The organism is Microbacterium paraoxydans, from assembly GCF_019056515.1.
Classification (GTDB): domain Bacteria; phylum Actinomycetota; class Actinomycetes; order Actinomycetales; family Microbacteriaceae; genus Microbacterium.
Genome location: NZ_CP064873.1, coordinates 620193 through 845685 on the forward strand (window position 1 = coordinate 620193; position 225493 = coordinate 845685).

Sequence of the window (225493 nt, forward strand, 5' to 3'; positions counted from 1 at the left end):
GTTCGTCCTCGCGGGCCATGCCGCGGAGGTCCCGCTGATCCACGTCGGCGTCAATCCGCACATCCAGGCGCACATCGCCGCCATCCCGCCCGAGGAGCACGCGCGCCTCAAGGCCCTCGGGAACGAGGAGCCCGCAGGCATCCTCGCCGTGACCGCCGACATCGATCCGGATGCCCCGGAGGGGACGCCGCTGACGTACCTGCACGGGGTGGCCGTGCGCGCCGACACCGCGGTTCCCGACGACCTCGACGCCCTGCGCGTGGCGGAGGGCACCTGGGCCGTGTTCGGCGCGAGCGGACCCTTCCCCGAGACCCTGCAGAATCTGTGGGCGGCGACGGCGACCGAGTGGTTCCCGTCGAACCCGTGGCGGCTGCGGCCCGGGCCGTCGATCGTCCGCTACCGGGAATTCACCGGCGACACGGCCTCCTGCGAGCTCTGGCTCCCCGTCGAGCAGAGCTGACCGCCCATCGGGTCGGGCCCCTGGGGCTCGACCCGATGTCGGTGTCCCGTGGCACACTGACCGCACGACGTACCGAGAGGCGGGCCATGACGGCGATCGATCCCAAGAAGACGCTCGACGCGTATCAGGCGAAGCGGGGCGCCTTCCGTGTCCTCGAGGTGCCACCGCTGACCTATCTGATGGTCGACGGCGCCGGAGATCCGAACACCGCTCCGGCCTTCTTCGACGCGGTCGCGGCGCTCTACCCGCTGGCGTACACCCTCAAGTTCGCCAGCCGGGCAGAGCTCGGCGTCGATCAGGTCGTGATGCCCCTGGAAGGCCTGTGGCATGCGCCCGACATGGCGTCGTTCACCACCCGGCGCGACAAGTCGACCTGGCTCTGGACGCTCATGATCATGGTGGGCGATCACGTCACTCCCGCCCTGTTCGACCGCGCGGTCGAGACGGTCGCGGCGAAGAGCGCGAAGAAGGAGGAAGAGCTTCCGGCGCTGGCCGCCGTCCGGCGGGAGGTCCTCGACGAGGGCCTCTGCGTGCAGACGTTGCACATCGGGCCGTTCGACGATGAAGGACCCGTGCTCGAGGAGCTGCACGAGCGCTTCGTCCCGGAGAACGGGTTGCAGATGCGCGGACGGCACCACGAGATCTACCTCAGCGACCGCCGTCGGACGGCTCCGGAGAAACTGCGCACCATCCTGCGGCAGCCCGTCGAACGGATCACCTGAGCGCTGTCGCACCGGGGGTCCGGAAAGCAACCCCCTGATCGGGACGCGCCGCGGCGGATACTCTTCGAGCATGAGCACCGTCAAGCATGCGGCGCGCGTGGCGAAGGACTCCACCGCGTTCCGGCGGACCGCCCGCGCGGGATTCGTGGTCCTCGGCATCATCCACATCATCATCGGCGCGATCGCCATCACGATCGCGGCCGGCGGGTCGGGGGACGCCGACCAGGACGGCGCGATGGAGCAGGTGCGCAACAACCCCATCGGCGGACTGCTGCTGCTCGCGATCGCCGTGGGCCTCTTCGCGCTCGCCGTGTGGCAGGTGGCGAGCGGGTTCCTGGCCGCCGACCCCGCCGAGACGAAGAAGTGGGGCAAGCGCCTCAAGCTCTTCGGGATCTCGGGCACCTACCTGGTGATCGCCGGCCTCGCACTCGTCTACGCGGTGGGCGGCCGCGCGGAGTCCTCCGACGCGTCGAAGACCCTGAGCCAGGTGGTCCTCGCCGCACCGGGCGGGGTGGCCCTGCTCGTGGTGATCGGCCTCAGCGTCATCGGTGTCGGCATCGGCTTCATCATCGGCGGGATCATGCGCTCCTTCCGCAAGCTCATCGACGTGCCGACCGGAGCCGCCCGCGCCGGCGTGATGGCGCTCGGCGTCGTGGGCTACATCGGCAAGGGCATCGCGGTGGGGGTCACCGGCGTGCTGTTCGTGGTGGCGGCCGTGACGCAGGACCCGGAACGCGCCGCGGGTCTCGACGCCGCTCTGCACAGCCTCCTCAGTCTGCCGTTCGGCCGGCTCATCCTCGGTGCGGTCGGCGTCGGCTTCGCGCTGTACGGGGCCTTCTGCATCGCCCGCGCCCGCCTCGCCCGCATGTCCTAGCTTCCGCCGGGCACGACTTCGGAGATCGTCGCCGACACGTCGCTCGACGGTCCGGCAGCCCGGCGTGTCTCGCCCCGTCTCCGAAGCCGTGCCCGTCCGGAGCCGGGCCCCGGTCAGCCGGAAGATGGGAGACTGGAACGATGAGCGCTTCTCCCGGAGTCGACGTGATCACCCCGCTGACCGAGACCGAGGTGCAGCGGATCCGCGAGGACTTCCCGATCCTGCACACCCGCGTCCACGGTCACCCGCTGGCGTACCTCGATTCGGGGGCGACCTCGCAGCGTCCGGAGTCCGTGCTCGACGCCGAACGCCGCTTCGCCACCACGATGAACGCGGCCGTCCACCGCGGCGCCCACACGCTGGCCGCCGAGGCGACCGAGCTCTTCGAAGACGCCCGCAGCACCCTCGCCCGGTTCGTCGGCGCCGATGACGACGAGATCGTCTGGACCTCGAACGCCACCGAAGCGGTCAACCTCGTCGCCTACTCCCTCTCCAACGCCTCCCTCGGCCGGGGTGGCGCCGCGGCCGAGCCTCTCCGGCTCCGCGAAGGGGACGAGATCGTCACCACCGAGATGGAGCACCACGCCAACCTCATCCCCTGGCAGGAGCTCGCCGCGCGCACCGGGGCCACGCTCCGGGTCATCCCGCTCGACGACGACGGGGCCCTCCGTCTGGATGCGGCCGCGGAGATCATCTCGGAGCGCACGAAGCTCGTGGCCTTCACCCATGTGTCGAACGTGCTGGGCGTGATCAACCCCGTCGAGACCCTCGTCGCGCTGGCCAAGGAGGTCGGCGCCCTCACCCTGCTCGACGCCTGCCAGTCGGCTCCGCACCTCCCGCTGGACCTGCACGCGCTCGGCGTCGACTTCGCGGTCCTCTCCGGCCACAAGATGCTCGGCCCCACCGGAATCGGCGCGCTCTACGGCCGTTGCGAGGTCCTCACCGCGATGCCCCCGTTCCTCACGGGCGGTTCCATGATCACGACGGTGACCACGACCGCGGCCGAGTACCTGCCGCCGCCGCAGCGCTTCGAAGCGGGCACGCAGCGGGTGTCCCAGGCGATCGCGCTCGCCGCTGCCGTCGACTACCTCTCCGCGGTCGGCATGGAACGCATCGCCGCCCACGAGGCCGCGTTCGGGCAGCGTCTCGTCGAAGGACTCGGCGCGATCGACGGCGTGCGCGTCCTGGGCGCGGGCATCGAGCTGCCGCGGGTCGGTCTCGCGAGCTTCGACGTGGCCGGGATCCACTCGCACGACGTCGGGCAGTTCCTCGACGACCAGGGCATCGCGGTGCGCGTCGGTCACCACTGCGCGCAGCCCCTGCACCGTCGGCTGGGCGTGACCTCATCGACGAGGGCGAGCACCTACCTGTACACCACCGCGTCCGAGGTGGACGCCGTCATCGAGGCGGTCGCCGGGGCGATCGCGTTCTTCGGGAGGGGCGCATGAGCGACCTGCAGAGCCTGTACCAGGAGCTGATCCTCGACCACTCGCGCACGCCGCACGGATTCGGACTCCGCGAGGAGATCCCGGCCCAGTCGCATCAGCTCAATCCGACCTGCGGCGACGAGATCACGCTGCAGGTGCATCGCAGCGCCGACGGCGGCGTGGAGGCGATCGCGTGGGAGGGACACGGGTGCGCCATCTCCCAGGCCTCCGCGTCCCTGCTCGCCGAGCTCGCCGAGGGCCTCACCGTGGACGAGCTCGAGGTGCGGATCGCTGCCTTCCGCGAGGCGATGCGCTCCCGCGGCACGATCGAGCCGGACGAGGAACTGCTCGGCGATGCCGCGGCGCTCGGGGGAGTCTCGCGGTACGTGGCGCGCGTGAAGTGCGCCATGCTCGCCTGGGTGGCGGCGGAGGACGCGCTCACGCGCCTCTGACCGCGTTCGCCTCCCTCCTCGACGGGAATAGCATCCGCCGGCAGGCGTTGGCCCGAGCATGACAACTCTCGGAATCATCGGAGCAGGCAACATCGGCAGCCAGGTCGCGCGTGTGGCGGTGGCCAACGGCTATGACGTCGTGATCGCGAACTCGAGAGGGCCGGAGACCTTGGCCGATCTCGTCGCAGAGCTCGGGCCGCGCGCGAAGGCGGCGACGGCGGAGGAGGCGGCCGCCGCGGCCGACGTGGCCGTGGTGACGGTGCCGCTGCACGCGATCGATCAGCTTCCCGCCGCGCAGCTCGCCGGGAAGATCGTGCTGGACACGAACAACTACTACTTCGAGCGCGACGGGCACATCGAGGCCCTCGACAAGGGCGAGACCACCACGTCCGAGCTCGTGCAGGCGCAGCTCCCGGACTCGAAGATCGCCAAGGCGTTCAACCACATCTACGCCGCCGAGATCACCACCGACGGCACGCCGGCCGGTACGCCGAACCGTCGCGCGCTGGCCACGGCCGGGGACGACGCAGAGGCCGTGGCCTTCGTCACCCGCTTCTACGACGAGGCCGGTTTCGACACGGTCAACGTCGGCCCGCTCAGCGAGTCGTGGCGAGTCGAGCGTGACCGTCCGGCGTACGTCATCCGGCAGAACGCGGAAGAGCTGGCGGCGAACGTCGCGCGGGCGAACCGTCTGCCCTGACGCGGCGCGCGCCCCGGTCTGGGATACCAAACTTGGCCAATCCCGGGCCGGGGTGCGACAATGCCCGGATGGCGGGGGCTGTGGGGGTAAGCGGGGAACTCGAGTCGGTCAGGGTCACGAGGATCCTCCGGGATGACATCGTGCTGGGTCGGCGCGCGCCCGGTTCCCGGCTCGTGGAGCGGGATATCGCCGCCGAGCTGAATGTGTCCCGACTCCCGGTGCGGGAAGCCATCCGCACGCTGGTCGCGGAGGGCGTGGTCGTCGCACGGCCCCGGACGTGGGCCGTGGTGCGGGAGTTCACCCATGACGACATCCGCAACTTCGCGGAGGTGCGCGAGGCGATCGAGACCCTCATCTTCGTGTTCGCGGCCGAGCGCCACGACGCGAAAGGGCTCGCCCGGCTGCGCGAGGCGTACGAGCGCGAAGTCGCCGCGGCCCGGGCCGGCGACGCGGAGACCGCCCGGACGGCGGCCGCGGCGTTCCATGAGATCGCCGTCGACCTGGCGGGCAACGAGATGCTCGGCGAGCTCATCGCCGTGTTCCTGACGCGCCTGCGCTGGCTGTTCGGACAGCACGACGATCTGGAGGCGATGGCGGAGGAGCACCGCGTCATCCTCGAGGCCGTCCGCGCGCGCGATGTCGAGGCGCTGCGACGGATCGTGCCCGCGCACCTGGCGAGCGGGCACTCCGCGGCCGAACGGCGGCTGGCGCAGACGGCGACCACCTGAGCCGTCCGTCGGGAGAACGACCCCCGGACGCGCCGCGAGCGGTTGTATCCTTGTCCGGTCGGAGTCGGTCCGGTCTGTTCGCGCTGTCCTGGGGAGCGAGATGCGAAGTCTTGCTGTCGTCGTCGGGGGGATCCTCCTGCTCGGAGGTGCTGCGCTCCTGGTGGTGGCCGATCAGGAGCGCGCCGCCGGTGTCGCCGCCGTGAAGGCGGAGATCGCGCGGATCGAGCAGGTGCTCGCGGAGTCGCAGGCCGAGAACCTCGAACTGGCGGAGCGTCTCACCGCTCTGCGATCGCGCATCGCGGAGCAGGACGCCGAGCTGAACGACACGACGGGCTTCCTGCCGTGAGGCGCCGGGTGCTCGCGGTGACGGTGTCGGCGGCCGTGCTCGTCGCGGCGGCTGCCGTCGCACGATCCGACGCACTGGACCAGGAGCGCGCCGAGGCGGTGGCCGAGCTCTCCGTGCTGGCCGACCAGTCCTACGACGCCGCACAGCGCACCGACCACCTGTCCGGCGCTGTGGCGCAGGCCGAGCAGGACGCGGAGGATCGGGCTGCCGTGCTGGCGGTACGGCCGGCATTCCTGGAGGAGCTCTCGACGCTGGCCGCCGTCCTCCAGGGTGCGGACGGCAAGGTCGACACGGCGGCACACCTCGCGTCCGCCCGGTCCGCCCAGGAGACCGTGCGCGCCGAGCGCCATGACCCGGACACCGTGGTCGCGGCGACCGCGACGGTGGAGGCGCTCACGCAGAAGGTCGGCACCGAGGTCGCCGGATGGCAGGCGTCGCAGAGTGCCGGCCCCGGCGGGCCCGCATGGACGTCGAGCGGGCCGGACGGCTACGCGCGGGTGCGCGCCGCCCTCGACAGGGTCGGCGGCGGGGGCGTGGGGCTGTACGAGTCGTCGTCGTGCGCGGGCGGCACGGCACCGGCCTGTGCCAACAGCAACGGCTACATCAAGTACCGCGCCGACATCACCGGGTGGAGTGACGGACGCCTGAACTGGGCGATGGCGCATGAGCTGGCCCACATCTATCAGTTCCGCGTCTGGGGCTCCCTCACCTCCTCGGGCGCGTACGGGGCGATGTTCGGTGGCGACCCGGAGTTCCTCGCCAACTGCATGGCCGTGGTCCGCGGCTTCCCGGGGCGGTGGGCTGCTCCGGCGAGCAGCAGGCCTGGGCCTCGGGGATCTGGGTCGGCGTCGTCGGCTGAGCCGCAGTACGACGCGATGTCGGAGGCCTCCGGCATCCTGATCGGAGCCGTTCCGGCCGAGACTGCGCGGCATCGATACGGGTACGCTCGAGAGAAGGAGGTGCGGGTGGGACGGACTGCGGATGCCATCGCCGAAGGTGTCGCGATCGCGACGGCCGCTGCGCGCCTCGCCGTGAAGAATCACATCCTCATCGGCACCATCGCGGAGGACGGCGTCTTCGACCTCGACAAGTACGTCGAGGATGCGAGGGCTGCCCTCGGGGCGATGGCCGAGGAGTCGGAGGAGGCCGCCGCCACGGTCACCGCCCTGCGCAAGCGCGCCCGCGGCCGGCATTCCGATCCGGTCGGCACGCACGACTACCGTGACCGCGATGTGCGCAATCTCCGGCGGCGGGCCAAGCAGTCGCTCGGCGTCGCGCAGCGTCTGCGCGAGATGATGGACGACCGTGCCCGGCTGGAGAGCATCGTCGAGGAGGCGCGCGCGGCGGCCTGGGCCGACGTGCGGCACAACCTCGACCGCCGGCTGCGCGTCGAGGGCATGCGACCGGATCAAGACCCGGACTACGCGCGCATGCGGGAGGCACGCATGCAGGCTCTGCGCCTTGTCGATCTCCAGGCGCTCTCGTCGCAGCAGCGGGCCAAGGAGAAACGGCGGAAGAAGCAGGAGAAGGCGGCCGCGAAGGGGGAGTGAGGCCTCGTTTCGCTTTCCGGTCTCGTCTGTTGTAGGCTGGTCGTCGGCCCGCTGAGCGGTAAAGCACCGCGGGTCCTGCGCCTCTAGCTCAATGGATAGAGCATCTGACTACGGATCAGAAGGTTGGGGGTTCGAGTCCCTCGAGGCGCACACTGTGTTGAGACAGTACGAGAACCCCCGTCGCGGAAGCGGCGGGGGTTCTCGCTGTTCCGGGGCGAGTGCTCCGGTCAGAGCAGGCTGGTGATCGCCGGGTCGCGCTCGGCGAGGTCGGCCGCCGTGGCCATGATGGCGGTGCGCATCGCGGCCACCGCGACCGCGGGGGTGACGTCGGAGCGATGGGCGAGACTGATCGTCCGCGACATCGCCGGGTGGGCGAGGCGCGCCGACCGCAGCGCCGGGCGTTCGTAGAGCACCATCGCCGGGACCACTGCGACCCCGACGCCTCGTTCGACGAAGCGGAGCACCGCATCCATCTCCGCACCCTCCAGCGCGAGGGTCGGGGTGAGGTCGGCGGCGCGGAAAGCGGCGTCCATCGCGGCCCGCAGCTCATAACTCTCGTCGAACTGGATGAGCGGGAGGGTGGCGAGGTGCGCGAGGCTCACGGACGGGCCGTGGGTGACCGGAGGTGCGGCCGCCGATGAGATCACCACGAGCTCCTCGGCGAGGAGCGGAACGTGCGTGAGGCTGACCCCCGCGGGCACCGGTCCCTCGGACTGGGTGACGAGGGCGATGTCGACCGCCCCGACCGCGAGCTGCTCGACGAGCAGCCTTGAGCCGCCCTCGGTGAGGTGCAGATCGATGCCGGGGTGGGTGGCATGGAACGAGCTGAGGGCCTCCGCCACGAGGCTGATGCAGAGCGTGGGTGGGGCGCCCAGGCGCACGCGGCCGCGGCGGAGTCCGGCGAGTTCGGCCACCTCGTCGCGGATGGCGTCGGCCTCGGCGAGCATGCGCTGCGCATGGGGGAGGACCGTCTCGCCGGCGGCCGTCAAGGCGATGTGACCGCGCGCGCGATGGAACAGCTCGGCGCCGAGTTCCCTCTCGAGGGTCGAGATCTGACGGCTCAGCGAGGGCTGCGCGAGGTGGAGGTGCTCGGACGCGCGGGTGAAATGGCCGAGGCGGGCGACTTCGACGAACCCGCGGAGCTGCTCGAGGTTCATATCCATAGCGTACCCGCATGGTTTCCAGACGAACTATGCATTGGAGTTATTAGGATCGCCTAACTAGCGTCGAGAGCATGAATGCACCCGAACGACAGATCTCCACCACGGTCCTCGTGATCGGCACCGGAGGCTCCGGGCTCCGCGCCGCGATCGAGGTCGCCGAGCACGGCGTCGACGTGCTCGCCGTCGGCAAACGCCCCCGGCAGGACGCCCACACGTCGCTCGCGGCGGGCGGCATCAACGCCGCTCTCGGCACGATGGATGCCGAGGACAGCTGGCAGCAGCACGCGGCGGACACGATCAAGGAGAGCTACCTCCTCGCCAACCCCCACACCGTCCAGATCGTCACCCAGGGTGCCGAACGCGGTATCCGCGACCTCGAGCGCTGGGGCATGGACTTCGCCCGCGAAGGGGACGGCCGCATCTCGCAGCGCTTCTTCGGCGCGCACACGTACCGCCGCACGGCCTTCGCCGGCGACTACACGGGCCTCGAGATCCAGCGGACGCTGGTCGCCCGCGCGGAGCAGCTCGACGTCCCCATCCTCGACAACGTCTACATCACACGTCTGCTCGTGCGCGACAACGTCGTCTTCGGCGCCTATGGCTTCGACCAGGCGGACGGCACGCGCTACCTCATCCATGCGGACGCCGTGATCCTCGCCGCCGGCGGACACAACCGCATCTGGCGCCGCACGTCGTCGCGCCGCGACGAGAACACCGGAGACTCCTTCCGGCTCGCCGTCGAGGCGGGGGCGCGACTTCGCGATCCGGAGCTGGTGCAGTTCCATCCGTCCGGCATCATCGAGCCCGAGAACGCCGCCGGCACGCTCATCTCCGAGGCCGCGCGCGGGGAGGGCGGCATCCTCCGCAACGCACTCGGCGAGCGGTTCATGGCGAAGTATGACCCCGAGCGGATGGAGCTGTCGACGCGGGACCGGGTCGCGCTCGCCGCCTACACCGAGATCCAGGAAGGGCGCGGCACCGCGAACGGCGGCGTCTGGCTCGACGTGTCGCACCTGCCCCGCGAGACCATCATGACGCGGCTTCCGCGCGTCTATCAGACGATGATGGAGCTGCAGATGCTCGACATCACGGCGGAGCCGATCGAGATCGCGCCGACCGCGCACTACTCGATGGGCGGCGTGTGGGTGCGGCCGGACGACCACCGGACCGACGTCGACGGGCTGTACGCGATCGGGGAGGCGTCGAGCGGACTCCACGGCGCGAACCGTCTCGGGGGCAACTCCCTCATCGAGCTGCTCGTCTACGGCCGGATCGTCGGTCAGGCCGCGATGGCCCACGCCGCGGGACTCGACGCCCAGCGCCGGTCGGCCGATGCGGTCGCCGCCGCCCGTGCCGAGATCGACGACCTCCTCGCCGCGGAGGGGCGCGAGAACGTGCGGGCTCTGCAGCGCGCGATCCGCAACCTCATGACGGAGTACGCCGGTGTGGTGCGGTCGGAGGACGGGCTGAACGCCGGCCTCGCCGACCTCGACATGATCGAGGGGCGGATGGAGGACATCGGCATCCACCCGGACATCGCCGGGTTCCAGGACCTCGCGCACGCGTTCGACCTCAAGGCCTCCGCGCTCGCCGCCCGAGCCACGCTGGAGGCGGCGCGGGAGCGGCGGGAGACCCGCGGATGCCACAACCGCAGCGACTTCCCGGACACCGATCCCACGCTGCAGGTGAACCTCGTCTGGTCGCCGACCGCCGGCGTGACCCGCGAGGAGATCCCCGCGATTCCCGACGAGATCGCCGAGCTCATGCGCGACGTCGACACGACCGGCAAGCTCGTCGAGTAGTTCCCCGAGACCCCGGTTTCGCGTCGAGACCCCGCCCTGCACGCATCAGCAGGGCGGGGTCTCGACGATAGTGCGGGGTCTCGGGGCGGGAGTCAGTCGACGCCGAGGCCGACGGCCTCGTGGTCAGGCTCCGGGTCGTCGCGCTTCGGGGCCTTCGGCTCCTCGCCCGGGGCCTTCTCGGTGCTGGGCTCCTCCAGCTCCTCGGTGCTCGGGACCTCGGCCGGGTCCGCGTCCTCGGGGGAGTCCGCCTGCTCCGGCGTCGTCGCCTCGCCCTCCGTGGTGTCGGAGGCCGGGGTCGGGGTGGGGGTCTGCGCCTCGGGCGAGAGCTCGTCGTTCGCGGTCGGTTCGGGAGTGCTGTCGGTCATGATCGTCCCTTTCTGCGATGTCGTGCCCTCAGCCTGCCTCCGATTCTCCGGGAGATGAAGGGCCTTGACGCGGACCCGCCGGCCGCGCGGTTAATCGCGGTGAACCGGAATCCCGAACTCGGCGTAGCCTGGAGGGGTGACTGCGTACGTCTCGGCCTTCGACCTCTTCTCCATCGGCGTCGGCCCGTCCAGCTCGCACACCGTCGGACCCATGCGCGCGGCGCTCGACTTCGCGCGGCAGCTGACCGCCTCCGGGGAACTGGACCGTGTCGGCCGCGTCGAGTGCACGCTGTTCGGCTCGCTCGGCGCCACCGGGATCGGCCACGGCACCCCGGATGCGGTGGTCGCGGGGCTTCGCGGTCTCGCTCCGGAGACGTGCGATCCGGCGGCCGTCCGTGCGGCGTGGTCCGCGTATCCGGAGGGGGAGCCGCTGCGGATCGACGGCGCCCATGCGGTGCCGTTCCGGAAGGACGACATCGTGTTCGCGCCCCGGACCCGACTCCCCGGCCACCCGAACGCCATGACGCTCATCGCCCGTGATGCCGACGGGACCACCCTGTTCGAGCAGACGTACTACTCGATCGGCGGCGGGTTCATCCGGCGCGAGGGGGAAGAGGCGCACCTCTCGACCGGTGCCTTCCCGCATCCCTATGCCGATGCCGCCTCGCTGCTCGCCCTCTGCGATGAGCACGGCCTGTCCATCGCGGAGGTCGCTCGCCGCAATGAGACGGCACTGCGCAGCGAGGAGGAGGTCGCCGCCGGCCTCGATGCGATCTGGGACGCGATGGCGGGCTGCGTGGACGCCGGCCTGCACGCCGAGGGCGTCCTTCCCGGCATGCTGCAGGTGAAGCGCCGTGCGGGCACGATCCGTGCGCAGCTCGAGGCGGTCGAAGCCGACGGGCACCGGGAGCTCCCCGGCGAGTGGCTCGGGGCGTTCGCGCTCGCGGTGAACGAGGAGAACGCGGCGGGTGGCCGCGTCGTGACGGCACCCACCAACGGCGCGGCGGGCATCCTCCCGGCGGTGGCGATGTACTGGTGGCGCTTCCTCGCCGACTCGGGCCTCGGTGCCGGGAACGCGGTCACGCCGTACGGCGAGCTCGTGGGCAGCGCGCTGCTCGGGTTCGACGGGGCTCCGCCGTCGCCTCCCGCACTCGACGGCGAGGACGCGGAGATCGCGGAGGCCAACCGCCGCCGGGGTATCCGCAGGTTCCTGCTGACGGCCACCGCCCTCGGGTCGCTGTTCAAGGCCAACGCCTCGATCTCCGGCGCCGAGGGCGGGTGTCAAGCCGAGGTCGGCTCCGCGTGCGCGATGGCCGCGGGCGGGCTCACCGCGGTGATGGGCGGCACGAACCGGCAGATCGAGAACGCCGCGGAGATCGCGATGGAGCACCACCTCGGCCTCACGTGCGACCCGATCGGGGGACTCGTGCAGATCCCGTGCATCGAGCGCAACGCGATCGCCGCCTCGACCGCCGTCACCGCCGCCCGCCTCGCGCTCCGCGGCGACGGAAGCCACTACGTCTCGCTGGATGCCGTCGTCGAGACGATGCGCCAGACGGGCCTCGACATGTCGACGAAGTACAAGGAGACCAGCGAGGGTGGTCTGGCGGTGAACGTCATCGAGTGCTGACCTCGCCAACCCACCCCCTTTCGCGCGCCCCGGCCCGTTGCGTGCGCACGGAGGGGGTGGCAGGCACACAGAGGGGTGGGTCGACGGAGGAGGGAGAGGCACATGCGGCAGCAGCCGGTCGTCGCGGTGCGGCCGAACGAGGAGGCGCCGATCCCGGACGGGACGTGGCCGACGAACATCCCCGCGGTGGCCCAGGTGCTGCGCGAGGGACTGGATCTCGGGCCGGGAGTGACCTTCCTCGTCGGTGAGAACGGCAGCGGGAAGTCCACCCTCGTCGAGGGCATCGCGATCGCGTACGGTCTCTCCCCGGAAGGCGGGTCCCGCCAGGCGCAGCACCGGACGCGGCCGAGCGAGTCGCCGCTGTCGGACTGGCTGCGCCTCCAACGAGGCGTCGGGGCGCACCGCTGGGGGTTCTTCCTCCGGGCGGAGACGATGCACTCGTTCTACACGTATCTCGAGGAGAACCCCTCCCTGCGCGGCGATGTGCCCTTCCATGAGATGAGCCACGGGGAGTCGTTCCTCGCCCTGCTCGACAGCCGCTTCGATGATCCGGGGTTCTACTGCCTGGACGAGCCGGAGGCCGCGCTGTCGTTCCACTCGACTCTCACGCTGATCGCCGTGCTACAGCGCATCGCCGACGAGGGCGGCCAGGTGCTGTGCGCCACGCACTCGCCGGTGCTCGCGGCGCTTCCGGGTGCGGCCATCCTGGAGGTCGGGGAGTGGGGACTCCGCCCGACCGCCTGGGAGGACCTCGAGATCGTGAACCACTGGCGCTCGTTCCTCGGGCAGCCGCAGCGGTATCTCCGGCATCTGCTCGGTGAGTGAGGATCCGCGGAGCCGTAGGCTGGCGGGCATGACCGAGCAGAAGGCGCCGAGACGACGCGGGCGCCCGCGCGGCGGCACCGACTCCCGCGAGCGCATCGTGTCCGCGGCCGTCGACGAGTTCGGTGCGCAGGGGTACGACGGCGCCACGGTGCGGTCGATCGCCGCCCGCGCCGGGGTCGACTCCGCGCTCGTCCACCACTACTTCGGCACCAAGGCCGACCTGTTCTCCGAGGCCGCCGGAATACCGCTGCGCCCCGACCTCGACGTCCCCGAGATCCTCGCGGGGCCGAAGGACGAAGCGGGGGCCCGGCTCGTCCGCTATGTGCTCGACGCGTTCGAGAAGCCCGACGTGCGCCGCCGCGGCGTGCTCCTCCTGCGCACGGCGATCGGGAGCAGACTGACGACGCCCCTGCTCGCCGGATTCCTCTCCCGCGAACTGCTCTCCCGTGTGGCGCGCCGCCTCGACGTGGAGGACGCCGACTTCCGTGCCGCCCTCGTCGCGTCGCAGATCGCCGGCATGCTCATCGGCCGCTACGTCCTGCAGCTTCCCGCGCTCGCCGGCGCCTCCGTCGACGAGCTCGTCGGCCGCGTCGGCCCCACCGTCCAGCGCTACCTCTTCGACTGATCCGCCCCGCGGCGGGCACAGCTTCGGAGATCTCGCCCGCCGCCGCCGGACCGCACGGCCGGCGGCGGCGTGTCGATCCGGCGCTCCGAAGCTGTGCCCACTGAGAGGCGTTGACGCCCGACGAGGCGAGGCGCATAATTCATCGCATGGTGAATAATGCGGCCGTCGAGATCACGCAGCTCCGCGTGCGGCGTGGGGCCGTGTCCGTGTTCGACGCCATCGACCTCGCCGTTCCCCGCGGCCAGATCACAGGTCTCCTCGGCCCCTCCGGGTGCGGCAAGACCACGCTCATGCGGTCGATCGTCGGTGTGCAGCGGATCGCCTCCGGTGACGTGACCGTTCTCGGCGAGCCGGGCGGGTCCCGCCGGCTCCGGCACCGTGTCGCGTACGGCACGCAGGGCGCCTCGGTCTACGGCGATCTCAGCGTGCGGCAGAATCTCGCCTACTTCGCCGCGCTCCTGAAGGCGCCGAAGGGGGACGTCGACCGGGTCATCCAGGAGGTCGGTCTCGACGCGCAGACGGGGCAGCTCGTCGATGCGCTGAGCGGCGGCCAGGCGACGCGGGTGTCGCTCGCGACGGCCCTGATCGGCTCCCCGGAGCTCATCGTGCTGGACGAGCCGACGGTCGGTCTCGACCCCGTGTTGCGGGCGGAGCTCTGGACCCTGTTCCGCCGCCTGGCCGATCGGGGCGTCACGCTCATCGTGTCCAGTCACGTGATGGACGAGGCGGTGCGCTGCGACCGGCTGCTGCTGATGCGGGAGGGGAGGATCATCGCCGACACGACGCCGTCCGCACTGCTCGCCGACACCGGAACGACCGACGCCGAAGCCGCGTTCCTGGCGCTGATCGAACGCGACAGGGCCGCCGGCACCGCGACCACCAGGCGCGCACGCCGAGAAGCGCACGAGCGCCAGGAGGAGGACGGGACATGAACGGCCGACGGCTGTTCGCGACCGCCGGCCGTGTGCTCACGCAGCTCCGACACGACCCGCGGTCCATCGCCCTGATGCTCATCGCCCCGAGCCTGCTCGTCGGTCTCTTCGCCTGGCTGTTCAGCGAGCAGGACGGTGTGTTCGATCAGTTCGGCGGTGCCATCCTGGCGTTGTTCCCGTTCATCGTGATGTTCCTCATCACGTCGATCACCACCCTGCGGGAGCGTCGTTCCGGCACGCTTGAACGGCTGATGACCACGCCGCTCGAGAAGGCCGACTTCATCCTCGGCTACGCGCTCGCGTTCGGGTTGATGGCTCTGCTGCAGGCGGTGATCACGGTCTCGTTCGCGGTCGGGGTGTGCGGGCTCGACGTGGACGGGCCGCTGTGGCAGCTGGGTCTCGTCGCGGTGGTCGATGCCCTGCTCGGCACGGCGCTGGGGCTCCTGGCGAGCGCGTTCGCCCAGACCGAGTTCCAGGCGGTGCAGTTCATGCCGTTGCTGGTGTTCCCGCAGATCATCCTCGGCGGTCTGTTCATGCCGCGCGACCAGATGCCCGACGCGCTGTACGCCATCTCCGAGTGGCTGCCGCTGAGCTACGCGATCGACACGATCAACGCGGTCGCGGCGGGGGACGAGGGTGGGGACGTGTTCGGTCCGCTGCTCATCGTCGTGGCCTTCGCGGTCGGCGCTCTGGTGCTCGCCGCCCTCACGCTGCGGCGGCGCACACGCTGAGCCGGAGTCCTGGCCTGGGTCAGCGCGCGGCGCGGTTCTTGGTGTGCTTCGTCGGCACGGCGGCCCACGGGTCCTCGGGCCACGGGTGCCGGGGGTAGCGGCCGCGCATCTCGGCGCGTACCTGGGCGTAGGGGCCCGACCAGAACGAGGCGAGGTCGTCGGTGACCGCGAGCGGCCGCCCCGCCGGGGACAGCAGATGGAAGAGCACGGGGACGCGGCCGTCCACGAGCCGGGGAGTCTCCGCCCAGCCGAAGCACTCCTGCAGCTTCACCGCCACGACGGGCCGTGCGGTCGCGTCGCCGTCGGGCTCCGGGTAGGTGATGCGTACACGGGAGCCGCTGGGCACCTCGAGCCGCTCCGGGACGAGCGCATCGAGGTGCACGGCCTCGGGCCAGGGCAGCAGACGGCGAAGGGCGGATGACAGATCCAGCCGACTCGCGGGCGTGCCGGAGGCGAGAGCGTCGAGCTCCGGTGCCAGCCACACGTCGAGCGATGCGAGCAGACCCGCGTCCGACACATCGGGCCAGGGGTCTCCGAGCTCACGTCGCAGTAGCGCGAGTCGGCGGCGCAGGGCCTCCGCCCCGTCGGACCACGTGAACATGCCGAGGCCATCGCGTCGGAGTGCTCGGCCCACGGCATCCCGGCCTTCCGAGGCCGACGGGCGCACCGGCACCGATGAGCGCACGATCGCACTGATCCGGCGTTCGCGGCGGGCCTGTACGCGGCCTCCGACGAACTCGGCCTCGACGCGGTCGCTCATCAAGGGGCCTGCCGCGCGCTCCACCTGCTCCTCGGTGAGGGCCGCTGCGGCGCGGATGACCGCACCGGAGCCGGCTGCCGTCCGGGACGAGGCTCGGGCGACGTCGGCCACGGCGAGCCATTCCGACGCGGCCAGGGCGCCGCTGACACCGGCCCGGGTGCCGGACGCCAGCAGGAACGTCGCTCCCGATCCCGAGTGCTCGGCGCGGTGGGCGACGCGCTCGGGGAAGGCCAGCGCAATCACGAGACCGACGCCGTCGAGACCGGCGCGGGTGTCCGGTGCCGGAGCGACCAGGCGTTCCAGACGGCGAGCGTCCTCGCGCCACCGCCGGGCCTCGGCCGTGCTCCCTCCGCGCAACGCGACGAGAGCGCGGGCGACATCGGCGTCCGAGATGCGCTGGTCCCCGCCGAGAAGCGCCACGACCTCGGCGGCGAGCCGGCTCCCCACCGCGGGGCTGCCGTCCCGCAGCGCTCTGGCCAACCGTGGATCGGTGGGGATTCGTGCCAGCGCACGGCCCTCTGCCGTGGCGCGCCCGTCGTCGTCGATCGCTCCGAGACCGCGGAGCACCGTGACGGCATCGGCCAGGCTGTCGGCTCGCAGCGGTTCGATCATGCGCAGGCCGGCGCCGCCCGGGGCGCCCCAGCAGGCGAGCAGGAGGGCGGCGTCGGTGAGGTCTGCCGTGGCGATCTCCGGCGACGGCCGCGCAGGAGCGGCAGCATAGGTGCGCTCGTCCACACAGCGGATGACGGTGCCGGGGCCCTGTCGGGTGGCGCGTCCGGCTCGCTGCACGCACGAGGAACGGGAGGCGGCGGTGGTGACCAGACCGGTCATCCCGCGGGCGGCGTCGCGCTGCGGCTGCCGGGCCAGGCAGCTGTCCACGACCAGCCGCACACCCGGCACCGTGAGAGACGACTCGGCGAGGGAGGTGGCGACGATGATGCGGGGCCGGGCTTCCGACGCACGACCGCGGATCACGGCATCCTGCTCCGCCAGCGGGATCTGGCCGTGCAACTCCCGGACGTCGAAGGCGCTGTTCCGGTCGCGGACTCGTCGCGCGATCTCCGCCACTTCGCGCGCGCCGGGGGCGAACACGAGCACATCCGCTTCGGGGCCATTCCGGACGAGCTCGGCGGCGGCGGTGGCGGTGACACTCGCGACGTGATCGAGGAAGCCCCGGGTGACTCCGCGTTCGTCGAGGCGGGGCGCAGAACTCGGTGCCCAGCGCTCGGTGAGGGGGAAAGCCGGGACGTCGTGGTCGACGATCGACGCGGGAGACTCCTCGGTCCCGATGACCGCGGCGATCCGGTCCGCGTCGAGGGTCGCGGACATCGCGATGACGACGAGGTCATCTCGCAGCTCGCGCACCTCGGAGAGCAGGCCGAGGAGGAGGTCGGTCTCGAGGGCACGCTCATGCACCTCGTCGATGATGACCGCGCTCACGCCGTCGAGTCCGGGGTCGTCGAGCATCCGTCGCAGGAGCACGCCAGCGGTGACGAACTCGACCCTCGTGTCCGGCCCGACAGTGCGCTCGCCACGGACGGTGAAGCCCACCCGGGAGCCGAGGGGTGTGCCGTCGAGCTGTGCGAGTCGGCGAGCGGCCGCGCGCGCGGCGATCCGGCGCGGCTGGGTGACGATCACGCGTCCGGTGCGGCGTGAGGCGAGGAGCGGCGGGACGAGCGTGGTCTTGCCCGTACCTGGCGGCGCGGTCACGACCACGGATCCGCTCGTGTCGAGGGCGGTGGAGAGGTCGTCGAGGGCGCCCGCGAAAGACAGACCGGCGCCGATGGCGGTGAGGTCGAAGGCGGCGCGGGTCACCCGTCCAGTCTGCCGGGTCATGAGACAGCGGATGCCGCGACCCGATCGGCCGCGGCATCCGCTGTCGTACGCTTCTTACTCCGCGGCGGGAGCGGGCGGCGCGGGCGGCGGTGGAGTGGTCGGCGCGGGCGTACGCGGCGCCGGGGCGGGCGCGGACGCTTCGGCGACTCCCGCTCCGAAACCGCGGCCGACGGCCTGTCCCTGGATGATGCCGGCGAGGTCGAGGCCGGTCGCGGAGTGCACGCTGTCGAAGACCGAACGCAGGGCCTTCGCGCTGTCGGCACCGACGACGTTGGACGCGCCGTCCTCGCCGGATCCGCCGACGATCGAGACGCTGCCGATCGCGGCGTAGCCCTTCGCGAACTCGGACATGATCGAGGGCAGCACCTCCAGAACGCGCTGCGAGAGGAACGCGTCCTGGTTGGAGGCGATGGCTTTGGCCTCAGCCTCGACGGCCGCGGCACGGGCCTCACCCTCGGCGCGGATCGCCTCGGCCTCGGCGTTGGCGCGCAGGCGACGGGCTTCGGCTTCCGCCTCCGCCTGGGCGCGCAGCGCGTCGGCGTCACCGGTGGCCTTCGCGATCGCGGCCGCCGCCTCACCGTCGGCGCGCGCCTTGTCGGCCTGCGCCTGCTGCTCGGCGATGCGGGTGCGCGCCTCGGCCTGCTTGACCTGCTCGATCGCCGCCGCCTCGGCCGCGCGCTCACGCGTGTAGAGCTCGGCCTGCGCGCGGGTCTCCGCCTCGTACCGCTGCGCGTCCGCGACGCGCTTGACGTCGGCGTCGAGCTGCGCCTGCTTGTTCTCGGCCTGCTGCTGGAGCACGGCCTGCTCGGCCTGGGCGCGGGCGAGCTGCTCGGCCTGCTCCGCCTCGGCGCGGGCGCGGCCGATTCCGGCGTTGGCGTTGGCCGTGTTCGTGTCGAGCGCGGTCTGCTCTACGAGGTTCGCCTCCTGGTTCGCGATGTTCTTCTGGTTGATCGCGCGGTCGGCGTTGGTCTGCGAGATCTCCGCGGCCTGGCGCTTCGCCTGGATCTCCGGGGCACCGAGGGACTGGATGTAGCCGACCTTGTCGGTGATGCCCTTGATCTGGAAGGAGTCGAGGATGAGGCCCTGCTCGGCGAGCTCCTGGGAGACGTCGGCGGCGATCTGGTCGGAGAACTTCTTGCGCTCCCGCATGAGCTCCACGACGGAGAGCGTCGCGACGATGCCGCGCAGGGCGCCCTCGAGCTGCTCGGTGGTGAACTGCTCGATGGCCTTGTCCTGGGAGGCGAAGCGCTCGGCGGCCCGGCGCACAAGCAGCGGGTCGGAGCCGATCTTCACGATCGCGACGCCGTCGACGTTGAGCGTCACGTTGTCGAGCGACTGCGCCTCGGCGTTGAGCGACACCTGCCGCGACCGGAGGGAGATGATCTCGTGGCGCTGGGTGATCGGGTTGACAAGCGACTTCCCGTTCACGATGACCGTGACGGGCGACTCCGACATCTCGGAGCTGCTCGTGCCGTCGGTGCCGATCACGGCACGCTGCACCTTCTGCTTGCGTCCGGAGATGACGAGCGCTTCGTCGGCGCGAGCCACCTTGATCCAGCTGCGTGCGAACAGCAGCAGGATCAGCAGGACGACGATCGCGGCGACAACCGCGATCCCGATGACGATGAGGATGCCGACGATTCCGGCGATCTCCATGGATGACCTCCCTGGTTCCCCCCGAGGGGGCGGTCCGATATGCCCACGGTCGATGTGGGCGTGCGCAACCCACCCTGCCAGAAAAGCGACGCCCGCCACCGTCGCGGCCGTCATGATGCCGTCGTCGGTGGACACGCCCCCGACCGCGGCGCCTGTGGAGATGGGGAGCGGTCAGCGGGTGCGGAGCTTCTCCGCGAGGTCGCGGAGCAGACGCAGCTCCTCGTCGTCGAGGCGTGACATCCGGTCGGCGATCGACCGGCCGTGCACCGTGGCGAGCGCACGGAACGCCCGGGCACCCTCGTCCGTCGCGCGGATCAGGGCGCCGCGGCCGTCGTCCGGGTCGGCGCATTTCGCGACCAGCCCCCGGGTCACCATCCGGTCGACGAGGCGGGAGACGCTCGGCTGGCTGATGAGCATGTTGGCGGTGATGTCGCGCAGCCGCGCTGTCATCTCCGGCGAGCGCGTCACCGTGAGCAGTACGTCGTACTCGGCCTGGGTGATATCGCCGGTGTCGAAGTCCGCCGCCATCTCGGTGAACAGTTCGTGCTGCGCGCGGAAGAGGCTTTCCCAGGCCTCCAGCGCGAGCTTCCGATCGGTCATCCTCACAGAGTACCGGGCGCAGTAAAGGGCCGGTCGGAGAGGCTCCCGACCGGCCCTTGTCCCTTGCACCAAGAGTGTCCTGCAATCACATGCGGTGGATGCCACAGCAAACATTCACCGTGTGATCACTGTATAACGGCGAGGTAACGAATGCAACGGTTTGATCACGATGATTCGGGCGGATACTGGAAGGGTTGTCCCATCTCTCGGGAGTTGTCAATATCTCACGTACCTGTCAGTAACGCTCCTCGTAGGTGTCAGTCTTCTCACCTATCTGTCACAACTCCTCGGCGTGTCGCCCGTGCCCGCGAGCGGCGTCCGCGTAGCTTGATCGGCGAAGCAGGCACATCTCCCAATTCACCTCGATGAGTCATCGTCAGCGAGGGGCGCGTTCGGCTTCACGTCGTCTTAGGCCGCCGGACGAACACAACTGTTGTTCGTCGATGGGCTTGGATGATGTTCTCGAATTTTGTGTGGCCAGCGCCGGCCGAGGCGCCCGCGGTCGTTCCTCGTCGGATCGAGTATCAGCTCGACGGCGTACGAGTCGAGGTAGATGTTGCCGATGTTGGGAGCGTGCCGTTCGAAGACTGCGAACCGGTGCGCGACTTCCCAACCTGGCCGGGCAAGCAGCACTACTCCGGTCTCCTCTACATGCAGGGCGTGCAGGCGCACGTCGGGTTCGAGTCGCTTGCGGAACGGTCGTTCCTGATCGAACTGGATCGTCTTGAGGGCGTCCGCTCCGTCACCAGCCAACCGATGTGGATTCGCTGGCTCGGCACCGTTCCCGGCAATCATGCCCCGGACTTCTTCGTACGGTTCGCCGACGGGTCGAGGATGCTCGTCGATGTGCGGCCGCTGCAGCGGATTGATGCCGCAGCGCGAGCAGTATTCGACCGAACCGCCGTGCTGTGCGCTGACTTCGGATGGCGCTACGTCGTGTACTCGGAAGACTCCCCGATACGCGACGCCAACGCCCGCTTCTTGATGCGGTTCCGTGAGCCAAGGTGGTCGGTCGACGACCTGGCGCAGGCGCTGTCCGGGTTTGCCGGAACGATCAGCGAGGCAGCGGAACGACTGGGCGGGGGCCAGGAAGGACTGGGGCGCTGTTACGCGCTGATTTGGAGTCGTCGCCTCGATGTAGATCTGGAACAACCGTTGTCTTTGAGGACCCTCGTGACGTGGAGGAACGACGCATGAACGCTACAGCAGGATCGCGCATCGTGTGGCGCGGACAGACCTATGACGTGATCGTGGTGCGTCCGTCCGCAGTCACCTTGCGAGACCAGGATGGTGGCGAGTTCGACGTCAGCCATGACGAACTCAACCGTGCCGCCGAGCCTCCCGCGACTGATCTCCTCCTCGGAGCGGCGGAGACGCTCGTCGAAGGAGCACAGTCAACGAGCGAGCTTCTGGTGTGGAGAGAGGCCCTTGCTCGAATCGCGGCTGCCTCCGAGACACACGGTCAGCAACGTGAAGCAGTCGAGAAGGAAGTAACTCGGCTCGCGCACGAGCTTGGTCGCACCGTGACGGCACGGACCGTCTTCCGCAAGCTGAAGTCTTACAACGAGGGCGGGATCGCTGCAGTCGCGGATCGACGTTCTCGTGAAGGGCGCGTAAGACGATCATCCAGTATTGACCCGCGCGTCATCGAGGCCCTCAACATTGTTCTCGCCCGTCGCGCGCGAGAATCCACGACCAGCAAGGCGGTCATCCTCGCGCAGGTTGAAGCCCTAGTCCGAAGGAACCATGGGGACGATGTCGCGATGCCGAGCCGTGCGACCTTCTATCGGGTCCTTGCTGCAGAGGACCGCGGACGATTCTCGTTCGGTTCTGCGAAGACTCGAGAATCTCTGTCATTGCGTCCGGACCGTGCTCTCGGTGGCCGACCCGGCCTACGCCCTGGTGAGCACGTGCAGATAGACACCACTCGACTGGACGTGATGGTGCGTATCGACGCTGCAACCGTGGGTCGGCCCGAGCTGACGATCATGGTCGACGTCGCGACCCGCTCCATTCTGTCGGCAGTGTTGCGTCCGGTTTCCACAAAGAGCATGGACTTGGTCATCGTGCTTGCGCGCGCCTTGGTTCCCTACGGACGGCGTCCAGAGGGAGCCCGTGAAACGAGAAGACTGCTCTCGACTGCGTGGGCGGAAGAGGCGTTGATCGATCAGGAGAGGTATGAACGTCTTCGGCTCGCGCAGCCGTTCATCTTCCCGGAGACGATCACCACCGACAACGGTCGACCGTTTCTTTCTCAACACTTTCGCGCGGTCTGCGCGGCGTTAGGGATCTCGCTCACGAAGGCTGCCCCTCACACGCCGACAGACAAGGCCCATGTCGAGCGGACCTTCGCATCGATCTCGTCGCTGTTCTTGCAGCACGTCAAGGGATACGTAGGACGAAGCGTCGAACACCGTGGGAAGAACGTCGAAGCCCAGTCGGCAGAGCTGCTCACCATCGCTCAGATGCAAGAGCTGCTGGAGGACTGGGTGGCGGTCGAGTGGCAGAACCGAAACCACGACGGACTTCGCGACCCCTTGGAACCAACGATCTCGCTGACCCCGAACGAGATGTGTCGAGCGTTTCGAGAGGTCGTCCCGGAGCTCCACGTGCCCCTCGCCAAAGATGACTTCATCGCGCTGCTGCCGATCGTGCACCGCAGGATCAATCGATATGGAGTCACCATCGAGCACCGCATCTATGACTCCGAACGCCTTGCCCATTACAGGCGACGAGAGTCGCAGTCGAAACGGCAGAAGGGGAAGTGGCCGATCCGTGTCGATCCCTACAACCTGCATGTCGTGTGGCTCGAGGACAACGGCGAGTTCATCCCGCTGCGATGGTCGAACGGCCTGCACGAACTCCCGATGATGGGGGACGTGTGGAGGTCTGCGCGCGCTGCGCACCGTTCCGTCGACCGCGACGGGCAGCAGGATCTCGATCTCGTGCACGCCATGCGCGATTATGCCGGACGAGGCAACAACAAGCCGATGGTCACGAGATCCGCTCGTGAGAAGGCGGTGGCGGCAGACCCGATGAATCTGCTCAGCGCGGAAGCATCAGCCGCCACCACCCCACTAAGCGACGGCGCAAAGACCGACGTGCCAGTACCGCAGGAAGAGGAATGGCCGAACCGCGGTGGCTTTTCCTTCATCTCGGAACCGACGACAGACGAAGGCGAGTAGGGGCCAATGGAGATTGCGACGCGTGAGGGATGGCGTGATTTCGTCGAGCTGAAGATCGAGAAACCGGCAGAGATCCCGTTCGCCGTCCTCGGGAGGCTCACGCCCGAGGATCGCCAGATCTACAACTGGGCGCGTGCTCGCTACTCACAGGCCGGAGCCTTTGTGAAGACACCGCAGTTCGTAGAGTTCCAACGCGCCGCACGCGACCGGGTGTATCTGAACGCCCATCGCCAGGTTGGGAAGCTCGGGCTGATCCTCTCGGGAGAACCAGGCCAAGGAAAGACGACGACGTTGCTGCAGATCGGCAAGGAGCACGAACTTCGCCGCAGACAGACCGCTCAGCCCACAGCAGCAGAAGGGTGGACTCCTGTGGCCTACGTCGCCGTACCTGCCCAGTGCTCGGCGAAAGCTCTCCTCCTGGAGTTCGCCAGATTCCTGGGCCTTCCCACGCTGAGCCGAGCGACCTACGGAACCCTCCTCGACACTGTCGCGAACGCCCTGCGCCGTTGCCGAACCGAACTCGTACTGATTGATGACGTGCATCATCTCGATCTGCGATTTCGGCAAAACATCGAAGCATCTGACATGCTGAAGCAACTCTCCGAGCGATGCGGCGGCACATTCGTCTACGCGGGAATCGCTGTGGAAGAGACAGGGCTGCTCGACGGTACTCGCGAGGGCCAGATCCGCAAACGGTTCGAACTGCACCCGGCATCCCCGTTCCGCATCACTACGAAACGAGGACAGGCTGACTGGGGTGACCTTCTGTTGGCCATCGAGGACTCGCTCGGCCTACTGCAGCAGCCTGCGGGGAAGATTCTCGCAAGCGCGAAGACCCTGCATGCGCTCACCGGAGGGGAGATCGGCCCGCTCAAGGATCTCCTCCAGCTCGCCGCGCTACACGCCATGCAAGACGGCTCGGAAACCCTAGAAGCGGCGCTCTTCGAACGCGACCTGAAACGCCGGCAAGCGGAGCGGCTCTGATGAGGGCGCTGCCGGTGCCAGTCCGGTTCTACCCCGACGAAACCGTCTCGAGCTTCTTCAGTCGGCTGTGCGCGGCCAATCAGATCTCCGAGTATGAAGCGTGGCGTGCACTGAGAGCGGAGGACCCTGAACTCGGCATCGCAGTGACACCGCCGATAGCGCGAGTCGCGATCGAGGAGCTCGGCGGACTGCGTCGTGATGCGATGCCCAGAATCAGACGCAGCTACTCGACGTGCAAGCACGACCCCACGATGTGGGTGCGCGCCTGTGCCTTCTGCAATGGCCAAGGGTTCGGACCGACGACCCTCTGCAGGCGATGCTCGCGAGGAGATCTGGTATTCGTGGAAAGGTTCAGCGGGCCGATCTGTGTCAGGCATGCCCGATGGCACAGCAACGGACTCGACGTCGACGTCCGCGACCACGTCCCGTCACTAATCGCGCAGAAGCGACTCAACGGAAGCCTGCATCAACAGTCGATTGGATATCGCACGCCCATTGCAACCATCGCGCGAGACATCATCCACGAGTGGTGGCACCCCGCTCGCCTCTCGACAGAACAGATCGGTCTCGAGGAAGAAGTCACCGGCCTGCCGCGCCTGGTCGAAACGATGGCGGCTCTGACGTCTCCGGCGCTTCAGACGCTCCTGACCTACGAGCACGCGTCTTACAAGGCGATTGCTTCAGTGCTGATGAGACTTGGTGCGGTCGCGCGTGCTGGTGAGAATGTAACCCGTTTCGCGGAAACGATTGGCGTCGACGAACCTAACTCCGCTCTCCACATCGGAGGTGAGAAGTGGTCACTCACGTCGTCGCGATCTGGGCCGGCGCTCGAGGCGCCGGAGCGACTTTGGCGCCGCATCCTGACCGTGCGAGCAGCGCTATTGAAGCACCGGAAGGTGCGTAGGACATTGTGATCAGCGCGGTGGTCGGGTTTCACGGGCGCGGAGCGAGCTCGTGACCGGGTGAAGCGAACCGTTTCGCGGCGTACGATCGCAGTATCGGCTCGCGTCTCAGACAGGAGAACCGGATGTCGAACCTCGAGCGACCGCTGACTCTGGATGCTGCTGCCGCAGAGCTGCTCGAATCGATCGACGCGAGCGAGTGCGACCCGGAGATCATGGAAACGCTTCAACGCGAGGCGGCCCGCCTTTCTCGGCGCATGCGTCCGCCGAGCCCCGGCATATCGATGGAACAGCGTGCGTATCTCGTCGATTCCGGCGCTTTCACGGCGGAGCAGTTCGCTCAGACCGAGCAACGGGTGGCTCGCGGCGAGCTGCGCGAGGATGAGAACCGCACACGTCTCGGAACCGTCGCGCGTTCGTACGGTGAGCGAGCGGCCGCGGCGCGGCTAGGGCTGGAAGTCGACGATCTCCGAATGGGCCAACGAGCGGGCGCACTGTATTCGTTCGACGCATCCGGTGTGACGGCTTACCCGAAATGGCAATTCACAGACCAAACCGATGACGGGCTTCTGCCGCACCTCGCGCTCGTCGTGACGTGGCTCCTCGAAGACTGGCACCCCGCGAGTGTCGAGGGATTCATGACCACGCCGAAGGACAGCCTGATCTATCGCAGCGAGCTGCAGACGCCCATTCAGTGGCTACTACGGGGTGCCGACCCGCGTCCCATTGAGCAGATCCTCGAAGGTGCGCGGTGGCGATGACGACAGCCTGAGTGCTCGCGACGCTGTCTTCGATCCTCGGTGTTCTGCCGCTTGGCTTGATGGCGGCTAGATGACGAGATCGGGCACGACGGACGACTTCTCCTTGGACGCGAGCGCTCATCGATGGCTCCTGGCCGGGCTGGATCTGAAGCCGCGAAGCGCGACCCGGCCATGCGGGAAAATGGTCTCGTGTCCATGCGCATTCACGCGATCCAGTGGCGAGACGACGGGCTAATCGCTGTCAAGTTTGCGGACGGTCGTGTCGTTGCCGAGGCGGATCCCACCGATCTCGCAGTTATGCTTGAGCTGTTCTCGGTGGTCGAGTATCGCCCCTGGCATCGTCGTCTGATCTTCAAGTTTCGCGATGGCTACGGCTTCGAGTGTGAGCTCGGAACTGCGAGGGACCCTTCGCCGACTCGTGGTCGCCCAGTCGTGTACCTGGACCAGAACCAGTGGAGCACTCTGAGTAAGTCGCTCTTCGCACCTCAGCGTGTTTCGGACTCCGAGCGTCTCGCGGCAGTGCGACTGCTCAGGATGGCCGAAGCGGGCGAGGTCATCCTGCCGTTGTCGTCCGCTCATCTGTCGGAAACCGGTGCCTGGTCAAATGATGTCGGGCGTGCGGAATTGTCACGGACGATACTCGCTGGGAGTCGTGGCTGGCAGACGCGAGATGCGCTGGAAGTGCGAGCGGGCGAATTCCGACAACGCCTCGCTGCACTCGCGGGAATCGACATCGCGCCACCGGCCCCCGTGATCACGCTCGAGCCGTACGCCGCGCTGGACCCGAGTATCCGAGCAGATGACGAGCGGGTATCCTTGCCCGACGATCTCCCCGAGGCGTGGAAGTTCGGCTACCTGTCGACCCTGTCGAACACCGTCTACGTAGGGTGCCTTCTGGACCGTGAGCCGACGCCGCGCGGCTCCCTCGCCGGATGGTTGGCACGTGTGCAGCGGTTCTCCTCTTGGCTGGACGGAGAACGACAACGCAGCAAGAGTGATCGCCGCAAGGCCGCGCAGCTATTCGCCGCCGCAGACGCGACTAAGGAGATAGCAAATGCTGCCGCCGAGATCGGCGCGACTCCTGCTCAAGCGACGGAGTGGTTCGCAGGTGCTTGGGACCAGGGGTGTCTCGGCGCCCCCGCGATCACTCTGTTCCGCTCGGTGATGGCCGACAAGATGGTCGCTGGCGCCCGCTGGGAGGAGAACGACCTCACCGATCTCATGTACCTCTGCACAGCCGCGGGCTACGCCGATCACGTGGTTGGTGAACGGCGGACTATCGGATTGCTTCGTCAATCGGTGCGGCGCTTTGATACTGCGGTGCAGTTGCACACGAGGCTCGGCACTCTGGTGCAGAGCCTTGATCAAGTCTGAGGTGCCGCGCGATCAGTTCTGAGGATGAGCGCTCTGAGATCGATGGGCGGCATGATCCCTTGGGCTGCCGTTTGGGACTCGAGTTCAATCAACTCGGGGTCGCCTGGCAGCAGCTCCACCGCTTTTGACAAGTGAACTAGAGCTCGCTCCTGATTGCCGCCAATCGAAGCGCGCTGCGCTAAATCGAGGTGCAGGACGGCGTCGAAGATAACCGGCAACTCGAGCAGGCGCTTTCCCTGTTGCTTGAGGTCAGCCTCGCGCTGCTCGGCGAGGCTCTCGAGGTCGGCGCCGCTCCACTCGATCGAGCCTCCGAGCGCCCACAAGGCGTACGCATACATGGTCGCCGCCTCCAACAACTTGGCATGGGACTCGACGGTCTCATTGAACTCAGTGATGCGCAGTTCGTCAGCGACCCATCCGTTCCAAAGGACGATGCTCGCGACAAGCGCTAGACGATCTGCCGGTTTCGACCCGTTCCTGAGTAGTGCTCCGAGCCGGCGTATAGGGGTTCGCATGTCGATGACGCCCTCGGATTCTCCCGCACCCGTGCTCCGCAGTGATTCCACCAGCACCGAGAAGACTCGTGGTGCCTCGGACGTACCGAAGTTATCGAACCCGGTGATCCAATACTCCGGTGCCATGCGGACACGCACGATACCCGGAATGGCGCTGCGGTAGGAGGAATTGAACTCAGGATCTACTCCTCTCGGTGCCCGCTCGACATACTGACGTACGACGTGCTGACAGATCCGGTGGAGGCCCTCGAGGCTCAACACCGTCTTGCCGTCGTGCCAGATCGTTTCTCCGTGGCCGGGGAGCTCTCGAAGCTCGGGGGCAAGATCGCGCAGTTCATGCATGGTCTTGGAGCGCACCACATACGCGAAATCTAGTGCTTTAGGAAGGTCGACCGCACGGATTGGGTCGCGTGCATCCGAGGCTTCGCTTCGGAAGAAGGAGGGAGCGAGATGGTCGAGTACGAATCCTTGAAATCTGCGCCTGAGGGCGAGCCGGTCAATGGCGAGCACGGCCTCCTGTACTTTCGTGCGATTCGTAGTGTCGAGTTCCTCACATGCCGCGTCGACAATCTTGCGCTTCTTCGGCTCGTAGTCACTCCAGGGGGCTTCCGGCGCCGGCCAGTCTTTCGCGAGCGACTCGAGCGCTGCAACGAAGAGCGTGTAGGACAGAGCGACGTCGCTGCTCGATAACGTCACTGCATCGACGATTCGCCGAACGGCGCGCATCGCTGACTCGAAGTAAGGGCGTTGTAAAGCTATCAGTTGGTCGCAGAAACTTCGGAGCCCGTCTATTTCAGAGTCGCTAATGAATCGGGCGGGCTCCAGGACGTGAGCGAGCAGCTTCTCGCGCCGCCGTAATCCCGACCCTCCACCCGCGATAACTCGGCCGGTCAGATCCTGGTCCTGCAAAACAACGACGTCGAGACCGAAGGCAACGACTGCCGCGGCGTCCGCGACGAGCTCGTCTCCTCCAGTAGCAATGTGGATCGAGTCGCTACCGTCGGCGTTGGTTCGCTCTAGGCGATCGATGACCTCGATCTGAAGGCCCCGGACATCCCCGTGTCCCGTGGAGAATCGCAACGTCCCGATCGGCAACTCCACGTCATCCGCGCGCACCCGGATGCCATTCGAGTAAAGAACCCGCCGGTGAACGGTCTCGTGGGGGTTGTCGCTCTCGAAATACATCCCGCTCGATATCTGGAGCACTAGAAAGGCCTTCCGTTCTCTTCCTTTGCTGCGGATGTCTGTGTTCCTCCTGATGAGTGTATTCGCCCCATAGGCTGCGCTCGCCGGCTACTCAATAGGCTGCGCTCGCCGGCTACTCAAGTCGAACCCCTGGCTATAGGTCGGTTCGCGAATCGCAAAAGCGAAGCTCGATAACATCCGGCACTTCCACGAGCGCGGGATGCTCGGCCAGAATGAGGGTCCCGGTGTCCTCGAGCAGAACGGCTGGTACACATGACCGGTGCAGAAGAGAAACGCGACGCGGTTGCGCTCGCTGATCTGAGTGACCTACTCGTCGCGGCCTGGCTCGAAGTCGCACGCCAGGCGGGGGCGGGTCCACGCCCGGGCTCGGCGGCTGCTCTCGACGCGGCCGAAGCCAAGCGCGAGCTTCCCGCAGGCGTGCCGAATGCCGAGCACGCGGCGGGGTACATGGCGGGGCGCATGGTCGACGCGATTGCGCTGCTGCTTCAGTCCCTCGGTACGCAGTTGCGTGCGGAGCCGATGGTGCCGTTGGCGGTCTGGCCGTTGGTGCGCGCCGAGCTCGAGTACGCGGGCAGGGTAGCGTGGCTGCTCGAGCCACTGACTGGCAGCGCTCCCGCCGCTCGCCGAGTGGCCCGCGCGATGCTCGAGCATGCGTCAGCGCTACAGCGGGAGAAATACACCGCAAGTAAGCACTCCGGTCCGTTGGCGAAGACGTACAAGCGGAACCGCGATGAGTTGCTTCGCCGGATCGGAGTGCTGTTCTCAGAGGTGCACACGCCTCTCGAAACCCCGGATCAAATCGGGGATTGGAGGATTGGCGGGGAGACGATGATTGGGCTGGGCAAGGCGAGCGATCTGTTCCTTTCGCAGAACTTCACCAAGGGCAGTGGGGTCTATGACATCTTGTCGGATCGGTCGCACCCATCGGTGATGTCGCTGGCATCACAGTCGGTGGCAGAGGAATCCGAGGGTGTGACGTCGTGGACCTATCCGGCAGACCCGGAGGTCCTCGACTTCCAGGTCCGCCTCGGATGCCTGATCCTTTACAAGTCCGCCCACACGATCTCTGCCTACTACGGCCTCAATTCCGCCCCGCTCGAGCGTTGGGCGGATGAGACGCCGGCGCACTGGCTCGATGAAGGTCCCCGGGCCACGTCGTGAAACGCGCCAGCCCCGCCTGTGCCGGAGAGGAAGCATCGTCGCTCTCGCCGTATGGATCTCTGACAGGATCTCGGCTCCACGAGTGCGACGTCCGTCCATCACGGTCCTCAGCCCTGTGCGGGCGATAGGCATAGTCCATTCAGATTGTGTTCTCGGCGTGTGGTGCCGAAGATTCGAGTATTGACCTGTCCGGCCTGTCTGGCCTTCCCGAATCCACCCGCGACGGCGTCCGCAACTCCGACGCTGGCACGGCTAGCATCGGCTCATGTATGAACCCGAGGGCTTCACCGGCCTGACCGAGACCATCTGCCTTTCCCACATCACCGACCTCGTTCTTCTCGATCTAGTGATCGGTGAAGCTGACAGCCGCATTTGCTCTTATTGCGACCACCGCAGCACGGATGGGCGAATAACAGCTGTGTCGATGGACGTTGTAGGGCGCCTGGTTTACGACGCAGCGACATGGCTCTACCACGACCACGGCGGTCTGGTACCGGACGAATGGGACGAGTGGAATGCTGGTCATGAGACCGACTACGTCGTCGGCGACTGTACTTCCGGCGCCTTCGACGCCTCGGTCATAGACGAAGTGAACGCGCACATCGCCGACGCTATCGCCACACCGAACTACTGGATGGAATCGGGGCTACGGGACGAGTTCCAGTTCTCCTGGGACGGGTTTGCGCAGATCGTGAAGTATCAATCCCGATTCGTGTACGTTGGCGCCCGTGAGCGTGAAGGGCGTCGCAACGAGCCGCCAGCTCGCGTCTCGCGGTTCCTGGACGGACTTCTGGCCTACGTCCAGGACGACATGCTGACGATGGTCGAGCCGGGGGAGAAGCTATACCGTGCGCGAATGGCCGAGGACGGCTTCACATTCCGCCATGAGGCGCGAGCCGACCCCGCGAAGCATCTCGGCCCAGCACCCGCCGGCAAGGCATCTGCGGGACGGCTGAACCCTGAGGGAGTGGGCCTGTTCTACGGAGCTACGACGCGCCAGATCGCAGTGAAAGAAATCGCACTGCACAGCCTGTTTGACGACGCAATTGTCGGAGGGTTTGTCGTCCAGCGGCCGCTGACGGTCTTGGACTTCACAAAGCAGCCAGCGCCACCGAGCATCTTCGCGGTGGACAAGCGGCGTCAATTCTTGTTCGCGCGGTTCGCCGACGACTTCGAGGAGCGCCTGACTCAGTCGGTGCGGTTGACCGGCGTGGAGCGCGTCGAGTACGTGGTAACTCAAATCATCGGTGAGTACTTCCGATGGGCCCCAGAGAAGAAGCTGGACGGAATCGCCTGGAAGAGCCACCTCCTGAGCGGGGATGAAAACGGCAAGAACGTGCTCGTTTGGGCGAGCGCCGATGACGTCCGCTCCGACCCGCCGCCTGCGGACGACCCAGCTGACTCGGAGCTGTGGCGCCGTTCTTTCGGCCCGCCGACCCCGACTTTGACGTTGTCGGACCGGGACGTTACGGTGCATCGCGCGAAGCGGTTCGTCACGGTAAGCCACGCGATTCTGCCGGGTGACGATGACCCGGACCCGATGTTCATGGACTTGAAGTGATTTGCGTGAGTCGAAGTCGCGCGCTGCTCCGCCAATTGGGGCGGAGTAACCTACCAGGACAGCGTCGTCGATGAGTGCAGACGATGCTTCTATCGCGCTGGGAGCGATACACGCGACGCTGGCCGGACGGGCACACATCAGTCAGGCGGGATGGCGGCATCCGCCGAGCCGACTTCTCGACAGCTCAGTCGTGGCCGTTCTGCAAGACGATGAGATCCGCGATCGCCATCTTCTGGCGGCGACGAACCCTGCGTCAGTCGTTAGATTCATGAGGAGAGGAGGCAGGGGATGCTCAACGTTTGGAGTCGGTCAGGGGCGATAGCGGGGCGAGGTTTTCACTATCAGGACGCGGTCGGTGCGTGGCTTAGCGGCCGGCTGATCGCAGGCGAGTTGGATGCGCGTCGCATCGTCCCGGAGGGATTCGAAGATCTACATATCGAGGGGCCCGAGCTAACGTTCGTGCAGGTGAAGAGTCGCCAGGAGAAGCGAGGCGCATTCTCAGTCAGCGAGACTCTCGGATTTCTTGAGGAGATGTGGGCCAAGCACCTGACCCGCGAGGCAGTAGGCATTGCCTCAGGTCGTTTGATGCTCGTCCAAGAGCGGAGCATCTCCGGAGAGGTCTTCGACGGACATGCCGCGGTCCTGGCTGACCTGCCGCTGACTCACCCGCTTGTGGAAGGCGTGGTCGAGAGACTTGGCTTGGAGCATGCTCGAACGCTCCTGCAACTGACGACCTTGATCACTTTGGATTGGCAGGATGCGCAGTCCGCCGCGGTGGATGCGATTACATCCGCCTCCGGGGCGGTGCGCGGTGCGGCAGAGCTCATTGAGCGCCTGCTGCGGATCGACATTGCAACCGCGGCGGATCGAAACGCGGCAGCTCCTGACCCGGACGACGCGGCGTTCGTGAACGTGAGCTCGATCTCGAAGCGAATCGAAGAAGTGCTAACCCTCCTTGACCGAGATGCCCTGGAGCGGGCACTCCTGGATGGCATCTGTGTTCCCGTTCAGTTCTCGAGCGACGTGGCGGCGAATGACTACTACTTGGGCACCGCAGCCCGACCTTCGCATATCGCATCTGGTTTGCCAGCGCCGATGCCTGATATCGCCGCGCAGGCCATCGAGAGCCTGAACTCGGGTGCTTCCGTCCTTTTGGCCGGTCCTTCCGGAGTTGGAAAATCAACTGCGCTTTGGTCGACGGTCTACACGCGCCGCGACGTCACCTGGTATCGAGTGACTCGTCTCTCGGACGATGCCATCCAGGGAATCAGAGATCTCCTCACTGCACGGATGCCGAGCCGCCGAAATCAGATCGGTCTGGTCGTGGACGGCGTCGGGACCGGCGAGCTTGTCGGTTGGGACGCGATCAATCAGGCCGTTCGTGATTTCGAAGGCGTCATGCTGCTCGGGACGGTTCGCAATGAGGACCTCGTCAGCGTTCAAGATCGGGCCGGGAGCGCGATCGTGGAGGTTACCCTTACGGAGGATATCGCCGAATCGCTGCACGAGAATCTTCGGCAACGCGGGTTGACCTCAAACGCGCATTGGCGTGAGGCGTACGTCGAAGCGGACGGACTGACGATGGAGTTCACCTACATGCTCACGCGTGGCCGTCGGCTTCGAGACGTCCTGCGGGACCAAGTGCTCTCGCGCGTCCGGGCCCAGCAAGAGACTGAGCTCCAGATCCTCGCCCTGATCGCAACCGCAGGAAGGTGGGCGCTCTCTGTGCCTATCTCGGAACTGTCGGAGTTTGAGAACGGCTCTGGCAGCCTGCGACGTGCCCTGACACGGCTCAACGAGGAACACCTCGTTCAAGTCGTGAGTGAGTCGGTGCAAGGGCTACATCCGCTGAGATCACGGTTCCTCTCTGAGATCGTCCATGAGCTGCCGCCACCGACGGCCAGCATGACGACAGTGAAGCTCGTGTCCATGCTTCCTGCTCCTGCCTTACCGGCGCTGCTAGCAGGAATCTCGCAAGACCTCCCGGCCGCCTTGCCAGCGGCCGTAGAGGCGCTTATCCTCAGGATGCAGTCGGGCACCAACGCCGATGTGCTCGAAGGGCTCCGCGCCGTGAAGTTCGTCGATCTGAGCGCACGATCAGGGCGGTGGGTCGAAGTACTCGATCGACACGATGTGCAACCGCCGTCAAAACTCCTCGCGATCCAGCTGGCGCTGATCGATTCGGACCTAGCGGGTTTGCCGTTCCCTGAAAACGTCTCAGCGGCGATTGCGGAGCTGCGTGCTGCAGTGCGCGAGCCTTTCGATTCTTTAGATAGGGCTGTGCAACAAGTGGGTGTGCAACGACTCGGTGAAGTGATACTCGACTCGCCAGATTTGGCCAGTGTGAACCAGGCGCTCGGATATTCTCAAAGCCTTGCGCCGGCGATCGCCAGCGACCTCGTCCAGGCACTTAGGCGGATGCGCGACGAAGGCCGCCCCGTCCGATCGCTCGACGTCGAACCAGATCTGGACGACTTGGCTGACCTCTTGCTAACAGCGGCTACGTTTGCTTCGGAAGTTGCGGAACTACTGCTCGCGGCCGCGGGCGGTGCTGACCGCGCGCAACAGCGCATCCTCGAGCGTTTCCCCTGGGCGACGACGGCAGGAATCGTTGACGGACCTGAAGGCGCAGTTTTCCGTGGCCAGATCCTCCACATTTCCGATCAAGTGCAGGGTGACGCTGACCGAAACGCCAAGGAATTTGCTCGTTTAGGGATCGCCCTCAACCCGAGCGTCGTACATGCAGACATCACCACGATCTGGTCGGACGGAGCGCCTTATGAGGTTGGAGGTAACTTGATGGGAGTGTCGACGCTTCGTCGGCAGTATCTTCACTCTCGGTCGTCTGTGAGCGGCCATCGGCAGACCGCTGGGTTCGCCGCAGCTCGCTTGCACGATCTAACAGCGACTGATCGTATGGAGATCGCGCTAGCAGGAATCACCATCGCCGAATCGCTCCTCCCAAGCATTATCCGTGTGTGGCTCCGTGGCGAGAATCGTCCTTCTGCCATGTCTGCGATTCACGCCTCACGCGTTGAACTTGACGCGCTCTCACGTCGACTGGTCCCGGTGTTTCGCGAGCCTCTTGCGGCTGAAATCTCCGTTATCGCGGATAGTCTCCAGACTCTGCTTTCCGCGATCGCGGTGGACCTCCCAAGTCGGCTGACCGACGCTTCAGGCTACTTAGCGCTCGCTTCGCATATCAGTGAAACCCTCGTGGATGCAGTGGGCAAGGCGCGGCAAGAGCAGTGGGAGATGATCGGCGTTCATCCCGGCGGGCTGCTTGACGTCGTTGAGCGAGAGCTCCAACAACTCGCGACCGTGCTCCAGGAGGTCGGGTCAGCTGGCACTATGCCGCAGGACATTCGACGAGCCGCACGGTCCGGCGACTCGCAGCGGGCCTTGTCTCGCGCGGCAGACCTGTCAACCAGGAACGCGTTGCGGCGTGCCGAGCGCGGACAACAGGAGAGACTCGCGGTCATCCGAGATTTCGGTCGGGAGGCTGCTTCTTACTCAAGGATGGTCCAGGGCATTCATGATGGCTGGCCGCCACAGCAATATGCCATTGCGGTAAAGGCCGAGAACGTTGTCGATTGGCTCCTCGTGGTGGAGAGAACGCTCGCGGCTCTGACTCCCGCGGAGATGAGTAACGCGTACCGCCCCGCATTGATCATCTTCCCGGAGATAGCTGGACGCCGAGTCGACTCGTTCGGCTGGCAAATCATTCGGTCTGCGTTTCCGATCGTCGAACCACTCACTGGTTGGGGTGCGACGTTTCCAGAGGCATGGGAGACTCCTCGGTTCGAGGCGCTCGGTGCGGGCCAGCATGCGCTCGCTGTGTTGTCCGGGCTGGCACTGCTAGAGCGCTCTCGGTCGACCGCTCCGCTAGCCGAAACGCGTTTGGCGGCTGAACAAGAGTTCCTGGTTGCCCGCGCGGCGCTCGGCGCTTACCCGGATCGGATCACTCAAGACATTGCTGCCTTTCTCGACTCCTTGGCCGCACAAGTCGCCCGGGAAGCAGACGAGAATATGGGTGAGACGTTCTCGGCACAGTTTGTAGCGCTTGTCCGGGGACAGCAAACCTCATTTACGAGACAGCTTAGTAAGTACGCAAGCCTCGCGATGCAGGCCGACATAGATCCGGAGGTGGCCGAGGCCCTCGCTGAATGATGCCTCCTGAAGCGGCGCTGACGCCCGACGTCCGTGAGCGCAGGCAGATTGGAGGCTTGGGGCGACCATTAATGACAAGCGCTCGGCTCGAAGTTAACGTCGGCAGGGGTTGCTCGCAGGATTCTTTGAGCCCGGCTCGGATGACGAGACGCCGGTGCGGCAGCCGAGCAACGAAAATCGTGCGATCGCACGGCACCGCGCACCCCGATTCTGACTCGGTTGGGTGCCGTCGGAGCATCGGCGTGGAGGTCGACGTTGGCGCGCACAGTTGCTGACATGCCGCGAGCGACGCGAGCCTCGGAAGCGCTACGGTGGCGCTGTATCAAGATGCTTCGAGGGCAAAGTCGCCAGAGGAAGAAGGCAGTGGTGAACCAGGAACGTCCGAATGAACTAGTCGCCAAGCAGATTGTCGGCTCTTCGGACATTCGGTGGGGGTGAGGCTTGCCGGGTGGGGTTCGGCGGGTAGGGGTCGAGGTCCCCGAGGATCAGTAGCGCTAACTGTCTGATCTTCACGAGGACCTCGACGTGCTTCACCCTACTTCGGGGTGCGCTTCCGCGCGCTCTGCCGCTGATCCGTGTTCCCGCTGCGACGTTCTGCTGGGTCTTCCCGATGTCCATGTCGAGCGCGTCGACCGTCGCGACGGGCTGCTGGTGGTGACGGTCTCGACGCCAGCGGCGCCGACCGGCTGCCCCTCGTGTGGGGTCGTCGCGACCGGCCGCGGACGCCGTCGACGGGTGCTTCATGATGTGCCCGCGACGACGCGGGTGCGGATCGTATGGCGGCAGCGGGTCTGGCGGTGCGACGAGGTGGGATGCGCGCGGCGGACGTTCGTGGAGCAGCTCCCGGGTCTGGTCGCCCGGCGCGGGTCGATCACCACGCGCGCCGTCGGCTGGGCGATCGGGCAGCTGCGCCGCGAGCACGCCACCGTGCACGGTATCGCCCGTCAGCTCGGCACGTCGTGGAAGACGGTGTGGCGCGCTGTCGAGCCTGAGTTGGAGCGGCTCGCGGCCGACGAGTCCCGATTCGAGAACGTCACCACGCTCGGTGTCGATGAGCACATCTGGCATCACGTCGACCCCCGCAAGCGCGGTCCGAAGGAGCTTACCGGGATGGTCGATCTGAGCCGCGACGCGGACGGGAAGACGCGGGCCAGGCTGCTCGACCTGGTGCCGGGCCGCTCCGGGAAGGCCTACGCGTCCTGGCTCGCCGAACGCGGCGAAGCGTTCCGGCAGAACGTGAAAGTCGCGGCTCTTGACCCGTTCGCCGGCTACAAGACCGCGATCGACGACCAGCTCGAAGACGCCACGGCCGTGCTGGACGCATTCCACGTCGTCAAGCTCGGCACCGCCGCCGTCGACGAGGTCCGCCGCCGCGTCCAGCAGGACACCCTCGGGCATCGCGGTCGGACCGGCGACCCGCTCTACGGGATCCAGACCATCCTCCGCGCCGGCGCCGAGAACCTCACCGAGAAGCAGCGGACCAGGCTCGCGGCAGCGATCGAGGCCGACCCCGCGCACGACGAGGTGTTCGTCGCATGGCAGTGCGCCCAGCAACTGCGTTCCGCCTACCACCAGAAGGACCTCGCCGAGGGCCGCCAGATCGCGGAGAAGGTCGTCGACACATTCCACACCTGCCCGATCCCCGAGATCGCCCGCCTCGGCCGCACCCTCCGCCGCTGGCGAGCCGCGTTCCTGGCCTACTTCACGACCGGACGATCATCGAACGGCGGCACTGAGGCCGTGAACGGGATCATCGAGCTGCACCGCCGCCTCGCCCGCGGCTTCCGCAACCGCGACAACTACCGGCTCCGCATGCTCCTCGCCGCCGGCGGACTCACCCCATGACCCCCACCGAATGTCCGAAGAGCCAGATTGTCGAACAGAGGCTCGGGGTGGAGCTCGAGCACGCGGACACCCATGGTGGGGTGGACTATAAGTCTGCCGATGGGAAGATTGCGTTGGAGGTCACCGCGGTGACCGAAGGTGGGAACAAGGGTGCTCGCGATGCTCTGAAGAAGTCCGCGAAGAAGGGCGTGCCAGGCGTGGATCTCGCGACATGCTGGCTTGTGTTCGCGCCTGAGGGGCAGGCGAACATGAAGACTTTCATGCAACGGGTGAAGCCGGCGCTGGCTCAGCTAGAGAGGGTGGGTGAGTCGTATTTCCGTCGAGAGCGCGCGGCGATCCACACCATTGAGGGCGGCCCTCTGGCCGAGATCTATCGCACCCTACTGAACGCGGGCGTGGAGATGGCGAGCTCCGCGCCGCACGAGGTGAAGTCGGACGATCCCAGTCACGTGCATCAGGTGTTGGTATCCACGGGCAGCGGCGGGTCGGTCAGCGGCAGCGACGAATCGCTGGCGCGGCTGCTAGATGCGCTCAGCGACAAGACCGACAACCCTCAGAAACTGGCGGCCACGGGCGCCGTGCAGCGGCATCTCTTCGTGTGGGTAAACGACGACACCTGGCACAACATCGCTCGGCCCTTGAGTAGGACATCGCCGTCCTGGGCCGACGAGGGGTGGGGCGTCCCCTCAGTTGCTCCGACGCTGGATCCTGCAATCACACACTTTTGGGTCATGCATGAGCGGTCGCGTCTCGGATGGTTCTGGGATGGAAAGACATGGAGCGCGTTGTCGCCTGAGTAAAGCCACGTCGTCGTGTTTGACACTGAGCGAACAGCGTGATGCCAGCGGTTGTCGCGTTCGACGTGAGCCTTCGCCCAAGTCGATGACGAGCTCGCTGGCTTCACGGCGGCCGATCGATGTCGAAGGGGTGTACCCAGAGGTTAAGACGGTTCGCAAAGCGGGGACGCATCGACTCGTGCACCTAACGCGCCGTGTACCGACAGAAGCAACCGAGCCCTCTCACAGCAATATCGCCGCGACAGCGTTAGGCCACGCTACTCGGCAGTTTCTGCGTGTGGCGCGAGCCGCGTACCCTGCCGTTATTAGATCTGCCGTGAGCCGCCTTGTGTTCGGGTCTAGGCAGTCGGTACGCCAAAATACGCGAGATTTTATGCAGCGGTTTGACTTACTCGCTCACGTGGCCGCCATTCGCCGGTAGACCACGCATTAGTGTGAGCGAAGACGACTCGATCGAAGGGGAGCGATGACCTCCGAAACTACCGACACCGCAGACGCGCCCATCTGGTTGCACCCTCACGGGGAGCGGCCGGACGACAGCACAGTGGACAGCATCACGGAGGCATTTGCGGCTGATGACCCTCGGTTCGCGGTGCAGGCCGACAAGCTCGACGAGCTCCTGAAGCTGGGGTATCAGCCTATCCCGCGTTTTCTGTTCTCTCTTGAGAATGTCGAGCCCGAGGTGATCGGCCCGATGAATTCCTCTAACAAACTCGGTATTCGTTTACACAACGCCGTCGTCAAGTCGGGGGATCTTGGTGACGATGTCCTGGAGGCCCTTGTCCTACGACGTGACGCGATCGGCCAGGTTCTTAAGTGGTCTGACCCTGCTGCGTTTCCCGCAATCCTAGAGTATCTACGGGAGCTGGCGCGGGCACGGGGTAGTTCGATTAGCGACTTTACGCTGCGCGGCTCACCCGCGCCGTCACTGTACAAGAGACTCGACACGCATGGCGACGCCGAAGCGGCATCAACATTAGACGCCGAGGTTGAGCCAGAAGATGCGGCGGACGACTTTCCGATCGCACGAGAAGTGTTGGCGAAGCTCCGGGACAGCCTCAATGTGGTTGTCGAGGGTGTTGCCGGATCAGGAAAGTCGCATCTGATTCATCAGCTTCGGACGGCGTACCAACACGTCGAGCTGGTCGTGTTCCATCCGTCTACAGGCTACGAAGAGTTCGTCTCGGGACTGCGCCCCAGGGCGGACGGCGGCTTCGAGGGCCGAGCCGGGGTGTTCGTAGAGATGTGTATCCGCGCGGCGCGCCACCCCGATGAGCTATTCCTATTGTTCGTCGACGAGATCAATCGCGCGAACACGTCACGTGTTTTCGGCGATCTGCTTCTCCCTCTCGAAAAGTCGAAGCGTGTAGATTTCGCCGAGACTGCTCTTGACGAGGCGCTATTGAAGTACCGGCCATTGGGTGATGACATCTCAGTGCGACTGCAGACTCCTATAGACGTGCTTCCCGACGTGGGGCCGGCTCCCGAAGAAGAGGAAGTCCATGACGTTGCACTACCGCTGCTCGACAAACTGGGGATTTCGACGCCGTCCGCAAAACCACTCGGCCTTAGCTATCTAGTGGTTCCGCAAAACCTGCATGTGCTTGGAACAATGAACTCGACGGACCGCTCCGTTGGCTCGATCGATCTGGCGCTACGTCGGCGATTCACTTGGATGGACATGCAGCCGCTAACGAGCGATGACCTTATTTCGAACACGCTCGTGGGCGCGCGAGTATCAGAGGACCCGGAGTGGCGAACGGTGATCGAGTGGTATGGTCAGGTCAACGCGCTTCTGCTTGCGCAACTCGGACCGGATGCTCGACTGGGGCACTCGTACTTTTTTGCTGACGAAAGCGCGAGTGGCACCGCCGCGCTTCTGCTCGCACAGCTCGCGGAGATCATTCACGTCTTCAACGCATCGGAGACGCTGCTGGAGTTGATACCTGAGTTGTTACTGCGATCTGAGAGCACCAGCTGGACGATCGCTTACGTCGGTTTGGGGCTTGGGCGCCGGCCCATCGTGCGATCCACGCCGGCCGTCGCTCTATGACCGACTCGACCCCGCTGGCTGATGTGCACAACCTAAGCTGGTTCCGCGTTAGTGAGCGGGGAAACGGTGTGGGCCTCACCGTGCTTAACGACGGCGCGTCTCGATCGTCGCTGGTGATACATGTGCTGCCCAAGCTATGGCGTGGGTCGAGCACCCCGCGAAGCGTTAAGGCACCTGTCGCCGGAGGCTCGGTCGATATCTACGAAGGTGACTATGTCGGCTTCCCTCCGGTGTGGGCGGCGCGGATAGAAACAACGACCTTGCCGATCGCCGAGGCTGAGGCCGAGGTCTTGGTGCCGGCCAGTCACTCGAGCGATGGCGACCGCGAACCCGGGGCGGGCGATCAACTCTGGACACCCGTTGCGCGACCGCGTCGACCCGAAACGTCGGTAGAGCGCCCGGAGCTTCGTACGGCGATGTGGGATCTCCTGCTTGGTAGCCGTCAGAAGATCGCACCGGTGCGTGGCAGCATCGCTGACTTCACTGCTGCGGCCGGCGTCTTCGCTTCTATGCCTGAACTGCGCCCGCTCTTGCAATCTGTCTTCGTGGATCGCGCGGTGGCGGCAATCCCGCTTCGCAAACCGGTGTACCGCGAAGTAGTCGAATCGCTCGGTGTGGTGCGTGGACGTATTCTCGTCGCTCCCCTCGTGCGACGGCAGGCGACTCAAGCGCTCCCCATCGACTGCGAGTTTGACACGCTGACGGGTGATGACGACGTCTGGCGTGCCATTAAGGCGGCGCTTATCGCGTCCACGGAAGCCATAGCGCGCACCGACCTGATCCGTGAAGCGGTGGCGCGACTGGAGGATGTTGGCAGCGTGCAAGCCGCCTCTGTCCTATCACGCGCGAGACGCGCTTGGTCTAGCCGCGATCCAAAACTGAAGGAGTTGCATGACCTGGCCGTTGCAGTCTTGCGGAGTGATTCTCGGCACAGCGGCGAGAGTCTGACAGCGAGCGGCGTCGCCATCAACGTGAAATTTGTGACGAGCGACCTGTGGGAGCACCTGCTGGTCGAAGCTTTCCGAGGTGCAGGCGCCGACGTCTCCAAACCGCGGCTGCCCCTCTTCTATCGCCAAGAGCCGCTGGGGTGGAAGGCACTTACGGGGAAGGCACCGGACTTAGTGGTATCACCGCCTGGCGGCCGGAAGATCATCGTCGATGCGAAGTACATGGCCAGTAGCTCGTTGTACTCGGCGCCCATGTCCGCGCAATATCAGATCGCGACCTATGCTCTGCGATCTGGTGCGCCGGCATTCCTTGCCTTCTCCGCGCCCCCGGGCGAGACTGCGTCGGACGATGCCACTGCGGAGATGGCGCTGGTGCCTGCGCTCTGGGACGAGTGGGAGCAGCGATACCTTCCAGACGCAACAACCACGCAAACCGTGATTGTGGGGTCGCTCCGGTTTCTGTTTCCCGCTCCGGGCGACGCGTCGCACGGAGTTCGCCTTATCGCTCAGGCGCAACAGCTGCTCGCGTTAGTCGAAGCGACGATGGACCGTTCGGAAGACGACGTTCCTATCTGATCGAGGAAGATGCTTTGCCACTAGCGATTGCGGCCGTCTGAAATTCACCGTAAAAGTATCGCTGTGTCAGCGCACCAGGGGGCGACCGCCCTGCCCCCATGTGCCGGGATTACGCCGCTGGTGCAGAGTCTCCTCACCGAGGTTGGAGGAGGTATGCCCCGGTTCGCCCTCCCCGTAGATCTCCATGCCTCGCCTTCCGACCTGCTGCTCCGATCTGGTTACTGACAGCTTTCGTGAGACGAATGGCGGTGACTACAAAGTACGGAAGTGGCGGAGTTCCGCGAGACCTGCGTCTCACGCGCTGTCAACTTTCATGAGATCGGACAAAGGGACTGAGTTCAGGTCGCTGCTGTCGCCGCTCGCATACGCCGAGGGCCCGATGATCCGAATCGCAACGACGCACTCGCCCATGAGCTGATCGGCATCGGGGCGCTCAGATCGCCCAAGCGGACAGCAACTGCGAGGTGTCCGGCGTGTCGGAGGCGTGTGGTTCGATGAGGCATGGCATCGAAGTCGAAGCGTTTGAAGGCGCGTACGAAGAGGCGGCGGCATTTGCCTCACGGGGACGCTGCAGCGCCGTCGGATCCTTATGTGGATTTTGTGATGCAGTCCTCGGATACGGTGCAGTCACTGTTTGCTGAACTCAGTGCTGAGGGCGACTTCGCGGCGAACGTGAGTACCAGGTTCGCTGACCGTGTAATTGAGCTTGCGGCAATGGGTTCGCGTTTCACGCCGGCGAGGTTGGCAGAAACCGCCAGGCTGGCGTACTTCCCCTTATCTAAGGCGGGGCAGGTTGTGGCGAGCCCGGACGGCGGCGCGTGGCAGGTCGAGTTGCTCGTGCTGTTGGCGATCGCGGGTCGCAGTACGGATGAGGTGGATGTTCCACCGGCTGAGCCGAATGAGATGAGCGGGGTGGTGCAGGACGCCCGGCCGATTCTCGAAGAGATCACGAACCTGGGCTGGTTCCGGACGCTGGTCGCAGCTGGCCCGGACGCACCACTGGGGTGGCTATCGCTCAGTGTGCAGGGGTCAGAGGTCGCGATGCGCAACTCCTCGTACGCAGACGTGTTGCAGGCGACGGCGGTCGAGCTGCTCGATAGCAACCGGGGGGTTCGCGATGCGTTGGAGGCGGGTTTGGGATTTAGCGCTGCTGAGGCGCTGAGTGTTCTGAATGCCTGTCATTCGATCCAGGCACGCAAACTTAACAAGCGGGGGCAGCAGTTCGCGAGTTCGCTGTCAGAGCCTGCGGGCGCGCCCGGCGATGATGTCGTATCGATGGCCAAGGGGGCCATGAATGTGCTGATGTCAATGTTCGAACCGTCTGCGGACGACTGCACGGTCGGTATCGATGAGCTTGTCGCGGAGACTGGCCTCCCACTGGAGCGTGTCGAACGAGTGGTCGCCTTCTTCACTCTTGATGCGTCCGGGATGACAGCGTTGGAGGCCGCAGAGAAGTTCGTTCAGGGAGACAACCCGTGGCGACGTCACCCGTTGCTTTCGGGCTATGCGGGTCGGGTGATGCTGCTGCACGACGGACACACAGCACCGGCGTTGAGGGAGAGGCTTGAGGAGTTCCTGAAAACGCAGAAGGTGGAATGGGACGCGTACGCGAAGCACCGCGGAGAGGTCCTGGAGGAGCGAGTCATTCGCGCGGTGAAGATGATTCTTCCGACGGCGACGTACCGGAACGGGTTCGAGTTCTACGTCCCCGCAACGGAGGCAGAGAAGGCGACTGGCTCTGCTGATGCGTATACCAAACGGGTGGAGTGTGATCATCTGGTTCTTGTGGATGACGTGGCCTTCGTCATCGAGGACAAGGCGGTTGCGTTCAGTGCCCTGTCGCGGGGAGGAAAGACAACGCGCCAGCTCGGTGATTTGCGGCGCATCATTACGAACGCAGCGAATCAGGCGGGGCGCGTGCGATCAGGGATCGTCGAAGACGGCGGGCTACGCGTCGAGGGTGAGGGATGGGTGGACCTCGCCCACATCCGCGAGATCCATACGATTGCTGTAAGCCTTGACGACATCCCCGCCGTGTTCACGGCGACCGCGGATCTTCTCGAGGCCGGGCTAATCGATCTGGAGAACGTCCCATGGACGGTTTCGCTGCACGATCTCGAGCTGATCGCGGAGCTGGTGGACCGGCCTGCAGAGTTCCTCCTTTATCTGCGGCGCAGGCGCGACCCGATGACGACGATGATGTTCGTGGCGCCTGACGAACTCGACCTGTTCCTCTACTTCTACGAAGCTGGATTGTGGGTGGCGCCCGACCCGGCCCTTGTAAAGGAAGCCTTCCCATTCATGCCCAGCCCCACCACGGGTGAGCTGCGTCGCTTCCGGCAGCAGGTACCGGCGTTCATCACGAGCCGGACGGATGCGGTCGATCAGTGGCATCTCACCCGCGATGCCAGCCCGCGTGCACCGAAGCCGTCGATGCCGACGACGAGCATCGTTGACCTTATCGACGAGCTGCACGACCGACAGAGCTTCGGCTGGCTAAGTGTCGGGGCGACACTGCTTTCCGGAAACGAGGCGGCGCAAGAGAAGTTCGCGCGGCATGCAAAGGACCTGCTCAATAACCCTGACCCGGAAGGTCGCGGACGTAGCCTGACCGTTCCGGTCACCGGAAGTGTCAACGTCGAGGAAGGCTGGGTGCTGGTATGGGCGGTCAAGCCTCCTGGAATCTCCTCCGCGACGTGGGAGGCACACATCCGCAACTACATGAAGGCTAAAGGGCACCAGCTCAATATCCCGCGGGTGGCCGCATTCGCGTATGACGAGCTGAGCCGCGAGTTGATAGCCCTCTACTACGAAGGGGAGACCAGCACGCTGGATCCCTCGGCGACAGCGTCGCTGCAGCGGTTGCGGCCCGCGTCCGCTCTGCAATCGCTGCTTCCACCTGCGGCGAAGCGACGCCGTGGCTCTAACAACCCGGGGTAGCCCGCGCGGCATCGGCTATCCGGGGGGAACACGCGCATCCACTGGGGCGGTGGTCAAGCCCAGGAGCGCCAAAGCTCCCCAATCGCGCTAGGTGGCGTCAGGGCACCCAACACATCGTCCGGCAGACCCCTAGCGGGACCTTTCCCACTGCGGCGTCTCTGCTTTCCAATGACTGGCTGGCTGGCTGGCACAATGACAGCGTGACGAGAAACTCAGGCTTCTATCTCGGTGTCGGCACGATCATGACCGAGTCGGTGACAAGCAAGATCAACACCTCCGGCGGCGAGTACGTCCTGAAATCTCTGAACTCCAAGCCAGGAAACTGGGTAAGAATCGCCGAGATTGTCAAGCGAAGCGATCTCACCGGCGTCATCATGAAGCTGACGGGGAAGGACTTCCAGCGCATCGCGAGCGCCGCCTACGCGCAGGCCACAGACGTTCTGTTCCGCGAGCTCGCGACCAAGCCGCACCTGCTGCTCGTCCACGAGGAGGTCGTGACCCCGCGCGATCCGGAACTCGAACCGGCGACTCCCGAAGGTGCGAGCGCTGACGAGGACGACGACGTAGACGAAGAGGACTGGTTGATGGACCTCGACGGGGATGAGTGGAACGACGACATCGCCCGCGAGTACTTCGGGACCCTGCCGAAGGAGGTCCGTGAAGCCGCCCAGCGGCGGTTCGAGCCGCACGGCCTGACTCTCACCACCTACAAACGCAACGCTGAGGCGTCCATCTTCGCGACTGCGTTCGTCGAGGACACCCTGAACAATCTCCTGTTCCGGATCTACGTCCCGGCCGGTCGGCTGTACGAGGACGAGCTCGCCAAGGTGCTGGAGCTCTTCCATGACTGGCTGGGTTCGGTGAAGGAGCAGACTGTCAGGCAGTCCGGCTATCGCACCCCGAGCGGCCGTGTCATCGAGTTCTTCGGTGAGCCGGGCATGAACGCTGACGTGGTAAGTGACGAGCTCCAGGAGTTCGCTCAGTTTCTGAATATCATCGAAGACTCCGCGACCGCCGAGCAGATGCTTCTCCATCTGGGCGTCACGCCCGATCGAGCGGGCGGTCTGGTGTCGAAGTACGCCAAGGCCGCACGCAGGGTTCTCGTCGACACGAAGCACACCAGGGAACGCATGATCCTCGAGATCCAGCAGCAGCTCGAATCGGAACTCATCGACGAGCTGCCTGACCTCACTACGGCAGAGCTCGGAGACCTGGTGAGCCAACTGGTCCCCGTCTCGCCGTTCGCAGCGAGCCCGGAGACGAGGAGCTTGGCGGCTGGTCAAGATGTACCGTCCCCTACGGTCAACGTTCAGGTCATCCAACGAGTCGAAGGCATCGTCGCCCAGAACGTGAACGGCCCGGTCACGGTGGGTACGCCGGCGGCGGAGCTGATCCAGCTCGTCCGCCAGTTCGGCGACGACTCCGCTGGGGTCTTGGAGACCTGCGCGCGGGAGCTCGCTGATCCCGGCGCACCTCAGCCTGCGCGGCTTCGTGCTCGTCAGGCCTTGAAGAATTTCCTCCTGCGCAACGCTGCTCGGATCGAAAAGTCCGTCTACGACAATGCTTTGAAGTGGGTCGTGGACAGCGTCAGTGACTGGCTGGGGTAGAGAACCCGCGACCGATCACGACCGCAAGCGAAGCAGTCTGTTCGCCTTGGCCATCGCGACCTGGCGCGCCCACTGCTGCCCACGTCACCGGTGCGATTGCATGGACCTGTGAACCAGGAGAGACCGAACGAGCGCCGCGCGAAGAAGGCCGTCGAGAAAATGCTGGGCGTCACGCTCGACCACGCCGATAAGAACGGTGGCGCCGACTATCTGTTCCCTCGCGACACCATCGCCCTTGAAGTGACGCAGGTCACTGATGAGGACGTGTGACTACTTCGCTCCGAAGATGACATCTGAACGGGAGGCGGCGTATGGAAGGGTGCGCGGTCAAGTCATTTCCGCGTGGGCCTCGCATCGGAACGTCTACCTTCGTCTGGAGCTCAGAGGTCAACGTATGGCCCTCGACCTCGAGCGTGAGTGTCTCGTTCCGTTGGGTCGGCCAGATCCGGAGCGTGATCTTGTCGCCGGCTGGCCATGAGTTCACTCTTGATGGCACGCCGTCGTAGGTCGTCACGCGGGACAAGTCGCTGCCTTCGAACTCCGGCGTCACTCGTCCCGTGTTGGATCGGAATCCCACGTGAGACAGTTGCGGCCCGGCATGGGCGATCTCGACGAGTATTTCGCCGTTGTCCGCGACTGTCGCACTGAGGTCCGCTAAAACTATGGTGTCCGCCGCGAGTGGCTCGGTTGAAAGCGCATGGGGCAGCTGGGCTTTCGCGCCGCCCTGATACCCGAAGACCCGCTGGGGGCGATCGGTGAGATTGTCCCGCCACGAGCCGCCGTACTCGCTGACCAACTGGCCAAAGAATGACCCAGATCCCGCATAGGACCAGGTCGGCTCGATGACCCCGACAATCCGCTGCTCCGACCGGAGCATCCAGTTGCGGATGGCGTGGTTGACGTGCGTGTCCGCGAAGCGGTAGCCCACGATCACGAGGTGGTCGGCGCGCTCTATCGCTTCTTCCGCGGCGTGAAGCAGTTCAAGGGTCGGACCGTCGGTCGCAAGTTTCTCCCGATCACCGACAACAATCCAGGGTTGTTCCTCGCAGGTGCCGGGGTGGGAATCCTGCTGCCGCTGCTCACCGTCGTCGTGCTCGCCGTGGCCCTAGGTGCCAACCGCCGCCGGGGGAGCGCTGTGCCCGCCTCCGGGGGAGCCGCGACGGGTGCGCCGGCGCCGGTGCTCGCTTCCCGCGCTACTGCCGAGGTCCGGGGTCGTTCTTCCGCGTCCAGCGCTGTGCGATGACCCGGGCTCCCCTCATCTGCATCTGCGCGAACTGCTCGCTCACTCCGAACGCGAATGCCACCTGCTGGTTGCTCCACCCCGCGAACGCGGCCTTGCGTGCGGCGATGTCGGGGACGAGGAGTTCCCCGGCCATGAACGTGGCCTGCTTCTCTTTCATCGTGTCGAAGACCCGTTCATGGTTCGCCCCGATGAGGGACGCGTCGAAGGCGTGCTCCAGAAGATGATGTCCGAGCTCGTGCGCGATGCTCGCCCGCCGGCGGACCTCCGCGTGGCCGTCGTTGTCGAGGATGATGCGGCTCGTGCCCAACGGCACCAGTGCCGCCGACCACCGTCCCGTCGTATCGGCGAGGAAGTGGCTCAGCGCCGCCTCGCTGAGCGCCCACGCGTGCAGCTCCGACAGCGGATAGACGGAGATGCCGTGTTCGTCGGCGAGGAGATAGGGGTCGAAGCGTTCCGTCGGCGTGAGGCCGAGGTTCTTCCGCTCCTCGGCGGCGACCTCTCGCATCGATTTCTGGGTCCACCGCTCCACTACTCGCCCCGTGACGCGCTTTCAGCCTGGAAGCGTCGCGCCGCGGCGCCGATGACTTCCTCGAGGTACTCCACATCCTTGCCGGTGAGGTCTTTGCGGGCGCGCAGGAGCGGCGCGAGCGTGGCGACGAGATCCGGCTCATCGACGTCTGACCGGACGGCACCGCCGATGTAGAAATCCTCGGCCGGCATGCGCAGCCAGGTGGTCATCGCCGCGAAGGCCGTGACATCCGGTTTCAAGTTATTCGCCATCCGGGAGATCGTCGACGCGCTCACGCCGATCTCTTTCGCGAGCTGCCGCCAGGAAAGACCCCTGCTCTCCCGTGTCCTATCCAACGCCGCATGCAGCGACCTCACGTCAACGCGTAGCTCTTCGGTCATCCCTGCTCCGCCTCTTTCGCACTGCTCGACATGTCGATCATGTGTGCTATTCTACTACTGCTCGAAACTTCGAGCACCGCACTAAATCCGGCGCGTCTGGTGCGGCGACTATCAGCGTCGGAGGAGAAGTCATGGACACGATCTCGGAAGAGGGCGTTCAGCGCGGCAAGCCAGCGGTCACGATTTTCGTGAACACCCGCGAGTTCGCGTGGAGTGAGAAGGAGATCTCGTACGAGCAGGTGTACGCGCTCGCGTTCCCGAACGACCCGCTCAACGACGGCGACGTCGTGCGTATCGAGTACTCGCGGGGACACAACGGTGGTGGGGCGGGCGCGCTGCAGCCGGGCAAGACCGTCCGTGTGAAGAAGGGCATGGTGTTCGATGTCTACGTCACCGTTCGCAGCTGATCCCTCGATCCGCCGGCTGCTCGAGGAGGACTATTGCCTCACCGTGGACAGCAACCATCTCCTCGTCGAGCACATCCCGTACGTCACCCCCGCAGGGGAGGTGGCGTACGGACGGCTCGCCCTTCCGGTCACGTTCAGCGGGGACGACATCGTGCAGGACGCGACCGGCAGTCACGTGATCTGGTTCATCGGGGAGCAGCCGTGCGACGAGAATGGGAAGCCGATCGAGGGGGCGACGCCGTCGCCGCACGCGGTGACGGCGCATCTCACGGCGTACTTCATGATCTCGAGCAAGCCGCGACGGATCGAGGCCTTCGACACCATGTACGAGAAGGTCAGGTCGTATGCGCGGGTGCTGAGCCACCCGGCGCGCGCGCTCGATCCGACGGTGACGGCGACCCCGGGGGCGGGGTGGTCCGAGGTCCCGGATGACCTGCCCTTCGTGTATCGCGACACCGGGACGGCGCGGGTGGGGCTGGCTGACATGAACGCGCGGTTCCGGGGACAGAAGGTCGCGATCATCGGCCTCGGCGGGACGGGCAGCTACATCCTCGACCAGGTGGCGAAGACGTGGGTTGACAGCATCGACCTGTTCGACGGGGACGTGTTCGACAACCACAATGCGTTTCGGGCACCCGGGGCGGCCTCTCTCGAGGAGCTCGCCCAGCGACCGAACAAGGCCGACTACTTCGCGGGCCGGTATGCGCACATGCACACGGGCATCACCGCCCACCCCACGTTCGTCACCGCCGAGACGCTCGATGTCCTTACCGGGTTCACGTTCGTGTTCATGGCTGCGGCGGACGCGGACGACAAGCCGCAGATCCTGGCCTGGCTGCGCGAACGGGGTGTGCCGGTGATCGAGGTGGGGATGGGGATTCAGGACGAGGGTGGACAGTTGTCCGGCCTGCTCACCGTGGTGAACCACTTCCCGGGCCTTCCGGTTTCGCCAGCGGCGTCCTCCGCGGGCGGTATCAACGAGTACGACCGCAACATCCAGGTCGCGGACCTCAACGCGCTGAACGCGACGCTCGCGGTCCTGGAGTGGAAGAAGCACCTCGGCTACTATGCCAGCGCCGGTGCGACGACGGAGTCCATCTATAAGATCTTCACGGGCGACATCCGTGTTGGCACGGACATCGACACGGATATCGGCGCGGACGGCGCGACGAGTGCGGATGCGGCGCCGTCCGAGGAGGCCGCATGAGAGTGGACCGGATCGTCCCGGAGTTCGTGGCCTCGTTCCCGTCCGATCTAGAGCCGGGTGTGCTGTACGTGTCGACGATGTTCTCCACCACGGCGCACGCCTGCGCCTGCGGATGTGGCCGTGAAGTGATCGCCCCGTTGTCTCCGGCACAGTGGGTGCTCACCTTCGACGGGACGGTGTCGTTGCGACCGTCGATCGGCAACTGGGGGCTGCCGTGTGGTTCCCATTACCTCATCGATCGAGGGCGCATCCGGTGGGCGGGCCGCTTCACCTCGTCCGAGGTGCGCCGCAACCGGGAGGCGGATGGCCGGGCCCTGGATGCGGCGCGACCGTCGACGACGCGGTCGTGGTGGCGCCGCCTCGGGGACGTTCTGCGGCGGCGCCGGTCAGCGGTGCGGGACTGACGCGTCCCGCACCGGCCCAGGAGTACGGAGAGATCACCCGGAGCCGCTCGACCGGGTGCGTCACCGCCGCGCTCGCTCCTGCGTTGGGAGCCGACCCCAGTCCGGCTTCGTTGGAGAACATCCCCCTCATGACGCCGGTGAGGATGATGTAGCCGAGCGCCGCGCCGACGACCTCGTTCGGGCCGAAGGCTTCGAGGAAGATCGTGGCGGAGACTCCGGGCAGGCGCTCGATGTGCATCGCGACGATCACCAAGCCGAGAAGCAGATCCAGGAGCTGAGAAGCTGCCGGGTCCGCCTGCGTCTGCCCGGCCGGCGGACGACGAGGAAGGTCCCGATCGGGCGGATACTGGAGGGGACGGTTTCGAGAGCCCCCGCCTCCGCACCGCGCGGCAGACCTCTCGAACGCCAGGAAGAAGATGCTCATGAAAGCTCTCCGCTACGTCGAGATCGGCAAGCCCCCGGTGGTGGTCGACATCCCGATTCCGAAGCCCGGCCCCGGACAGGTCCTGCTCAAGATCACCGCGGGTGGTGTCTGCCACTCCGACGACTACGTCATGGGACTCTCCGAGAAGGACTACCACGAGCAGGGCTACCCGCTGCCGTTGACGCTCGGGCATGAAGGCGCCGGCGTCGTGCACGAGATCGGCGAGGGCGTCGACTCGACGCTCAAGGTCGGAGATGCCGTGGCCGTCTACGGGCCCTGGGGCTGTGGCCGCTGCCACAACTGCTCGATGGGCAAGGAGAACTACTGCACGAACGCCGCCGCCGAGGGCATCCGTCCTCCGGGCCTGGGCAGCCAGGGGTCGATGGCCGAGTACATGATCGTCGACGACGCGCGCCACCTCGTGCCGCTCGGGGATCTCGACCCCGTGCAGAACGTCTCGCTGACCGACGCGGGCCTCACCCCGTACCACGCGATCAAGAACTCGCTTCCGAAGCTCGGCGCCGGCACGGTCGCGGTCGTGATCGGCACCGGCGGGCTCGGCCACGTCGGCATCCAGATCCTCAAGGCCATCTCGGGTGCCACGGTCATCGCGCTGGACGTGAACGACGAGAAGCTGAAGCTCGCCACCGAGGTCGGCGCGGATCACGTGCTGATCAGCGACGCGTCGGCGGCCGAGAAGATCCGCGAGCTCACCGGCGGTCTCGGCGCGAACGCCGTGTTCGACTTCGTCGGCGCGAACCCGACGATCGCCCTGGCGCAGAGCGTGGCCGCGCTCGAGGCCGACATCACGATCGTGGGCATCGGCGGAGGCAGCATGACGCTCGGCTTCGGCTCGATCGCCTACGACGCGGCCGTGCGCATCCCCTACTGGGGTTCGCGCGCCGAGCTGATCGAGGTGCTGGACCTCGCCCGCGCCGGCAAGATCCACGTCCAGACCGAGAGCTACACGCTCGACGACGGCCCGAAGGCGTACGAAGACCTCGCGTCGAACAGCATCCGCGGACGCGCCGTCATCGTCCCCTGATGTCGGCCTCGAACGCCCGGGAGGGATCGCCCTCCCGGGCGTTCGTCGTCTCGGTGCGGCCTCAGCCGCGGCGTCGCCGGTCGGCGAGGAGGGCGAGCGCCGCATCGATCGCGCTCGCCGCCGCGTCGGGAGCCACGCGCACGAGGGCGAAGGCGGAGACCACGAGCCCCGTGCAGGCGTCGGCCAGGGTCTCGATCTCCGTTCCCGTGAGCGCGGGGAGAGCAGCCCGGATGCCGCGGGCGAACGCCGCGCGGAGCTCCGCGCGATAGGACGCCACGACCCGGGCGACCGCGTCGTCGGTGCCGATGGGGGCGGCAGCGGTGTTGACCAGCAGGCAGCCGCTCGTCGCCGGGAGGCTGCCCGTCGTCAGCAGGGCCGCGCGTAGTCCGCCGAGATAGGTCTCCAGGGCCTCCGGCGCCACGGTCTCACCCGTCAACGGGGCGAGGCGCGGGCGGATGACCTCGTCCAGGTAGCTCTCGACGGCGGCGTCGAAGAGTCCGCGTTTGGAACCGAAGGCGTGATAGATGCTCGAGCGGCTGAGACCGGTCGCGCGCTCGAGCTCGGGCAGCGGCGCGCTCTCGAAGCCGCGCTCCCAGAACACGCCGCGTGCCGCGCGGACCGCTTCCGCGGTGTCGAAGGTCTGTGTGCGCCCCATCCGCCCTGCTCCTGCCCTTTTGTGAATCGCTCGATCCAATATATATTGGAACGACCGATACAGAATGCGCGGCCTCGCCGCGTCGAAGGGGGACTGCCATGGTCATCGCCGGACTCGTGCTCGCAGGCATCGCCGCGCTCGTGCACGTCTACATCTTCTGGCTCGAGTCGTTCGCCTGGACCAGCGCGCGCGCTCGCCGCACGTTCGGCACCGGCACGGCGGAGGAGGCCGCGCGACAGAAGGAGCTCGCCTTCAACCAGGGCTTCTACAACCTGTTCCTCGCGATCGCCGTCCTCCTCGGCATCGTCCTCTTCGCCACGGGAGCGACGGCCGTCGGCGCGACCCTCGTCTTCACCGGCGCCGGATCGATGGTCGCCGCGAGCCTCGTGCTGCTGCTGTCGAGCCCTGACAAGGCGTCCGCCGCCCTGAAGCAGGGCGTCATCCCGGCGCTCGGCGTCATCGCGCTGGCCATCGGCCTCCTCGTCTGAGTCCGGCCGCAGCCCCCCCCAGATCCTCACGAAGGAGAGTAATGTCCCACGCCATCAGCACCCAGATCCAGCTCGCCCGCCGCCCCGAGGGGTGGCCGACCCACGACGACTTCCGCACCGTCGAGGTCGAGCTGAGCGATCCGGCGCCGGGGGAGGTGCGCGTGGCGAACGAGTTCGTCTCCGTCGACCCCTACATGCGCGGGCGGATGAACGACGTCCGCAGCTATGTTGCCCCCTACGCCCTCGACGAGGTCATCGCGGGTGGCGCCATCGGCCGGGTCGTCGCCTCTGCGGCGGACGACCTCCCCATCGGCACCGTCGTGCTGCACCAGCACGGCTGGAGCGATGTCGTGCAGGCGGACGCGTCGACCTTCCGGGCCGTGCCCGAGGTGCCCGGCATGCCGCTGTCGCTGCGCCTGCACATCCTCGGCATGACCGGCCTCACCGCGTACGTCGGCCTCACCGCGATCGCCGGACTCGCCCCGGGCGACACCGTCTTCGTCTCCGGCGCCGCCGGTGCCGTCGGCACGGCTGTCGGTCAGATCGCCAAGCTCCTCGGCGCGGGCCGCGTGATCGGCTCGGCGGGCTCACCCGAGAAGGTCGCCCTGCTGACCGAGAAGTACGGCTACGACGCGGCGTTCAACTACAAGGACGGCCCGGTGCGCGAGCAACTCGCCGCCCTCGCGCCCGAGGGCGTGGACGTGTTCTTCGACAACGTCGGCGGCGACCACCTCGAAGCCGCGCTCGACGTGATGAACGACGGTGGCCGGATCGCGCTGTGCGGCGCCATCACGAGCTACAACACCACCGAGCGCGTGCCCGGGCCCGACAACATGGCGAACATCATCACGCGCGGGCTCCGTCTCCAGGGCTTCACGCTGGCCGCGTACCTACCCCTGTCGCCGGAGTTCAGCGAGAAGATGACCCGCTGGTTCGCGGAAGGGCGGATCGCCTACGACGAGACCATCGTCGACGGGATCGAGAACACGGTCGACGCGTTCCTCGACATGATGCGCGGAGCCAACACGGGGAAGATGCTCGTGCGCGTCACGCCCTCCGCCTGACGTCCGGGGCGGGCCGCCAGCGCATTTGAGATATATTGCTTGAGACGTAGAACTTCACTCTCCATGACCCCCACTGGAGGCAGTGTGACACTCTCTGGCGGCCCCCTCGAACGCCGGTCGATGAGCGACGAGGCTTTCGTGCGCCTGCAGGATGCCATCATCAGCGGCGAACTCCAGCCCGGCGAGCGCCTGCGCGACTACGAGCTCGCCGAACGCCTCGGCACCTCGAAGACGCCGATCCGTCATGCCCTCGACCGCCTGGCCGACAACGGCCTCGTCGAGATGCAGCGCAATCGCTACACCCGCGTGGCTCCGATCGATCTGGAGCGGGTGCGCAACGCCGTCGACCTGTTCGGCGACATCTGGATCGGCTCGGTCCGTCACGTCATGCCGGTGATCCAGGACGACGATGTGGCCTATCTCGTCGAGCTGGCCGACGACATGGCGGCGTCGGTGCAGGCGCGGGACATCATCGCGTTCGGCGCGGCGCTCCGCAGCGCGGCGACGGGTTTCGCCCGGATCGAGGGCAACGCCACGCGTGCCAACTCCATCGAGCGCCTCGGCCCGCAGATCCGTCGGTTCACCCAGCACGCGAAGGACGCCGTGGACTGGTCCGCCGTCGAGGTGTTCGTCGGTGCGATCCGCGAGGCGACGTCGGAGCGCGACGCGGTCAAGACCCGTGCCGTGCTGGTGACCTTCTTCGATGAGACGCTCCCAGCCATCATCGATCGGGCCGAGCAGTCGGGACTGGCCGAGATGTCGGAGTGATCGACCGCTGACGAACGAGGGCGACGGCACACCGCGGTCGCCCTCGTCGCGTCACGGGGCTACGGCGTGAGGCGATGGACGTCGCGCGGGAACAGCGTCACCTCGCGGACGTTGGCCGCCTCGACCAGGCGGCCCACCCAGCGCTCCAGTCCGATGGCGAAGCCGCCGTGGAGAGGCATCCCGTGCGCGAATGCCTCCAGGTAGCCGGCGTACGCCGAGGGCGATTCTCCTCGCGCCTCGATCGCGGCGACGACCTCGCTGTGCCGATGCAGACGCTGTCCACCGGTCACGAGCTCCAGGCCGCGGAACAGGAGGTCGAAGCTGTTGCTCCCCTCCGCGTCGTCAGCCTGCGGATGCGTGTAGAACGGGCGCTTGCGCATCGGGTAGCCCTCGACGGCCAACACGTCGCTGCCGAACTCCTCCTTCGCCCATGCCCCGAGCGCCCGCTCGTGCGCCGGGGAGAGGTCGGGCTCGTCGGCCGGAGCACCGACCCGGCGCAGCGCGTCGCGGAAGTGCACGACGGGGATGTCCTCGGGGATGACGGGGAGCGTCACGTCGAGCAGCGCGAGCTCTTCCGCGGCGTCGGCGCGGATGCCGTCGAGCATGCCGCGCAGCACGTCGCCGAGGAGGCGCAGGACGTCGCGGTGGTCGCGGATGAACCCGAGCTCGACGTCCAGCGACACGTACTCGGACAGATGCCGCACGGTGTCGTGGGGCTCGGCTCGGAAGACCGGCCCCACCTCGTAGACGCGTTCGAACACGCCGACGAGCTGCTGCTTGTAGAACTGGGGGCTCTGCGCGAGGTACCCGGTCCTGCCGAAGTAGTCGACGGGGAACACGTTCGCCCCTGACTCGGTCACGGTGTCGACGATCTTCGGGGTCTGCACCTCGGTGAAGTCCGCGGCGTCGAGCACCCGGCGGAACGCGCGCACGCTCGCCGCGGCGATCTGCCAGGTCGCGCGGCGTGCGGGATGACGCCAGGTCACCGCCGCGTGGTCGAGCAGAGTCGGCAGGCTCGTCTCGAGCGTCGGGCGCCACAGCTCCACGACCGGCGGTGCGGCCGGCTCCGACAGGCTCTCGATCTGCGGGTCGACGATCTCGACGCCGCCGGGGGCCTGCGGGTTCGCGGCGACGGTCCCCGTCACGCGGACCACTGTCTCCTCCGGAGGGAGGCCATCCGCTGGATGCTCGGCGGAACGGACCACGACCTGTGCGAGGCCCGAACGGTCGCGGATGATCAGGAAGGCGACGGTGGCGAGTTCCCTCCGGCGATGGACGTGACCGAGCAGGGTGACACGGCGGCCGGGGACGGCCTCGGCGAGCTCCGCGGCGAGAGTGCGGGCGGGGTCGGGTGTTCTCATTTCTCCTCCAGGTTGTGGGAGCCCTGGAGGTGTGGGCGGGGGCCAGATCGCGGTGCCACCACACCTTCGCCGGTGAGAAGCCGGCCTCTCGTCGGTACGCCGGACGCGCGGGGACCGCCTGCCCGGAGGCCGGGGGTCGTCACGCCCCGGCGGTCGCCGCGTCCAGTCTAGGGGCGTTCTCGGCAGATCCACAGAATCGCTCGGGCACCGTCTCGTACCCTGGATTATCCAAGGGGAGTACTCCGACACGGTCGGGTCGTCATTACGGATGCGTCTGCATCCCGGCCTACCGGTCCCGCTCGGGATGGGGAAGACTTTGGCGCTGTTCCGTCACGCCCGAGTCTGGAGTATCCGTTGGAAATCACCCCTTTGATCTGGGTCATCACGATCGCGGTCACCATCGCGTTCTTCGTGTACGAGTTCTTCGCGCACGTCCGCAAGCCGCACGAGCCGAGCATCGGCGAGTCCGCACGCTGGTCGATCTTCTACATCAGCCTCGCGCTGCTCTTCGGCGTGGGCATCGGCATGGTGTCCGGCTGGACCTACGGCGGCGAGTACTTCGCCGGCTACCTCACCGAGAAGGCGCTGTCGATCGACAACCTCTTCGTGTTCCTCATCGTGATGACGGGCTTCGCGGTGCCGAAGATCTATCAGCAGAAGGTGCTGATGATCGGCATCGTGATCGCGCTGATCCTCCGCGGCATCTTCATCGCCGTCGGTGCGACCCTCATCGAGAACTTCTCCTGGATCTTCTACGTCTTCGGCGCGCTGCTGCTCTTCCTCGCGTACCGCCAGGCCTTCAGCAGCCACGAGAGCAACCCCGCGAACGGCCGCTTCATGACGTTCGTCCGTCGTCACCTCCCCGTCAGCGAGGAGTACAACGGCGACAAGCTCACGGTCGTCCAGAAGGGCAAGCGCTACGTCACGCCGATGCTGCTGACGATCATCGCGATCGGCTTCATCGACCTCGTCTTCGCCGTCGACTCGATCCCCGCCATCTACGGCCTCACCGACCAGGCGTACATCGTCTTCACCGCGAACGCGTTCGCGCTGATGGGGCTTCGGCAGCTGTACTTCCTCATCGGCGGGCTGCTGGAGCGCCTGGTGTACCTGGCCCAGGGCCTCGCCGTCATCCTCGCGTTCATCGGCGTGAAGCTCGTGCTGCACGCCCTGCACGTCAACGAGGTGCCGTTCATCAACGGCGGTGAGCCGATGCTGTGGGCGCCCGAGATCCCGATCTGGTTCTCGCTGCTCTTCATCGCCGCGACCATCGCGGTCGCCACCGTCGCGAGCCTGATGAAGACGCGCCGGCACCGCAACGCCGTCTCTTCCTCGACCGATTCCACCCCCACCATCGACAAGGAGCACTCTTGAGCGCGCAGCGCTGTTCTGACTCTTCGGACTCTGACAGTACGAGCACCCGGTTCATCCCGGGTGCTCACCCCGCCACCGAGGAGGTCGCCCGCTGATGGGCGATCTGCTCTGGAACATCGCCCTCGTCCTGCTCTTCGTGCTGATCGGCGGTGTCTTCGCTGCGACGGAGATGGCCCTGGTCACGCTGCGTGAGAGCCAGCTCAACGCGATCGCCGCTCGCGGCCGTCGCGGAGCGAAGGTCGCCGCCCTGGCCCGCAACCCCAACACCTTCCTCTCGGCGGTGCAGATCGGCGTGACCGTGGCGGGCTTCGCGTCCGCCGCCTACGGCGCGACCTCGATCGCGCCGTCCGTCGCGCCGCTGCTGGAGGGCTGGGGTGTCGCGCCTCCGCTTGCGATGACGCTCGCCACGATCGTGCTGACGCTGATCATCGCGTACCTGTCGCTCGTGCTCGGCGAGCTCGTGCCGAAGCGGCTCGCGATCCAGCGCAACGCGCAGTTCGCGTACGCCGTGGCGCCGGCGCTGAACGGCTTCGCGACCGTCATGCGCCCGGTGATCTGGCTGCTGTCGGTCTCGACGAACGCCCTCGTCCGCGTGCTCGGCGGCGACCCGCACAAGACGAGCGACGAGCTCACCGACGAGGAGGTGCGCGACATCGTGGCGACCCACCAGGGCCTGCCCGACGACGAGCGCCGCATCCTCGACGACGTGCTCTCCCTGCGCGGACGTCAGGTGAGCGAGGTCATGCGCCCGCGTCCCGAGGTCGTGGCGCTCGACGAAGCGGCGACCGTGGGGGCGGCGATGGAGCAGGTCCGCGAGCTGCCCTTCTCCCGGTACCCCGTGTCCCAGACGTCGATCGACGACATCACCGGCTTCGTGCACGTGCGCGACCTCTTCGAGGCTGCGGCCGACGATCCGGAGCGTCCGCTGCAGGGGCTCGTCCGCGACATCCCCTACATCCCGTCCACCGCGCGGGTGTTGCCCACCCTCACCCGGATGCGGGCGGAGGGACACCACATCGCGGTCGTCGTGGACGAGTACGGCGGCACCGATGGTCTCGTCACGCTGGAGGACCTCGTGGAGGAGGTCGTCGGCGAGATCTTCGACGAGTATGACGCCGAGGTCTTCATCTCCGCTGACGACGGCTTGGACGGGCGCCTCAACCTGCAGGACTTCGAGGAGGCGACGGGGCTCGCGATGCCCCGGGGGTCTTCCGACACGATCGCGGGATTCGTCACCGAGCAGCTCGGCCGGCTCGCCGTGGTCGGCGACACCGTCGAGGTGCCGGGCGCGACCATCCAGGTGGCCGAGGTCGATCGGCGGCGCATCGCGCGGGTGCGCGTCTCGATGCACACCGATCCGGGTGCCGAGCGGGGCACCGAGGACTGACGGGCAGCAGGGTGGCGGGGCGCGTCAGTCGCGCGCTCCGCTGCCCAGCTCGCGCAGTCCATCGCCGAGGACCTCGGTCAGGAGCTGGGCGTAGCGACCGTCGGGGTCCAGGTCCGGGTCGAACACGGTGATGCTCGCCCCGATGGCCTGCGGGGCGAGGGCGCGCAGGAGAGCGGTGAGTTCTGCGGCCCCGAGTCCGCCCGGGTCCGGGCTGTCGACGGCGGGCATCACCGACGGGTCGAGCACGTCGACGTCGAGCTGCAGCCAGTAGCGCCCGCCGGCGGACGCCGCGGCCTCGGCGGCGACCGCGTCGGCTCCTCGTGCCAGGACGTCGGCCGCCGGCGTGACGCGCAGGAGGAGGCCGCGGACCTCCTCCTGCTCCTCGTCGTCGTCGCGATGCCCGATGTGGGCCGTGCGTGCGGGGGAGAAGTACGGCGCGAGTCCGTCGATGTCGGCGATCGCCGGCCAGTGCTCGCCGACGGCTGCCGCCAGCGCTTCGCCGGCCACGCTCGCGCACTCGTCGCTGTTGCCCGGGTGGCGGAAGTCGGTGTGCCCGTCGATGTGCACGAGGCCCGCGCCTCCACGGCGCTTCACGGCGATCCCGGCGCCGACGAGGATGCCGCAGTCGCCCCCGATCACGAGCGGGGCGCGGCCCTCGTCGAGGACCTCGCCGATGCGCGAAGCCAGGCGGAGGGAGTGGTCGACGAAAGCGGCCTCGTTCCGCACCCGGCCGGCGGGCCGCGTGGCGTCGTCGTCCACGTAGCGTCCGGCGAGCACGATGCCGCCGTCGCTCGCGCCCTGATCGGTGAAGCGCCGGAACAGCCCCGCCTCCCGGAACGCCTCCGGCGCCTTCGCGGAGCCGGGCACGCTGCCGGGCTCCGGTGGGCGCAGGCCGAGGTTGCTGGGGGCCGACAGCAGAGTGATCATGCGCTCATCCTGCCGCGGGCGTCCGACATCGCCTCCGCTCAGCGGATGGCGTAGACGGCGCTCCCCACGATCACCGCGATGACGGTCGTCCAGCCGATGATCGCGACGGCCTGCCACACGAGGATGCGCCCCTTGCCGATGCCGGACGCGGCGAGCATGGTGGCGGTGAAGTGCGTCGGCAGCAGCAGCGGTCCCAGCAGGCTCACCCCAGGCACGCCGTAGCGCTCGAACGCGCGCTGGAACTTCTCGCGGCGGGCGGAGCCGCGTCCGGTCTCCGCCGGGACGCCGTCGGCCTCCCGGCTCGTCCCGCCGCCCACCGTCACCGGCTGCTTCGCCCGCGAGCGGTCCACGATGGCCCGGCGGGCGCCCGCGCTGGCCAGCACCAGGATCGCGACGCAGAGGAAGTTGCCGACCATCGCGGCGATGGCCGCGACCACGGGCGGGATGCCGCCGAGGATGCCGATGCTCGCGGCACCCTCGCCTTCGACGAACGGCACCGCTCCGGCGAGGGCGACGATGAGGGGCTGGACGAGGTCGGGGACCTGGGCGACGAGGGTCTGGAAGGTCTCGATGAGGTTCATGGGGGAAGCTCCGGGTGTCGGTGCAGACGGTCTCTCCGTCGCGATGACCCCAGTCCAGTCGATGGCGGCCCGAGGCGGCAGTGCCGCCGCGTCATCGCTCTCCGTGCGGTTCGCACCCGGATCCCGTGACATGTGTCACGCCTCTATCGTGGGGAGCGTGAGCAGTCCTTCCCCCGCTTTCTCCGATCCCGGTCCCGGTGCCCGCCAGCTCGCGCGGGGCATCACCGCCACCTGGTGGTACACGGTCGGCGGGGTGGTCTTCATCGAGCTCATGCTGGTGGCCGCCTGGCTGGGCATCGCCGTGGCACTGGATCGCTCGGGAGTCGCGCTGCTCGTCGTGGGGGTCGGCGGGGTGCTCTGGGCGGCGTCGACCATCCTGCTGCTGGTCGACTACCGTCATCGCGTCGACGCCGGCCCCGGGGTGGGCTGGGTGCGCTTGGCCGTGCCGACCGTCGTCGCCCTGATCTACGGCGGCGCGGCGGGGGCTCTGGTCGGCAGTTGGCAGCTCGCCGCGATGCCGGTGGTGCAGGTCTTCGTGCTGGTGAGCTGGCCCCGCGGGATCCGGGTGCGTGTGGCCGTGGCGGCGACGGTCGTGCTCGTCGCTCTCGCGCTGCTCGACTCGACCACCCCCCTCGGCTCCGAGGTCCCGGTGTGGGTGCCGGTGCTCTACGGAGTCATGCTGCCCGGGATGACCGTGAGCTCGCTGTGGTGGTGGGACGTGCTCGTGGCCCTCGATCGGGCACGCACCTCGGAGGCGCGACTGGCGGCGACGCAGGAGCGCCTGCGCGTGGCGACCGACGTGCACGACCTCCAGGGGCATCATCTCCAGGTGATCGCCCTGCAGCTCGAACTGGCGGAGCGCCTGCCGCCGACCGACCCGGCCGCCGGGATGGAGCAGCTCCGCGCCGCGAGGGCGAGCGTCGACGACGCGCGGCAGGGCACCAGGGACCTCGCCACGCGGTTCCGGTCCGTGCCCCTCGGCGACGAGCTGGCGAACGCCCGAGACCTGCTCGTGGCGGCAGGACTGACGGTGGAGGCGCGGATCCATCCCCATGCGGACGCGGCGCCCGCGGCCGACCTCGGCCCCGTGATCCGGGAGACGACCACGAACGTCCTGCGGCACGGACGCGGCGGTCGCGCGCGCCTGATCCTCGACCGGACGGCGGACGCCTGGCGGTACGAGGTCGCCAACGACGCCGACCCCACGGCCGAGGACGGGGCGGGCGGCTCCGGGCTCGAGGGCGTCCGCCGACGGATCGGCGAGGCGGGCGGCACGTTCGAGCAGCGGCGAGACGCCGACGAGTTCGTCGTGACGGTCACCGTGCCCGCGCGGGCGGAGATCGTCCGATGATCCGGGTGCTGCTCGCCGACGACGAGGGCATGATCCGCTCCGCGCTCGCCGCCCTGCTGCGTCTCGAGGCCGACATCGACGTCGTCGCGGAGTGCGCGGACGGCGAGGAGGCCGTCGCCGCCGCCGTCCGGCTCGAACCCGACGTATGCCTGCTCGATCTGGAGATGCCGGGACTCGACGGTGTGCAGGTCGCCGAGAGGCTCAACCGCACGATCGCCACCCGCTGCATCGTCGTCACCCGGCACGCCCGCCCCGGAGTGCTCCGGCGGGCGCTCGCCTCCGGCGTCTCCGGGTTCGTGCCCAAGTCGCGAGGTGCGGACGAGCTCGCCGCGATCATCCGCCGCGTCGCGGCCGGCGCCCGGTACGTCGACCCGGAGATCGCCGCGGATGCGCTGAGCGACGAGCGGTCGCCGCTCACCGATCGGGAGCTGGATGTGCTCCGCGCCGGGCGTCGCGGGGAGACCACGGGACAGATCGCCCGGGCGCTCGCGCTGGCGCCGGGGACGGTGCGCAACCACATCTCCGTCATCCTCGGGAAGCTCTCGGTGAGCACGCGTCAGCAGGCCGTGCTCGTCGCCGAGGAGCGCGGCTGGATCTGACCGTCGTCACGCGTCCGTTTCGGTCGTCACGGCCTGCGAGAATGGAGGCGCCGAGTCCCGAGCCGAGGAGCACACGTGCCGTTCATCTCCACCCGCGGCGGCATGCAGCCGCAGTCGTTCAGCGAGACGCTGCTGGAGGGCCTGGCGCCCGACGGCGGTCTGGCCGTCCCCGACGCCATGCCCGAGGTCGACGGCGAGACGCTCGAGCGCTGGCGGGCCCTGACCTATCCGCAGCTGGCGACCGAGGTGCTCGGCCTCTTCGCGACCGACATCCCGCGGGAGGACCTCGCCCGGATGACGGCGGCGGCGTATGCGGACTTCCCGGACGGCGTCGTCCCGCTGCGTCGCGTGGACGACGACCTCACGCTGGTCGGCCTCTCCGAGGGCCCGACGCTGGCGTTCAAGGACATGGCCATGCAGTTCCTCGGGCAGGTGCTGGAGTACACGCTCGAGCGCCAGGGCTCGGTCCTCAATATCCTCGGTGCCACGTCTGGTGACACCGGCTCGGCCGCGGAGCACGCCCTGCGCGGCAAGGAGCGCGTCGCGGTGTTCATGCTGTCGCCGCAGGGCCGGATGAGCGCGTTCCAGCGGGCGCAGATGTTCTCGCTCGACGACGCGAACGTGCACAACATCGCGGTGGAGGGCGTCTTCGACGACTGCCAGAACCTCGTGAAGAAGCTCGCCGGCGACCTCGACTTCAAGCGCGCTCAGCACCTGGGCGCTGTGAACTCGATCAACCTCGCCCGCATCACCGCGCAGACGGTCTACTACTTCTGGGCGTGGCTGCGCGCAACCGACGCCGGCGGCTGGGCCGAGGTGTCGTTCACCGTCCCCTCGGGGAACTTCGGCAACATCCTCTCCGGATTCTTCGCGAAGCAGATGGGACTGCCGATCCGACGCCTCGTCCTGGCCGCGAACGAGAACAACGTGCTCGACGAGTTCTTCCGCACGGGGGTGTATCGCCCCCGCAGCGCCGCCCAGACGCTGGCGACCTCGAGCCCGTCGATGGACATCTCGAAGGCCTCGAACCTCGAGCGCTTCATCTTCGAGCTCGTCGACCGCGATCCGGCGCGAGTGGTCGGCGCGTGGGACGACCTGGAGGCCCAGGGCTTCTTCGACTTCTCGGCCGAGCAGCCGCGCTTCGCGGAGGAGTTCGGCATCGTGAGCGGCACCTCGACGCACGAGGACCGGCTCGCGACCATCCGCGACGTGTACGAGGCCTCCGGCGAGGTGATCGACCCGCACACCGCCGACGGCGTGAAGGTCGCGCGGGAGTATGTCGAGCCCGGAGTGCCGATGCTGGTGCTGGAGACGGCCAAGCCCGAGAAGTTCGCCGAGACGATCCACGAGGCCATCGGGGTCGAGCTGGCGTACGCCCCCGAGCTGCGCGCCATGCTCGACGCCCCCCAGCACGTGACCGAGATGCCCGACGACGAGCGCGCTCTCCGTGCCTTCATCGAGGAGAACGCCCTCCACTGACCCGCGAGACCCCGCTTTCGCGCCGAAACCCCCTGTCCCGGACGCCGGAGACAGGGGGTTTCGACATGAACCCGGGGTCTCGGCGGAAATGGGCAGTGTGCACAGAGGGAAGGGGGATCGGGGCGGAGTGCACATGTCGGGGAGGGGACGGGGGTGAGTACCGTGGCGGGCAACCCGTATCCTCCTCCCGAAGGACTCCCCATGGCACGCACGGCGCACGCAGACGACTTCGCGCTCTCCCGAGTGACTCCTGAGGCCCGCAAGCCCTGGTTCGGAATCGCCGTCCAGCGATTCGGACAGGTCTCCGCCCTCTCGCAGTTCCTCCTCGGCGCGACCCTCGGTTACAGCATGACCTTCGGCGAGGCCGTCCTCGCCTTCCTGTTCGGCTCGCTCATCCTCGAGGTGATCATGTGCGTGGTCGGCTTCATCGGCCAGCGTGAGGGCCTGAACACCGCGCTCCTCGCCCGCTGGACGGGCTTCGGCGAGATCGGCGCCTCGCTCGTCGGCCTCGCGATCGGCATCAGCCTCATCGGCTGGTTCGGCATCCAGTCCGCCATCTCCGCGCAGTCGCTCGACGCGCTCATGCCCGGGGCCCTGCCGGTCTGGGCGTGGAGCCTCATCTTCGGCCTCGCCGTCACCGCGATCGTCGCCTTCGGCTTCGTCGGGATGCAGTGGCTCGCGAACATCACCGTGCCGCTGTTCCTGATCCTCGTGGGGTGGTCCGTCATCTCCGAGCTCACCCGCCACGACATCGGCGAGCTGCTCACCGGCCCCGCCCCCGGCCCGACCATGAGCGTCTGGGCGGGCACCGGCATCGTCGCCGGCGGTCTCATCGTCGGCGCGATCATCACGGGCGACATGACCCGCTTCAACCGCTCCCGCGCCGACGTCGTCAAGCAGACGGTGCTGGGCGTCTCCCTCGGCGAGTTCGTGATCGGCCTCGCCGGCGTGCTTCTCGCCCACGCGGCGGCGACCGGCGACATCGTCGCCATCGTCACCTCGTCCGTCGGGTTCGTCGGCCTGTTCATCGTCCTCACCGGCACGCTGAAGATCAACGACTGGAACCTGTACTCCTCCACGCTCGGCCTGGTGAACTTCATCTCCACCGCCTTCGGGAAGAACCTCCACCGCGTCACCACGACCATCGTCCTCGGCGTGGTGGGATCGGTGCTTGCGGCGGTCGGCATCCTCGGCCAGTTCACCGAGTTCCTCGTCGTGCTCAGCGTCGCGTTCCCGCCGATCGCCGGGATCATGGTCGCCGAGTACTACGTGGTGCGCCGCTGGCGTCCCGAGCTCGACGCGACCCGCGAGGCCGGCACCCTGCCCGGCACCGCGCCCCGGATCGTCCCGGCCACGATCGTCGTCTGGCTGGTGTCCTCGCTGGTCGGCTACTTCGTGACCTGGGGCATCCCCTCGCTGCTCAGCCTCTTCCTGTCGATGGTGCTCTACATCGTCGCCGGCAAGCTCGGCTGGGTGCGCGGCGTCGGCGTCGCGACCACCCGGCAGGCGGACCCCGTCGACAGCGCCCCCGCCGCGGTCTGAGCAGACCCGCCGGACACGAACCACCTCCACGAAAGCGAGCATCATGCACATCGGCATCGACGTCGGCGGCACCAACACCGACGCCGTCCTCATGGACGGCACCCGCACCCTGGCCGGGGTCAAGCACTCCACGACCCCGGACGTGACGAGCGGGATCGTCCAGGCCATCGCAGACCTCCGTGCGAGGCACTCCTTCGAGGGCGGCGACATCGACGCGGTGATGATCGGCACGACGCACTTCATCAATGCGCTCGTGCAGGCGAGCCGGCTCGCTCCGGTCGCGGCCCTTCGACTCGGCCTGCCCGCGACGCGCGCGCTGCCGCCGCTGATCGACTGGCCGGAGGTTCTCGTCGCGGCCACCCAGGCACGCAGCTACCTGGCGCACGGCGGCTACGAGTTCGACGGCCGCCCGATCTCGCCGCTCGACCCCGACGAGATCCGCGCGCACGCCGAGGACATGAAGGCGAACGGCATCCGCTCGGTGGCCATCTCGTCGGTGTTCAGCCCGGTCAACCACGACCTCGAAGTGCAGGCGGCCGAGATCGTCGCCTCGGTGCTCGGAGAGGACGCCGCCATCTCGCTGTCGCATGAGATCGGCCGCATCGGACTGCTGGAGCGCGAGAACGCGACGATCATCAACGCCGCCCTCCGCGAGCTCGCGTCGGAGATCGTCGACGGGCTCACCTCGGCGGTCCGTGCGCAGGGCATCGAAGCGCCGATCTTCCTCAGCCAGAACGACGGCACGCTCATGGACGAGGACTACGTGCGCCGGTACCCGGTCGCGACCTTCGCCTCCGGCCCCACCAACTCGATGCGCGGGGCGGCGGCCACCAGCGGCCTCGTCGACTGCGCCGTCATCGACGTGGGCGGCACCACCGCCGACATCGGCCTGCTCATCAACGGCTTCCCCCGGGAGACGGCGAACGAGGTGAAGGTCGCCGGCATCCGCACGAACTTCCGCATGCCGGATGTGCTCTCCCTCGGCATCGGCGGTGGCAGCATCGTCGACGAGGAGACGGCCGAGGTGGGTCCGGCCTCGGTCGGATACCGGCTGACGACGGAGGCTCTGATCTTCGGCGGCTCGACCCTCACGGCCACCGACATCGCGGTCGCCGCCGGTCGTGCGCAGGTGGGGGATCCCGCCAAGGTCGCGCACCTCGACCCCGCGTTCGTGGAGCGCGTGCTCGCCCGCATCGCGGAGCGCGTCGCGGAGGCGGTGGACCGCATGCGCACGTCGCCGGAGCCCATCGCGGTCGTGGCCGTCGGCGGCGGGTCCATCCTGCTGCCCGACGAGCTGCCCCTGTTCGGCACCGTCCATCGCCCGGAGAACTATGCGGTCGCGAACGCCATCGGCGCCTCGATCGCTCAGGTCGGCGGCGAGATCGACAAGGTCTACGCGATCGAGCCGGGCCGTCGCGACGAGACGATCGCCGAGGTGCGCGCCGAGGCCGTCGACAAGGCCATCGCGGCCGGCGCCAAGCCCGCGACCGTGTCGATCATCGACTTCGACGAGGTCCCCATCCCGTATCTTCCCGGCAACGCGACGCGCATCCGCGTGAAGGCCGTCGGCGACCTCGACATGGGGGCCTGACATGAGCACGACGATCACCGCCGCCGACATCGACGGTCTCGCTCGCGGCGCGGCCGTGCTCGGCACCGGCGGAGGCGGCGACCCGTACATCGGCGCGCTCCTCGCCCGCCAGGCCCTCGCCTCGGGAGACGTCACGGTCGTGGCGCTCGACGAGGTGCCGGACGACGCCCTCGTGCTGTTCGTCGCCATGATGGGCGCGCCCACCGTCATGGTCGAGAAGCTGCCGAGCCTCGCGGAGGTCATCGAGCCGGTCAAGGCGCTCGGGATCCACCTCGGCCGCCCGGTCACCCACATCGCCTGCGCCGAGGTCGGCGGCGTGAACTCGACGATCCCGATCGCCGCCGCCGCCGCGCTCGGGCTGCCGCTCGTCGACGCGGACGGCATGGGTCGCGCCTTCCCCGAGCTGCAGATGGTGCTCCCGACGCTGTACGGCGTGACGGCCTCGCCGCTCGCCTTCAGCGACGAGAAGGGGAACACGGGGGTGCTGCAGACCGCCGACAACTCCTGGACCGAGCGCATCGCCCGCGTCGCGTGCGTCGAGATGGGCTGCTCCGTCATGATCTCCGGCTTCTCGATGTCGGGTGCCGCCGCACGCCAGTCGCTGGTGGCGGGATCGCTGTCCCGGTGCATCGACATCGGTCAGCGGATCGCGGAGGCCCGCGAGGCGAAGACCGACCCGGTCGCCGCCGTCGTCGAGCTCCTCGGCGGTCGCGAGCTGTTCGGTGGCAAGGTCGCCGACGTGAACCGGGCCACGACGACCGGCTTCGCGCGCGGTCGGGCACGGATCGACGGAGAGAGCGGAGCCTCGCTGACGCTGCAGTTCCAGAACGAGCACCTCGTCGCGGAGGCGGACGGGCGGGTGCTGGCGACCACCCCCGACCTCATCATGGTCCTCGACGGCGAGTCGGGGGAGCCCGTCACGACCGAGGGGCTGCGCTACGGCCAGCGCGTCCGCGTGATCGCCGCTCCCGCTGACGAGCGCTGGCACTCGGACGCGGCTCTCGCGATGGTCGGCCCGGGGTACTTCGGCTACGACATCCCGGCGCACCGGTTCGACGGCACGGTCTCCGCCGGAGACGCCGCGGCAGGGGCCGCCGCATGAGCTGGGAGCTGACCGCGGCAGACCTGCCCGACCTCGCCCGCGGCGCCACGCTGCTCGGCACCGGCGGCGGGGGCGACCCCTACATCGGCAAGATGCTGGTGGAGCGCGTGCTCGGCGACGGGGCGATCACGATCCTCGACCCGGACGACCTCGCCGACGACCTCTTCGTCATCCCGACCGCGCAGATGGGGGCGCCGACGGTGATGGTCGAGAAGATCCCCGCCGGCACCGAGCCCACCCTCGCCCTGCGCACCCTGGAGGACCACCTGGGACGCCGGGCCGATGCCACCATGCCGATCGAGTGCGGGGGGATCAACTCGATGATCCCGCTCATCGTCGCCGCGGAGACCGGTCTTCCGGTCGTGGACGCGGACGGCATGGGCCGGGCGTTCCCCGAGCTGTCGATGGAGACCTTCGCGGTCTACGGCGTGCACGGCTCGCCGCTCGCGCTCGCCGGAGAGCGCGGGGAGCGCGTCGTCATCGACACGGGAGACGACGATCGTCAGATGGAGTGGCTCGCCCGCGGCATCACGATCCGGCTGGGTGGCGTCGGTCACATCGCCGAGTACGCCATGACCGGGGCCGACGTGCGGCGCACGGCGGTGCCGCGCACCATCTCGATGGCTCTCGCCCTGGGCCGAGCGATCCGGCTCGCCCGGGACGAGCACCGCTCGCCGTTCGAGGCGATCGCCGCGACGCTCGCGACCACGCTCTACCCGCATGTGCGCGAGCTCTGCGTCGGGAAGGTGGTGGATGTCGAACGACGGACCACCGAGGGTTTCGCGAAAGGGCGGGCGGTCATCGCTCCGCTCGGCGCCGCGGAGGACGACACGTTCGAGATCGCCTTCCAGAACGAGAACCTCACCGCGCGGCGGGCTGGACGGCTCGTCGCGATCGTTCCCGATCTCATCTGCGTCGTCGACCACGAGACCGCCGAGCCCATCACCACGGAGGGCCTCCGCTACGGTCAGCGCGTCCGGGTGCTCGGCATCTCGACGCCGGCGATGATGCGCACCCCCGAGGCTCTGGCCGCTTTCGGGCCCTCCGCCTTCGGCCTGACCGAGGAGTTCGCTCCCGTCGAGGGGATGGCCGCGTCCTAGGCTGGATCCCATGAGGCTGGAGCGGGACGACCTGGAGGCGCTCGCCCGCGGGTACGCCCTGCTCGGCTCCGGCGGCGGCGGGTCCACGACGATGCTCGAACTCATCCTCGGCACCACCGCGCCCTGGCCCCTCGACGTCGCGCCGGTGGACGCGCTGGACCCCGCCACGCCCTGTCTCGGCGTGGCCTTCGTCGGGTCGACGATGCTGCTCGGCGAGCGGATGCCCGGTGCCGCGCCCTTCGCCCCGCTGCTGCGGGCGGTGGAGAGATGGCTCGGGCATCCCGTCCCGGCGGTGTGCTCGCTCGAGGGTGGAGGGATGAACGGCCTCGCGCCGCTCACTCTGGCCGGATCGCACACCGTGGTGGACGCCGACTGCACGGGGCGTGCGGTGCCGGGACTCGATCAGATGTCGCTGTTCGTCGACCGCGTGCCGGGACTGGTCTTCGCGTGCGAGACCGGGGCCGACGGGGTGGCGCTCGTGGAGGCGACGAGGGCGATCGATGCGGAGCGTGTGGTGCGTTCGGCCATCATCCAGGCCGGAGGCGTCGGCTGCGCCGTTCTCGCCGGCTTCACCGTCGGCGATCTGCGCGAGCACGCCATCGCCGACCACCTCGCCCGCGCGCTCGCCCTCGGCCGCAGCTTCCTGGTGCACCGGGCGGCACCGCTGCCGGTCCTTGCCGAGGTGCTCGGGGGGACGCTGCTCGCCGAGGGCCGCATCGTGACCACCGCGTCCTCCGCAGCCGACCCGCACGTGAACGCGGTCGAGATCGCCGGACTCGGCGGAGCGGTGCACCGCATCGTCACCCGGTCCGAGACCCTCGCGGTGCTCACCGACGGCCTGCTGGTGGCCGCGGCGCCCGAGATCATCGTCCTCCTGGACGCCGTGTCCCGAGACGTCCTCGAAGTCACCGAGCTGGCCCCGGGGCGCACCGTGGCGGCCCTCGCCCTCCCCGCTCCCGCATGGTGGAACGCCCGCCCCGAGCGTCGGGCCCGGGTGGTGCCTTCCGCCTACGGGCTCGTCGATCTGGACGCGGCGTGAGCGGGGCGCTCGCGCTGCCGGCGCTGCTGGCGCAGGAGGAGAACGGCGTCCTCCGCCACGTCGCGGGCCCGCGGGATGTCGCGTGGGACGCGGTGGTGGTGGAAGCCGGCGAGTCCGACCTGCCCGACGAGGGCATCGGCCGGCTCGCGATCCTCACGTCCGGGGCGCCGATCGCCACCTGGCAGCAGGACGCGATGCTGCGCCGGGTCCGTGACCGCGGGTTCACGGGGCTCGCGCTCCCCGGCGCCGCCGGTGTCGACCCCGGGGCGCTCCGCCTCGCGGACCGGATCGGTCTCGCCCTGCTCGACGTCGAGAGGCCGGTCCAGCTCGCCCGCGCCTGCTGGATGCTCATCGAGGCCCGCGACGCTCTGACGCTCACGCGGGTGCGCAAGGTCGCGCAGTCGTTCGAGTACGCCGCCGACGACCTCGGCGACCTGCTCGGACACCTCGCGGCGAACCTCGGTCTGGGCGTCGCCCTCGTCGACGCCGCGGGAGTGCTCCGTGAAGCCGGCGGACACCTGGACGCCGAACTGCACGCGGCGATCCGCTTCGACGCGTGGAGCGACAGTGCCAGGGCGGGGGAGGGCACGGCCGCCTCGGTGCGGGTGGACAGCCCCGGCCGGTCCGGTCTGCGTCTCGTCCTGTTCGGCCACGGCTTCGGAGAGGCACAGCTGCGGTCGCTCCTGGTGGCCGCGGAGGTCGCCATGCCCGCGGTGGCCGCCCGCATCCTCATCGACGAGATCGCGGCCGTCAACGACGTCGCGGCATCGTCGGGCCTGCTGCGGGACTTCGTCGAGCTCCGCGGAGCCGCCGATACCGATGTGGAACGGCGCATGGCGGAGCGGGGGTGGCGCACCGGCGGGCATCACCTCGGCTTCCGCATGGTGGCGCGCAGCCGGGTGGAGCCGCTCGCACTCCTCCGTGCGATCAGGCCCGGCCTCAGCGCGATCGACGCCGAGGCGCACGCGACCACGGCGGGTCGAGGCCTCAGCGGCTGGCTCTCGTTCGCTGAGGCCCCGGGGCCCGATCGCATCGAGCGGGCCGTGACGGCACTGCGCGACCTCCACCTCACGGCACTGCGCGACTTCGCCGTGGCGACCGGGGTGGGCTCGGCGCAGACCGGGCCGGAAGGACTGGCGGCGACCCTCGACGAGGCCGGCGACGCCGCACGGATCGCCGCGGCCCGGTCGGCCACCGGATGGTTCGTCCGCGTCGACAGCCTCGGGCTCGAACAGCTCCTGCTCGCCTGGACCGGCAACGACACCTTCGTCCCGGCCGCGCAGTCGCTGCTCGCCCCTCTGGCCGAGGGGAACGGGGAACTGCTCAGGACCCTGTCGGCCTACCTCGACCACGAGTCCGGCATCGCGGCCACCGCGGCCGCTCTCGGGCTGCATCGCAACACGGTGGCCGTACGGATCCGCCGGGTCCAGGAGCTCCTCGGGATCGACATGAACGACCCCGAGGCGCGGCTGGCGCTGCATCTCGCGTGCCGGGCGGTGCTGCCGGGCTGAGCCCGGAGCACACCGTCCGGGGTCACTCCGGGTCGCCGTGCAGCATCCAGGCGATCCCGAAGCGGTCGACGAGCATCCCGAACGTCCCGCCCCACGGCGGCACATCGAGCGGCATCGTGATCGTGGCGCCTTCGGAGAGGCGGTCCCACACCTGCCGGGTGACCTCCTGGGTGTTGCCGCTCAGGGACACGGAGACGCCCTGCGGCTTCTCGTAGGTCATGCCCTCCGGGGTGTCCGAGGCCATGAGCACGAGGCCGTCGGGGGTCGTGAGCTGCGCATGCATCACGAGGTCCTTCTGGCTCGGATCCTGCACCATGTCGGGGAAGTCGCCGAAGACCGTGATGTCAAGATCTCCGCCGAGGACTCCCCGGTAGAACTCCATGGCCTCGCGGGCCTCGGTGCGGAAGGACAGGTAGGGATTGAGGTTCGCCATGCGTGCTCCTGGTCGCTCGACTACTGGAAGACCCCCGCCCCTCCTCAGTCTGCGCGCGCCGGCACCGCCTCGGCAAGCCATTCTGTGAACGTCTGCGTCCCGCGCACGGCATCCGGTCCCGGCAGCGCCTTCCCCGCGCGCATCCCCGCCATTTGCGGGCCGGGCACGTTCAGCGCCGGGATCCAGCCGCGGTACCCGATGCGCCGCGCGTACGCCCGCACCATGTCGGCGAGCTGCTCTTCGCGGGGGCCGGCGAAGTCAGGCACTCGACCCTGCGCGTCCCCGATCGCGAGCGTGACGAGCCGCTCCGCGACCTCGCGGGCCGCCACCGGCTGCGTGCGCGCACGCGGGGCGAGATGCAGCGGCCCCGCCTTCGCGCGCCCGAACATCTGCGCGGCGAACTCGTGGAACTGCGTGGCTCGGAGGATTGTGGAGGGGACGGCGGACGCGGACACCAGCTTCTCCTGGGCCACTTTGCCCGCGTAGTAGTCGTAGGGGATCCGGTCGATGCCGACGATGGAGAGCAGGACGACGTGTCCCACGCCGGTGTCCGCGGCGGCGGCGAGGAGGTTCCCGGTGGCGGCGGTGAAGAACTCGATCGCCGTGCTCGCCTTCAGGGTCTCGACGCTCACGACATCGATCACGGCATCGGCTCCGGTCAGCGCCGCCTCCAGCCCGCGCCCGCTGACCAGATCGACGCCGTGCGAACGACTGAGCACGACGGCCTCATGACCGGCGCCCCGGACGGCCTCCACCGTGGGCGTGCCGACGACGCCAGTCCCTCCTGCGACGACGATCCTCATGCGTCGATCCTCACTCCCGATCCAGCCCGAAAGTGCGCTTCACGAGCGCCTGCACATCACGGTCGAGCCCGTCGATGCGGGCGTTGACGCCGTCGATGCGCGTGCCGACCGCGTCGAAGCGGGTATTGACCGCATCGAAGCGCGCGGTCATCTCGTTCCGCAGGCCCCCGATCTCGCTGCGGAGGACGCGGATGAACAGCGTCGAGACGACCGTGAGCATGCCCATCATCAGCGCCGTGAACGCGCCGATCATGGTCCAGACCTGCGCACCGTCCATGGTTTCCATCCCCTCATCGTGGCACCGGATCCTTCAGCCTGCCAGCATCCTGGCGGACGCCACGCCCGGCCCCTCGCGCTCTGTGGAGACACCGGAGATCGCGGGAATTGGGGAGGAAGGGCCGGGTGAGGATCCCTCCTCACCCGGCCCTCGGTCAGTCGCCCTTCACGTTCACGAGCTGTCGCAGCGTGTGCCGGATCCGCACCAGGCTCGCCGCATCCTCCATCACCCGATCGATGGGCTTGTAGGCCTGGGGGATCTCATCGATGAAGGCGTCGGTGTCCCGGAACTCGATGCCGGCCATCGCCTCCCGCAGCTGCGCGTGGGTGAACGTCTTCCGCGCCGCGGACCGCGAGTACTCCCGCCCGGCACCGTGCGGGGAGGAGTTCAGCGACAGCGGGTCGCCGAGCCCCTCCACCACGTACGATGCCGTGCCCATCGACCCGGGGATGAGTCCGGGCCGACCCGCGTCCGCCTGGATCGCGCCCTTACGGGACACCCAGACGCGCTTTCCGAAGTGCATCTCCGACTCCGTGAAGTTGTGGTGGCAGTTGATCCGCTCCTCCTCCTCGACCGGAGCGCCGAGGAAGTCGGAGAGCTGCCGGATGACGCGGTCCATCATCTCCTCGCGGTTCAGCAGCGCGAAGTGCTGTGCCCACCGGAGCTCGCGGATGTAGCGCGTGAACTCCGGCGTGCCCTCGACGAGGTAGGCCAGGTCGGGGTCGGGCAAATCGATCCACCACTGCTTCGCCAGCCGCTGCGCGACCGCGATGTGGTGCCCGGCGATCTTGTTGCCCACGCCGCGGGACCCGGAATGCAGGAACAGCCAGACCCGGTCGAGCTCGTCCACCGACACCTCGATGAAGTGGTTCCCCGAGCCGAGCGTGCCGAGCTGGAGCCGCCAGTTCTTCGCGTAGCCCTCGGGGTCGAACTCGGCCGCACGTGCTCGCTCCTCCAGCTCGGCGATGCGCGGTGCGGCGGTCGCCACGACCTTGTTGTTGTAGCGCCCGGCGGACAGCGGGATCGCGCGCTCGATCTGCTCCCGGAGCGCGGCGAGGTCGCGCCCGTCGAGGTCGTCCTTCGTGAACGGCGTGCGGACGGCGATCATGCCGCAGCCGATGTCGACGCCGACGGCCGCGGGGATGATCGCGCCGAGCGTCGGGATGACAGACCCGACGGTCGCGCCCTTGCCGAGGTGCGCATCCGGCATCAGCGCCAGGTGCGGGTGGATGAACGGCATGCGTGAGGTGGTGCGGGCCTGATCGAGGGTCTTCTCATCGATCAGGGACGCCCACGACAGCAGCCGCGCGGAGAGCCTCTCCATGATTCCTTTCCTTGTGGTGGTGTCCGGCCACAGGTCAGGGAGTCTTCCGACGGAAAACGCCCCGGACCTGACGGTGCGGGGCGTTGCGAGAGCGGATGCTGTCACACGGCGCGCGCCGGAGGGTACGACTCGTCGCGGTCATTGCGCTTCTGCGGAAGCGGCAATGCCACGTTCTGGGGAAGATTCCGCGGGGCGGTCATCCGTCGTCTCCTTGGCTGGTGTGCGGCGCCGGTCGGCACAGCCTTGCCACCCTAGGCGGCGACACGCCCGGGCGTCAAGCGTCCTTCGGCGGGTTGTACATGAACTCGAGCCGGATGCCGTCGGCGTCCTCGACGAAGGAGGCGTAGTACCGCTCGCTGTACCGCGGATACTCCTTCGGCTCGCGCACCGCGGTCCAGCCGGCGTCGAGGGCGAGGTCGTGGAGTCGGTCGACCTCGGCGCGCGACGGCACCGCGAAGGCCATGTGCTGCCAGCCGACGCGGCCGTGGCGGTGAGGGGTGGAGTCGTCGTCCCACGTGTAGAGGATGATCTCGGTCTCGTCGCCGGTGTGCCAGGAGATCGAGTGATCGTCCTCCCCACCGAGCTCGTAGCCGAGCGCGGTGAGCACGGGATGGAACTGCGCGCGTCCGCGCTCCAGGTCGGCGACGGTGATGCCCAGGTGATCGAGGAGAGCCATGCGCCCAGTCTGTCAGCGCAGCGGTCGCCTGTCAGTGCGGAGCGTGGTATTCGGCTTCGCCGCGCTTCCAGTAGCCCTTCACGACGGCGTTCGCGCTGTCCACGCCCCAGCGTGCGAGCAGGGCCCGGCCGGGCTTCACGATGGACTGCTCGGCGGCGATGAACACGAACGGGTCGTCTCCCACGACGTCGTCCGCGGTCAGCGCGTCGAGGAAGGCGATCAGCGCGGAGCCGGCCGGCGCGTCGCCGCGGTGCAGCCACTCGACAGGCACCGGAGCGTCGATCTCGATCTCGCGGCCGGCCGACACCGTCTCGATGACGATGCGTGCGGGGGTGCCGGCGGGGATGAGGGCGGCGAAGCGACGGATCGCGGGGATGGCGGTCTCGTCGCCGACGAGGAGCCATGATCCCGGCTCTCCGGTGAGGACGGCGGCGCCGCGCGGCCCGCCGACGCCGATGGTCGACCCGAGTGGGGCGTTCGCGGCCCACGGGGCGGCCACGCCCTGATCGCCGTGCACGGCGAACTCCACGTCGAGCCAGTCGTCACCCCAGGCGAGGGGCGTGTACTCGCGGCTCGGGGAGGCCCGCAGCTCCTCCACCGAGTCCACGGGGCCGCTCGGGAAGAAGAGCCGCATGTGGTCGTCGGAACCCGGGGAGTCGAAGCCGGCGAGGTCGGGCCCGGACAGGCGGACGCGCACGAAATCCGGAGCGAGCCATTCGCGGGCGCTCAGCGTGACGTTGCGGAAGCGCAGCTCGAGGCCGCGACGCTCGATCGAGAAACCGGATTTCGTATCGCTCATAAAGTAAGGCTAACCTAAAAACCGACGCGGTCGGCTCGCCCGCCCGTCGGACCGGCGCCCCACGAGGGCGCACACATCCCCGCAGAACAGGAGTCTCTCCATGTCCGTGCCCAGAACCCTCACCGCCACGAGCGTCGCTCTCGTCGGCCTGCTCGCCCTCTCCGGCTGCGCGTCCGGCGGCGAAGCCGAACCCGAAGAGACGACGGCGGAATCGGGGACCGTGACCATCGAGGACAACACCGGCACGCACGAGATCACCACGCCGCCGGCCTCGGTCGTCGCTCTGGACAACCGGACCTTCCAGACCCTCTCCGACTGGGGCATCGAGCTCTCCGCCGGCGCGGTCTCCCTCATGCCGGAGACCGTCTCCTACGTGAAGGACGAGGACATCGTCGACATCGGCCTGCACTCCGAGCCCGACCTCGAGGCCATCGTCGCCGCCGACCCCGACCTCATCATCAGCGGCCAGCGGTTCACGCAGCACAACGAGGCCATCGCCGAGCTCGTCCCTGACGCCACGATCATCGACCTGGAGCCGCGGGACGGCGAGCCCTTCGACGAGGAGCTCAAGCGGCAGACCACCGCCCTGGGCGAGATCTTCGGCAAGCAGGACGAGGCACAGAAGCTCGTCGAGGAGTTCGACGCCGCTGTGGACCGCGCGAAGGCGGCCTACGACGACGCCGACACCGTCATGGCGGTGAACACTTCGGGCGGGCAGATCGGCTACCTCGCTCCGACCGTCGGCCGCTCGCTGGGACCGATCTACGACATGCTCGGCCTGACGCCGGCACTGCAGGTCGACGACGCGACCGACGACCACCAGGGCGACGAGATCTCGGTCGAGGCCATCGCCGCCTCGAACCCCGACTGGATCCTCGTGCTCGACCGCGACGCCGTGTTCGCGGCGGAGACGCCGGACTACGTGCAGGCGGCGGAGATCATCGAGAACTCCGAGGCGCTCACCGGCGTCACTGCGGTGAAGGACGACCAGATCGTCTACATGCCCACGGATACCTACCTCAACGAGAGCATCCAGACGTACACGACGTTCCTCAACGACCTCGCCGACGCGCTCGAGAAGAGCGCCGACAAGTAAGGGCTGTGCGGCGGCGTCCCGACCGGGGCGCCGCCGCCGGCATCCCCCATGACCTCTCCTCTCCTCACATCGACATCGCGATCGTCCGCACGGCTGTTCGATCCGAAGCTGCTCATCGGCGTCCTCGTCGTGGCGGCACTCCTGGTGATCTCGCTCTTCACCGGCGTGTACGACATCGCCGGCGCCGACGACGGCGCGCAGATGTTCCAGATCACCCGTGTTCCCCGCACGATCGCGCTGGTGCTCGCCGGCGCGGCGATGGCGATGGCCGGCCTCGTCATGCAGCTGCTCACGCAGAACCGCTTCGTCGAGCCGACCACCACCGGGACCACGGAGTGGGCGGGACTCGGGCTCCTCGCCGTGATGGTGCTCGTGCCGCAGCCCTCGCTTCCGCTGCGCATGGCCGGAGCCGTGCTCGCCGCGTTCGTCGGCACGATGGTGTTCTTCGCGTTCCTCCGCCGCGTCGCGTTGAAGTCGTCGCTCATCGTGCCCATCGTCGGCATCATGCTGGGCGCGGTGGTCGGCGCCATCACGACCTACTTCGCCCTCGCCACGAACTCGCTGCAGATCATCGGCGTCTGGTTCGCGGGCAGTTTCACGTCGGTCATGCGCGGCCAGTACGAGATGCTGTGGATCGTCGCCATCATCGGCGTCATCGTCTTCCTCGTGGCCGACCGGCTGACCATCGCCGGGCTGGGGGAGGAGATCGCCACCAACGTCGGGGTGAACTACAACCGGATGATCCTGCTCGGCACCGCGCTGATCGCGGTGACGACCGGCGTGGTGACCGTCGTCGTCGGCAACCTCCCCTTCCTGGGGCTCATCGTCCCGAACATCGTCTCGATGGTCCGTGGTGACGACCTGCGCAGCAATCTGCCGTGGGTGTGTCTTCTCGGCATCGCGATCGTCACCGTCTGCGACATCATCGGGCGGACGATCATCATGCCGTTCGAGGTGCCGGTGTCGCTGATCCTCGGTGTCGTCGGCGCGGTCGTGTTCGTGCTCCTCCTCCTTCGGCAGCGTCGTCGTGGCTGAGGCGACGATGACGGCGACCACGGCCCCGCGGACGACGCGGTCGGCCGGGGCGTTCACGACCGCACGGGCGCGCCGCCGCTACATCGTCGTGCTGGTGGTGCTCGGCGTGATCGCCCTCGGTTCCGCCTTCGGTCTCCTCGCCTGGGACAACCCGCTCCCCGTCGGCACCCCCGGCTTCTGGCGCATCGCGCAGCACCGCGCGACCGCCGTGGTCGTGATGGCGCTCGTCGCGGTCGCCCAGGCCGTCGCCACGGTGAGCTTCCAGACGGTCACGAACAACCGGATCATCACTCCCTCGATCATGGGCTTCGAGTCGTTGTACCGCGTCGTGCAGACCACGACCGTGTACCTCTTCGGGGTGGCGGGTCTGGTGGCGATCCAGGGCGTCGGCCAGTTCGCCCTCCAGGTGCTCGTCATGGTCGGGCTCGCCGTCGTGCTCTACGGGTGGCTGCTGTCGGGCCGATACGGCAACCTCCAGATCATGCTGCTCGTGGGCATCGTGATCGGGGGAGGCCTCGGGGCGATCGCCACCTTCATGCAGCGGCTGCTCACCCCCAGCGAGTTCGATGTGCTCGCCGCCCGGCTGTTCGGCAACGTCTCCAACGCCGACCCTTCGTACCTCCCGCTCGCGGTCCCGCTCGTGATCGCGGCGTCCGCCCTGCTGTGGCTGCGGTCCCGGCGGTTGAACGTGCTCGCGCTCGGTCCCGATGCCGCGCGATCGCTGGGGCTCGACCACCGCAGGGAGCAGTTCCTCGTCCTGACGCTCGTCGCGGTGCTGATGGCCACCTCCACCGCCCTGGTCGGACCGATGACCTTCCTGGGCTTCCTCGTGGCGACGCTCGCCTACCAGTTCGCCGACACGCACGACCATCGGCTGATCTTCCCGGTCGCCGTCCTCACCGCGTTCTCGATCCTGGCGGGGGCGTACTTCGTCATGAAGAACGTCTTCTACGCGCAGGGCATGGTGTCGATCCTCATCGAGATCGTGGGCGGCACCGTGTTCCTCATCGTCATCCTCCGAAAGGGCAGACTGTGATCGCACTCGACGGCGTCCGCCGTGACTACAGCAGCGAGGTGGCGATCGGCCCCGTCGACCTCCGTATCCCGACCGGCGGGATCACCGCCCTCATCGGGCCGAACGGTGCGGGCAAGTCGACGCTCCTGACCATGATCGGCCGGCTGAACGGGATGGACGCCGGAGCCATCGAGATCGCGGGGCTCGACGTCGCCTCCACGAAGTCGAAGGATCTGGCCAAGGTGGTCTCGATCCTCCGCCAGGAGAACCACTTCGTGACCAGGCTCACCGTGCGCCAGCTCGTGGGCTTCGGCCGCTTCCCGCACTCCCAGGGGCGGTTGACGAGGGCCGACGAGGAGGTCATCAGCCAGGCCATCGACTTCCTCGATCTGGGGACGCTCGAGGGGCGCTACCTCGACGAGCTCTCCGGAGGACAGCGGCAGCGGGCCTACGTGGCCATGGTCCTCGCGCAGGACACGGAGTTCGTGCTGCTGGACGAGCCCCTCAACAACCTCGACATGCGGCACGCCGTGCAGATGATGAAGCACCTGCGGCGGGCGGCGGAGGAGCTCGGGCGCACGATCGTCATCGTGCTGCACGACATCAACTTCGCCGGGCACTACGCCGACCACATCTGCGCCATGAAGGACGGCCGGGTGGTGGAGTTCGGCCCGCCGGCGGAGATCATGACGGACGACGTGCTGAGCCGGGTGTTCGACACCCCGGTGCAGGTCGTGGACGGACCCTCCGGCCCCCTCGCCGTCTACTACTGACGGGCGTCAGAGCTCGACGCCGTGGTCCTCGTCGTTCACGCCCGCGTTGTGGCCGCGGCGGGACTCGTAGCCGAGGAACCAGCCGAACCACACGATCGCCGCGAGCAGCACGCCCAGCCAGACGTTCTGGAAGATGAGGCCGAGGACGACACCGGCGATCAGCAGGCCGACCGTGACGAAGATGCGCAGGGCGGTACGGGACATGCGCTCAGCATACGTCGGTCGCTGCGATCACAGACCGATCAGCGTCGGCGGTGGTCCTCCGGGGCGAGCCGAGGGCCGCGCCGTGCCTCGGCGACGCCGCTGGCGAAGATGAGCCGGATGACGCGCTGCCGGTGGCCGGCCCAGGGTGCGAGCAGTTCGACCATGCCGGCATCGTCCGTGCGGTGCCCGGTCAGGGCATGCCCGACCTCGTGCGCAAGATGGTAGTCGCCCACACTGACGGCATCGGGGTCGCCCAGCGCGCGGATCCGGGTCTCCGCAGCGGTCCAGACGCCGACTCCGGGCAGGCTCGTGAGCACGCGGTCACGGTCATCGCCGGTCGTGGCCGCTCGGACGGCAGCGGCGATGCGGTCGCCGCGCTCCGCCGCCCGCACGATGGTCTTCGATTGGGGCGGCTCCACTCCGGCGCGATGCCACGCCCAGGACGGGATGCGTCGCCACTGCGCCGCCGTGGGAGCGACGGCCATCGGTCGCGGCGTCGGCCCCGGTGCCGGGTCGCCGTAGCGCGACACGAGGTACCTCCAGGCGCCGAAGGCCTGCATGGAGGTGACCTTCTGCTCGAGGACGCCGCAGGCGAGGGCATCGAAGACCTCATCCGTCCGCGCGAGCCGGATGCCGGGGTGCCGCCGGGCAGCCTCGGCGATGAGGGGGTGCAGGGAGGGATCGAAGCCGGTCGGGTCGTCGACGGCACCGCACAGCGCCGGCACGAGGGCGAGGGCGTGCTCGGCACCCGGGCCCCAGGCGGTCGCCTTGACCTCGTTCCCCGACATCCGCAGGGCGAGCGTCGACGGACCCTGCGGCGTGCGGACCGCGCGCCAGATGACCGGGCCGTCGAAGACCGTCGTCGGATCGGCGCCACCGCGGCGCAGCATGCCGACGGTGCGCCGGAGATCGAGCGGATGCGGCGGGCGGTACGTCGTCTCCCGCGGAGGGTCCGCGCGGACGGCGCCCGCCGTCGCGGGGGCGGCGGCGAGGGTCATGCGCCCACCCTACGCGCGGCTCCTGACACCGGCCTCCCGGCGAGGGGAGCGCGTCAGAAGCGGTCGGGCGACGGGGTTCCGTGGCCGTAGCGGATGACGACGTCGGCGTGACGGTCGAACCGGTAGCCGATGCCGCGCACGGTACGGACGATGTCCTCGTACCGGCCGAGCTTCGCCCGCAGCCGGCGCACGTGCACGTCGATCGTGCGCTCGCCCGGGGTCTCGTCGTCCTGGGCCTGCCAGAGGGCGGCGACGAGCTCGCTGCGCTCGATCGTACGGCCCTCGCGGAGGACGAGATACTGCAGCAGCTCGAACTCCTTGTAGGTGAAGGCGGCGGATTCGCCGTCGATGAGCACGCGCTTGCGGGAGATGTCGACGGTGACGCCGGACTCCTCGGGCGTGGTCTCCTCCTCGGCGGCGGCCTTGGTGCGGGCGATCGCGCCGGGCTCCTGCAGGGCGAGACGCACGACGTCGAGGTCTCGGCCGCCGGAGCCTTGCGGGGCGAGGGCGACGGTGGCGTGGGTCTCGGCGCCGGGCGCGAGCTCGGCCAGCGTGCGGCGGAGGGCGTCGACGAGCAGCGGAAGGCTCACACCGGCTTCGGCGGCCTTGATCTCGTCCAGGCCGACGTAGAGGGCGAAGCCGCGGGGCGAGCGGACGGCGGGGAGGTCGGCGCCGGCCGGGGCCAGCGGGGCCGACGGCTCGGCGGGTCGGACGGTGCGGCTGGGGGCGGTGACGGCGGGACGCTCGAGAAGGGCGGAGTTCGACATGATGATGGGTCCTCAGGACGTGAGCCCGACGGGAGGGGGCTCGGATGCGTTGCACGAATGACCGGCGGAGCCGGGGAAGCGAGCACGGGTGTGTGCTCGGGACGCTGCTCTCGCAGATGGCGAGGAGTCAGGTCAGGCGAGGTGGCTGTTCGTTCAGCGACACATTCGGCAACACATGTCAACGCGACCGGGCATCATCATCCCGGCAGTCCCGTTCGCCTCCTGGGCGGACATAGGGCGTGCGTTGATGGTCATGGGGGGATTATGTCCGATCGTGACGGGACATGTCAAAACGCCCGGGCGCGTCGCAAGAGGCGTAACGTGACACGGATGACGATCTCGCACACCGTCGGCGGCTTCATCCTGACCGACGAGAAGGACGCATCGCGGTACACCCTCACGCGCGACGGGAAGCTCGTCAGCGTGCTCGACTACCGGGACGACGGCCACACGGTCGCCCTCACCCGGGCCTACACGGTCCCGGCATTCCGCGGGAACGGGTACGCCGGGAAGGTGGTCGAGGGGGCGGTGGCCGACATCGCGGAGCGCGGCGACCGCAAGGTGGACGCCGTCTGCTGGTACGTGGCGGAGTGGTTCGCCGCGCACCCCGAGCAGTCGGGTCTTCTCCGCACGCGCTGATCTTCCGGCTGTATGACGAACTGTTACGGCCGCCGCCTGCGAGGATGAGGGCATGAGACTCGCCGAAGCCCTCGCCGCCCGCGCCGACCTGCAGCGCCGCATCGAGCAGCTGCGGGCGCGCATCGTCGCGAACGCCCGGTACCAGGAGGGCGAGGAGCCCGCCGAGGACGCGACGGCGTTGATCGAGGAGGCGGATGCTGCGCTGACCCGGCTGCAGAGCCTCATCCGCCGCATCAACGTCACGAACGCCCGGCTCGACATCGGCCCGGACGGGACGATGACCGATGCGCTGGCCGCGCGGGACGTGCTGCGTCTGCGTCACGCCGTGCTCACGGACGCGGCGGGCGCGGCCTCGGGGGCGAACGAGCAGTACCTGCGGCAGATGCGCTCGGAGCTGCGGCAGGTGTCGGCGCTGCCCGTCGCCGCGCTGCGTGCGCGGGCGGATGCGGTCGCCCAGGAGCTCCGAGAGCTCGACAACCGGATCCAGCAGGCGAACTGGTCGCATGACCTCGAGGAGGAGAGCGGAAGTCGGTAGTCGCGACGGAGCGGGCACAACCCTCAGCCGGCGGGGCAAGCCCGGCTCCTGTGGGCGGAGGGCAGCCCTGATCTCGCATCGCGCAGCCCCGCACGCCGCACAGGTGAAGGTGCACAGCGCATCTCGCATCACCGCGTGCCGACCGCCGCGACGAGGGTGGGTCAGGGGACCTTCCGCTTCCTCCTCGTGACTCGGGAGACGGCGCTCCCGGCACGCCTCGGAGGGAATGTCCGAGGGTCTTCGTACCGTGGGGGTATGCGGATCCTGCACACCTCGGACTGGCACATCGGCCGGACGTTCCATGGCAACTCCACCATGGATGCGCTCGCCGAGGTGCTCGCCGCCCTGACCACGCAGGTCAGGGAGCATGAGGTGGACGTGGTTATCGTCGCGGGCGACGTGTTCGACTCCGCCACGCCCTCGGCCGCCGCCTACACCCTGCTCGGAGACGCTCTCGTCGGTCTGCACGAGACGGGAGCGCGGGTGGTCGTCACCAGTGGCAACCACGACTCCGCCGCGCGGCTGGGGTTCCAGGCCCGACTGCTGCGCGACGGCATCCACGTGCTCACCGATCCCCTCGCGGTCGGCACGCCCGTCACGATCGACGATGCCCACGGTCCCGTGCACTTCTTCGGTATCCCGTACCTGGAGCCCGCGATCGTCCGCCAGCACTGGCCGGAGGGCGACGCCGAGGGGCGGCAGCTGCGCACGCAGGCCCAGACCATGACGCACGCGATGACGCTCGTCCGCGCGGGCATGCAGGAGCACGAGGGCCGGTCGGTCGCCATCGCCCACTGCTTCGCCGCGGGCGTGGAGCCGACGGAGGGTCTCGAGCGCGAGGTGCGGCAGGGCGGCCTCGACGTCGTCCCCCTCCGCGCGTTCGACGGCCCCGACTACGTCGCACTGGGCCACATCCACGGTCGCCAGCAGGTGAGCGAGCGGGTGCGGTACGCCGGCGCTCCGCTGCACTACAGCTTCGGCGAACAGCACAAGCCGCGCGGCTCCTGGCTGGTCGACCTGGATGCCGACGGCCTTGCGGGCGTCGAGTGGCTGGAGCTTCCGGTTCCGCGGCGACTGGTCACGCTGACCGGCACCTTCGAGGAGATCCTCTCCGCAGAGAGCGTGGCCGCGCACGCCGACGCCTGGGTGTGCGCCGTCTACACCGACGCCGTGCCGCAGACCGAGCCCATGCGACGGCTCCGCGAGGCGTACCCGCACTGTGCCATGGTGCAGCATCAGCCCGCTGCGACCGGAGAGGAGCGCGAGCGGTCGTACGGTGAGCGGCTGCGGTCCGCGGTGACCGATGCCGACCGGATCGAGGCGTTCCTCGAGCACGTGCGCGCCGGCCAGGGAGCCACCGAGGTCGAACGCGAGCTGATCCGCGAGGTGCTCGACGACCGGGTCCGCGCGGAAGCCCTCGTCTAGTGCGGCTGCATCGTCTGGAGGTCGAGGGATTCGGGCCCTTCCGTGCGCGGCAGACCGTGGACTTCGACGCCTTCGCCGACGACGGGATCTTCCTCATCGCCGGCCGCACCGGAGCGGGGAAGTCGAGCATCCTGGATGCGGTCTGCTTCGGGCTGTACGGCGGGGTGCCGCGGTACGACGGCGGGGAGAAGAGGCTCCGCAGCGACCACAGCGAACCGGACGACCCCTCCGAGGTCGTCGTCGAGTTCAGCACGCCGTCCGGCCGCTACCGGGTCACGCGTTCCCCCGAGTACCTCCGGCCGGCCCGGCGGGGAGGAGGCCTGACGAAGCAGGCGGCGGCGGTCTCCCTGGAGGAGCTCACGGACGACGGCTGGGTCGGTCGCGCGGCGCGGGCCGTCGACGTGGCGCACGAGCTCGACGACATCCTTCAGCTCAGCCGCGAGCAGTTCCTGCAGGTGATCCTGCTGGCCCAGAACCGGTTCTCGGAGTTCCTGCTCGCAGGCAGCAGAGACCGGCAGGCGCTGCTGCGCCGGCTCTTCGGCACCGAGCGTTTCGAAGACGTGCAGGCGCGGTTCGACGAGCGGCGGCGCCACGCCGAGCAGAGCCTCGGGGCGCGTCTCGCCACGGTGTCCGCCCGGCTGGACGAGGCCGAGCGCCTCGTGGCGGATGCCGACCTCGGACGCGACGCCGGCGACGCCGACGGCGAGGTCGGACCGGAGGCGCAGGGGGAGGGCCTCACGACGGCCGATCGCCTGGCGGAGCTGGAACGGGCGCAGGCTCGCGCTGCGTACCGGGCGGAACGGCGCGCTGCCGAGCGTCAGGAGGCGGAGAAGCGGTTCGAGGCCGCCGATGCTGTTCTGGCCGCCGCACGGGAGGATCAACGCGCGCAGAGCGAGCGCGACCGTGCCCGTGCGGCGATGGCGCGTCTGGACGCCGAGGAGGAAGCCATCGCCGAGGCGAAGGCGGAGCTCGCCAGGGCGCGGGCGGCCGAGGTGCTGCGGTCCTCGATCACCGCGGCCGACCGTGCCGTGACGGCGGCTGATGACGCGGTGGCTGCGGAGAAGCGCGCACGCGCGGACTGGGATCAGCTCGGTGTCGAGACCGACGACCTCGATGCGTGGATCGCCGACCGGACACGGGCCTCCGGGGTCTGGGAGCGCGCCGTCGTGCTGGAGGCCGAGGCGCCGCGCCGCGCCGCCGAGCGCGTCACCGCAGAGGAGGCCGTCGCCAACGCCGAGCGCCGGTGCGCCGACGGCGAGGCGGAGCGCGCGGCGCTGCCCGGACGGATCGCCGCCGTCACCGCGGAGCGGGATGACGCCCGTCGGCTCGGCGACCGGCTCCCGGCCATGGAGAGCGCGCGCGTCGCTGCCGAGCTCCGCCGGGAGGCGGCGGAAGAGGCGGCACGTCTGCAGCAGGAGTGCGCCGCGGCCGACCTGGTCCTCGCCGAGGCGACGTCCGCACAGGCCGCCGCGCAGTCGGCTCTGGCCGAGCTGCGCCAGCGCCGGATCGACGGCATGGCCGGGGAGCTGGCGTCCGCTCTGATCGAGGGTCACCCCTGCCCGGTGTGCGGGGCGCGGGAGCATCCGACGCCGGCAGACCACAGCGCCGCGGTCTCCGTGGAGGACATCGCGGCTGCGGAGACTCGGAGGGACGAGGCGGCGCGCCGCGAGCAGCAGGCGAGCTCGACCTGCACGTCGCTGCAGGTCGAGCTCGCTGCGGCTCTGGCGCGCGCGGACGGACGAGACGTCGAGACGGCGAAGGCCGAGCTCGATGCCGCCGTGGCCGCCGAGAAGGAGGCGCTCGCCGCGGCCGAGGCCGCGGGGCTGCGCGACGGCGAGCTCGTCGAACTCAGCGCCCAGCAGAGCGCGCTCGAGGAGCGGCGCGTCCAGGACGAGGCGGCCCTCGCCGAAGCCCGCGAGCAGCTCGCCCTGGTCGTCCAGCGCGACGAGGCCGCCCGTACGGCGATCGACGAGGCGCGAGGGAGCTACGCGTCGGTGGCTGAGCGCATGACGGAGGCCACCACCCACCTCGCCGTCGCACGCCGCCTCCTCGACGCCGAAGCCGAACGGGCGCGGAGGCAGCAGGCGGCCGCGGAGGCGGCTGCCGAGAGGGATGCCGCCCTCGACGCCTCCGAGTTCTCCGACGTCGAGGCCGCCACCGCGGCGCTGCGTCCGCCGGCGGTGCAGACGGAGCTGGACGAGCGGGTGACGACGCACGCCGTGCAACGGGAGAAGGAGCGCGCCCTGCTCTTCGACCTCGAGCTGCGCACACTGCCGGAGGAGCCGATCGACCTCGCGCCCCATGAGCAGGCGGCGCTCGACGCCAGAGCGGCGTGGTCCGCCGCCGTCGACGAGGCCACCAGGACGGCGGGCGATGCGGTGCGGCTGGCCGGCCTCATCGACGCCGCGAAGGACGAGCATGCCCGCACGGCGGAGGATGCCGCGGCGTTCGAGGTGCTCCAGGCCCTCGCCGACACGATCGCCGGACGAGGGGCGAACACCCGCAAGATGACGCTGGAGACCTTCGTGCTGGCGGCGGAACTCGAGGAGATCGTCGATGCCGCGAACCGCCGCCTCCACGACATGTCGGAGGGGCGCTACCGCCTGCAGCACTCCGACGCCCTGGCTGCGCGCGGTGCGGCGTCCGGGCTGGGCATCGTGGTCGCCGACGCCTTCACCGGGCAGACCCGTCCGCCGCAGTCGCTCTCGGGCGGCGAGACCTTCCTCACCTCCCTCGCGCTCGCCCTCGGACTGGCCGAGGTCGTGACGGCCCGCGCCGGAGGCATCCGCCTGGACACGCTGTTCATCGACGAGGGATTCGGGTCGCTCGACGGCGACACGCTCGACGTCGCGATGCGCACGCTCGACGAGCTGCGGCAGGGCGGTCGCACGGTCGGCGTCATCAGCCACGTCGAGGCGATGCAGGAGCAGATCCCCGCGCAGCTCACGGTCCGTGCGCTGCCGAACGGACCGAGCGTCATCGAGACGCGCTGAGGTCAGACCCCGTATTCGGCGCGGATCACCTCGCGCAGCTCGATGCTGCACCGGGCGATGGCCTCGCGGAAGTCGGCCAGGGCGCCGTCCTCCGCCTGGTCGGAAACGGCGCGGAAGGCGCGGATCGGCACGCCGAACTGCCCCGCCACCCAGATGTAGGCGTAGGTCTCCATGTCCACCAGGGCGGCACCCATCGGCCGGATCACGGCGGTGACCTCGGCGTCGTTCACGAAGTGATCACCCGTGGCGATCACGACGCCCTCGCGGCCTGTGGTCACCTGCGGCGGAAGCGAGACGTGCCGTCCGACGACGCCGTCCAGGTCGATCACGTCGTGCTGAACCGCGGTCGCGATCTCGTGCACCGCGTACGCACGCCCCTTCTCGATGGAGCCCGCGGTGCCGACGACGACGACCTCGTCGTAGCTCTTCGCGTCGAGGGCGCGGGTCAGGGCGTACGTCGCCGGCAGCTTTCCGGGGCCGGTGACCAGGCGGTCGAAGCCGTCGAGCTCCTCGGGGAAGGCGGACAGTTCGGACTCGAGGGCGGCGACGAGGAGCTTCACCGCTTCAGTCTCTCAGGTCGCGGCCGGATACCGCGTCCCGGCGAAGTGGCGTGACCCGCACGAAACACGGAAGGGGGATACTGGAGCCGAACCGATGAGCGGAGGACAACGTGTCGTTGCAGAAGCAGATCGCGGAAGACCTGGGCGCCCGGCCCGACATCGATCCCGAAGCGGAGGTGGAGCGTCGCGTCGGCTTCCTCGCGGACTACCTGCGCACGACCGGCGCGAAGGGCTTCGTCCTCGGCATCTCCGGCGGACAGGACTCGACGCTCGCGGGGCGCCTCGCCCAGCTCGCGGTGGAGCGGGTGCGTGCGGAGGGCGGGGAGGCGACCTTCCTCGCGGTGCGCCTGCCCTATCGCGTCCAGCACGACGCCGACGACGCGCAGGCGGCCCTGGACTTCATCGCGCCGGACTCGTCGATCGAGGTCAACATCCAGAACGGCGTCGAAGGCGTCGAGAAGGACATCGAGTCCGCCGTCTCCAGCGACATCTCCGACTTCAACCGCGGCAACATCAAGGCCCGCCTGCGCATGGTCACCCAGTATGCGCTCGCCGGTCACGAGGGTCTGATCGTCATCGGCACCGACCACGCCGCCGAGGCCGTCACGGGGTTCTACACGAAGTTCGGCGACGGGGCCGCTGACGTGCTCCCGCTGGCCGGTCTCACGAAGCGACAGGGGCGGGCCCTGCTCCAGTTCCTGGACGCTCCGGAGCGCCTGGCCTTCAAGGTCCCCACCGCCGACCTCCTCGACGACCAGCCGGGGCGCACGGACGAGGACGAGCTGGGGCTGACGTACGAGCAGATCGACGACTTCCTCGAAGGGCGGGAGGTCGACCCCGAGGTCGCCGGCCGCATCGAGGCGCGGTACCTCGCGACCCAGCACAAGCGTCATCTCCCGGTGACCCCCGACGACACCTGGTGGCGCTGACCGCGACCCGTCGTGCGGGACCGCCCGCTTTTCGCCGTGTCGGATGCCGCGGATAGTGTCGAAGCAGCCGACAGAACGGGAGAATCGTGCGGATCGACACAGGGGCGCAGCGGGTCATCTGGAGCGCGAGCGACCTCAAGGCGGCCGCCGAGTGCGAGTTCGCATGGTCGCGGGCGATCGACGCGAAACTGGGTCGGGTCCCCGCCGTCGAGGAGCCGGAGGACGCGACGCTCCTCCGCGCCGCCCAGCTGGGAGACGTGCACGAGCAGAACGTGCTCGACCGCTACATCCGGGAGCTCGGCGACGAACGGGTGCACCGGATCGCCAAGGTCTCCTCGAGCGATCCTGAGGCGCTCGCGGCCGCCGTCGACGAGACGCTGAGCGCTCTGCGGTCCGACGCGCTGGTCGTCTTCCAGGCGGCCTTCGCCACCGACGAGTTCGTCGGGTTCGCCGACTTCCTCCGCCGCGATGCGGACGGACGCTGGCGGGTGCAGGACTCGAAGCTCGCCCGAAAGGCCCGCGTGACCGCCCTCATGCAGCTCGCGGCATATGTCGATCAGCTCGACCGGCTCGGCATCCCTCGAGCCGACGAGGTCGACCTCATCCACGGGGACAACAGCGTCAGCACGCACGCCGTCGACGACCTCCTTCCGCTGTTCCGTGTGCGTCGGTCGCGGCTGCGCGCTCTCATCGCGGACCGCGCCGTGGCCGATGGCGCCGCCGGGGCGCCCCTCGCGTGGGGTGACGACCGCGGCGACCTGCGCGTGGTCGCCTGCGGGCGCTGCGCCACCTGCGAGGAGCAGGTGCTGGCCCACCGGGACCTCCTTATGGTCGCCCGCATGCGTCCGGTGCAGCGGGCCCGTCTCCGCGCCGCCGGGATCCTCACGATCGACGACCTGGCTGCGGCGACGCAGGCCCCCGAGGGCATGAACGTCGACACCTTCGAGAACCTCCGCGCCCAGGCCCGGGTGCAGCTGCGGGCGGATGCCGAGGGCGCGGCGACGTACGACGTGCACTACGCCGCGGCGATCCACACCCTCCCGGTGCCCAGCCACGGCGACATCTTCTTCGACTTCGAGGGCGATCCGCTGTACACCGAGCCCGCCCCCGACGGCGAGGCGGAGTGGGGCATCGACTACCTGTTCGGCTGGGTCGACAACGCCGACCAGTACACCGCTCTCTGGGCGCACTCGTTCGCGGAGGAACGCCGGGCGCTGGAGACCTTCCTCGACTTCGTGAAGGTGCGCCGCGCCGCGCACCCCGGCATGCACATCTACCACTACGCCCCCTACGAGACCTCGCATCTGGTCGCGATGGCCGCCCGCCACGGCGTGCGCGAGGGCGAGGTGGACCGCCTCCTCCGCGAAGGCGTGTTCGTCGACCTGTACCCGCTGGTGCTGCGCACCGTGCGGGTCGGGTCGCGGTCCTACTCCATCAAGAAGCTCGAGCCGCTCTACATGGGGGAGGACGTGCGCACGAGCGACGTCCAGAAGGGCGACGACTCCATCGTGCAGTATGTCGCGGCGCGGGAACTCGCGGCAGCGGGCGCGCAGGCCGAGGCCGACGCCGTGCTCGCCGACCTCGCCGACTACAACCGCTACGACTGCGTCTCGACCCGCCGGCTGCGCAACTGGCTCATCGAGATCGCCCGCGCGGAGGGCGTGACGCCGGCCCCGCCGGACGATGCGGACGAGGTCATCTACGAGCCGTCGCCGCGTTCGCTCGCTCTGCTCGGCGACGCGGAGCGTGCGGTGGAGGTCGGTGACGACGGGCTCGTGCACCGGATCGCGGCGGCCGCCATCGACTACTTCCCGCGCGAGGCGAAGAGCTTCTGGGTCGCGCACTTCCAGCGGCTTCGGGAGCCGGTCACCATGTGGGACGGCACGCGCGACGTGGTGAAGGTCGATGCGACCCGCTCGCGGGTGCGCCGCGACTGGAGCATCGGCGAAGGCCGCCGAGTGCTGTCGCGGGAGCTCGAGATCCGCGGCGAGGTGTCCCCGGGCACGACGCTCGGCCCCGGCGCGCAGCCGTTCGCGCTCTACGACGTCCCGGCCCCGTTCGACACCGACGTCCCGTCGCGGGCCGTGCACGTGCCGCACGGGGTCACAGTCGTCGAGGTGCTGGACGACGGGTACCTCGTGGTCGAGTCCGCCGTGCAGGGACAGACCTGGGACGACCTCCCCGTCGCGTTGACCCCTGCCGCGCCGCCTCGCGTGGTGTCGCTGCAGCAGGCGATCGACGAGTGGGCGGACGCGGTGCACGCGGCCGCCCCCGACTTCCCTGAGGACGCGGCCACCGACATCCTGCGCCGCCTGCCTCCGCGCACGGTGTCGGGGAACGCGCTTCCGGCCGCCGGCGACGATCCGATCGACGCGATCGTCCGCGGAGTCCTCGACCTCGACCGCAGCTACCTCGCGGTGCAGGGGCCTCCGGGCACAGGGAAGACCTACACCGGCTCGCAGGTGATCGCCCGGCTCGTCAACGAGCACGGCTTCCGCATCGGCGTCGTCGCGCAGTCCCACGCGATCATCGAGACGCTCCTGGAGCGCGTCGTCGCCGACGGTGTCGCCCCGGGTCAGGTGGCGAAGTGCCCCAAGGATGCCGACGCCGATCCCGGCTACACGGTGATCCCGAAGACCGGGATGGCCGCCTTCCTCGCCGAGCATGAGAACGAGGGTGCCGTCGTGGGCGGCACCGCGTGGGACTTCAGCAACACGCAGCGGGTCGCCAGGGGAGAGCTCGACCTGCTCGTGATCGACGAGGCCGGACAGTTCTCGCTCGCCTCCACCATCGCGGTGGCCGCCGGTGCGCAGCGGCTCCTGCTCCTCGGCGACCCTCAGCAGCTGCCCCAGGTCAGCCAGGGCGCCCACCCGGAGCCGGTGGACACCTCTGCGCTCGGCTGGGTGATGGACGGCGATCCCGTCGTGCGTCCGGAGTACGGCTACTTCCTCGCCCGCTCCTGGCGCATGCACCCGTATGTCGCGGCTCCGGTGTCGAAGCTCGCCTACGCCGGGAAGCTCGCGTCCGCTCCCGGTACCGAGCGGCGCGCGGTCGAGGGCATCGACCCGGGCCTCCACGTGGTGCCGCTGCGGCACCGCGGCAACGCGACCCAGTCCCCGGAGGAAGCCGCCGAGGTGGTGCGTATCGTCCGCGACCTCGTCGGCCGCACCTTCCACGACAACGACGCGGAGGGCAGCGTCCGCCCGCTGAAGCCGGAGGACATCATCGTGGTGGCGCCGTACAACGCGCAGCGGCAGCTCGTGCACGATGCGCTCGCGGCGGCCGGTTTCGGCGGGGTCCCGGTGGGGACCGTCGACAACTTCCAGGGCAAGGAGGCGGTCGTCTCTATCACGACGCTCGCCGCGTCGAGCGGTCGGGATGCCCCGCGGGGCCCGGAGTTCCTGCTGCTGCAGAACCGGCTCAACGTGGCGATCTCCCGCGCGCAGGTCGTGGCCTACCTCATCCACTCGCCGGCGCTGCTCGACGATCTGCCGTACACGCCCGAGGGCGTCGCGAGGCTCAGCGCCTTCGCCCGCCTGGTGGGCGCGGCTGAAGAGGAGGAATCATGATGTCGTCCGTCCCCGGGTCTGCTTCCGTCGAGACGCCGACGGCCGATGAGATCCTGCGCGCCGCCGCCGCAGGGGCGTGGTTTCCTCGCGGCAGCGAGGACGCCCGCGACGATCTGCTGCTCGTGCGCTACCCGGAGCGGTTCGGAGGCGGCGTCCGCGGCTCCCAGGTGACGTCGACGCGGCCCGCCGCCGAGGTGCTGGACGGAGCGCTGGAACGCACCAGAGCCTGGGGCGAGAACGTCTTCACGTTCTGGACCAACCCCGCGGACGACCCGGACCTCGAGGACGAGCTCCAGCGCCGCGGTGCGGTGCACTTCGACACCGTCACGGTGTTCGCGCGTCCGACCATCGGAGCCGCGGTCGACGTGCCGCCCGGGGTCACCGCCGAGGTCGTGCGCACGAGGGACCAGCTCCGCGAGGTCGACGCGATCAACGTCCCCGTCTGGGAGCAGCAGCCGCTGGACGAGGACGGTCTGGACGCCGAGTTCGCTGAACTCACCGCAGCCCTGTCCACGGGGGAGGGTTTCCGGGTGCTCGGCCGCATCGACGGTCGCGCGGTGAGCACCGGCGGCTGCACGATCGTCGACGGGTTCACCCGCCTGTGGGGAGCGGCGACACTCGACGCCCACCGCGGGCGCGGTGTCTATCGGGCGGTCCTCGCGGAGCGCCTGCGACAGAGCGCCGCGCGCGGGGCCGCAACGGCGCTCGTCAAGGGCCGCGTCTCGACCTCGGCACCGATCCTCGCGAGGGCCGGCTTCACGCGTTACGGCGAGGAGCGTGGCTACCGCCTGACCCTCTGACGCGAGTCGAGAGCGCGAGCGAGGTCAGACGGTGCCGTAGAGGCGGTCGCCTGCATCGCCGAGGCCGGGCACGATGTAGCCCTTCTCGTCGAGGCGCTCGTCGAGCGCTCCGAGGACGAGGGTCACATCACGGTCGCCCGCCATCGCCTCGATCGCGGCCACGCCCTCCGGGGTGCCCAGCAGGCAGATCGCGGTGACGTCCTTCGCGCCGCGGTCGAACAGGAACTGGATGGCCGCGGCCAGCGAGCCGCCGGTCGCCAGCATCGGGTCGATCGCGAAGCACTGACGGTCGGAGAGGTCGTCCGGAAGCCGCTCGGCGTAGGTGGTGGGCTCGAAGGTCTCCTCGTCGCGGACCATGCCGAGGAAACCGACCTCCGCGGTGGGGAGGAGCTTGACGAGGCCTTCGAGCATGCCGAGACCGGCGCGCAGGATCGGCACGACGATGGGCCGCGGCTCGGAGATCTTCACGCCCGTGGTCGTGGTGACCGGCGTCGTGATCTCGATCGGCGTGACCTTCACATTCCGCGTCGCCTCGTACGCGAGGAGCGTCACGAGCTCCTCGGTCAGCTGGCGGAAGACCGGCGACGGGGTGCGCGCGTCGCGCAGCACCGAGAGCTTGTGGGTGATGAGAGGGTGGTCGGCGACGTGAACACGCATGGATACAGGCTAATGCGCGCCGCGTCCGCGCACGACATCGGGTGCCGTGGCGGCCGCCTCGTGCTGCCGTAGGCTCGGGGCATGACCGCCGCCGACCGCCTCGCGATGCAGCGGGCGCTCGAGCTCGCCGCCGAGGCCGCCACCGCCGCGGAGATCCCCGTCGGCGCCGTCGTGCTCGACGCGGACGGCCGTGTCGTGGCCGAAGGGCGGAACACCCGGGAGGCTACGCACGACCCGACCGGGCACGCCGAGATCGAGGCGATCCGCGCCGCGGCGTCGGCCCGCGGGTCGTGGAACCTCGACGGCTGCACACTCGTCGTCACCCTCGAGCCCTGCGTGATGTGCGCCGGGGCGATCCTCCAGGCACGCATCGGCCGCGTGGTCTTCGGCGCGTGGGACGACAAGGCGGGAGCGGCCGGCTCGATGTACGACGTGCTGCGTGACCGCCGCCTGCCCTATCGCGCGGAGGTGATCGGCGGCGTGGACGAGCACGCGTCCATCGCTCTGTTGCGTGCCTTCTTCGAGGACCGTCGCTGAACGCTCAGTCCGAGGACTTGAGGACGAAGACGTCCGTCGAGGGCTCCGGATCGATCGCGGGACGGTAGACGTCCGGCTCGATGTAGACGACCCGGGCGACCGGCACGGCGGCGCGGATGCGGGCCTCGATCTCGTCGATGTCGTCCGCGACCTCGCGCAGCGGCTTGTCGGCGCTGAGCGCGATCTTCGCGGCGACCATCAGCTCGTCCGGCCCGAGGTAGAGGGTCTTCATGTGGATGATCTTCTCGATCTCCGGACCGTCGTTGATCGCGTCCACGATGCGGTCGTAATCGGCGGGCGTCGCGCCCTCGCCGACGAGCAGGCTCTTGGTCTCCACACCCAGCACGATCGCGATGAGCACGAGCAGGACGCCGATCATCACGGTGCCGAGGGCGTCGAAGACGGGGTTGCCGGTGAGGAGCGTGAGGCCGACGCCGAGCAGGGCGAAGGTGAGGCCGGTGAGGGCCCCGACATCTTCCAGGAGGACCACGGGGAGCTCCGGCGCCTTGGACCGCCGGACGAAGGAGAACCAGGACTGGCCCTTCTCGCGGACGACGTTGCTCTCGCGCACGGCGGTGCGCAGCGAGAACGACTCCAGGCCGATCGCGATGAACAGCACGACGAGCGGGAGCCACCACCAGGTCTGGTCGATCTCATGCGGGTGGGTGAGCTTCTCCACGCCCTCGTAGACCGCGAAGAGCCCGCCGACGGAGAAGAGGATGATCGACACGACGAACGCGTAGACGTAGCGCTCGCGGCCGTAGCCGAACGGGTGCGCGCGGTCCGCGTGGCGCTTCGCCTTGCGGCCGCCGAGCATCAGCAGGAGCTGGTTCCCCGAGTCGGCGACGGAGTGGATCGCCTCGGCGAGCATCGAGGCCGAGCCGGAGAGGGCCCACGCGAGGAACTTCGCGAGAGCGATGCCCAGGTTCGCCAGGAACGCCGCGACGATGGCCTTGCTGCCTCCGGATGCACTCATGCGACGAGTCTAGGACGGGAGTCCGAGCGGCACAGGAGCGCCCGCCGTAGGATGACGACATGGTTGATGCGCTCCCGTCCCTCGCGTTCCTCGGTGCCGGATCCATGGGGGGAGCGATCCTCCGCGGCGTGCTCGCGTCTGGCGTCCCGGTGGACGGAGGGATCACCGCGACGAACCGCACGCCGGAGAAGGCGGAGGCGTTCGCGGGTCTCGACGGCGTCACCAGCATCGCGCTGTCCGAGCGGCCGGAGGGCAATGCCGACGCCGTGGCCGGCGCACGGGTGGTCCTGGTCGGGGTGAAGCCGGCGATGGTCCCTGACCTGCTCCGCGAGATCGCGCCGCACCTCAGCCCGGAGACCGTCGTGGTGAGCCTCGCCGCGGGGGTCACGCTGCAGACCTTCGCGGATGTCCTCGGCCCGGAGGCCCGCGTCATCCGCTCGATGCCGAACACCCCGTCGACGATCCGCAAGGGGGTCACCGGGCTCGCGGCCGGCGCCGCGGCGACCCCCGACGACCTCGCGCTCGTGCGTCGTCTGTTCGAGACGGTGGGGGCGGTGGTGGAGGTCCCCGAGTCGCAGATCGATGCGCTCTCGACGATCTCGGGCTCCGGTCCCGCCTACGTGTTCCTCCTCATCGAGGAGTTCACCGCGGCTGCGCGGGAGATGGGCTTTGCCGACGCGGACGCTCGTCTGCTGGCCGAGCAGACCTTCATCGGCGCGACCGCGCTGCTGGATTCGACGGGGGAGGACCCCGCCGAGCTGCGCCGTCGGGTGACGAGTCCGAAGGGGACGACGGAGCGCGCCGTCGCCGTGCTCCAGGACGCCCACCTGTCCGACACCTTCGCCGCCGCTGCCGCCGCCGCCCTCGCTCGCGCGAAGGAGCTCGCCGCCGGCGCCTGATCCCACCCTCGCGGGAACAGGCGATCACGCGAGTTCAGGCAGCCAGCACCCCTGGAGCCTGAACTCCCGCGAGCGCCTGTTGCGGCGATGTGCGGCTAGGCCTCGCTGGCGACATCGGCGAGCACCTCGGGCCAGCGCCGCTGCAGGGTGCGACCGCCGAGCACCGTGCCGCCCCACAGCGCGACACCACCGAGCACGACGGCGGCCGCGAGGCTCGCCCAGCCCAGGGGCGGGATCCAGATCGACGCGATCGCGAAGCCGAGGGCGGGGCCGCCGAGCAGCAGCGTGATCGGCGACATGATGAGCATCGCGAGGAAGGACTGCGCGCCGCCGGAGGAGCCGCGTCCGAACGGGTTGGCCTCGGGAGCCGGAGCTCGCCCGGGCAGGAACGCGCCCACCCAGGAGCCCGCGCCCGCCGACACCGCCATGAGTCCGAGAGCAGCGCCCAGGCTGCCCGGAAGCAGATCCGGACGCCCGGCCAGCAGACAGGTCACGACGCACAGGAGGATCGTGACCGGCACCGCCACCAGCGCGAACCCGAGCAGGCGTCCGACGCGGTCGGCCGTCCCGCTCACCCCGGTGAGGATGTGCAGCGCGACGGCGTCGTTGTCGTAGGCGATCGCCATCTGCACGATGCTGCCGGCGAGGAGGGCGTTGATCGCGGGGATGAGGGTGATCGCGGGCGCGAATCCGGTACTGTCCTGCTGCAGTCCGTTCATGAGCGCGAGCCCGAGGAAGATCGCGGGGAGCAGCAGGAGCATCACGATGTTGACGACCTGACGCGGGTCGCGGCGGAAGTAGCGGAGCGTCCGTCCCGCGATGGCGCCGACGGGCCCCGCGGGAAGAAGACGGTCGAGCACGCCTCCCGAGCGCACGCGTCCGCCCCCGCTCGACTGCAGGGGGGCGACGAGGCGCGCAGCGAGCATCCGGCGCGCGGCGACCCAGAAGACGACGAGCGTGGCGGCGGCGATGAGCAGCCGCAGGACGGCGGTGATGACGTCGCCTTGTGCCACCGCGGCGGGGACTCCGAACACGGCCGCCACCGGCGTCCACGCGGCGACCTCGGCGACCGTCGTGAAGGCGCCACCGACGTCGCGCACGGTCGACAGCGCCTGCAGCCCGATGTTGAGGAGGAGGCCGGAGGAGGCCAGCAGCACCACGCCGAGGGTGAGGACGAGGTCACGCGTCCGCCGACGGGCGAGCCATCCCGCGAGTAGCCCGCTCACGACGCGGGCGCCGAGGACGCAGGTCGCGAGGGCCACCGGGACCATGAGCACCGCGACGAGGAGGGCCGGAACGCTGACCGACCATCCCACGAGCATGAGCAGCAGGGCCAGGGCGGTGCCGATGCCGCCGATCGTCGTCATCCCCGCCACGACCAGTCCGGGGAGGAGAGCGCGGGCGGTCACCGGAAGCAGGGCGAAGCGCTCGGGGGCCAGCGAGTCGTCCGCACTGACAAGGATCGACCCGATCCACCACCCGAGCACGATGATGGCGCCGGTGAGCACCATCGCGGTCACAGCGGCGTCCGGGGCGCCCACCCGCAGCGCGATCAGACCCACGGTCAGCAGGCCCAGCATGCTCAGCGCGATGAGACCCACGATCACGAGGGTCACGATCATCCAGGGGTTGCGCCTGAGCTGATGTCCGAGCTGTCGCAGCCGCAGGCCTACGAGGAGCGCAACCACGCGAGCGTCTCCGTTCCGAGGTCGTGCGCGCCCACGAGGGTGAGGAAGCGCTCCTGCAGTGTGAGCCCGGCCCGCACCTCGTCGAGGGCGCCGTGGGCGAGCAGACGCCCCTCGGCGACGATGGCGACGCGGTCGCACAGCGACTCGACGAGCTCCATGACGTGGCTGGAGAGGACGACCGTGCCGCCGCCGTCCACGAAGGAGCGCAGGATCTGCCGGATCGTCTGTCCGGAGACCGGGTCGACGGCTTCGAGGGGTTCGTCGAGGATCAGCAGCCGGGGCGCGTGGATGAGCGCGCAGGCCAGGCCGATCTTCTTCTTCATGCCGGCCGAGTAGTCGACGACGAGCGTGTCGCCCGCCTCCGTCAGGCCGAGCGCGTCGAGGAGCTCACCGGAGCGGGAGACGACCTCGACCTCCGGCATCCCGCGCAGCAGGCCGGTGTACCGCAGCAGCTCGGCGCCGCTGAGCCGGTCGAGCATCCGGATGCCGTCGGGGAGCACGCCCATCCGCGCCTTCGCGGCGGCAGGGTCCTGCCAGACGTCGGCGCCGAGCACCCAGGCCGTCCCGGCGTCCGGGCGCAGGAGCCCGGTGGTCATCGCGAGCGTCGTCGTCTTGCCGGCACCGTTCGGGCCGAGCAGCCCCAGCATCGAGCCCGCGGGGACGTCCAGCGACAGCGCGTCGACGGCGACCTTCTGGCCGAACTGCTTGCGGAGCCCGCGGAGGGCGAGGACGGGCGGTGCGGGGGCGTGATCGCTCATGCCCCCATCCCACCACGCCTGCCGCGACCGGCGCATCCGCCGCGGGGAGGACCCGGCTCAGCGGTCGAGGGCGGCGAAGCGCTCGATGTCGCTGTTCGTCCCGGAGACGATGATGAGGTCGTGGTTGGTCACGATCGTGTTGGCCTCCGCGTAGCGGAACGGCTTGCCCGGGCTCTTCACGCCGACGACGGTGACCTTGTACTTCGAGCGCACACCGGACTCGTTCAGACCGACGCCGCGGATGAACTTCGGCGGGTACATCTTGGCCAGGACGAAGTCGTCGTCGAAGCGGATGAAGTCGAGCATGCGCCCGCTCACGAGGTGGGCGACGCGCTCGCCGGCCTCGCGCTCGGGGTAGATGACGTGGTTGGCGCCCACGCGGGCCAGGATCTTGCCGTGCGACTGGGAGACCGCCTTCGCCCAGATCTGCGGCACCTTGAGGTCGACGAGGTTCGCCGTGATGAGCACGGACGCCTCGATCGAGGAGCCGACGGCGACGACCGCGACCTGGAAGTCCTGGGCGCCGATCTGGCGGAGGGCGTCGATGTTGCGGGCGTCGGCCTGCACGGTGTGCGTGACGCGGTCCGACCACTTCTGCACGAGCTCGAGGTTGTCGTCGATCGCGAGCACCTCGCGGTCGAGGCGGTCGAGCTCACCGGCGCACGCGGCACCGAAGCGGCCGAGACCGATGACGAGGACGGGAGCGTCCCCCCGAAGGACTTCAACCAACGATCGGCCTTTCCACGGGCAGTGAGTAGTACTGCGTGCGCGATGTCGCGGCGACTGCCGCAGCGAGAGTCACTGTACCAACGCGGCCCATGAAGATCGTCGCGGCCATGACGTACGAGGCGGAATCCGGAAGCTCCCCGGTGAGGCCCGTCGAGAGCCCGACCGTGCCGAACGCGGAGATGACGTCGAAGAGCACGTGGCTGATGTCGGCCTTGGTGATCTGCGCGATCACGATGGTCGACAGCGCGACGATGGTGGCGCCCCAGGCGACGACGCTGAGGGCGACCCGCTGCACGTCGCTGGGGATGCGGCGGCCGAACGCCTCGACGGACTGGCGGCCCTTCGCCTCGGACCAGACGGCGATCGCGAGGACCGCGAGGGTCGTCACCTTGATGCCGCCCGCCGTCGACGCCGACCCGCCGCCGACGAACATGAGCATGCTGGCGGCGAGCAGCGACGAGCCGTTGAGGTCGTCCATCTCGATGACGTTGAAGCCTCCGGAGCGGGTCATCGCGGAGAGGAAGAACGCCTGGAAGGTCGTGTCCGCCGCGTCCATCGAGCCGAAGGTCTTCGGGTTGTCGTACTCGAGGATGAGGAAGGCGGCCGCGCCGAGGATGAAGAGCAGCACCGTGGTGACGATGGTCAGCTTCGAGTGCAGCGACCACCGCTTGACGTGCCAGACGTGCTTCGCGAGCGTGTAGATCACCGGGAAGCCGATGCTCCCGAGGAACACGCCGACCATGAGCAGCGACAGCACGAGGTAGTCGTCGGCGAAGACGGCCACTCCGCCGTCGTTCGGGGCGAAGCCGGTGTTGGTGAACGCCATCGCCGAGAAGTACGGGGCCTCCCAGAGCGCAGCGATCGGGTCGACCCCCGCCATCACCAGCGCCGGATACAGGAGGGCGGCGAGGGCCGCTTCGATGAAGAGGGCGGAGAGGGCGACCGTGGTGAGCAGCTGGCCCACCTCGCCGAGGCGCACGGTCTGGCTCTCGTTGACCACGCCGCCGTGCGCGCGGAGCGGGTTCGTGTCGCCGGCCGCCATGAGCTTGGCCCGCAGCCCGAGGCGCTTCGAGATGAGCATCCCCATGAGGGAGGCGAGGGTCAGCACGCCGAGGGCGCCGATGTTGACGCCGATGAACACGACGACGTGCCCGAACGGCGACCAGTGGTTGGCCATGTCGACGGTCGCGAGGCCCGTCACGCAGATCGTGGAGACGGCGGTGAAGAGCGCGTCGCTGAGCGGTGTCACCGTGCCGCTGGCGGACGCGATCGGCAGCGAGAACAGCACCGTGAACACGAGGATCAGCAGCGCGAAGACGGCGATGGCGAACCGGGACGGCGACGAGGTGATGAGGTGCTTCACCCGGCCGGCGGCTCCGGGAAGACCGGTGCGAGGAGACGACGCCGAAACGATGCCCGACATCGCTGCCCCCTTCTTCCGCGCCGTCCGTTCCACGGCCGCAGCACGGCGCCTCTCGCCGAGCCTTCGTCATGGTACTCCGTGCCGGGGCGCACTACCCTGATCACATGACGGACATCTTCGACGTGATCGCAGACGGTACGAGGCGCGACATCCTCCAGCTCCTGCTCCGACGCACGTCCGAAGGCGAGTCCGGCACGAGCGTGAGCCAGATCGTGGCCGACCTCGGCATCAGTCAGCCCACCGTCTCGAAGCACCTCAAGGTGCTCCGCGACGCCGAGCTCGTCACCGTCCGCGAAGACGGGCAGCGCCGCTTCTACAGCCTGTCCGTCGCGCCGCTGGAGGCCGTCGACGACTGGCTGGTCCCGTTCCTCGTCGATGCGTTCGGCGATGCGGCACCGGACATCGCCTATCCGGGCGCCCCGATCCCCGACGGCGCCGCGCACGCGGCCGAGGTCGTCGGGCGTGCGGCCGCCTCCGCCAAGCACGTGGTCACGAACGCGCTGAAGCGTCTCGGCGCCTGATCCCGCGCCCCGCACAGACGGAGAACCGCCCCCGACGGCAGTGGGGATGCCGTCGGGGGCGGTGTGCGGACCCCAGATCCGCGCGGACTCGGCAGGTGCCGGCACGGGTCCTGCAGCCGACCCTGGCAGGGCTGTCTGAGCGATCGGGCAATGCGGGCTATGCGCGGGCTGGGCGTCGGCTCATCGTCGTCCGGCCTTTCGTCGAAACAGCCACGCGCCCCACAGCGCCGCCACGAGGAGGATCGCCACGCACCAGCCGATCGCCCACCATGCCTCCGCCTGCATCGGGGTGTCCATCAGGAGAGCGCGGATGGTCTCCACGATGGGCGTGATCGGCTGGTGGGCGGCGATCGGCTGGAGCCAGTCGGGCATGCTCGCGACGGGGACGAAGGCACTGGAGAGGTACGGCAGGAACAGCAGGACGAAGCCATAGCCGTTCGCTGCTTCGGGGCTGCCGGCGGCGAGCCCGATCGCGGCGAACAGGTAGGTGATCGCGAGGATGTAGAGCGCGATCATGCCGGCCAGGGCGACCCACTCGAGCGGAGTGGCCGATGGGCGGAATCCGACCAGTACCCCGACGCCGATCACGACGGCGGTCGCCACGAGGTTGCGGAGGACACTGGCGACGACATGCCCGGTGAGCACGGCGCCGGCGCGCAGGGGCATGGTACGGAACCGGTCGATGATCCCCGTGCGCATGTCGTTCGCGACGTACACGGCGGTGGAGGAGGCGCCGAAACCGGCGCACGTCAGGATGATGCCGGGGACCACGTAGTCGACGTAGGCGCCGGAGGGATCGATGGCCCCGCCGAACACCCACGTGAACATCAGCATCAGCATGACGGGGAGCAGGATCGCCATGAGGAGGGACTCGCCGTCCCGGAGGGAGTGGCGGAGGCTGCGCCCGACGAGGACGGTCTCGGCGGTGAGGCCGCGGAGGGGTGGCCGCGGGGCGGGGGCGGCCGCGGGCCCGGAGGTTCCGGGCACAGTGGCGTGGGCGATGTTCATGCGAGCTCCTTCCGGGGCGCGGCGCCTGCGGTCGCGGCGTCGGGAGCGGTGACGGCGAGGAAGACGTCGTCCAGGGTGGGGCGACGGAGCGTGACGGTGCCGGCGCCGCCGTCCTCGTCCAGGAGGTCGAGCGCTCGGCGGAGACCGCTCACCGAGCCGTCGGTCGGGATCTCCCGCTGGAGCTCCCCGCGGTCGTCGCGGAGCTCCACCGTGTCGCCGCCGACCCGGGCCTTCAGCGCCGCGGCCGTTCCGAGCGCCGCGATGCGACCGTCGTGGAGCACGGCGATGCGGTCGGCGAGCTGATCCGCCTCCTCGAGGTACTGCGTCGTGAGGAACACCGTCGTGCCGCCGTCCGCGAGGACCCGGATGATGTCCCAGAGGTCGCGCCGACTGCGGGTGTCGAGCCCTGTCGTCGGCTCGTCGAGGAAGAGGACCTCCGGGGCCACGACGAAGCTGAGGGCGAGATCGAGACGCCGACGCATGCCGCCGGAGTATGTGCGGACGGCGCGGCCGGCGGCCTCGCCGAGATGGAAGCGATCGATGAGATCCGCGGCGCGACGCCGCGCGCCGGCACGACCGAGCCCGGACAGACGGGCGAACATCACCACGTTCTCGGTCGCGCTGAGGGCGTCGTCCACGGCGGCCGACTGACCGGTGAGGCTGATCCGTCGCTGCACCTCCCGCGGGTGAGTCCGCACATCCCAGCCGGCGACGCGCGCCGTGCCTCGATCCGCCGCAGTGAGGGTGGTGAGGATGTTGATCGTCGTCGTCTTGCCGGCGCCGTTGGGCCCGAGCAGAGCGAACACCTCGCCACGGGCGACGGTGAGGTCGAGATCACGAATGACGGTCTTCGCGCCGAAAGCCTTGTGCAGGTCGTGGACGTCGATGGCTCTGTCCATCAGGGTTCCCTTCTGTGTATCTCCAAAACTGTGTATGAGCAACGCAATCATGTATGACCGTAACACACTGTTTAAGCAATAAACAGAAGTAGGATGAAAGCCATGACCGAGAAGGAGCCACCCGAGCTGCCGCGCGGGATCGCGCTTGCCTGGGGTGTCGCGGCCGATCCGCAGCGCGGCCCGAAGCGGGAGATGAGCGTCGAGAAGATCGTGGAGGCGGCGGTCGCCCTCGCCGACGCCGAGGGGCTCGGTGCCGTCTCGATGGCTGCGGTCGCCGCGCGTCTGGGATTCACGCCCATGTCGCTCTACCGGTACGTCTCCGCCAAGGACGACCTCCTGCTCCTCATGCAGGAGGAGGCGACGGGCCTGCCGCCGGAGAGCCATCTCGAGGTCGAGGGGTGGCGCGAGCGGCTGCTCGCCTTGTACGAGGCGCAGATCCTCGTGTATCTGCGGCATCCCTGGATGCTCTCGCTGCCGATCTCGGGTTCACCGATCACACCGAACAGCTCCGCCTGGCTGGATGCGGGCCTCGCCGCCCTCGATGGCACCCCGCTCACAGCAGAGGAGCGGATCGCCGTCGCACTCGCCGTCACCGGCCATGCCCGCTGGTGCGGGATCGTGCAGGCCGGATACACCGAGCAGTCGCGGTCGTCCGGTCTGAGTCCGGACGAGGTCGCGGCCCGTGAGGCCTCGCTGTTCGATCGGGTCATCACCGCTGACGAGTTCCCCGCCCTGCGGCGGGCTATCGAAGACGGCGTCTTCCTGTCGTCGGCCGACCCGTTCCGCTTCGCGGTGGAACGCACCCTCGACGGCGTCGCCGCGTACATGGCGGGCCTCGAACGCGGGGAGCGGCACATCGTCGTGGAGGAGTGGGTCGATCTCGACGTCGCCGAGCTCGCTGGAGACAAGCGGCTCAAAGAGGCGCAGAAGGCCAGCCGTGAGGCGGAGAAGGCCCTTCGCGCCGCGCGCAAGGTCGAGCGGCAGGCCCTACGGGATGCGCGCGAGCGGATCGCCAAGGCGAAGAGATCCGCCTGAGTCCTCCGGTCCGGCAGGATGGGCGCATGACGGACGAGTACCGCGCGCATTTCGACTTCGCGATCACCTTCGCCAACGGCGGCGGGCTGCAGGGGCAGGGGTTCCGACTCGATCTGCCACGGGAGGACGTGACCGCGGACGAGGTCGCAGCCCTGCTCGTCGCCCATCTCGGCCTGGCGCTCGTGGGCGAGGTCGAGCTCCGCGACCTGCGGATCGTCGCCGAGCCGCACCGGGGCAGCCGTGGCGTCGCGGCTCCGGCTCGTGGAGACCGCACCGAACGGGTCGTGGACCTGAGCCACCCGATCGCGGAAGGCATGGTCACCTATCCCGGGCTGCCGGCGCCGACCATCACCCCGCACCTCACCCGCGCGGCGTCGCGCGAGCGCTATGCGCCGGGGACGGAGTTCGCGATGGACGTGATCACGATGATCGGCAACACGGGTACTTACGTCGACGCGCCGTTCCACCGCTATGCGGACGGGGCCGACCTGGCGTCGCTCGACCTCGACACCCTCGTGGACCTGCCCGCCGAGGTCTTCCATCTCCGCGACGCGTGGACGCCCGAACGGCGGGGTATCAGGGCGGCGACGATCGCGGATCGTGAGCTCCGCGACACCGCGGTGCTCCTGGACACCGGCTGGAGCCGGTTGTTCGGCACGCCCGCCTACGGCACCGGCTCGCCCTTCCTCACCGAGGACGCGGCGCGCTTCCTCGTGGACGCCGGGGTGCGCCTCGTCGGCATCGACGCGCTCAACATCGACGACACGGAGAGCGGCGGGGAGCGACCCGCGCACAGCATCCTCCTCGCGGCGGGCGTGCACGTCGTCGAGCACCTCACCGCTCTGGATCGCCTCCCCGCGCGCGGGGCGCGGTTCACCGCGGCCCCTCCCGCGATCCGCGGGTTCGGGACGTTCCCGGTCCGGGCGTTCGCGACCGTGCCGACATCCCACTGATCACAACAGCCACGCGGGTTTACACGCGTCCCAGCGACCCCATAGAGTGTGCTCATCGAGAAAGGGGTACGTGGGATGCCCGAGGTTCCAGACGTCCGATTCCTGACGGTGGCCGAAGTCGCCGAGCTCATGCGCGTGTCCAAGATGACCGTGTACCGGCTCGTGCACGCCGGTGACCTCCCCGCCATCCGATTCGGACGGAGCTACCGCGTGCCGGAGTCCGCCGTCGCGGAGGCTCTGCAGCGGCCCATCGCCGACGCCGGCTGACGAAGGGGCGCGGGGCACCCTCCTGAGTTTGCTAGGATGATCCGAGGCATTTTTCGTGCTCGTACCCGGGTGTCCGATTCCGGCGACACCCAGCCCCTGACTTAGTGAGGTTTCCGTGGGTTCTGTCATCAAGAAGCGCCGCAAGCGCATGGCGAAGAAGAAGCACCGCAAGCTGCTTCGCAAGACTCGCCACCAGCGCCGCAACAAGAAGTAAGCGGCCAGACACCGAGCGCCTGTCTTCGGACGGGCGCTTTGTGTCTCTGCGCGCCGTTCCGCACCGCCGAGAGGATGTCATGAAGTCGATCACCGTCGCCGAACTCGCCGAGCGCTCCGGCACGCCCCTCATCGATGTCCGGGAGGTGCACGAGTTCCAGGCCGGCCACGTCCCCGGCGCCGTGAACATCCCGATGTCCGAGATCGGCAACCGCCTGGACGAGCTCCCGGCCGAGTCGTTCGACGTGATCTGCCAGGCCGGCGGCCGCTCGGCTCGCGTGGTCGAGGCGCTCGAGGCCCGCGGCTACGACGCGACCAACGTCGAGGGCGGCACCGGCGAGTGGATCGCCCAGGGACGCGAGGTGGAGGTCCCGTCGTCGTGACGACGCTGACCCTCATCGGCAAGCCCGACTGCCATCTGTGCGCCGTGGCCTCCGAGGTCGTCGACGCGGTCGTCGCCGAACTGCCGGACGCCGCCGCGGAGCGCATCCAGATCGTCGAGGCGTCGATCCAGGACGACCCCGCCCTGTACGAGCAGTGGTGGGAGAAGATCCCCGTCGTCCTCATCGACGGACGACTGCATGCGCACTGGCGCGTGTCCCCCGACCGTCTGCGCGAGGCGCTGGAGGAAGCCGTCGACGCGGAGGCCCGTGCCGACCAGAAGGAGCTGCGATGACCATCCGCCATGTCGTGACCTGGAAGCTCGCCGCGGAGGACGCGGGGGAGCGGCAGGCCCAGGCGGCCGAGGTCGCCCGTCGGCTCAACGCCCTCGACGGCGTCGTGCCGCAGCTGCGCAGCATCTGGGCCGGTGCGAACGACGTGTACCCGGACGCGAACTGGGACGTGACCCTGGTCGCGGACTTCGACTCCGTCGCCGACCTCGAGCAGTACCAGGTGCACCCTGCGCACGAGGAGGTCGCCGGGTACATCCGCTCGGTCGTCTCCGGCCGTGTGGCGGTCGACGCCGAGCTCTGAGCGTCGAGCGTCGTCCTCGCGGCACCGAAACACAAACGTAATGCGGCGCGAGGGGATGTCATTGGTCACGCGACGAGCCGCATGTTTAGATGAACTCCTACCCGTCCGTGGGCTCACCCGCCCCCGACTCCCAGGAGCCGACATGTCCCGTCGTAACCTCTTCGCCGGCCTCGCGATCGCGGCCACCGCCACCCTCGCGCTCGCCGGATGCGCCACCGGCTCCTCCGATGCGGGCAGCGGCGGCGAGCCCGCCGCCGGCGACGAGTACGGCCTCGTCGAGGCGGGCACGCTCACCGTCTGCTCCGACATCCCCTACCCGCCGTTCGAGTTCGAGGGCGACGACGGCGAGTACACGGGCTTCGACATCGACCTTCTCGGCGCGATCGCCGAGCAGCTCGACCTCAAGCTCTCCGTGCAGGATGTGGGCTTCGATGCGCTGCAGTCGGGGACGACCCTCGCCGCCGGCACCTGCGACGTCGGCGCCTCGGCCATGACGATCACCGACGAGCGCAAGGCCAACATCGACTTCTCCGACCCGTACTACGACTCGCTGCAGTCGCTGCTCGTGCGCACCGACTCGGGCATCGAGTCCATCGACGACCTCGACGGCAAGAACGTCGGCGTGCAGCAGGGCACCACGGGCGAGGCGTACGCGACCGAGAACGCGAAGGGCGCGCAGCTCGTGCAGTACCCCTCCGACGGCGAGCTGTGGCCGGCCATCCAGGCGGGGCAGATCGACGCGATCCTGCAGGACCAGCCCGTCAACCTCGAGCACGAGAAGGCCGACTCCTCCTACGAGATCGTCGAGACCTACGAGACCGACGAGTCCTACGGCTTCGCCTTCGCGAAGGGCGAGAAGGACGAGCTCCTCGACGCCGTGAACGGTGCGCTCGCGGAGCTGAGGGACAACGGCGAGTACCAGAAGATCTACGACCAGTACTTCACGGCGAACTGAGCCGGGGAACACGGAGGTCGGGAGGACCTTGACAATGGCGTTGAGGCGCACCACCAAGCAGAAGCTCTACCGGTACACCGTCTATGCGGTGCTGATCGCGATCGCCGTCTGGATCGCGTTCAGCACCGACTGGGCCCGGCTCGGGCAGCTCTTCTTCAACCCCGAGGTCGCAGCCAAGATGCTGCCGGGGATCATCACGACCGCGCTCGTCAACACGCTGTGGTTCACGGCGGTGGCGTTCACGGGCGGCCTGCTCCTCGGCGTGATCCTCGCGCTGATGAAGCTGTCCGAGATCGGTCCGTTCCGGTGGATCGCGACCGTCTGGATCGAGCTGTTCCGCGGACTCCCCGCCCTGCTCACGATCTTCGCCATCGGGTTCATCGTGCCGATCGCGCTCGGTGTGCGGGCGCAGGAGCTCGGCGGTCCCGTGGTGCTCGGCCTGATCGGGCTCGTGCTCGTGGCATCGGCCTACATGGCCGAGACCATCCGCGCGGGACTCCAGGCCGTGCCGAAGGGACAGACCGAGGCGGCGCGTTCGCTCGGCATGTCGCCCATGAAGACGACCTTCTGGATCGTGGTCCCGCAGGGCTTCCGGATCATCATCCCGCCGCTGACGAACGAGTTCGTGCTGCTGCTGAAGGACACGTCGCTGCTGTTCGTCGTCGGCACGTTCGTCTGGTCGAAGGAGCTCACCACCTTCGCCCGTGACGCCAGTACGCAGAACGCCAACGGAACGCCGCTCATCATGGCGGCGATCCTCTACCTGATCGTGACGATCCCGCTCACGCGTTTCAGCGCGTGGCTGGAGCGTCGGATGGCGAGGACACGATGAGCACCGACCTGATCGACGTCCAGGCCCCGGCGATCGCGATCCAGGACCTGCACAAGAGCTTCGGCGACAACGAGGTGCTCAAGGGCATCGATCTGACGGTGCTCGCCGGCGAGGTCGTCTGTGTGATCGGCCCGTCCGGTTCCGGGAAGTCGACGCTGCTCCGCTCGGTGAACCTCCTGGAGGAGCCCACGGGCGGCAAGGTGCTCATCGAGGGCATCGACATCACCGATCCCGACATCGACATCGACCGCGTGCGCACCCGCATCGGGATGGTGTTCCAGAGCTTCAACCTCTTCCCGCACCTCAGCGTGCTCGGCAACCTCACGATCGCGCAGCAGCGGGTGAAGAAGCGCTCGAAGGCCGAGGCCGACAAGGTCGCCCGCGCCATGCTCGAGCGCGTCGGTCTCGCGGAGAAGGCCGACGCGTACCCCGGGCACCTCTCGGGTGGGCAGCAGCAGCGCGTGGCCATCGCCCGGGCGCTGTGCATGAACCCCGACATGATGCTGTTCGACGAGCCGACGTCGGCCCTCGACCCGGAGCTCGTCGGCGAGGTGCTGCAGGTCATGCGGTCGCTGGCCGACGAGGGCATGACGATGCTCGTGGTCACGCATGAGATGGGCTTCGCGCGCGAGGTCGGTTCGCGGCTGATCTTCATGGACGGTGGACACATCGTCGAGGAGGGCGACCCCCGCGAGGTGCTCGCGAATCCGCAGCACCAGCGCACGAAGGACTTCCTCTCCCGCGTCCTCTGACTCTCTCCGCCGCGGAGTCGCCGAGACCCCGGGCATTCGCCGAGACCCCTGGCTGCAGACGTCTGCAGCCGGGGGTCTCGACGTGAACCCGGGGTCTCGGTCAGCCGCGGGGGCGCGCGACCACCGGGGCGGGGGTCACCGCGATGCGGACGCGGTCGCCGAACGACGGGTGCACGGCGGGATCGTGCTGCACGCGGACCAGCTCGCCCGACTCGGTGCGCACGAGGGTCCGCCGCATGCTGCCGAGGAACGTGCTCTCCTCCACGAGGGCATCGGTTGCGGCATCCTCCGCGGAGGTGAAGCGGACGTTCTCCGGACGGAGGTACACGTCGACGGGGCCGTCGGCGGGGGTCTGCAAGGGGAGACGCTGCCCCCACACGACGACGTGCTCGCCGCCCGCGACGCCGGACACGACGCTGGAGAGGCCGACGAACGCGGCGACCTCGGCGGTCGCGGGAGTCGTGTACAGCTCTTCCGGGGAGCCGATCTGCTCGATGCGACCGGAGTTCATGACCGCGATCCGGTCCGACACCGCGAGGGCCTCCTCCTGGTCGTGCGTGACGAAGACGGTCGTGATGCCCAGCCGCAGCTGAATGCGCCGGATCTCGTCGCGGAGCTGCACGCGCACCTTGGCGTCGAGAGCCGACAGGGGTTCGTCGAGCAGCAGCACCCGGGGTTCCGTGACGAGGGCGCGAGCCAGGGCGACCCGCTGCTGCTGTCCGCCGGAGAGCTGATGCGGGAACCGGTCGGCGAGGTCGGCGAGGCCCACGAGGGCGAGCGCATCGAGGGCACGCCGCGCCGCCTCGGTCGTGCCGACACCCCGACGACGGAGCCCGAAGGCCGTGTTGTCGACGACGCGGAGGTGCGGGAACAGCGAGTACGACTGGAACACCATCCCGATGTCGCGCCGGTTCGTCGGCACGCGCGAGACTTCTCCGCCGCCGAGGAGCACCGTCCCCTCCTCGGCGCCCTCGAGTCCCGCGAGCACGCGGAGTAGCGTCGTCTTGCCACAGCCGGAGGGGCCGAGCAGCGAGACGAACTCCCCGGGGGCGATGTCGAGGTCGACGCCGTGCAGCACCCTCGTGCCGCCGTAGCTCTTGACGATGCCGTGGAGCTCGACCCGCGTGCCGTCGCCGGCCTGGGCGAGCAGCAGGTTGTCCTTGGTGCGCGGGAGTGCGTGATCGAGGGTCATGAGCGGGCCTTTCGCGGACCGCGGGCGACGCGGCCGATGAGCAGGAGCAGGAGGAAGACGAACGACAGGGCGAGCAGCGTGAAGATCGCGGGCGCATACGGGTCTTGCTTCTGCACGACGACCATCGCCGTCTGGAAGACCTGCCGGTTGAGGAGGGACGCGATCGTGAACTCCCCGAGCACCACCGCGATGGAGATCAGTGAGGCGGCGAGCAGGCCCTGGCGGAGGTTCGGCGCGAGCACACGGAGCACGACCGTCGGCCAGCCCGCCCCGAGCGAGCGCGCCGCCTCGGACAGCGTGCGCAGGTCCGCGGCATCGATCGAGGCCTGGATCGAGCGGAAGGCGAAGGGGAGGACGGTGACGCCGTAGGCGAAAGCAAGGGTCCAGGTGCCGGTGCCCACGGTCCGACCGATCTGCAGGTAGATCGGCGCGAGCCCCACGACGAGCACGATCGCGGGGATCGAGATCGGCAGGAGCGCGACGAACTCGAAGGCCGCCTTGAGCCGCGGGAAGCGGAGGTTCACGAGGATCATCGTGGGGGCCAGGAGGAACAGCACGATCGCCACGGTCACCACCGCGAGGATCAGCGAGTTCCCGAGCCCCGTCCAGAGGGGCTTCAGGGCCGCCGACGCCGCGGGGTCGAAGAGGGCGGCCCAGTGCGCGAACGAGAGGCCGTCGGTGTCGCGCAGCGTGAAGAGGAACGTCGACACGAGCGGCACCGCGAAGAACGCCCCGACGACGATGCCGATCACCGCACGGGTCGCGCGGGACGGGGCGAGGCCGTTCATGCCTGCCACCGCGAAGCCCGTCGCTGGACGAGGGAGTACAGCGCCATCACGACCCCGACCACGATGATCATGCCGAGGGCGAGAGCGCCGGCGAGGTTCTCCCGACCGAGCAGGGTCTCGCTCGTGAGCGCCGTGCGGATCTGCAGCGGGACGATCTGCGAACCCTGACTCGCAAGCGCCGCGGCCGTGGCGTACGAGGAGAACGCGTTCGCGAAGAGCAGCAGCAGGCTGGCGAGGAACGACGGCGCCAGCACCGGGAGGCCGATCCGCAGCCAGAAGCTCGCCCTGCTGCCCCCGAGGGTGAGGTTCGCCTCGACCCACTGCGGCTTCAGGGCGGCGAGGGCGGGCAGGAAGGTGATGACCATGAGCGGCACCTGGAAGTAGATGTACGGGAGGATGAGGCCGGGAAGCTCGTACAGCCACGTGCCCTCGGCGAAGATGTCGATGCCGAACGTGTCGCGGAGGAAGACCGTGACCACGCCCTGGATGCCGATCGTGGCGATGAAGGCGAAGGCGAGCATGACGCCGCCGAACTGCGCGAGGACCCCGGCGGCCGCGTCCACGGAGCGCCGCACGACGCCGTCCGGGTTCATGCCGAGCAGAGCGTAGGAGACGAGGGCGCCGACGAGGGCGCCGACCGCTGCGGTGAGCAGCGACAGCCCCGCCGAGTTCGCGAAGGTCGTGAGCACGACGGGGTCGCCGAGGGCGGCGACATTCGTCCAGGTGAAAGCACCGTCGCCGTCGAAGAACCCGGAGCCGATCGCGAGCACGGTCGGCACGGCGAGGAAGAGTAGCACGTAGGCGGCGAACGGTACGAGCCCCAGCCACGCCACGGACGGCGCCGACCGCCGGGCCCGCGTGTGCGACGCGGGTCCGGCGGCGGTGGCGGGGGCGGACGCCGCGGCCTCCACCCCCGGTGCGACGACGGTGGTCACTGGACCGCCGCTGCCCACTTCTCGCCGAGCAGCGTGCCGGCGTTCTCGGACTGCTCCTCGGTCGGCACGACGGTCTCCTCCGGGACCTCGGGGAGAGCGGCCGCGAGCTTCTCGTCGATCGTGCCGGCCTCGGTCATCGCCTCCATGCGCACCGGACGGGCGCCGCCCTTCAGCCACAGGTTCTGCACCTCGTCGCTGTAGAGGAACTCCTGCCACAGACGCGCGGCGGCCGGGTTCGGAGCGTCGACGTTGATGGCCTGGTTGTAGTAGCCCGCGTAGCCGGTGCCGTCGAAGACCACGACCTTCCAGTCCGGGTTGTCGGCCGTGTGGGCCGCGTTCAGGTAGTCCCAGTCGAAGACCACGGGGGTCTCGCCGCTGGCGACGGTCGCGGTCGTGACGTCGACCTTGAGGAGGTTCCCGGCCTTCTGCAGCTCGGAGAAGAAGTCGATGCCCGGCTGGAAGTCGTCGAGCGTGCCGTCCGACTGCACGGTCGCCAGGCCCACGGCGGCGAAGGCCGCTCCGGCCTGCGTCGGGTCGCCGTTGATGGCCACGGCGCCCTTGTAGTCGGCGGAGAGGAGATCGGACAGCTCGGCCGGCGCCTCGAAGGCCGAGGAGTCGTAGCCGATCGACATGTAGCCGCCGTAGTCGCCGACGAAGAGGCCGGTGGGCTCCTTCAGCTCGTCGGGGATGTCGTCCCAGGTCTGGACCTTGTACGGGGCGAAGGTGTCGGTGTTCTGCAGGGCGACGGTCAGGCCGAGGTCGAAGACGTCGGGAGCGGTGTCGAGGCCCTTGTTCGTCTCGGCCGCCTGGATCTCCTCGGCGCTGGAGACGTCGGGCGAGGCCTCGTTGATGGTGATCTCGGGGTACTTCTCCGCGAACAGGTCGAGGATCTCGCCGTAGTTCGCCCAGTCGCGGGGGAGGGCGATGACGTTGAGCTGACCCTCCTCCTTCGCGGCCGCCTCCAGGTCGGCGAACGAGCCGAAGTCCTCGACGGAGGTCGCGCTCGCCGCGTCCACGGCGTCGTCACCGGCGGCCGGGGTGTCGGTCGCGGAGGCGCAGGAGGTCAGAGCGATGACGGCCGTGGTGGCCAGGGCGATGCCGGCGCCGATGCGTGCGCGGCGGATGGAGCGTGCCATGAGTGTCCTCTCGGTGTCCGGCGCTGTGAGCCGGTGTCGGGTTGCGAGAGGACACTACGAGTCCGAGGTAGCCACGCGGAGCGGTGCGGGTGAACGGTCGGTGTCGGGCGGGTGGCGCGGGGATGCGCTCCGGATTCAGCGCTGCGGGACGGTGTACTTGAAGCCGCGGTGCGAGCCCACGTAGCCGAGGCGCTCATAGAACCGGTGCGCGTCGGTGCGGGCGGCGTCGGAGGTGAGCTGCACCATGGCCGCACCGAGGGCGGGCGCTGCGGTGTCGCCGACCCAGCGCATGACCGCGGAGCCGATGCCCGAGGACCGGAGGTCGCTGCGCACCCGGACCGCCTCGACGAGCAGCCGCCGAGCGCCGCGGCGCGCCATGCCGGGGATCGAGGTGAGCTGGAGAGTGCCGACCACCGCGCCGCCGAGGTCGATCGCGAGGAGGTCGTTCGACGGGTCGGCCAGGATCTCGCGGAGGCCGCGCTCGTACGCCGAACGGTCCTCGTCGGACGCCACATCTCCGCGGGCGGCGCTGATCGGGTCGTCGGCGAGCAGCGCGATGACGGCGTCGGCGTCGGCCTCGGTCGCCCGCCGGAGCACGGCGTCCCCGCTCCTCGACGCGAACGGATGCGGAAGCGGGAGAGCGGCGAGCATGAGCCCAGTCTGCCAGCGGTGGATGCGGGACGGCGCCCGCGGGTCTGGAATCATGGCGGAGTGGATATCGGCAGCCTCCTCGGACTCGAGCAGCTCACCTGGGGGATGCTCATCCTCATCATCGTGGCGGCGTTCAGTGCCGGGTGGATCGACGCGGTCGTCGGCGGCGGAGGGCTGCTGCAGCTCCCGGCGCTGCTCCTCATCCCCGGTATCGCCCCGGTCCAGGCGCTCGCGACGAACAAGCTCGCCTCCGTGTTCGGGACCGCGACCAGCAGCATCACCTACTACCGCCGCGCCAGGCCCGACCTCCGCACAGCTCTGCCGATGGCGGTGATCGCGTTGATCGGCTCGTTCGGGGGCGCGGCGGTCGCCACGGTGCTGCCCCCGGCCGCCTTCAAGCCCATCATCGTGATCGCGCTGCTGGCGGTGGCCCTGTTCACGGCGCTCCGGCCGCAGCTCGGGGCCGCGACGCAGCTGCGCTTCCACGGGCACAAGCACCACATCATGGCCGGGCTGGCCGGGCTCGGCATCGGGTTCTACGACGGGATGATCGGTCCGGGCACGGGCACCTTCCTCGTGATCACCCTCGTCGCGCTGCTGGGCTACGACTTCCTGCAGGCGAGCGCGAAGGCCAAGATCGTGAATCTCGCGACGAACGCGGGGGCGCTGCTCCTCTTCATCCCGCACGGCTCGGTGCTGTGGCTGCTCGGGGGCATCCTCGCGGTCGCGAACGTCGGCGGCAGCTACCTGGGCTCGCGGATGGCCATCTCCCGCGGCACGACGTTCATCCGCGTGGTGTTCCTCGTCGTCGTGGTGGCTCTCATCGCGAAGCTCGGCGTCGACGTGTGGAACGAGAACCTCGCCCCCCTCTTCGCCTGATTCCCCCTTTTTCTCTTCGCCGAGACCCCGGGTACGCGACGAGACCCCGGGCTGCCAGCGGCAGTGTCCCGGGGTCTCGGCGGCAAGACGGGGTCTCGGCGGGTCAGGCCTCGTCCTCGGGAGTGAAGTCCACACCGGCCTCGGCGCGCTGCTCGGGGGTGATCGGCGCGGGAGCGGAGGTGAGGGGATCGAAGCCGTTCCCGGACTTCGGGAAGGCGATGACGTCGCGGATCGACTCGGTCTTCGTCAGGTGCTGGAGCACGCGGTCCATGCCGAGTGCGATGCCGCCGTGCGGGGGAGCGCCGAACTTGAACGCGTCGAGGAGGAAGCCGAACTGCTCCTGCGCGACCTCGTCGCTGATGCCCATGACCTCGAAGACCCGCTTCTGGATGTCCTCGCGGTGGATGCGGATGGACCCGCCGCCGAGCTCCGAGCCGTTGCACACGATGTCGTACGCGTAGGCGAGGGCCGAACCGGGGTCGGTGTCGAACGTGTCCTCGAACTCGGGCTTCGGACCCGTGAACGCGTGGTGCACGGCCGTCCAGGCACCCGCGCCGACCGCGACGTCACCGGAGGCGACCGCGTCGGCGGCCGGCTCGAACATGGGGGCGTCGACGACCCAGGTGAAGGCGAACTCGTCCGGGTTCAGGTAGCCGAGGCGACGGCCGATCTCGACCCGCGCGGCGCCGAGCAGCGCCCGGCTCTCCTTGGTGGCACCGGCGGCGAAGAACACGCAGTCGCCCGGCTCGGCGCCGACGAACTCCGCCAGGCCCGCCTGCTCGGCTTCGGACAGGTTCTTCGCGGCGGGGCCGCCCAGGGTGCCGTCCTCGTTGAACAGCACGTAGGCGAGACCGCGCGCGCCGCGCTGCTTGGCCCAGTCCTGCCACGCGTCGAGCTGCTTGCGCGGCTGGCTCGCGCCGCCGGGCATGCGCACCGCGCCGACGTACTCGGCCTGGAACACGCGGAACGGGGTGTCCTTGAAGTAGTCCGTCGCCTCGACGAGCTCGAGTCCGAAGCGGAGGTCGGGCTTGTCGGAGCCGTACTTCGCCATGGCGTCCGCGTACGTCATCCGCGGCAGCGGGGTCTGCACCTCGACGCCGATCGTCTTCCACATCGCCACGATGAGCGACTCCATGAGGGCGATCACGTCCTCCTGGTCGACGAAGCTCATCTCGATGTCGAGCTGCGTGAACTCGGGCTGACGGTCGGCGCGGAAGTCCTCGTCGCGGTAGCAGCGGGCGATCTGGAAGTACTTCTCCACACCGCCGACCATGAGCAGCTGCTTGAAGAGCTGCGGCGACTGGGGCAGGGCGTACCAGCTACCCGGGTGCAGACGGGCCGGGACGACGAAGTCGCGGGCGCCCTCCGGCGTGGAACGGGTGAGGGTCGGGGTCTCGACCTCGGTGAAGTCCTCGGCGTGCAGCACGTCGCGGATCGCCTTGTAGACGTCGGACCGCAGGCGCAGCGCGGAGGCGGCGGCCGGGCGGCGGAGGTCGAGGTAGCGATACTTCAGGCGCGCCTCCTCGCCGACGGTCTCGGTGTCGGCCAGAGCGGTCGAGACCTGGAACGGCAGCGGCGCCGACTCGTTCAGCACCTCGACGTCGGCTGCGATGACCTCGATCTCGCCGGAGGGGAGGTTCGGGTTCGCGTTGCCCTCGGGGCGTCGCGACACCTCGCCGGTGACCTTGAGGACGAACTCGTTGCGCAGCGGGTGGGCGATCTCCTCGTCGCGGATGACGACCTGGGCGATGCCCGACGCGTCCCGCAGATCGATGAAAGCGACGCCTCCGTGGTCACGACGACGATCGACCCACCCGGTGAGGGTGACGGTCTGACCGATGTTCTCGGCGCGCAGGGAGCCTGCGGAGTGGGTGCGCAGCACGGAGGATTCCTCCCGATCCGGGGAAAGATGAACCCGCCCAGTCTACGCGGGCGTCCCGGCCCTTCCCGGCCGGGTCGCCAGCGCGGAGCAGCGGCACCTCAGTAGGATCGCCACGACGAAAGGCGGACCCCCATGCACCTCTCCATCTCGGACGGCAACGGCCTTCCCGACCTGTTCGGCGCGATCTTCTCCGGCACGACGGGACTCATCGCCCTCATCTTCTACATCCTCGTCGTGGTCGGACTGTGGAAGGTCTTCACGAAGGCGGGGTACCCCGGCATCCTCGCGATCATCCCGATCGTGAACGTCGTGTTCCTCGTGAAGATCGCCGGGATGTCGGGCTGGTTCGCCCTGCTCTACCTCGTGCCGATCGCGAACTTCATCCTCGGGGTCATCGTCGCGTTCAAGCTCGGCGCGCGCTTCGGCAAGGGCGGGGTGTTCTCCTTCTTCCTGCTGTTCCTGTTCCCTTACATCGGCTATCTGATCCTCGGGTTCGGCGACTCCCGCTACCGCGAGGTCTGACGTGGCGGCATCACTTCTGCACCTCGTTCGCCACGGTGAGGTGCACAACCCGTCCCGCGTGCTCTACGGACGGCTGCCCGACTACCACCTCAGCACCGCGGGGGAGGAGATGGCTCAGGCGGCGGCGGAGCACGTGGCGGGGCTCGGCGATCCGGTGACCGCCCTGTTCGCGTCACCGCTCGAGCGTGCGCAGGAGTCGGCCGCCCCGTTCGCGGAGGTGTTCGACCTCGAGCCCGAGACGGACATCCGTCTGATCGAGCCGACGAACGTGTTCGAGGGCACCCGGATGCGGCGGTCGCTCATGAACCCGATGAACTGGTGGCACCTGCGTCAGCCGTCGCTGCCGAGCTGGGGGGAGCCGTACGCCTCGATCGCGGAGCGCATGCTCGGTGTGATGGACGAGGCATGGACGGCCGCGGCCGAGATCCCGACCGCGGGGGACATCGTGATGGTGTCGCATCAGGCGCCGATCTGGATCACGCACCTCCGGGTCGCCGGCCTGCCGCTGCAGCACGACCCGCGGACCCGCCGCTGCGCCCTGTCGAGTGTGACCTCGTTCGCGCGCGTGGGCGACGTCTGGCGCGAGGTCTCGTACGCCGAGCCCGCCGCGACCGGCGGTGCTGTCGACGTCGGGGCCGTCTGACCCCCGTTCGAATCGCCTGAATGGCCCCATCCGGCCCGTAAATGGGACCAATCGGGCGATTCGAAGTCAGAGGGACTGGAGCACCCCCACCGCGGCGAGCTGTCCCGCGGCGGCGGCGAGCAGGACCGAGGCCATCGGGCCGGGGAGGGTCGCGCGATGGGCGAGGTCGCCCGCCGCGAAGACCCCCGGAAGCGACGTCCTCCCGAACTCGTCGATCTCGATCGACCCCGACTCCAGGAGCCGCAGTCCGAGTTCCGCGGCGAAGGGCGCCCGGTGCCGCATCGTGCCGGAGGCCACGAACACCCCCGCGACGTCGAGGTCGCCCTCTGCGCTGCGCACCCGCACCCCGTCTCCGTGTGCGGCGACAGCCTCGACCGGAGCGGAGGCCACCCGCCCCCCGAGCTCCTCCAGCGCGGTACGGTCCTCCGCCGCGAACGGCTCGCCCACCGGGACCACCGTGATCTCGCCGACGATACGGCCGAGCAACCCGATCAGATGGGCCGCCCGGGGAGCCGCCCCGAGGATCGCGATCGGCTTCCCGGCGTGCTCGTGTCCATCGCAGAACGGGCAGCTGAAGACCCGGACGCCCCACAGTTCGGCGAGACCCGGCACCGGCGGGAGGTCGTCCGCGACGCCGGTCGCCAGGATCACCCGTCGGGCGTCGGCCACCGACCCGTCGGCGAGGCTCACCGAGAAGCCCGTCTCCGCGTCGCCCGAGATCCGTTGTGCCGCGACGTCCCGCGTCTCGACGTCCGTATAGGCCGCGAGCTCCGTGCGGGCCTGGGCGCGGAGGTCCGCCGGGGCCTTCCCGTCGGCGCCGATCATGTTGTGCATGTGTCGCACGGTGCCGTTGCGGTACTCGCCCGAGTCCAGCAGGAGCACGGGCCGGTGCATCCGTCCGAGGGTCAGCGCCGCCTGGAGTCCGGCGGGGCCAGCACCGATCACGATCGCGTCGTACATGGGGGTTCCCTTCTCGCGTCTTGCGTTCGGCACCAGTCTGTGACTTCATGTCAACATGAAGTCAAGCGACGCGCACCCGTGGTCCGTCGGCGAGGTCGCCGCGCGGTTCGAGATGCCGACGAACGTGCTGCGGCACTGGGAGACCGTCGGACTGCTCCGGCCGCCCCGCGACCCGGCGGGCCGGCGTCGGTACGGCGAGGACGAGGTCGTGCGCATCGCCGTCATCCAGCGCAGCAAGGCCGCCGGGATGAGCCTCGACCAGATCGCCGTGCTCCTCGACGACGGCAGCGCCGGGCGGCATCAGGTGCTGCAGCAACATCTCGATGACCTCGACCGGCGGATGGAGGAGATGCGGCGATCGCGGGAGATGACCGAGCACGCCATGGGGTGCCGGGCGCACGACATCGCGACCTGTCCGCGGTTCCGCGCCGGGGTGGACGACGTGCTCGCGCGCTTCTGACTCCCCCCGGGGGTACCCGGCCGATGCATAGGAAGCTCTGCGTAAACTCGGAGACGTGTCCCGCGCTTCCAGGATTCACCCGATCCGCAACGGCCGCCCCTCCCGTCTTCGGCCCCTCGGCCGCCTGGGCGGAGCCGCGCTCGCTGCGGTGCTCGCCGTCGGTCTGAGCGCCTGCGCCCCCGACGCCGTGAGCGAGTCGTTCCTGAACGGCGAGAACACCGGCTACGTCGCCGCCGACGGCGCGATCGTCGAGATCCCCGTCGCCGAGCGCGGGGAGCCGGTCGAGTTCGCCGGGGTCACGGAGCACGGCGAGGACTTCGACAGCGCCGACATCGCCGGGAAGGTCGCGGTCGTCAACTTCTGGTACGCCGGCTGCGCCCCGTGCCGCGTCGAAGCCCCCGACCTGGAGGCCGTCTGGCAGGAGCACAGCGACGCGGACGTGCAGTTCATCGGCATCAACACGCGCGACCAGGCGGACACGGCTGTCGCGTTCGCCGACGAGTTCGGGATCACGTACCCGAGCCTCATCGACGTCGACACCGCCCAGGCCAAGCTCGCCTTCGCCGAGGTCGTGCCGATCTCGGCCACCCCCACCACCCTCGTGCTCGACAAGCAGGGTCGCGTCGCCGCGAAGATCATCGGGCCGATCGACGGCACCTCCGTGCTCTCCACGCTCGTCAAGGACGCGCTGGCGGAGGACTCCTGATGTCCGCGAGGTCGTCGTGAACCCCGACGCGATCATCGGATCCGGAGCCCTCTGGATCGCGGTCCCGGTGGCGATGCTCGCCGGACTCGTCTCGTTCCTCTCGCCGTGCGTGCTCCCGCTCGTTCCGGGCTACCTCGGCTTCCTCGGGGGAGCCGTCACGCCGCGGAACACCTCGACGACCGGCGACGGCGCCACCCAGACGGCGACGCGCAGCCGCCTGGTCCTCGGCGTGCTGCTGTTCATCCTCGGCTTCACCGTGGTCTTCATCCTCTACACGGTGCTCGGCGGCACCGCCGGCGTGTTCCTGCTCCAGTGGGGCGATCTCATCACCCGCATCCTCGGCGTCGTCATCATCGCGATGGGCCTGGTCTTCCTCGGGCTCTTCGGGTTCGCGCAGAAGGAGCTCCGCTTCCACGTCGACTCGAAGGCCGGGATGGTCGGGGCTCCGCTCCTCGGCGTCGCGCTCGGCATCGGCTGGGCGCCCTGCATGGGCCCCACGCTGGCCGCCATCCTCGCGCTCTCCTTCAACGCGGGCGACCCCGTGCGCGCGGGCTTCCTCGGCCTCGCGTACTCCCTGGGCCTCGGCATCCCGTTCCTGCTCGTCGCCCTCGGCTTCGGCTGGGCGACGAAGGCCATCGGGTTCCTGCGCCGCCACATCCGGGTCGTGAACATCCTCGGCGGCGTGCTGCTGATCCTCCTCGGTGTCCTGATGGTCACCGGCCTGTGGACCGACATCATGTCCCGATTGACGGCGGTGATCGGCAGTGTCATCCTCCCGCTCTGACCGCTCCGAGACGACCATGACGAAGAACAAGGGTGCCGTGACCACCGACTCCAGCGATCCGCTCCGCCCGTCCGACCACGTCGACGGCGACGACACGATCACCCAGCCGCGGCTCGGGTTCGTCGGCTGGCTCCGATGGGGGTGGCGTCAGCTCACCTCGATGCGCACGGCGCTCGTCCTGCTGCTCGTACTGGCGATCGCGGCCATCCCCGGATCGATCTTCCCGCAGCGGATGGCCGACCCGAACGGCGTGACGCAGTGGGAGCGCGACAACCCCGACCTGTTCCCGGTGCTCGACGCGCTCAAGCTCTTCGACGTGTACCTGTCGCCCTGGTTCTCGGCGATCTACCTGCTGCTGTTCACCTCGCTCGTCGGCTGCGTCATCCCGCGCATCAAGCACCACGCCAAGGCGCTGCAGGCCCGCCCGCCGCGCACGCCGGCCCGGCTGCGACGCCTGGAGGACTACCGCGCCGTCACCCGCGACACCGTCGCCGACTCCGGCACGCGCACGGGGGACGCCGCTGCGGAGGCCGCCGCCTCGATCGATGTCGCCACGAAGCAGCTCAAGGCGCTCGGCTACCGCGTGGAGCGCTACGATCGAGGGCGCACGTACTCGGTGTCCGCCGAGCGCGGCTACTGGCGGGAGACGGGCAACCTGCTCTTCCACCTCGCCCTCGTCGGCGTGCTCGTGACGATCGGCGTCGGCGGCGGCTTCGCGTACACGGGCCAGCGCGTGCTCGTCGAGGGGGAGACCTTCGCCAACACGCTGCTCGACTACGACTCCATGAACCGCGGGCGCTTCGTGGCCGACGACTCCTTCGCGCCGTACTCGATGCGGCTGGACTCCTTCGACGTCACGTATCAGCCGTTCGGCGAGCCCGGCTCCGGCCAGGCCGGGAACTTCTCCGCGAACATGACCATCCAGGAGAACGGCGAGGAGCGCGAGGGCGCCGTCAAGGTCAACGAGCCGCTGGGCGTGGCCGACGACGACGTGTTCCTGCTCGGCAACGGGTACGCCCCGACGGTCACCGTGCGCGACCCCGAGGGCAACGTGGTGTTCCACAACAGCACGCCGTTCCTCCCGCAGGACAACAACATGACCTCGCTCGGCGTGCTCAAGGTGCCGGACGGCCTGGCCGAGCAGGTGGGCCTCGTCGGCTTCTTCTACCCGACCACCGGCGTGCTCGACACGGGCGCCTTCTTCTCCGCCTACCCCGACCTCACCAACCCGACGCTCACGCTCGACGTGTACACGGGCGACCTCGGGATCAACGACGGCGTGCCGCGCTCGGTCTACGTGCTCGACACCTCCGACATGACCAAGCTCACCGGACGCAGCACCGACGTGGAGTCGATCGAGCTGTCCCCGGGTGAGACCGCGCAGCTGCCGGACGGCCTGGGCTCGGTCACCTTCGACGACGAGTCGCCGGAGGGCGCCACCGACGCCTCGGAGTCCGTCAAGCGCTTCGCCTCCCTGCAGATCCACCGCGACGAGTCCGGGGTGTTCGTGCTCGGGTTCGCACTGCTGGCGCTCGGTGGCCTCATGCTCGCCCTGTTCGTGCCGCGTCGGCGCGTGTGGGTGAAGGCCACCGCGGCGGACGGCGCGGTCGACCTCGAGTACGCGGCCCTGGCCCGAGGGGAAGACCCCACGCTCGCCCGCGCCGTGGACGACCTCCGTGCCGGCCACGCCCGGCTGCTCGACACCGCGGGCGGCACGATCGCCCGTACCCCTGAAGACGCCGACGAGGATGCCGCGGACGCCGCCGCGGACCCTGCGGCCCCGGCACCCGGAAAGTAGACTGACACCATGCTCGAGCTCACCGTGATCTCGCCCGTCCTGCTGTGGACGGCGATCGCGATCTACGCGGCGGCCTTCGTGGCCTACGCCTTCGATCTCGCGCGCCGCTCGCAGGCGACGGCCGACGCCCACACCGTCCGCGAGGGCGAGCTCGTGGCCGCCGGTCGTTCCGGTGGCGTCTCGGCTTCCGCACCCGTCGATGCGCCCGGAGCTCCGAAGCCGCAGCGCTTCGTCATGGCGCGAATCGGCACCTCGCTCACGGTGCTGGGCTTCGTGTTCCACCTCGCCGCCGCTGTGACGCGCGGCATCGCGGCCGGTCGGGTGCCGTGGGCGAACCTGTACGAGTTCGGCATGGTCGGAACGCTGCTCATCATCGCGGTCTACCTGGCGGTGCTCACCCGCCTCGATCTGCGCTTCCTCGGCACCTTCATCACGGGCCTCGTGGTGGTCCTCCTGGGCCTCGGCGCGACGAACTTCTACGTCGAGGTCTCCCCGCTGATGGACCCGCTGAAGAGCGTCTGGCTCATCATCCACGTGTTCGTCGCCTCGCTCGCGACCGCGTTCTTCGCCCTCGCCTTCGCGCTCTCGGTGATCCAGCTCATGCAGGCGCGACGCGAGCGGCTGCTCGGCGAGGGGGCGGCGAAGACCGGCCCCGGCTTCCTGCGCACCTTCCCGCCGGCGGAGCGCCTGGAGAGCCTGGCGTACCTGTTCACGATCATCGGCTTCATCCTCTGGACCTTCACGCTCATCGCCGGGTCCATCTGGGCGTACTACGCGTGGAGCCGCTTCTGGGGCTTCGACGTGAAGGAGACCTGGACCTTCGTGATCTGGGTGCTCTACGCCGGGTACATCCACGCCAGGGCGACGCGCGGCTGGCGCGGCAACCCCTCGGCCTGGCTCTCGATCGTCGGCTTCACCGCCGTGATCTTCAACTTCACCATCGTCAACGTCTTCTTCAAGGGCCTGCACGCCTACTCCGGCCTGAGCTGAGCCCGCCGAGCACAGCTTCGGAGATCGCGAGGGACACGCCGACGGGCGCGGCTCGGTCACGGCGTGTCGTCCGCAATCTCCGACGTCGTGCCCGCAGGAGCAGGGCTCAGCCGCCGAGGGGGATGACCTCGGCGTGCTCGACGCCGCCCTCGTACCAGACGAACTCGACCTCCGTGACGACCTCCGTCGGCGCGGGAAGGAGCGGACGGACCTCGGTGGCGGCGAGCTGCTGCCATGTCTCGGCATCCAGCGTCTTGCCGTAGAGCACCGAGAGGTGGAAGGTCCAGTCCTCGACGGAGAGCTCGTCGAGGCGGCGGAAGTCCGTCGGCCGGAGCAACTCCGTCAGCGAGGCGTACGCGTGCACGAGCGCGGGCGTGCGGGCGAGGCGCAGGATCACGATCTGCCACGGCGCGGGGAAGACGTCCACGGCGTCGGCGGTGAGCTCGAGAGGACCCTGTTCCGCGGCCCAGGCCCGGATCACGGCCCGCAGCTCCTCCCGACGCTCCGGCTCGAAGAAGCCGCGAAGCGTCACGTGCTCCGTGTGCGGATGCCGGAGCGGCGTGTCCAGACGACCGAGCGCGGCCTCCTGGATGGCCCGGTATTCCGCGGCGACGGCCCCGGTCGGCCGGAGCACGAGATACTGCTGTCCTTCGAGGCTCGCGAGCTGGTCCGGAGTGTCCATGAACGGTCGGCGCATGGCACGAGGGTACGGGGTACCGTCGTCGCGTCCGGGCACTGTTTCGGAGATCGCCACACGACACGCCGCCGGAGCGGGGTGCCCGGCGGCGTGTCGTGTGTGATCTCCGCAGCTGTGCCCGGGGTCAGGCGGTGACGACGGCACGCGCCGTGGTCGTGCGGCGGACCGCGACGACCACCGTCGTGGCGACGAGCGAGAGCACGCCCCAGACGACGAGGGCGGCGACGGCGGCCCCGCTCGCCTCCACGAGACCCGCGAAGGCCGGTGCGGTCGGGAGGGCGGCCCCGATGCTCGCGAGCCAGTCGGGCACGGTCGAGATGAGTCCCGTCGCCACGGCGATGACACCGATCAGTGCGGCGATCCAGCGTCCGATGCCGCCGAACACCGCCACGAGGGCCTGGTTCACCGCGGCGAACACCACCCCGGCGAGGACGGCGGTTCCCGCGAAGGCCCACCACTCCGCGACGTCGTAGTCGGCCACGATCTGCACGATGAGCGAGACGAGCAGACCCTGGGCCGCGCCGATCGCCGCGGCCGGCCAGAACGCGCGGAGGGTGAGGGAGGCGGAGGAGCGTCGTGAGGTGAGCGTGCGTGCCGTGTGCGCGCGGAGGACGAGGAACGACGCGAGACCGCCGAACCACAGCACCACCGCGGTGAGCAGCGGGATCGCGGTGGGGCCGAAGAGCGAGCCCATCGAGGAGTCGGTCGCCACCGGATCAGCGATCACCGACGCCAGCGACGTCGACTCCTCGTCGCTGAAGGACGGGAGGGAGTCAGCCGCGGTGCGCAGTCCGCCCGCGAGGTCGCCGGTGCCGGTCGCGAGGGTGTCGAGGCCGGTGGCGAGCTCCGTGCTGCCGTCGGCGAGCTGGGTCGCACCGTCGGCGAGCTGCGTCGCGCCGGACGACAGTGCCCGCGCTCCTGCGGCCGACTGGTCCACGCCCTCGGTCGCGAGGCGGTTGAGCCCGCCGGCGAGCTCGGTCGCCCCGGCACCCGCCTGGCCGAGCTGGGTGGCCAGCGTGGAGAAGGACCCGGGAAGCGCGGCCACGCCCTCGGCCACCTGCTTGTCGTTGAGGATGCCGGCGGCGGTCCCGGCCGAGGTCGCTGCCGTCACCGCCTGCTCCGCGAGGGCGGAGAGCTGCTCGCACTCCGCCGAGGTCGGATCGGCGGCGCACGCCGTGGCCGCCATCGTCCCGAGACCCTGCGCCACCGCGGCGGACTCGCCCGCGGCGGATCCTGCGGCCGCGGCCGCCGACTGGATCCCGCCCGTGAGCTGCTGCACGTCGGCGACCCGGCCCTGGAGCTCGGTCGCCCCGGAGCTGAGTCCCGCCCCGATGGTGCCGGCGCCGGTCGCCGCCTGCCGCGTCTGCCCCGCGATCGTGTCGAGGCCGGACGCGAGGGTCGAGGCCCCGGTACCCAGCTCCCCGGCACCCGCGGCGAGCTGCGTCGCACCCTCCGGGAGAGCCGCGGCACCGGTCGCCGCGTCACGCGCCCCCTTCGCCAGCTCCAGGGCCCCGTCCGCCGCGTCGCCGATCTGGTCGCCGATGGTGGTGAAGCCGACGAGGATGTTCTCGGTCGTGGCCTCGGACAGCGTGGTGCCGAGCGTCGAGGCCGCCACGTCGGCGATCTGCCCGGTGATGAGGTCGTCCGCCACGAGGCCGTCGTCGGGCGTCGTCACCTGGATCGTCGCCTGCTCCGCGTCCCCGCCGCCGTCCGCGACCGCCTGACCCGCGGAGGTCGCCGCGGCCGAGAAGTCCTCGGGGATCGTGATGACGGCCTGGTAGGTGCCGTCGGCGAGCCCGTCGGCGGCGTCCTCCTCGTTGGAGATGACCCACGTGAGGTTCGAGTCGAGATCGTCCGAGCCCTCGACGAGCCCGGACGCGAGCTGCCGCCCGAGAGGCGCGGTCTGGCCGTCGATCTCGACGGGTTCGTCGAGGTTCACGATCGCCGCGGTCATGGAGTCGAGGCGCTCGGTCGGGTTGTAGAGCGCCGCCATGAGGATGCCGCCGATCGCGGCGGGCAGCAGCAGGACGCCGAGGATCGTGAGCCAGGTGATGGGCTTACGTGAGCGGGCGCGCTCGAGGGGGAGGGTCATGCGGGCACCTCGGTGGTTTCTGCGGCGCTCGGGCGGGGCGCGCGCGTGTCGAGTACGTCGGCGGACGGCCATCCGGCGTCCGTGAGGAGGGAACGGGCCGCGTCGGGATCGACGGCGGTGGCGAAGACGGCGAGCTCTCGGCGCGACCTCGCATCGCGCAGCATCGCGGCGACCTGGTCGCGCTCGCCGCCGCGGAGCCGGTCCGCGCCGTCGATCACCACGAGCTCGGAACGACCGCGGAGGGCTTCGCGGAGGTCGGCGAGCACCGGGGCGTCGTCTCCCGCGAGCACGCAGCCCACGTGGGAACGGACCCAGGCCGCACGACCGGGGAGCAGGTGTCCGGCGACGCGGAGGCGTCCGTCGGCCGGGGCGATGCGGGCGCCGACGGTGAGAGCGAGGGCTTGTAGCGTCCCGGCATCCCCGCCACTCGCGATGAGGGCTGCGCCGGGCGCGAGCCGCAGCGACAGTCCCTCCGTCGCCGAGGGGCCGGCACCGAGCTCCAGGTCATCGGCCGCGACGAGCGACCCGTCGCCCGGCCACGCCTCGAGGTGCCGTTCGCGTTCCACCGCCTCGCCCTCGATGTCCACCCGGGGGAGGATCCGCTCGAGCCACGACGGGATCTCCCAGGCGCGCTCGCCGAGGATCGCCATGAGCGCCGGGATCAGCGTCATGCGCACGAGGAAGGCGTCGAAGGCGATGCCGGCGGCGAGTCCGAGGGCGATGGGCTTGAGGGAGGAGTCGCCCTCGGGCACGAAGGCGACGAACACCGCGAACATGATGAGGCCGGCCGCCGTGACGACCTTCGCCGACCCGGTGAACCCGCTCCGTACGGCGCGCAGAGCTGCGGCCCGCCGGGTGGCGCGGTTCACCGATCCCGCACCCTGGCGGAGGTCGGGATCGTGCACGAAGTCCTCGCGCATCCGCGACACGAGGAACACCTGGTAGTCCATCGCCAGGCCGAAGAGCACGCCCATGAGGATGATCGGCATGAAGCTGATGATCGGGCCGACCTTGGCGACGTGCAGGAGGTCGGCGAACCATCCCCACTCGAAGACCGCCCCGACGACGCCGAAGGCGGCGACGATCGACAGCAGGTAGCCCGCCGCGGCGGTGATCGGCACCCAGAGGGAGCGGAACACGATGGTGAGGAGGATCAGCGAGAGACCGATCACGAAGATCCCGAAGGGCAGCAGAGCCGCCCCGAGCTGATCCGAGATGTCGATGCCGACGGCGGTGAAACCGGTGACCTTGAGGTCGATGCCGAACTCGTCCAGCCACTCGTCGTGGTGGCTGCGGAGCTCGCGCACGAGGTCGGCCGTCGCGGGGTCGTCGGGAGCCGTCTCCGGGATGATCTGGACGATGCCGGTGTCGGCGGTCTCGTTCGGCGTCGCGAGGGCGACCTCCTTCACGCCGGGAACCTCGGCCACCGCGTCTCCGAGGTCTTCCATGAGACCGAGGGGGTCGGTGGAGGTGACGATGGTGCCGGTGAGGATGAGGGGGCCGTTGAAGCCGGGGCCGAACTGCTCGCCGACGAGGTCGTAGTTCTGCCGTGCCTCGGAGTCCTTCGGCAGGACGCCGGCGTTCGGCAGGGCGAGGTCGAGGCTGAGGGCGGGGACGGCGACGATGCCGAGTCCGAGGACGACCGCGAGGGAGACGAGGACGGGGTGCTTCGTCACGCCCTCCACCCACCGACGGCTGCCGCGGGGCTTCGTGACGGCGTCCTTCGCGGCCGCCTTCTTCGGGGCCTTCGCGCGCTTCGGCCGTCCGGCCACGCGGCCCTTGAGGAATCCGAGCAGGGCGGGGGTCAGGGTCACCGCGATCGCCACGGCGACCGCGACGGCCACGGACGCCGCGACGCCCATGGTGGTGAGGAACGGGATGCCCGCGAAGCCCAGGCCGATCAGCGCGATGAGCACGGTGACGCCGGCGAAGACGACCGCCGATCCCGCCGTGCCGACCGCGCGGGCGGCCGACTCCTCAGGTTCAACGCCGTCCCGGACCTGGTCCTGGTGGCGCGCGACGATGAAGAGCGCATAGTCGATCCCGACCGCGAGCCCGAGCATCAGGGCGAGCAGCGGCGTGGTGGAGGAGACGGTCGCGAAGGCGGTCGCCGTGAAGATCCCGGCCATGGAGATGCCGACGCCGAGGATGGCGGTGAGCAGGGGGAGTCCGGCGACGACGAACGAGCGGAACGTGACGATGAGCACGAGGAGCGCGATGAGCAGGCCCACGGCCTCGGTGAGCGTGACGCCGGGGATCGAGATCGCGAAGAGGTCGCCGCCGAGAGAGGCCTGCGCACCGTCGGGGAGCTCTGCCGCGAGCTCGTCGACGGTGGAGCGCAGGGCGTCCTTCGTCTCCTCGGAGACGTCGGTGGACTCGCCGTCGAATTGCAGGCGCACGATTGCCGCCGTGTCGTCGTCGTTGATCATGCCGTTGACCATCTCGTCGTACGGCGAGGTGGCGGCGAGGACCTCGTCGAGGTCGCCGAGCTCCGACACGGCGTCCTCGATCGGCTCGCGGTACGCGTCATCGGTGATCTCGTCGCCGTCCGCGGCCACGACGATGAACTGGGCGTTCGTGCCGCTCACCTGGGGGAAGGAGCGGGAGAGCTGCTCGAGGCCGGCCTGGGACTCGGTCCCGGGGATGGAGAACGTGTTGTCGGTGCCGGCACCGAGGACCACGGCTCCAGCTCCGGCGATGCCGAGGGCGAGGAGCCAGGAGACGAGGACGCGCCATGGGTGGCGGAAGGACCAGCGTCCGAGGGACGAGAGGAGTGTGGACACGCGAATCTCCGTGGGGTGCCGGGTGGATACACAGGTGTATCCGATACATAGATGTATCGTAAGGTCATCCGCCATCCGGAGTCTGTGCACCGGGTGTGAATCGTCGAGAGGGAAGGCCAGGAGGTTCCGATGTCGTCACCCGCCACCCGCAGCCGGGAGAACACGAAGGCGCGTCTGCTGGAGGCCGCCGCGCAGGTGTTCGCCGAGGTCGGCCTGGACGGTGCCTCGGTCGAGGCGGTCTGCGAGCGCGCCGGCTTCACGCGCGGGGCGTTCTACTCGAACTTCGACTCGAAGGACGAGCTGTTCCTGACCCTCGCGGCCGGGGTCGCCGACGCGAGGGTGGCAGCCGTGCGGACTCGCGTGGAGCAGATGCGGGCGGACGGTGAGCTCGCCGACGACTGCGACCCGAAGGATCTCGTCCAGCAGATCATGGAGCTCGGCAGCGACGACCGCCTGGGTGTGATGCTGATGAGCGAGATCCGCATCCGCGCCCTGCGCGATCCGCAGTTCGGCGAGGCGTACCTCGCCCAGGAGCGCGAGATGGTGGCGAGCATCGCGCGCATCGTGGAGGACATCGTGGAGGCGGCGGGCACGCTGCGTCTCCGGCTGCCCGCGACCGATGCGGCGCGCATGCTCATGATCCTCTGGGAGGGCATGACGGTCCGCGGTGCCATGGCCGGTCGTGACGACGCGGCCCTGCGGCACTCCGGCGGCGAGGAGCTCGGGCGGCTCGTGGAGCTCCTCGTCGAGTCCTAGGCGCTGCGGGCTGCGAGCAGCTCGTGGTGGCAGCGGGCCAGTCGGGCCAGCCACCACTCCCGACGCTCGTCCGCGGCGGCGAGCCGGGTGAGCGCTGCCGGGTCGGGGGACAGGCGCCCCACCGGGATCGCGCCGTCCACGGGGCGGAGGTCGGCGACGTCGTCCTGGAACAGGGAGGCCGTGCCCAGACCGCAGTCGTAGTCGAGGGTGGGGAGCGCGGCGGCCAGCGCGGCCCCCTGCGACAGGCCGATCGCGGTGTCCAGGGCGCTGGAGACGACCGCGGGGAGGCCGGCCGCGGTGACGATCTGCAGGGCATGGGTCAGGCCGCCCAGCGGCTGGGCCTTGATGACGACGATGTCCGCCGCGCCCGCGCGCGCGACGGCGAGGGGGTCGCCGGACTTCCGGATGCTCTCGTCCGCGGCGACCGGGATCCCCATGTAGGCGATGCGCCGGCGCAGCTCGACGAGCTCGGGCACCGACGCGCAGGGCTGCTCGACGTACTCCAGATCGAAGGCGGCGAGGGCGTGCACGGCGTGCTCGGCCTCGTCGACATTCCAGAGGCCGTTCGCGTCGATCCGGATGCGACCCTCCGGCCCGAGCACCTCGCGGACCGCCTGGACCCGGGCGACGTCGTCCGCCAGCACCTGTCCCGGCTCGGCGACCTTGACCTTCGCGGTCCGGCACCCGGAGAACCGCGCGAGGACCTCGGGCACGCGGGCGGCGTCGACGGCGGGCACGGTGGCGTTGACGCCGACCCGCTCCCGCAGCGGCGCGGGCTGCGGCGCGTAGGCGTAGTCGATCGCGGCGGCCAGCCAGGTCGCGGCCTCGGCATCGTCGTACTCGACGAACGGGGAGAACTCCGCCCAGCCCTCCGGCCCCTCGAACAGCAGGGCCTCCCGGGTGTCGACGCCGCGGAAGCGGGTCTGCATCGGCAGGGCGACGACGCGGGCGGAATCGAGGAGCTCCGTGACGGCGGGGATCATGACCCCATTGTGCGCCACGACCCCTCGACAGGATGTCGCGCGTATATGTGCCGTTGACAATGGTGTGTGACACACACTACTGTGATCGACATGAATGAGACGCTCGACACGCATCTGCAGGAACTGCGCCGCGGCACCGTGGTGCTCGCCTGCCTGCAGCTGCTGCGCACGCCGGAGTACGGGTATGCGCTGCTCGAGCAACTCGAGAGCCGCGGGTTCGCCACCGATGCGAACACGCTCTATCCGCTGCTCCGCCGTCTGGAGAAGCAGGAGTACCTGACGAGCGAGTGGAACACCGACGAGGCCCGGCCCCGCAAGTTCTATCGCACCTCGGAGGCCGGGACCCGGCTGGCCGACACCCTCACCGACGAATGGCGCGCGCTCACCACCGCGATCGCCTCCCTCACCCCCGAGGAGAACTGACATGACCGCGAGCACCCTCACCGAGCGCTACATCAGCGCCACGATCCGCAGCCTCGCGCCGGATACGCAGGACGAGGTCCGCGCCGAACTCGAAGCCGCCATCGCCGACGCCGTCGACGCGCGGCGGGAACAGGGCGAGAGCCCGGAGGAGGCGGAGCGCGCCGTCCTCACCGACCTCGGCGACCCGGGCATCCTCGCCGCCGGATACGCCGACCGCCCGCTGCACCTCATCGGCCCTCGGTACTACCTCACCTGGTGGCGGCTGCTGAAGCTGCTCCTGTTCATCGTGCCGCCGTTCGCCGCGGTGGGCGTCGCGATCGGGCAGCTGATCACCGGCGGCGGACCCGGCGAGGTCATCGGCGCGGTCGTCTCGGTCACGCTGTCGGTGATCGTGCACCTGTGCTTCTGGGTCACGCTCGTCTTCGTCGTGCTGGAGCGCGCCGGCGCCGACACCGGCGTGCGATGGAACGTGGACCAGCTTCCGGAGCCGACGGAGCACGGGGCCGCCCGCGCCGACGTGATCGCCTCGCTCGTGTTCCTCCTCGCCGGCATCGGCGCGATCGTGTGGGACGCGACGCTCGGATTCTTCCCGACCGGCGGCGACCCCATCCCGATCCTGGCGCCCGCGCTCTGGCCGGTGGGCATCGGCATCCTCCTCGCGCTCATGATCGCGGAGGCCGTCCTGGCCGTCGCCGTGTACGCGCGTCGGCGGTGGACCGTCGCCGCGGCCGTCGTGAACACCGTCCTCGCCGTCGCCTTCGCCGTGTGGGCCCTCACCCTGCTCCTGCAGGGCGAGCTCCTCAACCCGGCCTTCCTGGAGTTCGTGTTCACGGACAACGGGGTGGATGCCGACACGATGCGCGTGCTCACGGTGATCACCGGCGTCGGCCTGGTGGCCTTCCCGGCCTGGGACATCGTCGACGGGTGGATGAAGACGGCGCGTGCCCGGGGAATAGGCTGAAGACCGTGACCGATGCCTTCGTCTCCGACCTGTTCGATCCCGCCGAGTGGGAGCTGGCGCCCGGCGCCGAGCACTACACCGACATCACGGCGCACGTGAGCCGCGACGGCGGGGTCGCCCGCATCGCCTTCCACCGGCCCGAGGTGCGCAACGCCTTCCGCCCGCACACGGTCGACGAGCTCTACCGGGCGCTCGACATCGCGCGACAGGACGCGCGGATCGGGGCGGTGCTGCTGACCGGCAACGGACCGAGCCCGAAGGACGGCGGCTGGGCGTTCTGCTCCGGAGGGGATCAGCGCATCCGCGGCCGCGACGGGTACAAATACTCGGACGCCGAGACCGCCGTCGTCAGCGGAGCGTCCGCGGCGGCTGTCGGGCGTCTGCACATCCTCGAGGTGCAGCGGCTCATCCGGTTCATGCCGAAGGTCGTCATCGCCGTGGTCCCCGGGTGGGCGGCGGGTGGCGGGCACTCGCTGCACGTGGTGTGCGACCTGACCATCGCGTCGGGGGAGCACGCGCGCTTCAAGCAGACGGACGCCGACGTCGGCAGCTTCGATGCCGGGTACGGCTCCGCCTACATGGCCCGGCAGACGGGACAGAAGTTCGCGCGGGAGGTGTTCTTCCTCGCCGAGGAGTACTCGGCGCAGCGGGCCTACGAGGCGGGGGCCGTGAACCGCGTGGTGCCGCACGCCGAACTCGAGCGTGAGGCGCTGAAGATGGCGCGCACCGTGCTGACGAAGTCGCCGACGGCGATCCGGATGCTCAAGTTCGCCTTCAACGCCGTCGACGACGGGCTCGTCGGGCAGCAGGTGTTCGCGGGCGAGGCCACCCGCCTCGCGTACGGCACGGACGAGGCGGTGGAGGGGCGGGATTCGTTCCTCGAGAAGCGCGCCCCCGATTGGTCGTCCTTCCCCTGGCACTACTGAGCCGGAGAGACGATCGTGACCGCCCTCATCCCGACCGACGCGGAAGACACCGTGCTCCTGCGGGAGGCGCTGCTCCGAGCTCTCGACGAGGGACCGGCTCTCGGCTTCGGCATGCTCGCCGACGCTCCGGCGGAGGTGGACGACGGCATCGCCGCAGTGATCGCGACCTCCGGATCCAGCGGCGTCCCGAAGCGGGTGGCGCTGAGTGGCGAGGCCCTGCGGGCGAGTGCAGAGGCCACCGCCGCCCGGATCGGCAGCGGTCGCTGGCTGCTCGCCCTGCCGGCCGGCTACGTCGCGGGGCTGCAGGTGATGGTGCGCTCGATCCTCGCGGGCACGGAGCCGACCCGGATCGAGGGACGGTTCACACCGCGGGCGTTCGCCGAGGCCACGCGGAGCATGAGGCACGCCACGACCGCGGGCGTCCTCCCGGCCCTGTACACCTCCCTCGTCCCGGCGCAGATCGCGACGCTGCTCGACGCGAGTGCCGAGCCGGGGGTGCTCGCGGCGCTGCAGGCGTATGAGGCCATCCTCGTCGGGGGCCAGGCGCTCCCGGAGCCGCTGCGGGAGCGGGCAGCTGACCTCGGGGTGCGTCTCGTCCGCACCTACGGCTCGACGGAGACCAGCGGCGGCTGCGTGTACGACGGCGTCCCGCTCGACACCGTGAAGGTCCGGGCGGTCGACGGCGAGCTGCGGATCGCCGGTCCCATGCTCGCGGAGGGCTATCTGGGCGACCCGGCGCTGACTGCGCGCACCTTCGCGCGGGACGAGCACGGAATCCGCTGGTACCGGACGGGCGACCTCGGGCTCATCGAGGATGGCGTGGTGCGCGTGCACGGTCGCGCGGACAACGTGATCGTGTCGGGCGGCATCAACATCTCGCTCGACCGGGTGGAGCGCATCGTCCGCGCCGTGCCCGGGCTGCATCAGGCCGTGGTCGTGGCGGTCGACGACGAGCGCTGGGGGGAGGCCTCGGTCATCGTCGCGGCACGCGGGGAGGCCCTGCGGCGCAGCGAGTCCGAGCAGCTCGCCCAGGCCAGGGAGGCGGTGGCCGGCGAGATCGGCGCCCACGCGCGTCCGTCCCGCCTGATCCTCGTGGACGAGCTCGACGTCCTCTCCTCCGGCAAGCCCGACCGCGAAGCGATCCGCCGCATGGTCTCCTCGCTCTAGCGCGTCGACCCACCCCTTTCGCGCCGACCCGGCCCTTTGCGGGCGTCCGGAAGGGGCCGGGACATACGGAAAGGGGTGGGTCGGCGGGAGTGCCAGACTGAGGGCATGGCCTCGTACACGCATGGACACCACGAATCCGTCCTCCGCTCGCACAGTGTGCGGGACATCGCGAACTCGGCGGCCTACCTTCGACCGCACCTCACGGCGGAGACCCGGCTCCTCGACGTGGGAGCGGGGCCCGGATCGATCACGGTGGACTTCGCGGGGGTGGTCGCGCACGTCACGGCGACCGAGATCGACGACGCCGCGCTGTCCCTCTCCCGCGACCTCGCCGCCGCGCGAGACGTAGGGAACATCGCCTTCTCCGTCGAGGACGTGCACGCGCTGAGCTTCGCCGACGACTCCTTCGACGTCGTGCACGCGCACCAGGTGCTGCAGCACGTCGCCGATCCGGTGCAGGCGTTGCGCGAGATGCGCCGCGTCGCGAAGCCCGGGGGACTCATCGCCGCCCGCGACGCCGACTACGCGGGCTTCCTGTGGTTCCCGGTCCTGCCGGAGCTCGACCGGTGGCTCACGCTGTACCGCGCCGCCGCCCGGGCGAACGGCGGAGAACCGGATGCCGGCCGCCGCCTCCTGGCCTGGGCACGCGCCGCGGGCTTCGAAGACGTCACGGCGACCGCGTCGACCTGGTGCTATGCGACGCCGTCCGAGCGCGCCTGGTGGGGCGGGATGTGGGCCGACCGCATCCTGGAGTCGGCGCTCGCCCGGCAGCTCGTGGACGAGGAGATGGCCTCCGCGGCCGACCTGCAGGAGATCAGCGACGCCTGGAAGCGCTGGGCCGACGACGGCGACGGCTGGTTCCTCGTGCCGCACGGGGAGATCCTCGCCCGCGCCTGACGGATACATCCCGCGACGGATGCCGCGCCCGAGCCGCTCGCGTAGCGTGGGGGAGTGATCCGTCCGCTGTCTCGCACCGGCCTCGTCCTCGACATCGTCGGGGCGGTGCTGCTGTTCGCGCTTCTGACGCCGCTCGGGGTCGTGTTCTATGCGCCCCAGCCGGACGTGGCCGGGTCCTCCGCGGTCAACGTCATCGGTCTGATCTCGTCGTCGGTGTTCCTGTTCGGCGGTGTCGCGATCGGACGTCTGGCCCCCGGTCTCGCGCTCGCCGCGGCCTGGGCCGGAGCCGTCGTGCAGATGCTCGCCGGGTTCGGACCGCTGCCGACCGACTTCGCGATCCTCCTCGTGCTGTACGCGACCTCCGCGTGGGGCACCCGCCGCGTGCTCTGGTGGGGGTTCGGGTCGGTGATCGTCGGCGGCATCGTCGCCGCGCTGTACATGGTCGTCGTCGGGGGCGTCATGTTCGGCTCCGGCAGCGGCTGGGAGCTCGTGACCGGAGGCACCCTGCTCGTCGCGGCCTCCATCATGGCGCTGGGGTTCGCGTGGGTGTGCGGCCTCCTCTGGCGGGTCGTGCTGCGCAACCGGCGCACGCGTTCGGCGCAGCTGCAGGCCGAGGCCCTGGCCGCCGAGGAGCAGGAGCGGGTGCGCATCGCCCGGGACATGCATGACGTCGTGGCGCACTCGCTCGCCGTCGTCATCGCCCAGGCCGACGGTGCCCGCTATGCCGCGGCGGTGAAGCCGGAGATCGCGACGGAGGCCCTCGGCACGATCGCGCAGACCGCGCGCGGAGCACTCAGCGACGTGCGGATGCTCCTCACCCAGCTCCGTCATCGGCAGGGCGACGGTCCGCAGCCGACCCTCGCCGATCTCGAGACGCTGTTCGCCCAGGTGCGCCAGGCCGGCATCGAGCCGCGGGTCACGGTCGACCCCATGCCTCCGGGGGAGCCGCCGGGGGCCATCCAGCTCGCGGTCTACCGGATCCTCCAGGAGGCGCTGACGAACGCGATCCGCCACGGCGACGGCGCGGTGGACGTGCATCTCGCGTGGCTCCCGGATCGCGTCGACATCGAGGTGCGCAACACCGTCTCGCCGGAGTCGACGCCGGGGACCCCCGGAGGACACGGGCTCATCGGCATGCGCGAGCGCGCCCAGCTCGTGGGCGGTAGTCTGCAAACCGAGCGCCGTGGTGCGCAGTTCGTCGTCCAGAGCAGCCTTCCGATCGGAGCCCCGCAGTGATCAGAGTCGTGCTCGTCGACGACCAGGCGCTGTTCCGGGCCGGTATCCGCATGCTCGTGGCCTCCCAGCCGGACCTCGAGGTCGTGGGGGAGGCGGGCAACGGGCGCGAGGCTCTCGACGTGGTCGCCGCGACCCGGCCGGACGTGGTGCTCATGGACATCCGGATGCCGGTCATGGACGGGCTGACCGCGACCGCGGAGATCCTGTCTCGCCCGGAACCCCCGCGCATCGTGATGCTGACCACGTTCGACCTCGACGAGGCGGCGGCGCGGGCGATCCGGCAGGGGGCGAGCGGCTTCCTCCTCAAGGACGCCGATCCGGAGTTCCTGCTCGCCGCGATCCGGACCGTGCACGCGGGGTCGAGCGTGATCGCGGCCTCGGCTACCCGGGAACTGTTCGAGCACTTCGCGGAGGCTCCGAAGCCCGTGCCGCCGCAGTACGCCGAGCTGACGGAGCGGGAGCGGGAGATCTTCGCGCTCGCCGCCCGGGGACTCTCGAACGCCGAGATAGCCGCGCGGGAGTTCCTCAGCGAGGCCACGGTGAAGACCCACATCAGCCGCATCCTCACGAAGCTCGCGCTCCGCGACCGCGTGCAGCTCGTCGTGTTCGCTTTCGAGCACGGCCTCGCCTGACGCCGACCCACCCCCTTCCGTTCGACCCGGCCCCTTGCGGCGGTCCGTAGAGGGGTGGGAGGAACGTAAGGGGGTGGGCCGGGAGGACGCGGGATCATCCTCCCGATGTAGCGGGATGCTTCCGGCGGGCGACGCGACGAGCGGGGGCGCGGAAATAGCGTCGTGGACATGGAGATCACGACCACCGACCTCGGGCTCGCCGCCCGCGTCCAGCACCTGAAGAAGACCTACGGCTCGGGCGAGGGCACCGTCCGCGCGCTCGACGACGTGAGCGTCGGCATCCGCCGCGGACAGTTCACCGCCATCATGGGTCCGTCCGGATCCGGCAAGTCCACCCTCATGCACATCATGGCCGGCCTCGACAGCCCGACGGAGGGACGGGCGTGGATCGGCGACACCGAGATCACGGGCCTCGGCGACCTCGACCTGACCATCCTGCGCCGCCGCCGCGTCGGGTTCATCTTCCAGGCGTTCAACCTCGTCCCCACGCTCGACGCCCTCGGCAACATCCTGCTGCCGTTCGAGCTCGACGGCCGCCGCCCCAGCGCCATCGAGCGGGCACGGATCGACGGGCTCATCGAGACGCTCGGCCTCGGCAAGCGCCTCGGCCACCGGCCGCACCAGCTCTCGGGAGGGCAGCAGCAGCGCGTCGCCATCGCCAGGGCCCTCGCCACCGCCCCCGACCTCGTGTTCGCGGACGAGCCCACGGGCAACCTCGACTCCCAGACCGGACGGGAGGTGCTGCGCCTGCTCGCGGCCGCCAGCCGGGAGCACGGCCAGTCCATCGCGATGGTCACGCATGACGCGATCGCGGCGAGCCACGCCGACCGGGTGCTCTACCTCGGCGACGGCCGGATCGTGGCGGATCACCCGCGGCAGACCGCGGAGCAGATCTCGGCCTACATGCTCGCCGCGGAGGTGTCGGCATGACCGCGCTCGCCACGGTCGTCCCGGAGACGCGGACGACCGGACCCCGGCTGGCCTGGCTCCGCGACCGCGGCATGGGCGCGAGCGTCCTCGTCGCCGCGCTCTCGTCCGCGTTCGGCGTCTTCCTCGTCGAGATCACGGCCTACATCGGCGCCGTGCTCCAGGCCGATCCGTTCATCGGCGACAGCGGCACGCTCGCGGTCGTCGTCGCGATCCTGTCAGTGCTGCTCACCGCCGTCGCGATGTATGTGGCCGCGATCGTCACGGCGAACACGTTCTCGACGATCATCGCGGGCCGCACCCGGCAGATCGCGCTGATGCGTCTCATCGGGGCGACGGCTCGTGCGCAGCGGGCGGAGGTCGGCCGGCAGGGGCTCGTCGTCGGGCTCCTCGGCGCGGGGCTCGGCCTGCTCGCCGGACTCCTCCTCTCCGCGGCGGCCGTCCAGCTCGGCGGGCAGCTCGTCGCCACCTCGCCGTCGTCCTTCTCGCTCGCCCAGCCCGCTCTCGCCCTCCCGGCGGTCGGCGTCGCGCTCACCACCTGGGCGGCCGCCTGGGTGGGGTCGCGTCGCGTGCTCGCGGTGACGCCGCTGCAGGCTCTGGGCGGTGCCGTCGAGCGCACCCGTGACGAGGTCTCCGGGCGCAAGGGTCGCCATGTCGGGGCCTGGGTGCTGCTGATCTCCGGCGCGGCTCTGCTCGCGGGCGGCGTTGTCCTCGGACTCGTCACACCGCTCGGTGTCGTGGTCGCGTTCTTCGGCGGCATCCTCTCCTTCACCGGGCTCGCCCTGGGATCCGTGCTGTTCATGCCGCCGGTGCTCCGCCTCGTGGGGCGCCTGTTCGGCTCGAGCGCGACCGCCCGACTCGCGGCCGAGAACGCCCTGCGGTACCCGGAGCGGTCGTCGCGGATGGCCATCGGCGTCGTCATGGGCGTGACCCTGGTGACGATGTTCGCGGTGGCGCTGGAGTCGTCGAAGCGCCTGATGACCAGCCAGACCACGGAGGAGATCCCGGCGGAGTTCTTCGCGCCGTACGACGCCTTCGCGGCCATCATGATGGTGCTCGTCGCCGTCTCGGCCGTGATCGCAGCCGTCGGCCTCGTCAACCTCCTCACCATCGGCGTCGTGCAGCGGCGCCGCGAGCTCGGACTGCTGCGCTCGATCGGTCTGTCCAACCGCCAGGTGCGCCGCATGGTGCTGCTGGAGGCGACGCACATCACGGTGGCGGCGACCCTCACCGGTCTCGTGCTCGGGGTGCTCTACGGGTGGATCGCGGCCCAGTCGCTGCTCGGCTCCGTTCCGGTCCTGCCGGAGTTCACGCCCGCCGGGCTGATCGCCCCGCAGGTGCCGTGGCTTCCCGTGGTGATCATCATCGCCGCGACCGCGCTGCTCACGCTCGTGGCCGCCGCGACGCCGACCCGGCTGGCGACCAGGGTGGCTCCGGTCGAGGCACTCGCGGCGGACTGACGGCTCTAGGCTGGACGGATGCCGTCGCCGTTCGATCAGTCCCCGTACCAGGTCCGACTCGACTGGGGGGTGTCCGGGCTCGCCCGTCTCGCCCCGGCCGACGTCGTCGTGGTGATCGACGTCCTCCGGTTCTCCTCGACGGTCGCCGATGCGGTGGCCGCGGGAGCGGAGATCGAGCTGGCCGGAGCGCTCGACTGGTCGCGGAACGGGGCGGCGGTGGCGGCCGCCGCCCCGACCGGGGCCACGGTCCTGCTGGGCTCGATCCGCAACGCCGGTGCCGTGGCCAGGGCCGTGCAGGTGGAGCAGGAACGCCGCCAGGGCCGCACCTCGGTCGCGCTCGTCCCGGCCGGCGAGCTCGATGCCGCGGGGGAGCTGCGCGTCGCCGTGGAGGACCAGCTCGGGGCCGGAGCGATCGCGGCGGCGCTCACCGATCTCGGCATCGACCACACGGCACCGGACGCCGCCGTGGCCGCAGAGGGCTTCCGCGCGCTGCGGCGTGCGCTGAAGCACCTGATCGGGGCCACGGGTTCCGGACGAGAGCTGCAGGCCGGGGTCTCCGCGACCGATCGCATCCGGGCCGCCGGACTGGTGCCGACCAGCACCGCGGACGCCGCCGTCCTGGACGCGGTGGACGCCGTCCCCGTTCTGCGCGGCGGGCGGTTCACGCGCTTCGAGTGAGCACGCGATCCGCGTAGGGTCGAGGAATGAGGTTCCTCCCCGCTCTCCTCGTCGACGCCGTCCTCGTCCTCGTCTTCGCCGCCATCGGTCGCGCCTCCCACCAGGAGGACCCGGCAGGGTTCCTCCTCACGGCGTGGCCGTTCCTCGTGGCCCTGCTGCTGGGGCACGCCGCTGCGCTGCTGCTCCCCGCACGGCCGCGGCGGCCGTGGTCGCTGCCGTGGGGCGCGGTGGTGTGGGTGGTGACGGTCGTCGTCGGCATGCTGCTGCGTCTGCTCAGCGGAGACACCGCGGAGGTGCCCTTCGTCATCGTGGCGACGCTCGTGCTCGGCGTGTTCCTGCTCGGCTGGCGGGGTCTCACCGCGCTCGTTCGTCGACGCCGCCGTCACCACGAGACCGCAGCCGAGACCGAGACGGAGTCCGGGCTGACCCCGTCGACCGAACCCGCGGCACATCGAGACGCGGCCGCCGGTCAGGCACCCTCGGACGCGGAGGAGGACGCCGCGCCTGCTGAGGAGGACGCCGCGCCGGCCGAGGAGGACGCCTCCGCGTCCGAAGAGCAGCCGCGCTCCGGCGGTTCAGCCGTCTGAGCAGGCGACCCCGCTCCCTCGGCCCTCAGCGCGGGGCCTGCGCGGCGAGGCGGGCGTCGGTCGTGATCTCGCGACGCGTCCAGGCGAAGAGGTGCTGGGCATCGAACGTGCGGGAGCAGCGGGCGCAGGACGTGGCCCGGCTCGGGCGGCGGTGTCGATACGTGACGTGACCGGCCGGGCAGCGGCCGACCCACGGAGCGAGCTCGACGGCGGTCTCCCCGCGGTGCGTCGTGCCGCCGACATAGCCCAGGTCGCGCGCCACGCGCTTCCAGGCGGGGCCATGGGCGGCCTGGTGTCCGGCGAGGGCGTGGGCCACCTCGTGCAGGAGCACCTGGTGGATCTCGTCGTCCTCGAAGCGGGCGGCGAGATACCGCGACACGGTGATGCGCTTGCGCGTGTAGTCGCACTGGCCGGCGCGACGCTTGGCATGGTCGAAGTCGAACGACCAGCTGTCGTCGAGATGCAACCGGATCAGTGCCTCGCCCCAGACCCGCACGCGGTCAAGTTCCGCCATGCGCTCAGGCTAAGGCATGCCGCGGACACTCGGGCGCAACGACGTCAGCCGGCGACGAGCTGCGCCGGACGACGGCGCTCCACGGCCTCGATGGCGAGGAGCACGGTCTCCAGCTCCCGGTCCTCCGCGCCGGACTCGCGCCGCAGGAACAGCGACTGCTTGAAGCTCTCCCGCGCGGTCTCGTAGTCCTCGGCGTCGTAGGCGTTCTTGCCGTGGTGCTGATAGGCGAAAGCGGCGGTCGACAGCCAGCGCTGCCCCTCCGCCTCCGCGGCGCACGTGGCCAGCTCCTGCTCGGCGGCGGCGTATGCGCCCCGGTACTGCAGGATCGTCGCGTGCAGCACACGGGCGCGGAGCACGTCCTTGCGGGTACCGGCCATCCGGGCCTGCCGCACGGCTTCGTCGGCGAGCGCGAGGGCGTCGTCGAGGCGTCCCAGCACCTTCAGCAGCCAGACCCGCTCCAGCAGGGCGGGAAGGCTGCGCTGCTCCTCGATCTCGGCCAGGCGTGCCGCGCACTCGTCGAGATCGACCTGTTCGCGGAGGCTCTCCCGGTCGTATCCCCGGATCAAACTCATTGCTCTCCTTCCGCGCGTCCCCGCACCTGTCCCCGTCCAGTCTGCCTGCCGCTTCCGCGCTCCTCGGGGCGGCGCGCCCGATCAGCGCAGGAACAGCGAGGCATCGGGTCGCGGGGACGCGACGGCGTCGGCGTCCGTGACGATCCGGGCGCCCTGGAGGAAGGCGCGGGCCTCGTCCCCCTGGGCGATCTTCGCGGGATGCGGACCCGCGGCGAGCATCCGGGGCAGCCACTCCGTCGGGAGAGCGGCGGCGGATGCCGCGACCACGAGGTTGCCGAAGCGGCGGCCCTTGAGCACCTGGGTGTCGGCGAGGATCCCGATCTCCGGGAGCACCTCGGCGATGGTCGCGGCCTGTCGACGGGCGAACGCGAGACCGGGACCGTCGGCGACGTTGACGAGCAGGACGCCGCCGGGGGCGAGCAGCGCGGCGAGCTCCCGGTAGAACTCGACGCTCGTGAGGTGGGCGGGTGTCTGCGCGCCCGAGTACACATCCGAGACGACGAGGTCGCACGCGCCGTGCAGGGCCGCCGGAAGCTTCCGGACCCCTTCCCTCGCATCGCCGATGCGCAACCGGATGGCCGCCCCCTTCGGCAGGGGGAGGTGCTCGCGGACGAGCTGCACCAGCGGGGCCTCCAGTTCGATGACCTGCTGGCGCGACCCGGGGCGGGTCGCGTCGATGTAGCGGGGGATGGTGAGGGCCCCGGCGCCGAGGTGCACCGCGGTGAGCGACCCGGGGCGGAGTTGGTCGATCACCGCGCCCATCCGCACGATGTATTCGAAGTGCAGGTGCGTGGGGTCGTCGAGGTCGACGTGCGACTGCGGGGTGTCGTCCACGACGAGCTCGTAGCCGCTCGTGAACTCCGAGGGGACGATCCGGGCGAGGCCGCCATGGTCGAGGCGGGTCTGCGGGTGCTCGGCGTCCCGTGATCGCGTCCGTCCCATGCTGTCGAGCCTACGCCGGGGCGGTGGCGATCAGCGCTGGTTGCCCACCGCGCAGGTCTCCTGCTCGAGGGTCTGCCCCGACACCTCCGGCGGGAGCGTCGCGCGCGCGTCCGGCGTGGCGCTCGCCTCGGGAGTGGATTCCGTCTCCGGCGTCTCCGGCGCCGTGGGCGCGGGGGTGACCAGCTCCACGCCGCGGTGCGTCGTCACGTCGCCGGTGAGCTGGAGCGGCTGTCCGGCCCGCACCGCGTCCCACAGCGCGGCCGCGGCCTCCTCGTCCGGCACGACCTTGTCGTCGTCGAACGGATCGGCGATGTTCGGGTACTGCACGAACACGAAGTCGCTGAAGTTCACATCCTTGAGGGCGAGTGCGAGCTGGGCCAGGCGCAGCGGGTCGGCGAGCTCGTCGCTGGGATCGATGTTGTCGGCGATGGCGTTCGTCAGTCGCAGCACCTTGGGGATGTCGGTCAGAGTGTCCTCGCTGAGCACCTTCTTGGCCAGCCGCGACATGTACTGCTGCTGGTTGGAGATGCGCGCGAGGTCGCTCTCGTCCCCCACGCCGTGCCGGGTGCGGATGAACTGGAGGGCCTCCACGCCCGAGACCGTCCGCAGGCCCGCCGGCCAGTCGATGCCGGTGTGGCGATCGCGGATGCCGTCGCCGGCGATGCAGACCTCGACGCCGCCGATCGCGTCGGTGACGGCCATGACGCCGTCGAAGCTGATCTTGGCGGCGAACTCGATGGGGATATCGCCCAGTTCGCTCACGGTCTTCGCGATGCAGGAGAGGCCGGCGTGCTCGAACAGCGCGTTCATCGACGCCTTCTCTATCGCGGACGCGACGGAGCCGTCCTCGCGGGTGCACTCGGGTACGGGGACGCCGAGGTCGCGGGGGAGGGAGACGACGGTCACGTTCCGGGGCGCCGCCGAGACGTGCACGAGGAGGTTGACGTCGTTGCGGCTCCGGCCGTCGGCTTCGGCGCAGCGTTCGTCGAAGAGCGCGGTCGCCTTCGGGCCGCACTCGTCCGTCCCCACGATGAGGATGCTGAACGCCTTGTCGTCCGGGTAGGCGCCGACCGTGGGCGGGTCGACCTGCGGGGCGCCCTCCAGGGTGACGGCGCCGTCGCCCACCCGGTTGAACACGTCCCACACGAGGAATCCCGCGACCGCCGCGGTGGAGACGAGGACGACGGCGAGCCCGATCCCGAGGCCCCGCAGGACCCGGGAGGTCCGGCCGCGCGTCGACGGCGGTGCGTGCCGGGGGAGCGGAGAGCGGTCGGCGTCTGATCCACGGCGGGGCATGCGGGGAGCCTACCCCGGAGGCCTGATGTTACGGGGGTATGACGATTCTGGGAGGAACTTGCAGGGAATTAGTTAGTCGTGAATACTTTTTCCTATCCCCGGTACGCACCCGATGCACACCTGGACTTTCAAAGAGGAGATCCCCCCATGCACAAGCGCATTCTTCCGGCGGTGGCGCTCGGCGCCGCTGCCACGATCGCTCTGGCCGGCTGCGCCGGCGGCAGCGGCGACAACGGCTCGACCAATGGCGAGGGCCAGGAGCTGACGGTCTGGATCATGAAGGGGACCAACCCCGACGCGACCGCCTTCTACGACAAGGTGTCGGACGCCTTCGAGGAGGAGACCGGCGCGAAGGTCACCATCGAGGAGATCCAGTGGGCCGACGCCCACGACCGCTTCGTCACCTCGATCGCCGGCGGCACCACCCCGGACATCGCCGAGACCGGCACCACCTGGACCGCGGAGTTCGCCGACGCCGGCGCGCTCCTCCCGCTCGACGAGTACGTCGACGCCGAGGACGGCCTGCGTGACGACCTCGTCGAGGGCCTCGCGGTCGCGGGCACCTACGAAGACGAGCTCTACGGCATGCCGTGGTACGCCGGTGTCCGCTCCATCGTCTACCGCACCGACGTCTTCGAGGAGCTCGGTCTCGAGGCTCCGAAGACCTGGGACGACATCGTCGCCGCCGGTGAGGCCATCAAGGCCGCCAAGCCCGACATGCTGCCCTTCCCCGTCGCGGGTGACGCCGAGTTCCAGGTCTACCCCTGGGTCTGGGGCGCCGGCGGCGAGATCGCCACGAAGGACGGCGACACCTGGACCAGCGAGCTCGACAGCGCCGAGTCGCAGGCCGGCATCGAGTTCTACACGGGCCTGGCCACCGAGCACGGCTTCTCGTCGGCCGGTGCGACCACGTGGAAGGAGACCGACCTCCGGGACGCCTTCACGCAGGGCAACGTCGCGATGATGCTCTCCGGCTCGTGGACGCCGAACGCGCTCATCGAGGCCAACCCCGAGCTCGAGGGCAAGATCGGCGCGGCCGTGATCCCCGGCCAGGACGGCGGCATCGCTCCGTCCGTGCTCGGCGGCTCGCACCTGTCGGTGTTCAACACCACGAAGAACGCCGACCTCGCGTGGGAGTTCGTCAAGCTCATGACCACCGGTGAGTTCGCCGAGCAGTGGTCCGACGAGACCGGCTACTTCCCGGGCGTCCAGTCCGCGATGGAGGAGGCCCTCGCCTCGACCGACCCGCTCGTCGCTCCGTTCGCCGAGCAGATGGTCGACGGCGGCGCGTCCGTCCCGGTCACGCCGAACTTCGGCGCCGTGCAGGCGAAGAAGACCACCAACGCCATGATCCAGGCCATCCTCAGCGGGCAGAAGGACGTCGCGACCGCGACGAAGGACGCCGCCGCCGAGATGACCGAACTGCTCAACCAGTAAGGAACCATTCCTTCCATGTCGATGGTGCAAGCGCCACTGCCGGCCACGAAGGCGGAGCCCTCCTCCGCCTCCGTGGCCGGCGGCCGGAAGCGTCGCGGTCTCTCGATCGTCACGGCCCGCCCCTGGCTCCTCCTCGCCCCCGGGCTGATCATCCTCGCGGGGCTCATGCTCTGGCCGCTCGTGCAGGTGTTCCTCTACTCGCTGCAGGACTACGGTCTGCGCGAGATCAACACCGGTGAGAGCAACTGGATCGGGCTGGCCAACTACGCCGAGGCGCTCACCAATCCGACCCTGTGGACGGTGGTGCTCCCCAACACGGTCGGCTTCGCCGCCGTCGCGGTGTTCACCACCGTCGCACTCGGAACCCTCGTGGCGCTGCTGCTGGCGCGCCTGGGTACCGTGTGGCGCACCATCGTCTCCAGCTGCATCATGGTCGCGTGGGCGATGCCCGCCGTGACCGGCACGTACGTCTGGACCTTCATCTTCGATGCCGACCGCGGCATCTTCAACAGCGTCCTGCAGGACCTCGGCCTCATCGACGGCCAGGTCAACTGGTTCACCAACCAGTGGTCGTTCTACGCGATCGTGCTGCTGAACGTCGTCCACCACGGCTTCCCGTTCGTGGCCATCACCGTGCTCGCCGGGCTCCTGGGCGTCTCGAAGGAGATGCTCGAGGCGGCGGCGCTCGACGGGGCCGGCGCGTGGCGCCGCTTCTGGAAGATCATCTTCCCGACGCTCAAGCCCGTCTTCTCCGTCGTCATCATCCTGTCGACGATCTGGGACTTCAAGGTCTTCGCGCAGGTGTACCTCATGCCCGGCGGCAGCGGCGGCAACCGTCAGGTGCTCAACCTCGGCGTGTGGTCGTACGTGGAGTCGTTCGGTCAGAACCGCTACGGATTCGGTGCCGCGCTCGCGGTGCTGTTGACCCTCGTCCTGATCGGCATCACGATCGTCTACATCCGCTCCCTCATGAAGGAGGACGAGCTGTGAACCCCCGCCCCAGGCTCCGGTCGCGGATCGGACTCGGCATCGGCGTCGCCGCCGTCCTCGTCTTCACGCTGTTCCCCGTCTACTGGATGGTCTCCAGCGCCTTCGACGCCAAGGCGTCCAGCGGCGGGCAGTCGCTCCTCCCGCAGGAGTTCACGTGGGACAACTTCGCCTTCGTGCTCACGGAGGGCGGCTTCGGCACGTACCTGCGCAACTCGGCGATCGTGGCCCTCGTCACGGTGCTCGTCAGCGCCATCGTCTGCCTGCTCGCGGCGGTCGCCGTCGCGCGCTTCCGCTTCAAGTTCCGCACCACGGTGCTGATGATGATCCTCGTGGTGCAGATGGTGCCGCTCGAGGCACTCGTCATCCCGCTGTTCCTCCAGGTGAAGAGCCTCGGTCTGCTCAACAGCATCATCGGCCTGATGGTCGTCTACGTGGCGCTGTCGCTCGCGTTCGGCATCTGGATGCTGCGCGGCTTCGTCGCGGCCGTCCCGGTCGAGCTCGAAGAGGCCGCCTACATCGACGGCGCGAGCTGGTGGCGGATGTTCCGCTCGATCCTCCTGCCGCTCGTGATGCCCGGTCTCGTCGCGACGAGCATCTTCAGCTTCATCACGGCGTGGAACGAGTTCATCTTCGCCATGACGATCCTCGGCGCGCAGACCGACCAGTACACGGTCTCGATCGGCCTCAAGTCGTTCTTCGGCCTGTACTCCAACGACTGGGGCAGCATCATGGCCGCCTCGACGATCATCACCGTGCCCGTCATGATCTTCTTCGTCATCGTGCAGCGCCGGCTCTCCGCCGGCATGGTCGCGGGGGCGGTGAAGGGATGACCGACGAGCTCGAGCGCCTCGCGAACGGCGTGCTCTGGCCCGGATTCCTCGGCACCACGGCCCCCGCCTGGCTCGTGGAGGAGCTGCGCGACGGCCTGGCCGGTGTCGTGTACTTCGGCCAGAACGTCGGCGAGGGACTGCCCGCGCTGAGCGCGCAGATCCTGAACGCGAACCCGGACGCCCTGATCGGCGTCGACGAGGAGGGCGGCAGCGTCACGCGCCTGGAGTCCGGGAGCGGCTCCACCCTCCCCGGGGCCGCGCAGCTCGGCGCCCTCGACGACGTCGTCGCATCGGAGCGGACCGGGGCGGAACTCGCCCGCCGCGTGCGCGCCGTCGGGGCGAACGTCGTGCTCGGTCCGGTCGCCGACGTCAACACCGACCCGCGCAACCCCGTCATCGGCGTGCGCTCGTTCGGGTCCGAGGAGGCGCTGGTGACGCGTCACGTCGTCGCCACGGTCGACGGCATCCAGGACGGCGGGGCGGCCGCGTGCGTCAAGCACTTCCCCGGTCACGGCGACACCCACCTCGACTCCCACCACGCACTGCCCGAGATCGCGCTCGACGTGGCCGAGTACGAGCGCGTGCACCTCGAGCCGTTCCGCGCCGCCGTGGAGGCGGGGGTGGACGCGATCATGACCGCGCACATCGTCGTCCCCGCGTGGGGCGCGCAGCCGGCCACCCTCAACCCGCGCGTGCTCGGCATGCTGCGGGAGTGGGGCTTCCAGGGCGTCATCATCACCGACGCGCTGGACATGGCCGCGATCCGCGAGACCGTCGGACTCGGCGGGGGCGCCGCCCTCGCTCTGGCCGCCGGCGCCGACCTGCTGTGCATCGGCAACCCGACCAACCCCGGCGAGGCCGCTCTTCCCGACCAGGACCGGCGCGACTTCCTCGCCGCCCGCGACGGGATCGTCGCCGCGCTGCGGGACGGCTCGCTCTCCCGGGAGCGCGTCGAGGAGGCCGCCGCGCGGGTGTCGGCTCTCGCGACCCGGCTGCGCACGAGCGCGACCTCGGACGAGGAGGCTGCCGCGTTCGACGCCGCCGAGATCGTCCGCCGGTCCGTGTCGCTCGCCGGCGATGCCCCCGAGGCCGCGGAGGCCCTGGCGGTGATCGATGCCCGCCGTCGCTCGACGCTCGCGGTCGACAGCGCCGCCTCGTACGTCGCGGAGGCGCTCGCGGGAGACGGCATCCGCGTGCGGCTCGACGTGGCCGCACGGCCCGTGGTCGAGCAGGACGCCGTGATCGACGAGGTCGCCGCGGCGACCGGCACGACGGTCGTCCTCGTGGATCGACCGGATGCGGAGCCGGCGCAGCGGGCGCTGATCGAGCGGACCGCGCTCCGGGACCCGGATGCGGTCGTGGTGAACGTCGGCCTGCCCGTGCAGGAGCCGCTGCCGCTGCCCACCGTCGAGGTCGGCGCGGCCAGCCGGCTCGGCGCCCAGACCGCGCGGGACGCGCTGCTCGGCCGCTTCCGGCCGCGACAGAGGACGACCGCCGCCGGTTGAGACGGGATCAGCGCATGGACGACGACGTTCTGGCCGTGGTGCGGCGCTCCCTCCCCAAGCTCAGCGCGGCGGAGGGACGCGTCGCCGAGAGAATCCTCGGCGACCCCACCCTCGTGGTGGACCTCGCGATCAACGATCTCGCGCAGCTCTGCCAGACCTCGCTGTCGACCGTCGCCCGCTTCGCGCAGTCGCTCGGCTACAGCGGCTACCGGGAGCTGAGGGTCGCCGTCGCGCGGGCGGTCACCCTGGCCCAGGCGCAGCAGGCCCGGTTCGGACTCGACTCCACGGCGATCGACCGCGACGACGGCCCGGCCGCGATCGCCGCGAAGCTCGCGGCCCAGGAGATCGACGCGATCGAGAAGACCGCCCGGGCTCTCGATGCGGACGCCCTCGACCGGGTCGCGCGGGCGGTGGTCGTGGCGCGGCACATCGACCTGTTCGGGCAGGCGGCGTCATCGCTGACGGCCCAGGACCTGCAGCTCAAGCTCTCCCGGATCGGCTGCTCCGTGACCCACTCGGCCGATCCGCATCTCGCGGTCACCGCGGCCGCATTGCGGTCCTCCGCGGATGTGGCGATCGCCTTCTCGCACGGCGGCGAGACGGCCGAGACGGTTCGTGCCCTGGAGGTCGCCCGGGCCGCGGGCGCCCTTGCGGTGGCCGTGACGAGCGCGGCCGACTCCCCGCTCGCGGCCCTCGCCGACGTCGTGCTCCTCAGCCAGGCCCAGGAGTCGCCGTTCCGGATGGCCGCCATGTCGAGCCGGATCGCGCAGCTCGCGCTCATCGACGTGCTGTTCGTGCGCATCGTGCAGCACCGGGGCGAGCACGTCGCGGTGTCCCTGCAGCGCACGCACGACGCGGTTCCGCCACGGCGCGGGCACCCCGCGGACTGAGCCGCCGCCGGCTCAGTCGACGTGGTCGCGCGTGCTGGCGATCGCGCGCGTCGCGATGCGGTGGGCGCGGGCCAGGCTCCCGTGCAGCGTCAGGCCGGTGAGGACGCCGGCGAGGAAGCCGGCGGCGAAGGCGTCGCCCGCGCCGATCGTCTCCACCACCGGTGCATCGAGAGCCTCGCTGCCCACCCGGTCCGCGCCGTCGAACGCCACGGCGCCGGCGGGGTCGGTCACGACCAGGTAGCGCGGCTCGGGGAACAGCGCCCGCAGCTCGTCCGGTGCGCTCGTGCCGAATACGGCCTCGGCGTCGGGGCGGGTGCAGAACAGGACGTCGGCGCGGTGGGCGAGATCGGTGAGGACGGCGCGTCCCTCGTCCTCGCGGCCCCGCCACAGCGCGGGGCGCCAGTTCAGATCGAAGCTGACGAGACGGCCCGGTCGCGGCGCCGCGACCAGGGCCTCCTGGGCGGCGCGTGCGGAGGGCGAGAGCGCGGGCGTGATGCCGGAGGTGTGCACGAGGGCCGCCGCGGCGAGCAGGTCCACCGCCACGGGCGACTCCAGCGAGGCCGGCGACAGCGCCGCTGCGGCCGACCCGGCGCGGTAGTAGTGCATCGTCCCTTCCACGGCGCCGTCCGCCCGCGGGGAGAGCTCCTTGACGTAGAGGCCCGTCGGTGCGATCGGGTCGATCTCCACGGCCTGATCGTCGACGCCGTGCGCACGGAGCTCGGCGGTGAGGAAGCGTCCGAAGCCGTCGTCACCGACACGGGACACGACCGCGGTGCGGATGCCCGCGGAGGACAGCGCGATGGCGGTGTTCCATTCGGCCCCGGCGAGGGAGCGGTGGAACGTGCGGCAGGTCTCGAGCGGTCCGGCGGTGGCGGCGACGAGGGCGACCAGGCCCTCGCCCAGGCACACGACGCGGGGAGTGGTGTCCGGCACGTTCTGGACATTACCGGATCGAGGGCGGTGCCGCGTCGATACCGGATCGCAACCTCGGACTCTTGGCATCGGCCGGACCGCTGGGTACCTTCGAGGAATCACCGTCTCCGCGGCGACGATGCCCGGAGACGCGCAAGGAAGCGCCCGACAGGGAAGGTCATACACACATGCACCAGTCAGCCATGCCTCGGCGAGGACTCGCCGCCGTCACCGGAGCGACCATCGCCGCTCTCGCACTCGCCGGATGCGTCGCCAGCGAGCGCGGGGACAACGGGTCGGAAGGATCGGGTGACGTCGACGGCACCTTCGTCTTCGCCGCCTCGTCGGATCCCGCGAGCCTCGACCCGGCGTTCGCGCAGGACGGCGAGACTTTCCGCGTCTCCCGCCAGATCTTCGAGGGTCTGGTGGGCACGGAGCCCGGCACGGCCGACCCGGCGCCGCTGCTGGCGGAGTCGTGGGAGTCGTCCGAGGACGGCATGTCCCACACCTTCGCGCTGAAGGAGGGCGTGACCTTCCAGGACGGCACGCCGTTCAACGCCGAGGCCGTCTGCGCCAACTTCGACCGCTGGTACAACTGGACCGGTCTCGCCGCCTCCGAGGCCTTCGGGTACTACTACAACAAGCTCTTCAAGGGCTACGCCTCCAACCCGGAGGACGCGGTCTACAAGTCCTGCACGCCCGACGGCGAGAACTCCGTCACGATCGAGCTGAACAAGCCGTTCGCCGGCTTCATCGCCTCGCTGTCGCTCCCGGCCTTCGGCATGCAGAGCCCCTCGGCGATGCAGGAGTTCGGCGCGGACGAGGTCGGCGGCACCGCCGAGGCCCCGCAGCTGTCCGAGTACGCCATGGGCCACCCGGTCGGCACGGGCCCCTACCAGTTCGAGGAGTGGGCTCCGGGCGAGCAGGTCACGCTCAAGGCCTACGACGACTACTGGGGCGAGGCCGGACAGATCGACGAGATCATCTTCCGCACCATCGACGACCCGACGGCGCGTCGCCAGGCGCTCGAGTCGGGCTCCATCGACGGTTACGACCTCGTGGGCCCCGCCGACACGAAGGCCCTGGAGGAGGACGACTTCACCATGGTGTCGCGTCCCCCGTTCACGATCCTCTACCTCGCCTTCAACCAGGCGATCCCGGAGCTGCAGGACCCGAAGGTGCGCGAGGCGCTGTCCTACGCGATCGACAAGGACGCCCTGATCAGCCAGGTCCTCCCGGAGGGTACCGAGAAGGCGACGCAGTTCGTCCCGCCGGTGGTCAACGGCTACAACGACGAGGTCACGACCTACGACTACGACCCGGAGAAGGCCAAGGAGCTGCTCGCGGAGGCCGGCTACGACGAGGCGAACCCGCTGTCGCTGGACTTCAACTACCCGGTCAACGTCTCGCGTCCGTACATGCCGGACCCCGAGCAGATCTACACCGTCCTGTCCTCGCAGCTCTCGGAGGTCGGCGTGGAGACCACTCCGGTCTCCGAGGAGTGGGTCGAGTACCTCGACCGCACCACCGGCACTTCCGACCACGGCATCCACCTGCTCGGCTGGACCGGCGACTACAACGACACCGACAACTTCGTCGGTGTGTTCTTCGGCCAGCAGAGCTCGGAGTGGGGCTTCGACAACCCGGAGCTCTTCCAGGCGCTGACCGAGGCGCGCGGGGTCTCCAACCTCGACGACCAGACGGCGCTCTACGAGGACATCAACGAGATGGTCGCGGAGTTCATCCCCGGCGTCCCGCTCGCGCACCCGGCGCCGACGCTCGCCTTCGACCCGCGCGTCGAGAGCTACCCCGCCAGCCCGGTGAACGACGAGGTCTTCACGGACATCGTACTCACGAAGTAGGCCTGACCATTTGATATGCCGAGCCCCGGTTCCGCCTCGCGGGACCGGGGCACGGCGTACCTTCTGATCGACGGAGAACTCTGTGCTGCGCACCATCGGCAGGCGACTGCTGTTCCTCATCCCCACCCTGTTCGGGCTCAGCATCCTGCTGTTCGCCTGGGTCAGGGCCCTCCCCGGCGGCCCCGCGGTCGCTCTCCTCGGCGAGAAGGCCACCCCCGAGGCCATCGCCAGGGTCAACGAGCTCTACGGCTTCAACAAGCCCCTCATCGAGCAGTACTTCATCTGGGTCACGCGCCTGCTGCAGGGCGACTTCGGCACGTCCATCCAGACCAACCGGCCGGTCACGGAGGAGTTCCTCCGCCGCTTCCCCGCGACGATCGAGCTGAGCGTCGCGGCGCTCATCTTCGCGGTGGGCGTCGGCATCCCGCTCGGGTACTGGGCGGCCCGCCGCCACGGCAAGTTCACCGACCACGCGTCGGTCGTGCTGAGCCTCATCGGGATCACGATCCCGGTCTTCTTCCTGGCCTTCATCCTCAAGTACGTCTTCGCCGTGCAGCTGGGCTGGCTGCCCTCGGACGGCCGGCAGGACCCCCGCATCGATGCCACCCATCCCACCGGCTTCTACGTCTGGGACGGCATCATCACGGGGGAGTTCGACGCCGCGTGGGATGCGATCCTCCATCTGATCCTCCCGGCGCTCGCGCTCGGCACCATCCCGCTCGCGATCATCGTCCGCATCACCAGGGCGAGCGTGCTGGAGGTGCAGAACGCCGACTACGTGCGGACGGGGCGGGCGAAGGGCGTGGGCTCCGGCACGCTGCGCAGCCGGTTCATCCTCCGCAACGCCATGCTCCCCGTCATCACGACGATCGGCCTGCAGACCGGACTCCTCATCTCGGGGGCGGTGCTCACCGAGACCGTGTTCGCCTTCCCCGGCATCGGATCGTTCCTCGCGCGCGCCATCTTCACGCGCGACTTCCCGGTGCTGCAGGGGTTCATCATCTTCATCGCGATCGCCTACGCCCTCATCAACCTGGCCGTGGACGTGTCGTACAGCCTCATCGATCCGAGAGTGAGGGTGCAGTGATGTCCTCCTCCCTCATCCGAAAGGAGGCGCTCGCATGAGCATCGCCCTCCCACCCGCACAGGGGCCGTCCGCCGAGAGCGGCGGCAGCATCGACACCGTCGCCATCGCCCAGGCCGACCTCAAGGAGAGCGGCGGCGGGTTCTGGCGCGACGTGTTCCGCCGGCTCCGCCGCAATCCGACGGCGTGGATCGGCGCCGTCATCGTGCTCCTCTTCCTCCTCGTCGCGGTGCTCGCGCCGGTCCTCGCTCCGTACCCCGAGACCGCGCTCCCCGGGGCGAAGGAGATCACGCCGACGCACATCCCCGGCCCGGGGGAGCTGCCGCAGTTCCCCCTCGGTCTGGACCGGTTCGGCGGCGACGTGCTGTCCAAGCTCATCTGGGGCGCTCAGGCGTCGCTGCTGATCGGCGTCGTCTCCACTGCGATGGGTCTCGTCGGCGGCATGATCCTCGGACTCCTCGCCGGCACGTTCGGAGGCTGGGTCGACACCGTCATCATGCGCGTCGTCGACATCATCCTCTCGGTGCCGAACCTCCTGCTGGCGGTGTCGATCGCCGCGATCCTCGGACAGACGCCGTACGCCGTGATGATCGCCATCGGGGCCTCCCAGGTGCCGATCTTCGCGCGCCTGCTGCGGGCGTCCATGCTCCAGCAGCGCTCCAGCGACTACGTGCTCTCGGCGCAGACGCTCGGCCTCGGCCGCGGCCGGATCACGATGTCGCACGTCCTCCCGAACGCGATCGGGCCCGTGATCGTGCAGGGCACCCTGACCCTCGCGACCGCCGTGATCGATGCGGCGGCGCTGTCGTTCCTCGGTCTCGGCGGCGGCGGCCCCGCGACGGCCGAGTGGGGTCGCATGCTCACGTACGCGCAGGCGGAGCTGGCGATCGCCCCGTGGCTGGCGTTCCTCCCCGGCATCTGCATCGCCGTCACCGCGCTCGGCTTCACCCTGCTCGGTGAGGCGCTGCGCGAGGCCATGGACCCGAGGACGAGGGCACGATGAACATCCGCGACGAGGGCGCCGTGCGCGCCGCGAAGGAGAACGGCATGGCGGACCAGCCCCTGCTGTCGGTCGAGGGCCTGGCGGTGGACTTCGCCACCATGGACGGCGTCGTGCACGCCGTCGAGGGCGTCGACCTCGAGATCCGTCCGGGGGAGACCGTGGCGATCGTCGGCGAGTCCGGTTCCGGCAAGTCGACCACCGCGATGGCGATCATCGGGCTGCTCGCGGGCGGGGGGAAGGTGGCCGCCGGCAGCATCAAGCTCGACGGGCGGGACATCTCGCACGCCTCCGAGAGCGAGCTGCGATCGATCCGCGGACGGGACATCGGCCTTGTGCCGCAGGACCCGATGTCCAACCTCAACCCGGTCGCGAAGATCGGCACCCAGGTCGCCGAGACGCTGCTCGCCCACGGCCTCGCCACCCGGCAGAACGTGCAGTCCAAGGTCGTCGAGGCGCTGACCGCCGCCGGTCTGCCCGATCCGGAGCGGCGGGCCAAGCAGTACCCGCACGAGTTCTCCGGCGGCATGCGCCAGCGGGCGCTCATCGCCATCGGGCTGGCGTGCAAGCCGCGGCTGCTCATCGCGGACGAGCCCACCAGTGCCCTGGACGTGACGGTGCAGCAGACCATCCTCGACCAGATCGGCGAGATGACGCGGGAGCTGGGCACGGCCGTGCTCCTCATCACGCACGACCTCGGGCTCGCCGCGGAGCGGGCCGAGCGCGTGATCGTGATGCACCGCGGCAAGGTCGTCGAGCAAGGGCCGGCGCGGCGGATCCTCGAGGACCCGCAGCACCCGTACACCCAGTCGCTCGTGAAGGCGGCGCCGTCGGTGGCGGTGGCCCGGCTCCGTCCGGAGGCCTTCGTCTGGGACGCTTCGACAGGCTCAGCGACCCAGGAGGGCGCTTCGACAGGCTCAGCGACCCATAGTGAGTCTGGGTCCCTGAGCTCGTCGAAGGGCGGGTCCCTGAGCTCGTCGAAGGGCAACATCGTCGAAATCGAGAACCTCACGAAGGTGTACCCCGTGCGCGGCAAGCACGAGGACTTCGTCGCCGTCGACGACGTCTCGCTCGCGATCCCGCGCGGGGAGACCGTCGCGATCGTGGGGGAGTCCGGATCGGGTAAGACCACGACCGCGCGCATGCTGCTCAAGGTCATCGAGCCCACGAGCGGCCTCATCCGCTACGAGGGCAAGGACATCTCGACGCTGAGCCGTGCGGAGACGAAGGACTTCCGGCAGCGGGTGCAGCCGATCTTCCAGGATCCCTACTCCAGCCTGAACCCCATGTTCACGATCGAGCGCCTGATCGCGGAGCCGCTGGAGTTCTACAAGCGGGGGAGCGGGGCCGACCGGCGCAAGCGCGCGCGACAGCTCCTGGACGACGTCGCGCTGCCGCAGTCGATGCTGCGGCGCTACCCGTCCGAGCTGTCCGGTGGCCAGCGTCAGCGTGTGGCGATCGCGCGAGCGCTGGCCCTCTCGCCGGACCTCATCGTGTGCGACGAGCCCGTGTCGGCGCTCGACGTGCTCGTGCAGGACCAGATCCTGCGGCTGCTGGGCGACCTCCAGCGCGAGTACGGGCTGAGCTACCTGTTCATCTCGCACGACCTCGCGGTGGTGCGTCTCATCAGCGACTACGTGTGCGTGATGAAGGACGGGAAGCTCGTGGAGGCCGCGTCGTCGGAGGAGATCTTCACGAATCCCCGCGACCCCTACACGCGCCGCCTCCTCGCCTCGATCCCCGGCAACGAGCTCAACATCGCCTCCTGACCCGAGACCCCGGTTTCGCGCCCAAACCCCGCCCTGCCTCCGCGGCGAGGGCGGGGTTTCGGCGCGCAGGCGGGGTCTCGGCGGTCCCATTACCGCAGCATCGAAGATTGGTCAAGGATTGCGCTTGCCATGTCGCGAGATCGCGTCTATAGTTGGTAGTTGCGCTCGCTTCTCCCTGCCCTCATATGGTGGTCGGCATCTCGTGAGCTTCTGAGCGCACTCCACCTGACGACAAAGGAATCGAGAAGCCCTGCGGGGCTCACGGAGGTTATTCCCTTGGCTGCTGCTCCCAACGCATCCACATCCACCACCACCAAGAACGGACGCGGAGCTTCCCGTCTCTCGTTCGCCAAGATCTCCGACACGCTGACGGTCCCCGACCTTCTCGCCCTGCAGACCGAGTCCTTCGGTTGGCTGGTCGGCAACGACGCCTGGAAGGCGCGCGTGGCCGAGGCCAAGGCCGCCGGTCGCACCGACGTGAACGAGAACAGCGGTCTGGGCGAGATCTTCGAGGAGATCTCCCCGATCGAGGACCTCGGCGAGACGATGCAGCTGTCGTTCACGAACCCGTACCTCGAGCCCGAGAAGTACTCCATCGAGGAGTGCAAGGAGCGTGGCAAGACCTACGCGGCCCCGCTCTACGTCGAGGCCGAGTTCATGAACCACCTCACGGGTGAGATCAAGACCCAGACGGTCTTCATGGGCGACTTCCCGCTCCAGACCGACAAGGGCACGTTCATCATCAACGGCTCCGAGCGCGTCGTCGTCTCGCAGCTCGTGCGCTCGCCGGGTGTCTACTTCGACAAGACCCCCGACAAGACGAGTGACAAGGACATCGTCTCGGCGCGCGTCATCCCGAGCCGCGGTGCCTGGCTCGAGTTCGAGATCGACAAGCGCGACCAGGTCGGCGTCCGCGTCGACCGCAAGCGCAAGCAGTCCGTGACGGTCTTCCTCAAGGCGCTGGGCATGACCAGCGAGGAGATCCTCGAGGAGTTCGCCGGCTACACCTCCATCGAGGAGACGCTCGCGAAGGACACGATCGTCACCAAGGAAGACGCGCTGCGCGACATCTACCGCAAGCTGCGTCCGGGCGAGCAGGTGGCCGCCGAGGCCGCCCGCGCGCTGCTCGACAACTTCTACTTCAACCCGAAGCGCTACGACCTCGCCAAGGTCGGCCGGTACAAGATCAACCACAAGCTGGGTCTCGACACCCCGCTGACGGAGTCGGTGCTGACGGTGCAGGACATCGTCGCCACGATCAAGTACCTCGTGCGTCTGCACGCGGGCACCGAGGAGACCTTCGAGGGCATCCGCGGCGGCAAGAAGACCGAGATCCGCCTCGCGACCGACGACATCGACAACTTCGGCAACCGTCGCATCCGCGCGGTCGGCGAGCTCATCCAGAACCAGGTCCGCACGGGTCTGTCCCGTATGGAGCGCGTCGTCCGCGAGCGCATGACCACGCAGGACATCGAGGCCATCACGCCGCAGACCCTGATCAACGTGCGCCCCGTCGTCGCCGCGATCAAGGAGTTCTTCGGAACCTCGCAGCTGTCGCAGTTCATGGACCAGAACAACCCGCTCGCGGGTCTGACCAACAAGCGCCGTCTGTCGGCTCTCGGCCCCGGTGGTCTGAGCCGTGACCGCGCCGGCGTCGAGGTCCGCGACGTCCACCCCTCGCACTACGGCCGCATGTGCCCGATCGAGACGCCGGAAGGCCCGAACATCGGTCTGATCGGTGCGCTCGCGACCTTCGCGCGCATCAACTCGTTCGGCTTCATCGAGACCCCGTACCGCAAGGTCGTCGACGGTGTCGTGACCGACCAGATCGACTACCTGACCGCCTCCGAGGAGGTCGACTTCAACATCGCGCAGGCCAACGCGCCGCTCGACGCGAAGGGTCGCTTCCGCGAGAGCCACGTGCTCGCGCGCCCCAAGGGCGGCAGCGGTGAGGTCGACCTGTTCCTCCCGGAGGAGATCGGCTACATCGACGTCTCGCCGCGCCAGATGGTGTCGGTCGCGACCTCGCTCGTGCCCTTCCTCGAGCACGACGACGCGCAGCGCGCGCTCATGGGCGCCAACATGCAGCGTCAGGCCGTGCCGCTGCTCCGCAGCGACTCGCCGCTCGTCGGAACCGGTATGGAGGGCTACACGGCCATCGACGCCGGTGACGTGATCACCGCCGAGAAGGCCGGTGTCGTCTCCGAGGTCTCCGCGGACCGCGTCGTCGTCATGCTCGACGAGGGCGGCACGCAGGAGTACCACCTGCGCAAGTTCGACCGCTCGAACCAGGGCACCTCCTACAACCAGAAGGTCGTCGTCTCGGCCGGTGAGCGCGTCGAGGTCGGAGAGGTCATCGCCGATGGCCCCGCCACCGAGAACGGCGAGCTGGCCCTCGGGAAGAACCTCCTCGTCGCGTTCATGACGTGGGAGGGCTACAACTTCGAGGACGCCATCATCCTGAGCCAGGACCTGGTGAAGGACGACACCCTCTCGTCGATCCACATCGAGGAGTACGAGGTCGACGCCCGCGACACCAAGCTCGGCAAGGAGGAGATCACCCGTGACCTCCCCAACGTCAGCCCGGAGCTGCTGAAGGACCTCGACGAGCGCGGCATCATCCGCATCGGCGCCGAGGTCCGCCCCGGCGACATCCTCGTCGGCAAGGTCACGCCGAAGGGTGAGACCGAGCTGTCGGCCGAGGAGCGTCTGCTCCGCGCGATCTTCAACGAGAAGAGCCGCGAGGTCCGCGACACGTCGCTGAAGGTGCCCCACGGTGAGCAGGGCACGATCATCGCGGTCAAGGAGTTCAACGCCGAGGACGGCGACGACGAGCTCGGCTCCGGCGTCAACCGCCGCGTCGTGGTCTACATCGCCCAGAAGCGCAAGATCACCGAGGGCGACAAGCTCGCCGGCCGCCACGGCAACAAGGGTGTCATCGCGAAGATCCTGCCCGTCGAGGACATGCCGTTCCTCGCGGACGGCACCCCGGTGGACATCGTCCTCAACCCGCTCGGCATCCCGGGTCGAATGAACTTCGGCCAGGTCCTCGAGACCCACCTCGGGTGGATCGCGAAGCAGGGCTGGAAGGTCGAGGGCACCCCGGAGTGGGCCGCCAAGCTGCCGCAGCAGGCGTTCGAGGCCGCGCCCGGCACCAAGGTCGCCACCCCGGTGTTCGACGGTGCCAGCGAGGAGGAGATCTCCGGTCTGCTCGACTCGACGCTCCCGACCCGTGACGGCCTCCGCCTGATCGACTCGAGCGGCAAGACGCAGCTGTTCGACGGCCGCTCCGGCGAGCCGTTCCCGGCGCCGATCTCCGTGGGCTACATGTACATCCTGAAGCTCCACCACCTGGTGGACGACAAGATCCACGCCCGCTCCACCGGTCCGTACTCGATGATCACCCAGCAGCCGCTCGGTGGTAAGGCGCAGTTCGGTGGACAGCGCTTCGGTGAGATGGAGGTGTGGGCCCTCGAGGCCTACGGTGCGGCGTACGCCCTCCAGGAGCTCCTCACGATCAAGTCCGACGACATCCTCGGCCGCGTCAAGGTGTACGAGGCCATCGTCAAGGGCGAGAACATCCAGGAGCCCGGCATCCCCGAGTCGTTCAAGGTGCTCATGAAGGAGATGCAGTCGCTCTGCCTGAACGTCGAGGTCCTCTCGGCCGACGGCACGCTGGTCAACCTCCGCGACACCGACGACGAGGCGTTCCGCGCCGCAGAGGAACTCGGTATCAACATCTCCAGCCGCTTCGAGGCCGCCTCGATCGACGAGATCTAATCCTTCGGTAGGCCCGGGACACACGTCCCGGGCCCACCGAAGCAGACTTCTCAAAAAGAATTTCCGACACAGGAGAACTAGTGCTCGAGTCCACAACCTTCGATGAGCTTCGCATCGGCCTGGCGACCGCAGACCACATCCGCGCGTGGTCCTACGGCGAGGTCAAGAAGCCCGAAACCATCAACTACCGCACCCTCAAGCCGGAGAAGGACGGTCTCTTCGGAGAGCAGATCTTCGGCCCGTCCCGTGACTGGGAGTGCGCCTGCGGCAAGTACAAGCGCGTCCGCTTCAAGGGCATCGTCTGCGAGCGCTGCGGCGTGGAGGTCACCAAGAGCTCCGTCCGTCGTGAGCGCATGGGTCACATCGAGCTCGCCGCTCCCGTCACCCACATCTGGTACTTCAAGGGCGTGCCCTCGCGCCTCGGCTACCTGCTGGACATGGCGCCGAAGGACCTCGAGAAGGTCATCTACTTCGCCGCGTACATGGTCATCTCGGTCGACGAGGAGGCCCGTCACCGCGACCTGGGTACCCAGGAGAACAACATCCGTCTCGAGCTGAAGACGCTCGGCGACCGCCGCGACGCGAAGATCGCGGAGCGCCTGGCGAAGCTGGAGGAGGAGCTCGCGGCCCTCGAGGCCGAGGGTGCCAAGGCCGACGCCAAGAAGAAGGTCAAGGACGCCGCCGAGAAGGAGATGTCGCTCATCCGCAAGGGTGCCGACGAGGCGATCCTGAAGCTGGAGCGCGTGTGGGAGGACTTCCGCACGCTCGAGGTCGGTGCCCTGCGCCCGGAGGACGACGTCTTCCACGAGCTGCAGGACCGCTTCGGCCAGTACTTCGAGGCCTACATGGGTGCCGAGGCGATCCAGCGTCGCCTGGCCGCGTTCGACCTGGCCGCCGAGGCCGAGAGCCTGCACCTGCAGATCTCGGAGGGCAAGGGCCAGCGCAAGATCCGTGCGATCAAGCGCCTCAAGGTCGTCAACTCGTTCCTCGAGACCGGCATGAGCCCGGCCGCGATGGTGCTCGACGTCGTCCCGGTGATCCCGCCGGAGCTGCGTCCGATGGTCCAGCTCGACGGTGGCCGCTTCGCGACCTCCGACCTGAACGACCTGTACCGCCGCGTGATCAACCGCAACAACCGTCTCCGTCGCCTGATCGACCTCGGTGCCCCCGAGATCATCGTCAACAACGAGAAGCGGATGCTGCAGGAGGCCGTCGACGCGCTGTTCGACAACGGCCGCCGCGGTCGCCCCGTCACGGGTACCGGCAACCGCGCCCTGAAGTCCCTGAGCGACATGCTCAAGGGAAAGCAGGGGCGCTTCCGCCAGAACCTGCTCGGCAAGCGTGTCGACTACTCGGGCCGTTCGGTCATCGTCGTCGGCCCGCAGCTCAAGCTGCACCAGTGCGGTCTGCCCAAGCAGATGGCGCTCGAGCTCTTCAAGCCGTTCGTCATCAAGCGCCTGATCGACCTCGGTCACTCGCAGAACATCAAGGCTGCCAAGCGCGCCGTCGAGCGCACCCGTCCCGAGGTCTGGGACGTGCTCGAGGAGATCATCCGCGAGCGTCCGGTGCTGCTGAACCGTGCACCCACCCTGCACCGTCTCGGCATCCAGGCGTTCGAGCCGCAGCTCGTCGAGGGCAAGGCCATCCAGCTGCACCCGCTCGTCTGCGCGGCGTTCAACGCCGACTTCGACGGTGACCAGATGGCTGTCCACCTGCCGCTGTCGGTCGAGGCTCAGGCCGAGGCCCGCGTGCTCATGCTCGCGTCGAACAACATCCTGAAGCCGTCGGACGGCCGTCCGGTCACCCTGCCCTCGCAGGACATGATCATCGGTCTGCACCACCTGACGACGGTCAAGGCCGGCGCCAAGGGCGAGGGTCGTGCGTTCGGCTCCGTCGGCGAGGCACAGCTCGCGTACGACGAGGGCACGCTCGACCTGCAGGCGAAGGTCCGCATCCGCATCCCGGGTCTGGCCTTCCTCGAGGGCGAGGCTCCCGAGGGCTACGAGAAGCACGGCCTGGTCGACGCGTCGCTGGGTCAGGCGATCTTCAACGACGCGCTGCCGAAGGGCTACCCCTTCGTCCGCGAGCAGGCCGACAAGGGCAAGCTGTCGCAGATCGTCAACAAGCTGGCCGAGGAGTACCCCAAGGTCGAGACGGCCGCCACGCTGGACCGCATCAAGGATGCCGGTTTCTACTGGGCGACCCGTTCGGGTGTGACCGTCGCGCTGAGCGACATCCTCACCCCGCCGAACAAGGCGGAGATCGTCGCGGGCTACGAGAAGCAGGCCGCGAAGGTCCAGTCCCAGTACGAGAAGGGCCTCACGACCGACGCCGAGCGTCGTCAGGAGCTCATCAAGATCTGGACCGAGGCGACCGACGAGGTGCAGGCCGCGATGAAGGCGCACTTCCCGGAGGACAACACCATCAACCGCATGGTGTCCTCTGGCGCTCGTGGTAACTGGCTGCAGATCCGGAACATCGCCGGTATGCGTGGTCTGGTGAACAACCCCAAGGGTGAGATCATCCCGCGTCCGATCATCTCCTCGTACCGCGAGGGTCTGTCGGTGGCGGAGTACTTCATCGCGACGCACGGTACCCGTAAGGGTCTGGCCGACACCGCTCTGCGTACCGCCGACTCGGGTTACCTGACCCGTCGTCTGGTGGACGTCTCGCAGGACGTCATCATCCGCGAAGAGGACTGCGGCACGTCGAAGGGCCTCGAGCTCCCGATCGCCGCTCCGAACTCGCAGGGTGAGCTGGTGCGCGACGCGAACGTCGAGAACTCGGTGTTCGCCCGCACGCTGGCCTCCGACGTGGTGAACGCGTCGGGCGAGGTCCTGGCCGCGGCCGGCGACGACGTGGGCGACGTGCTCATCGACAAGCTGGTCGCCGCGGGCGTCGAGACCATCAAGGTCCGCTCGGTCCTGACCTGCGACTCCGCCGTCGGCGTGTGCGCGCAGTGCTACGGCCGTTCGCTCGCGACCGGCAAGACCGTCGACATCGGCGAGGCCGTCGGCATCATCGCGGCCCAGTCGATCGGTGAGCCCGGTACCCAGCTGACGATGCGTACCTTCCACACCGGTGGTTCGGCGTCGGCGGATGACATCACGCAGGGTCTGCCCCGTGTGCAGGAGCTGTTCGAGGCGCGTACCCCCAAGGGTGCATCGCCGATCGCGGAGGCCGACGGCCGCATCACGATCGACGAGACCGAGAAGGCCAAGAAGGTCATCCTCACGCCCGACAACGGCGACGAGCCCGTCGTCTACCCGGTGCTGAAGCGTGCCACCCTCCTCGTCGAGGACGGCCAGCACGTCTCGGTCGGTCAGCCCCTGCAGGTCGGCACGCTCGACCCCAAGGAGGTCATGCGCGTCATGGGTGCCCGCGAGGTGCAGAAGTACCTCGTCGGCGGTGTCCAGGGCGTCTACCGCTCGCAGGGTGTGCCGATCCACGACAAGCACATCGAGGTCATCGTCCGCCAGATGCTCCGCAAGGTCACCGTCGTCGACCACGCCGACACGACCCTGCTGCCGGGTGAGATGGTCGACCTGAAGCGCTACCAGCAGATCAACCGCGAGGCCGTGGCCGAGGGCAAGCGCCCCGCGTCCGGTCGCCCGGAGCTGATGGGTATCACGAAGGCGTCGCTCGCGACCGAGTCGTGGCTGTCCGCTGCGTCCTTCCAGGAGACGACCCGCGTGCTCACGCAGGCCGCCATGGAGGGCAAGCGCGACCCGCTGGTCGGTCTCAAGGAGAACGTCATCATCGGAAAGCTCATCCCCGCCGGAACCGGTCTCTCGAAGTACCGCGACGTCACGGTCGAGGCCACCGAGGAAGCCAAGAGTGAGCGCTACCCGAACCGGATCTTCGCATCCGACGGCGCGTACGCGGACGGCGACTTCGGCTACGTCGACTTCGACGCGTTCTCGACGGACGACATCACCCCCGGTACCTACAACTGAGGTGTGAGTGAGTGAACGAAGGCCCCGGGGTTCTCCCCGGGGCCTTCGTCGTCCCTCGGCGCGGTCGGGTGTGCACAGCTTCGGAGATCCGGCGCGGCGCGCCGCCGGTGGGGCTCATCCATCGGGGTGTCGGGTGTCATCTCCGAAGCTGTGACCGGGGCGGGGCGGTAGGGTCGGCGAGTGACCACTGAGACTTCCCCCGGCGGCGCGGCCGTCGTCATCGGAGACGCCCTGATCGACGAGATCCGGGATGAGGCCGGCGTCCGCGAGTTCGTCGGCGGAGCCGCCCTGAACGTCGCGGTGGGGCTGCGCCGGCTCGGAATCCCCACGACGCTCATCGCGATGGTGGGGGAGGACGTCGCCGGCGCGCACATCCGCGAGTATCTGGCCGATCACGGCGTGCGGCTGATCGCGAGCGCGGCACCGCACGGGTCGTCGCGGGCCGTCGTGACCCGGACCGCGAACGGCGAGCCGAGCTACGTCTTCAACCGCGCGGCCCAGGAGCGGACCGTCCGGTACTCCGACGAGGCGAAGGCTGCCATCGCCGGCGCGGACATCGTCGCGGTGAGCTGCTTCCCCTTCGATGTCCCGGCCGAGGTCGAGGCCCTCGCCGCCGCGGTGGAGGGCGCGCGGCTGGCGATCGACCCGAATCCCCGCACCGGGATGCTGTCCGACCGCGAGGAGTTCGTCCGCGGCTTCGAGCGGCTGGCCGCGCGGGCGGACCTGGTGAAGGTCGGCGCCGACGATGCCGACGTGCTCTATGACGGCGACCTCGACACCCTGCGCGCGCGGCTCCGGGGCCTCGGCGTCACGGCGGTGCTGGCGACGGCCGGAGCGGACGGCGCCGTGCTCGAATCGGACGCCGGGTCGGTCTCGGCCCCCATCTCGGCGCTGCCGGGTCGGGTGGTCGATACCGTGGGCGCGGGGGACGCGACGCTCGCCGCCGTCGCCGCCGGACTGGTGGACGGGGCCCCGAAGGCGGTCGAAGGATGGTCCGCCCTGCTCGAGCGCGCGATGGATGTGGCCGCCGCGACCTGCCGCGCCGAGGGCGGGCTGCTGCGCACACCGGAGTCGCTGGCCGCCGCCGACCGCGGCGTGCACGGGAGCTGACGCCTCGATTTCTCGCGCCCGCATCCGGCAGGTATGATTGTTCTTCGTGCCCCCGGTTGGCTGTTCAAGTCGGACGGGTGCGCTCTGGCGAGTTACCCAAGTGGCCAAAGGGATCTGACTGTAAATCAGCCGTCTTCGACTTCGGGGGTTCGAATCCCTCACTCGCCACCACGGAAGCCCCCGCTCGCGGGGGCTTCTCCCGTTCCCGGCCTCACCTCCGCGCCGAGTTCCTAGACTGGAGCGATGCGACCTCTCACCGAAGCCGACGTCCGGGCCTCGTTCGTGAACGCGGACGCCGACGAGCTGCGCGTCATAGAGATGCCGCACGACTTCCTCCTCGTGGACTGGGACTACCTCGACTTCTTCGCCTGGCGCGACCCGAGCGCCGGCAAGCGCGGCTACGTCCTCATCCCGCACGAGGGACGCGTGGTCGGCGTGGTGCTGCGGGCGTCGGAACCAGGGCGCGGGCGCTCGGGCATGTGCAACATCTGCCACACGATGCAGCCGGGCAACCAGGTGGCGCTGTTCGCGGCGCGACGCACGGGAGAGGCGGGGGAGCGCGGCGACTCGGTCGGCACCTACATCTGCGCCGATCTGTCCTGCCACGAGAACGTGCGCCTGGCGCATCCGCTCGCACCGAACGAGATCCGGGCGGCGGGACAGGTCGACTTCCGGCTCGATGGCACCCGGCGGCGGATGGAGCGGTTCGTGGCTCGCGTCTGGGAGGGCGCCTGAGCGCGACTAACCTGGAGGCATCCGCCTGTGCTCGAAGGAGAAGCCATGAGTGATGCCATCCTGTTCGCCGTCGACGAGGGGATGGCGCGGCTCACGCTCAACCGTCCGACCCGCCTCAACGCCTTCAACGCCGATCTGGCGTACGCCTGGCGGGATGCGACCGTCGAGGCGACGTCGCGCGACGACGTGCAGGCCATCCTCATCGACGCGGCGGGACCGGCGTTCTGCGCGGGCGGTGACGTGATCGACATGGCGACGACCATGGGGTCGTCCGGGGCGGAGATCACCGCGCTGGCGGAGGTCATCAACACGGGGATCCGCGCGCTCACGGAGTCGAGCGTCCCCGTGGTCGCCGCGGCGCACGGGACGACGGCCGGTGGCGGACTCGGCATCCTGCTCGCCACGGACTACGCGGTGGTGGGCTCGCGGTCGCAGCTCGGGAGCCTGTACGCGAACATCGGCCTCACGCCCGACCTCTCCGTGTCGGCGCAGCTCGCGCGGGCCGTGGGTCAGCGCCGTGCCCTCCAGCTCGTGCTGCAGGACCGGCTGCTCACGGCCGCGGAGGCTCTCGACTGGGGTCTGGTGGCCGAGGTCGTGGAGGGCGAGGACGGCAGGACGGAGGCCGACCGGGTCCGTGCGCGGGCCGAGGAGGTCGCGCGGTTCTGGCTCGCCGGTGCCGCCGACGCGTACGGGCAGGCCAAGCGGCTGGTGCGGTCGCAGCCGGAGCGCACCTTCGCCGAGCAGCTGAGCGAGGAGGCCCGGTCCATCGGCGCCGCCCTGGAGACCCCGGACGCACAGGCGCGGGTCGCGGCCTTCGCGGCGGCCTCCGCGAAGAAGGCCGGCTGACCCTTCCTCCCCAGACCTCGGTCGGTCCCCGATCTCCTTCGCACTCGAGGGAAGCCGGAACAAGCGGGCCCGCGCGTGGCAGGATGAAGGCATCGCCGCTCGACGAGAGGATCCCCATGTCCCATCCGGACACCGCCCGGCTGCAGCCGCAGGGTGACAAGAAGAACATGTCGCTGCTCATCAGGGGCTCGCTGTGGGTCGCGATCGGCGCCCTCATCGCCGCGGCTCTGGTCTGCGTCGTGTGGGTCCTGGTCGGTGATCAGAACGGCCTCATCGGTCGCGCCTTCCTCACGATCCTCCTGCTCGCCGCCTTCGCCGGGATCGCCATCCTCGAGGCGGGCCTCGCGCCGAACCGGCCGGACTGGCTCCAGCTCGCGAGCATGGTCTCCTGGGTCATCGCGCTCCTCGTCGGCCTCGTGAAGATCTGGCTCCCGGAAGACGGGCTCTACTTCGGCGCGGAGCGCTTCTTCCAGCTGCTGCTCGTGATCGGGATCCTGCAGCTCGCACTGCTCCATGTGCGGCTCTTCACCCGTGCCGCGCAGCGCCATGTCACGACCTTCACGAAGGTGATCCACATCGTGACGATCGTCTTCCTCGGCGCCCTCGTCGCCCTGCTGGTCTTCTTCCTCGCGTTCCCCAACACCTTCGACTACACCGAGCTGTACTGGCGCATCGTCGTCGCCCTCACGATCCTCGTCGCCGTCGGCACCACGCTCATTCCGCTGCTCAACGCCCTGTTCGCGCCGAAGAAGGCTCCTGCCGCCCGGCCGGTCGCCTCCGCGCCGTCCTGGCCGACCTACGCCGACGGGATCACGCCCCTCCCGGTCCTTCCGGACGGGAGCCCGGACTGGAATGCGTTCTACACGGGGTACCCCTCGACGGCTCCCCAGGCCCTGGGTCAGGCGCCCGCCGCGGGGTTCCCCGTGGCGACCCCGCCCCCTGGCGCCGACGGCTCCGGCCCTTCCGGACTTCGCGGCGCCTCCCGCTCCTGGCCCTGTGCCTCCCGCGCCCGACCTGCCGGCGCCGCCGCAGCCGGCGTCGCCCTCGTCGGCACCTGCGCAGCCGGCGCCGCCGCAGCCCGCTCCGCCCACCCAGGGTGAGCCCCCGGCCTTCCCGCCGCCGCCGCCCGCACCCTCGCACCCGGCGCTGTGATCGACGCTCTCGAGCTCAGCGCGCTGGCGACGGAGATCGCCGAGGAGGCGGGTGCGCTCGCCCGTACCCGACGCCGGGAGGGCGTCCGGCTCGCGGCGACCAAGTCGACGCTCGCCGACATCGTGACCGAGGCGGACCGCGAGGTGGAGGCGCTCATCCGCGAGCGACTGCGCGCGGCGCGGCCGGCGGACGGTTTCCTCGGCGAGGAGTCGGGGGCGGCCACCGGCGACAGCGGCATCACGTGGGTGGTCGACCCCATCGACGGCACGGTGAACTACGCCTACGGCATCCCCGCGTACAACGTGAGCATCGCGGCCGTCAGCGGCCCTCCGGAGCCCGACGCATGGGAGGCGCTGGCCGCCGCCGTGCACGCGCCCGCCATCGGCGAGACCTTCGCGGCCGCTCGCGGGCACGGTGCCTGGTCGGACGGCGTCCGGCTCGCGGTGACCGCGGTGACCGACGCCGGGGCACTCCTGGCGACCGGGTTCGGCTACGACCCGGCGACGCACGACGGCGACCTCGCGACGGTCCGCCGGGTGATGCCCATCGCCCGGGATCTCCGCCGTATGGGTTCGGCGGCCCTGGACCTGGCCTACGTGGCGGCGGGCCGACTGGACGGATACTTCGAGCGCGGCCTCAAACCGTGGGATCACGCGGCGGGTGCCCTGCTCGTCCAGGAAGCGGGTGGGCGCGTGAGCCGGATCGACCGGGAATCGCCGCGGCCCTTCCTGATCGCGGGTGGCGTGACCGTGCACGACCGACTCCGGGATATCCTCGATGAGGAAAAACCCTGACCGATCCATGGCTTTCACAGGAGGATCGGGGTAGTGTTTACCCGATCGTTACTTTCACCACCCGAAGGTGAGAGTTGTCATTGCGCCCCCGAGCATCACGAACGACCGAGAGATTAGCTTTGCCCTTCGAGAACCCCCAGGCTGCCGCTGCGCCCACGCGCCGGTCCAGCCGCCCTCGCACTGCGGCCTCCGAGGCCTCGGCGAGCGGGTCGACGGCACCCCTCGCTGACGCGGAGACCGTGATCGCCCTCGCTGCTGTCATCCCCCTGTCCCGTCGCGCCGCGCGTCAGCGCCAGGCCGAGGTGCCCCCGGTGCCGGTCGCACCCGAGGAGCCCTTCATCGCCGCGGCTGCACCCGCCATCGCCGATGTCCCCGCGGTGCCCGTCGTCGCCGAGATCGTCGAGAAGTCCGAAGACACGGTCCCGGTCGAGGACATCGCCCCGGCATCCGAGCCCTTCGTCGCCGAGGCTGACGCCGAGGGCGACGCCTTCGAGCGCGCCTCCCGCGCCTTCCGTGAGACCGGCTCCATCCCGACGCCGTCGGCGTCCCGCCGTTCGGCTTTCGTCGCGAACGCCGCATCGCAGACCGCGCCGAACATCGGCACCGCCGGCCTCGCGGCCGTCGGTCCTCGCCGCACCCGCCGCATCCGCAAGACCCTCGCCGCCGGTGCCACCGTCGGCGCGATGGGGCTCGCCGGACTCCTGGCCGTGTCCATGACCCTGCCCGCGGAGGCCGTCGCGGCCGCCCAGGGCGGATCGCTCGCCTCGACGTCCCTCGTCACGGCGGCTGCCGCCGATGCGGCAGGCTCGGCGGACGACGAGATCCAGGCCTTCGTCGCGCCGTCGGGCGTGCAGAACGAGCCGCTCTCGCGCGCCGACAACTTCAGCACGGTCTCGCTCGTCGAGGTCGCGGCCGAGCAGGGCATCAACTACTCCGGCGAGATCTTCACGAACGACCCGGACGCCGCCATCCAGTGGCCGTTCCTCGTCGGAGTGGGCATGAGCTACGGCTACGGCATGCGCAGCGGCCGCCTCCACGAGGGCATCGACTTCGTGCCGGGCAACGGTGCGCCCATCCAGGCGATCGCCGACGGCACCGTCCGCATCGCGACCGAGCAGGGCGCCGCCTACGGTGTCACGGTCTACATCGACCACGTCATCGACGGCTCGGTCATCACGAGCCACTACTCGCACATGCAGTACGGCTCGCTGCAGGTGAAGGCGGGCGACAAGGTCAAGGTCGGCGACATCGTCGGCAAGACCGGTAACACCGGCCGCTCCTACGGGGCGCACCTGCACTTCGAGCTCATCGTGAACGGGACGACCATCGACCCGATGCCGTGGCTCAAGAAGAACGCCGGACGCACGTCGCTCACCTCGGAGGAGTGACCGTCTCGATTTCATGAGGACGCCACAGTGATGGTATTCTCGTGTGGTTGCCCCGCGAGGGGCAGCACGCCCCGATAGCTCAGTGGCAGAGCACTTCCATGGTAAGGAAGGGGTCGTCAGTTCAATCCTGACTCGGGGCTCGGAGTTCGCATCTGCGATGCGGATGCCGTGCGGCAGGGTAGCTCAGTTGGTGAGAGCGCACGACTCATAATCGTGAGGTCGCGGGTTCAAGCCCCGCTCCTGCTACAGAATGAAACCCCCGGAACCTCCCGGGGGTTTTGTCGTCTCCGGCCTCCGTGCCGGGATACCGTCCTCACCCGCGCGGAGCGTCTTAGAGTGTGTGACGCGTCGGCCACCCAGCCGGCCACCGAGATGGCGGGCATCGAGGGACGAGGTCTGCCGTGTCTGCGCCCGATCGCCGTGCGAGCATCGTGTTCCGGGACGCCCGGCGCGCCCTGGAGGAAGCTGTCGCCGACGGGCGCGGTCATTGCCTCGGGCTGGAGACGCTCGCGCCGCAGGAGTCGTGGGACGTGCTGGTCGCCGAAGGGTACGGGCGCGCGTTGCTGACCGGCGCCCTCGCCGGGGCCCTCGCCGGGCTGCGGCGGCACGGCGTGACCGTCGCCGACGTGCTGAGCTGTCCTGCGGTCCCTCTCGGGGTCGAGCTCCGGCCGAGAAGCCTCCGGCTCGTCAGGGGATGGCTCGCGGACGGCGTGGCCGAGATGGACGATGCCGTCGTGTCGCGGACGATGGTGGCCGGTGTCGCCGACGACCTCATCGGTGCCTCCGATGCGGCCCTGGCCGTCGGCGACGCGCACCGGGTGGCCGTGCTGGTGTTCGCGATCGCGGCGGTCGGCACCCACGCCGTCTGGCGTGCGGGGTGACGCGCGCTGTCAGCGCTGAGGGGCGAAGGCGTCGGGTGCGGAGGTGCGGACGCGACCGCGGATGAAGATCATCAGCACGAGACCCACGACGACCACCACGATGTTCCCCAGAGCCGCGAACGCCGTCAGCCCACCCTCGGCGGGGTGCAGCGTCTGCAGGAAGATGCTCGGGTCGGTGCTTGCGTGCAGGAGGATCGGGGCGACGATGGTCCGGGTGACGCGGAGCGCGAGGTACATGCAGATGCCGAACGCGAACGTGTACACGAGCTGGAAGAGCGTCGCGAGGAGGTTCTGCCCGGTCAGAAGGTTGCCGGCGTGAAGAGCGGCGAAGATCGCCGCAGAGATCACCGCGACGACGAGCTCGCGCGCCCCCGCGTCCCGCATCATCTTCACGACGAGGCCGCGGGTGAGGACCTCTTCCGCGAAGCCGATGGCGAGTCCCGCGAGCAGCCAGGTCGCGACAACATCCAACCCGACGCTGCCATAGTCGATCGTGAGGAAGCGGAGGACGTTGAACAGCAGGACCGCGACGATCGCGATCCACATCCATCCCGCTCCCCGGATCGGCTGGCGCCCGAACACGGGGCGCCGCCACCCGACCGAGGCGATGAACCCGATGAGCAGGAGACCCCCGACGAGGATCGGAAGGACGTCGTAGACGAGGACGCCGGCTGCGCTGGCCGGGTCGTCGACCTGCGCGGCCAGCGGGAGGAAGGCGAGCGAGAACAGCTGATAGTGGCCGTAGTACACCGCCGCGAGCAGGAGGGCGCGCCACCAGCCTCCGCGATCCCAGAAGCGCCGCCAGGCGGAACGGTGCGGTGCGGCGTCGATCACGGGTGCTCCTCGAAGGGGGATGGCGGGCACCTCCAGTGTGACGGCTCCGCCCGCGCGGCGCGGGCGCCGGGCGGCGACACGCCGTGTCAACCCCCTCGGCCCCGGCAGCCCGCCCGCCCAGACTGGCCGTCCGGATCCCCAACGTCAGGAGGCGCCATGTCCGACACGTCGAACAGCCAGGACAACCAGGAGGAGATCGAAGCCATCGGCGTCGACCCCGACTTCGTCACCACTGATCACGACCCCGAGCCCGATGAGCTCCCGGCGACGGGCGGCGGGGAGGACGACGACGACGTCGACGTCGCCGACCTCCCCTAGTGCGGGCTACCTGCCTGTGGGCGCCGAGCCGGTCTCTCCCGGCTCGGCGTCCGTGCGTCCGGGATCGACGCGCCCGGCCGTGCGGAGCTCCGCCTCCAGACGCTCGGCCTCCTCGCCGCTGATCGCCTCACCGCGGGCCACGAGACCGGCCTGATCCGACAGCGGGATCTGCTTGAGGAACAGCGACAGGATGAGCGCGAGCGCGATGAAGGGCACGAGGTACCAGAACACCGGGGCGAGCGCGTCCGCGTACGCCGTGACGATGCCGTCGCGCACCTCGTCCGGCAGGCTGTTCAGCGTGGCGGGGTCGATCGTTGACGCGGCCTGGGACGCGGCCTCGGGGGATGCCCCGGCGCCGGCGAACACACCGAGGAGGTTCTCCGTCAGCCGCGTGGTGAAGATCGTGCCGAACACCGCGGTCCCCAGCGAGGCGCCGACCTCGCGGAAGTAGTTGTTCGTGCTCGTGGCGGTGCCGATCTCGCCTGCCGGGACGGCGTTCTGCACGACGAGCACGACGACCTGCATGATGAGGCCGAGCCCGGCGCCGAAGACGAACAGGAACGCGCAGATCAGCCAGATCGGCGTCTCCGCCGACAGAGTGGTCATGGCGACCATCGCGATGCCGGTGATGATGGTGCCGAGGATCGGGTAGATCTTGTACTTCCCGGTCTTCGAGATCGCGATGCCGGAGAAGATCGAGGTCCCCATGAGGCCCACCATCATCGGGATCATCAGCAGCCCCGACGCGGCGGCGGACGTTCCGGACGACATCTGCAGGAATGTCGGGACGAAGCCGATCGCCGCGAACATGCCGATGCCGAGGACGAGGCCGATCGCGGTGGCGTTCACGAAGATCGGGTTGCGGAAGAGGCTGAGCGGGATGATCGGGTCCTGCACGCGCGACTCGGTGATGACGAACGCCGTCGCCGACACCACGAGGCCGGCGCCCCAGGCCCAGGTCGCCAGGGAATCCCAGCCGAACGCGGCGTCGCCGCCGAAGTCGGTGAAGAAGATGAGGCACGTCGTGGCAGCGGACAGGAAGAGCACGCCGAGGATGTCGATCGGCTTCTCCGCCTTCTTGCTGGGGAGCTTCAGCGCTACGAGGGCGATGAGGAACGCCGCGATGCCGACCGGGATGTTGATGTAGAACGCCCACTGCCAGGTCATGTGGTCGACGAAGAAGCCGCCGAGGAGCGGTCCGGCGACCGCGGAGAGGCCGAACACCGCACCGAGCGGGCCCATGTACTTGCCGCGCTCGTTGGCCGGCACGATGTCGGCGATGATCGCCTGCGAGAGGATCATGAGCCCGCCGCCGCCGAGACCCTGGAGGGCGCGGAAGACGACGAACATCCAGAAGTCCGACGCGAAAGCGCAGCCGACCGAGGCGAGCGTGAACAGGGCGATGGCGACGAGGAACAGCGACCGCCTGCCCAGCACGTCGCCGAACTTGCCGTAGATCGGCATGACGATGGTGGTGGCGAGCAGGTAGGCCGTGGTGATCCACACCTGATGGTCGACGCCGCCGAGCTGGCCGACGATGGTGGGCATCGCGGTCGACACGATCGTGTGGTCGAGGCTCGCGAGCAGCATGCCCGCGATCAGGGCGCTGAAGATGATCCAGATGCGGCGCTTCGTCAGGAGGAAGGGCGCATCCGCGGTGGCGGTGGCGGACATCAGTGGGCTTTCTGTGAAGGGGAGTAGAGGTCGCGCGCGAGGCGCAGCCGGCGGGTGATGAGGTCGGCGAACGGTTCGGTGGAGTGGTGGTGCAGCAGCTGCTCCATGCACAGGCGCACGAGCGCGCCGACGGAGTGGACGAGCACCTCCGCGCGCAGCTCCGCGTCCGGCTCCGCGCCGATGCGGCGGGCCACGAGGGCGATGTCGCGGCGCTCGTGCTTCTCCTGCTGCTCGAAGGCGGCCCGCAGCAGCCGCGGCTCCTGCTCGATGACGGCGAACAGCTCCGCGGCGTGCTCGATGGGATCGAAGAGGGCGAACCGCTCGATGGTGAGCTGCACGAAGTCGTCCAGGAGATCGCCCTCGCGGTCGAGGAAGGCCGCTTCGAGCTCCTCCTGGCGGGAGTCGATGACGGCGAAGCCGAAGACCGCGTTCTCCTTGCTCTCGAAGTAGTTGAAGAACGTGCGCCGCGAGACCCCGGCGTCGGCGCACAGCTCCTCGACGGTGAAGCCCGCGAAGCCCCGCTCGGTGGTCAAGCGGCGCGCGGCTTCGGTGAGCGCGCGCGTGGTCCGACGCTTGCGCTGCTCCCGGGTGGACTCTGCACTGTTCTCCATAAAGTGCAACTTTGCACTCTGAACCTTGGAGTGCACTGAGAGGTGCTGCCGAGAGGCGAGCCGAAATTCGTTCGGAGAAGTTTGTGACATTCTGTGCTCCCCGACCGTCTTAGTGGTGTCGTGAGAACACGGCCCGCGCGGGAACCGCGTGGTCACACGGATGAAGGAGCTCGAGATGGCGAACGTGACTGGGGGCACCCAGCCCAAGGCTCAGGTCGTTCCGGCGTCGCAGGGGGCGGCGGGGAAGACCACGATCGAGGATGCGGTGGTCGCGAAGATCGCCGGCATCGCGGCACGAGAGGTGGACGGGGTCTACGCGCTCGGCGGCGGCGCCGCACGCATGATGGGCGCCATCCGCGACGCCCTCAACACGACCGACCTCGCGCAGGGGATCAGCGTCGAGGTGGGCGAGACGCAGGTGGCCGTCGACGTGACGATCGTGGCGGAGTACCCGGTGTCCCTGCAGAAGGTGGCCGACCAGGTGCGGGCCGCGATCCACCGGGCCATGGTGGAGCTGGTGGGCATGGAGGTCGCCGAGGTGAACGTGACCGTCAACGACGTGCACATCCCCTCCGAGGACGACGACGAGGCTCCGGAGGCGCGAGTCCAGTGAACGCCTCGGTGATCGGCGGAGCTGCGGCGACGGTGCTCGCGCTGACCTGGATCGTCTGGGGGTTCTGGGCGTTCCTGCTCGTCACCCTCGCGATGCTCGTCGGTGCGGTCGTCGGCCGCATCGTCGACGGTCGCCTGGACGTGCGGGCGCTCGCCGACGTGGTGCGCGGGCGGCGATCGTCCTCATGAGCGTCGCAGTGACGGACGGGCCGACGACCGTGGCGGGGGCCACGGTCGTCGAGGCCCGGGCGCTGCATCGGCTCGCGCTGGGGATCGTCCGCGATGTCGCCGGAGTCGGCGCGGGAGACGCGAGCGTCGACCTCGCCGACAGCCGCGGCGACCTGCGGGTCTCCGTGGCGGTCCCGGTCGTCCTGGGGAGCCGCGGGGGCGGTCCCGTGGCGGTCCGCGCCGACGCCGTGCGCGACGCGGTCGTCCGCGGCATGCGCGAGCTGGCGGCCCGCCGCGTGGGAGCGGTGGACGTGCGTTTCACCGGAGTCCGGCGTGAGGACGAGAGGAGAGTGGCATGACGGCGAACACGACGACGTCGCGGCGACTGCTTCGTCGAGAGGCGAGGGCGACGCGCCGGGGCCCGGCGATCGCGCTCGCGGTCGTCCTCGCGGTGCTCCTCCTCGCTCTGCTGGGCGCGATGGTCGCCGGGACTCTCGACGCGGGGTTCCGCGCGCAGGTCACCGGATGGCTCACGCCCGTCACGGCTTCCGCCGCGGCGCCTGCGGTGATGATCGCCGCCGGGGCCGTGCTCGTGGTCGTGGCGCTGCTCCTCCTCGGACTCGCCGTGCTTCCCGGTCGGCGGGCCCGTCGCACGCGGCTCGCCGCACGGGCCGCGCTCGTGATCGACGACGGGGTGCTCGCCGACGCCATCGCCGACGGCACCGCGCGCCGGATCGGCGTGCCACGCGGCCAGGTGCGCGTGACCGTCGGACGACGCACGGTGCTGATCCGGGTCACGCCCACGAGCGGGGTCCCGGTGGATGCGGCCGCCGCGGGAGACGCGGCCCTGCGCGTGCTGGACGAGACCGGATTCCGGCTCTCGCCGCGGGTGCAGGTGGCGCGGGAAGGAGTGATCGCATGACGTCGGCAGGGACCGTCGCGAACCGGATCGTCCTCCTCGGAGGAGCCGCGATGCTTCTGGGCGGGGGCGTCGTCCTCCTCGCTGCGGGACTGCGGGGCGCGGGGGCGCTTCCGGCCCCCGCCGAGGATGTGCTCGCCGAGGCCGACGGTGTCGTGGCGTGGTCGGGGGCCTGGGGCCTCGACATCCCCGGTGCGGGCTTCGTGCCGCTGTGGGCGCTCGCGGGGCTCGCCGCCGCGGTGCTGCTCGTCGTCCTCCTCCTCGCGTTCCTGCTCACCCGCAGGCCGCGGCGGGAGCGCACCCTTCTCCGGCTCGCCGGTGAGGGCGGCACGACCACCGTCGACCGGAGTGTGGCGGAGCAGCTGCTCGCAGCCCCCCTCGCCGATCGAGCGGACGTGCTGGCCGCCCGGGTGACGAGCCGGAAGGCCGGCCGCGAGATCGCTCTCGGCCTCGTGGTCACTCCACGCCCCGGCGCGGCCCTGGGGCAGGTGCTCGCCGCCGCCGATGCGGTCGTGCAGGAGTGGGACGCCGTCACCGGGACGCGGATGCCGGTCGTCGTGCACATCGCGGACCGCGGCTGGCGGGAACTCTTCCGCTCCCGGCAGCGGATGCGCCGTTCGCTGGTGGCCGGACAGAGCACGGCGGCGCGTGAGCCGCACAGCACACAGACATCGACCCCGACCGTCGGGGTCGTGTGAGGAAAGGAGGCGCCATGAGCGCGGAGGACAAGATCAAGGCCGCAGCCGAGAAGGTCGCAGGCAAGGCCAAGGAGGTCGTCGGCGAGGTCACGAACAACGACAAGCTCGTCGCCGAGGGCAAGGCCGAGCAGGCCAAGGGCGATGTCAGGAACGCGGCCGAGGATGTCAAGGACACGTTCACCAAGTGACGGAAGGGGAGGAGGCGCCCGGAGGGGCGTCTCCTCCGCCCGCGCGCAGAGGGTCGATCCGATCCGATGCGGCGCGGGCTCCGAACGTCCGGGGAACCGTGAACGAGGGGTGGGGGAATGGCAGCCGATCGCTGGGGTGAGGCGCTGGAGCAGGCCGGAGACCGTATCGTCGCCGGTCGCGCGATGGACGGCGACGTCGCCGCGTTCGCGGTGCTCGTGCGCAGGTACACGCCGATGATGAGGGCCTACACGCAGCGGATGCTCAACGCGTCGGCGGAGGTCGATGACATCGTGCAGGACGCGTTCGTGACGGCATGGCAGCGGTTCGGTGAGCTGGAGGACCCCGCGAAGGTCAAGAGCTGGCTCATGCGGATCGTGAGCCGCAAGGCGGTGGATCGGCTGCGCCGGACGCGTCCCGCGCTCGACGTGGACGAGATCGACCGACCCGCGCCGCCGCAGGCATCGCCCCATGCGGTCGTCGAGGCGAGAGCGGGCGTCGAGGCCCTCGGCGCGGCCCTGCGCGAACTCCCGGAGGCCCAGCGCGAATGCTGGGTGCTGCGGGAGCTGGCCGGCTACAGCTACGACGAGATCGCCGAGGAGCTCGGCATCCCCGTCAGCACGGTGCGCGGACTGCTGTCCCGCGCGCGACGGTTCCTGATCACACGGATGGAGGCGTGGCGATGACCGATCACCACGAGGACGACCAGCTGCGCCGCCTCGGCCTGGAGCCCGCCGACCTCGACGGGCACACGATCGAGGAGCTCAGCGACTACTTGGACTCCGGCCGCACCCCGCGGAATCCCGCCATCGAGGAGTCGCCGGGGTGCCAGCTCGCGCTCGATGCCCTGGAGAGGCTGCGCGGGCTGGGCAGCGCCCTGATGGATGAGGATGTCTCCTCCGCGTCTGCCGCGGACGAGAGCTGGGTGGAGAGGATCCTCAGCGGCATCGCGATGGACGCCCAGGCGGGGCGCCGCATCCCCTTCGCCTACGATGATCCGGACGTGGAGCTGGCGATCACCGAAGGCGCCGTGCGCGGACTGGTCCGTGCCGCGGAGGAGGCCGTCCCCGGCGTGCTGGTCGGCCGGTGCCGGCTGGAGGGCGATGTCACAGAGCCCGGAGCGCCGGTGCGGGTGGCGATCGACGCGAGCGTGCGCCTCGGCGACCCTCTCCGTCGCGTGGCCGACCGGCTGCGCGCGGAGGTGGAGGCCCGGCTGCGTCGTCATACCGAGCTGCAGGTCGTGGCCATCGATGTCGCGATCACCGACGTCAGGGAGGGGGCATGATGACCGGCACCGAGCTGTCGAAGGAGGAGCGCGCGGGTCTCGCGCTCCGGATCGAGGCGGCGCTGCGCGCCTGCTCCGGGGTGCGCGGCGTATACCGATCGGGCTCCCTCGTCTCCAACCTCCTGCGTGCGGGTGCGTCGGCGTGGGGGAACGAGCGCGGAGTCGAACCGATCGTGTCCGTCGCCGCCGGAGCGGACGGCGTGGCGGTGGAGGCGGCGATCGGCGTCGACGGGCGGGTGCGCAGCGTCGCGACGCTACGGCATGCCCGTGACGCCGTGGACGTGGTGCTGCGGGCCGAAGGCCTGCGCCGCGGGAGCCTCACCCTCACCGTCGCCTACGTGCAGAGCGCCGTGGAGCCGGAGCCGGGGGAGCGCCGCCGTTCGTGACGGCGGCGCTCCTCGCATCACACCAGGGCGCGGAGGCCCTCGACGAGCGGGGTCGTCGGGCGGCCGATGAGGCGGCGGAGGGTGCCGTCGGTGTCCGCCAGGGCGCCGTCGCGGATACCGGCGTCCAGGGCGACGACGAATCCGGCGGTGCCCTCGTCGAGGCCGGCCGCGCGGAGCGCGGCGAGTTGCTCGTCGGCGGAGAGCGGGACGAACACGACCTCGCGGCCCGTCACCTCGGTCATCGCGGCGGCGAGGTCGGCGTAGGTCCATGCGACGTCCCCGCCGAGCTCGTAGACCGCACCGAGGTGTCCGTCCTCGGTGGCGCCGACGGCGGCGGCCTCGGCGTAGTCCTTCCGGCTGGCGGAGGCGACGCGGCCCTCTCCGGTGCCGGCGCTGAGGGTGCCGGTCTCCGCTGCACGAGCCAGGTCGGCGGCGTAGTTCTCGGTGTACCAGTTGTTGCGGAGGATCACCGCGGGAAGACCTGCGGCCGCGATGAGCTCCTCGGTGGCCTTGTGCTCGGGAGCCAGGACGAGGGAGCTCGTGGTGGCCTTCGGAGCGCTCGTGTAGACGAACTTCGACACCCCGGCATCCTTCGCGGCCTCGATGACCGCCTGATGCTGCGCGACGCGCTGGCCCACCTCCGAGCCGGAGACGAGCACGACGGTGTCCACGCCGTCGAGCGCCGCCGCGACCGACGCCGGGTCGGTGTAGTCGAGACGGACGACGGGCACGCCGAGGTCGGCCCCCTTGGCGAGGTCGCGCGCACCGGCGCGGATCGTCTGCGGGTCGACGCCGCGCGCGAGCAGGGCGGCGACGATGAGGCGGCCGAGGTGACCGGTCGAACCGGTGACGAGGATGGTCATGGGAGTCCTTTCGTTGCTGACTCCCCGGACAACCCCGGCAGCCGTGCTCCGCATTCCTTTCGGCGGGTACCCACTTTTCGGTAAGGTACCCACATGACGGTGAGTTTTGCGCAGATCCGCGATTCCCAGCCCGCTCTCTTCGATCAGGGATGCGGGACACGCGTCATCCTCGACCACATCATGAGCAAGTGGGGCGTGCTCGTACTCTCCTGTCTCTCCGACGGCACGCGGCGCTGGGGCGAGCTGCGTCGGGAGGTGGACGGCATCAGCGAGAAGATGCTCGCGTCGACCTTGCGGACCCTCACCGACGACGGCCTGGTGCATCGGGAGTCGCTGCCGACGGTGCCGCCGCATGTCGAGTACAGCCTCACGCCTCTCGGGCGTGACCTGATGGAGCGGATGCTTCCGCTGATGGAGTGGGTCGCGGCGCACGCCGACGGAATGCTCGGTCGCGACTGACCCACGGAATCCTTCGCGTATCTGAACGCGACGCATGGATTCCGTTGCAGAAACAAAAGGATTGACGGGATACCGCGGCGAGCCGTACTGTTCAGGACATGGCAACGACGCCCATCCACCTCGAACGCCCCGACGGCAAGGGCCTGGCCGCAGGCACCCTCGGCCTGTGGGGCTCCACCGTCATCGGGCTCGCCTCCACGGCCCCCGTCTACTCGCTCGTCGCGACGCTCGGCTTCGTCGTGCTCGCCGTCGGCGCGCAGGCGCCGATCGCCTTCATCATCGCCTTCGTGCCGATGCTGCTGATCGCCTTCGCCTATCGCGAGCTCAACAACGCCGTCCCCGACTGCGGCACCACGTTCACCTGGGGCAGCAAGGCCTTCGGGCCGTGGGTGGGCTGGATGGGCGGCTGGGGCGTCGCGGTCGCCGGCATGGTCGTGCTCGCGAACCTCGCGCAGATCGCCTCCGTGTACTTCTGGTCGCTGATGGGGCAGGACCTCGAGAACAACGACTGGCGCGTCGTCGTCGTGGCGGTTCTCTTCATCGCGGCGATGACCTGGGTGAGCTGGCGCGGGGTCGAGATCGGCGAGCGCATCCAGAACGTGCTCCTCGCGATCCAGTACCTCGCGCTGGCGATCTTCATCGTGGCCGCCCTCTGGCAGTTCTTCACGGGCGACGCCCCCGACGCCACCCCGTTCTCGTGGGAGTGGCTGAACCCCTTCGGCTTCACCGACTGGTCGGGCTTCACCGAGGCGATCCTCCTCGCGCTCTTCATCTACTGGGGATGGGACACCTGCCTCGCCCTCAACGAGGAGACGAAGGACCCGAAGCGCATCCCCGGCCGCGCCGCGGTGCTCACGTGCGTCATCCTCCTGGTGACGTACGTCGCGGTGACGATCGCCGCGATGATGTACGCCGGACTCGGCGAGGACGGCACGGGACTCGGCAACGAGGCCAACGCCGACGACTTCTTCCTGGCCATCAAGGACGGGCTGCTCGGACCGTTCGGCTGGGTGCTGGTGGTCGCGGTCATCATCTCGGCGATCTCGTCCACCCAGACGACCATCCTCCCGACCGCCCGCGGCACGCTCGCGATGGGCGTGTACCGGGCGCTCCCGGCGAAGTTCAAGGACGTGCACCCGGTCTACAAGACGCCGTCGTTCTCGACCATCGTCATGGGCGTGGTGGCTTCCCTCTACTACGTCGGCATGACCCTCATCAGCGACAACATCCTGCAGGACTCGATCCTCTCGCTGGGCCTCGCGATCGCGTTCTACTACGCCATCACCGGTTTCGCCTGCGTCTGGTACTTCCGTGCCGACCTGCGCCGCTCGACCCGCGACCTGTTCTTCAAGGGCATCTTCCCGCTGCTCGGAGCGCTGCTGCTGACCGGCGCGTTCGTGCAGTCGGCGACCGACATGTGGGATGTCGACTACGGCTACACCGTGCTCTTCGGCATCGGCGGCACGTTCGTGATCGGCATCGGGTCGCTGGCGATCGGCCTCGTCCTGATGTTCCTCTGGTACCTCTTCCCGCGGTCGAAGCGGTTCTTCCGGGGCGAGAGCCTGAACCGGGAGACCGAGGTGATGGTGCCGGAGGAGCCGGGCGCGATGATCCGCTCGGTCGACGGCGGCATCTGAGGCGCAGGGTGCGCGCGCGGCTGTCCTAGGCTGGCCTCGTGCGCATCCGGCTCGACATCGCCTACGACGGCACCCATTTCCGCGGGTGGGCCACGCAGCCCACGCTCCGCACGGTCCAGGGGACGCTGGAGGCGGCGCTCGCCCGGATCGTCGGCTCCGACGTGCGGTTCGTCGTCGCCGGACGGACGGACGCCGGCGTGCATGCGAGCGGACAGGTCGCGCACGTGGATCTCGACGAGGCGCAGTGGGCCCGGATCCAGGCACGACACGGCCGCGCCGCCGAGGATCCCGCGGGCAGCATCGCGGCGCGCATGCGCGGGGTGCTCGGCGCCTACCCCGACGTGACGGTCGTTCGCTCCTCCCTCGCCCCCGAGGGCTTCGACGCGCGCTTCTCCGCGGTCTGGCGACGCTATCGGTACCGGCTCGCCGACGACCTCGCCGGCTATGACCCGCTACGGCGTCTCGACACCACGACGATCCGCGGTCGGCTGGACGCCGAGGCCATGGACGCCGCCGCCCGGACCCTCATCGGTCTGCACGACTTCGCCGCCTACTGCAAGCCGCGCGAGGAGGCCACGACCATCCGCACGCTGCTCGACTACCGGTGGCAGCGGGACGCGGACGGGGTGCTCGTCGCGGAGGTGAAGGCCGACGCGTTCTGCCACAGCATGGTGCGGGCCCTCGTCGGCGCCTGCGCGGCGGTGGGGGAGGGGCGCCTCGACGTGGGCGACCTCGTCGTGCTCCGCGATGCCCTCACGCGGACCAGCGAGTTCAAGGTGCTCGCCGCCCGCGGGCTCACGCTCACCGAGGTCGGATACCCCGCCGACGACCTCCTCGCCGCGCGGGCAGCCCAGACCCGCGCCCGCCGGGACCACGAGACCGACTGATCGTCCGGATCCGGAGCCGGGGCACAGATGGGGCGGGTAGCGTGGGGACGATCATGAAGGTCATCTCCTACAACCTGCGCAAGCACCGGGCCGCCGGCGAGCTCGCGGCGCTCGTCGATGAGCATGATCCCGACATCCTCTGCCTGCAGGAGTGCGACGTCCCGGAGCTGCCGGACCGGATCGGCGGTCTCGTGCTGGCGGATGCGACGCAGGGCAACCGCCTCGGTCTCGCGCTCTTCTATCGCGAGAGCACCTACCGCCTGCAGGGCATCCGCACGCTGGGCCTGAAGAAGTCGCTGCACGATCGCATCGCGAAGCCGGCGCACGAGCGCGTGCTCGGCGCGCGCCTGCGCGACATCGACGACGGCGGCGAGTTCATCGTCGCGTCCTTCCACGCCGCGCCCCTGACGGCGTTGAACTCGCTGCGGCGGCATCAGATCCGTGCGGCGCTCGCCGAGCTCGCGACGCTGGGCGAGGGGCTGCCGCAGCTCATGGTGGGGGATTACAACTACCCCGTGTTCAAGGAGAACCTCGGGCAGGCCGTGCGCGACCAGGGCTACGCGCTCTCCCTCAGCGACGACCACACCTACACGCGCTACCGCGTCTTCCGCGGGCACTACGACTTCGCGACGTCGTCCGGCTTCGAGATCGAGCGCATCACCACGCTGCCGCAGCGTTCCAGCGACCACCGCCCGATCCTCGTGACGGTCCGCCCGGACTGAGTCCGGACGCCGGCGGGTTTGGGAATGCCGTTCCGGTGGCGTATGCTGACTCTTTGGTGCCCTTCCCTGTCCTGCGGGGAAGACGCACATCCGAACGTGAGCCCTCCACTGGCGTGTTCCTCCCCGTAGGGAAGAACCACCCCGGAGTGGGATTCACGAACACCTCCGTTCGACAAGAAAGCAGCACTATCGTGACGCGCACTTACACCCCCAAGGCTGGCGAAGTCCAGCGCGACTGGGTCGTCATCGACGCCACCGACGTCGTTCTCGGCCGTCTGGCTTCGCACGCGGCGACGCTCCTGCGTGGCAAGCACAAGCCGACCTTCGCCAACCACATCGACTCGGGTGACTTCGTCATCATCGTGAACGCCGACAAGGTCGCGCTCACCGGTCAGAAGCTCCAGAAGAAGATGGCGTACCGCCACTCCGGCTACCCGGGTGGCCTCAAGGCCGTCAGCTACGCCGAGCTCCTCGAGAAGAACCCGGTCCGCGCCGTGGAGAAGGCCATCCGTGGCATGCTCCCGAAGAACAGCCTGGGCCGCCAGCAGCTGTCGAAGCTGAAGGTGTACGCCGGTGCCGAGCACCCGCACGCCGCGCAGCAGCCCCAGCCGTACACCCTCGACCAGGTCGCCCAGTAAGCGCCGTACAGACTAAGGACATACTCGTGGCTGACATCCAGGACTCCACCGAAAACCTCCAGAACTTCTCGACGTCGACCCCGGAGACCGACGCGGTCGAGGCGGCTCCCCGCCCCGTGCTGAGCGTCCCCGGCGCCGCTGTCGGCCGTCGCAAGCAGGCCATCGCCCGCGTGCGTCTGGTTCCCGGCTCGGGCACCATCACGGTCAACGGCCGCACGCTCGAGGACTACTTCCCGAACAAGCTGCACCAGCAGCTCATCAACGACCCGTTCACCGCGCTGAACCTCGCCGGTGCCTACGACGTGATCGCCCGCATCTCGGGTGGTGGCGACTCCGGCCAGGCCGGCGCCCTGCGTCTCGGCATCGCCCGTGCCCTCAACGGCATCGACGCGGAGAACAACCGTCCGACCCTGAAGAAGGCCGGCTTCCTCTCGCGCGACGCTCGCGTCAAGGAGCGCAAGAAGGCCGGACTCAAGAAGGCCCGTAAGGCGCCTCAGTACTCGAAGCGTTAAGGTCCACTGCTCCGATGCCGATCTTTGGCACGGACGGCGTGCGAGGACTCGCCAATGGCATCCTCACCGCCGACCTGGCGCTCACCCTGGCCCAGGCGACTGCTGTCGTCCTGGGCCAGGGCCGTACTGCGGAGGCTCGCAAGGCCGAAGGCAAGCGACTCACCGCCGTCGTCGCCCGTGACCCTCGGGTCTCGGGGCACTTCCTGACCGCCGCCGTCTCCGCGGGACTCGCCTCCTCCGGCGTCGACGTCCTCGAGGCCGGGGTCATCCCCACGCCGGCGCTGGCATTCCTCGTCGCGGATCGCGACGCCGACTTCGGCGTGATGATCTCCGCGTCGCACAACGCGGCGCCCGACAACGGGATCAAGATCTTCGCCCGCGGCGGACGCAAGCTCCCTGACATCGTGGAGCAGCGCATCGAGGAGGCCATGCACGGCGAGATGCTGCGCCCGACCGGTGCCGGCGTCGGCCGCATCGACCGGTTCTCGGACGCCGAGGACCGCTACGTGGTGCACCTGCTCGCGTCGCTGCCGCACCGTCTCGAGGGCATCCACGTCGTGCTCGACTGCGCCCACGGCGCCGCCTCCGGTGTCTCGCCGGAGACGTTCCGCGATGCCGGCGCCGAGGTCACGGTGATCGGTGCCGACCCCGACGGCTGGAACATCAACGACGGCGTCGGTTCGACCCACCTCGACAACCTCGCCGAAGCCGTCGTCCGGCTCGGCGCCGACGTCGGCATCGCGCACGACGGCGACGCGGATCGCTGCCTCGCGGTCGACGCACAGGGCAACGTCGTGGACGGCGACCAGATCATGGCCATCCTCGCCGTGTCGATGAAGGAGCGCGGTCGTCTCACCGACGACACCCTCGTGGCCACGGTCATGAGCAACCTCGGCCTGCACGTCGCGATGCGCGAGCACGGGATCACGGTGCGTCAGACGGCCGTCGGCGACCGCTACGTGCTCGAGGACATGAACGCCGGCGGCTACGCCCTCGGCGGCGAGCAGTCCGGCCACGTCATCATGAGCGAGTACGCCACCACGGGTGACGGCCTGCTCACCGGTCTGCATCTGGTGGCCGAGATGGCGCGGCAGGGCAAGTCCCTCGCCGAGCTCGCGTCCGTCATGACCGTGTACCCGCAGCTGCTGATCAACGTCCGCGACGTCGACAAGGATCGCGTCGCCGATGACGAGGTCGTGCAGCAGGCGGTGCGCGACGTCGAGGCCGAGCTGGGCGATACCGGGCGTGTGCTGCTGCGCAAGTCCGGCACCGAGCCGCTGGTGCGCGTCATGGTCGAGGCGGCCGACTCCGAGTCGGCACGGGCTCACGCCGAACGACTGGCTGCCGTGGTGCAGGAGCGCCTCGCCCTCTGACGGGGGCGGGGGCTCGCTGCCTCACCCTGCCGGCGAGGTCGGCTGCACGGCTCTCGGGCGCGGCCGCAGGCCCACGGCCACCCGCACGAGCAGGCATCCGACGATGGTGCCCAGGGTGTTCGCGATCACGTCCGACAGCGTCGGGTAGCGGCTGGGCAGCAGCGTCTGCACGAGCTCGATCGTGGCGCTCGCGGCGTAGCCCGTCAGGATCACGAGCCAGGGGCTCCAGCGCGGCCATCCCGCGGCCAGGAGAAGCCCGAACGGGACGAACAGGGCGATGTTCGCGAGGAACTCGAACACGGTGTAGCTCGTCGAGAGCGAGATCCCGAGATGGGCGGAGGCGTACTCCGCGAGACGGAACGCGATACCCGTCACCCGCGAGGCGACCGTGGCCGGCAGCCAGACGATCATCGCGACGGCGACGACGTACGGGACGAGCAGCACGCGCGCCGCGATGGCGGTCTTCGACAGGCGGGAGGGCATGGCGCGAGCCTAGGGGGCGAACCTGGGGATCCGTCCGGCGGCGGGGGTCACCCGGGCGGGCCCTGCTGCTCGATGTACCGCAGCAGCACGCCTTCCCGCAGTGCCCAGGGCGACACCTCCAGCTCCTCCACGTCGAGCGCCGTCATCGCCGCATGCAACGACACCGCCGCCGCGACGATCTGGAAGGTGCGGTCGGGAGTGATGCCGGGGAGCTCCTGCCGCGCCGATGCGGGCAGACGCGCCAACCGCGGGATCCACGATCCGAGGGCCGCACGCGGCAGCAGCATCCGCTCGCTCCCCGACCAGCCGGGGACGGGGTAGCCGACCAGACGCGCGAGGGAGCGGATGGCCTTGGACGATCCGACGACGTGGTCGGGACGGGCGAGCGCCGTGAACGCGGGGACGACGGAGGCGAGCGTCGTCGTCGCATGCGCGCGGAGCCGGTCCACGTCGTCCTCGCCGGGCGGGTCCTGCGCGAGGAAGCGCACCGTCATGCGTCCCGCGCCCAACGGCACGGAGGCGGCGATCTCCGGGAGCTCCTCGGCCCCCGCGGCGATCTCCAGCGAACCGCCGCCGATGTCGAGGAGCAGCAGTCGGCCGGCGGACCAGCCGAACCAGCGTCGCACGGCGAGGAAGGTGAGCGCGGCCTCGGTCTCGCCGTCGAGCACCTGCAGCGGCTGGCCGAGCGCGGCCTCGATGCGGGCGATCACGGCAGCCCCGTTGCGGGCGTCGCGCACGGCGCTCGTGGCGGTGGCGAGGAGAGCGTCGACGCCCTCGGTCTCGGCGACCCGACGCGCCTGGGCGACGGCCGCCTCCAAAGCCCGCACGCCCTCCTCGGCGATCGCGCCGTCCGGTGTGAGGTAGCGCATGAGGCGCAGCACGGTGCGGTCGCTCGTCGTCGCGAGCGGTCGTCCGCCGGGACGCACGTCGGCCGCGAGCATGTGGACGGTGTTCGATCCGATGTCGATGACTCCGAGGCGCACGGGATGAGGATACTCGCGCGCGGTTACGATGGACGACGTGACCACCGTCGACCCCACGCTGCCGCTGTCGCCGTACCGGGAGATCGGGCGCGCGGAGTGGGCGCGTCTCGCCGCGGGACTCGACCAGCCGCTCACCGAGACCGAGGTCGTCGAACTCCGAGGCATCGGCGACCGGCTCGACCTCACCGAGGTGCGCGAGGTCTACCTCCCGTTGAGCCGGCTGCTGAGTCTGTACGCGAGCGCGACCAAGCAGCTCGGCGCCGCGACCTCGACGTTCCTGCAGGAGGACGACACCACGACGCCGTTCGTCGTCGGTGTCGCCGGCTCCGTCGCGGTGGGCAAATCGACGATCGCCCGGCTCCTCCGCGAACTCATGAGCCGCTGGCCGGGGACGCCGCGGGTGGAGCTGGTCACGACGGACGGCTTCCTCTACCCGAACGCCGAGCTGGAGCGCCGCGGCCTCATGGACCGCAAGGGCTTCCCCGAGTCGTACGACCGCCGGGCGCTGATCCAGTTCCTCACGGAGGTCAAGAGCGGGGCTCCCGAGGTGCGCGCGCCGTTCTACTCCCACATGCGCTACGACATCGTCCCGGACGCCCACGTCGTGGTGCGCCGGCCGGACGTCGTGATCGTCGAGGGGCTGAACGTCCTGCAGCCCCCGCCGGCGCCGAACGACGTGGCCGTGAGCGACCTCTTCGACTTCTCGATCTTCGTGGACGCCGACACGGCGCACATCGAGAAGTGGTACGTCGACCGGTTCCTCGCTCTGCGGCAGGGTGCCTTCAGCAACCCGAACTCGTACTTCAACGTGTTCGCGCACCTCACGGACGAAGAGGCGATCACCACTGCATTGGGATACTGGAACGAGATCAACATGCCCAACCTCGTCGAGAACGTGATGCCGACTCGGCATCGGGCACGGCTCGTCCTGCGGAAGGGCGCGGATCACGACGTGGAGAGCGTGCTCCTGCGCAAGCTCTGAGCGCTCGCGGCGGCATCCGATTGTTCGGACGGTTCGCAAAAAATGCCGCTTACCCTTATCGGCATGTGTGGAATCGTCGGATACGTGGGCCCGCGGCCCAGCCAGGACATCCTTCTCGCCGGCCTCGCCCGGCTCGAGTACCGCGGCTATGACTCCGCGGGCATCGCCGTGATCGACGGCGAGGGGACGCTGGGCATGCGCAAGAAGGCGGGCAAGCTCGCCATGCTGCGCGACTCGCTCGGCGACGCCCCCCTCGCCGACGGCACGACCGGCATCGGCCACACCCGCTGGGCGACGCACGGCGGCCCGACCGACGTCAACGCGCACCCGCACCTCGCCGACGACGACAAGCTCGCGGTGATCCACAACGGCATCATCGAGAACTTCGCGGCCCTGCGCGACGAGCTCCTCGCCGACGGCGTCGCCTTCCGCAGCGAGACCGACACCGAGGTGGCCGCCGCCCTCCTGGGCCGCGAGTACGCGGGCAACGGCGGCGATCTCGCCCTCGCCTTCCGCACGGTGGTGAACCGCCTCGAGGGGCCTTCACGCTCCTGGCCATGCACCAGGACCACCCGGGGCTCGTCGTCGGCGCCCGCCGCAACTCGCCGCTCGTGATCGGTCTGGGCGAGGGGGAGAACTTCCTCGGCTCCGACGTCGCCGCCTTCGTCGAGCACACCCGCAAGGCACTGGCGATCGGTCAGGACCAGATCGTCTCGATCACCCCGGACGCGGTGACCGTGACCGACTTCGCCGGGACGCCCGTCACCGCCGAGCCCTTCGACGTCTCCTGGGACGCCGCCGCCGCCGAGAAGGGCGGATGGTCGAGCTTCATGGCCAAGGAGGTCGCGGAGCAGCCCGAGGCGGTCGCGAACACCATCCGCGGACGCATCCGCGACGGTCAGGTCGTGATCCCGGAGCTGGACGGCCTCGACGAGCTCTTCGTCGGCATCAACCGCGTCATCATCACGGCGTGCGGCACGGCCTCCTATGCCGCGCTCGTCGGCAAGTACGCGATCGAGCAGTGGGCCCGCGTGGCCGTCGACGTCGAGCTCGCCCACGAGTTCCGCTACCGCGACCCGGTCATCGGCGCGGACACCCTCGTGGTCTCGATCAGCCAGTCCGGCGAGACCATGGACACCCTCATGGCCGTGAAGTACGCCCGGGAGCGCGGTGCCCGCACGCTGTCGGTCTGCAACACGCAGGGCGCGACCATCCCGCGCGAGTCCGACGCCGTCGTGTACACCCATGCCGGCCCGGAGGTCGCCGTGGCCTCGACCAAGGCGTTCTCCGCCCAGATCACGGCCCTGCTGCTGCTCGGCCTGCACATGGGCCGCGTCCGCGGTGTTGTCGCCGACGCCTCCACGGACGTCGAGGAGCTCGCCGCGCTGCCGGAGAAGGTCGCGAAGGTGCTGGAGAGCGAGCACGAGCACGTCTCGCAGCTCGCCGGCTGGATGGCCGACACCCGCTCGGTGCTCTTCCTCGGTCGCCACGTCGGCTATCCGATCGCGCTCGAGGGAGCGCTCAAGCTCAAGGAGATCTCCTACATCCACGCGGAGGGCTTCGCCGCCGGTGAGCTCAAGCACGGTCCGATCGCCCTGATCGAGCCGGGACAGCCGGTGTTCGTGCTCGTGCCGTCGCCGCGGCACTCCGCGCTCGTGCACTCCAAGGTCGTCTCCAACATCCAGGAGATCCGCGCCCGTGGTGCCCGCGTCATCGTCGTGGCGGAGGAGGGCGACGCCGCCGTGCTGCCCTTCGCGGACGAGGTCATCCACATCCCGCTCGCCGGACCCATGTTCGAGCCGCTGCTCGCCGTGGTGCCGCTGCAGATCTTCGCGATGGCGCTGGCCACCGCGAAGGGTCTCGACGTGGACCAGCCGCGCAATCTCGCGAAGTCCGTCACGGTGGAGTGACCGCCGACCCACCCCCTTGTGTTCCTCCCACCCCTCTGCGTGCGCACGCAAAGGGGTGGGGTGTACGGAGAGGGGTGGGTGGGCAAGCCCGAGTAGGCTGATTGCGTGATCATCGGCACCGGCATCGACCTCGTGGACATCCCGAGGTTCGAGCGCACGATGACCCGCACCCCTCGCCTGCGCGAGCGGCTGTTCGCTCCGTCCGAACGGGAGCTCCGGCTGCCCTCTCTGGCCGCGCGATATGCCGCGAAGGAAGCGCTGATCAAGGCGCTCGGCGGCTCCGACGGCGTGCACTGGACCGAGATCGAGATCGCCTCGGAGGCCTCCGGAAAGCCGCACTTCGTGCTGTCCGGATCCACCGCCGCGGTCGTCGAGGAGCGCGGCATCCGCACGCTGCATCTCACCCTCACCCACGATGCCGGCCTCGCCGCCGCATTCGTCGTCGCCGAAGGAGCCCCGCTGTGACCGTCCCGTTCCGCGAGGCCACGATCGACCTCGATGCGATCGCCGACAACGTGCGACACTTCCGCAGGCTCACCGGAGTCGAGGTGCTCGTCGTCGTCAAGGCCAACGCCTACGGGCACGGCGCCGCCGCGACCGCCGTGGCCGCGCTCTCCGCCGGTGCGACGCGGCTCGGCGTGGCCGAGATCCCGGAGGCGCTGGAACTGCGGCGTCAGGGCGTGCACGCGCCTGTGGTGGCCTGGCTGCACGCCCCGGGGGAGCGGTTCCTGGAGGCGGCAGCGGAAGGGGTCGAGGTCGGCATCTCGTCGTACGACCAGCTGCAGGCGGCCGCCGCCGCCGCGTCCGCGGACCGCCCGGTCGCCGTGCACCTGAAGCTCGAGACCGGGCTTTCGCGCAACGGCATCGCTCCCGACGACTGGGGGACGGTGCTCGCCGAGGCCGCCCGGCTGGAGCGCATCGGCCGCCTGCGCATCGTGGGCCTCTTCTCGCACCTCTCCAACGCCTCGCCGGCCGACGACCGCGCCGCGCTCGCCCGGTTCGAGGAGGGTGTGGCGCAGGCCGCGGCGCTCGGCGTACGCCCGGAGATCCGCCACATCGCCGCCACGGCCGCCGCGATCGACCTGCCGGAGACACGGCTGGACGCCGTCCGCATCGGCATCGGCACGTACGGCCTCTCGCCCTTCGACGACCGCTCCTCCGCGGAACTGGGTCTGCGCCCGGCCATGACCCTGCGCGGGGCGGTGGCGGCCGTCCGTCGTGTTCCCGCCGGTACCGGGGTCTCCTACGACTACGTGCACCGCACCGACCGCGAGACCACCCTGGCGCTCGTGCCCCTCGGTTATGCCGACGGCGTGCCCCGCAGCGCCTCCGGACGCCTGCCCGTGTCGATCGGAGGGCGCCGCTACACGAACGTCGGACGGATCGCGATGGATCAGTTCGTCGTGGACGTCGGGGATGCACCGGTGGGTGTCGGTGACGAGGTCACCCTGTTCGGGGATCCGACCCTCGGCGTGCCGTCGGCCACGGATTGGGCGGAGGCCGCCGGCACGATCGGCTACGAGATCGTCACCCGCATCGGTCACCGGGTGCCGCGGAGGACGACGTGAGCCTGGACCCCGCGTTCCTCGGACGCCGCCGGATCTCCACCTCCGAGGAGATGGAGCAGCTCGGCCTGCGCATCGGCGAGCAGCTCGAGCCGGGCGACCTCCTGATCCTCACCGGGCCGCTGGGGGCGGGCAAGACCACGTTCACCCGCGGCCTGGCCGAGGGCCTCGGGGTGCGCGGTCCCGTGCAGAGCCCCACGTTCGTGATCGCCCGCACGCATCCGTCGCTCGTCGGCCGCGCGCCGCTCGTGCACGTCGACGCCTATCGCCTCGGCTCCGCGGCGGAACTCGACGACCTCGACCTCGACCTGGAGCGATCGGTCGTGGTCGTGGAATGGGGCCGCGGTATGGCGGAGGAGCTCGCCGACGCCTGGTGGGACATCGAGATCGAACGCCCCGTCGGTGCCGGCGAGGACGACGCCCTCGACCCGTCGGAACTCGACGCCGACGCACCTCGCGTCGTCACGATCACCCGTGAGGAGCGCGCGTGACGGCGGGGGAGCCGCTGGTCGCGGTCATCATCGAGGACGACCCCGGGGTCCGGTCGCTGCTGGACGAGGTGTTCCTCGCCGCGGGGTTCCGCACCGTGCTGGCCGGCTCCGGGCCGGAGGGGCTCGCGGCGGTCGCGGCGCACCGTCCGATCATCACCACGCTCGACATCAACCTCCCCGGCATCGACGGCTTCGAGGTCGCGCGGCGCATCCGACAGGTCAGCGACACCTTCATCATCATGCTGTCCGCCCTGGCCGACGAGTCGGACGTGGTGCTCGGCCTCACCTCCGGTGCCGACGAGTACCTGGTGAAGCCTTTCCGGCCGCGCGAGCTGCGTGCCCGGATCGAGGCGCTCCTCCGGCGCACCCGCACCCCGGCGACGGACCCGCTCCCTCTCGCCGCCGCGCAGGTCCCGGCGGCTTCGACCCCCGTGCCCGCGGCCTCACCCGCCCCGAGTGCCGCGCTCCCGGCCGGTGCCGCCGCCGATGCCACCGTGGCCACGTGGCGAGGGCTCGTGCACCGTGACCTCAGTCTCGACCTCGACACGCGCCTCGTGCTCGTCGCCCAGCGCCCCGTCGAACTCACCCCCACCGAGTTCGACCTGCTCGCGGCGCTCCTCGAGGCCGGCCGCCGGGTCTGCAGCAAAGCCGACCTCGCGCTCGGACTGCGCGGAGCCTCCGGCGACGCCTTCGATCGGGTGAGCGAACCCGACAAGCGGGCGATCGAGACGCACATGGCCAATCTGCGTCGGAAGCTCGGCGACAGTCCCACCGCCCCTCGCTACATCGAGACGGTGCGTGGCGTCGGATACCGCCTCACGTCCGACGATCGGCGCCCCTGACGGGAGGGGTCGAGGCCGCGGCTCCCCCACCGCGGCCCCGGATGCCTGCGAATCCCCACTCGCGCGGCCCCAGCTTCTGCGAAATCCCCAGTCGCAGCGTCGGCTCCCACTCAGAATCGTAGGGCGCGAACGCCTCCTGAAGAGCGAGATGTGACGATCTTTGAGTAATCTTGCGTGAATGCTGAGGATCGACCGGGAGGCGGACCTTGATGATCCGCACGGTCTCGATCTGGCGGTGGCAGCTGGTGTTCACCGCGAGCATCGTCGCCATCGTGGTGATGGTCGCGGGCTTCAAGCCGCAGACCCTCGCGATCCCGCTGTTCATCGGGGGGATCGGCCTCATCGTCGTCACCACCCTGGTGGCGCTCATGGTCCCGTGGCGACGTCTGCCGCGCACGGCGGTGACGGTCCTCCCGCTGCTCGACGTGCTCGGGGTCGGACTGACGACGAACGTGCCGGATCTCCGGCTCGGCTTCCTCTGGGTCTTCCCCGTGGTCTGGCTGGCGACCTACTTCTCGATGCCCTGGGTGTTCGTCGGCATCGCGCTCAGCGGCGGCTGCCTGGTGTTCTTCTCGGACCGCTCCGGCCCGCCGGAGGACGTGCTGCTGCGCGTGCTCACGGTCGTCATCACCCTGAGCTTCCTCGGCGTGACGGTCCGCATCGGCGCCCAGCGCTCCGGCGCGGCACGGCGGCTCCTGCAGCGCCGCTCCGAGCAGGTGAACCGGGCGGCGGAGCGGGCCGAGACGAACCAGGAGCGCGTCACGCAGGTCATCGACGCGCTGCGCATCGCGCTGGTCGTGGTCACCTCCGCGGGCCGCATCCTGCAGATGAACGACGCCTACCGCACCCTCTACGGCCGTGACCGCTTCGGCGCGGCGCTCCCGTCGGCGTCCGTCGAGTACGACGCCCGGCGCGGGACGGCTCTGACCCCGGAGCGCACGACGCTGGCGCGGGCGGCCGCGGGGGAGTCGATGCGGGAGGAGCGGGTGTGGCTGTACGACGGGACAGGGCAGTGGCACGCCCTGGCCGTGACCACGCAGCCCATCGCCGGAGCCCGGGAGGGGGAGCGCATCACCCTCGTCGTCATCGACGACGTCACCGCGCTCCTGGAGGCCGCCGAGGAGCGGCGGGCGCTGACCGCCGTGATCTCCCACGAGCTGCGCAACCCGCTGACCGCGATCATCGGCCACGTCGAGCTCCTGCGCGAGCGCGACGACCTCCCCGGCCGCGTGCCCGCGCAGATCGAGGTTATCGCGGACGCGGGGGAGCGGCTGCAGGATCTGGTCACGAGCATGCAGGCCCAGACGGGGCGGGTCTCGCACGACCCCTTCGAACCGGTGGACCTGCGCGTGGTCGTCGAGGAGTCGGCCGCGTCGTTCGCGCCCCTGATGGGGGCCGCGCGGCAGGAGCTCGTCCTCGACGGGGCCGAGCGGATGGTGATCACGGGCGACGCGTTCCGGCTGCGTCAGGTGCTGGACAACCTCCTGGGCAACGCCGTGAAGTACACGCCGGGGGGCGGGCGCATCACGGTGCGGCTGGCGGAGTCGGACGGACACGCCGAGGTCACCGTGGCGGACACCGGGATCGGCATCGCCGAGGAGGAGCTGCCGCGGCTGTTCGAGCCCTACTTCCGCGCGGACAGCGCCGTGCGCGGCGGCATCGCCGGCACCGGTCTCGGCATGGGCATCGCGCGGGACATCGTGGTCGCGCACGGCGGCGCCATCCTCGTGACGAGCGAGGTGGACGTCGGGACCACCGTCACCGTCCGCTTCCCCCGACGAATGAGAGAGGACCCCGTATGACGCCGCTCGTGCCCGTCAGCGTCGACGTCACCACGAGCATGGTGGCCGTGGTGACCGTGCTCACCGCGATCGTCGTCGGTCTCGCCACCCTGGCGCGGCCGAGCAGGGCGACCATCGTCTGGGGCGTCGCCTTCGGCATCGGGATGCTCGGCGCCTACCTCTGGTTGGCCGGGCACCACACCGGCAGCCCCGTGCTCCGCGCGGCCGCCTCCGCGATCGTCGTCTCCTTCGTGCCGCTCGTGTGGCTCGGGGTGCGGATGCACTTCGGACGGTCAGCGCCCTGGCTGCCGGTCGTCCTCGCGCTCGTCGGCGTCCCCACGGCGCTGATCCTCACGGCGGGCACGCGCTGGTATCTGCCGGTCTTCCACGTCGTCTTCCTGGCGATGGCCGTCTTCGCCGGCCTGCTCGCCTGGGAGCTGCTCCGAGGGCAGCCGGCGTCGCGGGACATCGTGCTGCCTCTCGCGCTCGCCGCGTGCGGCTTCGTCGTGGTCGCCGTCGTGAGCGCCGGCTCCGCCCTCGTCTCGGGAGGCGTGAGCACGGAGGAGCAGCTCAGCGCGCTGCGCGGGATGAACGCGGTCGGGACGATCGTCGTGAGCACGTGCGCAGCCTTCACCCTCGTGCTCCTCGTGCGGGTGGAGAGCGCGACGCCCGGGACGGACGGCGCGGCGGAGCGCGCCAGGGAGCGGCTTCGCAAGGCGTCAGCGCAGAAGGACCCCGCCTGGTCGATCCTCGACATCCGCCTGGACGACCCCACCGACCTCCGCGAGGCGTCGAGCAGCGCCGGCTTCCGACGCATCGCCGATCGGTTCCACGCGGACATCGGCGACGCGCTTCCGGCGACAGCCGATGCGGAGCGGGTCGCCGACGACCGCGCGATCGTCATCATCCACGGAAGCGACGAGGCGGTGCGGTTCCACCTGCGGGCGATCCTGGCATCCGTGTCGATCATCGATCTGGAGGCGCCTGCGAGCGGGATCCGCTCCTCCGCCAGCATCGGCTGGGCGACGGCAGCCGTCGCGGGATACGACTACGACACACTCGTCGCGGCGGCGGCATCCGCGGCGGAACGGGCGCGCGACGCCGGCGGGGATCAGTGGAAACGGGCGCAGGAGTCGGATCTGACCGCCGTCTGAGCTCGCCTTCCGGCGTCAGCCGAACAGCCTCTTCACCGTATCGAGGTGCTCGCGGGTCAGGGCGCCGGCTGTCCGGGGGTCGCGCGCGGCGATCGCATCGCCGATACGCCCGTGCGCGTCCTGGTCGGCGGCGTCGCCGTGATGGCCGCGGATGCGCAGCATGTCGATCATGGCCTGCAGCGAGCGCGGGGCGAAGCCGTCGAACAGCTCTCGCAGCACGGGATTGCCGGAGGCGACGACGACGGCCCGGTGGAAGGCCATGTCCGCCTCGACGTGCGCGCGGATGTCCGCGCGTCGACGGTCGCGTTCGGCGAGCGTGCGCCTCAGCTCGTCCAGGTCGGCCGCGGTCCGGCGCTCCGCAGCGAGCGCCGCGGCCTCGACTTCGATCGCGGTGCGGGCCTCGAGGACCGCGATGATGTCGGCGCGGTCGAGGACGGCATCCCAGGTCGGGGCGGGCTCGACGGCCGTGACGAAGACGCCCGCGCCCTGGCGGGTGGCGAGCACACCGCGCCCGGCCAGGATGCGGATCGCCTCGCGGGCCGTCGAGCGACCCACGCCGAGCTGCGGAGCGAGCGTCGTCTCGCCGGGCAGCTTCCCGCCGACCTCCCATTCGCCGGCTCCGATCCGGGCGAGGAGCAGCTCGGCGGCCTGTTCGGCGAGGGATTCGCGGCGCACGGTCGTCATGGGTCCATTCTCGCAGGTGACTCGACTGCTCTGCTTGTCTGAGGAGTTGTGCTAGGTTCTCCCTATGCGCACATCCCGGTTCCTCCTCCTTCGTCGCCACGACGGGGTCTAGTCAGACCGGCTCCCCGTCGTGGGGAGCAGGACGCGCCGGTCGCCTTCCTCGCGATCCGAACAGGAACCCGATCATGACCCCATCCCGCGCCTTCCCGACCCTCGCCACCCCGTCCGGCGCCCTCCCCGACGACGCTCCGCACTGGAACAGGCAGCGGCCCTCGCAGATGCCCTCGCATCGCTATCGAGACGTGTACTCCCGTGTCGCCGTGCCGCTGCAGACGCGGACCTGGCCGAGCGCGCGACTGACCCAGGCCCCCCTGTGGGTCCCTGTGGATCTCCGGGACGGGAACCAGGCGCTGGCCGAGCCCATGGACCCGGCCCGCAAGCGGCGCTTCTTCGAGCTCATGGTCGCGATGGGCTACAAGGAGATCGAGGTCGGATACCCCTCGGCCTCCCGGACGGACTACGACTTCGTCCGGCTCCTCGCCGAGACCGACCTCGCTCCTGCCGACGTGACGATCGTGGTGTTCACGCCTGCGCGGCGTGACCTGATCGAGCGGACCGTCGAGTCCGTGCGCGGCATCCGGAACCCCGTCGTCATCCACATGTACACCGCCACGGCGCCGACGTGGCGCGATGTCGTCCTCGGCCAGGGCAGGGAGGGGCTGAGGGCGCTGATCCTCGCCGGCGGCCAGGACGTGCTCCGCCTCGCGGGGGAGCTCGACAACGTCCGCTTCGAGTTCTCCCCCGAGGTGTTCACCCTCACCGAGCCGGACTTCGTCCTCGACGTGTGCGGGGCGATGACGACCCTGTGGGACGCGACCCCCGAGCGTCCCGTGATCCTGAACCTGCCGGCGACCGTCGAGGTCGCGACCCCGAACGTCTACGCGGACCAGATCGAGTACATGCACCGCAACCTCGGGCGTCGCGACGGGGTCATCCTCTCCGTGCATCCGCACAACGACCGCGGTACCGGCGTCGCCTGCGCGGAACTCGCCGTCCTCGCCGGTGCGCAGCGGGTCGAGGGGTGCCTCTTCGGCAACGGGGAGCGCACCGGCAACGTCGACCTCGTGACCCTCGCCCTCAACCTCCACGCGCAGGGGGTCGATCCGATGATCGACTTCTCCGACATCGACGAGATCCGCCGGACCGTCGCGCACTGCAACGGCATCGACATCCACGCGCGGCACCCGTATGCCGGCGACCTCGTGCACACCGCCTTCTCGGGCACCCATCAGGACGCCATCCGGAAAGGGTTCGCGGAGCATCGCGCCCGTGCCGCGGAGGAGGGCCGCCCCGAGGACGAGATCGAATGGCGCGTGCCGTATCTGCCCATCGACCCGGCGGACATCGGCCGCAGCTACGACGCCGTGATCCGCGTCAACTCGCAGTCCGGGAAGGGCGGCATCGCGTACCTGCTGGAAGACGCCTATGGGATCGAGCTGCCGCGGCGCCTGCAGATCGACCTCGCTCGTCACGTCCAGCGGCGCACCGAGCAGACGGGACGCGAGGTCACGGCCGCGGAGGTGTGGGACATCTTCCACGCCGCCTACCTCGCGAGCGCGGACACGGGACCGCTGAGGCTGCGGGCGGATGCCGACGTCGCGGGAGGGTGCACGACGATCACGCTCCATGCCGACGGCGTCGAGACGCGGACCCGCCACGACGGCGTCGGTCCGGTGGAGGCGCTGGGCACGGCGCTCGCGGCAATCGGTCTGCCCGTCGAGATCCTGAGTCTGCACCAGACGAGCATCGGAACGGGCCCGGACAGCGACGCGCTCACCCTGATCGAGTACCGCGACGGCGCACGCTCGGAATGGGCGGCCGGCCGCGACCGCTCCGTGCTGACGGCGACCCTGCACGCCGTGCGGAACGCGGCGGAGCGCCGCGCCGCGACGACGCCGGCCCGCGGGGCCTAGGGGGTCTGCTTCTCGCGCCCTCGCGCGAGTGCCGCGGTGATCGCATCCGCGGCGCTCGCGTCGGTGTCGGCGGCGGCGGAGACGTTCTCGGCGACGACGGCCTCGATGATCTCGGTGCGCTGGATCCGGGTCTCCCGCGGGGCCTTGACGCCGATGCGCACGCTGTCGCCCTTGATGTCGAGCAGCGTGACCTCGATCTCGCCGTCGATGCGCACGCTCTCACCGATCCGCCTCGTCAACACCAGCATTCGTTCAGCCTACTGGTGCGGCGGGGGCGGCCCCGAGCGACGCGGTGGAGGAGTCGCGGACCACGCCGATCGTCTCGATCGTGAGGGGAGCGGCGGTCGCCTCGCTGTAGGAGAGGACGGGGAGGCCGTCGGTCTGCGCCGACACCAGCCGCCGCACGGCGGGACGCAGCGAGGGGGCGCAGACGAGCACCGGTTCGCCGCCGTCCGTCGGCGTCGCCACGGCCTGCTTCACCGACGCGATCACCGCTTCCATCCGCGGCGGGTCGAAGACGATCTGCGAGCCCTCGTCGCCGGGACGAAGACTCTCCAGCATCGCCTGTTCCAGCAGCGGGGCGATCATGACGACTCGGAGGGTGCCGTCCTCCGCGAAGCGGGAGGCGATGGCCGGTCCCAGGGCGGCACGGGCGGCCTCGATCAGTCCCTCCGGGTCGGTGGAGGTCTTCGCACGGAGCGCGAGCGCCTCGTAGATGCGGCTGAGGTCGTTGATCGGCACCCGTTCGGCGAGCAGCCCCTGCAGCACCCGCTGGACCTCCGCGAGCGACAGCAGCGCGGGGGTGAGCTCCTCGACCGCCGAGGGAGAGACCTGCTTCAGGGCGTCGGTGAGCTGACGCACGTCCTCGCGGCTGAGCAGGCGGGCGGCGTGCGTCTGGATCACGCTCGACAGGTGGGTGATGATGACGCTCGCCCGGTCGATCACCGTGGCTCCGGCGAACTCGGCGCTGTGGCGCATCTCCATCGGGATCCACTTGCCCTCGAGACCGAACACGGGGTCGAGGGCGGCGGTCCCCGGCAGGCTGTCCAGGCCCTGTCCGAGCGCCAGCACCGACCCGGTCGGCGCGGTGCCCCGCCCGGTCTCGACGCCCGCGATGCGGATGACGTAGGTCGCCTGGGGAAGCTCGATGCTGTCCCTGGTGCGCACGGGCGGGGTGACCAGACCGAGGTCGAGCGCGATGCGCCGCCGCAGCGCCTTGACCCTCGCGAGGAGGTCGTCGGGGCCGCCGGTCACCAGATCCACGATGTCCGGGGCGAGGAGGATCTCGAGGGGGTGCACCCGCATGCGCTCGATGAGCTCCTCCGGCTGGTCCACCGGCGCGGGAGCGGGTGCCTGCGCCGCCTCCGCCTCCTCCCGCTTGCGGGTCGCGGTGATGCGCTGGGCGATGAGCAGCAGCAGGGCGCCGATCACCAGGAAGGGGAGCATCGGCATGTGCGGGATGAGCGCCATGACGATGGCCGCGGACCCCGCGATGATGAGGGCGTTGCGCGACTGGCCGAGCTGCGTCGATGCGGCCGATCCCATCTCGGCCTCGGCGGTCGAGCGGGTGACGATCATGCCGGTCGAGACCGCCATGAGCAGCGCGGGGATCTGGGTGACGAGGCCGTCGCCGATCGTGAGCAGGCTGTAGGTGCTCACCGCCTGGTCGATCGACATGCCGTGCTGGACGAGGCCGATCGCGATGCCGCCGACGAGGTTGATGATGATGATCACGAGCCCGGCGATCGCGTCGCCCTTGACGAACTTCGAGGCGCCGTCCATCGCGCCGTAGAAGTCGGACTCGGCGGCGACCTCCGCCCGGCGCTCGCGGGCTTCGGTGTCGCTGATGAGGCCGGCGTTGAGGTCGGCGTCGATGGCCATCTGCTTGCCCGGCATCGCGTCGAGCGTGAACCGGGCGCCGACCTCGGCCACGCGCTCTGCACCTTTGGTCACCACGACGAACTGGATCACGACGAGGATGAGGAACACGACGGCGCCGATGATGAGCGAGCCGCCCACCGCGATCGCCCCGAACGCCTCGATCACCTGTCCCGCGTACGCCTCGCCGAGGACGAGGCGGGTGGAGGCGACGTTGAGCCCGAGCCGGAACAGCGTCGCCACGAGCAGCAGCGAGGGGAACACCGAGAAGTCGAGCGGCTTCTTCACGAACATCGACGTCAGCAGGATCACCAGCGCGAACATGATGTTGAGGATGATCAGCACGTCGAGCAGGAACGGCGGCACCGGGACGACGAGCAGCATGATGATGCCGACGACGCCGATCGGCACCCCGAGCGTGGTGAGGAGCTTCTTCATACGGTCCTCCGGTAGGGGAGCGAGTGGATGCCGCGGGCGGCGCCTCGGCGCCGCAGCGCGTCGACGAACACGAGGACCCGTGCCACGGCGTTGTAGAGGTCTTCGGGGATCTCCTGGCCCAGCTCGCACGCGGCGTGCAGAGCGCGAGCGAGGCTGATGTCGCGGACGAGGGGGACGCCGGACTCGAGCGCCTTCTCGCGGATCCGCTCGGCGATGACGCCGCTGCCCTTCGCGACGACCCGCGGGGCGGACGTGCCGGGGTCGTATTCGAGCGCGATGGCGATGTGCGTGGGGTTGACGACCACGACGTCGGAGCCGGCGACCGCGGCGATCATGCGGTTGCGGCTCACCGCGAGCTGACGCGACCGGCGTTGCTGCCGGATGAGCGGGTCGCCCTCGGAGTTCTTGTTCTCGTCGCGCACCTCGCGCTTGGTCATGCGCGTGTGCTTGCGGTTGCGGCGCATCACGACGAACAGGTCGATCGCGGCGAGCACCAGACCCACGGCGATGGCGGTCTGCAGCAGGGCCGCGGTGCCGTCCGCCGCGGTGCCGAGCAGCCGCGACACGGAGTGCGCGCCGCTCGCCGTGAGCACCGGCATGAGCCCGGAGATGACGACCCACAGGGCGAGGGCGATGGCGGCCGTCTTCAGGAGCGCCTTCGCCCCCTCCCACAGCGCCTGCAGGCCGAACACCCGCCGCACGCCGGAGACGAGGTTGAACTGCTCGTAGCGCCCGGACAGCTTCCGCAGGTGCACGCCGCCCTGCACCACCGCGCCGAACAGCGTCACGATCGCGACCGCGGCCAGCAGCGCGCCCAGCGTGGGCAGCACCGAGGCGAGGGCCCGTCCGAGGGCGGCGAGCGCGGCCTCCGGAGAAGGCGCCTGCATGAGCCCGGCGAGGGTCACCAGCTGCTCGGTGCCGGCGGCGGTCCCCGCGGCGATGGCGGCGGGCATCATGACGGCGGCGGCGCCGATGCCGAGCCACGCCGTGAGGTCCTGACTGCGGGCGATCCGGCCCTTCTGCCTGGCCTCCCTGAGGTGCTTCTCGGTGGCCTTCTCGCTGCGTTCGCCGCTGTCCGAGCCGCTCACGGTGTCACCCCCTGCATCAGGCGGAACGCCTGGGTGGCGAGGGCGTCGACGATTCCCGGGAACGCGACGTACACGGCGCCCGCGAGCAGGAGCGTGAGGAGGATCTTGACGGGGAAGCCCATCGCGAAGGCGTTGAGCGCCGGCGCCACGCGCGTGATGAGACCGAGCCCGACGTCGGCGAGGAAGAGCACCAGGACGAGAGGACCCGCGATCTGCACGGCCGCCAGCACCATCTGGGACACCCCGTCGACGAGCAGCTCGGCGGGTCCCGCCACGCGGAAGATGCCGTCGACCGGCACCGCGTCGAAGCTGCGGGCGAGCCCGGCGAGGATGAGCTGATAGCCGCCGGAGGCGAAGAGCAGCGTGAGCGCGGTGAGGTGGAAGAGCCGGGTGAACTGCGCGCCGTTGACCATCGCCGCCGGATCGAAGGCCTGGGCGAGCTGGAAACCGCCGAACACGTCGATCAGGCTGCCCGCGGCCTGCACCGCGGAGAAGCACAGCAGCACGAGGAAGCCGAGCAGGGCCCCGGTGAGCAGCTGGATCACGAGCGCACCGAGGAACGGCCCGGTGTCCAGGCTCTCGTACCCGGGCGCGACGGCAGCCCCCACCGCGAGCGACAGTCCGATCGAGAGCATCGCCTTCACGCGCACCGGGATCGCGCCGTACGAGAACGGCGGGGCGATCATGATGAACGCCGTGATGCGCACGGCGGCGAGCAGGGTGGCCTCCAGCCACGCGAAGTCGATCGGGATGAACACGGGCTCATCCGCTCAGCAGCGACGGGATGCGGGCGAACATCTCGTTCGTGAAGGCGATGATCTCGGCGATCATCCAGTTCCCCGCGATGAGCAGGGCGATGCCCACCGCGACGATCTTCGGCACGAACGACAGCGTCACCTCCTGCACCTGGGTGATGGACTGCAGCAGCGAGATCGCGAAGCCCACCACGAGCGCGGTGATGAGCATCGGGGCGGCGAGCTTGGCGGCGATCAGCAGCCCCTGGGCACCGATGTCGAGGACGGCTTCGGGACTCATCCCACACCTCCGTAGCTCTCCAGGAGCGCTTTGATGATGAGCCCCCACCCGTCGACGAGGATGAACAGCAGGATCTTGAACGGCAGCGAGATCATGACCGGCGGGAGCATCATCATGCCCATCGACATAAGCGCCGCCGCCACGACGAGGTCGATCACGAGGAACGGCACGAAGATCACGAAGCCGATGATGAAGGCGGCCCGCAGCTCCGAGATCATGAACGCGGGGATGAGCGTGTACATCGGCACGCTCGCGGCGTCCTCCGGATTGTCCTGCCCGGCCATCCGGGTCATCAGCGCGAGGTCCTCCTCGCGCGTGTAGTGCAGCATCCACTCCCGCAGGGGGGCCTGCCCGACGTCCACGGCCTGCGTGAACGTGAGCGCCCCGTCGATGTACGGCTGCACCGCGAGCGTGTTGATCTCGGTCAGCACGGGCCACATGATGAACAGCGAGAGGAACAGCGACAGGCCCGCGAGCACCTGGTTCGGCGGGATCGTCGGGAGGGACAGCGCGTTCCTGGTCATGGCGAGGACGACGAAGATCTTCGTGAACGACGTCATCATCAGCAGCAGCGCGGGGGCCACCGACAGCAGCGTGATCCCCAGGAGGGTGAGGATCGAGCCGGACGGGCCGCCGTCGATGCCGTTGATGTCGATCGTCACGCCCTCGCCGTCGTCCGGGGTGACCTCCGCGTGCGCGGCGGTGCCGGAGAGGGCGACGAGGACGACGGCGAGGAGGATCGCGACCGCGACGAGGACGACCAGCCGCGAGGCGCGACCGCGATCGACGGCACGGGTCGCGGTCATCGTGCGCGCCGGAGGGCCTCGGCGGTCTGCCGCCAGGTGTCGGGGGAGAGGATGGAACCGCGGAGCGGGTCGTTGCGGTGCCGCACGCGGCGACGGAGCTCCGGTGCCGGGGCGACCGCCGGGGGCGCGCTCGTGAGTGCGGCGGCGGCGAGGATGCGGTCGAACTCGGCGTCGTCGGCCGTGCGGGTGGCCGGCGGGTGCCCGACCTCGGACTCCGCGGGCTCCGGCCGCAGGGGAAGGCGGTCGACCACGCTCACACCGTGCTCGGTGACCCCGAGCACGTAGCGGGCGTCGTCGGTCTGCACGACCACGAGCTGCGCCTTCGGACCGATGCCCTGACGCCCGAGCACCGTGATCGCCTCGGCGTCGCGGCGCCGCGCCTGGGTCTTCGAGACCCGGCGCTGCAGGAACCAGAGCAGCCCGAGGACGGCGGCGAGCGACAGCCCGACCCGCAGCGCGAGCAGGAGGTCGTCCAGGGTCAGGCCTCGACGTTCTCGAGGATGCGGGTGATCCGCACCGCGTAGTCCTGATCGACGACGACGACCTCGCCGTGCGCGATCGTGCGGCCGTTGAGCTTGACGTCGGCGGGAGCGCCCGCGGAGCGATCGAGCTCGACGATGCGACCGGGCTCGAGGTCGAGCACGTCGCGGACGGCCATGCGGGTGCGGCCGATCTCCACCGTCAGCTCCATCTCGACGCCCGCGATGCGGTGCAGGCGGCCGTCGGCCCCGGTCGGGCGCGCGGGGCGGTGGGTGATCCGCACGGCGAGGCGGCCGATGATCCGCTCGGTGTGGTCCACGAGGTCGAAGAGCTGGGTCTGCGGGTCGGCGAACACGGCCGAGGCGTCGCCGACCGCGGCCTCGCCGAGCAGGCCCGGACCGAGGGCGGTCGCCGCGGCCTCGAGCGCGTCCAGCAGCCGGTCGGTGAGCGGGCGGTCCCCGAGGCCGTCGACGAGCACGTCGGCGTCGAGGAGCTGCACGGCGAGCTGGGCGCTCGCCTCGCCGACGAACTGCGCGACCACCGCGTCGCCGGTGTCGCCGGACACCTGCGAGGCGCGCGCGGTGACCGGTGCGGCGGTGGGCAGCCGGGCCGCGAACGCGGCGGCGACGGCGGACTCGTAAGCGGTGGTGCTGATCACGCGGACTCCTGAGCGGGGGCGGTTTCGGGGACGGTGGCGGTCACGACGCAGGCGAGCCGGGCGCCCGCGCTGCCGACGGCGGCGGTCGCGACCGTCTGGTCGCCCACGGTGAGGAGCAGGGGACGGTCGGCGGCGTGCGGCAGGGGCAGCAGGTCGCCGACGGCGAGATCGAGCACCTCGCGGGGGAGCACGGTGCGGGGAGCCAGCCGCAGCGCCACCTCGACCGGGGCGGCTTCCACCTGCCGCCGGACCAGTCCCGGGGTCTCGGTGCGGTCGGCGTCGGAGGCGCGTACCGCGAACCCGGCGAGGACCGACGCGGGGAGCATGATGCTGGCGGGCACCGTCCGGCCGCCGTGGCGCATCGACAGGCGGGCGACGATCACCGGCTCCCCGGCGGCGGCCACCTGCGCGAACTGGGAGCTGTACTGGATGCCGGCGACGGTCACGCCTGCGGGCAGCAGGCCGTCGAGACTGCCGGTGAGGTGGTCGATGGCGTCGGCGATCAGCGATCGGATCAGCGCCTGCTCGATCGGGGTGAAGGTGCGGTCCTCGGCGGTGGACGTCGATCGTCCTCCCACCATCTGCACGATCCACGAGGTCGCGGTCGGGATCGGCACCTGGACGATCATGCGCTCGTCCGAATCGGGCAGCGCGCACACGATCATGGTCGTCGTGGTGGGAAGCGACTGCGCGTACTCGCCGTATGTGAGCATGCCGACGTGCTCGACGGCGATGGTGGCGCGCACGTGGATCTTGCCGGAGAGCTGGGCCGACCACTGCCGCGCGAACGTCTCGAACGCGAGCTCCAGGGTGCGGGCGTGCTCGCGCGACAGCGTCGCCGCGCGTCCGAAGTCGTAGACCTCGACGTCGGCGATCGCCGTCTCCGCGCGCGCCCGAGAGCGCACGCCGTCATCCATCACCACGAACCCGACTATCGGGCGGTGAGCGGCGTGCGTTAGGGACGGGTCAGGGGGAGGTCTGCGCGGCACCCGCGGCCGGGATCAGCGCTCGCACCTCCTCGCTGGCATCGGAGAGGATGACGATGTCCACCCGGCGGTTCTCCGCGAGCTGCTCCGGCGTGCTGCCGGCGGCGACCGGGCGGGTGTCGCCGAACCCGACGGACTTGAGGTGGGCAGGGGGCAGGCCGGCGGCCTCCACGAGGTAGCGCAGCACCTGCGTGGAGCGCCCGGCGGAGAGCTCCCAGTTGGTCGGGAAGGGGGCGACCGAGCCGCGGGCGTCGGCGTGCCCCTCCACCGAGATCTCGTTGGGGGCCGAGACGAGGACCGACCCGAGCGCATCGAGCACCTGCGTCGCGGCCGGGCTGAGGTCCGTGCTGTTGGTGGTGAAGAAGGTCTCCGCGCTCACGAGTCCGATGGTCAGACCGCGCTCGTCGATCGTGAAGGTGACGTCGGCTTCGAGCCCCCGGTCCGCCAGCACCTGGCGCAGGCGCTCGCGGAGGGCGGAGAGCTCGTCGAACTCGCGCTGCGCGGCCTCCAGCCCGGTGTCGGCGAAGTCCTCGCCCTCGTCGTCCACGAGCTCGGGCGGCACGACGACGCCGCTGGTCACATCGATGTCGTCGGAGGGCTCCTGGCCGAAGCCGGTCGCGAGGGACGCGCTCAGGGCCTCGAACTTCTCCTGGTCGACGGTCGACATGGCGAAGAGCACGATGAACATGCACATCAGCACCGTCACCATGTCGAGGTACGACGCCATCCAGCGCTCGTCCGGCCCGCTGTGCTCGGACTCCTGGACGCGGCGTCGGGTGCGCACGCTCATGAGAAGAGGTCCTCGTGCTCGGCCGCCGCCTCCGCCGGCTGCTCGCGGCGGCGGGAGCGGCCGGGGGAACGATCGGAGACGAGCGCGCTCAGGCGCTCGCGGACGTGCGCGGGGGCGGCACCGGCCTGGACGGCGAGCATGCCCTCCATGAGCACCGTCATGCGCTCGAGCTCCAGCTCGCCCAGACGCTGCAGGCGGCCGCCGATCGGGAGCCAGATGAAGTTCGCCGACAGCAGGCCCCACAGCGTGGCGACGAAGGCGGCGGCGATCATGGGTCCGAGGGTGTCCGGCTTGTCGAGCTTCTCCAGCACGTGGGTGAGGGAGACGACCGTGCCGATGATGCCGACCGTGGGGGCGAACCCGCCGAGGGTCATGTAGAAGCGGGAGGCGGTGCGGTTCCGGGCGGCCGTGGACGACAGCTCGTCCTCGAGCAGCACGCGGAGGTCTTCCGCGTCGGTCCCGTCGGCGATGCTCTGCAGGGCCTGCCGCAGGAACGGATCCTTCTCCTCGTCCAGCCCTTGCTCCAGCGCCAGGAGCCCTTCGGCGCGGGCCTTCTCCGCGTAGCCGACGACCGTGTCGATGGTGCTCTGCGCGGTCCGGCGCTCGCCGCGGAACGCGCGGGGGAGGGACTTCACGGCGTGCAGGGCGTCGCGCAGCGTGCCGCTGGCCAGCCCGACCGCGATCGTGGCACCGAAGACGAGCACCATCGGCGCGGGCAGGAGGAGCGACCCGATCGTCGCGCCCTCCAGGTTGATCATGGCGATGAGGGCGCCGAACGCGAGGACGAGCCCGAGGATGAGAGACGGATCCATCAGGCGTCCCCTCCCGTGACGGATACGGCGGGAGCGCCGACCTCGTCGCCGGCCGCGACCAGTGCGGCCGCGGTCGCGAGGATCCCGGCGCGGAAGCGGGTGATCCGGGCGATCACGTCGTCCATCGTCTCCGTGACGACGAAGGTCGCGCCGTCGACCATCATGATCGTCGTGTCCGGCGTGGCCTGGACACGTTCGATCAGGTCGGGGTTCACCGCGAACCGGGAACGGTTCAGGCGCGTGAGGACGATCATGGGCTCCATCCTGGAAAAAGCTCGCCCCGCCCGAGAGCGGGGAACCGACGGCCCGTCCTGGGCTGTCGGAGAGGACTGTCGGCCGGGTGCTGCGCCGCGTTAGCGCGGGGTCGGACCGAGCGGGATCTTTCTCACGGCGGGCGCGTCGTCGCCGATAGGGACCAGGGGCGGGGGACGATGAGCAGCGGGCGAAGGGAGCCTTGTGCGGGATCGGAACGTGGAGAAGGCCGCGGCGACGGCGGCCGAGGAGTGCGGCTGCGCGCCGACCGCTGCCGAACGCGGCGCGCTGTGGAACCAGCCGGTCAGCCGGCGCCATGCCTTCGGGATCGGCGCGCTGGGCGTCGTCGCGCTCGCCGCCTTCGGCGTCGGTTCGGGGGTCACGGCCGCGCATGCCGCGTCGTACCCGAGCTGGGACGACGTGCAGCGCGCGAAGAACAACGAGGCGGCCAAGGCCGGCGAGGTCAGCCGGATCCAGGGGCTGATCCAGTCGTTGGAGCGCAAGGTCGCGGAGACCCAGGCGGCGGCACAGGTCGCGTCCGACGAGTTCTTCGAGGCGCAGCAGGCCTACTTCGCCGCGATCACCGAGGCGGACGCCCTGCAGGCCCAGGCCGACGAGAAGGCGGCGCTCGCCGACGAGACCGCGAAGAAGGCCGGCCAGATCGCGGCCCAGCTCTACCGCAGCGGCGGCGACGACACCGCACTGGAGCTGTTCTTCGCCGGGTCGGGAGCCAACGCCGACGAGCTGCTGTCGCGGCTCGGCACCATGAACAAGTTCCTCGAGTACAACCAGACCACCTACGACAACGCCGTCTCGGCGCGCAACACCGCGCAGGCTCTGACCGCGCAGGCGCAGGTCGCCAGGGACGAGCGCGACCGCCTGCAGCAGGTCGCCGAGCAGAAGATGGTCGCGGCGCAGCAGGCGGCGGACGCGGCCCAGGCCGCGCTCGACGAGCAGGCGGCGAACCTCGAGACCCTCAAGGCCCAGCTGGCGGCGCTCAAGGACACCACGACCAAGACGGTCGCGGGGTACCAGGCGGGCGTGGAGGCACGGCGGCGCGAGGAGGAAGCCCGTCGCAAGCGCGAGGCGGCGGCTGCTGCCGCGGCGGCGGCTGCGGCCGGCCGCGGGACGAGCGGCGGCGGTGGTGGCGGTGGCGGCGGCGGTGGCACGCCGGGCAACGGCGGCTGGGTGCGCCCGCACGGCGGGGCGCGGAGCTCGAGCTACGGTCCGCGCACGCCCATCTGCGGTCCACAGGGCTGCTCGTCGAGCTTCCACTACGGGGCCGACCTCGCCAACGGCTGCGGCGCCGCGATCTACGCCGCGAACTCCGGGACGGTGGACTACGCCGGCCCGAACGGCAACTACGGCAACTACGTGCGCATCCAGCACGGCGGCGGCGTCAGCACGGGGTACGCGCACATCAAGCCGGGCGGCATCATCGTCCGCAGCGGGCAGTGGGTGCAGTCCGGTCAGGTCATCGCCTACGCCGGCGACACGGGACGCTCGTTCGGCTGCCACCTGCACTTCGAGGTCTACATCAACGGTGGGTACACCAACCCCGTGCTCTTCATGGAGCAGCGCGGCATCTACGTCTGACCCACCAACCCCGCGACACCCCGCTCTATCGTCGAGGCCCCGCCGTATCCACGTGGACACGGCGGGGCCTCGACGCGAAGACGGGGTCTCGGGAGGGGTCAGCGCTTGAGGTTCGTGAGCTCCTGCAGCACCTCGTCGCTCGTGGTGATGATGCGGGCGTTGGCCTGGAAGCCGCGCTGCGCGACGATGAGGTTGGTGAACTCCTGCGAGAGGTCGACGTTGGACATCTCGAGCGCGCCGCTGATGATGCCGCCGAGGCCGCCGGTGCCCGGTTGTCCGAGCTCGGCCTGACCGGAGTTGCCGCTCGGGCGGAACTGCGAGGAGCCCACCTTCTCCAGGCCCCCGGGGTTCACGAATCCGGCCAGCGCGATGCGTGCCAGCACCTGGGTGTCGCCGTTGCTGAAGGTGCCGACGAGGCTGCCGTCGTTCGTCAGGGCGTAGGAGCTCAGCGTGCCCGCCGGCTTGCCGTTCTGCTCCTTGATCGCGATGTCGTTGACGTCGGCGAAGCCGGTCACACCGGACAGGTCGACGGTGACGCCGCCCGACACGATGCTCCCGGCGCCGTTCTGCACCCCGTCGGTGAAGGTCAGTGCGGTGCTCGCACCCGCCCCGTCGGTGACGTCCCACCCGGTCGCGCTGCGCGTGAACGTCAGCCGCAGGGTTGACGCGGAGCCGTCGGCGCCGTAGGTCTTGATGTCGCGCACGAGCGTCTCGCCGACCGCGGCGCCGGAGGGCAGGTTCCCGGTGGCGCGCGCGGTGGTGGTGGCGGCCGCGGGGCTGAGGGCGCCGACGGGGAGCGTGATGTCCCCGATGCCCTGACCGGGGACGATCGCCCCGTTGGTCGCGGTCCAGCCCTGGACGAGGGCTCCTCCGGCACCGACGAGACGGCCGCTCGCGTCGAACGTGAAGCCGCCGTTGCGGGTGTAGAGGGTCTCGCCCCCGGAGCGGACGACGAAGAAGCCGTCGCCCGAGATCATCAGGTCGGTGGGGACGCCGGTCGGCTGCGGGGCTCCTCCGGCGAAGTTGGTGCTGATGCCGGCGACCTGCACGCCGAGTCCGACCTGGGCGGGGTTCTGCCCGCCGGCCGCCTGCTGCGGCAGCATCGAGTTGCGCAGGAGCTGGGAGAGGGAGTCCTGGAACTGCACGGAGGACGCCTTGAAGCCGGTCGTGTTGACGTTGGCGATGTTGTTGCCCGTGACGTCGAGCATGGTCTGGTGCGAGCGGAGTCCGGAGATTCCGGAGAAGAGGGAACGGAGCATGGTGGTGCCTTTCTGGGGAGCGGGGTCAGGCAGCGGTGCCGGGGACGAGGGAGACGCCGGAGATCGCGTCGAGGGGGATCGACTTCTCGCCGATGGTCACGGTGGGGACGGCTCCCGCGTAGGAGACCGCGGTGACGACGCCCTTCTGGGTGACACCGTCGGCGTCGACGTACTGCGCCTCCTGCCCGAGGAGGGCGGCGGCGGTCTGCCGCATGCTGAGGGCGAAGCTCTCGGTGCTGGTCGAGGCGAGCGCCGTCAGCTGTTCCATCGAGGCGAGCTGCGTCGTCTGGGAGATCATCTCGTTGGTGTTCATCGGCGAGCTCGGATCCTGGTTGGTGAGCTGGGTCACGAGCAGCTTGAGGAACACCTCCGAGTCGAGGGTCTTCTTGCGCTCTGTCGCCGGCGTCGTGCTGCCGGTCTGCACACCGGACGTCGGCGTGGCACCCGGGGGCAGGGTGCCGGTGATGGAGTCGACCGTGGTCATGGAGTCCTCTCTGATCAGGCGTAGACGTCGATGCCGCCGGTGGGCGCGGCGGGCGGTGCGGGCGGGGGCGGGGAAGCGGTCGGCGCCGAGGCCGGGGGACGCGGGGTGGTCGGCGGGCGCGGGGTGTCCGGGTCGCCGTTCCCGGTCTGGCCGTGCGTCGTCGCGCCGTGCTGGGGCGAGGAGGACGAGCCGTCCCCGGTGCTGAGGCTCAGGGTGGCGTGCGGCGCGGCGACCGCGAGGTCCCGGCGGAGATCGACGAGGAGGGCGCGCAGGGCGTCCCTGCCGATCTCGCTCGGGGCCTGCAGCTCGATGCGCAGGGTGGAGCCGGCGATGTGGGCCCGCACGGTGACGGGACCGAGGTTCTCCGGCGAGACGGTGAGCGTGATCCGGTGATCGCCGTCGGGGGCCTGGGCCAGGGACAGCACCGGAGCCGCCACCTGGGGGAGCAGGGCCGGTCGGACCGGCGCGGGGACGGCGCTCGGCGGCGTGACGGGCGCGGTGGCCGTGGCGGCGACCGGGCTCGGCGCGGGCGTGGACCCGGCTGCGACCGGGTCGACGGCGCTCGAGCCTGCGGGGGTGGCGGCGGACGGCACCGGGATGGAGGGCGTCCCGGACACGGAGGGGGTCTCGGGGACGGTCGGGGCCTCGGTCGGGAGCGCGAGCGTGGCCGTCGCTCCGTCCGGCGCCGGCCCGGCGAGGTGGGACGTCCTGCCGTCCGATCCTGCGCTCGTCCCGCCGTCCTCGCCGGTACGCGCGCCCGCCGCTGCCTCGATGGACGAGGAGGGCGGGGACGGCACGACCGCTCCGGTCGTCGGAGGCGCGGTCGATGGCGCCGACGACGCGAGAGCGGGGGCCGACCGGACCGCTCCGGCGTCGACCGGTGCGTCGACCGGTGCCATGCCGGCCGCCGTGGGCACCGCCTCCGCATGAGGAGGCGTCGCCGCGGGGGAGGCGGAGTCGACGGCGGGCAGGGGGAGCGCGTCGGTGCCGGAGATGGCCGGACCCGCCGGAGACGGAGGTGCCGGAGACGGAGTCGCCGGAGTCTGCTCTCCCTCGGGCGGCGTCGGAACCACCGTCGGGCCGGCGTCCGGCGGAACGACAGTCGGGATCGCGGGCGGCGCGACCACCGACCCGGAGGGCGACGGGGCCGGGAGCGGAAGCGGCGTGGCGACGGCACCGTCGGCGGGAACGGCCGCGGTGCCGTCGCTCCTCGGCGCTGCGTCGGTCGCGGGGTCCTCGGGCGACGTGGGGCCGGCCGGCTCCGTCTCCCGCGCGGCATCGCGCACGGCGTCGGCGAAGGCGGCGGCTCCGGGGGCGCCGCCGCGGCCGGCCGGGGCTGCGGAGCGCGGGGGGCGCACGTCGAGCGCCGCGAGGAGGTCGAGAGCGGTCATGCCGAGCCCTCCGTCCGGGAGCGGGAGGCGATCTCGTCCAGCTCCGCCTGCTCGGCGTGCAGGTCGGCGGCGCGTACCGCCTCGGCGTGGCCGTCCGCGAGACGCTCGAGGCCGCGCAGCGTGCGCCGGGCGTCGGCGTGCGCGGACCGTGCCTCCGCGACCGTCTCCTGCTGGAGGGCCGACAGCGTCGTGAGGTCGGCCAGCAGCGCCCGGCCGGAGACCCGGGCCGCCGCGAGCGCCGCCAGCGCACGGACGTCCACGGCCTCCGTGTCCGTGCCGGCAAGGTGCGCGCGCAGTGCCCGGTCCCTGGCCTCGGTGTGCTGCGCGTCGATCACCGCGCGCGACAGACGCTGCGCGGCGGCGCGTTCCTGGATCTCCCGGACGCGCAGGAGACCGGCGAGCGAGAACCCTCTGCTCATGAGACCCCCTCGAAGGCGGAGACGAGGCTCTCCAGGCGGGCCCAGGAGTCGTCGATCGCGCTCGTCTCGTCGAGCGGCTGGGTGAGGAACGCCGAGATCGGCCGTTCATGGGCGATCGCCGCGTCGATACGGGCGTCGGCGCCGGCGTGATAGGCGCCGATGTCGATGAGGTCGTTCGCCCGGCGTCGGGCCGCGAGCACGGCGCGGAGGGTGGCCGCCTGTGCGCGGCGCTCCCGGCTCGTGATCTTGCCGGCCACGCGGGACACGGACCCGAGGACGTCGATGGCGGGGTGGTGACCGGCGAGGGCGAGGGCGCGGTCGAGTACGACGTGGCCGTCGAGGATGGAGCGGACCGCGTCGGCGATCGGCTCGTTGTGGTCGTCGCCGTCGACGAGCACGGTGTAGATGCCCGTGATGGAGCCGGCGCGGTCGGTGCCGGCGCGTTCCAGCAGCCCGGCGAGGAGCGAGAAGGTGGAGGGCGGGTAGCCGCGGGTGGCCGGGGGCTCGCCCGCGGAGAGCCCGATCTCGCGCTGGGCCATGGCGACGCGGGTCAGCGAGTCCATCATGAGGATCGCGTGCGCCCCGTCGTCGCGGAAGGCCTCCGCGATCCGGGTGGCGGTGAACGCGGCGCGGATGCGGGCCATCGCCGGCTGGTCGGAAGTGGAGACGACGACGACCGAGCGGGCGAGTCCCTCCGGGCCCAGGTCGTCCTCGATGAACTCGCGCACCTCGCGGCCCCGCTCGCCGACGAGGGCGATGACGGTGACCTCGGCCTCGGTGCCGCGCGCGATCATCGACAGCAGCGACGACTTGCCCACGCCCGATCCCGCGAACAGGCCGACGCGCTGACCTCGGCCGACGCTGACGAGGGTGTCGAGCGCGCGCACGCCGAGGGGGAGCGGGGTGTCGATGCGATCGCGCTCCATGATCGAGGGGGTGTCGTGATCCAGGCTCACCTGCGGCGCCGCGAGCGGACCCTTGCCGTCGATGGGACGCCCGAGGCCGTCCAGGACCCGGCCCAGCAGCGCGCGTCCGGTGGGAACGCGCACCGGGCCGCCCCGGCCGCGCACCGGGGCGCCGACGATGAGTCCGGCGACCGGGGCGAGCGGCATGCAGCGCAGCCCGTCTTCGCCCGTCGCCACGACCTCGGCGTCGATGCCGTCGAGCGTCACCACGTCCCCGATGGCGCCGTCGAGCCCGCGCACCTGCACGCTGAGTCCGCGCACCTGGGAGACCTCGCCGATGCGCTCCGGCCGCGCCGCCTCGAGCACCGCCGCCCAGGAGCTCACGGCGTGCCCTCCGCGAGGGCGCGGCGCGCGCGCTCGAACGCCGTCCCGACCCTCGCGTCGATGACGCCGTGCGCGAGCACGGCCACGGCGTCGCCGCGGGCGAGGGTGTCGTCGGCGACGAGCGGGAATGCGGCGAGGTCGTCTCCGGTCTCCGCGGCGAGGAGCCGGAGATCCTCCGGATGGACGCGGAGGCTGCGTACCGCGGCCGGCGCGGTCGCGCTCAGGGCGCGGCGGGCCGCAGCGGCCGCCGCGGTGCCCGCATCGCTCAGCTCGGCCGCGAGGAGGAGCTCCGCGAGGTCGATCGCGTGGGAGAGCACCTGGGTCGTCGCGGCGGCCTCCAGTTCCGCCTCCCGCTCCGCCAGGGAGCGTGCCGCGGCGTGCAGGGCCGCCACCGCGGCGGCCATCTCCTCGGCGCGATGGCGCTCCCGCTCCGCCTGCTCGGCCGCGGCGGCGCGGTGCGCGGCTTCGGCGTCGGCCGTGCCCGCCCGGAAGCCCGCGGCGTGGCCCTCGGCGTACCCGCGGCGGCGCGCGCGCTCCTGCTCCCCGCGGTGGTCCGAGCCGCCGAGCCGGGGGAACGCGGCGGGGGCGAAGGCGTCAGTAGACATACTCGTCCTCGTCGGCCCGCTGCACGGTGATGTCCCCGGCGGCCTCCAGCGCCCGGATCGTGCGGACGATCTCAGCCCGCGCCTCCTCGACCTGGGAGACGCGCACGGGGCCCAGCGACCTGGCCTCCTCGTCGAGGTTCTCGCGGTTGCGCTCGGACACGTTGCGGCGGATGAGGTCGACGATCGGCTGCTGGGCGCCCTTGAGGGCCAGCGCCAGCGACCGGATGTCCATGCCCCGCAGCACGCGCTGGGTGTCCCGGTCGTCGAGCTTGACGATGTCCGCGAACGTGAACATGCGCGAGCGGATGTCCTCCGCGAGGGCGCTGTCGCGGTCCTCGATGCTCGCCAGCAGGGCCTTCTCGATGGTGGCCCCCGAGCGGCCGATGATCTCCACGAGCGGCTCGACGCCGCCGAGCACCTCGGGGCTGTCCCGCGACGCGAGGCTGCCGGTCCGCGCCTTGAGGGCGTCGGCGACGATGGCGATGGCCTCCTGGGAGGCGGTGCCCATGGTGGCGATGGCCTGCGCGACGTCGGTCCGGGCGGGGTCGGGCAGCGCGGCGAGCACGGCGGCGGCCTGATCGGCGGGGAGGTGCGCGAGCACGAGTGCGACGGTCTGCGGCAGCTCGCCGTCCAGGAGCGTGGCGAGATGGGCGGCGTCGGCGGAGGCGAGGAAGTCGAACGAGGCGCTCATCGACGTGGAGCCCACGCGGCCGAGCACGGCGGCCGCCCGCTCCGACCCGAAGGAGGCCTCCAGGAGCCCGGCGGCGATGTCGCGCCCGCCGCGGGCCGGGGGCAGGTGCCCGGCCGCGATGCGATGGAACTGTCCCAGCGCCTGGGCGGTCGTCTCCGCATCGAGGTCCTGCAGCCCGATGATCTCGGTGGCGACGGCCTCGGCCTCGGTCTCCGAGAGATGCTTCATGACCTCGACGGCCTGCGCGCGGTCGAGGTTCATGAGGACGATGGCGGCCGTCTGCCGATCGGTGAGTCCGCTCATGCCCGTGACCTGTCGTCGATGAGCGTGCGCAGCAGCTCGGCCGTGCGCTGCGGGTCCTGCCGGGTGAGGGCGTCGATCTCGGCACGGCGGCGCTCGAGGCTGATCTGCGCGGGCTCGGGCTCGGGGTCCGGGTCGAGATCCGGCACCGGCTCGAGGAAGGCGAGCGGGGTTGTCGGCGCCTCCAGCACGGCCGTCGGTGCGTCGGCGGAGAGCGCGGCGAGCTCGGCGGGCCGGTCACCGAAGAGCTGGTCGAACTCCTCCACACCCGCCGCCTTCCGTCGGGACCGGATGATCAGCGCGGTGATCGCGGCGATGAGCGGGATGGCGATGGCAGCGGCGATGATGACGGTGTTCAGGAGCGCGGCCTGACGGGCGCCCTCTTCGGCCTCCTTCGCCGCCTGCAGCGCGGCCTGGGCGGCCTCGGCGTCCGTCTGGCTGAACGCGACGAGCTCGACGGCGAGTTCGTCGCCGCGGGTGCGGTCGATGCCGGCTGCGGTGGCGACGAGGTCGCTGAGCTGCGCGGAGCTGAGGTCTCCGCCCGCGCCGGCGTCCACGGCGACCGACACCGACTGCCGCAGCAGGTTTCCGGCGGGGGTGGACGTGCTCTCCGTGGCCTTGTTCACCGCGTTGGTGCGCGTCTCCTCGGAGGACCGGTAGGTGCCGTCGCCGTTCCCGTTCGGCACGGCGATGTTGTCCGGACCCAGGACCCCGGCTTCGGAGGTGGAGCCGTTGCTGTTCTGCTCGCGGACCTCTTCGGTGAGAGGGGGTGCGCCCTCGGCCGGCGTGTACGTCTCCTCGACGCGTTCGTTCACCGAGCGGTCGATCTCGGCGACCACCGTCACGGTCGCGTTGCCCGGGCCGACCACGGTGTCCAGCATCTGCTGCACGCTCGCGGCCACGCGGGCCTCGTAGTCGCTCGCCTGCTGGTCGAGGCCGCCGGTGGCCCCGCCGCCCACGGTCGACAGCGTCCGCCCGGTCTGGTCGACGACGGCCACGTTCTCCGGCTTCATGCCGCTGACGGCGGCCGAGGTGAGGTGCACGATGGCCTCGACCTGCTTCTGGTCGAGCGTCGTGCGTCCGGCGGTCTCCACGAACACGGAGGCCGTCGCGTCGACGGTCTCCGACACGAAGACGCTCTCCTCGGGGATCGCGAGCTGCACGGAGGCCGCGGAGACGCCGTCGATCGCGGAGATCGTGGCGGCGAGCTCGCCCTCGATCGCGCGCTTGTAGGTGACCGACTGCTGGAACTCGCTCGTGGTGACGCCCATGTCGTCGAGCAGCGAGTACCCGGCCGATCCGGCGCTCGGCAGTCCGGCGGACGCGGCGGCGAGCCGCTGGTCGTAGACGTCCTTCTCGGGGACGAGCACGGTGGCGCCGCCGTCGGCGAGCTCGTAGGGGACGGAGGCGGAGCGCAGCTGCTCCACGACGGCGTTCGCGTCCGTGGCGTTCAGCCCCGAGAACAGCGGTGTGTATGTGGGGCGTGTGAGCCAGCTGGACAGGGCGATGATGCCGAGTGCGAGCACGGCGATGCCGATGATGGCGATGGTCCGCTGCGCGAGCGAGAATCCGGCGATCACCCGCCGCATCCGCTGGAACGCCCCGGTCACTGCCGGGGGCATCAGGCCTGCATCCGCATGATCTCGTTGAACGCGTCGACGCCCTTGTTGCGGACGGCGGCGACGAGTTCGAGGGTGACCGCGGCGCGCGACGAGGCGATCATCGCGGCGTGGATGTCGTCGAGGTCGCCGGTCACGGCGGCGACCTTCAGGGTGTCGGACTCGGACTGCAGCGAGCGCAGCTCGTCGATCGCCCCGGTGACGCTGTTCGCGAAGGTCGTGTCGTCGCCGGTCTTCGCACCCGTCACGGGCGAGGTGGTCATGCCGAGGGACGAGGCGACGGCCTCGATGCCGGCGACGGCGCTCACGCGTTCCGCCCGATCTGCAGCGCCGCCTCGTAGGAGGTGCGGGCGCGGTCCACGATCGCCGCGCTCGCCTGGTATCCGCGCTGCGCGAGGATCAGCTGGCTCATCTGGTCTCCCAGGTCGATGTCGGGGTAGCGCACGTAGCCGTCGGCGTCGGCGAGCGGGTGGTCGGGCTGGTGCACGAGCCGGCCCTCGGCGTCGCCCTGGACGGTCCCGGCGACGTAGACCCCGGGGGACTGGTCGCTGGTCTGCGCCAGGATGTAGCGCGCCCGGAACGCCGCGCCGTCGGTCGACGTCGCGGTGTTGATGTTGGCGATGTTGTCGCTGATGGCGTCGAGCCACTTCCGGTGCACGGTCAGTCCCGTGCCGGCGATCCCGATGGCGTCGAAGGTCATGACGTCCTCATCGCGGTGCGCATCGAGGAGAACGATCCGTTCACGGCCTGCGTCGCGAACTGATAGCGGAGCATGGTGTCGATGCTGGAGAGGGTCTCGGTGTCGAGGTTCACGTTGTTGCCGTTCAGCCGTGTCGGCTCGAGCGATGTCCCGACCGTGGCGGACACGTCCCCGTCACCGGCGGCGATCGAGTCGGCGAGCGCGGCCTCGAACTGCACGCGCTTGGCGTGGTAGTCGGGGGTGTTGATGTTGGCGATGTTGTCGGCGATGGCTCGCTGGCGCAGCGAGAGGCCGTTCAGCGCACTGGTCAGTGCGGTGATGGTCACAGAGTCGAACACGAACCGGCTCCCCGTGTGTGGGTGAAGTGGCCGTTCCCTGGCCGAGTCTTGCGAGCCATCCGTGCTCTCGGGGGACTGTCGGCCGTCCGTGCGGTTTCGTTAGGAGGGTTCCTCACCCGTCCACGTCGAGGTAGGCGGGGGCATCGGGAGAGCGGGGTGCCGGCACGCGCCGGACGGCACCGAGGTGCTGCCGCAGCCCCTCGAGCTCCGACCGGGCGCGTTCCATGGCGGCGTGCTGCCGGTCGATCACCGCACGGGCGCGATCGGCCAGGTGCGGGGGGAGCGGGGAGGACGGCGGCGCCCAGGGGATGATGTCGTGCACCTCGACGGCGCCCGCCGGCGCGGCGAGGATCCGGTCGGCGTCCGCTTCGAGCCGGTCGAGCAGCGCGGCCCAGTCCTCGTCCGTCATGCGCGGCCCTCCACGACGGCCAGGGCGGCGGCGTGCCAGGCGTCGCGCAGCGGCACGACGAGCTCGCGGCAGGCATGCGTGCGCTCCGGATCGCGGCCGATGTTGGCGCCGATCAGCGTCTGCGAGAGGAAGACGTACAGCGAGCGCAGCCCGGCGCTGCCGCTCCAGTCGTCGGTGAGGGACGACGACAGCTCGGCCACGATCGCCTGCGCGTGCTGGAGCTGGGTGTTGGCCTCGGTCCAGTCGGCCGCCCGCTGCGCCGTCTCGGCGCGTTCGATGTCGAGCAGGAGCCGGTCGTAGAGCATCGTGACCAGGCGCTCCGGCGGGGCGGACAGGATGGCGTCCTCGCGGTACCGCTGCTGGGCACGCAGGGCGGCGTTCATGCTCACGAGTCCGACCCGGAGCGGCTGCTCGGCAGCGCGTTGATCTGGGAGGCGAGGTACGACGACTGCGACTGCATCTGCGACAGCATCACCTCGAGGCGCGCGTACGTGCGCTCCAGCGACGCCTTGCGCTGCGCGAGGCGCACGTCCCAGCGCTCCATCTGCTCGCCGAGGCTCTTGACCTCGCTCTCCTGACCCGTGATCCGCGAGGTGAGCAGCCCGTCGTACTTGTCCGAGTACGAGGTCGCCGTCTGCTCCACGCGTGCCGCGACCGCGGAGAAGAGCGCGCCGACGGCCGCGGGGTCCTTCGCCAGCGCCTCGGAGAACTTCTCCTCGTCGAACGTGAGCTTGCCGTACATGTCGGTCGAGATGCCGATCGTGGAGGGCGAGACGCCGTCCACGGGGTGCTGCACGGCGTCGGCGAGGGCCGTCCGCAGACCGCGGATGGTGCTGTCGCCGGTGAAGACGCCGAGGGTGGTCTTCTCGCCCTGTCCCGCGGCGACCGTCGCCTTCGAGCCGTTGTCGATGCGGGTGAAGATGTCCGTGAGGAGGGCGATGAACTCGCCGGAGGCCTTGGTCCTGGCCTCGCCGTCGACGGCGACGGTGACCGTGACGGGGGTCGTCGAGACGGTGGAGACCGTCACGTCGACGCCCTCGAAGAGATCGGTGAACGTGTTGCCGGACGAGGTGATGACCTGTTCGGCCGCCGTGCCGGCCCAGAGGCGCAGCTGCGCATCCGTGCCTGTGGCGATGACAGCGGCGCCCGGCTCCGTGGACACGTCCGTGGCGGTGCCGGCGGCCACCGCGGCGAGGTCGCCCGCGTAGACGCGGAAGCGTCCTGCCTCTCCGGACTCCTCGGCCCGGAGCTGCAGGCGGTAGACGGGGGTGCCGTCGGCATCCTTGCCGGCGGGGACGGCCGTGGCGAGGACACCGGTGTCGGCGTCGTTGATGGCCTGGGCGATGTCCTGCATCGACGTCGAGTCGGCCTGCACCTGGACGCGCTTCCCCGTGGCGTCCTCGAGCGTCAGGACGGGCGGGTCGGCGGGCCAGCGGCTCGCGGACGCGGAGACCACCGTGTGCGCCTGGGCGAGACGGTCGACGACGATGTCGGTCGACACGGGCGCCGCGCCGGTGCGCAGGGCGACCTTCACCGACTCGGACGACGCGCTGCCGGTGAAGCGGTCGAGACCGCCGGGCGCTGCGGCCTTCTCGGCGGCGGCGGCGAGGTTCTGCACGGCCGTGTTGAGGGTGCGCAGCTGCGTCATGACGACGTTCTTGTCGTCGATCTTGGCCTTGAGCAGCGTGCGGGGGATGGCGTGCACGTCCATGAGGGCCTTGATGACCTCGGTGGTCTTGAGCCCCGACACGAGGCCGTCGAGCGAGAGCGACATGCGGCTTCCCTTCTGTGTGCGGCGGGGCCCGGGCGACGGCCGAAGCCGTCACCCGGACCCCCGGAGTGATTCCGTGCGGCGGCGCGGATCAGCGCAGCAGCTGGAGCACGCCCTGGTTGGCCTGGTTGGCCTGGGCCAGCATGGCCGTTCCCGCCTGCGACAGGATGTTCGCCGACGTGAACTTGACCATCTCGGACGCCATGTCGGTGTCGCGGATACGGCTCTCGGCGGCGGCGAGGTTCTCGGCCGACACGTTGAGGCTGTTGATGGTCGACTCGAAGCGGTTCTGCAGCGCACCGTAGCCGGCACGTGCGGTCGAGACCGCCTGGATCTGCGTGTCGATGCCCGCCAGAGCCGCACCGTACGATGCCGCGTCGGTCATGGTGCCGGCGAGCGTCTCGATGGTGGTGCCGAGGTTGGCGAAGTTGGTCAGGCCGACCGAGATCTGGTCCTCGGCGGCGACCGCGCCCGCACCCACCTGGAACGTCAGCGTCGTGCCGCCCGAGAGCAGCTTGATGCCGTTGAAGTTGGTGCTGTCGGCGATCCGGGTGAGCTCGTCGGCGAGGGCGCCGATCTCAGTCTGGATCGCTTCGCGCGACTTCGCGTTGTTCGAGTCGTTCGCACCCTGAGCGGTCAGGTCGCGCACGCGCTGCAGGATGGAGTGCACCTCGGTCAGGGCGCCTTCCGCGGTCTGGATGACCGAGATGCCGTCCTGGGCGTTGCGAGCCGCGACGTTCAGGCCGTTGACCTGCGAACGCAGGCCCTCGGAGATCGCGAGGCCGGCGGCGTCGTCCGCGGCGCGGTTGATGCGCAGACCGCTCGAGAGCTTCTCGAGCGACTTCGACAGGTCGTTCTGCGTGTTGGACAGGTTGCGGTAGGCGTTGAGCGCGCCCACGTTGGTGTTGATCTGCATACCCATGAGGGTTTCCTCCGTGATGTGTTGTGCAGGAGACCATCCGTGGTCTCCTGCACTCACCTATCGGCGGAGGATGCGGACGCGTTAGGCGGGGGCGGCGGCGCGGAAGACCTCACCGATCCGGACGCCGGCGGCCTCGGCGATGCGGCCGAAGTACGCATCCCGCGCGGCGGGCGAGACGCGGGTGGTGGTCGTGGTCTCTGTGCCGCCCTCGGCGAAGTAGCGGTCCAGGGCGTCGCGGAGCAGGCGCACCGCCTCCGCCCGCTGCTGCGAGACGGCCGAGTGGGTCACGCCCAGCTCCTCGGCGATCTCCTTGACGGGGCGCTCCTCGACGTAGACGGCCACGACGATGCGCCGCATGCGCTCGGGGAGAGCGGTGATGGCGTGCTCGAGCACCTCTCGTCGCTCGCCGACCAGCGCGGACTCCTCGGGGAGAGGGATGTCGGCGACGAGGTCCCGCGTGGCGGGGTCGTCGAGCGGGGCGACGGTGCGCGCGGCGTCGGCGAGGGCCTCCACCACCGCCTCCTTGGGTGAGCCCATGGCGGTGGCGATCTCGGTGGCGGTCGCCGTTCGACCGAGGGCGGCGGTGAGGGTGTCGCGGACGGCGACGGTCTCCTTGATGCGCTTGCGGATGCCGCGGGATGCCCAGTCCATGGCGCGCATCTCGTCGGCGAACGCGCCGAGGATGCGGCGGCGGGCGTACGCGCCGAACGGGACGCCGAGCGCGGGGTCGTAGGCGTCGGCGGCGGTCACGAGGGCGAGCGCGCCGACGGCGGCGAGCTCTTCGCGGGGGATATGGGTAGCCCGAGCATGGGTGTCTGCAGCGAGGTAGCCGACCAGGGGGAGGTTGGCCTCGACGAGGCGGTTGCGCTCAGCGCGCGACGACATGGGGGATGATCCACCTCTCTGGATGCACTCCGGAAGCTCCATGGCGAGGGGTAGATGGTCATATCACAAGGTCCGGGATATGTCCATGGGGAGCACTAACCGCCGCCAGTCCACATAGTAACCTTAGGGGCGCGGTGGCCGATAGAGATTTATGAACCGTTAACAGGCGGGCCGATCGCACCTGCGTGGGGCGGGGGATCGCTGGGGACAAGGGGATCATGGGAGCCAACGAACTATCGATGCAGCTCTGGCGCGAGCGCGAGCTGCTCGAGATGCTGCTTTTCAAGCTCGACGAGCAACAGCTGCTGCTCGCCGCCGGCCGGTCGCACTGGATCCAGTTCGCGGCCAGGGAGATCGATCAGGTGCTCGACCGCCTGCGCGCCGCGAGCCTGGCCAGGGCCGTCGAGGTCGCCGGCGTCGCCGAGGAGTGGGGGGCTCCTCAGGACGCGACGATCGGCCAGCTCATCGAGCACGCCCCGGACGGGGCCTGGGGCGACGTCTTCACCGACCACATGCGCGCGCTCGTGAAGCTGACGGCGGAGGTCGAGCAGATGCGCGACGCCGCCGCGGAGCAGCTCAGCGGAGTACTCCGCGCCACCCAGGAGACCATCGCCGCTCTCGGCCAGGAGAGCGGCGAATACACCACCCGCGGCGACCGCGCCCGCGAGGATGCCGCCCGCATCATCGACACCGAGATGTGACCGAGAGGGATTCATGTCGACTTTCAGTGGACTGACCACCGCCGCCAGCGGCCTCGCCGCCGCGCGGCGGGGCATGGATGTGGTGGGGCAGAACATCGCCAACCAGAAGACCGAGGGGTACACGCGGCAGCGCGTCGAGACCTCCTCCATCGCCGCCGTCGCGCAGACGGGGCGCTTCAGCATGGGCGCGCTCCCCGGAAACGGCGTCTCCATCGACGGGGTGTCCCGCCTCGGCGACGCGCTGCTCGACGCCCGGGTCCGCGACACCCTCGGGGCCTCCGGCTACTGGGCCACCCGCGCGCTCGCCGCGACGACCGCCGAGTCGGCGCTCGCGGAACCGACGGACAAGGGCCTCGCGAACCGGCTGACGAACTTCTGGGCGGGGTGGCAGGATCTCGCCAACACCCCCGACTCGGGGGCCGCGGCCGCGAGCATCCTGGAGTCGGCGAAGGAGCTCGCCGCCCACATCTCCGGCGGCTATCGCACCGTCGCCGCGCAGTGGACGGCCGCACGGGGAACGGCCGAGCGCACCGTCAGCCAGGTCAACGCCGCGGCCGACCAGATCGCGGTGCTGAACACCGAGATCCGCGACGCTCTGGCCTCGGGCCGCTCGGCCAACGAGCTCACCGACCGCCGCAATCTGCTCGCCGAGGACGTGGCCCGGCTCGCCGGCGGCACCGCCACCGTGGAGGCGGACGGCACGCTCACGGTCCGCCTCGGCGGCAACGCCCTGGTCTCCGGGGGCGACGCGCGTCACCTCGCCCTGACCGGCGCGGCGACGATCGACGGCGCACCCCGCGTCGGCGTGGTCTGGGAGTCGGTCCCGGATCTTCCCCTCGTGGTCGACGGCGGAGAGCTCGGCGGCTCGCTCGCGGTGCTCGCCCCGGCCGCCGACGGCGGGATGCTGGCACAGCTCGCCGCCACCTACGACCGGGTGGCCACGGCGCTGGCGGAGTCGCTCAACGCGCAGCACCGCGCCGGTGTCACGGCGTCCGGACAGCCCGGGGGCGACTTCTTCACGCTGCCGGCGACCGGCTCCGCCGCGCTCGGGCTGCAGGTGGCCGTCACCTCGGCGGCCGACCTGGCCCTCGCCGCGCCCGGAGCGGGCTCCAAGGACGCGACCAACGCCGACCTCATCTCCCAGATCGGGCAGCGCGCGACCTCTCCGGATGCGCTGTGGACCGACCAGGTGACCCGCTTCGGCGTGTCCACCGCGGCCGATGTGCAGCGTGCGAAGGCGTCGGATGCGGCGGCGGTCGGCGCCGTCGGCGCCCAGCAGTCGGTCGCGGCCGTGGACGGCGACGAGGAGACGATCAGCCTCCTCACGTACCAGACCGCCTATCAGGCGGCGGCCCGCGTGCTCACCGCCGTCGACGAGGCCCTCGACGTCCTCATCAACCGCACGGGCGTCGTCGGACGCTGACCGGAGGAG

General features: G+C 69.9%; 220 protein-coding genes, 4 tRNA genes and 2 pseudogenes (1 of these 226 running past the window's edge). 144 read left to right on the top strand and 82 right to left on the bottom strand.

The genetic code is table 11. From position 1 onward, the window contains the following. The 10 genes from IZR02_RS02890 to IZR02_RS02940 form a co-directional block, all read left to right on the top strand. Positions 1 to 460, top strand: the 3' portion of a protein-coding gene (locus tag IZR02_RS02890; RefSeq protein ID WP_025104557.1) for an AraC family transcriptional regulator. Its footprint begins 404 nt before the window's first position; only the last 460 of its 864 coding nucleotides appear in the window; its start codon lies beyond the left edge, outside the window; the stop codon is at positions 458 to 460. An 86-nt stretch (positions 461 to 546) separates the two neighbouring features. After that, the gene (locus tag IZR02_RS02895) at positions 547 to 1182 is read left to right on the top strand and encodes a GyrI-like domain-containing protein (RefSeq protein ID WP_025104556.1); all 636 of its coding nucleotides are present in this window, start codon (positions 547 to 549) and stop codon (positions 1180 to 1182) included. A 70-nt stretch (positions 1183 to 1252) separates the two neighbouring features. Beyond that, entirely contained in the window at positions 1253 to 2056 is an 804-nt protein-coding gene (locus tag IZR02_RS02900) for a DUF1206 domain-containing protein (RefSeq protein WP_025104555.1), read from the top strand. Positions 2057 to 2196: 140 nt separating this feature from the next. Continuing rightward, a complete protein-coding gene (locus IZR02_RS02905; protein ID WP_025104554.1) occupies positions 2197 to 3504 on the top strand; it encodes a cysteine desulfurase in 1308 nt (435 codons plus the stop codon). After that, complete coding sequence (gene sufU, locus IZR02_RS02910) at positions 3501 to 3935, top strand: Fe-S cluster assembly sulfur transfer protein SufU (RefSeq protein ID WP_025104553.1); 435 nt, start codon at positions 3501 to 3503, stop codon at positions 3933 to 3935. Before IZR02_RS02905 ends, sufU begins: the two co-directional genes overlap by 4 nt. 58 nt (positions 3936 to 3993) lie before the next feature. Beyond that, positions 3994 to 4635, top strand: a complete 642-nt coding sequence (locus IZR02_RS02915; protein ID WP_025104552.1) for an NADPH-dependent F420 reductase — start codon at positions 3994 to 3996, stop codon at positions 4633 to 4635. Positions 4636 to 4703: 68 nt separating this feature from the next. Next, the gene (locus IZR02_RS02920; protein WP_025104551.1) at positions 4704 to 5363 is read left to right on the top strand and encodes a GntR family transcriptional regulator; all 660 of its coding nucleotides are present in this window, start codon (positions 4704 to 4706) and stop codon (positions 5361 to 5363) included. A 100-nt stretch (positions 5364 to 5463) separates the two neighbouring features. Then, on the top strand, positions 5464 to 5709 hold the full coding sequence (locus IZR02_RS02925; protein WP_025104550.1) for a hypothetical protein: 246 nt from the start codon (positions 5464 to 5466) through the stop codon (positions 5707 to 5709). Further along, positions 5706 to 7259 (top strand): hypothetical protein, encoded by a 1554-nt coding sequence (locus IZR02_RS17860; protein ID WP_254385419.1) that lies wholly within the window; start codon positions 5706 to 5708, stop codon positions 7257 to 7259. Before IZR02_RS02925 ends, IZR02_RS17860 begins: the two co-directional genes overlap by 4 nt. A gap of 77 nt (positions 7260 to 7336) precedes the next feature. Further along, positions 7337 to 7409, top strand: a tRNA-Arg gene (locus tag IZR02_RS02940). A 77-nt stretch (positions 7410 to 7486) separates the two neighbouring features. Here IZR02_RS02940 and IZR02_RS02945 read toward each other — a convergent pair. Next, a complete protein-coding gene (locus IZR02_RS02945; protein ID WP_029989652.1) occupies positions 7487 to 8422 on the bottom strand; it encodes a LysR family transcriptional regulator in 936 nt (311 codons plus the stop codon). A 71-nt stretch (positions 8423 to 8493) separates the two neighbouring features. Here IZR02_RS02945 and IZR02_RS02950 point away from each other — a divergent pair, with 71 nt between their 5' ends. After that, complete coding sequence (locus IZR02_RS02950) at positions 8494 to 10224, top strand: L-aspartate oxidase (RefSeq protein WP_025104546.1); 1731 nt, start codon at positions 8494 to 8496, stop codon at positions 10222 to 10224. 92 nt (positions 10225 to 10316) lie between these two features. Here the strand turns inward: IZR02_RS02950 and IZR02_RS02955 are convergent, their stop codons facing one another. Then, complete coding sequence (locus IZR02_RS02955; RefSeq protein WP_025104545.1) at positions 10317 to 10589, bottom strand: hypothetical protein; 273 nt, start codon at positions 10587 to 10589, stop codon at positions 10317 to 10319. 136 nt (positions 10590 to 10725) lie between these two features. On the opposite strand from IZR02_RS02955, the gene IZR02_RS02960 reads away from it, so the two are divergent. From IZR02_RS02960 to IZR02_RS02980, 5 genes are all read left to right on the top strand, one after another. Then, positions 10726 to 12219, top strand: coding sequence for an L-serine ammonia-lyase, iron-sulfur-dependent, subunit alpha (locus tag IZR02_RS02960; RefSeq protein WP_062766212.1), 1494 nt, complete (start codon positions 10726 to 10728; stop codon positions 12217 to 12219). A gap of 102 nt (positions 12220 to 12321) precedes the next feature. Beyond that, positions 12322 to 13044, top strand: a complete 723-nt coding sequence (locus tag IZR02_RS02965; RefSeq protein WP_025104543.1) for an AAA family ATPase — start codon at positions 12322 to 12324, stop codon at positions 13042 to 13044. Positions 13045 to 13072: 28 nt separating this feature from the next. After that, positions 13073 to 13669 (top strand): TetR family transcriptional regulator, encoded by a 597-nt coding sequence (locus IZR02_RS02970; RefSeq protein WP_025104542.1) that lies wholly within the window; start codon positions 13073 to 13075, stop codon positions 13667 to 13669. Between the two features lie 146 nt (positions 13670 to 13815). After that, on the top strand, positions 13816 to 14601 hold the full coding sequence (locus IZR02_RS02975; RefSeq protein WP_115642566.1) for an ABC transporter ATP-binding protein: 786 nt from the start codon (positions 13816 to 13818) through the stop codon (positions 14599 to 14601). Continuing rightward, entirely contained in the window at positions 14598 to 15332 is a 735-nt protein-coding gene (locus IZR02_RS02980; protein WP_025104540.1) for an ABC transporter permease, read from the top strand. The genes IZR02_RS02975 and IZR02_RS02980 overlap by 4 nt, the downstream gene beginning before the upstream one ends. Before the next feature lie 19 nt (positions 15333 to 15351). On the opposite strand, the gene hrpB is transcribed toward IZR02_RS02980, so the two are convergent. The 3 genes from hrpB to IZR02_RS02995 all read right to left on the bottom strand — a co-directional run bounded on the left by hrpB (position 15352) and on the right by IZR02_RS02995 (position 20184). Beyond that, positions 15352 to 17907, bottom strand: a complete 2556-nt coding sequence (hrpB, locus tag IZR02_RS02985; RefSeq protein WP_025104539.1) for an ATP-dependent helicase HrpB — start codon at positions 17905 to 17907, stop codon at positions 15352 to 15354. Positions 17908 to 17982: 75 nt separating this feature from the next. Beyond that, a complete protein-coding gene (locus IZR02_RS02990; RefSeq protein ID WP_025104538.1) occupies positions 17983 to 19584 on the bottom strand; it encodes an SPFH domain-containing protein in 1602 nt (533 codons plus the stop codon). Between the two features lie 171 nt (positions 19585 to 19755). Next, entirely contained in the window at positions 19756 to 20184 is a 429-nt protein-coding gene (locus tag IZR02_RS02995; protein WP_025104537.1) for a MarR family winged helix-turn-helix transcriptional regulator, read from the bottom strand. Between the two features lie 453 nt (positions 20185 to 20637). On the opposite strand from IZR02_RS02995, the gene IZR02_RS03000 reads away from it, so the two are divergent. From IZR02_RS03000 to IZR02_RS03025, 6 genes are all read left to right on the top strand, one after another. Next, positions 20638 to 21381 carry a TnsA-like heteromeric transposase endonuclease subunit gene (locus tag IZR02_RS03000; RefSeq protein WP_025104536.1) on the top strand — a complete coding sequence of 248 codons (744 nt, stop codon included), beginning with the start codon at positions 20638 to 20640 and terminating at the stop codon, positions 21379 to 21381. Further along, complete coding sequence (locus tag IZR02_RS03005) at positions 21378 to 23369, top strand: Mu transposase C-terminal domain-containing protein (protein ID WP_081811604.1); 1992 nt, start codon at positions 21378 to 21380, stop codon at positions 23367 to 23369. The genes IZR02_RS03000 and IZR02_RS03005 overlap by 4 nt, the downstream gene beginning before the upstream one ends. A gap of 6 nt (positions 23370 to 23375) precedes the next feature. Continuing rightward, a complete protein-coding gene (locus IZR02_RS03010) occupies positions 23376 to 24353 on the top strand; it encodes an ATP-binding protein (protein ID WP_025104534.1) in 978 nt (325 codons plus the stop codon). Beyond that, positions 24353 to 25267 carry a hypothetical protein gene (locus IZR02_RS03015; RefSeq protein ID WP_157544431.1) on the top strand — a complete coding sequence of 305 codons (915 nt, stop codon included), beginning with the start codon at positions 24353 to 24355 and terminating at the stop codon, positions 25265 to 25267. Before IZR02_RS03010 ends, IZR02_RS03015 begins: the two co-directional genes overlap by 1 nt. A gap of 113 nt (positions 25268 to 25380) precedes the next feature. After that, the gene (locus IZR02_RS03020) at positions 25381 to 26016 is read left to right on the top strand and encodes a hypothetical protein (RefSeq protein WP_025104533.1); all 636 of its coding nucleotides are present in this window, start codon (positions 25381 to 25383) and stop codon (positions 26014 to 26016) included. 189 nt (positions 26017 to 26205) lie between these two features. Continuing rightward, positions 26206 to 27390 carry a hypothetical protein gene (locus IZR02_RS03025; protein ID WP_025104532.1) on the top strand — a complete coding sequence of 395 codons (1185 nt, stop codon included), beginning with the start codon at positions 26206 to 26208 and terminating at the stop codon, positions 27388 to 27390. Here the strand turns inward: IZR02_RS03025 and IZR02_RS03030 are convergent. Further along, entirely contained in the window at positions 27381 to 29111 is a 1731-nt protein-coding gene (locus tag IZR02_RS03030; RefSeq protein ID WP_025104531.1) for a hypothetical protein, read from the bottom strand. The two genes, IZR02_RS03025 and IZR02_RS03030, sit on opposite strands and share 10 nt — an antisense overlap. Before the next feature lie 252 nt (positions 29112 to 29363). Between IZR02_RS03030 and IZR02_RS03035 the strand changes: the two genes are divergently transcribed. From IZR02_RS03035 to IZR02_RS03080, 10 genes are all read left to right on the top strand, one after another. Beyond that, positions 29364 to 30272 carry a hypothetical protein gene (locus tag IZR02_RS03035; protein ID WP_025104530.1) on the top strand — a complete coding sequence of 303 codons (909 nt, stop codon included), beginning with the start codon at positions 29364 to 29366 and terminating at the stop codon, positions 30270 to 30272. Between the two features lie 265 nt (positions 30273 to 30537). Continuing rightward, positions 30538 to 31833 carry an RES domain-containing protein gene (locus tag IZR02_RS03040; protein ID WP_217316562.1) on the top strand — a complete coding sequence of 432 codons (1296 nt, stop codon included), beginning with the start codon at positions 30538 to 30540 and terminating at the stop codon, positions 31831 to 31833. A gap of 288 nt (positions 31834 to 32121) precedes the next feature. Then, entirely contained in the window at positions 32122 to 36003 is a 3882-nt protein-coding gene (locus IZR02_RS03045) for a hypothetical protein (RefSeq protein WP_025104528.1), read from the top strand. Positions 36004 to 36528: 525 nt separating this feature from the next. Then, positions 36529 to 37848, top strand: a complete 1320-nt coding sequence (locus IZR02_RS03050; RefSeq protein WP_425411851.1) for an ISL3 family transposase — start codon at positions 36529 to 36531, stop codon at positions 37846 to 37848. Next, positions 37845 to 38648, top strand: a complete 804-nt coding sequence (locus IZR02_RS03055) for a hypothetical protein (protein WP_217316563.1) — start codon at positions 37845 to 37847, stop codon at positions 38646 to 38648. The genes IZR02_RS03050 and IZR02_RS03055 overlap by 4 nt, the downstream gene beginning before the upstream one ends. A 463-nt stretch (positions 38649 to 39111) precedes the next feature. Next, a complete protein-coding gene (locus IZR02_RS03060) occupies positions 39112 to 40698 on the top strand; it encodes an McrB family protein (RefSeq protein WP_025104526.1) in 1587 nt (528 codons plus the stop codon). Next, entirely contained in the window at positions 40695 to 42221 is a 1527-nt protein-coding gene (locus IZR02_RS03065; RefSeq protein WP_081811603.1) for a 5-methylcytosine restriction system specificity protein McrC, read from the top strand. The genes IZR02_RS03060 and IZR02_RS03065 overlap by 4 nt, the downstream gene beginning before the upstream one ends. Before the next feature lie 603 nt (positions 42222 to 42824). Beyond that, positions 42825 to 45161, top strand: coding sequence for a hypothetical protein (locus IZR02_RS03070; protein WP_025104524.1), 2337 nt, complete (start codon positions 42825 to 42827; stop codon positions 45159 to 45161). A 200-nt stretch (positions 45162 to 45361) separates the two neighbouring features. Next, positions 45362 to 46768 carry a hypothetical protein gene (locus IZR02_RS03075; RefSeq protein ID WP_139833221.1) on the top strand — a complete coding sequence of 469 codons (1407 nt, stop codon included), beginning with the start codon at positions 45362 to 45364 and terminating at the stop codon, positions 46766 to 46768. 108 nt (positions 46769 to 46876) lie between these two features. Beyond that, the gene (locus IZR02_RS03080) at positions 46877 to 47038 is read left to right on the top strand and encodes a hypothetical protein (RefSeq protein ID WP_157544435.1); all 162 of its coding nucleotides are present in this window, start codon (positions 46877 to 46879) and stop codon (positions 47036 to 47038) included. Between the two features lie 923 nt (positions 47039 to 47961). Here the strand turns inward: IZR02_RS03080 and IZR02_RS03085 are convergent. After that, positions 47962 to 48516 (bottom strand): ImmA/IrrE family metallo-endopeptidase, encoded by a 555-nt coding sequence (locus IZR02_RS03085; RefSeq protein WP_036292947.1) that lies wholly within the window; start codon positions 48514 to 48516, stop codon positions 47962 to 47964. Positions 48517 to 48539: 23 nt separating this feature from the next. After that, the gene (locus tag IZR02_RS03090; RefSeq protein ID WP_025104520.1) at positions 48540 to 48920 is read right to left on the bottom strand and encodes a helix-turn-helix domain-containing protein; all 381 of its coding nucleotides are present in this window, start codon (positions 48918 to 48920) and stop codon (positions 48540 to 48542) included. A 131-nt stretch (positions 48921 to 49051) separates the two neighbouring features. On the opposite strand from IZR02_RS03090, the gene IZR02_RS03095 reads away from it, so the two are divergent. The 3 genes and pseudogenes from IZR02_RS03095 to IZR02_RS18085 form a co-directional block, all read left to right on the top strand. Then, a complete protein-coding gene (locus tag IZR02_RS03095; protein ID WP_025104519.1) occupies positions 49052 to 49327 on the top strand; it encodes a multiubiquitin domain-containing protein in 276 nt (91 codons plus the stop codon). Continuing rightward, positions 49302 to 50534 carry a ThiF family adenylyltransferase gene (locus IZR02_RS03100; RefSeq protein WP_025104518.1) on the top strand — a complete coding sequence of 411 codons (1233 nt, stop codon included), beginning with the start codon at positions 49302 to 49304 and terminating at the stop codon, positions 50532 to 50534. Before IZR02_RS03095 ends, IZR02_RS03100 begins: the two co-directional genes overlap by 26 nt. 77 nt (positions 50535 to 50611) lie before the next feature. Continuing rightward, positions 50612 to 50782: pseudogene (locus tag IZR02_RS18085) on the top strand (DUF6527 family protein); the annotation flags it as partial. Positions 50783 to 50801: 19 nt separating this feature from the next. Here the strand turns inward: IZR02_RS18085 and IZR02_RS17865 are convergent. After that, a complete protein-coding gene (locus IZR02_RS17865) occupies positions 50802 to 51362 on the bottom strand; it encodes an alanine:cation symporter family protein (protein WP_254385421.1) in 561 nt (186 codons plus the stop codon). On the opposite strand from IZR02_RS17865, the gene IZR02_RS03110 reads away from it, so the two are divergent. Then, positions 51361 to 52407 (top strand): NAD(P)-dependent alcohol dehydrogenase, encoded by a 1047-nt coding sequence (locus tag IZR02_RS03110; RefSeq protein WP_025104516.1) that lies wholly within the window; start codon positions 51361 to 51363, stop codon positions 52405 to 52407. The genes IZR02_RS17865 and IZR02_RS03110 overlap by 2 nt on opposite strands. Before the next feature lie 61 nt (positions 52408 to 52468). On the opposite strand, the gene IZR02_RS03115 is transcribed toward IZR02_RS03110, so the two are convergent. Further along, positions 52469 to 53062 (bottom strand): TetR/AcrR family transcriptional regulator, encoded by a 594-nt coding sequence (locus tag IZR02_RS03115; RefSeq protein ID WP_025104515.1) that lies wholly within the window; start codon positions 53060 to 53062, stop codon positions 52469 to 52471. A gap of 98 nt (positions 53063 to 53160) precedes the next feature. On the opposite strand from IZR02_RS03115, the gene IZR02_RS03120 reads away from it, so the two are divergent. The 3 genes from IZR02_RS03120 (at position 53161) to IZR02_RS03130 (ending at position 55382) form a co-directional block, all read left to right on the top strand. Next, a complete protein-coding gene (locus IZR02_RS03120) occupies positions 53161 to 53550 on the top strand; it encodes a DUF1304 domain-containing protein (protein WP_025104514.1) in 390 nt (129 codons plus the stop codon). A gap of 41 nt (positions 53551 to 53591) precedes the next feature. Then, positions 53592 to 54614 carry an NADP-dependent oxidoreductase gene (locus IZR02_RS03125; protein ID WP_025104513.1) on the top strand — a complete coding sequence of 341 codons (1023 nt, stop codon included), beginning with the start codon at positions 53592 to 53594 and terminating at the stop codon, positions 54612 to 54614. 120 nt (positions 54615 to 54734) lie between these two features. Then, a complete protein-coding gene (locus IZR02_RS03130) occupies positions 54735 to 55382 on the top strand; it encodes a GntR family transcriptional regulator (protein WP_025104512.1) in 648 nt (215 codons plus the stop codon). A gap of 59 nt (positions 55383 to 55441) precedes the next feature. Here the strand turns inward: IZR02_RS03130 and aspS (IZR02_RS03135) are convergent, their stop codons facing one another. Then, a complete protein-coding gene (gene aspS / locus IZR02_RS03135) occupies positions 55442 to 56743 on the bottom strand; it encodes an aspartate--tRNA(Asn) ligase (RefSeq protein ID WP_217316564.1) in 1302 nt (433 codons plus the stop codon). A gap of 354 nt (positions 56744 to 57097) precedes the next feature. Here aspS (IZR02_RS03135) and IZR02_RS03140 point away from each other — a divergent pair, with 354 nt between their 5' ends. Further along, positions 57098 to 58117, top strand: a complete 1020-nt coding sequence (locus IZR02_RS03140; RefSeq protein ID WP_025104510.1) for a TerC family protein — start codon at positions 57098 to 57100, stop codon at positions 58115 to 58117. A gap of 94 nt (positions 58118 to 58211) precedes the next feature. Next, on the top strand, positions 58212 to 59504 hold the full coding sequence (locus IZR02_RS03145) for a hemolysin family protein (protein ID WP_029989632.1): 1293 nt from the start codon (positions 58212 to 58214) through the stop codon (positions 59502 to 59504). A 24-nt stretch (positions 59505 to 59528) separates the two neighbouring features. Here IZR02_RS03145 and IZR02_RS03150 read toward each other — a convergent pair whose 3' ends face one another. Next, positions 59529 to 60431: an arginase family protein gene (locus tag IZR02_RS03150; RefSeq protein ID WP_025104508.1), complete on the bottom strand. Its 903-nt coding sequence runs from the start codon at positions 60429 to 60431 to the stop codon at positions 59529 to 59531. Between the two features lie 38 nt (positions 60432 to 60469). Then, positions 60470 to 61012: a hypothetical protein gene (locus IZR02_RS03155; protein ID WP_025104507.1), complete on the bottom strand. Its 543-nt coding sequence runs from the start codon at positions 61010 to 61012 to the stop codon at positions 60470 to 60472. Positions 61013 to 61169: 157 nt separating this feature from the next. Between IZR02_RS03155 and IZR02_RS03160 the strand changes: the two genes are divergently transcribed. The 9 genes from IZR02_RS03160 (at position 61170) to IZR02_RS03200 (ending at position 72326) form a co-directional block, all read left to right on the top strand. Then, positions 61170 to 62363 (top strand): sensor histidine kinase, encoded by a 1194-nt coding sequence (locus IZR02_RS03160; protein WP_025104506.1) that lies wholly within the window; start codon positions 61170 to 61172, stop codon positions 62361 to 62363. Next, positions 62360 to 62962, top strand: a complete 603-nt coding sequence (locus IZR02_RS03165; RefSeq protein ID WP_025104505.1) for a response regulator transcription factor — start codon at positions 62360 to 62362, stop codon at positions 62960 to 62962. The genes IZR02_RS03160 and IZR02_RS03165 overlap by 4 nt, the downstream gene beginning before the upstream one ends. Positions 62963 to 63037: 75 nt before the next feature. Continuing rightward, complete coding sequence (thrC, locus tag IZR02_RS03170; protein ID WP_025104504.1) at positions 63038 to 64441, top strand: threonine synthase; 1404 nt, start codon at positions 63038 to 63040, stop codon at positions 64439 to 64441. 201 nt (positions 64442 to 64642) lie between these two features. Then, complete coding sequence (locus IZR02_RS03175) at positions 64643 to 65983, top strand: purine-cytosine permease family protein (protein ID WP_025104503.1); 1341 nt, start codon at positions 64643 to 64645, stop codon at positions 65981 to 65983. A gap of 43 nt (positions 65984 to 66026) precedes the next feature. Next, the gene (locus IZR02_RS03180) at positions 66027 to 67574 is read left to right on the top strand and encodes a hydantoinase/oxoprolinase N-terminal domain-containing protein (RefSeq protein ID WP_025104502.1); all 1548 of its coding nucleotides are present in this window, start codon (positions 66027 to 66029) and stop codon (positions 67572 to 67574) included. A 1-nt stretch (position 67575) separates the two neighbouring features. Further along, positions 67576 to 68676, top strand: a complete 1101-nt coding sequence (locus IZR02_RS03185) for a DUF917 domain-containing protein (RefSeq protein WP_025104501.1) — start codon at positions 67576 to 67578, stop codon at positions 68674 to 68676. Beyond that, positions 68673 to 69776, top strand: a complete 1104-nt coding sequence (locus IZR02_RS03190) for a DUF917 domain-containing protein (protein WP_025104500.1) — start codon at positions 68673 to 68675, stop codon at positions 69774 to 69776. The genes IZR02_RS03185 and IZR02_RS03190 overlap by 4 nt, the downstream gene beginning before the upstream one ends. A 10-nt stretch (positions 69777 to 69786) precedes the next feature. Further along, positions 69787 to 70815 (top strand): S-methyl thiohydantoin desulfurase domain-containing protein, encoded by a 1029-nt coding sequence (locus IZR02_RS03195; RefSeq protein WP_025104499.1) that lies wholly within the window; start codon positions 69787 to 69789, stop codon positions 70813 to 70815. After that, on the top strand, positions 70812 to 72326 hold the full coding sequence (locus IZR02_RS03200; RefSeq protein ID WP_025104498.1) for a PucR family transcriptional regulator: 1515 nt from the start codon (positions 70812 to 70814) through the stop codon (positions 72324 to 72326). The genes IZR02_RS03195 and IZR02_RS03200 overlap by 4 nt, the downstream gene beginning before the upstream one ends. Positions 72327 to 72348: 22 nt before the next feature. Here IZR02_RS03200 and IZR02_RS03205 read toward each other — a convergent pair whose 3' ends face one another. The 6 genes from IZR02_RS03205 to IZR02_RS03230 all read right to left on the bottom strand — a co-directional run bounded on the left by IZR02_RS03205 (position 72349) and on the right by IZR02_RS03230 (position 76638). Continuing rightward, complete coding sequence (locus tag IZR02_RS03205; RefSeq protein WP_025104497.1) at positions 72349 to 72759, bottom strand: VOC family protein; 411 nt, start codon at positions 72757 to 72759, stop codon at positions 72349 to 72351. Positions 72760 to 72803: 44 nt separating this feature from the next. Beyond that, positions 72804 to 73562, bottom strand: coding sequence for an SDR family oxidoreductase (locus IZR02_RS03210; RefSeq protein WP_025104496.1), 759 nt, complete (start codon positions 73560 to 73562; stop codon positions 72804 to 72806). A 10-nt stretch (positions 73563 to 73572) separates the two neighbouring features. After that, complete coding sequence (locus IZR02_RS03215; protein ID WP_025104495.1) at positions 73573 to 73848, bottom strand: hypothetical protein; 276 nt, start codon at positions 73846 to 73848, stop codon at positions 73573 to 73575. Between the two features lie 145 nt (positions 73849 to 73993). Continuing rightward, positions 73994 to 75163, bottom strand: a complete 1170-nt coding sequence (locus IZR02_RS03220; RefSeq protein ID WP_025104494.1) for an RtcB family protein — start codon at positions 75161 to 75163, stop codon at positions 73994 to 73996. Between the two features lie 274 nt (positions 75164 to 75437). Continuing rightward, the gene (locus IZR02_RS03225) at positions 75438 to 75839 is read right to left on the bottom strand and encodes a VOC family protein (RefSeq protein ID WP_025104493.1); all 402 of its coding nucleotides are present in this window, start codon (positions 75837 to 75839) and stop codon (positions 75438 to 75440) included. A gap of 31 nt (positions 75840 to 75870) precedes the next feature. Continuing rightward, positions 75871 to 76638: a siderophore-interacting protein gene (locus IZR02_RS03230; protein ID WP_025104492.1), complete on the bottom strand. Its 768-nt coding sequence runs from the start codon at positions 76636 to 76638 to the stop codon at positions 75871 to 75873. Positions 76639 to 76738: 100 nt separating this feature from the next. Here IZR02_RS03230 and IZR02_RS03235 point away from each other — a divergent pair, with 100 nt between their 5' ends. Genes IZR02_RS03235 through IZR02_RS03250 form a run of 4 tightly spaced genes read left to right on the top strand, consistent with a single transcriptional unit; the run spans position 76739 to position 80557 of the window. Beyond that, positions 76739 to 77734, top strand: coding sequence for a siderophore ABC transporter substrate-binding protein (locus IZR02_RS03235; RefSeq protein ID WP_025104491.1), 996 nt, complete (start codon positions 76739 to 76741; stop codon positions 77732 to 77734). 48 nt (positions 77735 to 77782) lie between these two features. Next, the gene (locus tag IZR02_RS03240; RefSeq protein ID WP_025104490.1) at positions 77783 to 78769 is read left to right on the top strand and encodes an ABC transporter permease; all 987 of its coding nucleotides are present in this window, start codon (positions 77783 to 77785) and stop codon (positions 78767 to 78769) included. Between the two features lie 7 nt (positions 78770 to 78776). Then, entirely contained in the window at positions 78777 to 79805 is a 1029-nt protein-coding gene (locus tag IZR02_RS03245; RefSeq protein WP_025104489.1) for an iron chelate uptake ABC transporter family permease subunit, read from the top strand. Beyond that, positions 79802 to 80557, top strand: a complete 756-nt coding sequence (locus IZR02_RS03250) for an iron ABC transporter ATP-binding protein (protein WP_025104488.1) — start codon at positions 79802 to 79804, stop codon at positions 80555 to 80557. Before IZR02_RS03245 ends, IZR02_RS03250 begins: the two co-directional genes overlap by 4 nt. A 6-nt stretch (positions 80558 to 80563) precedes the next feature. Here the strand turns inward: IZR02_RS03250 and IZR02_RS03255 are convergent, their stop codons facing one another. The 3 genes from IZR02_RS03255 to IZR02_RS03265 are packed head-to-tail and all read right to left on the bottom strand — an operon-like array spanning position 80564 to position 82526. Continuing rightward, positions 80564 to 80761, bottom strand: a complete 198-nt coding sequence (locus IZR02_RS03255) for a hypothetical protein (RefSeq protein ID WP_025104487.1) — start codon at positions 80759 to 80761, stop codon at positions 80564 to 80566. Positions 80762 to 80799: 38 nt separating this feature from the next. Further along, complete coding sequence (locus IZR02_RS03260; protein ID WP_217316565.1) at positions 80800 to 81759, bottom strand: DNA-3-methyladenine glycosylase family protein; 960 nt, start codon at positions 81757 to 81759, stop codon at positions 80800 to 80802. A 53-nt stretch (positions 81760 to 81812) separates the two neighbouring features. Further along, complete coding sequence (locus IZR02_RS03265; protein ID WP_025104485.1) at positions 81813 to 82526, bottom strand: winged helix-turn-helix domain-containing protein; 714 nt, start codon at positions 82524 to 82526, stop codon at positions 81813 to 81815. Positions 82527 to 82856: 330 nt separating this feature from the next. On the opposite strand from IZR02_RS03265, the gene IZR02_RS03270 reads away from it, so the two are divergent. From IZR02_RS03270 to IZR02_RS03285, 4 genes are all read left to right on the top strand, one after another. Beyond that, the gene (locus IZR02_RS03270) at positions 82857 to 83165 is read left to right on the top strand and encodes a GNAT family N-acetyltransferase (RefSeq protein ID WP_025104484.1); all 309 of its coding nucleotides are present in this window, start codon (positions 82857 to 82859) and stop codon (positions 83163 to 83165) included. Between the two features lie 52 nt (positions 83166 to 83217). Then, positions 83218 to 83700 carry a DIP1984 family protein gene (locus IZR02_RS03275; protein WP_025104483.1) on the top strand — a complete coding sequence of 161 codons (483 nt, stop codon included), beginning with the start codon at positions 83218 to 83220 and terminating at the stop codon, positions 83698 to 83700. Positions 83701 to 83955: 255 nt separating this feature from the next. Further along, a complete protein-coding gene (locus IZR02_RS03280; RefSeq protein ID WP_025104482.1) occupies positions 83956 to 85125 on the top strand; it encodes an exonuclease SbcCD subunit D in 1170 nt (389 codons plus the stop codon). Next, positions 85125 to 88118: an AAA family ATPase gene (locus IZR02_RS03285; RefSeq protein ID WP_025104481.1), complete on the top strand. Its 2994-nt coding sequence runs from the start codon at positions 85125 to 85127 to the stop codon at positions 88116 to 88118. Before IZR02_RS03280 ends, IZR02_RS03285 begins: the two co-directional genes overlap by 1 nt. A 2-nt stretch (positions 88119 to 88120) precedes the next feature. Here the strand turns inward: IZR02_RS03285 and IZR02_RS03290 are convergent, their stop codons facing one another. Further along, positions 88121 to 88678, bottom strand: a complete 558-nt coding sequence (locus tag IZR02_RS03290; RefSeq protein WP_025104480.1) for a phosphorylase family protein — start codon at positions 88676 to 88678, stop codon at positions 88121 to 88123. A gap of 110 nt (positions 88679 to 88788) precedes the next feature. Between IZR02_RS03290 and nadE the strand changes: the two genes are divergently transcribed. The 3 genes from nadE (at position 88789) to IZR02_RS03305 (ending at position 93976) form a co-directional block, all read left to right on the top strand. Further along, positions 88789 to 89607, top strand: a complete 819-nt coding sequence (gene nadE, locus IZR02_RS03295) for an ammonia-dependent NAD(+) synthetase (RefSeq protein WP_025104479.1) — start codon at positions 88789 to 88791, stop codon at positions 89605 to 89607. An 86-nt stretch (positions 89608 to 89693) separates the two neighbouring features. Next, positions 89694 to 93176, top strand: a complete 3483-nt coding sequence (locus IZR02_RS03300) for a TM0106 family RecB-like putative nuclease (protein WP_025104478.1) — start codon at positions 89694 to 89696, stop codon at positions 93174 to 93176. Further along, positions 93173 to 93976: a GNAT family N-acetyltransferase gene (locus tag IZR02_RS03305; RefSeq protein ID WP_025104477.1), complete on the top strand. Its 804-nt coding sequence runs from the start codon at positions 93173 to 93175 to the stop codon at positions 93974 to 93976. Before IZR02_RS03300 ends, IZR02_RS03305 begins: the two co-directional genes overlap by 4 nt. 24 nt (positions 93977 to 94000) lie before the next feature. Here IZR02_RS03305 and upp read toward each other — a convergent pair whose 3' ends face one another. Further along, positions 94001 to 94633 (bottom strand): uracil phosphoribosyltransferase, encoded by a 633-nt coding sequence (gene upp / locus IZR02_RS03310; RefSeq protein WP_025104476.1) that lies wholly within the window; start codon positions 94631 to 94633, stop codon positions 94001 to 94003. Between the two features lie 81 nt (positions 94634 to 94714). On the opposite strand from upp, the gene IZR02_RS03315 reads away from it, so the two are divergent. Beyond that, complete coding sequence (locus IZR02_RS03315; protein WP_036292935.1) at positions 94715 to 95170, top strand: nucleoside deaminase; 456 nt, start codon at positions 94715 to 94717, stop codon at positions 95168 to 95170. A 4-nt stretch (positions 95171 to 95174) separates the two neighbouring features. On the opposite strand, the gene IZR02_RS03320 is transcribed toward IZR02_RS03315, so the two are convergent. Continuing rightward, positions 95175 to 96146, bottom strand: a complete 972-nt coding sequence (locus IZR02_RS03320; RefSeq protein ID WP_025104474.1) for a cation diffusion facilitator family transporter — start codon at positions 96144 to 96146, stop codon at positions 95175 to 95177. 59 nt (positions 96147 to 96205) lie between these two features. Here IZR02_RS03320 and proC point away from each other — a divergent pair, with 59 nt between their 5' ends. Beyond that, positions 96206 to 97045 (top strand): pyrroline-5-carboxylate reductase, encoded by an 840-nt coding sequence (gene proC, locus IZR02_RS03325; RefSeq protein WP_025104473.1) that lies wholly within the window; start codon positions 96206 to 96208, stop codon positions 97043 to 97045. Positions 97046 to 97140: 95 nt separating this feature from the next. On the opposite strand, the gene IZR02_RS03330 is transcribed toward proC, so the two are convergent. Genes IZR02_RS03330 through IZR02_RS03345 form a run of 4 tightly spaced genes read right to left on the bottom strand, consistent with a single transcriptional unit; the run spans position 97141 to position 101643 of the window. Next, positions 97141 to 98733, bottom strand: coding sequence for a hypothetical protein (locus IZR02_RS03330; RefSeq protein WP_025104472.1), 1593 nt, complete (start codon positions 98731 to 98733; stop codon positions 97141 to 97143). Next, a complete protein-coding gene (locus IZR02_RS03335) occupies positions 98715 to 99491 on the bottom strand; it encodes an ABC transporter ATP-binding protein (protein ID WP_217316566.1) in 777 nt (258 codons plus the stop codon). The genes IZR02_RS03330 and IZR02_RS03335 overlap by 19 nt, the downstream gene beginning before the upstream one ends. Before the next feature lie 57 nt (positions 99492 to 99548). Further along, positions 99549 to 100220 carry a potassium channel family protein gene (locus tag IZR02_RS03340; protein ID WP_025104470.1) on the bottom strand — a complete coding sequence of 224 codons (672 nt, stop codon included), beginning with the start codon at positions 100218 to 100220 and terminating at the stop codon, positions 99549 to 99551. Further along, positions 100213 to 101643 carry a TrkH family potassium uptake protein gene (locus IZR02_RS03345; RefSeq protein WP_025104469.1) on the bottom strand — a complete coding sequence of 477 codons (1431 nt, stop codon included), beginning with the start codon at positions 101641 to 101643 and terminating at the stop codon, positions 100213 to 100215. The genes IZR02_RS03340 and IZR02_RS03345 overlap by 8 nt, the downstream gene beginning before the upstream one ends. Positions 101644 to 101747: 104 nt before the next feature. Here IZR02_RS03345 and IZR02_RS03350 point away from each other — a divergent pair, with 104 nt between their 5' ends. Then, positions 101748 to 102164, top strand: coding sequence for an ArsR/SmtB family transcription factor (locus tag IZR02_RS03350; protein ID WP_025104468.1), 417 nt, complete (start codon positions 101748 to 101750; stop codon positions 102162 to 102164). A 180-nt stretch (positions 102165 to 102344) separates the two neighbouring features. On the opposite strand, the gene IZR02_RS03355 is transcribed toward IZR02_RS03350, so the two are convergent. After that, complete coding sequence (locus IZR02_RS03355; RefSeq protein ID WP_025104467.1) at positions 102345 to 103172, bottom strand: ABC transporter permease; 828 nt, start codon at positions 103170 to 103172, stop codon at positions 102345 to 102347. After that, on the bottom strand, positions 103169 to 104071 hold the full coding sequence (locus tag IZR02_RS03360) for an ATP-binding cassette domain-containing protein (protein ID WP_025104466.1): 903 nt from the start codon (positions 104069 to 104071) through the stop codon (positions 103169 to 103171). The genes IZR02_RS03355 and IZR02_RS03360 overlap by 4 nt, the downstream gene beginning before the upstream one ends. Positions 104072 to 104173: 102 nt before the next feature. Between IZR02_RS03360 and IZR02_RS03365 the strand changes: the two genes are divergently transcribed. From IZR02_RS03365 to IZR02_RS03410, 10 genes are all read left to right on the top strand, one after another. Then, on the top strand, positions 104174 to 105106 hold the full coding sequence (locus IZR02_RS03365; RefSeq protein ID WP_025104465.1) for a TetR/AcrR family transcriptional regulator: 933 nt from the start codon (positions 104174 to 104176) through the stop codon (positions 105104 to 105106). A gap of 26 nt (positions 105107 to 105132) precedes the next feature. Continuing rightward, positions 105133 to 106059, top strand: coding sequence for a cyclase family protein (locus IZR02_RS03370; RefSeq protein WP_025104464.1), 927 nt, complete (start codon positions 105133 to 105135; stop codon positions 106057 to 106059). Positions 106060 to 106134: 75 nt separating this feature from the next. Beyond that, a complete protein-coding gene (locus tag IZR02_RS03375; RefSeq protein ID WP_025104463.1) occupies positions 106135 to 106326 on the top strand; it encodes a helix-turn-helix domain-containing protein in 192 nt (63 codons plus the stop codon). Between the two features lie 115 nt (positions 106327 to 106441). Further along, positions 106442 to 106540 carry a 30S ribosomal protein bS22 gene (locus IZR02_RS03380; protein WP_003792170.1) on the top strand — a complete coding sequence of 33 codons (99 nt, stop codon included), beginning with the start codon at positions 106442 to 106444 and terminating at the stop codon, positions 106538 to 106540. A gap of 79 nt (positions 106541 to 106619) precedes the next feature. Next, on the top strand, positions 106620 to 106922 hold the full coding sequence (locus IZR02_RS03385; RefSeq protein WP_025104462.1) for a rhodanese-like domain-containing protein: 303 nt from the start codon (positions 106620 to 106622) through the stop codon (positions 106920 to 106922). Beyond that, entirely contained in the window at positions 106919 to 107215 is a 297-nt protein-coding gene (locus IZR02_RS03390) for a glutaredoxin family protein (RefSeq protein WP_025104461.1), read from the top strand. The genes IZR02_RS03385 and IZR02_RS03390 overlap by 4 nt, the downstream gene beginning before the upstream one ends. After that, positions 107212 to 107514: a Dabb family protein gene (locus IZR02_RS03395; protein WP_025104460.1), complete on the top strand. Its 303-nt coding sequence runs from the start codon at positions 107212 to 107214 to the stop codon at positions 107512 to 107514. The genes IZR02_RS03390 and IZR02_RS03395 overlap by 4 nt, the downstream gene beginning before the upstream one ends. Before the next feature lie 142 nt (positions 107515 to 107656). Further along, complete coding sequence (locus IZR02_RS03400) at positions 107657 to 108469, top strand: basic amino acid ABC transporter substrate-binding protein (RefSeq protein WP_025104459.1); 813 nt, start codon at positions 107657 to 107659, stop codon at positions 108467 to 108469. Positions 108470 to 108503: 34 nt separating this feature from the next. Further along, positions 108504 to 109301, top strand: coding sequence for an amino acid ABC transporter permease (locus tag IZR02_RS03405; protein WP_025104458.1), 798 nt, complete (start codon positions 108504 to 108506; stop codon positions 109299 to 109301). After that, positions 109298 to 110053 (top strand): amino acid ABC transporter ATP-binding protein, encoded by a 756-nt coding sequence (locus tag IZR02_RS03410; RefSeq protein WP_025104457.1) that lies wholly within the window; start codon positions 109298 to 109300, stop codon positions 110051 to 110053. Before IZR02_RS03405 ends, IZR02_RS03410 begins: the two co-directional genes overlap by 4 nt. A 100-nt stretch (positions 110054 to 110153) precedes the next feature. Here IZR02_RS03410 and IZR02_RS03415 read toward each other — a convergent pair whose 3' ends face one another. The 5 genes from IZR02_RS03415 to IZR02_RS03435 form a co-directional block, all read right to left on the bottom strand. Next, positions 110154 to 111245, bottom strand: coding sequence for an ABC transporter ATP-binding protein (locus IZR02_RS03415; protein WP_025104456.1), 1092 nt, complete (start codon positions 111243 to 111245; stop codon positions 110154 to 110156). Further along, a complete protein-coding gene (locus tag IZR02_RS03420; RefSeq protein ID WP_025104455.1) occupies positions 111242 to 112033 on the bottom strand; it encodes an ABC transporter permease in 792 nt (263 codons plus the stop codon). Before IZR02_RS03420 ends, IZR02_RS03415 begins: the two co-directional genes overlap by 4 nt. Beyond that, a complete protein-coding gene (locus tag IZR02_RS03425; RefSeq protein ID WP_025104454.1) occupies positions 112030 to 112968 on the bottom strand; it encodes an ABC transporter permease subunit in 939 nt (312 codons plus the stop codon). Before IZR02_RS03425 ends, IZR02_RS03420 begins: the two co-directional genes overlap by 4 nt. Continuing rightward, complete coding sequence (locus IZR02_RS03430) at positions 112965 to 114104, bottom strand: ABC transporter substrate-binding protein (protein ID WP_025104453.1); 1140 nt, start codon at positions 114102 to 114104, stop codon at positions 112965 to 112967. The genes IZR02_RS03425 and IZR02_RS03430 overlap by 4 nt, the downstream gene beginning before the upstream one ends. Positions 114105 to 114239: 135 nt before the next feature. Next, complete coding sequence (locus IZR02_RS03435) at positions 114240 to 114755, bottom strand: GNAT family N-acetyltransferase (RefSeq protein WP_025104452.1); 516 nt, start codon at positions 114753 to 114755, stop codon at positions 114240 to 114242. A 105-nt stretch (positions 114756 to 114860) separates the two neighbouring features. On the opposite strand from IZR02_RS03435, the gene IZR02_RS03440 reads away from it, so the two are divergent. Next, entirely contained in the window at positions 114861 to 115634 is a 774-nt protein-coding gene (locus IZR02_RS03440) for a sulfite exporter TauE/SafE family protein (protein ID WP_029989621.1), read from the top strand. Between the two features lie 103 nt (positions 115635 to 115737). On the opposite strand, the gene aspS (IZR02_RS03445) is transcribed toward IZR02_RS03440, so the two are convergent. Beyond that, positions 115738 to 117516: an aspartate--tRNA ligase gene (aspS, locus tag IZR02_RS03445; protein ID WP_025104450.1), complete on the bottom strand. Its 1779-nt coding sequence runs from the start codon at positions 117514 to 117516 to the stop codon at positions 115738 to 115740. Between the two features lie 132 nt (positions 117517 to 117648). Here aspS (IZR02_RS03445) and IZR02_RS03450 point away from each other — a divergent pair, with 132 nt between their 5' ends. Together IZR02_RS03450 and IZR02_RS03455 are read left to right on the top strand one after the other, a co-directional pair. Further along, complete coding sequence (locus IZR02_RS03450; RefSeq protein WP_025104449.1) at positions 117649 to 118038, top strand: DUF5684 domain-containing protein; 390 nt, start codon at positions 117649 to 117651, stop codon at positions 118036 to 118038. 1 nt (position 118039) lies between these two features. Beyond that, the gene (locus IZR02_RS03455) at positions 118040 to 118681 is read left to right on the top strand and encodes a histidine phosphatase family protein (RefSeq protein ID WP_025104448.1); all 642 of its coding nucleotides are present in this window, start codon (positions 118040 to 118042) and stop codon (positions 118679 to 118681) included. Positions 118682 to 118747: 66 nt separating this feature from the next. On the opposite strand, the gene IZR02_RS03460 is transcribed toward IZR02_RS03455, so the two are convergent. Next, positions 118748 to 119641 carry an NAD(P)/FAD-dependent oxidoreductase gene (locus IZR02_RS03460; protein ID WP_025104447.1) on the bottom strand — a complete coding sequence of 298 codons (894 nt, stop codon included), beginning with the start codon at positions 119639 to 119641 and terminating at the stop codon, positions 118748 to 118750. A 55-nt stretch (positions 119642 to 119696) separates the two neighbouring features. On the opposite strand from IZR02_RS03460, the gene IZR02_RS03465 reads away from it, so the two are divergent. Genes IZR02_RS03465 through ccsB form a run of 5 tightly spaced genes read left to right on the top strand, consistent with a single transcriptional unit; the run spans position 119697 to position 124379 of the window. Beyond that, a complete protein-coding gene (locus IZR02_RS03465) occupies positions 119697 to 120101 on the top strand; it encodes a MerR family transcriptional regulator (RefSeq protein WP_025104446.1) in 405 nt (134 codons plus the stop codon). Positions 120102 to 120156: 55 nt separating this feature from the next. Continuing rightward, positions 120157 to 120807, top strand: a complete 651-nt coding sequence (locus IZR02_RS03470; RefSeq protein ID WP_081811601.1) for a TlpA family protein disulfide reductase — start codon at positions 120157 to 120159, stop codon at positions 120805 to 120807. Between the two features lie 16 nt (positions 120808 to 120823). Continuing rightward, a complete protein-coding gene (locus tag IZR02_RS03475) occupies positions 120824 to 121591 on the top strand; it encodes a cytochrome c biogenesis CcdA family protein (protein ID WP_025104444.1) in 768 nt (255 codons plus the stop codon). 16 nt (positions 121592 to 121607) lie between these two features. Beyond that, the gene (gene resB, locus IZR02_RS03480; protein WP_025104443.1) at positions 121608 to 123389 is read left to right on the top strand and encodes a cytochrome c biogenesis protein ResB; all 1782 of its coding nucleotides are present in this window, start codon (positions 121608 to 121610) and stop codon (positions 123387 to 123389) included. A 9-nt stretch (positions 123390 to 123398) separates the two neighbouring features. After that, entirely contained in the window at positions 123399 to 124379 is a 981-nt protein-coding gene (ccsB, locus tag IZR02_RS03485) for a c-type cytochrome biogenesis protein CcsB (RefSeq protein ID WP_025104442.1), read from the top strand. 106 nt (positions 124380 to 124485) lie between these two features. Here the strand turns inward: ccsB and IZR02_RS03490 are convergent, their stop codons facing one another. The 3 genes from IZR02_RS03490 to IZR02_RS03500 form a co-directional block, all read right to left on the bottom strand. Continuing rightward, on the bottom strand, positions 124486 to 125076 hold the full coding sequence (locus IZR02_RS03490) for a 2'-5' RNA ligase family protein (protein WP_025104441.1): 591 nt from the start codon (positions 125074 to 125076) through the stop codon (positions 124486 to 124488). Between the two features lie 124 nt (positions 125077 to 125200). Beyond that, positions 125201 to 127168: a YhgE/Pip domain-containing protein gene (locus tag IZR02_RS03495; protein WP_025104440.1), complete on the bottom strand. Its 1968-nt coding sequence runs from the start codon at positions 127166 to 127168 to the stop codon at positions 125201 to 125203. Further along, on the bottom strand, positions 127165 to 129951 hold the full coding sequence (locus IZR02_RS03500) for an MMPL family transporter (RefSeq protein ID WP_025104439.1): 2787 nt from the start codon (positions 129949 to 129951) through the stop codon (positions 127165 to 127167). The genes IZR02_RS03495 and IZR02_RS03500 overlap by 4 nt, the downstream gene beginning before the upstream one ends. 129 nt (positions 129952 to 130080) lie before the next feature. Here IZR02_RS03500 and IZR02_RS03505 point away from each other — a divergent pair, with 129 nt between their 5' ends. Then, positions 130081 to 130707 carry a TetR/AcrR family transcriptional regulator gene (locus IZR02_RS03505; RefSeq protein WP_025104438.1) on the top strand — a complete coding sequence of 209 codons (627 nt, stop codon included), beginning with the start codon at positions 130081 to 130083 and terminating at the stop codon, positions 130705 to 130707. Here the strand turns inward: IZR02_RS03505 and IZR02_RS03510 are convergent. Continuing rightward, on the bottom strand, positions 130704 to 131690 hold the full coding sequence (locus IZR02_RS03510) for an o-succinylbenzoate synthase (protein ID WP_025104437.1): 987 nt from the start codon (positions 131688 to 131690) through the stop codon (positions 130704 to 130706). The genes IZR02_RS03505 and IZR02_RS03510 overlap by 4 nt on opposite strands. 90 nt (positions 131691 to 131780) lie before the next feature. Here IZR02_RS03510 and IZR02_RS03515 point away from each other — a divergent pair, with 90 nt between their 5' ends. The 11 genes from IZR02_RS03515 (at position 131781) to IZR02_RS03565 (ending at position 141584) form a co-directional block, all read left to right on the top strand. Then, positions 131781 to 132113, top strand: coding sequence for a PadR family transcriptional regulator (locus IZR02_RS03515; RefSeq protein WP_029989612.1), 333 nt, complete (start codon positions 131781 to 131783; stop codon positions 132111 to 132113). A 1-nt stretch (position 132114) separates the two neighbouring features. Further along, on the top strand, positions 132115 to 133074 hold the full coding sequence (locus tag IZR02_RS03520; RefSeq protein ID WP_025104435.1) for a permease prefix domain 1-containing protein: 960 nt from the start codon (positions 132115 to 132117) through the stop codon (positions 133072 to 133074). A gap of 5 nt (positions 133075 to 133079) precedes the next feature. Then, positions 133080 to 134000 carry a 1,4-dihydroxy-2-naphthoyl-CoA synthase gene (locus IZR02_RS03525; protein ID WP_025104434.1) on the top strand — a complete coding sequence of 307 codons (921 nt, stop codon included), beginning with the start codon at positions 133080 to 133082 and terminating at the stop codon, positions 133998 to 134000. Positions 134001 to 134015: 15 nt separating this feature from the next. Beyond that, positions 134016 to 135167 carry an AMP-binding protein gene (locus tag IZR02_RS03530; RefSeq protein WP_025104433.1) on the top strand — a complete coding sequence of 384 codons (1152 nt, stop codon included), beginning with the start codon at positions 134016 to 134018 and terminating at the stop codon, positions 135165 to 135167. A 105-nt stretch (positions 135168 to 135272) separates the two neighbouring features. Beyond that, complete coding sequence (locus IZR02_RS03535) at positions 135273 to 136064, top strand: class I SAM-dependent methyltransferase (protein ID WP_025104432.1); 792 nt, start codon at positions 135273 to 135275, stop codon at positions 136062 to 136064. 54 nt (positions 136065 to 136118) lie between these two features. Beyond that, a complete protein-coding gene (locus IZR02_RS03540; protein WP_025104431.1) occupies positions 136119 to 137300 on the top strand; it encodes a sensor histidine kinase in 1182 nt (393 codons plus the stop codon). Further along, positions 137297 to 137932: a response regulator gene (locus tag IZR02_RS03545; protein ID WP_025104430.1), complete on the top strand. Its 636-nt coding sequence runs from the start codon at positions 137297 to 137299 to the stop codon at positions 137930 to 137932. The genes IZR02_RS03540 and IZR02_RS03545 overlap by 4 nt, the downstream gene beginning before the upstream one ends. Before the next feature lie 168 nt (positions 137933 to 138100). Then, positions 138101 to 138862: an ABC transporter ATP-binding protein gene (locus IZR02_RS03550; RefSeq protein ID WP_025104429.1), complete on the top strand. Its 762-nt coding sequence runs from the start codon at positions 138101 to 138103 to the stop codon at positions 138860 to 138862. Further along, positions 138859 to 140319 carry an ABC transporter permease gene (locus IZR02_RS03555; RefSeq protein ID WP_025104428.1) on the top strand — a complete coding sequence of 487 codons (1461 nt, stop codon included), beginning with the start codon at positions 138859 to 138861 and terminating at the stop codon, positions 140317 to 140319. The genes IZR02_RS03550 and IZR02_RS03555 overlap by 4 nt, the downstream gene beginning before the upstream one ends. 18 nt (positions 140320 to 140337) lie before the next feature. Then, positions 140338 to 140997: a 2-phosphosulfolactate phosphatase gene (locus IZR02_RS03560; protein ID WP_025104427.1), complete on the top strand. Its 660-nt coding sequence runs from the start codon at positions 140338 to 140340 to the stop codon at positions 140995 to 140997. 26 nt (positions 140998 to 141023) lie between these two features. Continuing rightward, positions 141024 to 141584, top strand: a complete 561-nt coding sequence (locus IZR02_RS03565) for a DUF3054 domain-containing protein (RefSeq protein WP_025104426.1) — start codon at positions 141024 to 141026, stop codon at positions 141582 to 141584. 25 nt (positions 141585 to 141609) lie between these two features. On the opposite strand, the gene IZR02_RS03570 is transcribed toward IZR02_RS03565, so the two are convergent. The 4 genes from IZR02_RS03570 to IZR02_RS03585 all read right to left on the bottom strand — a co-directional run bounded on the left by IZR02_RS03570 (position 141610) and on the right by IZR02_RS03585 (position 144908). Then, complete coding sequence (locus tag IZR02_RS03570; RefSeq protein WP_025104425.1) at positions 141610 to 142098, bottom strand: SprT-like domain-containing protein; 489 nt, start codon at positions 142096 to 142098, stop codon at positions 141610 to 141612. Between the two features lie 44 nt (positions 142099 to 142142). Beyond that, complete coding sequence (locus IZR02_RS03575; protein WP_062766227.1) at positions 142143 to 142670, bottom strand: hypothetical protein; 528 nt, start codon at positions 142668 to 142670, stop codon at positions 142143 to 142145. A gap of 81 nt (positions 142671 to 142751) precedes the next feature. After that, positions 142752 to 143612 carry a spermidine synthase gene (locus IZR02_RS03580; RefSeq protein WP_025104423.1) on the bottom strand — a complete coding sequence of 287 codons (861 nt, stop codon included), beginning with the start codon at positions 143610 to 143612 and terminating at the stop codon, positions 142752 to 142754. A 30-nt stretch (positions 143613 to 143642) separates the two neighbouring features. Beyond that, the gene (locus IZR02_RS03585; protein ID WP_025104422.1) at positions 143643 to 144908 is read right to left on the bottom strand and encodes an LCP family protein; all 1266 of its coding nucleotides are present in this window, start codon (positions 144906 to 144908) and stop codon (positions 143643 to 143645) included. A gap of 147 nt (positions 144909 to 145055) precedes the next feature. Here IZR02_RS03585 and IZR02_RS03590 point away from each other — a divergent pair, with 147 nt between their 5' ends. From IZR02_RS03590 to IZR02_RS03610, 5 genes are read left to right on the top strand one after another with little or no spacing between them, the layout of a single operon-like run. Further along, positions 145056 to 146345, top strand: coding sequence for a sugar ABC transporter substrate-binding protein (locus tag IZR02_RS03590; protein WP_025104421.1), 1290 nt, complete (start codon positions 145056 to 145058; stop codon positions 146343 to 146345). Positions 146346 to 146360: 15 nt separating this feature from the next. Next, complete coding sequence (locus IZR02_RS03595; protein ID WP_025104420.1) at positions 146361 to 147335, top strand: carbohydrate ABC transporter permease; 975 nt, start codon at positions 146361 to 146363, stop codon at positions 147333 to 147335. Then, on the top strand, positions 147332 to 148165 hold the full coding sequence (locus tag IZR02_RS03600) for a carbohydrate ABC transporter permease (protein ID WP_025104419.1): 834 nt from the start codon (positions 147332 to 147334) through the stop codon (positions 148163 to 148165). Before IZR02_RS03595 ends, IZR02_RS03600 begins: the two co-directional genes overlap by 4 nt. Then, on the top strand, positions 148162 to 149670 hold the full coding sequence (locus tag IZR02_RS03605; RefSeq protein WP_025104418.1) for a glycoside hydrolase family 3 protein: 1509 nt from the start codon (positions 148162 to 148164) through the stop codon (positions 149668 to 149670). The genes IZR02_RS03600 and IZR02_RS03605 overlap by 4 nt, the downstream gene beginning before the upstream one ends. A 14-nt stretch (positions 149671 to 149684) precedes the next feature. Beyond that, entirely contained in the window at positions 149685 to 150560 is an 876-nt protein-coding gene (locus IZR02_RS03610) for a MurR/RpiR family transcriptional regulator (RefSeq protein WP_025104417.1), read from the top strand. Positions 150561 to 150572: 12 nt separating this feature from the next. On the opposite strand, the gene IZR02_RS03615 is transcribed toward IZR02_RS03610, so the two are convergent. Next, the gene (locus IZR02_RS03615) at positions 150573 to 151493 is read right to left on the bottom strand and encodes a sugar kinase (RefSeq protein WP_025104416.1); all 921 of its coding nucleotides are present in this window, start codon (positions 151491 to 151493) and stop codon (positions 150573 to 150575) included. A gap of 167 nt (positions 151494 to 151660) precedes the next feature. Between IZR02_RS03615 and IZR02_RS03620 the strand changes: the two genes are divergently transcribed. The 16 genes from IZR02_RS03620 (at position 151661) to IZR02_RS03695 (ending at position 171829) form a co-directional block, all read left to right on the top strand. Further along, entirely contained in the window at positions 151661 to 153334 is a 1674-nt protein-coding gene (locus IZR02_RS03620) for an ABC transporter substrate-binding protein (protein WP_025104415.1), read from the top strand. Positions 153335 to 153416: 82 nt separating this feature from the next. After that, complete coding sequence (locus tag IZR02_RS03625) at positions 153417 to 154421, top strand: ABC transporter permease (protein WP_025104414.1); 1005 nt, start codon at positions 153417 to 153419, stop codon at positions 154419 to 154421. Between the two features lie 34 nt (positions 154422 to 154455). Continuing rightward, entirely contained in the window at positions 154456 to 155421 is a 966-nt protein-coding gene (locus IZR02_RS03630) for an ABC transporter permease (RefSeq protein WP_025104413.1), read from the top strand. After that, entirely contained in the window at positions 155418 to 157187 is a 1770-nt protein-coding gene (locus IZR02_RS03635; protein WP_217316567.1) for an ABC transporter ATP-binding protein, read from the top strand. Before IZR02_RS03630 ends, IZR02_RS03635 begins: the two co-directional genes overlap by 4 nt. Before the next feature lie 276 nt (positions 157188 to 157463). Further along, positions 157464 to 160967, top strand: coding sequence for a DNA-directed RNA polymerase subunit beta (gene rpoB, locus IZR02_RS03640; RefSeq protein ID WP_025104411.1), 3504 nt, complete (start codon positions 157464 to 157466; stop codon positions 160965 to 160967). Positions 160968 to 161047: 80 nt separating this feature from the next. Continuing rightward, entirely contained in the window at positions 161048 to 164923 is a 3876-nt protein-coding gene (gene rpoC, locus IZR02_RS03645) for a DNA-directed RNA polymerase subunit beta' (RefSeq protein WP_025104410.1), read from the top strand. Positions 164924 to 165103: 180 nt separating this feature from the next. Next, a complete protein-coding gene (locus IZR02_RS03650) occupies positions 165104 to 166033 on the top strand; it encodes a PfkB family carbohydrate kinase (RefSeq protein ID WP_025104409.1) in 930 nt (309 codons plus the stop codon). A gap of 86 nt (positions 166034 to 166119) precedes the next feature. Then, a tRNA-Tyr gene (locus tag IZR02_RS03655) sits at positions 166120 to 166204 on the top strand. A 72-nt stretch (positions 166205 to 166276) separates the two neighbouring features. Then, on the top strand, positions 166277 to 166768 hold the full coding sequence (locus IZR02_RS03660) for an FBP domain-containing protein (protein WP_217316568.1): 492 nt from the start codon (positions 166277 to 166279) through the stop codon (positions 166766 to 166768). A gap of 45 nt (positions 166769 to 166813) precedes the next feature. Further along, on the top strand, positions 166814 to 167614 hold the full coding sequence (locus IZR02_RS03665; RefSeq protein ID WP_025104407.1) for an enoyl-CoA hydratase/isomerase family protein: 801 nt from the start codon (positions 166814 to 166816) through the stop codon (positions 167612 to 167614). A 116-nt stretch (positions 167615 to 167730) separates the two neighbouring features. Beyond that, on the top strand, positions 167731 to 168714 hold the full coding sequence (locus IZR02_RS03670; protein WP_217316569.1) for a hypothetical protein: 984 nt from the start codon (positions 167731 to 167733) through the stop codon (positions 168712 to 168714). 51 nt (positions 168715 to 168765) lie between these two features. Beyond that, entirely contained in the window at positions 168766 to 169560 is a 795-nt protein-coding gene (locus IZR02_RS03675) for an inositol monophosphatase family protein (protein ID WP_025104405.1), read from the top strand. Between the two features lie 239 nt (positions 169561 to 169799). Continuing rightward, the gene (locus IZR02_RS03680; RefSeq protein ID WP_231729399.1) at positions 169800 to 170948 is read left to right on the top strand and encodes a M23 family metallopeptidase; all 1149 of its coding nucleotides are present in this window, start codon (positions 169800 to 169802) and stop codon (positions 170946 to 170948) included. Positions 170949 to 171016: 68 nt separating this feature from the next. Then, positions 171017 to 171088 (top strand) — tRNA-Thr (locus tag IZR02_RS03685). 32 nt (positions 171089 to 171120) lie between these two features. Next, a tRNA-Met gene (locus IZR02_RS03690) sits at positions 171121 to 171194 on the top strand. A gap of 155 nt (positions 171195 to 171349) precedes the next feature. Next, positions 171350 to 171829 carry a hypothetical protein gene (locus IZR02_RS03695; protein ID WP_025104403.1) on the top strand — a complete coding sequence of 160 codons (480 nt, stop codon included), beginning with the start codon at positions 171350 to 171352 and terminating at the stop codon, positions 171827 to 171829. A gap of 9 nt (positions 171830 to 171838) precedes the next feature. Here the strand turns inward: IZR02_RS03695 and IZR02_RS03700 are convergent, their stop codons facing one another. Then, entirely contained in the window at positions 171839 to 172663 is an 825-nt protein-coding gene (locus tag IZR02_RS03700) for a CPBP family intramembrane glutamic endopeptidase (protein ID WP_231729400.1), read from the bottom strand. A 156-nt stretch (positions 172664 to 172819) separates the two neighbouring features. On the opposite strand from IZR02_RS03700, the gene IZR02_RS03705 reads away from it, so the two are divergent. Beyond that, positions 172820 to 172981 carry a hypothetical protein gene (locus tag IZR02_RS03705; protein WP_157524002.1) on the top strand — a complete coding sequence of 54 codons (162 nt, stop codon included), beginning with the start codon at positions 172820 to 172822 and terminating at the stop codon, positions 172979 to 172981. 6 nt (positions 172982 to 172987) lie between these two features. Here IZR02_RS03705 and IZR02_RS03710 read toward each other — a convergent pair whose 3' ends face one another. Together IZR02_RS03710 and IZR02_RS03715 are read right to left on the bottom strand one after the other, a co-directional pair. Continuing rightward, positions 172988 to 174655 (bottom strand): MDR family MFS transporter, encoded by a 1668-nt coding sequence (locus IZR02_RS03710; RefSeq protein WP_025104401.1) that lies wholly within the window; start codon positions 174653 to 174655, stop codon positions 172988 to 172990. Further along, positions 174655 to 175266, bottom strand: a complete 612-nt coding sequence (locus tag IZR02_RS03715) for a TetR family transcriptional regulator (protein WP_025104400.1) — start codon at positions 175264 to 175266, stop codon at positions 174655 to 174657. Before IZR02_RS03715 ends, IZR02_RS03710 begins: the two co-directional genes overlap by 1 nt. A 175-nt stretch (positions 175267 to 175441) precedes the next feature. On the opposite strand from IZR02_RS03715, the gene IZR02_RS03720 reads away from it, so the two are divergent. From IZR02_RS03720 to IZR02_RS03760, 9 genes are all read left to right on the top strand, one after another. After that, on the top strand, positions 175442 to 175879 hold the full coding sequence (locus IZR02_RS03720; protein ID WP_025104399.1) for an Asp23/Gls24 family envelope stress response protein: 438 nt from the start codon (positions 175442 to 175444) through the stop codon (positions 175877 to 175879). Beyond that, complete coding sequence (locus IZR02_RS03725; RefSeq protein ID WP_025104398.1) at positions 175876 to 176067, top strand: DUF2273 domain-containing protein; 192 nt, start codon at positions 175876 to 175878, stop codon at positions 176065 to 176067. The genes IZR02_RS03720 and IZR02_RS03725 overlap by 4 nt, the downstream gene beginning before the upstream one ends. After that, positions 176064 to 176405: a hypothetical protein gene (locus tag IZR02_RS03730; protein ID WP_029989602.1), complete on the top strand. Its 342-nt coding sequence runs from the start codon at positions 176064 to 176066 to the stop codon at positions 176403 to 176405. The genes IZR02_RS03725 and IZR02_RS03730 overlap by 4 nt, the downstream gene beginning before the upstream one ends. Beyond that, positions 176402 to 176968 carry a hypothetical protein gene (locus IZR02_RS03735; RefSeq protein WP_025104396.1) on the top strand — a complete coding sequence of 189 codons (567 nt, stop codon included), beginning with the start codon at positions 176402 to 176404 and terminating at the stop codon, positions 176966 to 176968. The genes IZR02_RS03730 and IZR02_RS03735 overlap by 4 nt, the downstream gene beginning before the upstream one ends. After that, entirely contained in the window at positions 176965 to 177663 is a 699-nt protein-coding gene (locus IZR02_RS03740) for a hypothetical protein (protein ID WP_025104395.1), read from the top strand. Before IZR02_RS03735 ends, IZR02_RS03740 begins: the two co-directional genes overlap by 4 nt. A gap of 14 nt (positions 177664 to 177677) precedes the next feature. Beyond that, the gene (locus IZR02_RS03745; RefSeq protein WP_025104394.1) at positions 177678 to 177851 is read left to right on the top strand and encodes a CsbD family protein; all 174 of its coding nucleotides are present in this window, start codon (positions 177678 to 177680) and stop codon (positions 177849 to 177851) included. 117 nt (positions 177852 to 177968) lie between these two features. Then, positions 177969 to 178535 carry an RNA polymerase sigma factor gene (locus tag IZR02_RS03750; RefSeq protein ID WP_025104393.1) on the top strand — a complete coding sequence of 189 codons (567 nt, stop codon included), beginning with the start codon at positions 177969 to 177971 and terminating at the stop codon, positions 178533 to 178535. After that, positions 178532 to 179134, top strand: a complete 603-nt coding sequence (locus tag IZR02_RS03755) for a hypothetical protein (RefSeq protein ID WP_025104392.1) — start codon at positions 178532 to 178534, stop codon at positions 179132 to 179134. The genes IZR02_RS03750 and IZR02_RS03755 overlap by 4 nt, the downstream gene beginning before the upstream one ends. Beyond that, the gene (locus IZR02_RS03760; protein WP_231729403.1) at positions 179131 to 179520 is read left to right on the top strand and encodes a hypothetical protein; all 390 of its coding nucleotides are present in this window, start codon (positions 179131 to 179133) and stop codon (positions 179518 to 179520) included. The genes IZR02_RS03755 and IZR02_RS03760 overlap by 4 nt, the downstream gene beginning before the upstream one ends. A 17-nt stretch (positions 179521 to 179537) precedes the next feature. Here the strand turns inward: IZR02_RS03760 and IZR02_RS03765 are convergent, their stop codons facing one another. Continuing rightward, a complete protein-coding gene (locus IZR02_RS03765) occupies positions 179538 to 180383 on the bottom strand; it encodes an SDR family oxidoreductase (RefSeq protein ID WP_025104390.1) in 846 nt (281 codons plus the stop codon). Between the two features lie 93 nt (positions 180384 to 180476). On the opposite strand from IZR02_RS03765, the gene IZR02_RS03770 reads away from it, so the two are divergent. The 7 genes from IZR02_RS03770 to glmM all read left to right on the top strand — a co-directional run bounded on the left by IZR02_RS03770 (position 180477) and on the right by glmM (position 186611). Then, positions 180477 to 180842, top strand: a complete 366-nt coding sequence (locus tag IZR02_RS03770) for a winged helix-turn-helix transcriptional regulator (protein WP_025104389.1) — start codon at positions 180477 to 180479, stop codon at positions 180840 to 180842. Positions 180843 to 180940: 98 nt separating this feature from the next. Further along, positions 180941 to 182479: an APC family permease gene (locus IZR02_RS03775; protein ID WP_025104388.1), complete on the top strand. Its 1539-nt coding sequence runs from the start codon at positions 180941 to 180943 to the stop codon at positions 182477 to 182479. Positions 182480 to 182517: 38 nt separating this feature from the next. Beyond that, positions 182518 to 183366: a tRNA pseudouridine(38-40) synthase TruA gene (truA, locus tag IZR02_RS03780; protein WP_025104387.1), complete on the top strand. Its 849-nt coding sequence runs from the start codon at positions 182518 to 182520 to the stop codon at positions 183364 to 183366. A gap of 53 nt (positions 183367 to 183419) precedes the next feature. Beyond that, on the top strand, positions 183420 to 184088 hold the full coding sequence (locus IZR02_RS03785) for an endonuclease/exonuclease/phosphatase family protein (RefSeq protein WP_025104386.1): 669 nt from the start codon (positions 183420 to 183422) through the stop codon (positions 184086 to 184088). Positions 184089 to 184279: 191 nt separating this feature from the next. Next, a complete protein-coding gene (gene rplM / locus IZR02_RS03790) occupies positions 184280 to 184726 on the top strand; it encodes a 50S ribosomal protein L13 (RefSeq protein WP_025104385.1) in 447 nt (148 codons plus the stop codon). 26 nt (positions 184727 to 184752) lie between these two features. Next, entirely contained in the window at positions 184753 to 185238 is a 486-nt protein-coding gene (gene rpsI / locus IZR02_RS03795) for a 30S ribosomal protein S9 (protein ID WP_025104384.1), read from the top strand. Positions 185239 to 185252: 14 nt separating this feature from the next. Beyond that, on the top strand, positions 185253 to 186611 hold the full coding sequence (glmM, locus tag IZR02_RS03800; protein ID WP_062766240.1) for a phosphoglucosamine mutase: 1359 nt from the start codon (positions 185253 to 185255) through the stop codon (positions 186609 to 186611). A 21-nt stretch (positions 186612 to 186632) separates the two neighbouring features. Here the strand turns inward: glmM and IZR02_RS03805 are convergent, their stop codons facing one another. Together IZR02_RS03805 and IZR02_RS03810 are read right to left on the bottom strand one after the other, a co-directional pair. Then, positions 186633 to 187094 carry a VanZ family protein gene (locus IZR02_RS03805; RefSeq protein WP_025104382.1) on the bottom strand — a complete coding sequence of 154 codons (462 nt, stop codon included), beginning with the start codon at positions 187092 to 187094 and terminating at the stop codon, positions 186633 to 186635. Positions 187095 to 187141: 47 nt separating this feature from the next. Next, positions 187142 to 188077, bottom strand: coding sequence for a Ppx/GppA phosphatase family protein (locus IZR02_RS03810; RefSeq protein ID WP_025104381.1), 936 nt, complete (start codon positions 188075 to 188077; stop codon positions 187142 to 187144). A gap of 28 nt (positions 188078 to 188105) precedes the next feature. On the opposite strand from IZR02_RS03810, the gene coaA reads away from it, so the two are divergent. From coaA to IZR02_RS03850, 8 genes and pseudogenes are all read left to right on the top strand, one after another. Further along, a complete protein-coding gene (gene coaA / locus IZR02_RS03815) occupies positions 188106 to 189059 on the top strand; it encodes a type I pantothenate kinase (RefSeq protein WP_025104380.1) in 954 nt (317 codons plus the stop codon). Between the two features lie 63 nt (positions 189060 to 189122). Beyond that, a pseudogene (gene glmS, locus IZR02_RS03820) lies at positions 189123 to 190969 on the top strand (glutamine--fructose-6-phosphate transaminase (isomerizing)). 105 nt (positions 190970 to 191074) lie between these two features. Then, positions 191075 to 191434, top strand: a complete 360-nt coding sequence (locus IZR02_RS03825; RefSeq protein WP_025104378.1) for a holo-ACP synthase — start codon at positions 191075 to 191077, stop codon at positions 191432 to 191434. Beyond that, positions 191431 to 192537 carry an alanine racemase gene (gene alr / locus IZR02_RS03830; RefSeq protein ID WP_025104377.1) on the top strand — a complete coding sequence of 369 codons (1107 nt, stop codon included), beginning with the start codon at positions 191431 to 191433 and terminating at the stop codon, positions 192535 to 192537. The genes IZR02_RS03825 and alr overlap by 4 nt, the downstream gene beginning before the upstream one ends. Beyond that, on the top strand, positions 192534 to 193025 hold the full coding sequence (gene tsaE / locus IZR02_RS03835; protein ID WP_025104376.1) for a tRNA (adenosine(37)-N6)-threonylcarbamoyltransferase complex ATPase subunit type 1 TsaE: 492 nt from the start codon (positions 192534 to 192536) through the stop codon (positions 193023 to 193025). The genes alr and tsaE overlap by 4 nt, the downstream gene beginning before the upstream one ends. Continuing rightward, complete coding sequence (locus IZR02_RS03840; protein ID WP_062766247.1) at positions 193022 to 193867, top strand: response regulator transcription factor; 846 nt, start codon at positions 193022 to 193024, stop codon at positions 193865 to 193867. The genes tsaE and IZR02_RS03840 overlap by 4 nt, the downstream gene beginning before the upstream one ends. A gap of 209 nt (positions 193868 to 194076) precedes the next feature. Beyond that, the gene (locus tag IZR02_RS03845; RefSeq protein ID WP_062766251.1) at positions 194077 to 195669 is read left to right on the top strand and encodes a sensor histidine kinase; all 1593 of its coding nucleotides are present in this window, start codon (positions 194077 to 194079) and stop codon (positions 195667 to 195669) included. Then, complete coding sequence (locus IZR02_RS03850; protein ID WP_025104373.1) at positions 195666 to 196802, top strand: hypothetical protein; 1137 nt, start codon at positions 195666 to 195668, stop codon at positions 196800 to 196802. The genes IZR02_RS03845 and IZR02_RS03850 overlap by 4 nt, the downstream gene beginning before the upstream one ends. 15 nt (positions 196803 to 196817) lie before the next feature. Here the strand turns inward: IZR02_RS03850 and IZR02_RS03855 are convergent, their stop codons facing one another. Further along, complete coding sequence (locus tag IZR02_RS03855) at positions 196818 to 197486, bottom strand: FadR/GntR family transcriptional regulator (RefSeq protein WP_062766254.1); 669 nt, start codon at positions 197484 to 197486, stop codon at positions 196818 to 196820. 185 nt (positions 197487 to 197671) lie between these two features. On the opposite strand from IZR02_RS03855, the gene IZR02_RS03860 reads away from it, so the two are divergent. Next, positions 197672 to 199459, top strand: coding sequence for a 2-isopropylmalate synthase (locus IZR02_RS03860; protein WP_062766257.1), 1788 nt, complete (start codon positions 197672 to 197674; stop codon positions 199457 to 199459). On the opposite strand, the gene csrA is transcribed toward IZR02_RS03860, so the two are convergent. Genes csrA through IZR02_RS03920 form a run of 12 tightly spaced genes read right to left on the bottom strand, consistent with a single transcriptional unit; the run spans position 199456 to position 208684 of the window. Continuing rightward, a complete protein-coding gene (csrA, locus tag IZR02_RS18015; protein ID WP_025104370.1) occupies positions 199456 to 199707 on the bottom strand; it encodes a carbon storage regulator CsrA in 252 nt (83 codons plus the stop codon). The genes IZR02_RS03860 and csrA overlap by 4 nt on opposite strands. A 4-nt stretch (positions 199708 to 199711) precedes the next feature. Beyond that, positions 199712 to 201775 carry a flagellar biosynthesis protein FlhA gene (locus tag IZR02_RS03870; RefSeq protein WP_025104369.1) on the bottom strand — a complete coding sequence of 688 codons (2064 nt, stop codon included), beginning with the start codon at positions 201773 to 201775 and terminating at the stop codon, positions 199712 to 199714. Beyond that, entirely contained in the window at positions 201772 to 202863 is a 1092-nt protein-coding gene (locus IZR02_RS03875) for an EscU/YscU/HrcU family type III secretion system export apparatus switch protein (protein WP_025104368.1), read from the bottom strand. The genes IZR02_RS03870 and IZR02_RS03875 overlap by 4 nt, the downstream gene beginning before the upstream one ends. After that, on the bottom strand, positions 202860 to 203621 hold the full coding sequence (locus IZR02_RS03880; RefSeq protein ID WP_025104367.1) for a flagellar biosynthetic protein FliR: 762 nt from the start codon (positions 203619 to 203621) through the stop codon (positions 202860 to 202862). Before IZR02_RS03880 ends, IZR02_RS03875 begins: the two co-directional genes overlap by 4 nt. Positions 203622 to 203625: 4 nt before the next feature. Continuing rightward, positions 203626 to 203898 carry a flagellar biosynthesis protein FliQ gene (gene fliQ / locus IZR02_RS03885; RefSeq protein ID WP_025104366.1) on the bottom strand — a complete coding sequence of 91 codons (273 nt, stop codon included), beginning with the start codon at positions 203896 to 203898 and terminating at the stop codon, positions 203626 to 203628. Continuing rightward, a complete protein-coding gene (gene fliP / locus IZR02_RS03890) occupies positions 203895 to 204704 on the bottom strand; it encodes a flagellar type III secretion system pore protein FliP (protein ID WP_025104365.1) in 810 nt (269 codons plus the stop codon). Before fliP ends, fliQ begins: the two co-directional genes overlap by 4 nt. After that, a complete protein-coding gene (locus IZR02_RS03895; protein ID WP_335339183.1) occupies positions 204701 to 205186 on the bottom strand; it encodes a FliO/MopB family protein in 486 nt (161 codons plus the stop codon). The genes fliP and IZR02_RS03895 overlap by 4 nt, the downstream gene beginning before the upstream one ends. Further along, positions 205183 to 205842: a flagellar motor switch protein FliN gene (gene fliN / locus IZR02_RS03900; protein ID WP_025104363.1), complete on the bottom strand. Its 660-nt coding sequence runs from the start codon at positions 205840 to 205842 to the stop codon at positions 205183 to 205185. Before fliN ends, IZR02_RS03895 begins: the two co-directional genes overlap by 4 nt. After that, positions 205839 to 206759: a flagellar motor switch protein FliM gene (locus IZR02_RS03905; RefSeq protein WP_240183568.1), complete on the bottom strand. Its 921-nt coding sequence runs from the start codon at positions 206757 to 206759 to the stop codon at positions 205839 to 205841. The genes fliN and IZR02_RS03905 overlap by 4 nt, the downstream gene beginning before the upstream one ends. 49 nt (positions 206760 to 206808) lie before the next feature. Continuing rightward, complete coding sequence (locus tag IZR02_RS03910; RefSeq protein ID WP_025104361.1) at positions 206809 to 207618, bottom strand: OmpA/MotB family protein; 810 nt, start codon at positions 207616 to 207618, stop codon at positions 206809 to 206811. Next, on the bottom strand, positions 207615 to 208430 hold the full coding sequence (locus IZR02_RS03915; protein ID WP_025104360.1) for a motility protein A: 816 nt from the start codon (positions 208428 to 208430) through the stop codon (positions 207615 to 207617). The genes IZR02_RS03910 and IZR02_RS03915 overlap by 4 nt, the downstream gene beginning before the upstream one ends. Then, positions 208430 to 208684 (bottom strand): flagellar FlbD family protein, encoded by a 255-nt coding sequence (locus IZR02_RS03920; RefSeq protein WP_025104359.1) that lies wholly within the window; start codon positions 208682 to 208684, stop codon positions 208430 to 208432. Before IZR02_RS03920 ends, IZR02_RS03915 begins: the two co-directional genes overlap by 1 nt. Positions 208685 to 208901: 217 nt before the next feature. Between IZR02_RS03920 and IZR02_RS03925 the strand changes: the two genes are divergently transcribed. Beyond that, the gene (locus IZR02_RS03925) at positions 208902 to 210278 is read left to right on the top strand and encodes a M23 family metallopeptidase (RefSeq protein ID WP_036292979.1); all 1377 of its coding nucleotides are present in this window, start codon (positions 208902 to 208904) and stop codon (positions 210276 to 210278) included. 98 nt (positions 210279 to 210376) lie between these two features. Here the strand turns inward: IZR02_RS03925 and IZR02_RS03930 are convergent, their stop codons facing one another. From IZR02_RS03930 to IZR02_RS04005, 16 genes are all read right to left on the bottom strand, one after another. Continuing rightward, on the bottom strand, positions 210377 to 211537 hold the full coding sequence (locus tag IZR02_RS03930; RefSeq protein ID WP_025104357.1) for a flagellar hook protein FlgE: 1161 nt from the start codon (positions 211535 to 211537) through the stop codon (positions 210377 to 210379). A gap of 25 nt (positions 211538 to 211562) precedes the next feature. Beyond that, positions 211563 to 212021: a flagellar hook assembly protein FlgD gene (locus IZR02_RS03935; protein ID WP_025104356.1), complete on the bottom strand. Its 459-nt coding sequence runs from the start codon at positions 212019 to 212021 to the stop codon at positions 211563 to 211565. Positions 212022 to 212035: 14 nt separating this feature from the next. Beyond that, complete coding sequence (locus IZR02_RS03940) at positions 212036 to 213412, bottom strand: flagellar hook-length control protein FliK (protein ID WP_025104355.1); 1377 nt, start codon at positions 213410 to 213412, stop codon at positions 212036 to 212038. Continuing rightward, on the bottom strand, positions 213409 to 213831 hold the full coding sequence (locus tag IZR02_RS03945) for a hypothetical protein (RefSeq protein ID WP_025104354.1): 423 nt from the start codon (positions 213829 to 213831) through the stop codon (positions 213409 to 213411). The genes IZR02_RS03940 and IZR02_RS03945 overlap by 4 nt, the downstream gene beginning before the upstream one ends. Continuing rightward, the gene (locus IZR02_RS03950) at positions 213828 to 215120 is read right to left on the bottom strand and encodes a FliI/YscN family ATPase (RefSeq protein WP_025104353.1); all 1293 of its coding nucleotides are present in this window, start codon (positions 215118 to 215120) and stop codon (positions 213828 to 213830) included. The genes IZR02_RS03945 and IZR02_RS03950 overlap by 4 nt, the downstream gene beginning before the upstream one ends. After that, a complete protein-coding gene (locus IZR02_RS03955) occupies positions 215117 to 215725 on the bottom strand; it encodes a FliH/SctL family protein (RefSeq protein ID WP_025104352.1) in 609 nt (202 codons plus the stop codon). The genes IZR02_RS03950 and IZR02_RS03955 overlap by 4 nt, the downstream gene beginning before the upstream one ends. Then, positions 215715 to 216719 carry a flagellar motor switch protein FliG gene (gene fliG / locus IZR02_RS03960; protein ID WP_025104351.1) on the bottom strand — a complete coding sequence of 335 codons (1005 nt, stop codon included), beginning with the start codon at positions 216717 to 216719 and terminating at the stop codon, positions 215715 to 215717. The genes IZR02_RS03955 and fliG overlap by 11 nt, the downstream gene beginning before the upstream one ends. After that, complete coding sequence (fliF, locus tag IZR02_RS03965; protein ID WP_025104350.1) at positions 216716 to 218338, bottom strand: flagellar basal-body MS-ring/collar protein FliF; 1623 nt, start codon at positions 218336 to 218338, stop codon at positions 216716 to 216718. Before fliF ends, fliG begins: the two co-directional genes overlap by 4 nt. Then, positions 218338 to 218598 carry a flagellar hook-basal body complex protein FliE gene (fliE, locus tag IZR02_RS03970; protein WP_062767075.1) on the bottom strand — a complete coding sequence of 87 codons (261 nt, stop codon included), beginning with the start codon at positions 218596 to 218598 and terminating at the stop codon, positions 218338 to 218340. The genes fliF and fliE overlap by 1 nt, the downstream gene beginning before the upstream one ends. Positions 218599 to 218639: 41 nt before the next feature. After that, entirely contained in the window at positions 218640 to 219035 is a 396-nt protein-coding gene (locus tag IZR02_RS03975) for a flagellar basal body rod protein FlgC (protein WP_025104348.1), read from the bottom strand. Beyond that, on the bottom strand, positions 219032 to 219373 hold the full coding sequence (gene flgB / locus IZR02_RS03980; RefSeq protein ID WP_025104347.1) for a flagellar basal body rod protein FlgB: 342 nt from the start codon (positions 219371 to 219373) through the stop codon (positions 219032 to 219034). Before flgB ends, IZR02_RS03975 begins: the two co-directional genes overlap by 4 nt. 112 nt (positions 219374 to 219485) lie before the next feature. Beyond that, positions 219486 to 219782 carry a hypothetical protein gene (locus IZR02_RS03985; protein WP_062635827.1) on the bottom strand — a complete coding sequence of 99 codons (297 nt, stop codon included), beginning with the start codon at positions 219780 to 219782 and terminating at the stop codon, positions 219486 to 219488. After that, on the bottom strand, positions 219779 to 220165 hold the full coding sequence (gene fliS / locus IZR02_RS03990; protein WP_025104345.1) for a flagellar export chaperone FliS: 387 nt from the start codon (positions 220163 to 220165) through the stop codon (positions 219779 to 219781). Before fliS ends, IZR02_RS03985 begins: the two co-directional genes overlap by 4 nt. 2 nt (positions 220166 to 220167) lie before the next feature. Then, positions 220168 to 221556 carry a flagellar filament capping protein FliD gene (gene fliD, locus IZR02_RS03995; RefSeq protein ID WP_025104344.1) on the bottom strand — a complete coding sequence of 463 codons (1389 nt, stop codon included), beginning with the start codon at positions 221554 to 221556 and terminating at the stop codon, positions 220168 to 220170. A gap of 88 nt (positions 221557 to 221644) precedes the next feature. After that, positions 221645 to 222475, bottom strand: a complete 831-nt coding sequence (locus tag IZR02_RS04000) for a flagellin (RefSeq protein WP_025104343.1) — start codon at positions 222473 to 222475, stop codon at positions 221645 to 221647. Positions 222476 to 222556: 81 nt separating this feature from the next. Further along, positions 222557 to 223360: a sigma-70 family RNA polymerase sigma factor gene (locus tag IZR02_RS04005; RefSeq protein WP_025104342.1), complete on the bottom strand. Its 804-nt coding sequence runs from the start codon at positions 223358 to 223360 to the stop codon at positions 222557 to 222559. A 218-nt stretch (positions 223361 to 223578) separates the two neighbouring features. Between IZR02_RS04005 and flgN the strand changes: the two genes are divergently transcribed. Further along, on the top strand, positions 223579 to 224061 hold the full coding sequence (gene flgN / locus IZR02_RS04010) for a flagellar export chaperone FlgN (RefSeq protein ID WP_025104341.1): 483 nt from the start codon (positions 223579 to 223581) through the stop codon (positions 224059 to 224061). A gap of 13 nt (positions 224062 to 224074) precedes the next feature. Then, positions 224075 to 225484 carry a flagellar hook-associated protein FlgK gene (gene flgK, locus IZR02_RS04015; RefSeq protein WP_025104340.1) on the top strand — a complete coding sequence of 470 codons (1410 nt, stop codon included), beginning with the start codon at positions 224075 to 224077 and terminating at the stop codon, positions 225482 to 225484. Positions 225485 to 225493: the final 9 nt, after the last annotated feature.

Bases quoted from the DNA above. Each gene is read 5' to 3' on its own strand.
- IZR02_RS02895 (WP_025104556.1), top strand. From the start codon at position 547: ATGACGGCGATCGATCCCAAGAAGACGCTCGACGCGTATCAGGCGAAG.
- IZR02_RS02900 (WP_025104555.1), top strand. From the start codon at position 1,253: ATGAGCACCGTCAAGCATGCGGCGCGCGTGGCGAAGGACTCCACCGCG.
- IZR02_RS02905 (WP_025104554.1), top strand. From the start codon at position 2,197: ATGAGCGCTTCTCCCGGAGTCGACGTGATCACCCCGCTGACCGAGACC.
- sufU (WP_025104553.1), top strand. From the start codon at position 3,501: ATGAGCGACCTGCAGAGCCTGTACCAGGAGCTGATCCTCGACCACTCG.
- IZR02_RS02915 (WP_025104552.1), top strand. From the start codon at position 3,994: ATGACAACTCTCGGAATCATCGGAGCAGGCAACATCGGCAGCCAGGTC.
- IZR02_RS02920 (WP_025104551.1), top strand. From the start codon at position 4,704: ATGGCGGGGGCTGTGGGGGTAAGCGGGGAACTCGAGTCGGTCAGGGTC.
- IZR02_RS02925 (WP_025104550.1), top strand. From the start codon at position 5,464: ATGCGAAGTCTTGCTGTCGTCGTCGGGGGGATCCTCCTGCTCGGAGGT.
- IZR02_RS02945 (WP_029989652.1), bottom strand. From the start codon at position 8,422: ATGGATATGAACCTCGAGCAGCTCCGCGGGTTCGTCGAAGTCGCCCGC.
- IZR02_RS02950 (WP_025104546.1), top strand. From the start codon at position 8,494: ATGAATGCACCCGAACGACAGATCTCCACCACGGTCCTCGTGATCGGC.
- IZR02_RS02955 (WP_025104545.1), bottom strand. From the start codon at position 10,589: ATGACCGACAGCACTCCCGAACCGACCGCGAACGACGAGCTCTCGCCC.
- IZR02_RS02965 (WP_025104543.1), top strand. From the start codon at position 12,322: ATGCGGCAGCAGCCGGTCGTCGCGGTGCGGCCGAACGAGGAGGCGCCG.
- IZR02_RS02970 (WP_025104542.1), top strand. From the start codon at position 13,073: ATGACCGAGCAGAAGGCGCCGAGACGACGCGGGCGCCCGCGCGGCGGC.
- IZR02_RS02975 (WP_115642566.1), top strand. From the start codon at position 13,816: ATGGTGAATAATGCGGCCGTCGAGATCACGCAGCTCCGCGTGCGGCGT.
- IZR02_RS02980 (WP_025104540.1), top strand. From the start codon at position 14,598: ATGAACGGCCGACGGCTGTTCGCGACCGCCGGCCGTGTGCTCACGCAG.
- IZR02_RS02990 (WP_025104538.1), bottom strand. From the start codon at position 19,584: ATGGAGATCGCCGGAATCGTCGGCATCCTCATCGTCATCGGGATCGCG.
- IZR02_RS02995 (WP_025104537.1), bottom strand. From the start codon at position 20,184: ATGACCGATCGGAAGCTCGCGCTGGAGGCCTGGGAAAGCCTCTTCCGC.
- IZR02_RS03000 (WP_025104536.1), top strand. From the start codon at position 20,638: ATGATGTTCTCGAATTTTGTGTGGCCAGCGCCGGCCGAGGCGCCCGCG.
- IZR02_RS03005 (WP_081811604.1), top strand. From the start codon at position 21,378: ATGAACGCTACAGCAGGATCGCGCATCGTGTGGCGCGGACAGACCTAT.
- IZR02_RS03010 (WP_025104534.1), top strand. From the start codon at position 23,376: ATGGAGATTGCGACGCGTGAGGGATGGCGTGATTTCGTCGAGCTGAAG.
- IZR02_RS03015 (WP_157544431.1), top strand. From the start codon at position 24,353: ATGAGGGCGCTGCCGGTGCCAGTCCGGTTCTACCCCGACGAAACCGTC.
- IZR02_RS03020 (WP_025104533.1), top strand. From the start codon at position 25,381: ATGTCGAACCTCGAGCGACCGCTGACTCTGGATGCTGCTGCCGCAGAG.
- IZR02_RS03035 (WP_025104530.1), top strand. From the start codon at position 29,364: ATGACCGGTGCAGAAGAGAAACGCGACGCGGTTGCGCTCGCTGATCTG.
- IZR02_RS03040 (WP_217316562.1), top strand. From the start codon at position 30,538: ATGTATGAACCCGAGGGCTTCACCGGCCTGACCGAGACCATCTGCCTT.
- IZR02_RS03045 (WP_025104528.1), top strand. From the start codon at position 32,122: ATGCTCAACGTTTGGAGTCGGTCAGGGGCGATAGCGGGGCGAGGTTTT.
- IZR02_RS03055 (WP_217316563.1), top strand. From the start codon at position 37,845: ATGACCCCCACCGAATGTCCGAAGAGCCAGATTGTCGAACAGAGGCTC.
- IZR02_RS03060 (WP_025104526.1), top strand. From the start codon at position 39,112: ATGACCTCCGAAACTACCGACACCGCAGACGCGCCCATCTGGTTGCAC.
- IZR02_RS03065 (WP_081811603.1), top strand. From the start codon at position 40,695: ATGACCGACTCGACCCCGCTGGCTGATGTGCACAACCTAAGCTGGTTC.
- IZR02_RS03070 (WP_025104524.1), top strand. From the start codon at position 42,825: ATGCAGTCCTCGGATACGGTGCAGTCACTGTTTGCTGAACTCAGTGCT.
- IZR02_RS03085 (WP_036292947.1), bottom strand. From the start codon at position 48,516: ATGCGAGAGGTCGCCGCCGAGGAGCGGAAGAACCTCGGCCTCACGCCG.
- IZR02_RS03090 (WP_025104520.1), bottom strand. From the start codon at position 48,920: ATGACCGAAGAGCTACGCGTTGACGTGAGGTCGCTGCATGCGGCGTTG.
- IZR02_RS03095 (WP_025104519.1), top strand. From the start codon at position 49,052: ATGGACACGATCTCGGAAGAGGGCGTTCAGCGCGGCAAGCCAGCGGTC.
- IZR02_RS03100 (WP_025104518.1), top strand. From the start codon at position 49,302: ATGTCTACGTCACCGTTCGCAGCTGATCCCTCGATCCGCCGGCTGCTC.
- IZR02_RS03110 (WP_025104516.1), top strand. From the start codon at position 51,361: ATGAAAGCTCTCCGCTACGTCGAGATCGGCAAGCCCCCGGTGGTGGTC.
- IZR02_RS17865 (WP_254385421.1), bottom strand. From the start codon at position 51,362: ATGAGCATCTTCTTCCTGGCGTTCGAGAGGTCTGCCGCGCGGTGCGGA.
- IZR02_RS03115 (WP_025104515.1), bottom strand. From the start codon at position 53,062: ATGGGGCGCACACAGACCTTCGACACCGCGGAAGCGGTCCGCGCGGCA.
- IZR02_RS03120 (WP_025104514.1), top strand. From the start codon at position 53,161: ATGGTCATCGCCGGACTCGTGCTCGCAGGCATCGCCGCGCTCGTGCAC.
- IZR02_RS03125 (WP_025104513.1), top strand. From the start codon at position 53,592: ATGTCCCACGCCATCAGCACCCAGATCCAGCTCGCCCGCCGCCCCGAG.
- IZR02_RS03130 (WP_025104512.1), top strand. From the start codon at position 54,735: ATGAGCGACGAGGCTTTCGTGCGCCTGCAGGATGCCATCATCAGCGGC.
- aspS (WP_217316564.1), bottom strand. From the start codon at position 56,743: ATGAGAACACCCGACCCCGCCCGCACTCTCGCCGCGGAGCTCGCCGAG.
- IZR02_RS03145 (WP_029989632.1), top strand. From the start codon at position 58,212: ATGGGCGATCTGCTCTGGAACATCGCCCTCGTCCTGCTCTTCGTGCTG.
- IZR02_RS03150 (WP_025104508.1), bottom strand. From the start codon at position 60,431: ATGATCACTCTGCTGTCGGCCCCCAGCAACCTCGGCCTGCGCCCACCG.
- IZR02_RS03155 (WP_025104507.1), bottom strand. From the start codon at position 61,012: ATGAACCTCATCGAGACCTTCCAGACCCTCGTCGCCCAGGTCCCCGAC.
- IZR02_RS03165 (WP_025104505.1), top strand. From the start codon at position 62,360: ATGATCCGGGTGCTGCTCGCCGACGACGAGGGCATGATCCGCTCCGCG.
- IZR02_RS03175 (WP_025104503.1), top strand. From the start codon at position 64,643: ATGGCACGCACGGCGCACGCAGACGACTTCGCGCTCTCCCGAGTGACT.
- IZR02_RS03180 (WP_025104502.1), top strand. From the start codon at position 66,027: ATGCACATCGGCATCGACGTCGGCGGCACCAACACCGACGCCGTCCTC.
- IZR02_RS03185 (WP_025104501.1), top strand. From the start codon at position 67,576: ATGAGCACGACGATCACCGCCGCCGACATCGACGGTCTCGCTCGCGGC.
- IZR02_RS03190 (WP_025104500.1), top strand. From the start codon at position 68,673: ATGAGCTGGGAGCTGACCGCGGCAGACCTGCCCGACCTCGCCCGCGGC.
- IZR02_RS03195 (WP_025104499.1), top strand. From the start codon at position 69,787: ATGAGGCTGGAGCGGGACGACCTGGAGGCGCTCGCCCGCGGGTACGCC.
- IZR02_RS03205 (WP_025104497.1), bottom strand. From the start codon at position 72,759: ATGGCGAACCTCAATCCCTACCTGTCCTTCCGCACCGAGGCCCGCGAG.
- IZR02_RS03210 (WP_025104496.1), bottom strand. From the start codon at position 73,562: ATGAGGATCGTCGTCGCAGGAGGGACTGGCGTCGTCGGCACGCCCACG.
- IZR02_RS03215 (WP_025104495.1), bottom strand. From the start codon at position 73,848: ATGGAAACCATGGACGGTGCGCAGGTCTGGACCATGATCGGCGCGTTC.
- IZR02_RS03220 (WP_025104494.1), bottom strand. From the start codon at position 75,163: ATGGAGAGGCTCTCCGCGCGGCTGCTGTCGTGGGCGTCCCTGATCGAT.
- IZR02_RS03225 (WP_025104493.1), bottom strand. From the start codon at position 75,839: ATGGCTCTCCTCGATCACCTGGGCATCACCGTCGCCGACCTGGAGCGC.
- IZR02_RS03230 (WP_025104492.1), bottom strand. From the start codon at position 76,638: ATGAGCGATACGAAATCCGGTTTCTCGATCGAGCGTCGCGGCCTCGAG.
- IZR02_RS03235 (WP_025104491.1), top strand. From the start codon at position 76,739: ATGTCCGTGCCCAGAACCCTCACCGCCACGAGCGTCGCTCTCGTCGGC.
- IZR02_RS03240 (WP_025104490.1), top strand. From the start codon at position 77,783: ATGACCTCTCCTCTCCTCACATCGACATCGCGATCGTCCGCACGGCTG.
- IZR02_RS03245 (WP_025104489.1), top strand. From the start codon at position 78,777: ATGACGGCGACCACGGCCCCGCGGACGACGCGGTCGGCCGGGGCGTTC.
- IZR02_RS03255 (WP_025104487.1), bottom strand. From the start codon at position 80,761: ATGTCCCGTACCGCCCTGCGCATCTTCGTCACGGTCGGCCTGCTGATC.
- IZR02_RS03260 (WP_217316565.1), bottom strand. From the start codon at position 81,759: ATGACCCTCGCCGCCGCCCCCGCGACGGCGGGCGCCGTCCGCGCGGAC.
- IZR02_RS03265 (WP_025104485.1), bottom strand. From the start codon at position 82,526: ATGTCGAACTCCGCCCTTCTCGAGCGTCCCGCCGTCACCGCCCCCAGC.
- IZR02_RS03270 (WP_025104484.1), top strand. From the start codon at position 82,857: ATGACGATCTCGCACACCGTCGGCGGCTTCATCCTGACCGACGAGAAG.
- IZR02_RS03275 (WP_025104483.1), top strand. From the start codon at position 83,218: ATGAGACTCGCCGAAGCCCTCGCCGCCCGCGCCGACCTGCAGCGCCGC.
- IZR02_RS03280 (WP_025104482.1), top strand. From the start codon at position 83,956: ATGCGGATCCTGCACACCTCGGACTGGCACATCGGCCGGACGTTCCAT.
- IZR02_RS03305 (WP_025104477.1), top strand. From the start codon at position 93,173: ATGATGTCGTCCGTCCCCGGGTCTGCTTCCGTCGAGACGCCGACGGCC.
- upp (WP_025104476.1), bottom strand. From the start codon at position 94,633: ATGCGTGTTCACGTCGCCGACCACCCTCTCATCACCCACAAGCTCTCG.
- IZR02_RS03315 (WP_036292935.1), top strand. From the start codon at position 94,715: ATGACCGCCGCCGACCGCCTCGCGATGCAGCGGGCGCTCGAGCTCGCC.
- IZR02_RS03320 (WP_025104474.1), bottom strand. From the start codon at position 96,146: ATGAGTGCATCCGGAGGCAGCAAGGCCATCGTCGCGGCGTTCCTGGCG.
- proC (WP_025104473.1), top strand. From the start codon at position 96,206: ATGGTTGATGCGCTCCCGTCCCTCGCGTTCCTCGGTGCCGGATCCATG.
- IZR02_RS03335 (WP_217316566.1), bottom strand. From the start codon at position 99,491: ATGAGCGATCACGCCCCCGCACCGCCCGTCCTCGCCCTCCGCGGGCTC.
- IZR02_RS03345 (WP_025104469.1), bottom strand. From the start codon at position 101,643: ATGTCGGGCATCGTTTCGGCGTCGTCTCCTCGCACCGGTCTTCCCGGA.
- IZR02_RS03350 (WP_025104468.1), top strand. From the start codon at position 101,748: ATGACGGACATCTTCGACGTGATCGCAGACGGTACGAGGCGCGACATC.
- IZR02_RS03355 (WP_025104467.1), bottom strand. From the start codon at position 103,172: ATGAACATCGCCCACGCCACTGTGCCCGGAACCTCCGGGCCCGCGGCC.
- IZR02_RS03360 (WP_025104466.1), bottom strand. From the start codon at position 104,071: ATGGACAGAGCCATCGACGTCCACGACCTGCACAAGGCTTTCGGCGCG.
- IZR02_RS03365 (WP_025104465.1), top strand. From the start codon at position 104,174: ATGACCGAGAAGGAGCCACCCGAGCTGCCGCGCGGGATCGCGCTTGCC.
- IZR02_RS03370 (WP_025104464.1), top strand. From the start codon at position 105,133: ATGACGGACGAGTACCGCGCGCATTTCGACTTCGCGATCACCTTCGCC.
- IZR02_RS03375 (WP_025104463.1), top strand. From the start codon at position 106,135: ATGCCCGAGGTTCCAGACGTCCGATTCCTGACGGTGGCCGAAGTCGCC.
- IZR02_RS03385 (WP_025104462.1), top strand. From the start codon at position 106,620: ATGAAGTCGATCACCGTCGCCGAACTCGCCGAGCGCTCCGGCACGCCC.
- IZR02_RS03395 (WP_025104460.1), top strand. From the start codon at position 107,212: ATGACCATCCGCCATGTCGTGACCTGGAAGCTCGCCGCGGAGGACGCG.
- IZR02_RS03400 (WP_025104459.1), top strand. From the start codon at position 107,657: ATGTCCCGTCGTAACCTCTTCGCCGGCCTCGCGATCGCGGCCACCGCC.
- IZR02_RS03405 (WP_025104458.1), top strand. From the start codon at position 108,504: ATGGCGTTGAGGCGCACCACCAAGCAGAAGCTCTACCGGTACACCGTC.
- IZR02_RS03410 (WP_025104457.1), top strand. From the start codon at position 109,298: ATGAGCACCGACCTGATCGACGTCCAGGCCCCGGCGATCGCGATCCAG.
- IZR02_RS03415 (WP_025104456.1), bottom strand. From the start codon at position 111,245: ATGACCCTCGATCACGCACTCCCGCGCACCAAGGACAACCTGCTGCTC.
- IZR02_RS03420 (WP_025104455.1), bottom strand. From the start codon at position 112,033: ATGAACGGCCTCGCCCCGTCCCGCGCGACCCGTGCGGTGATCGGCATC.
- IZR02_RS03430 (WP_025104453.1), bottom strand. From the start codon at position 114,104: ATGGCACGCTCCATCCGCCGCGCACGCATCGGCGCCGGCATCGCCCTG.
- IZR02_RS03435 (WP_025104452.1), bottom strand. From the start codon at position 114,755: ATGCTCGCCGCTCTCCCGCTTCCGCATCCGTTCGCGTCGAGGAGCGGG.
- IZR02_RS03440 (WP_029989621.1), top strand. From the start codon at position 114,861: ATGCTCATCCTCATCATCGTGGCGGCGTTCAGTGCCGGGTGGATCGAC.
- IZR02_RS03450 (WP_025104449.1), top strand. From the start codon at position 117,649: ATGCACCTCTCCATCTCGGACGGCAACGGCCTTCCCGACCTGTTCGGC.
- IZR02_RS03460 (WP_025104447.1), bottom strand. From the start codon at position 119,641: ATGTACGACGCGATCGTGATCGGTGCTGGCCCCGCCGGACTCCAGGCG.
- IZR02_RS03465 (WP_025104446.1), top strand. From the start codon at position 119,697: ATGAAGTCAAGCGACGCGCACCCGTGGTCCGTCGGCGAGGTCGCCGCG.
- resB (WP_025104443.1), top strand. From the start codon at position 121,608: ATGACGAAGAACAAGGGTGCCGTGACCACCGACTCCAGCGATCCGCTC.
- ccsB (WP_025104442.1), top strand. From the start codon at position 123,399: ATGCTCGAGCTCACCGTGATCTCGCCCGTCCTGCTGTGGACGGCGATC.
- IZR02_RS03490 (WP_025104441.1), bottom strand. From the start codon at position 125,076: ATGCGCCGACCGTTCATGGACACTCCGGACCAGCTCGCGAGCCTCGAA.
- IZR02_RS03495 (WP_025104440.1), bottom strand. From the start codon at position 127,168: ATGACCCTCCCCCTCGAGCGCGCCCGCTCACGTAAGCCCATCACCTGG.
- IZR02_RS03505 (WP_025104438.1), top strand. From the start codon at position 130,081: ATGTCGTCACCCGCCACCCGCAGCCGGGAGAACACGAAGGCGCGTCTG.
- IZR02_RS03510 (WP_025104437.1), bottom strand. From the start codon at position 131,690: ATGATCCCCGCCGTCACGGAGCTCCTCGATTCCGCCCGCGTCGTCGCC.
- IZR02_RS03515 (WP_029989612.1), top strand. From the start codon at position 131,781: ATGAATGAGACGCTCGACACGCATCTGCAGGAACTGCGCCGCGGCACC.
- IZR02_RS03520 (WP_025104435.1), top strand. From the start codon at position 132,115: ATGACCGCGAGCACCCTCACCGAGCGCTACATCAGCGCCACGATCCGC.
- IZR02_RS03535 (WP_025104432.1), top strand. From the start codon at position 135,273: ATGGCCTCGTACACGCATGGACACCACGAATCCGTCCTCCGCTCGCAC.
- IZR02_RS03550 (WP_025104429.1), top strand. From the start codon at position 138,101: ATGGAGATCACGACCACCGACCTCGGGCTCGCCGCCCGCGTCCAGCAC.
- IZR02_RS03555 (WP_025104428.1), top strand. From the start codon at position 138,859: ATGACCGCGCTCGCCACGGTCGTCCCGGAGACGCGGACGACCGGACCC.
- IZR02_RS03560 (WP_025104427.1), top strand. From the start codon at position 140,338: ATGCCGTCGCCGTTCGATCAGTCCCCGTACCAGGTCCGACTCGACTGG.
- IZR02_RS03565 (WP_025104426.1), top strand. From the start codon at position 141,024: ATGAGGTTCCTCCCCGCTCTCCTCGTCGACGCCGTCCTCGTCCTCGTC.
- IZR02_RS03570 (WP_025104425.1), bottom strand. From the start codon at position 142,098: ATGGCGGAACTTGACCGCGTGCGGGTCTGGGGCGAGGCACTGATCCGG.
- IZR02_RS03575 (WP_062766227.1), bottom strand. From the start codon at position 142,670: ATGAGTTTGATCCGGGGATACGACCGGGAGAGCCTCCGCGAACAGGTC.
- IZR02_RS03580 (WP_025104423.1), bottom strand. From the start codon at position 143,612: ATGGGACGGACGCGATCACGGGACGCCGAGCACCCGCAGACCCGCCTC.
- IZR02_RS03585 (WP_025104422.1), bottom strand. From the start codon at position 144,908: ATGCCCCGCCGTGGATCAGACGCCGACCGCTCTCCGCTCCCCCGGCAC.
- IZR02_RS03590 (WP_025104421.1), top strand. From the start codon at position 145,056: ATGCACAAGCGCATTCTTCCGGCGGTGGCGCTCGGCGCCGCTGCCACG.
- IZR02_RS03595 (WP_025104420.1), top strand. From the start codon at position 146,361: ATGTCGATGGTGCAAGCGCCACTGCCGGCCACGAAGGCGGAGCCCTCC.
- IZR02_RS03605 (WP_025104418.1), top strand. From the start codon at position 148,162: ATGACCGACGAGCTCGAGCGCCTCGCGAACGGCGTGCTCTGGCCCGGA.
- IZR02_RS03610 (WP_025104417.1), top strand. From the start codon at position 149,685: ATGGACGACGACGTTCTGGCCGTGGTGCGGCGCTCCCTCCCCAAGCTC.
- IZR02_RS03620 (WP_025104415.1), top strand. From the start codon at position 151,661: ATGCACCAGTCAGCCATGCCTCGGCGAGGACTCGCCGCCGTCACCGGA.
- IZR02_RS03630 (WP_025104413.1), top strand. From the start codon at position 154,456: ATGAGCATCGCCCTCCCACCCGCACAGGGGCCGTCCGCCGAGAGCGGC.
- IZR02_RS03635 (WP_217316567.1), top strand. From the start codon at position 155,418: ATGAACATCCGCGACGAGGGCGCCGTGCGCGCCGCGAAGGAGAACGGC.
- IZR02_RS03660 (WP_217316568.1), top strand. From the start codon at position 166,277: ATGCGACCTCTCACCGAAGCCGACGTCCGGGCCTCGTTCGTGAACGCG.
- IZR02_RS03665 (WP_025104407.1), top strand. From the start codon at position 166,814: ATGAGTGATGCCATCCTGTTCGCCGTCGACGAGGGGATGGCGCGGCTC.
- IZR02_RS03670 (WP_217316569.1), top strand. From the start codon at position 167,731: ATGTCCCATCCGGACACCGCCCGGCTGCAGCCGCAGGGTGACAAGAAG.
- IZR02_RS03705 (WP_157524002.1), top strand. From the start codon at position 172,820: ATGTCCGACACGTCGAACAGCCAGGACAACCAGGAGGAGATCGAAGCC.
- IZR02_RS03710 (WP_025104401.1), bottom strand. From the start codon at position 174,655: ATGTCCGCCACCGCCACCGCGGATGCGCCCTTCCTCCTGACGAAGCGC.
- IZR02_RS03715 (WP_025104400.1), bottom strand. From the start codon at position 175,266: ATGGAGAACAGTGCAGAGTCCACCCGGGAGCAGCGCAAGCGTCGGACC.
- IZR02_RS03720 (WP_025104399.1), top strand. From the start codon at position 175,442: ATGGCGAACGTGACTGGGGGCACCCAGCCCAAGGCTCAGGTCGTTCCG.
- IZR02_RS03730 (WP_029989602.1), top strand. From the start codon at position 176,064: ATGAGCGTCGCAGTGACGGACGGGCCGACGACCGTGGCGGGGGCCACG.
- IZR02_RS03735 (WP_025104396.1), top strand. From the start codon at position 176,402: ATGACGGCGAACACGACGACGTCGCGGCGACTGCTTCGTCGAGAGGCG.
- IZR02_RS03740 (WP_025104395.1), top strand. From the start codon at position 176,965: ATGACGTCGGCAGGGACCGTCGCGAACCGGATCGTCCTCCTCGGAGGA.
- IZR02_RS03745 (WP_025104394.1), top strand. From the start codon at position 177,678: ATGAGCGCGGAGGACAAGATCAAGGCCGCAGCCGAGAAGGTCGCAGGC.
- IZR02_RS03750 (WP_025104393.1), top strand. From the start codon at position 177,969: ATGGCAGCCGATCGCTGGGGTGAGGCGCTGGAGCAGGCCGGAGACCGT.
- IZR02_RS03755 (WP_025104392.1), top strand. From the start codon at position 178,532: ATGACCGATCACCACGAGGACGACCAGCTGCGCCGCCTCGGCCTGGAG.
- IZR02_RS03760 (WP_231729403.1), top strand. From the start codon at position 179,131: ATGATGACCGGCACCGAGCTGTCGAAGGAGGAGCGCGCGGGTCTCGCG.
- IZR02_RS03765 (WP_025104390.1), bottom strand. From the start codon at position 180,383: ATGACCATCCTCGTCACCGGTTCGACCGGTCACCTCGGCCGCCTCATC.
- IZR02_RS03770 (WP_025104389.1), top strand. From the start codon at position 180,477: ATGACGGTGAGTTTTGCGCAGATCCGCGATTCCCAGCCCGCTCTCTTC.
- IZR02_RS03775 (WP_025104388.1), top strand. From the start codon at position 180,941: ATGGCAACGACGCCCATCCACCTCGAACGCCCCGACGGCAAGGGCCTG.
- IZR02_RS03785 (WP_025104386.1), top strand. From the start codon at position 183,420: ATGAAGGTCATCTCCTACAACCTGCGCAAGCACCGGGCCGCCGGCGAG.
- glmM (WP_062766240.1), top strand. From the start codon at position 185,253: ATGCCGATCTTTGGCACGGACGGCGTGCGAGGACTCGCCAATGGCATC.
- IZR02_RS03805 (WP_025104382.1), bottom strand. From the start codon at position 187,094: ATGCCCTCCCGCCTGTCGAAGACCGCCATCGCGGCGCGCGTGCTGCTC.
- coaA (WP_025104380.1), top strand. From the start codon at position 188,106: ATGGACGACGTGACCACCGTCGACCCCACGCTGCCGCTGTCGCCGTAC.
- IZR02_RS03845 (WP_062766251.1), top strand. From the start codon at position 194,077: ATGATCCGCACGGTCTCGATCTGGCGGTGGCAGCTGGTGTTCACCGCG.
- IZR02_RS03850 (WP_025104373.1), top strand. From the start codon at position 195,666: ATGACGCCGCTCGTGCCCGTCAGCGTCGACGTCACCACGAGCATGGTG.
- IZR02_RS03855 (WP_062766254.1), bottom strand. From the start codon at position 197,486: ATGACGACCGTGCGCCGCGAATCCCTCGCCGAACAGGCCGCCGAGCTG.
- IZR02_RS03860 (WP_062766257.1), top strand. From the start codon at position 197,672: ATGACCCCATCCCGCGCCTTCCCGACCCTCGCCACCCCGTCCGGCGCC.
- csrA (WP_025104370.1), bottom strand. From the start codon at position 199,707: ATGCTGGTGTTGACGAGGCGGATCGGTGAGAGCGTGCGCATCGACGGC.
- IZR02_RS03870 (WP_025104369.1), bottom strand. From the start codon at position 201,775: ATGAAGAAGCTCCTCACCACGCTCGGGGTGCCGATCGGCGTCGTCGGC.
- fliQ (WP_025104366.1), bottom strand. From the start codon at position 203,898: ATGAGTCCCGAAGCCGTCCTCGACATCGGTGCCCAGGGGCTGCTGATC.
- fliP (WP_025104365.1), bottom strand. From the start codon at position 204,704: ATGACCGCGACCCGTGCCGTCGATCGCGGTCGCGCCTCGCGGCTGGTC.
- IZR02_RS03905 (WP_240183568.1), bottom strand. From the start codon at position 206,759: ATGGATGACGGCGTGCGCTCTCGGGCGCGCGCGGAGACGGCGATCGCC.
- IZR02_RS03910 (WP_025104361.1), bottom strand. From the start codon at position 207,618: ATGAGCGTGCGCACCCGACGCCGCGTCCAGGAGTCCGAGCACAGCGGG.
- IZR02_RS03915 (WP_025104360.1), bottom strand. From the start codon at position 208,430: ATGGATCCGTCTCTCATCCTCGGGCTCGTCCTCGCGTTCGGCGCCCTC.
- IZR02_RS03920 (WP_025104359.1), bottom strand. From the start codon at position 208,684: ATGATCGTCCTCACGCGCCTGAACCGTTCCCGGTTCGCGGTGAACCCC.
- IZR02_RS03930 (WP_025104357.1), bottom strand. From the start codon at position 211,537: ATGCTCCGTTCCCTCTTCTCCGGAATCTCCGGACTCCGCTCGCACCAG.
- IZR02_RS03935 (WP_025104356.1), bottom strand. From the start codon at position 212,021: ATGACCACGGTCGACTCCATCACCGGCACCCTGCCCCCGGGTGCCACG.
- IZR02_RS03940 (WP_025104355.1), bottom strand. From the start codon at position 213,412: ATGACCGCTCTCGACCTCCTCGCGGCGCTCGACGTGCGCCCCCCGCGC.
- IZR02_RS03945 (WP_025104354.1), bottom strand. From the start codon at position 213,831: ATGAGCAGAGGGTTCTCGCTCGCCGGTCTCCTGCGCGTCCGGGAGATC.
- IZR02_RS03955 (WP_025104352.1), bottom strand. From the start codon at position 215,725: ATGTCTACTGACGCCTTCGCCCCCGCCGCGTTCCCCCGGCTCGGCGGC.
- fliG (WP_025104351.1), bottom strand. From the start codon at position 216,719: ATGAGCGGACTCACCGATCGGCAGACGGCCGCCATCGTCCTCATGAAC.
- fliF (WP_025104350.1), bottom strand. From the start codon at position 218,338: ATGCCCCCGGCAGTGACCGGGGCGTTCCAGCGGATGCGGCGGGTGATC.
- fliE (WP_062767075.1), bottom strand. From the start codon at position 218,598: ATGACCACCTCGCCCGTGACGGGTGCGAAGACCGGCGACGACACGACC.
- IZR02_RS03975 (WP_025104348.1), bottom strand. From the start codon at position 219,035: ATGACCTTCGACGCCATCGGGATCGCCGGCACGGGACTGACCGTGCAC.
- IZR02_RS03985 (WP_062635827.1), bottom strand. From the start codon at position 219,782: ATGACGGACGAGGACTGGGCCGCGCTGCTCGACCGGCTCGAAGCGGAC.
- fliS (WP_025104345.1), bottom strand. From the start codon at position 220,165: ATGAACGCCGCCCTGCGTGCCCAGCAGCGGTACCGCGAGGACGCCATC.
- fliD (WP_025104344.1), bottom strand. From the start codon at position 221,556: ATGTCGCTCTCGCTCGACGGCCTCGTGTCGGGGCTCAAGACCACCGAG.
- IZR02_RS04000 (WP_025104343.1), bottom strand. From the start codon at position 222,475: ATGGGTATGCAGATCAACACCAACGTGGGCGCGCTCAACGCCTACCGC.
- IZR02_RS04005 (WP_025104342.1), bottom strand. From the start codon at position 223,360: ATGTCGTCGCGCGCTGAGCGCAACCGCCTCGTCGAGGCCAACCTCCCC.
- flgN (WP_025104341.1), top strand. From the start codon at position 223,579: ATGGGAGCCAACGAACTATCGATGCAGCTCTGGCGCGAGCGCGAGCTG.
- flgK (WP_025104340.1), top strand. From the start codon at position 224,075: ATGTCGACTTTCAGTGGACTGACCACCGCCGCCAGCGGCCTCGCCGCC.